This is a genomic window from Clostridioides sp. ES-W-0016-02 (genome assembly GCF_020641035.1).
Lineage (GTDB): Bacteria > Bacillota > Clostridia > Peptostreptococcales > Peptostreptococcaceae > Clostridioides.
In genome coordinates this window covers 2,900,841-3,131,526 of the sequence record NZ_CP061361.1, presented here as the reverse complement: position 1 = coordinate 3,131,526, position 230,686 = coordinate 2,900,841, and the positions used below count along the sequence as shown (strand labels likewise).

The following is a 230,686-nucleotide window of genomic DNA, read 5'->3' as shown; positions in this document are numbered from 1 at the left end:
TTGTATATAAAGCTTTCCATCTATCAACATATACTGTGTTTGAAATATTAGCAATACAATCATTACTCAATATTGCTGTTTCATCTTTACCATTACCAGGAGCTGTTGGGGCATCTGAAAATAGTTTTATGACATTATTTAAGATATTTTTCCCAGGGCATTTATTAGTGCCAGCGATGTTACTTAGCAGAGGAATAAGTTTTTATGCATTCGTTGCTATAAGTGGTTTAGTATGTATTGTAGCACATGTTAAATCTTCTGAAAAAGTTAAGTCAGTAAAAGAAGTTGTTTATGTAAGATAGTATTGTATAGTTTATTTTTTACATCAAGGATATGTGTGTACGTTTTGATTAAACTTTGAGCATACTTACAATAGTAGAAAGTATTAAAACGTATGACATTGCTAAGCTTTTACTAATAAAGTATAATATTTTATATAGTTTGAAATATTTAAGAAATATAGTAAAAAAGGAGCTTAGCGATGAATAAAGAGATTCAAAAAAAAATTTTAGTAGCTGATGATAATCCAGAAATTAGGGAAATTGTAGAAATACTTTTAACTGGTGAAGGTTATGAAGTTGTTATGGCGACGAACGGAGAAGAGGCTGTAAATTTAGTAGACAGTACAATTGATTTGATTATTTTGGATGTTGTTATGCCAGTAAAGACAGGGTTTGTTGCATGTAATGAGATTAGAGAAAAAACAACAGCTCCAATATTATTTCTAACTGCGAAAACTCAAGATTCCGACAAGGTTATTGGGTTTTCAGCAGGAGGAGATGACTATTTATCAAAGCCTTTTTCATATTCTGAGTTAATTTCAAGAGTTAAGTCACTACTTAGACGTTATTATATATATCAGGGGAAGGAAAAGAATAAGGAGCAAAATATATTGAAAACAAGAGGTTTAAGTGTAAATTTGGATACTCAAGATGTCATATTGGATGGAGAAACTATATTTTTGACAACTATAGAATATAGCATACTAGTTCTTATGCTAAAAAATAGAAAAAAAGTTTTCTCGTCTGAAAATATATATGAAAGTATTTGGGATGAGCAATATTTTTATACAGCAAATAATACTATAATGGTACATATTAGAAATTTAAGAAAAAAATTAGAGAAAGATCAGAAAAATCCACAATATGTAAAAACTGCATGGGGAAAGGGGTACTATATTGATTAGCAAAATTAAGCCATCAAAGTTGGGTGTCATACTATTGATATATGTAGTAATCTCAGCTGGGGTGGCTTTTATTTTAAATATACCATTTTATTCTGCTGTTGAGTCAATAGTAAAGGATGTATCAGAAGGTAGAACATATTTTAAAAGAGAAGCAGACCAGTTAATGGCTGATTTTCAAATCTATGTGAATGATAAAAATTTAAGTTCAAAGGATGGAGAAGATATATCAAATTGGAATAATGACAATTGGTTTGTATCTATGAAAGTATATAAAGGAAATGAGCTTTTTTATGATACACTGTACTATCCAGATGAAGTACCTGATAAGAGTGAAGAAAATGAATTTTATAGTAGCTCTATGGCTAGACATTATGAGATACAATTTTCTGATATTAAAGCTAGTGTAGTTATAGTAGCACTGTTTAGATTTCGATTTCAAAACTTTATAGAAGCTGTTTCTATCACATTTATGGCAATTACATTTATTGTAACATTTTTATTGCTGTTGAGTAGAAAGATTAAATATCTAAGAAAAATAGAGATGGGCATAAAGATAGTAGAAAGTGGTAGTTTAAAGTATAGAATTCCTGTTAAGGGTAACGATGAATTATCATCACTTGCATCTAGTATTAATGAGATGAGTCAGGCACTTGATAATCAGATTATAAAAGAAAGAGAAATGAAGAATAAAAATAAGGATATAGTAACTTCAATATCACATGATGTCAGAACTCCATTGACATCAGTAATTTGTTATTTGGATTTAATTAAAGATCATAAGTATAATAGCCCTGAGCAATTGGAGCAATATATAAAAAATGTGAGATTAAAAGCATATCAGATAAAAGATTTGACAGATGACCTTTTTACACATTTTGTTAATTCGGAAGAAGAAGTTTCTAAAAAATATGAAAAGATTAATGCAAATGAATTTATATTTCAACTGCTTTTAGATAGTTCATATACATTGGAAGAAAAGGGATTTCATATAAAAATAGAAAATGAACTTTATAATCAATATCATATTTATGTAGATGTAACACAATTTAGAAGAATATTTGATAATCTATGTTCCAACATAATAAAGTATGCAAGAAGGGATAGACCAATAGTATTTTTAATTAAAGTTGAAGATGGTAAGCTGTTAATTATACAAAAAAACAAAGTTAGTAACATTCATAAAAATGTAGAAAGTTTTGGAATTGGCATAAAAAACTGTGAAAAGATAATTGCATATCACAATGGAAGTATAAATGTAAAATCAGGTGACAAAGAGTTTTCTATTGAAATATCTATTCCAGTAAATGAATCATAAATGTCTAAATTAAGTACTGCACATGCCAATTGTTATGTGCCTATGACCAAGTAACAAGTTTACTTGTAAGACCATATAATATTATTATCTTAAAAAAAGGGGACATAATAATATGGTTTTAACAGGAGCGCATTATATTTACATTGTATTTATGGTAATTATCTTAATTACTATGCTTATGAAAAAAGATACTATAGTACCATGTATATTAGGTGTTTTTTTCATGGGGCTATTCTTTGAAAAAAATATCTTTGGAGCTATAACAGCAGTGTTTAACTCGTTTATTATATCTTTAAATGAGTTGGGACCTATTATTTTAATCATAGCTATTATGGTAGCTTTATCTAAAGCTCTAGAAGCAAATAATGCCATACAGTATATGGTAAGACCATTTTCCAAAGTTATAAAAAATTCTAACACAGCATTTTTTGTAACTGGATTTGTAATGTTGATTCTTTCTTGGTTTTTTTGGCCAACTCCAGCTGTTGCCTTAGTCGGAGCTGTATTTTTACCTGTTGCTATTAGAGCTGGATTACCAGCGATTGGTGTTGCAGTAGCATTAAACTTATTTGGTCATGGTCTTGCCTTATCTACAGACTTTGTTATTCAGGGAGCCCCAAGTATAACAGCTGGTGCCGCAGGAGTAGCAGTATCATATGTCATAAATGATGGTATGATTTTATTTTGGGTAATGGGAATTGTAACGATATCGATGGCGTTTTATACATTAAAAAGAGATATCAATAAAGGAATGTTTAGAGAAGAGCTTAAAGATTTTGAAAGTGAAGAAGTAAAAGAATTTAATGGAAAATCTAAGATAGCAACTATTTTAGTAGCTTTAGGATTTCTTGCTGATATAATTGCTATGTATATGTTTGACCTAAAAGGAGGAGATGCATCAGCTCTTTTAGGAGGAACAGCAGTGTTTCTAATAATTATTATAAACACTATAAATTTTGGTAAAAATAGTCTTGAAAATGTGTGTGAAAATATAATAGATGGTTTTGTGTTTGGTATAAAGATATTTGGAGCTATTATACCAATAGCAGCGTTTTTCTACATGGGAGAAGTTGCACCTTTAACTGGTGTATTTGGAAAGGTATTAGCCCCTGGTTCTCAAGGATTATTATCAGATATAGGGATAGCTCTTTCTCAAACTATACCACTTAATAAATTTGCAGTATCAGGTATAGAAACTGTAGTAGGAGCAATAACTGGGCTTGATGGTTCTGGGTTCTCTGGAATCTCATTAGTTGGTTCACTTGCATCTGTATTTGGAACTGCTATTAATGCAAGTGTTGGTGCATTAGCTGCATTAGGTCAAATTAGTGGTATTTGGGTTGGTGGAGGATGTCTAGTTCCTTGGGGGCTTATTTCAGCAGCAGCAATTTGTGGAGTTAGCCCTATTGAATTGGCAAAAAGGAACTTTATTCCTGTGATAACAGGTCTCATTGTAACAACAATAGTAGCAGTATTCATTATTTAGAAAATAAAAGCTAATATTATTTTACTTGTAGATTAACAAAGCTTATGTAAATTAAAACTTATATAAATTAAAAATAAAAAATCATATAAATTAAAAATAGATGTACAGTTATTATCTACTAAAAGACTTTTGTATCATGTAAAAACTATACATCTATTTTTTTTGGAAGTATTTAATTTGAAGTAGTTTATGTAAATTAATATCTGAATATTAGATTTAAAATATAGCTTTTAAATATATTTCTAAATGTTAATAATTTAGAAGCTCAAAATTGTATCCTAGTTTTCTAGCATCTGATATAAAATCACTTAGAATTTCTGTACTAGTTTTAGAAACAGCATGTAGTAATAAGATAGAACCATCATGTAAATTATCCATTATTTTCTTCTTAGCTTCCTCATGTGATGGTTGTTTTTCAGTATCCCAATCTCTATATGCGAAACTCCAAAATATAGTTTTATAACCTAGGTTTTTAGTCATTGCTAAGCTTTTTTCTGAATATTTACCCATAGGAGGTCTGAAAAACTTAACTATGTTTTTTCCAGTTAATTCTTTATAAAGTTTTTCAACATCTTCAAATTCATCATTAAAGCTTTCTAGATTGCTTGTTTTTGTTGGCATAGAAGGATGAGTTTTACTATGACTTCCAACTATGTGACCTTCTGCAACCATTCTTCTTATCAAATCTTCATTTTCCTTTATATATGGAGAGGTAACGAAAAAAATGGCCTTTACTTTATTTTTTTTTAAAACATCTAGTATCTTTGATGTATATCCATTTTCATAACCTTCATCAAATGTAAGATATAATGTTTTTTGACCATCTTTGATGGGTCCATTATATATAGCATTATAGTCAGAAAAATTAAATTTGATGTCAGTATTTACTTCTGGAGTTTGATGTTTAGTATTTGGTATATAAAACCAATCAAGAGCAGTATTATCCAAAGATGACACATCTAACTTTTCATTATCATTGTTCACAGTATTTTTATTTGATGGACTGTCTGTTCCATCTGAAACAGTTACATTGGAAGTATTTTTACTATCATCAGCATTTTGAGAATCTCCTTGTGTTGATATTTCTTTATTCTGTTCTGTGTTTTGTTTTTTTTGTGAGTTTGAACATCCCACAACGAAAAAAATAGATATAGAAAGTATTGTCAAAACGTATAGTATCTTTCTAAGCATTTTTTAGCTCCCTTCTAAATTAATTGTAATTATATATAGTATTATTATAGTTTGAAAGTGTTATTATTAATAGTTACATATTTGAAAATAAAGTCGCAATAGTATTATAAAATATGAATAATTAATAAATTTAAGAAAAAATGTAAAAAAGTAGTTGACCATATTATAATAAGATGTTATGATAATAAATGTGCTCAACAAGGAACCAAAAGGAACCAAAAAATAATGAGTACAAAATGATTTATTTAATAAAATGAACTTTGAAAATTAAACAGTAGGTTAATTTATAAAACAAGAAACAAACCATAAAGCCAGATATTTAGATAACAATAGTATCTGAGCCTGATAAACTTTTATTTGAGAGTTTGATCCTGGCTCAGGATGAACGCTGGCGGCGTGCCTAACACATGCAAGTTGAGCGATTTACTTCGGTAAAGAGCGGCGGACGGGTGAGTAACGCGTGGGTAACCTACCCTGTACACACGGATAACATACCGAAAGGTATGCTAATACGGGATAACATATTTGAGAGGCATCTCTTGAATATCAAAGGTGAGCCAGTACAGGATGGACCCGCGTCTGATTAGCTAGTTGGTAAGGTAACGGCTTACCAAGGCGACGATCAGTAGCCGACCTGAGAGGGTGATCGGCCACATTGGAACTGAGACACGGTCCAAACTCCTACGGGAGGCAGCAGTGGGGAATATTGCACAATGGGCGAAAGCCTGATGCAGCAACGCCGCGTGAGTGATGAAGGCCTTCGGGTCGTAAAACTCTGTCCTCAAGGAAGATAATGACGGTACTTGAGGAGGAAGCCCCGGCTAACTACGTGCCAGCAGCCGCGGTAATACGTAGGGGGCTAGCGTTATCCGGATTTACTGGGCGTAAAGGGTGCGTAGGCGGTCTTTCAAGTCAGGAGTGAAAGGCTACGGCTCAACCGTAGTAAGCTCTTGAAACTGGGAGACTTGAGTGCAGGAGAGGAGAGTGGAATTCCTAGTGTAGCGGTGAAATGCGTAGATATTAGGAGGAACACCAGTTGCGAAGGCGGCTCTCTGGACTGTAACTGACGCTGAGGCACGAAAGCGTGGGGAGCAAACAGGATTAGATACCCTGGTAGTCCACGCTGTAAACGATGAGTACTAGGTGTCGGGGGTTACCCCCCTCGGTGCCGCAGCTAACGCATTAAGTACTCCGCCTGGGAAGTACGCTCGCAAGAGTGAAACTCAAAGGAATTGACGGGGACCCGCACAAGTAGCGGAGCATGTGGTTTAATTCGAAGCAACGCGAAGAACCTTACCTAAGCTTGACATCCCAATGACATCTCCTTAATCGGAGAGTTCCCTTCGGGGACATTGGTGACAGGTGGTGCATGGTTGTCGTCAGCTCGTGTCGTGAGATGTTGGGTTAAGTCCCGCAACGAGCGCAACCCTTGTCTTTAGTTGCCATCATTAAGTTGGGCACTCTAGAGAGACTGCCAGGGATAACCTGGAGGAAGGTGGGGATGACGTCAAATCATCATGCCCCTTATGCTTAGGGCTACACACGTGCTACAATGGGTAGTACAGAGGGTTGCCAAGCCGTAAGGTGGAGCTAATCCCTTAAAGCTACTCTCAGTTCGGATTGTAGGCTGAAACTCGCCTACATGAAGCTGGAGTTACTAGTAATCGCAGATCAGAATGCTGCGGTGAATGCGTTCCCGGGTCTTGTACACACCGCCCGTCACACCACGGGAGTTGGAGACGCCCGAAGCCGATTATCTAACCTTTTGGAAGAAGTCGTCGAAGGTGGAATCAATAACTGGGGTGAAGTCGTAACAAGGTAGCCGTATCGGAAGGTGCGGCTGGATCACCTCCTTTCTAAGGAGAATTGCCTACTGTTTAATTTTGAGGGTTCGTTTTTACGAATACTCAATTAGCACTTTGAGCAACAGGATTTATCTGTTGGCGCTGTGCGTTAGCACTTTGAAAACTGCATATATATATTTAGTGATATGACATCTAATTTGTAATATATAAAGCTGATAACTTTTAAAAATTATCGAAGTTGATAGCTTCTAATCTATCAAACCTTTTTAACTGGTCAAGTTATTAAGGGTGCAGGGCGGATGCCTTGGCACTAGGAGCCGATGAAGGACGTGATAAGCTGCGATAAGCTTCGGGGAGTTGCACGTAAACTTTGATCCGAAGATTTCCGAATGAGGAAACTCACTTAGAGTAATGTCTAAGTATCATTAAGTGAATACATAGCTTAATGAGGGGAACTCAGGGAACTGAAACATCTAAGTACCTGAAGGAAGAGAAAGAAATTCGATTCCGTAAGTAGCGGCGAGCGAACGCGGAATAGCCCAAACCAATAAAGTTTTCTTTATTGGGGTTGCGGACATATCTTAAACGAAGAGGTATCGTAATTGAAGAGGTTTGGAAAGACCCACCACAGAAGGTAATAGTCCTGTATGTCAAACGAGAAAACTTCAGATATGATCCAGAGTACCACGGGACACGTGAAACCCTGTGGGAAGCAGGAGGGACCACCCTCCAAGGCTAAATACTACCTAGTGACCGATAGCGTATAGTACCGTGAGGGAAAGGTGAAAAGAACCCCGGGAGGGGAGTGAAATAGAACCTGAAACCCTGCACTTACAAGCTGTGGAAGCACATTTCTTGTGTGACCGCGTACTTTTTGTAGAACGGGCCAACGAGTTACGTTAAGTAGCAAGGTTAAGCACTTAAGGTGTGGAGCCGTAGCGAAAGCGAGTTTTAACTGAGCGTTCAGTTACTTGACGTAGACCCGAAACCGGGCGACCTACCCATGAGCAGGATGAAGCGAAAGTAAAATTTCGTGGAGGTCCGAACCCACGAGCGTTGAAAAGCTCGGGGATGACTTGTGGGTAGCGGTGAAATTCCAATCGAGCCCGGAGATAGCTGGTTCTCCCCGAAATAGCTTTAGGGCTAGCCTCAAGGTGAGAGATACGGAGGTAGAGCACTGAATGTCCTAGGGGGTATTGCACCTACCGAAGACTATCAAACTCCGAATGCCGTCATCTTATACTTGGGAGTCAGACTGTGGGTGATAAGATTCATAGTCGAAAGGGCAACAGCCCAGATCGTCAGCTAAGGTCCCTAAATGTAAGTTAAGTGGTAAAGGATGTGGGATTGCACAGACAACCAGGATGTTGGCTTAGAAGCAGCCACTCATTCAAAGAGTGCGTAATAGCTCACTGGTCGAGTGATCCTGCGCCGAAGATTTCCGGGGCTAAAACTTACTACCGAAGCTACGGCATCAGTAATGATGGGTAGGGGAGCTTCCCATACGGGTTGAAGCATGACCGTAAGGACATGTGGACAGTATGGGAGTGAGAATGTTGGCATGAGTAGCGAGATGTGGGTGAGAATCCCACAGGCCGTAAACCCAAGGTTTCCAGGGGAAGGTTCGTCCGCCCTGGGTTAGTCGGGACCTAAGCTGAGGCCGAAAGGCGTAGGTGATGGACAACAGGTTGATATTCCTGTACTACCGATAACCGTTTGAGAGATGGGATGACACAGTAGGATAAGCTAAGCACACTGTTGGTTATGTGTGCCCAAGCATTGAGGCAGTCAGAGTAGGTAAATCCGCTTTGATAATGCTGGGATGTGATGGGGAGCGAAATTTAGTAGCGAAGTAGCTGATTTCACACTGTCAAGAAAAGTCTCTATCGAGGTTAAAGGTACCCGTACCGCAAACCGACACAGGTGGGTGAGGAGAGTATCCTAAGGCCCGCGAGAGAACTGTTGTTAAGGAACTCGGCAAAATGACCCCGTAACTTAGGGATAAGGGGTGCCACCATACGGTGGCCGCAGAGAATAGGCCCAAGCGACTGTTTACCAAAAACATAGGTTTCTGCTAAGTCGCAAGACGATGTATAGGAGCTGACGCCTGCCCGGTGCTGGAAGGTTAAGGGGATCTGTTAGAGTAATCGAAGCAGTGAACTTAAGCCCCAGTAAACGGCGGCCGTAACTATAACGGTCCTAAGGTAGCGAAATTCCTTGTCGGGTAAGTTCCGACCCGCACGAAAGGCGTAACGATTTGGGCACTGTCTCAACAACAGACTCGGTGAAATTGTAATTCCGGTGAAGATGCCGGATACCTGCGACAGGACGGAAAGACCCCATGGAGCTTTACTGTAGCTTGACATTGGGTCTTGGTACTACATGTACAGGATAGGTGGGAGGCTTTGAAACCAGGACGCCAGTTTTGGCGGAGCCATCCTTGGGATACCACCCTTGTAGTACTGGGACTCTAACCATAGGCCATGAATCTGGTCTTGGGACACTGTCAGGTGGGCAGTTTGACTGGGGCGGTCGCCTCCCAAAAGGTAACGGAGGCGCTCAAAGGTTCTCTCAGTACGGTCGGAAATCGTACGTAGAGTGTAAAGGCAAAAGAGAGCTTGATTGCAAGACATACAGGTCGAGCAAGGATGAAAATCGGACTTAGTGATCCGGTGGTTCTGCGTGGAAGGGCCATCGCTCAACGGATAAAAGCTACCCTGGGGATAACAGGCTTATCTCCCCCAAGAGTCCACATCGACGGGGAGGTTTGGCACCTCGATGTCGGCTCATCACATCCTGGGGCTGTAGTAGGTCCCAAGGGTTGGGCTGTTCGCCCATTAAAGTGGTACGCGAGCTGGGTTCAGAACGTCGTGAGACAGTTCGGTCCCTATCCGTCGCAGGCGTAGGAAATTTGAGGAGACCTGTCCTTAGTACGAGAGGACCGGGATGGACGTACCTCTGGTGTACCAGTTGTTCTGCCAAGGGCATGGCTGGGTAGCTATGTACGGAATGGATAAGCGCTGAAAGCATCTAAGCGCGAAGCCAACTTCAAGATAAGATTTCCCACCGCAAGGGTAAGACCCCAGAAAGACTATCTGGTTGATAGGTCGAAGGTGTAAGTGCAGCAATGTATTTAGCTTATCGATACTAATAGGTCGAGGACTTGACCAATATTTATTTGATGTTCATTAATTAAAATATATATGCAGTTTTTAGAGTGTTAATTTAACTCACAATAGAATAAGTGTGCTGGTGTGGCTCAACGGTAGAGCAGCTGACTTGTAATCAGCAGGTTGTAGGTTCGATTCCTATCACCAGCTCCAGTAAAGACTATGTTTTTAACATAGTCTTTTTTATTATATAATATATTTATTATTTTATATAGTTTATAGAAATAGACAGGAAATTGATAAATTTAAGTAAAAAATAGCTATTAAGTAAGAAATAGCTATACAGATTAAAATAATTATTTTAATCTGTATGTGAATACCTTAACGCAAAAATTTGATTATTTGTGTAAGAATTGTTAAAAAGACATGTATATTTAATTTGAAACTAACTTGCCATGGATTACCATTCTAGCATCATCAAATTCATAAGTGCATGTAGAAAGTGTAACTATCTTATCTTTACTACTTACTTTCATATTTGATTTATGTAATGATTTGGAAGTAATAGCATCTATGTATTTTTGATAGTCTGATTCGCTATTAAAGCTTGTTTTTAGATAATCATAATCAGATTCTACAATATAGGCAGAAAATACTTCATATAATAATTCTTTTCCATCCATAGTGATTTTTATTTGATTGTTTTCTTTAAAGAAATCATCATCTTTAAACTTATTTAGATTATTAAACATTGTTTTGTTTTTCATATTATGTCCATATACTATAACATTTTGGTCATCCAGAGATTTATTTCTATAATCCATGAATAATGTACCTGAGATAGATTTTTTACCATAAAAGTCTTTGTCAAGATAATAAGAATTATCTTTAGATTGTACAACTGGATAATTTATATTTGTATTATCAACAGAAAGCCAAAACTTAAAATCTTTGTTTATTTTTAATAAGTCTTCTTTTTTATTTTCTTTTTTCTGAAGTTGAGCAGATACTTTAGTATCATGGCTGTACTTGCTAAGCTTTAAGCATATATTAAATCCACTATAGATTATTACTAATATTAATATAATATTAATTATTACTCTATATAATTTTTTCAACATTCCACCTCAAATCATAAATAATAGTTTATATACCTATATTACACTATTTTTGAAGAAATTTAAATTTTTAGTATAATATTACTTTGACATACTTAAGTATTTATGATAATATAGCTAAGTAAAATGAATATTAAGTAAGCCAGATAATCGCATGTAATTTTACATGAGGAAAGTCGGAGCTCCATAGAGCAGGGTGCTAGGTAACACCTAGTGGGAGCAATCCTAAGGATAGTGCAACAGAAATAAACCGCCACTTAAGTGGTAAGGATGGAAAGGCGAGGTAAGAGCTCACCAGCAGCTAGGCGACTAGTTGGCTATGTAAACCCCACCTGGAGCAAGACCAAGATAGGAATAAAGAGTGCTGCTCGTACTCTCCGGTAGGTAGGTCGCTTGAGCTTATTGGTGACAATAAGCCTAGAAAGATGATTATCTAATACAGAACTCCGCTTATAGACTTGCTTAATTTTTTCGATAGGTGAAACATCAGTTTAAACTGATGTTTTTTTATTTGCAAATTTGTCTAATTTACTTTCAAAATTTTGTGGAATATTGTAATATAAGTTAGTACAGATATTAAAAATGGTATAATATAAGATGGATATAAAAAGAAAAAGTAAAATGATGTAAATAATATGATATGATATAAGATGTAGTAAATTTAGTAACTAATTATTAAAATATCATAATCAAATTAGTAATTTTACATAATGTAAATATCACAATAAAATAATTGATTTAAGGAGTGAAGGTTTTGAGTGAAAATAATATAATAAGAAATACTGTTTTAAATGTCACAGCAAGTTTTTTAAAACAAGAGTCTAAGATAAATGAAAAATTAGAAGGTGTTTTAGAAAAGAAATTTGAAAAAGTAGAATTCAATGAAGCAAAATATGCTGAGCTTTTAAAATTTAATATATTGTTTTATAAAACATTAGCAAGAAATACAGAACCGCTTATCGGGAAATGGATAGTAGATAAATACATACCTGAAATAGATGAATTAGAGAAAGAATTAGAATTAACTACAGCTAAATGTAGAAAGTATGTAAATAAGGCAATGAAGGATGGTTTAGACTGTCTAAAAGCCAACGATTTAAGTAGTTTTTTAGCTTATGATAAAATGGACCTATTAGAGAGACGAAGACGTTTAGAAAAGGATTATAAGGTTCTAAATCTATATAAAGACCTTCTTAATATAACACTTAGAAAGATAAGTTTAGAAAAGAAAGATTGTGCAAGTTTATTTCTTAAGAATCAAGCTGATGCTAAAAGAGAACTAAAAAGAGAAATAATATTCTGTGTAAATAAGATATTAGCTAGTAGCAAAGAGGTAGTACCTAAAAATATAGAAGAGAATTCTGAACAAAGCAGTGAAGATATAAAAGCAACAGAAATTGAAGATTTACAATTAGGTAAAGATAATTCAGAAAATGATGTTTTATTAAATTCAGTTAAAAAGTCAGAATTAGGAAAAGAACCGCAGATAAATGATGTAGAAGCAAAGTTTATGGATAAACTAAATAGTTTAAATGATGAAAGTATATCTCAAACTGTATATAATGAATATAAAAAATTATGTGGGTTAGAAGAACTTCCTTATGTTGAAGGCTATGGCTTTGGTGGAGAAGTTATTAAAGACTTTGTTTGTGCAACAGTTGCATTAGAATTTTTGAAGAGAAGAAATAGAGACCTTATAGAAGGTGCGATGAGATTAACTATAATTGGAGAATTTGGTGCTGAAAATTTTAAGGAATTCATAGATTATGTAATTAAAAATAAAACAGAAATTAGTGAAAATGTTTGGGAAGAAGCACACATTGTTCTAAAAGATAAATCTTCTGAATTAGAAAATCACGATATTGTATCAAAGAGAACTAGAAAAAATAAAGACATTGATATTGAAGAATATATTTATATGATAAAAAATGCAGATAAAGATGTTTGTTTTAGAAGTAGCATTTCTATAGAGGAAGATACTAAAGAAGAAGTAATTAATAAGAATGAAAATGTAGAGAATGCTATAGAAAATAAAGAAGATATTGAAAAAGATCATGATATAAATAAAGAAGAAATAATTGAACCAGAAAATAAGAAGAGTAGAAAAAAAGATAAATTATTTGGATTTATGAAAAAGGAAAGCAAAAAAGAGGATGTGCTAGAAGAAACTGAAAAGGAAGAGATTGGATTAGATAATACTTCTGATACAGTTCCAGGTGAAGCTGATGAATCTATTAAGGAAAATATAGAAAACTTAGAAGAAATAAACCAAAGTTTAGAAGAAGAACGCAACATAAAAATAGAAAAACCAATAAATAATGATGAGTTAGATAAAAAACTATCAGCAAGTAATGAGCCTAAATCTGAAAAAGAAAGTAAGGGATTAGGTGATGAAATGCCAAAAGAAGCAGAAGAAAAAAAGGTAGAAAGTGAAAAATCAGTAGTAATACCTATTAACAAGAAAGAAAAAAATAGCAAAAAGTCTAAACATTCTTCTAAGTTTAATTCTAAGGAAAAGAAAACAGAAATAAAAAATTATGAATCAAATGAAGAAGATTCTATAGATGATGAAGAGGTTGGTTCTAAAAAAAGCAGATTAAAAGAGACTATTATAGCTATAGTTATAGTGGCAATTGTTGGTGTAGGATACTTTATAACAGTAGGCAATAACAAGAAAAATGATAAAGACACGACACCTCCAAAAGCACCAACTCAGCAACAAGCCAACAATAAACAAACAGAAGAAGAAAAGAAAGCAAAAGCTGAAAAAGAAAAGAAAGAAGCAGAAGAAAAGGCAAAAGCAGAGGAAAAAGAAAAAGCTGAAAAGAAAGCAAAAGAGATGGAAGCATATAAAGACGGTAAAGGTGTATATTATACTGTCTATGCAGGTTCACTTAAAGTTGAAGCAACAGCAAAAGAAACAGCAAAAGAATATGAAGCTAAAGGTATTTCTTCAACAATAGTTCAAGAGAATGGATATTATAAAGTGAAGATAGGTGATTATTCTGAGTATGGAGAAGCACAAGAAAAATGTAATGAATTAGCTAAGAAATCTATTGATACATATATAGCGATGTATGATAAGTACTATGATTACAAATTAGAAGATTTGAAAGAATCAGCTCCTTCATTAAGTGCTGAAGAACTTAGACAAAAATATGAAGATTTAAGAAGTGAGTTAAAAAATAAATCTGGATATCGTGAATATGTTAAACATTTAGATAAACTTTATGAAGAAATAGTTGAAGGTGCTTAGGATATTTATTAAATAAGGACGAATTATGTCTCAAAATAAAAAGTATTAAAAGATATTATTTATTTTGAGACATTTTATTCACCTTTAGAAAATAATTATAATTTTGTTTAGGCGGTGAAGGTATGTTGAAATTAGGAGAAAAAATTATATATGAGCTTTCAGATGGATTTGAGCTTAGTGGTATCAGTAGATATTCAAAAGAATCTAAGAAACTTCATATAACAAATTTAGGTAATATTATAATCAGCAAAGCAGATGAAGTTAATGATGAATCAGGGGTAAAATATATATATAGTTTTTCAGATAATAAAAAAAAGTTAGAAGCAGTTTTAGAAGGTTCTCAAATAATCATTTATGGAGATAACTTGCCTTTTTATATAAAAAGTGAGAATTCAAGTAAGAATGTTACAGCAAGTTTAACTATGAAAATAACTTTAGATGAATATGATTTAATCTGTAAGAACCAAAGAGAATTTATATTTTATTTAAAAGACAACATGACTATCTTGAGTTTAGATGATAATAAATTTTATATGGGTGGAATTAATAAAGATAATGAAAAGTTTATATTTATCAGTGGAAAAAATAGATTTGAAATAAACTTTGATGATATAGAAAGATATATTTTAGAAGATAAGAGAGTTTCTCTAAAGGGTTATTTTCATATGGAAAGAGAAGGTCTTATAGTAAGGTCTATTTCTATATTTAATAATAATGTAGAAAATATAGTTCCAGCCGATTTAAGTGAGAGAGTTAAAGATAATAAGAAAATAGGAAATCTTCCTAAAGATTGTGAGATAGTATTCTGTAAAATATCAGGAAATATAGATGGATTTGATTATAAAAATACTAATATGCTTTTAGTAAAATATCAGGATCAACTTATTTTTATAAATAAGAAGTCTAAAAAAACTATTGTTAAGTCAACAAAAGATAATTGTTCAAAGTTAATTTTAGGAGAAGACATTATATTATATGATAATAAAAATGTATTTAACTTGCACATAAATGATAAAAATAAAGAAGCTATGCAAATAGAGGATTTAAAAGATATAGAAAATGAAATAGTAGGATATACATTAAAACATGCCCCATTTTTTATCCAAGAAGATTTTAATAGTTTAACAATAATGAAGTCTTTCCAAAAAGAAATTATATCTATAAAAAATAGTGATGTTAAAGATATTGTAATTAATAGAGATATTGAAAGTAAAAATTCTGATTTTGTAGAAACAGAAATAAAATTTAATAATCAAAAAATAATTTTAAATTTAAGTAGAAGTATGGTTCAAAAACTTATGCAAGATGTCTTTATATATGCAAAAAAACCACTACTTAAAGACGTTTCTGTTGAGATTTTATATAAAAATTGGTCTAAAGCTATGAATGATATGATAATATTTAATTTCTTTGGAAATATTTATTACATGAAATCTGAATTTGATAAAGTATTAGAAAGAGAATTGAATGATGAAATAAGAATAGAAGTCATAAATGCACTTTATAATCAGATACAAGAACAGAGAAATAATTTAGACTTGATATCAGCTTATACTCCAAGAATATTAGAAAATCAAGAGATAGAGTTATTTGAAAAGTATAATGCAAAACTTGATGTACAAGTATTTAGACAGATTAAAAATTTATTCTTTGATTTATCATACAATATAAGTAGTTATTTAGATGGAGTTGAAAAAAGTTTAGATAATATTATATTTGTAATATCAGGTAAAGATAAGAAGCGATACAATTATAGGATGTTAAAGGAAAGTGAAAGTGCAAACTTGGATGTATTTTTAAAACAAGCTATATCAAGATTAAATCATTTAGTAGAAAATATGTATCCTTACTATGTGGATGAAACTAGTAGAGAGATGTTTAAGTTATTTGAAGTTTTATGGAAAAATTATAAAAATATTAATGATGATAGTGTAAAAGAAGTATTATTCGAGAGAATAACAAATACATATGTATTTAGACAATTGACATTAAATAATAATACAAATGAAAGAAGAAAAGACATAATTGAAAAAATATATAATTCTGTTGATTATGGAGCCAATAAGATAGATGAAAATATGTTTTTCACAGGAGGTATGAAGTATGTCAAGTAAATACAATGTATGGAATTTTAATTATGAGTTTTTAGGTTTGAATTCAAGTGATGAAAAAAATAATGAAGTTTATTATGAGATTGATTTAGATGAAGTCTTAAATGAAAACTATATAAGTGAAGATATAGATGGAGATTTAGATACTGATGGAAATAGCATCTTAGGAGAATTAATATCAGAAATGGATATAGATGAAGATGTAAGTGTTGACATGACATATCAAGAATTAGACGTGGATTTAGAAGATTTAGATTCATATTTGGATGATGATATAGATAGTGATATAAAGGGTATTTTAGATGAAATTTAGTATCTATGTGAGTTTTAGGTAGAATATATAAAATATAATATATTAACTTATAAAAACTAAAGGTAGATGAAATTTCATCTACCTTTATGTTCTTGTAATGTTAAGAATTGGGATAATATAGAGTTTGAAGAAAAAGTATAAATATGGTATATTAATTTGGTACAAGAGAAAATTTACGAAGAAGGGTGAAAAAATGCAGATGACAGTAAAAAAAGCGATAATACCAGCAGCAGGGCTAGGAACTAGATTTTTACCAGCAACAAAATCACAGCCCAAAGAAATGCTTCCTATAGTAGATAAGCCAACTTTACAGTATATAATAGAAGAAGCTATAGACTCAGGAATTGAAGAAATTCTTATAATAACAGGTAGAAATAAAAAATCTATAGAAGACCATTTCGATAAATCAGTTGAATTAGAGTTAGAATTAGAACAAAAAGGTAAGACAGAAATGCTAGAAATGGTAAGAGATATATCAAATATGGTAAATATTCACTATATAAGACAAAAGGAGCCAAAAGGTCTTGGACATGCAATTTACTGTGCAAAAAGTTTTATAGGAGATGAACCTTTTGCTGTACTATTAGGTGATGATATAGTAGACTCAGATGTGCCTTGTCTAAAGCAATTAATAGATACTTATAATGAATATAAAACAACTGTACTAGGTGTTCAAAAGATAGCTAAAGAAGATACAAACAAATATGGAATATTGGATATAAAACATATAGAGGATAGAGTTTATAAAGTTAAAGATATGGTTGAAAAGCCTGCAATTGAAGAAGCACCATCAGATATAGCCATACTTGGAAGATATATAATAACTCCTGCAATATTTGATATATTAGAGAAACAAACACCTGGAAAAGGTGGAGAAATACAGTTAACAGATGCACTTCAAACTCTTGGAAAACAAGAAGCTATTTATGCGTATAATTTTGAAGGAAGAAGATATGATGTGGGAGATAAGATTGGTTTTTTAGAGGCGACAATAGATTTTGCTCTACAAAGAGAAAATCTAAAAGATGATTTAATGGATTATATGAGAAAAAAAGTAAGCGAAAAATAAATTTAGAAAAGAGGTAATTACTATGGCGGTTTTAGTAGCTGGAGGAGCAGGATATATAGGAAGCCATACAGCAATAGAACTTTTAGAATCAGGTTATGAAGTTGTTATAGTTGACAATTTAAGTAATAGTAACTCAATAGTAGTTGATAGAATTAGAGAATTATCTGGAAAACAAGTAAAATTTTATAATATTGATATAACTAATAAAAATGAAATGCACACTGTATTTAAAGAGAATAATATTGAATCTATTATACATTTTGCAGCTTTAAAAGCAGTTGGAGAATCAGTGGAAAAGCCAATTGAATATTATAGTAATAATCTAATAAGTACATTAAATTTATTTGAATTAATGAGAGAATATGGTGTTAAAAAATTTGTATTTAGTTCATCAGCTACTGTATATGGAGATCCACATACTTGTCCAATATTAGAAGATTTCCCGCTTTCCGTAACTAATCCATATGGAAGAACTAAGCTTATGATAGAGCAGATGTTAGTGGATATATCAAAAGCAGATGAGTCATTAGATATAGCACTTTTAAGATATTTTAATCCAGTAGGTGCTCATAAGAGTGGAAGAATTGGTGAAGAACCAAATGGAACTCCAAGTAACTTAATGCCTTATATAACAAAAATAGCAGTGGGTAAATTAAAAGAACTAAGTGTATATGGAAATGATTATCCAACTCATGATGGGACTGGAGTTAGAGATTATATACATGTATTAGATTTAGCTGCTGGTCATGTAAAGGCATTACAAAAATTAGAAGAAAATCCAGGACTTGTTGTTTACAATTTAGGAACTGGTAAAGGATATAGTGTTCTTGATTTAGTTAAAGCATTTTCTAAAGCCAGTGGAAAAGAGATACCATACAAAATTGTTGGAAGAAGAGCTGGAGATGTAGCAATGTGTTATGCAGATTCATCAAAAGCAGAGAAAGAACTTGGATGGAAAGCTAAATATGAACTTGAAGAAATGTGCCAAGATTCTTGGAGATGGCAAAGTATGAATCCAAATGGATACGAAGCATAAAATGTATATTAAAGGGGTAAATGTAACAAATTTGTAAATGCAAGATATTGGTAATTTTATGTTATAATTAGAGGCGTGTAGTTATGTTTCTAAAAGAGGGGGAAGTTATAGTGAAAAAAAGTCTAAAAAAGTATTTAGTACTAGCAATGACTTTAGTTTTAGTATTTGCATGTGGTGTACCAGAATCAAGTGCAGCCAGTAAACATGTAATTATAGTAAACTCAAGAAAAAATACTCTGGGATATTTTGTAAATAGCAAGCTTGTAAAAGAATTTAAAGTTGCAACAGGGAAAAAAGGTTCAGAGACACCAACAGGGAAAACAAAGGTAGTTAACAAGATAAAAAATAGACCATATTATAAAGGAAATATACCTGGAGGAAGCCCAAAAAATCCATTAGGAGATAGATGGATGGGATTAGCACTAAAAGGAACTTATGGAGATACATATGGGATACATGGAAATAATAATGAAAGTTCTATAGGAAAACACATTTCTGGTGGATGTATAAGAATGCACAATAAAGAGGTTAGATGGTTATTTGACCAAGTTCCAGTAGGTTCAGATGTAATTATAGATTATAGTAATGACAGTTATACTAAAATAGCAGCAAAATATAAGATAAATTTAAACCAAACAGGATGGAAAACAGAAAATGGTAAGAAGTATTATGTAAAATCTGATGGAACATACCAAAAAAATAGTTGGTTAAAAGTAAATGGAAAAATGTATTATTTTGATGCTTCAGGAGTAATGCAAACAGGATGGAAGACAATTAATAATAAAAAATATTACTTAGGAACTGATGGAGTAAGAGTATCTGGATGGAAGGTAATAGATGGAAAAACTTATTACTTTAATTCAGATGGAGTAATGCAAACAGGATGGCAAGAAAAAGATGGCAAGAAATACTATCTAGGAAATGATGGCTTATCAGTAGTAGGATGGCAAGAAATAGATGGTAATAAGTATTACTTTGATAAAACAGGAGTAATGCAAACAGGATGGCAGCAATTAGAAGGTAAATCTTACTATTTAGACAAAGAAGGTAAAATGCTAACAGGAACTCAAAAAATAGATGGAAAAGATTATACTTTCAATGAAGATGGAACAATAAACCCTACATGGAACACAGTTATAGGAGCAAATAGATTTGATACAGCTAAAAAAATAAGTGAAGTTGGAAATTGGGGTGCTGATAGTTCAGATACTGTTGTATTAGTAAATGGAAATGCAATAGCAGATGGAATAACAGCAACACCTTTGGCAAGTAGTTACAATGCAACAATATTACTTACTAATACAGATAAATTACCAACTGAAACTGTTGCAGAAATGAATTTATTAGCACCTAAAACAGTAATTTTAATAGGTGGAGAAAATGCAATAAGTTCTAAATTAGAGCAAGAAATAAAGAGTACTTTTAATGCAGAGACAAAGAGAATATCAGGTCAAGATAGATATCAAACTGCTGTAAGAATAGCTAATGAACTTGGAAACAGAGAAGAAATAAAGACAGCTTATATGGTTTCTGGAAATGGAGAGGCAGATGCTCTATCTGTAGCTTCTAAAGCTGGAGAAGAAAAACAACCTATAATACTAGTTAAGAAAGATGGAATTACAGAAGAATCTTATATTTGGCTAACAGAAAGAAAATTAGAAAATGCATATTTTATAGGTGGACCAAATGCAATTAATGATTCAACAATAGCTAAGATGAATGAAATAACTACTGAAGATGTTTCAGGAAATAGAATATATGGAAACGACAGATTAGATACTAATGCTAAAGTTATAGAAAAATTCTATGGCGATACTGATTTACAATCTGTGTTAGTTAGCAAATCAGATGCTTTAGTAGATGCTTTATCAGCTGGACCATTAGCTGCAAAATTACACTCACCAATAGTTTTAATGGATAATTCAGGATTATCAGCAGAACAAAATAGAGTATTTGCAAATAAAAAAGTTGAAACTCCTTATCAAATTGGAGGAGGAGTATCTTATATAGGTATGGATAAATTAATAGATATTCTTAGAAAATAATAAAACTATATAAATAATGTATAAAATGAAATTGAGATGTAAAATTCAACAGCCTAAAGCTTTGATTGTTTATATCTCAATTTTTTTATTACAAAATTAAGTTTAAGTTATCTAAAAATCTTGGAATATTTTCAAAACTCATATAAAATAAATATAGGTGATATCATCATATGTTAAGAGGGTGAGTGAAATTATAAAGAAGAAGTATATAATGTTTATTGATGAAAGTGGGAGAGCTGATATAAATCATGAGGACCCATTTACATTAACAGGAGTAATTTTTGAATATAAATACGCAGTGAGTCAAGGTGATTATGTCTGTTGTTTAAGGAAAGAGATGGATGCATTTAAAGATTATTGCTTTGGAACTAGTAATATAGGAATACACTTGACTGATATATCCAGAAAGTCAAGAGCATTTGAAAGGTTTGATGATTCACAAATTAAGTTATTTTATGATGAATTACCTTTATTTCTATCTAAACTAGAGTGCACCATAATATCAGTAACAGTAGATAAGGCTAGATTAAAAAAATACTATGCACCTTCAAAGGAACCTTATGTTGTAGCTTTTATACATGTGCTTCAAAATTTCTATTCATTTGTAAATAATGAAAATGTAGAGTCTGCAAGAATCGTTATTGAATCAAGAGATGATGTTTCAAATTTAAAAGTACAAAAGGCATTTTTTGATGTTTTTAATAATGGAACAATATATTTAGATATAGATGAAGAGTTAAGAGACAAGGTAAAAGGTTTTATAATTGCCAAAAAGGAAGATGTAGATTACAAAGAAGGTTTAGAAATAGCTGATATTCTATGTAATCCTCTTAGTAGAGCTAGAAGAGGATTAATAGAAGCAAATCCAAAATGTGTGCAATATGGAGAAAAAAATAAAATATTTAAATCTGTAAGAAGTAAAATATACACTCCAACTAGTTTAAATGACATAAGAAATTGGGGTTTTAAAGAAGTTCCAATTGTAGAGCCTGTCGGACCATGGCTTGAAAAAATGAGATAGATAGATTGACAAATTTTTAGAAAATTGATATAATATAAATAACTTAGTTATTCAGGAATTGAAATACAGTTGCTGTTATATAACGCTTATTACTGAGACTCGGATGCCGACTGTCAGTTAAGAATCTATACTTTTAGAAGTATAGATTTTTTTATTTTGGAAGAAACCCTAAAAAAGAGACTATTTAAAAATAACCTCTTTTATTAATACTTATAATTGAGCATTTTTAATGACAAAGTTTTTGAAATTTTTAATTGCAGGAGGCAAATATCTATCCTTTATAACTGCTAAGTAAAAATTTCTTTCCCAACTTGGGTAAACAATTTGAATTACTTTTACTTTTGTAAACTTAAGCATAGGCATATTTGGTACTACAGCTATACCGAAATTTTTTGCAACTAATCCAGCAACTACCTGGTCTTCTTCTACCTCATGAACTATGTTAGGTTGTTGATTTATTTTTTTAAACATGTCATCAATTATATATCTAAGTCCACTTCTTTGATTAAATACTATTTGAGGATAAGGTATTGTCTCTTTTAAATCTATAGTATCTTTTGTAGCCAGTGGGTGGCTATATGGTACAATTAATACTAAATCTTGTTTGGATACAGGTATAAATTCAATTCCCTTCTCTTTTTCAAGTTTTGAGCAAAAAGCAATATCGTATTTTCTTTCCTTAAGACCTTGGATAATATCAGTAGTTACACCTGTATGAAATTTAAAGTCAATTGATTTATCAGGATTAGATTTTAAGAATCTATGAACCATATCAGGTATAAAGTCTGTACCAAGTGTTCTAAGGAAAGCTAAGTCAATTTGACCTTCACCAGTACCCGTTATCTTTAGTGACTTTACACTTGAGTCTAAGATTTCTAATGATTTTTCCACGTCTCTTAAAAATATTTTACCATATTTAGTTAAAACTATATTTCTACCTTCCTTTTCAAATAGAGACACTCCAAGTTCACTTTCTAACAAAGAAATAGCATGACTCAAACTTGGTTGTGTTATAGATAAATTTTCTGCTGCTTTTGTATAGTGCTCTAAATGTGCCAATGTAACAAAATAGCGTAAGTGATATAAGTTCAATTTTTGTTCATCCTTTCATGAGTATCGTATTTTTTATTTGTATGTATTTAAAGAAGTTGACCTTAAAGAAGTTTTTCACATTTTTATTATATATGATTACAGCGTAATAATAAAAGCTTTTAAAGAAATTTATCGTTTTTTGTCTTAAATTTTAGATAGATAGAGTTAAGGTATATATTAATAAATTATATTATCAATAAAATCTATAAACAAAATCTATGAATTGATAGGAAATTATCAATTTGTTATTAATAAAGTCTCATGATACAATGAATTTATAAAATCTAGATAAAGATAAATCAAAAAAATATTTTTATTTTTAAAGTAAAATAATGCTACTAGTAGAATAAATAAAAAAATAAAATCAAAAAAAAGATTAATTATAAAGAAATTAAAGGGGGCATATTTAAATTATGAATAATCAAAAAAATATTAACATTCCAATTACTATTAGTTCTTATACATTAGGCACAGAAGTTTCATTCCGTGATAGAGTGCGTATTGCAAAAGAAGCTGGATTTGATGGCATCGGATTACGTGCTGAAAATTATGTGGATGCAAAAAACGCTGGAGTTACAGACGAAGAAATGCTTTCAATTCTTGATGAATATAATATGAAAGTTACAGAAGTAGAATATATAACTCAATGGGGGACTAAAGAGGATAGAACAGAAGCTCAACAAGAAAAAGAACAAAATGTTTATCATATGGCTCGTTTATTTAATGTTAAACATATAAACTGTGGTCTATTAGAAATGGTACCAGAAGAACAAATTATAACTGCATTAGGAGAATTATGTGATAGAGCAGGAGAACTTATTATAGGACTTGAGTTTATGCCATACAGCGGTGTGCCAGATTTAGCTACTGCTTGGCGTGTTGTAAAAGGATGTAACCGTGAAAATGCAATGCTTATATTAGATACATGGCACTGGGCTAGAGCAAAACAAACAGTAGATGACCTTGCACCTGTTCCAGCAGAAAAGATAGTATCAATTCAAGTTTGTGATGTTTTAGAGACACCTTATGAAAAACTTAGAGATGAATCACTACATGACCGTGTAGCTCCAGGTGAAGGATATGGAAATACAGAAGAATTTGTAAAAATAATCAAAGAACATAATATATCACCAGAAGTTATAGGTGTTGAAGTAATATCTGATTCTTTAGTAGCTAAAGGATTATCAACTACAGCTGAGACTGTATTTAAGGCAACTAAAAAAGTATTAGATAAAGCATGGCCAGAAGTATCTCCAAAATAAAAATAGACTTATTCGATATTAAAGTATATAAAGCATAAAAATATAAGAAAAAAATATAAAACTTGAAAGGAAGGAAAACCTTATGAAGATTAGTTCTATGTTTACACCTATAAAAATTGGTTCAATGACAGTTCCAAACCGTTTTGTAGTTCCTCCTATGGGAAATAATTTCGCAAACACAGATGGTACTTTAAGTGAAACTTCTAAGGCTTATTATCTTGAACGTGCCTTAGGTGGTTTTGGATTAATAACTATAGAATCTAGTGTTGTGGATAAGAAAGCTAAAGGAGGACCTCGTAAACCTTGTTTGTATGATGATAGCACAATAGATAGTTTTAAAAATGTAATAGATGCCTGTCATAATGCAGGTTCAAAAGTATCTATACAATTACAACATGCTGGTTCTGAGGGAAATGAAAAAATTGCAGGGTATCCTTTAAAAGCTGCTTCTGCAATACCTGCGTCAAATGGACGTAATACACCATTAGCAATAACAACTGAAGAAATATATGAACTTATAGAATCTTATGGAGATGCTGCGTTACGTGCAAAAAAAGCTGGTGTAGATGCTGTTGAAGTTCACTGTGCTCATGGATATTTAGTTAGTAGCTTTATATCACCAAGGACAAATAAACGTGTAGATGAATTTGGTGGATGTTTTGAAAATAGAATGAGATTACCTCGCCTTATAATTGAAAATATACGTAAAAAGGTAGGTAATTCTATAGCAATACTATGTCGTATAAATAGTACAGATGATATTTTAGGTGGAATTGATGTACATGATAGTTCAGTAATCGCAGCTTATTTAGAAGATTGTGGAGTAGATGGACTTCATGTTTCACGTAGTATACATATACATGATGAATATATGTGGGCTCCTACAGTTCTTCATGCTGGATTTAGTGCAGATTTAGTTACAGAAATAAAGAAATCTGTTAGTATACCAGTAATAACTGTTGGTCGCTATACAGAGCCACAATTTGCTGAATTAATGGTTCGTCAAGGTAGATGTGATTTAGTAGCATTTGGTAGACAAAGTTTAGCTGACCCAAGTATGCCTAACAAAGCTAAAAATGGGAAGTTAGATGAAATGATACCATGTATTGCGTGTCTACAAGGTTGTGTGCCAAATATGTTCCAAGGTAAGCCTATAGCTTGTCTTGCAAATCCGATATTAGGTCATGAATCTGAACTTAAACCAGCTGAAACTACAAAAGAAGTTCTTGTTGTTGGTGGTGGTGTTGGAGGTATGCTTGCAGCATGGGTATGTGCTGAGAGAGGGCATAAGGTAACTCTAGTTGAAAAATCTGAAATGCTTGGTGGTCAAATGCGTTTAGCTGCATATCCTCCAGGTAAAGGAGATATTACTAATTTAGTTCGTAGTTATATTTCAAAGTGCAATCAATATGGTGTAAAAATATACACTAATACAGAAGTTACAGTAGAGTTTATAAAAGAAAAATCACCTGATGCAGTTATTGTAGCTACTGGTGCAACTCCACTTGTACTTCCTATACCAGGAATTAATGAATCAGGATTAATACATGCAGTGGATCTTCTTGATGGAAAAGAATCTTGTGGAAAGAAAGTTCTTGTTGTTGGTGGTGGAATGGTTGGTTGTGAAGTGGCAGCCTTCCTTGGTGAACAAGAACATGATGTTACTGTTATTGAATTAAGAGAACAAGTTGGTGCAGATGTAATTTCTGAACATCGTAAATTCCTTATGGATGATTTTGAAAGTTACAATATACATACTGTTACTGGTGCTAAAGTTGCTAAATTCTATAACGATGGAGTTGACTATTCACTTGCAGATGGAACAGAAGATAATTTAAAAGGCTTCGATTCAGTAGTACTTGCTATGGGTTCTCGTAATTATGACCCATTAAGCGAAGAAGTAAAGAAATTTGTGAATGAAACTTATGTTGTTGGGGATGCAGTAAAGGCTCGTAGAGCATTGGATGCAACAAAAGAAGCTTTTGAAGTAGCATTAAATATATAGTTGAAATTAAATAGATGTTTCTTTGCAAATAATTAAATAGATTATTTGCAAAGAAATTGATGATATTGGGAGGATATAAAATTATGGAAATTTCAGGTAGAACAGGGTTATTCGCATTAATAGGTACACCAGTGGGGCATTCTAAATCACCACTAATGTATAATTATAGTTTTGAAAAATTAGATTTAGATTATAGATACTTAGCTTTTGATATTACTGTGGACAAGGTAAAAGATGCACTTTCAGCTATAAAGACGTTCAACATAAAAGGAGCAAATGTAACAATGCCATGTAAAACTGCTGTTACAGAATATATGGATGAACTTTCTCCAGCTGCTCGTATAATTGGAGCATGTAATACAATTGTAAATGAAAATGGAAAGTTAATTGGACATATAACAGATGGTGTGGGTTATGTTCGTAATTTAAAAGAAAATGGAGTTGAAGTAAAGGGTAAAAAACTTACGATTATGGGTGCTGGTGGTGCGGCAACTGCTATACAAGTACAATGTGCATTAGATGGAGCAAGAGAAATATCTATTTTCAATGCTAAGGATGATTTTTATAAAAGAGCGGAAAAAACAATTGAAAATATAAAGAAAGAAGTACCAGAATGTATTGTTAATTTATATGATTTAGCAGATACAGAAAAACTTTATGAAGAAGTATCATCAAGTGATATTTTGACAAATGCAACGCTTATTGGGATGAAACCTCATGATAATGAAACTAATATAAAAGATGTTAGTGTATTAAGAAAAGAGTTAGTTGTAACAGATGTTGTTTATAATCCAAATAAAACAAAAATGATTGAGGATGCTGAAGCTAATGGTTGTAAAGCTATTGGTGGATTAGGAATGTTATTATATCAAGGAGCTGAGGCTTTTAATCTATACACTGGATTGGAAATGCCTGTAGAAGAAATTAAAGAATTATACTTTAAATAGACGAAAAAATAATACTTTAATAATATAGAATATATATGTATCTCAATGTTTTGATATTACTTTACAAAATATTTTGATATTACTTTATAAGTTGTCATAGTGGGTTTTGTATCGGTGGTATAGTTAAATGTAAAAGTTTAGCTATTCTTTAAACCCATTATGGGAATACGTTTATTGTATATAAAAATGTTAAGAAATTAACAAGAATGGGAGAATAACTATGAATAATAAAAAATACTATCCTACTGCCATAGCGTTGTATTTTTCATATTTTTTACTTGGTATTGGAATTTCAATTTTAGGACAATATAAACCAGAATTTGCATCTATGTGGGGAGCTAAGACACTATCAGATGGAACTCTTGATGTGAGTATTGTTTTAGCAGTTATTGCTGCATTAGGGTTAGGTAGACTTATATCATATCCATTTGCAGGCCCTATTTCAGATAAATATGGAAGAAAGGTAAGTGGACTTATAGGTAATTTTCTACATGCAATTTTCTTTATTGGAATTGTATTTTCACCAAATTTTTACATAGCGTATATATTTGCAGTAATTGGAGGTGCAGCAAACTCATTTTTAGATACTTGTGTAACACCTTCTTGTATGGAGATATTTGCTAGTCTAGGAACAATAGCAAATATGTTTACTAAATTCACAATAGCTTTAGCGCAATTTTTACTTCCTTTTATAATTGGATTTGTTGCAGCAAATTCAATATCATTTAAAGTTATTTTTATAGTAACAGCTGTTCTTATTATTGTAGATGCAATTTTAATAGCTATATTGCCATTTCCTCCAGCTAACAATGTTATTGATAATAATGGAAAGACTGTTAAGTCAGAGAAAATGAAGTTTACACCAACAAGTATAGCTCTTGTTTGTATTGGATTTACATGTACATCTACATTTGTACTATGGCTAAATTGTAATCAAGAATTAGGTAAATTATATGGTATGGCTGACCCTACAAAAATTCAATCTTTTTATTCAATGGGAGTAATCTGTGCAGTATTAATAACTTCTGTGCTTATAAAAAAATATGTTAAGCCAATAAGAATACTTGTTATCTATCCTGTAATAGCTTCAATTATGTTATTAATTGTGTATTTTGTTCAGTCTCCAACTATTTGTATGGTAGGAGGATTTGTAATAGGCTATTCAGCAGCAGGTGGTGTGCTTCAATTGACTACATCGACAGCAAATGAAATGTTTCCAACTAATAAAGGAAAAATAACATCTATAGTTATGATTGCATCTAGTATAGCTAACTATGTTATTTTAAATATAGCTGGATTTATTACAAAATCTGGTGGAGTAAATGGGCCAAAATATGTTGTACTATTTAATGTAGCTATAACATTTGTTGGAATTTTACTTGCATTGTTTGTAAACATGAGATATGAAAAAGAAAAAGTACATGATTGTAATATGTAACATTAGTATAATATAATTGTAAGTATTTTTAATTTTAACATGTCTGAAAGAAGAGGTGTGACAATGGAAAATATAGAAAAAATAAGAGAAAAAATAGACTTATATGATGATGAGCTGATTGATTTACTTGAGAAAAGAATGGAATGTATAAAAGGTATTATTGATATTAAAAAGGAAAAAGGTCTTCCCATTTTACAGCCAGACTATGAAAATAAAAAAGAAGTAGCATTAATTGAGAAGCTAAAAGGTCATAAGTTTGAAAATGAAATTATAGATATTTTCAGATATGTAGTAAAAAATAGTAAGAAAATACAGGCTAAAAATTTATTCTCTTACAATATAATGCTTGTTGGATTTATGGGGGTCGGAAAAAGCACTGTATCATCATACTTGAGTCATTTATTAGAAATGGAGCAAGTAGAAACAGATGCATATATAGTTGAGCATCAAGGGATGAGTATTTCTGAAATATTTGAAAAACGAGGAGAAGAATATTTTAGAAATCTTGAAAGCCAAGCATTAATAAATTTACAACAAAGAGAAGGACTAGTTGTTTCCTGTGGGGGAGGAATCGTACTTAGAGATAAAAATGTAGAATATATGAAAAAAAGTGGAAGAATTGTTTTATTAACAGCAAGTCCAGAAACTATTCTTCAACGTGTTAAACATAGTGATGAAAGACCAATACTTAATAATAATATGAATGTTGAATTTATATCTGATTTGATGAAAAGACGAGAAGAGAAATATATGACATCAGCAGATATTATTGTAAAAACAGATAATAAAACAATAAAAGAAATTTGTGAAGAGTTGGTCGTAAAGTTAACGGAACTTGATAAATAAATTCTAATTTAACAAAACCATTGTTAAGCGATGAAACTTTAATATTTGTACAATTAGTATTACTGGAAATTTTAATTTCTAGTAATATTTTTTTATGTGTAAAAATGTAAATTCATTAAAATAAGTAGTATAATCAATATAAATTATAATAATGTAAAGGAGGATAATTTAGTGGGTAGTATTTTTAAGCAACTACAAAAGATTAAGGATTATGATGGATATAAAGAATCATTTGAAATGAATTATTTATGTATATACGAAAAGATACCTTTAAGAGAACAAGTAGAACTTGCAAATAATTTGGTAGAGAATATTTTAAATATTTATAGAAGTGAATCTAATAAAATTGACCTGTTAGAAGAGTATAGTCATAAGTCTCTAATTTGTTATTTTGAAATTTTTATGAAAAAGATAAACACTCTAATAAAAGAGCGAATAATTGATGAAAAGTGGTTATATCAGCTAACAGAGGATTTAATATATACAAGTGAAAAAGATGAGTATGTAAAACTTGGGCTTGTTTTAAGTGAAAATTATTTAGATGTAGATAATATAAGAGAAATAGTGGATACATTTTCTAAATCTGGAGAATACATATTTTACTTAAGTAATACTATTAGAAAACTTGAGTTTTACAATACATATTTGTTTAATCTATCTAGAATATCTACAGGCTCAATAAAAGTATTTGCCATTGTCAATATGGAAAATCTAGATTCTGAAATAACCTCTTATTTAATTGAAGAAGGATATAAAGATAAAAAATATGAAGGATTACTAATGAACTATATTATTTCTACAGTAGATTTAAGCGAATATCTTGAAAGACGAGATTTAGATAAAGATAAGGTAAACAACTTAGCATATCTTATATGCAATTATTTGTTAAGTGTAGAATTTAAATATATAGGGAATAAAGTGGAATTAGTGAATCAATTTCTTCCAATTGTAGCAAGCTATGGGACTAACTTTGATAGTCTGTATTCTATTTTTTTAATAGCAGTAGGTGTTTTAGAGGATGACAAAGTAAGTTGTGATAAAGTTGAATTTAAGAAAGAAATGAATAATGTTTTACTCAGTGAAAAGTGGAAAAGTATATTCTTTAAAGCATTAAATGAAGCTGATGGAAAGACAGAAGATATGATAAAAATGTCAGAAATTTATGATGTACGTTTATCTTTTGATGATTTATTACCATATTTAAATAAAGATATTCGAGATTTTGAGATATATTGGCATATATCTAAAAAGGGAAGTGCAAGCTGTAAGTTGAAGTTATTAGATTTTTTTGAAAAAACATTTAAAACAGAAGAGTTAATTGGAAAAATGGAAGATATAGAAAAAAATAAATTAACACAAGAATATTATGATGATATGTTATTTTTCATTGTCCTTAAAGGTAGTAAATCACTGTACCCTAAAGGAAAAAATTTATCTTTAAAAGGACTTTTTGGAAACATAAATGAAGTACGTAAGGAATCTATAAATATTTTGAAGAGGTATAGAGAGAGACTTTCTCTTAAAGAAATGCAAATAGTTAAAGAAGCTTATGAAAAAGAAAAAAATATCAAATTAAAAGATGAGTTAAGACGATTGTTATATGAAAGTAATAACTTAAAAAAAGAATTTGTAAATACTAAAAAGCTGAAGGTAAATGAGCATGGTAAAGACATTTATTTGATTTCAGTAGCTGTTGCTGGCTCAAGGTTTAGAAATAGAGAATATTTAGAAAATGAATTGGAGAAGAGTAAGATATACTATCTAAAAAGAGAGAAAGATAATTTATATGATGAAAATGCTATTAAAATAGTTGGAGAAACTGGGTATGTAATAGGTTATGTTCCAAGAAAAGATAATTATATTTTGAGTAATTTATTAGATGGAGGAAAACTTTTGTATTGTAGAGTAACTGAATACAATCTAGATGAAGATTATATTTACATAAACATATATTTAAGTTATAAAGACGTGATTGAAACTGTTGAAAATTCACTTAAAATGGTATTAGATAGAAGTAAGGTAAAAGTTATAAACTAAATAATATTATGAATTATATGAAATTTAAACTGTAATCAATCTTCACTTGATGATGGGTTATATAAAATTTTGAAAGTACAATGGATAGAATCTATGTCACAATGTACAATCTTAGATGAGGGCGAATTTAGTGGTTATGTAGGCTTTGACGAGTGTAATGGAAATAGATTTTGGACAAAAGAGGAAATAGAATCCTTGACATTTATACCAGAAATATATAAAAGCAGTTATGGATAATTTGAATTAATGGACTTATGTGATAAACAAGAATACATATGAGCTTTTATTTATAAATCAAAACACATTGAGTATAGCTCCAAACATAGAGATAAACCATGTGAAGTTTGTCCAATGAATGAACAAAAAAGTGCGTGCCTAATGTGTTGTAATGATATAACTAAGTATAAAAAAATGAATCTAAATCTGAACCTAACTGTTAGTGATGTATTTATAATATAATAGCTATTTTTATTTTAATAAAATATAGCATAAAGAAACCAATTGTTTTGTAAGTAGACTATACAAGTTTACTTGAACCTGTATCTCTACAAAACAATTGGTTTTATTTTATTTTATAATTTTAAATTTAGAAGGAATTTTAACTTCTGATTTTTCTTTTATTTTAGAAGCTTGTTTTTTAACTTTTTCCAATAACTCAGATTCGTTTACAACTAATACCTTTCTTTCTTTCATAAGCCACTTTCCATCACAAATTGTAGAATCTACATTTTCGCTAGTCATAGAATACACTATGTTTCCAATTGGATTATGCATTGGTAAGCAATGAATTGTATCTGGATTAAGAATAATCATATCTGCTTTTTTGCCAACTTCAAGACTGCCAATTTCTTTTTCAAGTAAAGCACATTTTGCTCCATTTATAGTAGCCATTTCTAATATTTGTTCAGCTGGAATAACTGTTGGATTTAAAGTTCTTCCTTTATGTATTAATGAAGTTAAATACATATCTCTCATTAAATCCATTCTATTATTTGAAGGAGCCCCATCAGTACCAATTGAGACTGGAATTCCTTTTTCTAGCATTTCAGGAATTGATGCAAAACCTAGTACTACTTTCATAGCTGCACCAGGGTTATGAGAAACTTTTACATCATGTAATCTGAATAAATCAATTTCTTTATGCGTAAGCCAAACTGTATGAGCAGCTAAAAGGTTTGGCCCCAAAACACCTAACTTATCAAGATATTCAACTGTTCCAACTCCAGTATTTTGTTTTACAAATGAAATTTCATCAGCTATTTCAGCTACATGCATATGTATACCTGTGTTGTATTTGTCAGCTAATTGTTTAGTTCTAACAAGTAAATCCTCAGTTGTATTAAAAATAGTTCTTAAAGCAAACCATATTTTAATTCTTTCATTAGATGTATTATTAAACTTATGGTATAAATCTAATTGAGTGTTGATTTCTTCATCAGTAGTTTTTTGCCATGCTTCAGGAAGACCATCTCCTGTATCCATAACTGATTTAGCTAGACATGCTCTAATTCCAGTTTTATCAACAGCTTCAACCATAGCATCGACATATTGACCACCAGACTCTAAAAATGTAGTGACACCAGATTTTATTAGTTCTACACAACATGCAGTAGATGAGATTAAAGAATCTTCGTAATTAAAGCTACTTTCATATGGCCAGATTCTTTCTCTAAGCCATGTTAAAAGAACAACATCATCAGAAAGACCACGACCTAATTGTTGAGATAAGTGAACATGTGTATTGACTAATCCTGGCATTAATATTTTTCCATTAGCATCGTATATTTCAGCATCTTTATCTACAATATTATTATCAAATTTCCCAACTTTTTTTATAATATTGTCTTCAATAAGTATACTTCCATTCTCATATACTTCTCTATCTGTATTCATAGTGATTAGATATGCATTTTTTATAAGTAATTGTGACATAAATATCATCCCTTTTCTATGTATTTTTCTATCTATATATTATGATAATAAATTTTATATATAAAGTTAATAGCAAAATCAATTTAGATATAAAATTGATTTTGCTATTTTTAAATTAAAAATAAATAAGCTTTTAATATATCAAAATTAAAATACTAACTTAGTACTAAGTTTACAACTGCAAGTATCCCTATAACCCAAAGTGTTATACTAACCTTATCAGTTTCTTTAGCTACAACATGCATTATTATATATGAAATAAATCCAAAACACAAACCAATACTTATACTATAAGTTAGAGGCATCAATAAAACTGTAACAAAAGCAGGGACTGCTATTTTACTATCAGCAAAATCGATTTGTTTTATACTTTCAAACATAAATACACCAACCATGACAAGTGCAGGTGCTGCAGCATAAGTAGGAACTATACCAAGTAATGGTGTAAATATAAGTGTAGCTAAGAATAATGCCGCGGTTACTACAGAAGCAAGTCCAGTTCTTGCACCTGCTGCTATACCAGAAGCCGATTCTCCAAATGTTGTAACTGTACTAGTTCCTAAAAACGAACCTATTAAAGTAGAAGAAACATCTGCATATAACATTTTTCCAAGGTCCTTTATTTCTCCATTTTCATCTTCAAGACCCATCTGTTTGCAACAAGTGATAAGGAATGCTAACGAATCAAACATGTCTATAAACATGAAAGAGAAGATAGGTCCAATTAATGAGAATTTTAACGCTCCTATAATATCTAATTTAAAAGCAATTGGTGCTATACTTGGTGGTGTTGAGATTATTGCTGTTGGTAATTCTACAAATCCACATATAATAGATATTACTGTTGCGACTACTATACTTATTAATATTCCACCTTTAATTTTTTTGTATTCTAATATTGCCATTAAGATAAGTGCAAAAAGAGCTATTAAAACTGTTGGTGTAAAATCTGCAAGTGAAACTATTGTATCTGGGTTTGCAATTATAACCCCCATGTTTTTTAAACCAACAAAAGCAAGGAAAAGACCTATACCTGCTGAAGATGCTACTGCTAATTCTCGAGGAATTGCATCAGCAATTGTCTTTCGTAAACCTGTTACTGCGAGTGTGAAGAATACACATCCAGATAAGAATACAACTCCAAGACCTGTTTGCCATGGAATTCCTGCTCCTATAACCAATGAATATGTGAAGAATGCATTTAGACCCATACCAGGTGCTAGTGCAAATGGTGCATTTCCTAAAATTGCAAATATCAGTGTACCAATGGCTGTAGCTAATATAGTAACTGTTATAAGTGCTGCTTTATCCATGCCAGCTTCAGATAATATTGCTGGATTTACGAAAACTATGTATGCCATTGTTAAGAATGTAGTAACCCCACCTATTACTTCTGTCTTAAGGTTAGAGCCACGTTCGCTGAATTTAAACATCTTGTCTAAAAAGCTTAATGATGAATTATTTCCATCTGGTTGTACATTATTAGTGTTTGGTACCATTTTTACCTCCAAAAAACTTTAAAATATAAACAAAAAAATATATATTCATATAGATAGAATAGAATATATATTAAAGTTAACATTCTATTCATAGAAAACTCATTTAAGGTGAGTTTGTAGAGACTATTAGACCATATTACTAATATTATATGAACATTTTCTATTTGTTTTTCTGTTGTATTATATCGTAATATTGTATTATTTACAATAAATTTAAAGAAATTATTCGTTTTTTTTGTCGATTTTATAAAAAACCGAGGTCATTTTTTATGAAGAATAATTATTTCTAAAGATAAATGTTACAGAAGTATAATAAATGTTATACTTCTGTAACACTTATGTTATTAATGGAAATTCATTATAAATAAGTTTGTGATATAATTATAAATGTACTGAATACAAGAATATTTCGTAAAAACTTTTTAATATATTGAAAGTACATATAATAGCTTAATATAATAATAAAAACGAGTTTAAAAATAATATAATTTATAGTGGAGGAGAAAATGACTAAGATTATTAAAGTACAAAAGCCTAAATTTACAGGGGAATTAGAAAATGTTGAAAATATTGAAGTTATATTAGATGATATATTCAATGATGAAAAAATATTTAATAAAACTATAGAAAATGAGGTTATAAGTGATTTAGATATTACAGGAGCAAGTTTTGAATCTTGTATATTTAGAAATGTATCCTTTGAAAATTGTAATTTAAAAAAGATTGACTTATTTGATGTAGTATTTGAAAACTGTAATTTATCCAATACGTCTTTCTATGGAGGAAGTATATACAGAGTTGAATTTAAAGACAGCAAATTAATAGGAGTTAGATTGGATGATTGTATACTTAAAAACGTATTGTTTAAGGATGTTTTAGGTAGATATTCTAACTTCTCGTTTTCTAAGTTCAAGATAGTTTCTATTTTAGATTCAAATTTTGAAAGTTCTGTGTTTCAGGAAGTAAAAAATGAAAATTTAGTATTCGAGTATACAAATTTAAAAAAATCGAATTTTAATGGAACTAAACTTTCTGGAGTAGATTTTACAACTAATAATATTGAAGGTATTGAAGTAGGAATAAATGATATTAGGGGAGCTTGTTTTGATGTGTCGCAAGCAATTGATTTAACAAAACTGATGGGAATTATCATAAAATGAAAATTATATGCAAATATTAAATTGGGAAAACGTTAACAATATGAGAATTTTTACCAGATTGACATTTTTATGAAAATAAAGTAAGATTATCTTAATATTCAAAATATTTTCAAAGGGGGTAGTTTGGTGTGAGTAAGCAGATGAGAGATATTTTTATAGTTGGTTTTGCTTTGTTCTCTATGTTCTTTGGCGCAGGAAATCTTATGTTCCCTCCATTTTTAGGAATGGAATCCGGTAAAGACTGGTTAATTCCTCTTGTTGGCTTTGTTGTTGCAGATGCTGGTATAGCAATGCTTGTTATCATAGCAACAGCAAGATGTAAAGGAAGCATGGATGATGTACTTAGAAGAGCAGGTAAAGGATTAGCAAGAGTAATGAGTGTAGCTGCTCTAGCATGTTTAGCACTTCTTGTTATACCAAGAACTTGTGCAACAACATATGAAATGGGTATTATACCTATATTTGGAGACCATGGAACAGTAGCTAAAGCAGTATTTTCAGTAATATTCTTTGGTTTGACTTTAGCATTTACGATTAGGTCTTCTAAAGTTATAGACATAATAGGTAAATATTTAACTCCAGCGTTATTATTAGTATTATTTGTTCTAATTGTAAAAGGGATAATATCTCCAGCAGGACCTATGAGTCCAGAACATATGATAGATAAAAATCTATTTGGTGAAGGTATATCACAAGGTTATCAAACAATGGATGCTCTAGGTGCAGCGTCTATGGCTACTATAATGTTAATGTCTATAGTGGCTAAAGGATATACATTAGATAAAGACCAAATAGGTATGACTATTAAAGCTGGTTTTGTAGCCTGTGTATTCCTGGCATTAGTATATGGTGGTCTTACTTATCTAGGAGCAACAGCTTCAACTTTATATGATACTAGCATACCTCAAGCATCTTTATTGGTTGAGATAACTAGTATACTATTATATGGTCAAGTAGGAAAGATAATTTTAGGTGTAATTGTAGCACTTGCCTGTTTAACTACTTCTACAGGTCTAACAGCATCAATTTCAACTTATTTTGAAGGAATAAGTAAAGCAACTTATAAACAACTAGTTATCGGTATATGTGTGGCTAGTATGCTTATATCTAATTTAGGTGTTGATGCTATAATAGCTATATCAGTTCCAATTCTACAAACTATATATCCTGTTTTATTGGCAATAGTTATCATGGAATTAGCTGGTAAGCATATAAAAAATGATAATGCATTTAAGGGTGCAGCATATGTTACATTACTAGTTAGTGTATTATCAGCTGTAAATGGAATGACAGGAGCTGTTCCATTTATACAAAGTTTACCACTTGCAGGTTTGGGCTTTAACTGGGTAATACCAGCTATATTGGGTGGAATAGTTGGTAACTTCATAAAAAGCAAAAAACAAATAGCATAATAATTTATAGTTAATTTAATTTTATAATATATAATTTTTTTAGTACTATGGGTAGATTTAATCAAAATCTAATCTACCCATAGTACTTTTTAGATTGGATTATAATAGTTAGCATATAATTTTTTTATAATATAATTTTTCTTTGAAGTATGATAAAATTAGTAATAGTGATAAGAAAGTACAAATTTAGGAGGTTTTAACTAATGCTTAAAAAAATAACAGCACTTATGCTATCTATATGTTTAATTATTGGGATTACAGGGTGTAGTTTAGTTACAGGCAAAAATGATAAAGAGAAAATCATTGATGATTTCAAAGTTGCAGTAGTAACTCAGCCATTATCTGAAAATAAAGTACAATACAGTATAGTAGAAGATTTAGCAAAAGAGTATAAGGAAGCTAATGAAACTGATAAAGAAAAAGATGGTGAAGCTAGAGTTGAGCGAACTATAAAACATGTTGTGTTGCCAGAAAACTTTACTTCTAATATAGATAAGTCTATAAATGAAATAGTAAAATTGACTGATGATAAAGAAATTCAGGCGATTGTAGTATCAGCGGACCAAGCAGGTCTTTTACCAGCATTACAAAAGGTAAAAGAAAAGCGTCCAGAAATAATAACTATCTCAGCTCCTATGGGAGAGGACAAAAACCAATTGAGTCAATATGTAGATGTAAATCTAGGCGTTGACACAGAGGAAAGAGGAAAGTTATTAGCTGAACGTTCAAAGGAACTGGGAGCAAAAGCTTTTATTCATTATGCATCTAAGGATGATTTGAAAGATGCCAATATAGCCAAAAGACTGGAAAAAATTAAAGAGACTTGTAGAAGTTTAGGAATGCAATTTGTACAAGTTGATACACCAAATGTAAATACAGAAGAAGATAAGGGCAAAATGAAGCAATTTTTAAATGAAGATATAGACAAACAGGTTAAGAAGTATGGAAAAGATATAAATGTATTTGGTGTAAATGAGTATATGGATGAAGTTATATTAACTAAAGCTTTAGAGTTAAAATATATAGTTGCAGAGCAAAGTAATCCATCACCAACAGATACATATCCTAGCGTTATGAGATTTAAAATAGCTAAAAAAGATGCTCAAAATTATGACAAGATAAATGATATGATAAGTGAAAAGGCTAAAGCTGCTGGCATGTCAAATAGACTTGGTGGATATCCTATGCCAATGGACGCTTTTATACCATCATTAGCGACTTATCTTGCGACTGAGATGGTACTTCAAGATTTAACACAGGAAGATGTATGTGACCCAGACTATTTAGAGGCGTTTGCAGAATTAAAATTTGGGATTGGTTCAGAGTTTGTACCTTTAACAGATACACTTTATAATTATCAATCAGTAATATTAAATCAATTAATATACTAATATTAAAAGCTATGAAACTAATAATAAAAATTATTACTTCATAGCTTTTTTGCTGAAGGTATCTTTTATTATTTTATAATAAGTTATAGTAAAATAAAATTTATGATTATAAATATAAAGTTTGAGGTAGTAAATTTGAATTAATATAAAACTAAAATATATTATTTTCTATAATTTTTATACCTTTTTCGGTTATAGAGCTACCTTTTCTTCCTTTACCAGGAGTTAAATATTCATTAGATGTCAAATATTCTAGCATACTTCTTACTTCATATTCTGTGACATTATGCTCCATAAATTTCATGAGTTTTGCTCTTCCCATTGGCTTTATATATAACGATTTTAGGATAGAAACACATATATTTTTATCATATTGATTTAAATCATGAAATATAGAAGTATTTCCTAACATATGATGATTATTTAATTTTGAAGATATATTTTGTGGCAAGTCATTTATCGTAAGTTGATTAGAACCCATATAAGCCATATATTCAATACAATTTCTCAATTCTCTGATATTGCCCATCCAAGTATAAGAATTTAAAGCTTTTAATAGATTTTTATCGAGTTTAATATTTTTATATGGAAGTTCTTTTAAAAACGATTCTAAAAGAAATGGTATATCTTCTAATCTATTTCTAAGAGGAGGCAACTCTAATGTGAACATACTTATCCTGTAAAACAAATCCATTCTAAATTTATTTTCTAAAATTAATTTTTCTAGGTTTTTGTTTGTAGCAGCTAGTATTCTTACATCAATTGGAATAATATTTGTACCACCAATTTTTCTAATTTCCTTTTCTTGTAAAACTCTTAAGAGTTTTACTTGTAAATCATGTGGCATATCTCCTATCTCATCTAAAAATATGGTTCCAGTATGAGCTAATTCAAATAATCCTTTCTTTCCACCCTTTTTTGCTCCAGTAAAAGAACCATCTTCATATCCAAACAGTTCACTTTCAAGCAATTCACTTGGAAGTGAAGCACAATTTATTGCTACAAAAGGTTTATTTTTTCTAGGAGAATGGTTGTGTATTGATTGAGTAAAAGCTTCTTTACCAGTACCTGTTTCACCAGTTATTAGAATAGGGTTATCTGTAAGAGCCATTTTTTTTGCTTTTTTGATACAGTCTTTTATAACAGTGCTATTTCCAATTATATTATTGAACTTATACTTGGCTATATAACCTCTTTTAACAGAGTCACTTCTTATTTTTTGTTCTAGTATTTCTATCTTGCTTACATCTTTTAATGTAATTAAGCAACCTTCTATATTTTTATAAAGATAAAATGGTTTTTTTGATAGTATAAATTTTTTGTCTATTTCATCTATGTATATAATCATATTATCTATGTTTAGATTTTGAGTGATTTTATCCAAAAAACTCTTTGGTAAATATTCCATTAAAGAAGGTGATTTTATGAGCTTTTCATCTAATTCCAACATGCTTAGTAAAGATTTATTTACAAATGTAACCTTGTTGAATGTATTGAAAAATATTAACCCATCTCCAATTTCGTCAATAGTCATATAGAGTATAGTTTTTAATTTAGATATATTATCTAATGATGTATTTAAAAAATCATGACTAAGTATTTCCTTAGATAGCTTGTATAGTTTTTCTATAAACTTCTCGTTTTTTAGCTTTAATACTACTAGTAACGACATATATGTATCTAATGAAATTTTTCTCCAACCTAAGTCAACGATATTTTTTATGTATTTTGGTATAAATCTAGTCTGACCTGGTGTTATAGCTGTATCTAAATCATATATTTCTTCACAGTTTGGGTATGTTGGTACAAAATCGATATGATTTATTCCTATTTTATATAAATAAGTAGCCATTTCAAACGCTGAAGTTTTATTGGTAGTCATAAGTAATGATTTTGTACCTGGAGGTAGTTTCATCATTTTCTCATATCCAAGCTTTGAAAGTGCCTTTGTTCCATGGATAATTTCAATGTCTTCCTTGAAATGCTTTATTAAAAAATTACTAGTTAAAGGTGATAGAGAAAGAACTACATCACCCTCTAAATTCTCTCTTATACCATCAAGTATGTTTTGAGTTTCTATACTTATTTCATCTCCAAAAAAGCTTATTAACTCTTCTTTGTAGTGGTCAGCATTTAATTTATCATATGTTATAAGGATTAATTTTTTTCTGTCCATTTTATTTCTCCTAACTAAGGTAATATTTAGTTTGCTTTTTTAAGAGCAGAACAAGTTATATTATACAACAAATAACATGATAAATTTATATATTTAGCTAAATAATAGGATTTTATAGGTTTTTATCCTATAAAATCCTATTTATAAAATTAGTTTGAAAAATTATATAGAAAAATATTTATAATATAAAGATTTTTCTACTGCATGACAATAAAAGATGTATAAATATAAGTTTAAAAAGTTAGCAATTGCAAGCAATTTATATGATGTAAAAAATTAACAATAAAAAAACAAATGAAAAAATATTATTATTAAAGTATTGGCATGGGTTTTGCTTAATGAAAAGGTGTACTAATAAAATTTATTTAAGCAGGAGGGAGAATTTATATGAGCAAGCTAGAATCAACAACAGAAAAAATAGAAGTTAAATGGTATGGGTATGTAGCATTAATATTAGGAGCATTATTCTTTTCAGGAATATTTAAAGATGCACCTGGAGCATTAAAAGTACTAGATTTTAATAATGTATTAGGAAACTTTGGTTCACTGGGGACAGTTAATGATGGTGTAGGTACATTAGCTGCAAACTTCAGAGGGGATGGAGGGACTGGTCCTCGTGATGGATGGCTATATGCATTGACTTTAATACCATCAGTTATGTTTGCACTTGGAATAGTCAGAGTTATAGACCACTTAGATGGTATGAAAGCAGCGCAAAAACTTCTTAGTCCACTATTAAAACCATTACTAGGATTACCTGGATTTGCAGGATTAACTTTAATAGCTAGTTTACAATCTACAGACGCTGCTGCATCTATGACTAAGGAACTTAAAGATGATGGGTATATAGATGAAAAGCAAAAAGCTGTTTTCTGTGCATTTCAGTTTTCTGGAGCATCTGCAATCACAAATTTCTTTGCTTCAGGAGCAGCATTGTTTCCATTTATAGGCGATGTTCCAATATTTATACCACTTGCCTTGATCTTAATTATGAAATTTGTTGGAGCAAACTTACTTAGATTATACTTAAATAAATTCGAAAAGGAGGAAGCTTAATATGAGTGATATAGCAAAAAAAGAGGTGAAAGTTAAAAAAGGAAATGTGATAGATGCATTTATTGGTGGAGCTAGAAACGGGTTTCAAATAAGCACAAATTCAATGGCTCCAAATGTTATATTTGGTTTTGCTATAATTTCTATATTCAATTTAACTGGTCTTTTGGATATAATAGGAACAATTTTCACACCTGTAATGAGCATATTTGGACTTCCAGGTGTTGCAGCAACTGCAATAATGACAATATTTATATCAATGGGAGGAGCTTCTGGGGTAATAGCTGGCTTGTTTACAGCAGGTCAAATAAATCAAGCACATGTTGCAATACTTTTACCAATGTTATTACTTTCAGGAGCTCAGATACAGTTTATGGGTAGGTTGTTAGGAACAGCCGAATTAAAAACTAAATACTATCCACATATGTTTATAATAGCAACTTTAAATGGATGTATTGCAATGCTTATAATGAATTATTTTGTAGTATAGACAACATATGGAAAAGAGTAATATAAGGTAAAAATTAAAATTTATGGAGGTATTATATTATGGAAAATAATAAAAGTTATATTGACTATGTACATAAGGTGTATGATTATTTACATACAATTCCAGAAAAAGGATTTGAAGAATACAAGACATCTACATTTATTTTAGAAGAACTTAAAAAAATGGGATTTGAAAATATAGATGAAGGTGTTGCAGAAACTGGCATTATAGTAACAATAGACTCAAAAAAAGAAGGACCAGTATTTGCGATAAGAGCAGATATAGATGCATTAGAATTTATAATAGATGGAGAAAAGAAAATGATACATGCTTGTGGTCATGATGGTCACACTTCCATGCTTCTAACAGCTGCAAGTTTAATAAAAGAGAGGGACTTAGTAAAAAAAGGAAAACTTAAAATAATTTTTCAACCAGGTGAAGAAAAACTTTATGGAGCATTAAGAGTAATAGATTCTGGTTTATTAGATGATGTTGAAGAGATGGTAGGTATGCATTTAAGACCTGGGCAAGATTGTAGATTAGGAAAGGCCATACCTGCAATGTATCATTGTGCCAGTTGCATAATGGAATTTACTATTAAAGGTATTACTTGTCATGGTTCTAAGCCACACTTAGGTGTAAATGCAGTAGATGCTGTATGTTTAGCAGTAAATGCAATAAATGCAATAAGAGTAAATCCAGCTGTTCCAAATTCTATTAAAGTTACAAATATATCAGTTAAAGGTGAAACATATAATAATATACCAGATGAAGCTTTTATGGCTTTAGATATAAGAGCAGAGAGTAATGAAATAATAGAAGAATTAAAAGAAAAAGCTATTCATGCTATAAAAACCGCTGCAAGTTCTATAAACGCAGAGGCTATATTGCTTTCAAAAGATGGAGTTCCAGCAGCAGAGTTTGATGAAGGTCTTGTAAGTTTAGCTGAAGAGACTATTAAAGATGTACTTGGTGAAGATGCATCTATAGGTGTATTTAAAAACTCTGGTGGAGAAGATTTTCACTATTATACTCAAAAGCTAAAATGTAAGACTACATATATTGGACTAGGTGCTGATGCTACACCAGGATTCCACAATCCTAATGTGACGTTTGATACTAAGGCTTTAGAATATGGAGTTGATATCTGGTGCAGACTAGTTGAAAAGAGATTAGGATAAGATTTTAAATTAATTGATTTATATTTAAAATTTTTTAAACTTATGAAAAGAGGTTTTTTATGTTAGTTGTAATATTATTGACGTAAATAGTCTCTTTTTATTTTGTTGTAATGAAGTTATTTTTACAATATCTAAAAAATCTATTGTAGGAAAAATAGATATATTTTAAATCTATTAAACCAAAAAGTATTATTATTATAGTGTGTAGAGTGGTAAAATGTCATTAGATTACAAGTAGTGACAAATTTAATATTTATAGAATTTATATTTTTAGGAGGCTTAAATGAGTAAATATAATTTTGATAGAGTTGTAGACAGAGTAGGAACAGACTGTGTAAAGTGGGATTTCAGAACTAATTGTTCACCAAAAGCACAAAAAGATGGTTTACCTTTTTGGATTGCAGATATGGATTTTGAATGTGCAGAACCAATAATAGAAGCATTACATAAAAAAATCGACCACAAAATATTTGGATATAGTTCTAATAATAGTGACGAATACTTTGATGCAGTTTGTGGATGGTATAAAAGAAGATTTAACTGGGAAGTAAATAGAGAAGATATTGTTTTTAGCCCTGGAGTTGTACCTGCTGTAGCTATTTTAGTAAGAATATTAACAAACTCTGGAGAAGGAGTAATAATTCAAAAACCAGTATATTATCCATTTGAAGCAAAGATAAAAAGCAATAATAGGGAAGTTGTAAATAATTCTCTAATATATGAAAATGGAACTTATAGAATGGATTACACTGATTTAGAAGAAAAAGCTAAGTGTGGCAATAATAAAGTACTTATTCTTTGTAGCCCTCACAATCCTGTTGGTAGAGTATGGAGAGAAGAAGAATTAAAAAAAGTCGTAGAAATATGCAAAAAATATGACTTGTGGATAATAGCAGATGAAATACACTCTGACTTAATTCGAAAAGGATTTAAACATATTCCTTTACAATCATTATGCCCAGAATATAAAGAGAAAATAGTCACATGTATAGCTCCAAGTAAGACATTCAATTTAGCTGGAATGCAATTATCCAATATAATAGTGAATAATAAAGAGTTAAAGAAGAAGTATCAAGATGAAGTTACAGCTGTTGGAGTTGGTAATTCACCAAATCCTTTTGCTATTGTAGCTACTATTGCAGCATATAATGAAAGTGAAGACTGGCTTGATGAATTAAATGAATATCTAGATAATAATATAAAATTTATTGATGAATACTTAAAAGAATACTTACCAAAAGTTAAACTTGTTTATCCAGAAGGGACATATCTAGTTTGGCTAGACTTTACTGCTTATGGATTAAATGAAGTAGAACTTGAAGATTTAATGTTTAAAAAAGCCAATGTACTATTTGATGAAGGTTATATATTTGGAAAAGAAGGTATTGGGTTTGAAAGAATAAATGTAGCATGCCCACAATCTCTATTAAAAGAATGTATGGATAGATTAAAAACTACATTTGAAAACTTATAAAACATGGGGAAAAATGTATAAAGTATATAAAAAATAAAAAATAATAAACTTGACAAAATTTAACTAATCACTTATCATACTATTATGAATAAATAGAAAACACAAAAGTTAACTTTTATTAAAGTAAAAATAAAACTTTAAAGACGTTGAAAGGAAGAGTAGGTATAGAATGTAATTAAAGCGAGTTGGTGATGGTGTGAGACCAATATGAAGTCTATAGTGAAGAACATCCTGGAGTTGCTAACTGAAATTTTAAAAGAGTAGGCTTAGTCGGAACCAAACCGTTATCATATTGGGATGTATCGAGTAATATCTGTACATTATGAGCTGGGTTTGAATCTATTTCAAACTAATCAGGGTGGTACCGCGGAAAAGCAACCTTTCGTCCCTTTTTATAGGGATGAGAGGTTTTTTTAATGGAAAAATATATAGAATATAGGGAGTGAATAGTATGAGTACAATAATACCAAAAGATTATAAAAGCAGTCTAAATGTAATTGATACACAAGTAGCCATAAAAAAATTAAAAGATTTCTTTGAAATGAGATTGAGTAATGAGTTAAATTTAATAAGAGTTTCTTCACCACTATTTGTATTGCCTGAAACAGGTGCAAATGATAATTTAAATGGAGAAAAAGCAGTAAGCTTTGATATACCATTTATGGATAAAAATGCAGAAATTGTTCAATCACTTGCAAAATGGAAGAGATTAGCTCTTAAAAAATATGGTTTTGCAGTTGGAAGTGGTTTATATACAGATATGAATGCAATAAGAAAAAATGAAGAACTGGACAATATACATTCTTTATATGTAGACCAATGGGACTGGGAATTAGTTATAGAAAAAAGTAGCAGAAATGAAAAAACTTTAGAAGACGTTGTAAAAAGATTATATGGAGTATTTAAAGATACTGAAATATTTGTGTGTAGTATGTATGAAGGTATAAAAGAAATTTTACCAGAAGAAATAACATTTATAACATCACAGGAATTAGAAGATATGTATCCAGAGTTATCGCCAAAAGATAGAGAAGATAAAATTGTAAAAGATAAAAAAGCTGTATTTATAACACAAATAGGAAAGACATTAGTATCAGGAGAAAAACATGATGGAAGAAGCCCTGATTATGATGATTGGGAATTAAATGGAGATATACTATTTTATAACCCTGTTCTAGATTCTGCATTAGAATTATCATCAATGGGAATTAGAGTTGATGAAGAATCACTAGATAGACAGTTAAAGCTTGCTGGATGTGAAGATAGAAAAGAATTTGATTATCATAAAATGCTTTTAAATGGTGAGCTTCCATATACAATTGGTGGAGGAATTGGTCAATCAAGAATCTGTATGTATTTCTTGCAAAAGGCACATATAGGGGAAGTACAAGTTGGAGTATGGCCACAAGATATGATTGAAAATTTTAGAAACGCAGGAATTGAATTGTTATAATTAAAAACAAATTAATATTATTGTAAAAATTATAAACAATTTAAAATACTTAAGTTATTATATAACTGTCCATATGTAATCAATACAATTTAAGTATAAACTAATTAATAAAATTTATATCTAAAATATTCATCAAATTAATTATATCGGTTATAATGTAGAGTAACCTATGATTATAAGAGGTGATAAATATGGAACTTTTAAAAAGAGTTATTGATATAATTTTAGATACTTTAAAAAAAATTTTAGTAAGATTTAAAAATGCTAAGTTTGGATTACTTTTTATATTTGATTTACTTAAACTACCAGATTTTATGACAGATAAAAGAATAAATATAATTGATAAGGTCAAAGTAGTTTCTGTATTAGTTTTTACTGTATCCTACTTTGTATCTGGTATTGATATAATACCTGAAATGCTCGCTGGAGCATTTGGATTTATAGATGATGCTATAGTATTAATTTGGAGTATAGGTATTGTGAATGAAGAAATTAATAAATACAGAATCATTGCAAAACAGGATAAACATTCAAATATAATTGAAAATGTAGAATTTTCTATAAAAGATGAAGAAGAATAACACTTTATAAGTGTTATTCTTTTTATTATTAACAAAAAATGGTTAAAATGTTGACGGAGAGATAAAACTCTATTATCATAAGAAGTGGGGGGATTCAATGATTGACAAAGTATTCAATGTACAAGAATACTTAATCTAAAAAAATTTATGGAGGGAAAAATTATGAGTAAGAAAAAGATAGGTTTAGTGCCTAAACTAATCATCGGTATCATAGTCGGTATTTTAATCGGAAGTTATGCACCAGAAATAATAGTTCAAATATTAGTAACAGTTAGTACTTTATTCTCAGCATTCTTAAAGTTTGTCATACCATTTATAATTATAGGATTTGTAACAGCAGGGATAGCTGATTTAGCAACAGGAGCAGGAAAGTTATTAGGAATAACTACAGGAATAGCATATGGTTCTACTTTAATTGCAGGAGTATTGTCATTTGCAGTATCTATGTTAATATTTCCAAATTTTATTGATGCAAGTGTAGCAAGTCAAATTGGAGACCCAGAAGCAGGAATGTTAGCACCAATATTTACAATTCCACTAGAGCCTATGGTAGATGTAACAGCAGCAATAGTGTTTGCATTTGTAATGGGACTTGGAATATCAGCTTTAAGAAATCATGGAAAAGGAGAAGTTCTATTTAATTTCTTCCAAGAATTCCAAGAAATAGTAACGAAAACGTTGTCAACAGTAATTATACCCTTATTACCATTATATATAGCAGGAACTTTTGCAAATATAACTATAGCAGGACAAGTATGGACAATATTAGGAGTATTCTGGAAAGTTTATTTAGTTGTAATACCATTACACTTTGTATACATGGCATGTCAATTCACAGCAGCAGGAGCATTCTCAGGAAAGAATCCAATCAAAATGTTAAAAAATCAAATACCTGGATATTTAACAGCTATAGGTACTCAATCTTCAGCAGCAACTATACCAGTTAACGTTGGTTGTGCAGAAAACAATGGTGTAAGTAAACAAATAAGAGAATTCGTTGTACCTCTTTGTGCAACAATACATCTATCAGGTAGTATGATATCTATAACTGGATTTACAACAGCAGTTTTAATGATGAATGGTATGCCTCATGGAATCAATGTATTATTCCCTTACATTGCAATGTTGGGGATAGCAATGGTTGCAGCACCAGGAGCACCAGGAGGAGCTATAATGAGTGCACTTCCTTTCTTACCAATGGTTGGAATACCATCAGATGGTGGTCTTGCGAGCTTAATGATAGCTTTATACTTAACTCAAGATAGTTTTGGTACAGCATGTAATGTATCAGGAGATAATGCAATAGCAGTAGTTGTCGATAAAATAAATGATGGAATGAGTAAAAAAGGAAATAAAGAAAAGCAAAGCGCTTAATTTCTTAATAAATAAAAATGAGTTATCTCAAAAAGAGATAGCTCATTTTTTTATAATTATAAGTCTTTCGTAATTATATATTTTTGTATTCTTTATGCTAATCTGTATCTAGTATTTTTCTATCTAAAAACTGTTTTAAGAGATGATATTAATAATTTATTTTCATCAGGCTTTAATATACATACTCTAAAAAAGTATTCATCTAAACCTTCAAATGAATAACAATCTCTTATTATTATCTTTTGAGGAATTAGTTTCTCACGAAGAGCTTTAGCAGTAAATTCCTTTGTTTTAATTTTACATAATATAAAATTACCTTGAGTATCATATACATCTAGGCTGTCTATGCTTTTAAGCTCCCCAAGTAAGTAATTTCTTTCAGTATTCATTAAGGAAATAGTACTAGAGATAAAGTTTGAATCTCTAAACATTATTTCTCCCATCTTAGAGGCTATTATGTTGATATTCCATAAATCTAAGTTGTTATTTATTTTATTCTTAACAGCATTATCAGATATAAGTCCATATCCAAGTCTTATGCCTGGTGTTGAAAAAAATTTTGATGTTCCTCTTATAACAAATAAATTAGAATAATCATCGACTAATTGAGTAGAAGAGTATATATTTGTATCAGTAAACTCTACATAAGTTTCATCAATCATTAAAAATTTATTTGTGTTTTTTAATATTTCTTTTATTTCTATTTTGTTAAATGCAAATCCAGTTGGATTGTTAGGATTGCAGATTACAACTAAATCATAGTCTTTAGAATTAATAGTCTTTATAAGATTTTCTAATTTTATATGAAAATTATCTTCTTCATTAGCAAAATATTTATCTATAGAACAATTAATTTTAGATAGTTCTTTTTCATACTCTGAATAAGCAGGAGAAAGTAAAAGAGCTTGTTTAGGGTTAATTGTATGTATAAAAGATGAAATTAATTCTGTAGCTCCACTACCAAGTACTATATTATCTATAGAACACTTACAGTAGTTAGATATAGAAGTTTTTAAGTCTATGTAATCAGGGTCAGGATACATAGATACTATATCTATATTGTTTACAATGTATTGTTTGGCTAAAACTGATGTACCAAAAGGGTTTATATTAGAACTAAAATCCATAAATTCTTCTTTTGAAAAGCCATACTTACTAGATAAACTATATAAATTAGCTCCATGATTTGTGCTCATAAAAGTACCTCCAAAAATAAAATTATATAATTAATAAAAATAACTGATTAATATATTTACATATAGATTATAATACAAAGGAATATTTATTCCAAATTTTTAAGAGAAAAAGCAAAAAAGTATGGATAAGCTGTTAATTTAGGTTTAAAAATGATGAAAAAGATTTTAATTGATATTTCAGTATGCTATAATATATAGGTTAATAGATGGAAAGCGGGAGGATTCAAGATGTACAAAGTTACAGGAAAAATGTTGACAGAAGAACAGATAAAAGCAAAAGTTTATGAATTAGGTAAAAAAATAGAAGAAGATTTTAAAGGTGAAGATTTACTAGTAGTAGGTATACTTAAAGGAGCTAGTGTATTTGTTTCAGATTTAATAAGATGTATAGATTTAGATGTAAATATAGATTTTATGAGTGTTACAAGTTATGGAAATTCAACAGAATCTTCTGGTACAGTTAAAATATTAAAAGATTTAGATGTAGATATTGAAGGAAAGAATGTGTTAATTGTAGAGGATATAATAGATTCTGGTTTAACATTAAGTAATCTAGTTGCAGCTTTAAAAACTAGAAATCCAAAATCTCTAAAATTATGCACTCTACTTGATAAGCCTCAAAGAAGAAAAGCTAATATACCTGTAGACTATGTTGGATTTGTTATAGAAGATAAATTCATTGTTGGTTATGGAATAGATTATGCTGAAAAATACAGAAATTTACCTTATATAGGTATAGTTGAGGATGTAGAATAGACTTAAATGTGAATTAAAAGCACTAATCTCTGTAGGAGTTAGTGCTTTTTAATTAAGTATATAAAATTTTAGTAAAGGAGACATCGGTATGGATATTCAATTGAGTATATTATTATTTTTCCAGAGTTTAAGAAATCCAATTTTAAATTTTATATTTCTTGTATTTACAGTAAGTACAGAAGCACCATTATTGATATTAATTACAGCAGTTATATATTGGTGTATAAATAAAAAATGTGGACAAAAAATGTTGTTCGCGATAGTTGGAAATTTTATTGTGAACCTAGGTATTAAAGAATTTGTAAAAGCTCCTAGACCAATAGGTATAAAAGGTCTTGAATCACTGAGAGTTTCTACCGCTGGAGGATACTCTTTTCCAAGTGCACATACTCAAACTGCAACTACATTTTGGGTTAGTATTATGACTATATTTAAAAGAAACTATATACGTTTGTTGGGTGCAGTGATGGTTTTAGGAGTAGGATTATCTCGACTATATTTGGCTGTTCATTGGCCTATAGATGTAATTGCTGGTTGGATACTTGGCATATTTTTTACCATTGTATTTGTAAAAGTATTTGACTATATCGATGATAATAAAAAATATATTTTTCTTGTAGCATTACTCATCCCATTTATATTAATAGCAATATTTCTAAAAAGCCCTGAATATTTTGAAAAATTTGGTATTCTAGTAGGATTTATATTTGGGTATATAGTTGAAGATAAGTTTGTTAAATTTACTACAGAAAATAATAATAAAAAGATTAATTTTAGTAATAAAAATAAAAAGAGCAAAAACATAGTATTTTCGAGAATATGTAGGTTTTTGATTGGAATAGTCACAATAGGAATTTTATATGTTGCTATTAAAGTGTTGATTTCAATATTAATAACGACTTTAAATATAAGTGACTCTAGTATGAGTATAATTTTCATGAATTTTATTAAGTATACATTGGTTGTTTTTTATGGAATAGCAGGAGCTCCTGCATTATTTAAAATTTTGAAATTAAATTAATTTAATTTGTACTATTGTATAGAGACTAATTTAATTTTAAGAAAATTTAAGGGTAGAAAAGAGTGATTATTTGAAGAAAATAGTAGTAATAGGCGGTGGACCAGCAGGGATGATAGCAGCCTCAACTGCATCTAAAAGAGGGTTTGATGTAACTTTAATTGAAAAAAATCATAAGTTAGGCAAGAAGCTTGCAATAACAGGAAAAGGTAGATGCAATATAACTAATGATTGTGATATAGAAGAATTAATAGAAAATGTTCCTACAAATGGTAAATTCTTATATAGTGCTTTTTACACTTTTACAAATGATGATGTAATAAGTATGTTTAATAATCTTGGAGTAAAAACTAAAACAGAAAGAGGAAAAAGAGTTTTTCCAGAAAGCGATAAAGCGTTTGATGTTGTAAAAGCTCTTGAAAAACAAGTAAGAAGCAAAAAAGTAAATATATTATTAAACTCTAAGGTAGAAAAAATAATATCTAAAAATAATAAAATTGAAAAAGTAGTTCTAAACAATAAAAAAGAAATCAAGTGTGATTCTGTCATAATAGCAACGGGTGGATTAAGTTATCCACTTACTGGTTCTACTGGTGATGGATATAAATTTGCTATTTCGCAGGGTCATACTATTGTAGATACAAAACCATCTTTGATTGGTATGGAAGTTCAAGAAGGTTTTGTAAAAGATTTAGAAAAATTATCATTAAGAAATGTTGAGATAAGAGTGTTTAATAGTAAAAAAAAGAAAGTGTATAATGATTTTGGAGAACTTGAATTTACTAAATTTGGTTTAGATGGACCTATAATAAAGTCTGCAAGCTGTAGGATGAAAGATACAACTAAAGAAAATTATACTATACTGTTGGATTTAAAACCTGCATTAGATGAAGAAAAATTAGATAAAAGAGTTCAAAAAGATTTTCAAAAACATACAAATAAAAAATTTGAAAAAGCATTGGATGACTTGCTTCCTAAAAAACTTATACCTATAATAATAAATTTAAGTGAGATTTCTCCAGATACAGTTGTTCATCAAGTTTCTAGAGAAGAAAGAAAAAATTTAGTTCATTTACTAAAAAATTTGAAATTTACAGTAAAAAGATATAGACCTATTGACGAAGCCATAATAACTTCTGGTGGAGTAAAAGTGAATGAGATAAACTCAAGTACAATGGAATCAAAATTGATAGAAGGTTTATTTTTTGCTGGTGAAGTAATAGATATAGATGCATACACAGGAGGATTTAATTTGCAAATAGCTTTTTCGACTGGATATTTGGCAGGTTTTAATTGCTAAAAATTACCTGAATTAAAAATGTTTAAAATCACATAATATTATCAGCAACACAAAATAAATTAAACAGAAGGAAGGTAATCAACATGGCAAGTAACAATAACAACAACAAAACAGTAGTACCAGGAGCAAAAGAAGCTTTAAACCAAATGAAATTAGAAATAGCTAATGAACTTGGTATGAGTAATTATCAACAAGTTGATAAAGGAAACCTTACTGCAAGAGAAAATGGTTATGTAGGTGGATACATGACTAAAAAATTAGTTGAAATGGCTGAACAACAAATGGCTGGAAAAAACAACAGATAGTTAATAAATAATTATTTATAACTATTAGGCTATTGTTATAGCTAGAGCTATCTCAAATATAGAAAGTAATTTCTAAATTGAGATAGCTTTTTTTTATTAAGTTTTATATGTCGATATTTTTATGTAATAAATTTTAGAAATCTGGATAAAATAGTACAAATGAATATATTACATAAGGAGTGATGTAAAATGAGTAGTGTAAACTTTGAAGATTTAAAAAATAAATTTATTAATAGTGATTTAGATGAAAAAATAAGAATATATACGACAACAGAAGGATTATCAGTAGAACAGTTTAAAGAACTATTAAAATATTATCCAATACAACACTTATCTAAATTAGAAAAAGCTCTTGGATAATATCATATAGAAATAAAAATTAAAAAGGCAATTTGTTTAATATAAAAAAATAGATTTTATATTAAATAAATTGCCTTTTTATAATAAATTTATTTTATTATGCTTTTGATATATAATTATATATTCTCTCATTTCCAAGTTCAATAGACCCAGTATTGATAAGTGTAATAATACCTTCTATATCCTTAGGAGTCAGGTACTTGTATGGAATTGATAGATTATAACCAGTATCATGTAATAAATTTTTCAATTGAATTATTTGAGTGATATTAAAACTTTTTATAGACTTAGTAGATTTTTTTCTTGAATTAGACAAATTTTCATTTTGTATTTTTATTAAAGTTTCAATATAGTCTATATAAGATAACTTAAATTCATATTCACTTATTATTTTTTCATCAAGTATACTATTTATAAAATCTTGAGATAATATATTATCTGCAAATTTATCTGCTGTTAATTTTCCAGATATAATACCTTTTTGGTATTTTCTAAGAATTTTTTTTGTATAGCAGTATATTTTATTTCTTGTTTCTAAATCGAGTTGTTCTATTTGCACAAAAACACTTCCTTTTAATTGTAAGAATATTTATTTTGAAAAGTTTATACTTAGTCTATAAAGTTTTAATAATTTATTTACAATAAATACTAAATTATAAAATATTTGTTATTTTTTATTATTACCAAGTATAAAAAATATTATAATTGTAAAACTTACAAATATATGTAAAATATTTAGGAGTGATGAAAATGTTAAATGGGATAATAAAACTTTTTTATTCTGAAATTGTAAAAACAAAGATTAATAACTTAGATTCAAGTGGATATTCATTAAGGGATGAATGTAAAGAAATCAGAAATATAACTTTAAAGATAGACAGTGTGTTTTTTAAACTTTTAAAGTTAGTTTTTGGTTCAATACTGCTTATTGTAGCATTTAATCTAAATTGGATATTAGGTATAGGAGTATTTTTAGTTGGAGTGGTATACATTCTTTATAAGAGAAATATGGAAGAACAAGTGAAGGAACATATAAACAATGTAAAAAATAATATCGACATCTCTAAGATAACTTTTATGGATGAAAAGGGAAGAACAGGTCTAAATGCATTGATTACATTACTTCTTATAGGAATATTGACAGGATTTAACTTGATATTAGTTCTTAGTTTTGTCGTTGTTTTTGTTTTTACTATAAAGAATGTATGTTAAAATACTAATAAATAGTTTAATATATAGGGGGAGAAATTGAGTATGACTAATGGCAATTATAAAATGAAGAATTTAGTGGAAATATCTGCTATGGTGACTGAATCTACAGATTTTTTTAATATAAAAGATAAAATAATAGAAAAAATGTTAGAGGTTGTTCACCCTACAAAGGCATGTGTAAATCTATTTTATAAAAATGATTCTAAATATGCCTATTTAGTATGTTCACAAACTTTAGAATATGTACCTCAAATTTTTCCAATCAATAGTCTTAAAGGTGCAAAAATTGATTTTGACACATATCCAGAATATATCCATGAAGCTGTAAATGAGAAAAAGATAATATATGTAAAAAATGTATTTGAAGATTCTAGAGCAGAAGGGGAACGAGATTTAGCAAAATCTGAAGGTTACATTGGTAGAATAGTTTTTCCTTTTATCATAAATAATGAAGTAGTTGGATTTATGACTTGCTTTTTGACAGAAGAAGATTTTCTAACAGAACAAGATATAGACTTTATATCTTCTGTTGCATCTCTCTTAAGTTTATCAATAGAAATAACTAATAAAAATAATAATGTACAAATTTTGGTTGATAAATTAAGAGGTTCAATAAGTGCTATAAATGAAGCTACTAAAAAATTATATCTCAATAAAAGTATAGATGGATTTTTAGAAAACTTAAGTAAACAGGCGTGTAATATCACTAATAGTAAAGAAGCTTTGATAATTATAACAGGTCATGATAATAAAGATAAGATATTTAGCTGTTATAATACAGAGCATAAGAAGAAAACAAATTTATATCCTATGTTAGACAAGTTTGTAAATAAAGAATCCTTAGGAGGATATTTAAATAATTTAAAACCATGTTCACAAAAAGGGATAAACTTGGAAAGTTATATATATTACAAACTCCAAGATAAAAATGAGACTATAGGATGCATTGTTTGTGCAAACAGCAAAAACTACACTAGTGATGATTTAAATATTCTTAGTATATTATCTAAACAGGTTTTGGTTGGTATGCAGTTATATGAGCACAATGAAAAAGAAGTAAAGCACAAGGTTCTTGAGAATGAGTTAAATGTATTAAATAAACAGCAACAACTTATTATGGACAAAGGTAAAATGGATTGTAATGATGAAAAAGAACTTTATTTTTATCATAAACCAGCAAGAGTAGTAGGTGGAGATTTTTACTATGCTACAAAGGTAGATTCTGAACACATAGTTTATATTGTTGCTGATGTAATGGGTCATGGAATGGTTTCAAATTATGTTGTTGCAATGATAAAAGGTGCTTTTAAAGTGTTATGTAATCAGTATAAGACACCACAAGAAATAATGACAAATTTAAATAGTATGTTATATGATGAATTTGACAAGATGGGAGTATTTACAACTTGTTTGATTGGACTTATAGATATTAAAGAAAATATGATTACAGTATCTAATGCAGGACACTATAGCCCTGTAGTTGTAAAAAAAGATGGAACAATAGAAACTAACTTAAATTGTAAAAAGGGAATACCTATTGGGGTAATGGAAGATGCAACATATGAAAACAATACTCTTTCAATGGAAGATTATGCAATGGTATGTATGTATACTGATGGAATTTTAGAAATAAAAAATAAATCAAAAGAAGAATATGGTATAGATAGATTAGAAAACTTTTTAAAAGAAAATTTTAGATTAAATCACCAGTTGATAGTAGAAAATTTAAAATTAGATTTAAGAAACTTTTCATCAAAAGATAATTATGATGATGATATTTTAATTGTTATGTTAAAGGATAGGTAGATTGATTATGGATTTAAATAATAAAATAGAACTTGAAAGTCCAGAAATTATAATAATAAATGGAAGTCCGAGAAATAATAGAAACTGTAGTTTTATAGCAAATGAAATAAAACTTAAATTAGAAGAGAGTGGACTTAGTAGTAAAATATTCAATATATATGATATGTATATTGAATATTGTACAGCATGTGGGTTTTGTAATAAGACAGGGTATTGCAAATTTAATGATGATATGAAACCTTTATATAAAATGTTTGATAAATCAAAAGGAACTATAGTAATAAGTCCTGTACATTTTGATTCAATATCAGCTAAAGTAAAAACTGTTGTTGATAGAACTCAAGCTATCTATGCGAGTAAGTATATATTAAATAAGCCTTCAATTGATAGGAATAAAAAGCGTATAGGTATGTACATTGCAGTAGGAGGTAGTAAACCTTATGATTCACAATTTAAAGGTGGGCAAATAGTTATGGACTTTTTCTTTAAGAGTATAAATACTAAACTTTTACACAATATATATTTAAACAATACAGATAATATACCTTACACAGATAATCAAGAGTTTAAAGACACTCTGTCGAAGAGTCTAAAAGTTTATATTGATTCAATATAATTTGATTTTGTAAGTAATATTATGTATAATTGTATTGCAATAATTTAAAAATAATTAAAGGAGGGAATTTCAATGAAATTACCAATAGCATTATCTAATAAACATGTTCATTTGAGTCAAGCTGATATAGACGTATTATTTGGAGCAGGTCATGAATTAACTAAATTTAAACCATTATCTCAACCGGGACAATTTGCCTGTGAAGAAAAAGTTGATTTAGTCGGTCCAAAGGGGACTCTAAAAGGAGTTAGAGTTTTAGGACCAGCTAGACCTCAAACTCAAGTTGAGATTTCTTTAGCAGATGGATTCCCATTAGGAGTAAAAGCTCCAATAAAAGAATCTGGTGATATAGCTGGAACTCCTGGTGTTAAATTAGTAGGACCAGCTGGAGAAGTTGAAATGAAAGAAGGAGTTATAGTTGCTTCTAGACATATACATATGAGCAATGAAGATGCTGCTAAATTTGGTGTAACTGATAAACAAATAGTAAAAGTTAAAACATCTGGACCAAGAGCATTAGTATTTGAAAATGTATTAGTAAGAGCTAGTGATAGCTTTAATTTAGAAATGCATGTTGACATGGAAGAAGGAAATGCAGCAGGTGTTAAAAATGGAGATTTAGTAGAATTAATAGTTGATTAGTTTTATGTATGAAATTTATGCTAGTGAATATTTTATTTACTAGCATATTTTTTAATGTAATAAATTTCTATATTATAAATTTAATCTATCAGATTAATTTATAATATAAAGGGGTATTATGAAAATTATAATAAAAACTTACAAAAATATGATATAATATGGTAAAATTAGATATATAAAATTTATATATGATAAAGAAGGCTCTTTTACTCCTAATACCAATATATGCAAATAGATAAAAAAGTTTGAAAAATCTAACTTAATTTATTATATATTGTATACAAAATTATGAAAAAAACTTAACATATTTAATTTAAAAAAAAATCTACTTAAATATGTAATTAATTTACAATTTTCAAAGGAATTTTATCAAATCTGTAGTATTATATTAGAAGATAGAGTATTTGCGCGACTATGTGTGTTTATATTTTTGTTGTGTAAATTATATGTAAATATAAAAAAATAGACTTGTTATAAACAAGTACAATTGTAGCTATCAAGGAGGATACATATTATGGCTAAGTTTATGAAAACACTTGATGGGAATACAGCTGCAGCTCACGTTGCCTATGCATTTACAGATGTAGCAGCTATATACCCAATCACACCATCTTCAACTATGGCTGAAGTAGTTGATGAATGGGCGTCACAAGGAAGAAAAAATATATTTGGACAAAAAGTTAATGTTGTTGAAATGCAATCAGAAGCAGGAGCAGCAGGAGCATTCCACGGTTCTTTACAAGGTGGAGCTTTAACTTCTACTTTTACAGCATCTCAAGGTTTATTATTAATGATACCTAACATGTATAAAGTTGCAGGGGAGTTATTACCAGGAGTATTCCATGTAAGTGCTCGTGCTTTAGCATCTCAAGCTTTATCAATATTTGGGGATCATCAAGACGTTATGGCTGCTAGACAAACTGGATGTGTATTATTAGCTTCTGGTTCAGTTCAAGAAGTAGCTGATATAGCACCTGTTGCACATTTAGCTGCAATAGAAGGTAAATTACCATTTATACATTTCTTTGATGGATTCAGAACTTCACATGAAATCCAAAAAGTGGAATTATTAGAAAATGAAGATTATGCAAGTTTATTAAACTTTGAAGCAGTTCAAGCATTTAGAGATAATGCTTTATCTCCAAATCACCCAGTTACTCGTGGTACTGCTCAAAACCCAGATATATATTTCCAAACTAGAGAAGCTTCTAACAAATACTATCAAAATATAGTAGGTATAGTTGAAAAATACATGGAAAAAATGAGTGATTTAACAGGTAGAAAACATAGTTTATTTGATTACTATGGAGCAGAAGATGCTAAATCTATATTAATTGCTATGGGTTCTGTAACAGAAACAATAGAAGAAACTATAGATTACTTAAATGCTAAGGGAGAAAAATATGGTTTAGTTAAAGTTCATTTATATAGACCATTCTCAATGAAACATTTCTTAGATGCTGTGCCATCTACTGTTGAAAGAATATGTGTACTTGATAGAACTAAAGAGCCAGGTTCAACTGGTGAACCATTATACTTAGATGTACGTGATGTATTCTATGGAAAAGAAAATGCTCCTATGATAATAGGTGGAAGATACGGATTAGGTTCAAAAGATACTACTCCTTCAGATATAAAAACTGTTTTTGATAACTTAGTTTCAGAACAACCTAAGAATGGATTTACAGTAGGTATAGTTGATGATGTAACTAATACTTCTTTAGCTCCATCTGAATCAATTAAAATAGCTTCTAAAGGAACTATAAGATGTAAGTTCTGGGGATTAGGTTCTGACGGTACTGTTGGAGCTAACAAACAAGCTATAAAAATAATCGGTGACCACACTGAAAAATATGCTCAAGCTTACTTTGATTATGACTCTAAAAAATCTGGTGGTATAACTATGTCTCACTTAAGATTTGGTGATACTCCAATAAGAGCTACTTATTTAATAGATGAGGCTGACTATATTGCCTGTCATAAACAATCATATGTTTATCAATATGATTTATTAAAAGGTCTTAAAAAAGGTGGTACATTTGTACTTAACACTATATGGGACCAAGCAGGAATTGAAGAAAACTTACCAGCTCATATGAAACAATATATAGCTAAAAATGATATAAAATTCTATACAGTTAATGCTGTTAAACTAGGACAAGAAATAGGTCTTGGAAATAGAATAAACATGATAATGCAATCTGCATTCTTTAAATTAGCTGAAATAATACCAGAAGAAGATGCTGTTAAATACTTAAAAGATTCTATAGTTAAAGCTTATGGTAAAAAAGGTGAAAAGATAGTTAACATGAACTATGCTGCTGTTGATGCAGGAATAAATGCTTTAGTTAAAGTTGAAGTTCCAGCTTCTTGGGCAAATGCTGTTGATGCAGATAAAGAAGAAGTTAAAGAACCAGAATTTATAAGAAATATATTAAGACCAATGACTGCACAAGAAGGTAATAACTTACCAGTAAGTACATTCAATGGTATAGAAGATGGAACATTCCCTTGTGGTACTTCAGCTTATGAAAAACGTGGTATAGCTGTTGATGTTCCTGAGTGGGTAATGGATAACTGTATCCAATGTAACCAATGTTCTTTTATATGCCCTCATGCATGTATAAGACCAGTTTTAGTTACAGAAGAAGAATTAGCTAATGCTCCAAAAGGATTTGAAGCTAAAAAAGCATTAGGTAAAGGATTAGAAGGATTAAAATATAGAATCCAAGTTAGTCCACTAGATTGTACAGGATGTGGAAACTGTGCTGACATATGTCCAGCTAAAGAAAAAGCTTTAGTTATGAAACCAATAGATACTCAACTTGATACAGAGTTAGATAACTGGGCATTTGCAGTAAATCCTGAAGAGGTAGCTCCAAAAGTTGATGTTATGCCTGCAAACACTGTTAAAGGAAGTCAATTTAGACAACCATTAATGGAATTCTCAGGAGCATGTGCTGGATGTGGAGAAACTGCATACATCAAGTTAGTTACACAATTATATGGAGATAGAATGATGATATCTAATGCTACTGGATGTTCTTCTATATGGGGAGCTTCTGCACCTTCAACTCCTTATACTTGTAACCATGAAGGCAAAGGTCCATCTTGGGCAAACTCTTTATTTGAAGACAATGCTGAATACGGATTTGGTATGTACACAGCTGTTAAACAAATAAGAGGAAAAATAGTAGATGCTATGACAGAATTAGTTTCTATGGATATCTGTGAAGATGCTAAAGCAGTATTTACAGAATGGTTAGATTCTAGAAATGATGGAGAAGCATCTAAAGTAGCAAGTGCTAAAGTTGTTGAATTATTAGAAAAACCAGCTTGTGATTGCACAGATGAAAAAGCTAAAGAATTAGTAAAAGCTATAAGAGATAGAAAAGATTATCTAGTTAAGAGATCTCAATGGATACTAGGTGGAGACGGTTGGGCATATGACATCGGTTACGGTGGATTAGACCATGTTCTTGCATCTGGCGAAAATGTAAATGTACTTGTATTTGATACAGAAGTATATTCAAATACAGGAGGTCAAGCTTCTAAAGCTACTCCAGCTGCTGCTATGGCTAAATTTGCTGCAGCAGGTAAACAATCTAGAAAGAAAGACCTAGGTATGATGGCTATGACTTACGGAAACGTATATGTAGCTCAAGTTGCTATGGGTGCTGATAAAAACCAATTTATCAAAGCTGTTCTAGAAGCTGAAAAACATGATGGACCATCTTTAATAATAGCTTACGCTCCATGTATAAACCATGGATTAAAAGAAGGTATGGGAAGAACTGTAGCTAACGAAGCACAAGCTGTTGCTTGCGGATACTGGCATTTATACAGATTCAATCCAGAAGTAAAAGCTGAAGGTAAAAACCCATTCACTTTAGATTCTAAGGAACCAACTGCAAGCTTCAGAGATTTCATACTTGCACAAGTAAGATACTCTGCTATAGCTAAACAATTCCCAGAAGAAGCTGATGGATTATTTGCAAAAGCTGAAGCTGATGCTAAAGAAAGATACGAAGGATATAAAAAATTAGCTGAATAATAATTAAAATATTATAATGCTTATTTAAGATATGATTTGATAATAATTAGGGATACTATTAAAAAATAGTATCCCTTTTTTATTTATATCAAACTGTGAGAATTAAGATTTTGTTTCGGTATATTGTCTATGTTTTTTAGGAGTATTTTAGGAAGAAATATACCTGTTTTGTTGCGATAAATAATATAATTGTTTCCAAATTCATTTATCATGTCTTTTTCTTCTTTTTTTGCTAATCTATAATATACAATTACTAGTATAGACCACATAATTTTTCAAAACTGATGTTATTATTTCAAAGTTATATAACATCAACAGTTGAATCTTCAATTGATGAATATCTTCATCAACAATTTAATGCTTCAATCCATGAAAAATCTCTTGCAGAAATACTTACTTCACTTTCTACTATTGTTGCAGAACTATTTCAACAAGGAGTGGAAGAAGGCATATTTAAATGTGAATATACTTTAGAAGTATCAGAGATAATTTTATCTGTTTTTACTTTTTTACTTGACCCAGGTATTTTTTATTGGAATAAAGAGGAGAAAAAACGCAAATTAGAAGCATTAAGTTTGATTTTAGAAAGAAGTCTAATGGCACCAAAAGGAAGGTTTAATTTTTTTATAAGGGATTTTTAAATTATTTAATTATTAAATAATATTTATAATATAGGAATTTATATTTTATATTCAAATATAAGTATTCATTTTTGTGATTTAGCTTTGAATCTATCATTTTAAAAGAATCTATATTTAGTATAAAAAATATATTAAAGATAAAACACTATATAATAGTATAGATACAAAAGAGTATCCCATTTAAGATTTTTAAAAATCATCTTGAGATACTCTTTTTGTATATATAGAAAAAGAGTATTTTATCCTACAAAGATTTGTGTCCAGTAAATTGAACCACCACTTTTTTGTGCTACTCCAACACCTATTTTACTGTAATTTGGATTTAATATATTTTTTCTATGACCTTCAGAATTCATCCAAGCATTTACAACTTCTTTTGGTGTTTTTTGTCCCATTGCTATATTTTCACCAGCTGTTTTATAGCTTATCCCAAACTTTTTCAACATGTCAAATGGAGAACCATAAGTTGGAGAATTATGTGCAAAGTAGTTGTTGTCAATCATATCTTGAGATTTTTTTGTAGCGACATTTGATACATCAGCATCAAGAGTAAGTGGATTTAATCCAGCTTTAGATCTCTCTACATTTACTAAATCAACAACTTCTTTTTGGTAAGCTGAAAAATTTCCAGTTGTAGAGCCTGAATTGTTATTATCTTCAGGTTTATTAGATTCTGAGTTATTATTATCTTCAGGCTTATTATTAGAGTCTGAATTGTTGTTGTCCTCAGGTTTATTAGATTCTGAGTTATTATTGTCTTCAGGCTTATTATTAGAGTCTGAATTGTTGTTGTCCTCAGGTTTATTACTATCTTCAGGCTTATTAGTAGAACCTGAATTGTCATTATCTTCAGGCTTAGTAGAGTCTGAGTTATTATTATCCTCAGGTTTATTAGTAGAACCTGAGTTATTGTTGCCATTAGGCTTGTTAGTAATATTACAATTCTTGTCATTGTGATTTTTATCTTTACAAGAATTATCTTTGTCAGGTTTAAGTTCTGGTTTTACAGAACAATTTGGTTTTGCTGAAAACTTAAATTTAGCATTAGTATATACTAAATTTTTATTACTTATATTCATATTATTTTCAAGTGACGAAGCACTTGCAGTAACAGCACTGGAAGCTGTTGCTAAGGTTAACACTCCTAAAGCTAGTATAGTTTTTAATTTTGTTGGTATATTTTTTCTCATTATAAACACCTCTCAATCTAAAAATTCTAAAAATGTTACTAAATTGTAACCTTTAGTGTAGGGGGTACCCGTGCATTTATACTAACATAGAATCAAGTGTTTTTTTACTGTAAAGATATGTAAATAAAATATACCTGGAATAAATAGGTATATTTTATGATGTTTGATAATTTTCATCATTAATCTGCATAGTATGGAATAACTGCTTTAGAAGAAATAGTGTTTTTATAATAATTCTATGATGTAAAATTCTGGTTGTGGTAAATTTTTTTTATAGTTAGTGATATTTATTTAATATATACTTTGAAAATCAGTAAAAAAAGTATCTTTAATTAGATTCTTGAAAATAGAAAAGTCATCTATCATAAATAGATGACTTTTTATATAATAAATTGTAGTTTGATTTAGTTTAATACATTAGTAATCCTAATGTAATTACAATGATTTCTGCTATTAATGAACCAACTGCAACCACAATAAAAGTTTCTTTAAAACCAGTTTTATGTGTTAATTTAGATAAACTCAAGAATGTAAGAAACACACCGCTTTGAGGTACTATTGTTAATATATTTGAAGCAATTGTAGCAACACGATGGATTAACTCTGGGTTCATACCAGTACTTAGATAATAATCTGCAAAGTTCGGCATTACTATTCCCAAAGCCCCAGAAGAGGAGCCTGTTATTGCTGACATTGTTGAAGTTAAAACAGTAAGACTTATAAGTGGACTTCCTGGTATTGACATGATAAGTTTACTGAATATATCAAAGCCTGGTGCAGCCATTATTACAGCTCCAAATGCAACAGCAGAAGATGTTGCAAAAATAGGTCCTATAGAACCACTAGCACCAATACTCAATGTTTGTATTTTTGATGATAAAAATTTACGGAATAGAAAAGCAGATAAAACAATTGCAACTATTAAAGCTATGTAAATTACATTTTTTTTCATAAACTCTGAACCAAAAGTGCTTCCAGATATTGCTATGACTACAAGTGACAATAGAGGAAAAATACTTGCAAAAAATCCTGGTAACTCTCTATCTAAAGATTCTTCTTCTACATCTGAAGTGTAAGTTGCATAAGTTTCTCCTTTCCTAAGACTCTTGTTTAAAGTATATTTCATGTATACTAGACCAAATACAGCACAACCTATACTTCCTGCAATACTTGGTATAGCTGCTGCAGTAAGAGATGTGTTTAGGTACTGAATAGGAATAACATTTTGAATAGCTGGTGTACCAGGAATCATAGTCATAGTAATTGTTGCAATTCCAAGCCAAAGAGGTATCTGAATAAGATTCCAAGAAATATCAAGTTTTTTAAATAGAGTTCTTGCAAGTGGAATAACTGCAAACATAACTACAAATAAACTTATTCCACCATATGTTAATATAAAACTTACTATAAATATAGCCACTAAAACTCTATAAGGGTGATTAGAACCAAATTTATTTAGAATAAAATCAGCTATAGATACAGTAGCTCCACTTTCCTCCATAAACTTGGCAAGTATAGAACCTAACAAGAATATTGCAAAGTAACTCATTATATAGTTTCCAAGTGCTCCCATATAATTATTTTTGTCAGCACCCAGCATTGATGTCACAACATCCATTTTATTTAAGAGAACAACTATCAAAGTTGCTATTGGAGCAGCTATAGTTATATGAATTTCTTTAACTGAAAAATATATAATAGCTATAATACCAATAATTATACCAATTGGTGCGATAATACTCATAAATATCCCTCCTTAGTAGAAGGACCTGAAGAATAAATTCCTCAAGTCCTAAATATGTAATAATTATTGTGCAGTATATCCTCCATCTAGTAGGCAAGCTTGTCCTGTAATTCCTTTAGCCTTATCACTAGCTAAGAACATTGCATAATCAGCAATTTCTTGAACATCTAGTAGACGTTTTTGAGGTACAAGTGGATATAGAACTTCTTCTAATACATTTTCTAGTGGTACATTACGAGTTTTTGATAGGTCATTAAATTGACCTCTAACAAGTGGAGTATCTACATATCCAGGGCATATAGCATTAACTGTTATACCTGAGTCAGCAGCTTCAAGTGCAGCAACTTTTGTTAGACCTATAAGTCCATGTTTAGCTGAATTGTAAGCAGCTTTACCAGCAAATCCAATTACACCATTGATTGAAGCCATGTTTATTATACGACCAAATCCTTGTTTTTTCATTATAGGGAATACTTTTTTAGTAGCTATAAAAGGTGCTGTTAACATTATTTTTATCATAAATTCAAATTTATCAGTTGGGAAATCTTCTATCATAGCAACATGTTGAAGACCAGCATTATTTATTAGTATGTCCAATCTTCCATATTTTTCTATAGTTTTATCTATTGCATGGTTAATTTCTTCTTCTTTAGTTACATCACACTTTACATTTGCACAATCATAACCTTCTTTTTGTAATTCTGATGTAACTTTATCTAGCGCTTCTTGATTTATATCAGAGAATACTACCTTAGAACCATTCTTCAAGAATGATTCAGCTATTTGTTTACCTATTCCACTTGCAGCTCCTGTTACGAATACAACTTTCTCTTTAACCATTTTTATTTCCTCCAATTTAATTTTATTTTTATATTAATTTTTTGTATTAATATTTTACATCTTTTAAATTTATTTTCTGATGTAATTTTGATTAATTTTAAATAATCGATGCCTCTTTATTTAATGAATCTGACAATATTAAAGGTGCTTCAGTAGCAGAAAGAACTTCGTCTAATGTGAAGATAGGATTTATTTCTATAAGAAGGAGTCCATCTGTAGTTACTTCTATAACTCCCATCTCAGTTACAATTAAATCTACAGCATTGGTTGCAGTAAGTGGGAGAGTACAGTTATTTAATATTTTTGCTGAACCTTTTGAAGTGTGTTCCATTGCTACAATGACTTTTTTTGCTCCAGTTACTAAATCCATAGCTCCACCCATCCCAGGAACCATTTTACCTGGAATCATATAATTTGCTATGTTACCATATTTGTCAACTTGGAGTGCTCCAAGAACAGTTATATCTACATGACCTCCTCTAATTATTCCAAAAGAAGTGGCACTATCGAAAAAACAACCTCCATGAAGGATAGTAACTGGCTGACCACCAGCATTTACAATAGTTTCATCACTTGAATTTCCACTTTCAGCTGGTCCTAGACCTAGAAATCCATTTTCAGATTGTAAAATAACGTTTACCTCATCTGGAATATAATTGGCTACTTTGGTTGGTAAGCCTATACCAAGGTTTACAACAGCTCCATCCTTTAATTCCTTAGAGACTCTGTTTGCAATATATTCTTGTATTTCTAATTTATCCATTATAAATTACCTCCTTCAACGATGTAATTCACAAAAATACCTGGTGTAGTAACTTCATTTGGGTCGATATCACCTATTTCAACAATTTTGCCTGCCTCGACTATTGTAATATTAGCAGCTGAAGCCATTAAATTATTAAAGTTATTCATAGAACCTTTGTAAACTAAGTTACCTGCTTTATCTACCTTTGAAGCAAATAAAAGAGCAACATCAGCATGAATTGGTTTTTCAAGAAGATATTCTTTACTATCGACAACAATCTTTTGCTTTCCTTCTTCTATAAGAGTACCAATGCCAGTTGGTGTTAGTATTCCACCTAAGCCATAACCAGCTGCACGAATTTGTTCAGCAAGAGTTCCTTGAGGAACTAATTCAACACATGTTTCATTATCATTCATCTGTCTTCCTGTTTCTTTGTTTAATCCTATGTGAGAGGCAATTATCTTTTTGAACTGCTTATTAACAACCATCTTTCCAACACCCTTGTCAATAAAACCAGTATCATTACAAACTAATGTTAAATCTTTTATACCTTTATCACATAAATAATCAATTAAATTTTCTGGGGAACCATTGGCCATGAATCCACCAACCATTACTGTATCTCCATCTTTGATGTGAGATAGAGCCTCATCAATGCTAACTATTTTATTCATATTTCCTCCTATCGTGAAACTATCATTGCTATTCCTTGACCACCACCAATACAAAGTGTTGCAAGGCCAGTTTCTACTTTACGTTTTTGCATTTCATAAATAAGGGTTACAAGTACTCTAGCTCCACTTGCTCCTATTGGATGTCCTAGTGCTATTGCACCACCATTTACATTTAGTTTAGACGAATCTATTTGAAGTTCATTTTTAACTGCAAGTGCTTGTGCCGCAAATGCTTCATTCGCCTCTATCAAGTCTATATCGTTAATATTAAGACCTACTTTTTCTAGTGCTTTTTTAGTTGCAGGAATAGGACCAGTTCCCATTATTTCAGGTTCTACACCAGATGATGCATATGATTTTATTGTAGCAAGCGGCTTAAGCCCAAGTTCATCTGCTTTTTGTTGACTCATTAGTATCATCATTGCTGCACCATCATTGATTCCTGATGCATTTCCAGCTGTTACAGTACCATCTTTTTTAAAGGCAGGTTTAAGCTTGGATAGTATTTCAGATGTCATGCCTAATTTTGGATATTCGTCTGTATCAATAGTTTTAATTTCTCTATGATTTATTGCAGCTTCTACTGGAACAATTTCGTCTTTAAAACGATTGTTTTTTATAGCTTCTTCAGCTTTATTTTGGCTTTCTAGTGCTATTTTATCTTGCATTTCCCTTGTAATTCTAAATTTATCAGCAACATTTTCGGCAGTAATTCCCATATGATATTGATTGAAAGCATCTATAAGACCATCTGTTAGCATACTATCTACCATAGTAACATTGCCCATTTTACTACCAAAACGAGCAGTAGGAATAATGTAAGGTGATTGACTCATATTTTCAGTACCACCTGCAATTACTACATCATTTTCACCAGCTATAATTGATTGAGCTGCTAGTTGAATACTTTTAAGTCCTGAACCACATAATTTATTTACTGTGTAACTTGGTACAGAACTCGGTATACCTGAGTTTATGGCAATTTGCCTAGCAACATTTTGTCCAAGACCTGCTTGTAGAACATTTCCAATTATCACTTCATCTATCTCAGATAAATCAAGTTTTATACGTGATATAGCTTCCTTAACAGCTACAACTCCAAGTTGAACAGCAGAAGTATTTTTAAATACGCCACCAAAGTTTCCTATAGGTGTTCTTACTGCTGATACAATTACTACATCTTTCATGTTTAATAGTTCCTCCTTGAATGATTATTTGAAATTTTCTGAATAAAAAACTTTGAAGAACACTATAATAAATTACTTATAATACAAGCTTGTTTTTAAGTAGTTTAATTATTTTTATTCCTAATGCCTTAGGTTTTCCTCTTTCTAACTATAGATTACGGCTAAAAATGTGTTTTGTCTAAGTCTAATTTTTTATACAACATATAAGGAAAATTTATAGGATAAAAATTTAGAATATATATATAGGAATATTTTGTTAAAATATTAATGAAATTATTTCGCTTTTCTTATAAAATGTTCTTATAAGAAAAAATATTAATATCAACTATACTTGTAAGAAAGGTGGTTTGAAATGGATATAAAACAGTTAAAATATTTTGTTGAAATAGTGAAATCTGGTTTTAATTTATCAATTGCATCAAAAACTCTTCACATATCTCAACCAGCCTTAAGTCAAATTATAAAAACCTTTGAAGAAAATGAAAATGTATATTTATTTGAGAGATATAAAGGCAGGTTAAATGGCTTAACTCCAGCAGGAGAAAGATTTTATGTAAATGCAGAAAATATTATAAATGAATATAAAAATATGATGGAGGATTTGCGAGAAGATTCTGTTCAGTTTAAAGGGAAAGTTAGAATAGGAATACCACCACTTATACTTGGAATAGCTTTTTCTGATGTAGTTGCACAATTAGTTGCAAACAATCCAGACATAGAATTTGATATAGTAGAGAAGGGGGCATATGATTTAAGTAGAATGCTTATTTTGCAGGAATTAGATTATGCAGTTCTTTTACATCCACATAAAATTGATAGGAGTGTAGTAACAGAACATGTACTTCAAGAAGACGAACTTACAGCATTTTTAAATATAAATCATCATCTCGCAAAGAAAAATAAAATAGATTGGAATGATTTAAATGAAGAACTGCTTGCAATATTTAATCCTACATTTATGATACATCATAAATTAATGCAAAAATTTACTGATGAAAAAGTTAAACTTAAGAGGTATATTATGTCTGGTTCTTGGGATTTCTTGTTGTTGTCAACTACAAACTCTGACTTTATAACTATTTTACCATCACCAGTACACGATTTTTTTGAAAATAGTCAAATTATAGAAAAACCATTTAATGACCCTATCACATGGAAGGTTGTGTTATGTAGACCTAAAAAAGAGCGTTATAGTCATGTAGATGAACATGTATTTAAATTTATTATAGATTTCTTTAGTAAAAAGAATCTATGATTTGTTATTTTAATAACAAATTATAGATAAAATAATTAAGTTCAATTACAATAAACTATTAGTTTTTCAACTACATATTAATTAAGGGAAAATAAATTTTATATAATATATAAATAATTTAGAAGGTTATTAAAGTTACTTAATATATAACTTCATTAAATTCTATAACATATAAAATTTTTATTTTGAAATATATAAAAAGCAGTGAGTGTATTTATACACTCACTGTAAAATATTTTGTATTTTTATTTTAAAGTATTGATATTATCAAGTGTTATTAGAGAACTTTTTACTTATTATAGTTAAACTCATAACTGTTAAGAAGATAAGTAAGCCAGGAAATACAGCTAAATATAACTTATCAAAAATATGTCTTTGAGCATCTTGAAGCATGTTACCCCATGATGCAAGAGGTAACTGTATACCAAGTCCTAAAAAACTAAGTGCAGATTCAGTTAAGATAGCATTTGCAATATTTAATGAACCAGCAACTGTGATAGTTTCTTTATAGAAGCCTTAGGAGCTAGATAAGTATTTAATACAATTAAAACTAAAAAACTTGGAATACTCATAAGCATGTCTACTAATCTCATCAAGAACTGGTCTAGTTTCCCACCAATATAGCCACTAATAACACCTACAGCAGTACCAAATACTATAGAAATAAGCATTGATAAGATACCAACACTAAGTGAAATTCGTCCACCATAAAGTGTTCTAGCAAAGTAATCTCTTCCTAGTTCATCTGTACCAAAAATATGTTTTAACCTAGGTTCTTGAAGTTTAGTAGTAGTATCATAGAGAGATATTCCATCTCCAACAAACCCACCATCTGGATGTAAGTTCTATACAAGATGTCCTTATTGTAAGGAAATATGTAAAATAGAAGTGCCAGCTTTAAAGGAAATCTCAAAAAATCATATGGTTGCATGTCACTTAGTATAGAGGTTTTCAAAACTAAATTTGGCGTATATAATAAGAATAATAGATTAAAGTAAATATTTTATAATTACATGTAAAGTGTAATACTATCAATATTAAGATAGTTAATATATAAGTCTAATCTATAAATTATATATTGAAAAGAGATGTAGATATGTCAATTTTAGTAACTTTATTAGGTTTGTTGGTCTGTACAATAATTTCAACTATACTTAGTAAAAAATGGAGCAATATTCCTCTTGCAATTTATCAAATTGTATTAGGTGTTTTATTGTCTATTTTACCATTTAAATTTTCCTTTTCGTTTAGTCCAGATATATTCGTAATATGTGTCATAGCTCCACTATTATTTAGTGAAGGTCAAAATGTATCAAGAAGAGAATTATTAGAACTTAGAAGACCAATTTTACTTCTTGCATTTGGACTGGTTTTAACAACAGTATTTGCAGGTGGGATTTTTATACATTTTCTTATTCCTGAAATGCCACTATCAGTTTCATTCGCTTTGGCAGCAGTAATATCTCCAACTGATTTAGTAGCAGTAAAATCAATTACACAAGGTTTAGATTTTCCTAAAAATATGATGAATATACTTGAAGGAGAATCGCTATTAAATGATGCTGCAGGGGTAGTGGCATTTAAAGTTGCAGTACTTGCTACCGTTACAGGCTTTTTTTCAATAAAAGAAGCAAGTATTCAATTTTTGATTACTGCATTTGGAGGAATAATAGTAGGAAGTATTTTAGGATATATAATCATAAAAATAAGACTTAATTTGCACAAGTGGAATTTAGAAGAAATACCAATGGTAATAGTCATACAGATAATGACTCCACTTTTTGTGTATTTTGTGTCAGAAGAGCTAGGGGTATCTGGAATTTTAGCAGTTGTAATGGCAGGTATAGCCCATGGAATCGAAAAAGAACATTTACAAAATACAACAACTAAATTGAGAATAATATCAGATAATACATGGTATGTTTTGGAGTATGTACTGAATGGGTTTGTCTTTACATTACTTGGTTTTTTGTTGCCAGGTATATATCAAGGAATTATCACTAACAACGAAGATATAGCATTAAATTTAACTTTTATTGCTATTTTAATTGTAGTTATATTATTTATTATAAGATTTGTATGGGTGTATTTATGGCACAGTTCTTTTATAAAAATCAAGAAAAATCCTTTAAATAATTTCTTTACAGGTTTTTTAGGATTTAAGAATGAAGAATTTGAAAAAGATGATACTTCTAGATGGAAATATTCATTAATAGTTGCTACTTGTGGTGTTCATGGTACATTTACACTTGCAACTGCTCTATCTATACCATTTTACCTAGACAATAAAGATATGTTTCCAATGAGAGATATTGTTTTGTTTATATCATCAGAAGTCATACTTATAAGTTTATTACTCGCAACAGTTTTATTGCCAGTACTATTAAAAAAGAATGTACAAAAGTCAGAAGACTTATTGTCTGATAGAGAGGCATATAAATTAATTTTAAAAGAAGCTATTTTAAAACTTAGCAATGAAAAAGCGCAAGAGGTACAGCCAGTAATACATGATTTAAATGAGCAGCTAGTAGATTTAGAAAAGGGTATATTAAATATTCCAGATAACAAAATTATAAATATGATGATTGCAGAGGCAGATAATCAAGGCTTAATAGCTGTTCATAAATTATTGAATGATGGAAAAATTTCTGGTAGAGCATTTGAGTTATATAGATTTTATATTACAAAATCGAGAAAATCTGTCCAAAAATCAATATTTAAGATTGTAAAATTAAAAATAAGTATGTGGATTATAGATAGAAAGGTAAAAACAGAAGTAAAAGAAAAGATTACAAAAATAATATCTGAAAATAAGGAACTAATTAAAGAGTTTCACCATGCATATGCACTTTCTACAAAGACAGCTATATCATTTATAAATAAAAATATTAATGAAGATAATAGGCATGAATCATTAATAGTAATTAGATTTTATAATCGTTATCTAAATTGGCTAACTAGAAAAATTCATAATGATGAGAAATTTGAAGCAAAAGTAGTATACTATAGATTAATGGCAATACAAAGTGAAAGAGATAGTATTCAACAACTAGTTGAAACCAAACAAATATCAAGAGACGTAGCTAAAGAACTATTGGAAAATATTCTCTATGATGAAATGATGATGATAGAATGAAAAAAATAAACTGTATAGGATTTAAATTTTATTGGTACTAAAAAATAGGAAACAGTTTTCAATAATTGCTTGACATAGATATCCATTTATAATAGAATAAAGCTATAAATTGAATACAATATTTATGAGCGTTAACAAATTGGATTGTTACTGGGAAGCAGGCAATACCTAAGTTAGGATATACAGGTGAATTGTATCTTAATTTAGGTGTTTTTTTATGAATAAGGGAAATTGTATTTTGGGAGAGATATTGATTATGATTATTCAACAAATTTACAATAATAATGTTGTGTTAGTTTTAGATGAAAACCAAAAAAAAGAATTAATACTAACAGGATGTGGAATAGGATTTCAAAAAAAGAAAGGTCAAGAAGTAGATAAAAGTAAAATTGAAAGAACCTTTGTAACACAAGATGAAAGTTTTATAGATAAAATTGGAAAATTAGCAAGCCAGGTTGATGAGAAGTTTTTTGAAGTGAGTACAGAGGTAATTGCTCATGCAGAAGGCATTTTAAATACTGAACTTTATGAGTACATATATGTAGCACTTACTGACCATATTGCATTTGCAATTAAAAGATATCATGAAAATATAAATATAAAAAATGATTTACTACATGAAATAAAAAGAATTCACAAAAAAGAATACGAAATTGGAAAATGGGCTGTAGATTATATAAATAAAGAATTTAATGTAGAGTTTCCTTTAGATGAGGCAGGATTTATAGCTATGCACATAGTAAATTCAAATTATAAAGGCAGTTCAAAGGAATCCCTGTTAATTACTAAAATTGTAAAAGACATACTAAATATTATAAGATATTATTATAGAGTTGAGTTTAAAGAAGATGATATAAATTATGATAGACTTCTTACACACTTAAAATTTTTTGCAAATAGATTAGTAAAAAGAGAGGAAATCAATGATACTAATAATGATATTGTAGATATAATCAAGATAAAGTATGAAAAAGACTATAATTGTGCATATAAAATAAAGACACATGTAGAGAAAAACTATGAGTACTATGTAAGTCAAGATGAATTATTATATTTAACACTACATATTAAAAGAGTCATATCTGTGTTGAATTCATGATAAACATACTAAATAAATATAAATTCAATATCGGTGTTTAAGATATTATGTAAAATTTAATAGCAATATAATAATTTTAAAACATTAAGATTGTTACTGATAATGCAGGCAAGACTTAGGTTTATAAAAAAATTATAACAGTTTATTTTTAATTCTAAAATTAGGTTGATATAGGTTTATTTATATTAACATGAGGTTTATTTTTAGGATTAAAGTTACTAGTGTAATTTTTTATAAACTTAAGTCTTTTTTATTTAAAAAATATAAAATAATAAGGAGATAGAAGTAAATGAAAAAAATATTTGGTGTTTTACAAAAAGTAGGAAAATCTTTAATGTTACCAGTTGCATTACTTCCAGCAGCAGGTATATTGCTTGGTGTAAGTAATGCTTTAGCAGGAGATGCGTTACTTGCTCATTTTCCAGCACTAGCAAATCCTACATTCCAACTTATAATAAGTATAATGGAAAGTTCAGGGCAAATCATATTCAATAACTTGCCACTTATATTTGCAGTTGGTGTAGCCGTGGGTCTAACCGAAGGCGAAGGTGTAGCAGCATTGGCAGCTATAGTAGGTTTTTTAATCCTTAATACGTCTATGGGTGTTATGGCAGGTGTCACAGAAGATATGATAGATAATTCTATGTATGCAAGTATTGTTGGAATACCAACAATTCAAACAGGTGTATTTGGTGGTATTATAATAGGCATAGTGGCTGCTTATCTTTATAAAAAATTTTATAAAATTGAACTACCTCAATATTTAGGTTTTTTTGCAGGTAAAAGATTTGTGCCTATTGTTACATCATTAACAGCAATAGTAATAGGAATTATATTATCATTTATTTGGCCACCAATACAAGAAGGATTACTTAGTTTTTCAAAAAATGTTATAGAAGCAAATCAAACATTAGCAGCATTTATGGAAGGGTCTTTAGAAAGGTTATTAATACCATTTGGTTTACATCATGTTTTCCATAATCCATTTTGGTATCAATTTGGAGAATATGTAAACAAAGCAGGTGAACTTGTAATGGGTGACCAAAAGATATTCTTTGCTCAACTTAAAGATGGAGTAAATTTCACAGCAGGTACTTTTATGACAGGGGCGTTTCCGTTTATGATGTTTGGTCTTCCAGCAGCAGCACTTGCTATGGTACATGAAGCAAAGCCAGAAAAGAGAAAATTTGTAGCAGGAATAATGGTATCAGCTGCACTTACATCTTTTTTAACAGGAATAACTGAACCAATAGAGTTTGCATTTTTATTTGTTGCACCAGCATTATTTGTAGTACATTGTTTGTTTTCAGGTTTATCATATGCAGTAATGCAACTATTAGGAGTTAAAATCGGATTCACATTTTCAGGAGGATTAATAGATTTCTTGCTATTTGGTGTACTTCCTAATAGAACTCAATGGTATCTAGCTATTTTAGTAGGTATTGGATTTGCAGTATTATATTATAGTGTGTTTAGATTTATGATAAGAAAGTTTAACCTAAAGACGCCAGGAAGAGAAGATGAATCAGAGTCTAATGTGGAGACTAGTGAGATTTCAAAAGATGAGTTAGCATCAGAAATACTAATAGCTTTAGGAAATAAAGAAAATTTAAAAAGTTTAGATGCTTGTATAACAAGACTTAGATTAGTTGTAAATGATATAGATAAAGTGGATAAAGAAAAGTTGAAATCACTTGGAGCAGCAGGTGTAATGGTTATTGGAAACAATGTCCAAGCTATATTTGGTCCAAAATCAGATGCAATAAAATCTAATATAAAAGATATAATAGAGGGAAAAGTAAAGATTGAAAATACTGATATTAAAAATATAGATAAAAAGAAAATGGAAAAAAATAATAACACAGAAAACACTAATATAGGTAATACTTTGGTGGAAGAAGAAATTTATTCATTGACAAATGGAGAAATCTTAGGTATAGAAGAAGTTCCAGACTCTGTATTTTCAAGTAAATTAATGGGCGATGGTTTTGCAATTAAATCTGATGATGGATTAATTTATTCACCAGTAGATGGAACTATTGGAGTTGTATTTCCAACTAAACATGCAATAATAATCAAATCTAAAAAAACTGGAGTAGAAATACTTATACATTTAGGTATAGAGACTGTAAACTTAGAAGGAAATGGGTTTGATGTATTTGTAAATGTAGGAGATGAAGTTAAATCGGGTGATAAACTGGTTAATATGGATTTAGAATATATTGAAAAAAATGGTTTATCAACAATAAGCCCAGTAGTATTTACTAATTTAGAACAAAATCAAAAACTAAACATTAAAAAGGGAAAAGTCACAGCAAAAGAAAGTAATCGTGTAAGTATATTAAAAGAGAGTATTGAAAAAATAGGATAGACACATCAGTATATATACTTAAAACTTGTATGAGTTTTAGTAATTATATAAGCATAATTTTAATTTATATATTTTAGTTTAATTAATAAAAATATATGATTTATATTTCAAGCAATTAGAGGTACTAGTATATCTATTTTACTAATACATCTAATTTTTCTTGAAATAAAATCTATAATAATTATTTATTCATCTAACAAATTACTATCTAAAGGGCTTTTATTGTTTAGATAGTTTTTAGGAGATACACCATAATACTTTTTAAATGCCCTTACAAAGCTAGAATAATCATTAAATCCACATTTACTACAAACTTCACTCATAAGATGTCCATTGGTTATTAATGATTTAGCTAAAATCAGTCTTTTTTGAATTATATAATTGTGTATGGATGTTCCAGTATGAGATTTAAATCTTCTCATGAGATAATATTTGCTTATAAAAAATTCAGATGCAATGCAGTCTATAGAAAGTTTATTCTCTATATTTAAGTTTATATAGTTTAATATTTTTTTTATAGTTTCATCATAAAATACATCTTCTACAGATTCTATGTTCTCGCTTTTTAAGAAAATTCTATTTAAAAATATCATAAGCTGTATGAACAAGGTATTTCTCAGTATTTCATTTCCAAATTCATTACTAGATTCAGAAATATTTATTTGCTCAATAAAAAGTTTGAGTGCTTCGATGTCATGTATCTTTAAACGCAATAGATTACATTTATTTTCTGTGGCTGTCTTAAAACATTTTTCTAAATCACTAGTATTATCACTGTTTTTTTTCATAAATTCTGGGCTAATCCATATTGCAATTCTTTCATAAAATACATTTGAATCTATAACTGGTTTGTGAATTTCATTACTACTAATAAAAAGTATGTCCCAAGGTTTTAGTTTATATGGAATTCCTTCAACAAAATAAGTTACATTTCCATCTATAAATATAATTATCTTATTAAAATCGTGATTATGGTATTCAAATTCTATGTCTTTTTTATCTCGGATACTAAATATTTTAAAATTATCATTTAAGTATCCAATTTTATTGTCTGTAATTTTCATAAAAGACCTCTCTTAGATTATATTATAGAGAATTATAGAGCATTTTTTACAATATTTCAAGCATTTTTAACCATTCACATAGTAAAAAATTCTTAATATAATATTACATGAAGTGTAATTTTAGCAAAAAGAGTTTAAAGGGAGGAAAGCATTTATGAAATTAAATGATATTATACAGGGGTTGGATATAATCAGTGTCAAAGGTGAATTAAATATAGATATTAATAGTGTACAATATGATTCAAGAAAGGTTACAGAAGGTACATTATTTGTATGTATAAAAGGATTTGTGTCAGATGGTCATAAATATATAAAAGATGCTATAAACAAAGGAGCAAAAGCTTTTATTGTTGAAGAAGATGTAGACATAAAAGGGTATACGTTTATAAAAGTAAAAAATACAAGAGAAGATATGGCAAAGATAGCTGATAATTTTTATAATCATCCATCACAAAAATTTAATGTTATAGGAGTTACAGGTACTAACGGAAAAACTAGTATAACTACTATACTAAATGAAATATTAACTTTGAATAAAAATAAAGTTGGTCTTATTGGTACTATAAAAATATTTGATGGTGAAAAAGACATTATTTCTAATTCAACAACTCCAGAAAGTATAGATTTACAATATCATTTTAATAATATGTTAAATAATGGATGTGATTACTGTGCTATGGAAGTTTCATCACACTCATTAGCACTAAATAGAGTTGATGAAACAGACTTTAAACTAGGAATATTCACAAACTTAACACCAGACCATTTAGATTTTCACAAAGATTTAGAAGACTATAGAAAAGCTAAAGAAAAATTGTTTTTTAAGACTACTATGGCAAACATAATAAATATAGATGATGATGGTGGTAAAAAGATATACGAAAATATAAAAGATATAGATGTCCCTTGTTACACATATGGAGTTGAAACTAATGCTGATTTTATGGCTAGAGATATAAAATCAGATTCAGATGGTGTATCTTATAGATTAATAACTCCTTCTTATGAAGAAGTTATATTTATACCAGTTCCAGGAATGTTTACAGTATATAATACTTTAGCTGTTATAGCTGCTTGTTATGTACTTGATATACCTAAACCAGTATATAAAGAAGGTCTTAGACTTTCTAATGGAGTATCAGGAAGGTTTGAAACTGTACCAAACGATAAAGGTATAAGTGTAATTGTTGATTATGCTCATACTCCTGATGCACTTGAAAATGTATTAAAGACAACACAACAATTTGCAGAAGGAAAAATAATTTCTGTATTTGGATGTGGTGGAGATAGAGATACTGAAAAGAGACCTTTAATGGGTGCTATTGGACAAAAATATTCTGATATATGTATTGTAACTTCTGATAATCCAAGAACTGAAGAACCAGAAGCAATAATAAAGGATATACTTGAAGGAATAGATAAGGAAAAGAAAAATTATCATGTTGTTGCTGATAGAAAGCAAGCTATAGAAGAAGCTATAAGTATGGCAAAGAAAGATGATGTTGTAATTATAACAGGTAAAGGGCATGAAAATTACCAAATAATAGGTAAGGTTAAGCATCATTTTGATGATAAAGAGATTGCTAATGAATGTTTAAGTAAAATGTAAGGTGAAAATTTAATAAAATATATATTTTAAGAATATAATATCAAAATTATTTTGATATTATATTCTTTTTATGTAGTGTACATTAATGCAAATTATGTTAGTAACCTTTAATATAGATAATATAATTTATTAAAATTGTATTATCTATATTAATTAATTTTTTATTGTAATAAAGTTGATAATTTTGTATAATTACAGTAAATATGGAAAAATAAGTATTGTCGCAAAATTGTTAAAATAATTGATATAAAATAATAATTGTATACATATAGATTCCAGAAAGGCAGGAAGCGTGATGTTGGGTGATGCAAAAAATAATAGGCAGGGTTTGTCCATAATTGCTATCATAAGTATCTTAGTAGTTACAATTTCCTGTTTGATTTATGGTTCAAAGTTGAATAAGACACTAGGTGAGGAAACGAATCAATATCTTTCAGAAATAGCAAATCAAAGTGTCAATGTGTTAAAAAAACAAATTAATGGCGATATAAAATTGTTACAATCAATTTCAATATATATTGAAGGAGAAGAATCTTTTGAATTGGACAATATTATTTCAATACTTAAAAGAGAATCTGTAAATAGTTCATTTAAAAGAATGGGTGTTATTCTACCAGATGGTATGGCATATACTACAGATGGTTATGTAGAAGATTTTTCTAAGAGAGATTATTTTTCCAAGTCAATGCAAGGAGAAGTAGTCATAACAGGTAAGTTAAAAGATGTAATAAAAGATCATAAAGACATTAATGTGTACTCTGTACCAATTTATAAGGGGAACAAGATTATTGGTGTTATATTTGCTACACATAGTACAAAGTTATATGAAAAGATACTCTCTGTACCAACTTTTAATGGAAAAGGATATTCTTATATAGCTAATAGTAATGGTGATATTGTTTTAAATCCAAGTAGCAAAAACGCAAACTCTAATATGGAAAATTTATTTTCATATATAAATAAAAGTAATACCTTATCAAAATCTACTCTTAATGATATGAAGTTAAATATAAAAAATTCTAAATCAGGTTCATTAAGTTATAATATGTCTGGAAAAGGATATTATTTAAGTTATGCTCCAATAGGAATTAATGATTGGTATCTTTTTTCTGAAGTTCCTAGAACTGCTGTATCTGAAAAATCATATGCTATTATAAAACTTACACTATCAGCATGTATAGTTTTAATTGTGATATTTACATCATTAATAATTTATATCTTGATTATGCAAAAAAAGAGTAAGGAAAGGTTAGAAGAATTTGCGTTTAAAGACAGTATTACAGGAATTGGAAATTCAAATAAATTTAATCTGGAAGGTGGTAAATTTTTATCCACTCATGAGAAAAAGAATCTAGTTTTAATTTATTTTGATATAGATAAATTTAAGTTAGTAAATGATAGATTTGGATATGAAGAGGGAGATAGAGTATTAAGAAAAATTGCAGAGATGATTGAAAATATGTTTAAAGAAGAGTCTGTATTTTCAAGAATTTCAAATGATAATTTTGCTATAATATTTGAAAAAAAGAAGGATAAAGAATCAGTTATAGAGATATGTGAAATTATGCGTAAAAAATTATCTATGATAAAAACTAGCTTAGATGTAGAACTTAATCTGATACCATCTATAGGAGTGTATTTTATTGAAGAGGGAGAAACAAATATATCTACTTGTCTTGATAAGGCTATGATTGCAAAGACTACAGTAAAAAGAAAATACTTAAAAGTGTATGAGATTTATGCTGAGAATTTAAAGGAAACTCTTATAGAAGAACGTGATATTGAGCAAGAGATGCACGATGCTTTAAAAAATGAACAATTTAAGGTGTATTTGCAACCTAAAATTGAATTATCTACAGGTAAAATAGTAGGTTCTGAAGCTCTTGTACGTTGGCAACATCCCAAAAAGGGATTAATAAGTCCAGGTGTGTTTATTCCTATTTTTGAAAAGAATGGTTTTATAACAGAATTGGATATGTTTGTATTTATTCAAGTTTGTAAAAACTTTAAACGTTGGGAAAATGAAGGCTTACCTAGATTTCCTATATCAGTAAATTTATCAAGAGTACATCTTGAAAATCCAGACTTTATAGAAAAGTTTGAAAACATTGCAAAAGAATATGATATTGAACCAAATTTAATTGAAATTGAACTAACAGAGAGTGCAATATTTGATAATACAAAAATGTTATTTAAAATAATGCAGAATTTAAAATCTGTAGGATTTAAAATATCTATGGATGATTTTGGCTCAGGGTATTCTTCTTTAAATATGCTTAAAGATATGCCAATTGATGTATTGAAATTAGATAGACAGTTTTTTATAACAGTAGAAGATACAAAAAAGAGTCAAATTGTGGTTTCAAGCATTGTTCAGATGGCAAAGCAACTTGATATAAAAGTTGTTTCAGAGGGAGTTGAAACCTTAGAGCAAGCAGAGTTTTTAAGATTTATAGGATGTGATATGGCTCAAGGATTTTTATTTGCAAAACCAATGCCAATAGAAGAATACGAAAAGTTGATATTAAATAGGAATGATATTGAAGGTATGAGTACAAATTAAAAAACTTAGTACAAAATGAAATAAAGATTTGTAAGAAGAGTGAACTTTGTATAGTCAAAGTTCACTTTATTTATGTAAAAATACTTTGGTATAAAAATATGAATTAGGTTTAGAGTATTACTTTACATTATATGGAGCATATAATATTTTCTAAAAGAGATATAATTTTTCCATGACTAGAAGTTTTTAATTTGAGTGTAGCAGTTTGTGAATATAAGAATATCAGCAATTATGTAAGTACTTAAGGGAGGAAAATTTTTGAGTAATATAACAATTAGGGAAATGGTAAATGATGAAAGAAAGCTTGTTTTGGTGGAAAGCGTATTTGGGATTACAGTAAAGTACTGTCATTGTTGACAATCATAATTTCTGTGGGAATACTATAAAAAAGAGAGCTTCTATTATGATTTTTAAAAATCATTTAGAAAAACTCTCTTTTTTATAAAATCTAAATAGCTATTATAATATAATAGAAGTTTCTATTATTCTAATTTTCTTATTGTAATACAATAGTTAAGATTGTAGATAAATAAGCATTTTAAACATTAAATCTAAATAATATTACATCTCCATCTTTAACTATGTATTCTTTACCTTCTAATTTAACTAATCCTTTTTCTTTTGCAGCTGCCATAGTACCATGTTCAACTAAATCATTAAAAGCAATTGTTTCAGCCCTGATAAATCCTCTTTCTATGTCAGAATGTATCTTTCCTCCTGCTTGAGGTGCTTTACTTCCAATCTTTATAGTCCATGCTCTGACTTCTTTTGGACCAGCTGTTAAGAATGAAATTAGACCAAGTAAGGCATAAGATGATTTTATAAGTTTATCAAGCCCTGATTGTTCAAGCCCTAATGTTTCTAAAAATTCTTTCTTTTCTTCAGCAGAATCAAGTTCAGAAATTTCTGCTTCTATTTGTGCACATACAACAACAACTTCAGCATCTTCTGTTTCTGCAAATACTTTAACTTGTTGAACATACTTATTACTTTCTCCATCATCTGCCAAATCATCTTCTGATACATTTGCAGCGTATATTACAGGTTTAGATGTAAGTAAATCTAATGAATTTACAAAGCTTTGTTCATCTTCTGTAAATTGCATAGTTCTTACACACTTACTATTTTCTAAAGTAGCCATGATTGAATTTAACAAATCAAGCTCAGAAACTAAAGTTTTATCAGCTTTAGCGGCTTTTTGAGTTTTATGAATTCTTCTTTCAAGAATCTCTATATCAGAGAAAATTAATTCTAAATTTATAGTTTCTATATCGCGAAGTGGTTCAACAGAACCATCTACATGTATAACATTTTCATCTTCAAAACATCTGACAACATGTACGATTGCATCAACTTCTCTTATATGTGATAAAAATTTATTTCCTAAGCCTTCTCCTTTAGAAGCACCTCTAACTAAACCAGCTATGTCACAAAATTCTATAGCAGTAGGAACTATTTTTTCAGAGTTGTACAATTCTTTTAGTTTATCTAATCTTTCATCTGGAACAGATACAACTCCAACGTTTGGGTCTATTGTACAAAAAGGGTAATTTGCAGATTCTGCGCCTGCTTGAGTTATTGCGTTAAATAGTGTGCTTTTACCTACATTTGGTAAACCAACTATACCTAATTTCATATTAATCGTCCTCTCTCTTATTCTTTTTATATTCTTTATATAACTTTAAACAATCAATCTATGGGATTGTAAAATTGTTTTAATTATAGACATACATATTGATTATACATCATATATATGAAGCTTGTAAACTAGACTTTAAAGCAGATTGCTCTAAATAACTTTTTATTTAAATTTAAATAAAAATATTACTTTTAGAAAATAATAAAAAGGATATAATTAAATAGAAGGTTTTTATATATAAGTATATACAATCAAAAAATGAATAAATTTCAATTTTAAAATTGATGTTTAAATAAAAAATAGGAGGTACATATGGTTAATACTAAGAAAATAATAAATTTAGGTAATAATATTAATTTGACTTTGATAAAAACAGAAAAGTTTAAATCAAATCTTATAAGTTTGTATGTTCAGAGATTGTTGGATAAAAAAGAAACTACAAAAAATGCTTTGATACCATCAATAATAGCAAGTGGAAGTGAAAAATATCCTAGTGCCAGAGCAATATCCAATAAACTAGATGATTTATATGGTTCGTCTATGGGAGCTGATGCTGTAAAACGTGGAGAGCGTCAAGTACTAAGTTTTAAAATAATTAATATAAGTGAAAAGTATTTAGATGAAAATATATTTGAAGAAGTAGTAGAATTTTTTAATGAAGTAATAAATAATACACTTGTTGTAGATGGTGGATTTAAAGAAGAATATTTAAATATTGAAAAAGAAAATTTAAGAGATAAGATACAATCAATAATAAATGATAAAAAAGAATATGCACAAGATAAATGTATAGAAGCTATGTGTGGAAATGAAAGATACAGTATAAGTGAGTTTGGTTACGAAGATGAAATAGATAACATAACTTCAAAAGAGCTATATGAGCATTATAGAAATATACTTAAAACATCTCCAATAGACATAGTTGTAGAAGGTAATTTTGATGAAGATAAGGTTGTAGACATAATAAGTAAGAATTTAAAATTCGAAAGAGAAGATATTATAGATATACCAAAAGAAGATTTCATAAAACATGTAGATGAAGTAAAAGTAATAGACGAAAAAATGGAAATAACTCAAGGTAAATTAGTTATGGGGTATAGAGCAAATGTAGATTATGTAGATAATGATAAATATTATGCCCTTGTGGTCGGAAGTAATGTATTAGGTGGTGGTCCACACTCTAAACTATTTGTGAATGTAAGAGAAAAGGAAAGCTTATGCTATTATATTTTCTCTTCAATAGAGAAGTATAAAAGTATTATGCTTATATCATCTGGAATAGAAACTAAAGATTATGATAAAGCTGTAAAATTAATAAAAGAACAATTAGAAAGTTTAAAAGCAGGAGATATATCTGATGAAGAGTTAGAAAATAGTAAGCTTGCTTTAGTTAACTCTATGAAATCTATAACAGATAATATAGGTGGAATGTCTGATTTTGCTTTTTCTCAGTCTATGGCAAAGACAAATTCTGAAGTAGAAGACATAATATCTAGCATAGAGAAAGTTACTAAAAAAGATATAGTTGAGGCTGTAAAAGATATAGAACTTGATATTGTATACTTTTTAAGAAATTAATGGAGGAGATGTCTATGGAAAAAATAGTTAATGATATATTAAGAGAAGAAGTTTATTATGAAAAATTACAAAATGGCTTAGATGTATATTTTATGCCAAAGAGAGGCTTTACAAAAAAATATGCTATTTTAGCTACTAATTATGGTTCAAATGACTTAGAATTTATTCCAATAGGAGAAGATAAAAAGATTAGAGTAAATGAAGGAATTGCACATTTTTTAGAACATAAGATGTTTGAACAACCTGATGGAGGAGATGCTTTTGAAAAATTTTCTAAATTAGGTGTAAGTGCAAATGCATTTACTAACTTTACAATGACAGCATACTTATTTTCAGCTACGGAAAATTTTTATGAAAGTTTAGAGCACTTAATTGATTATGTTCAAACACCTTATTTTACAGATGAAAATGTTGAAAAGGAAAAAGGTATAATAGCACAAGAGATAAAAATGTACAATGATGATCCAGACTGGAATGTGTATTTTAATTGTCTAAAGGCTATGTATGTAAATTATCCTGCTAGAATTGATATAGCTGGTACAGTAGATAGTATATATAAGATAACTAAGGAAGAACTATATAAGTGTTACAATACTTTCTATAATCCAGGAAATATGGCTTTGTTTGTTGTAGGTGATTTGGATGTAGAAAAGGTAATAGATGTAACTAAAAAAGCAAACAATTATGATGTGGATAAACTTTCTAAGAATATAGAAAGATTTTATCCTGAAGAACCAGCAACTGTAAAGGAAAAAGAAGTTATAGAAAAGTTTCCTATATCTATACCTATGTTTAACATAGGTTTTAAAGATAATAATGTAGGTGTAAAAGGAAAAGAACTTTTACGTAAAGAAATTGTAACTGATATCCTTATAGGTATGTTATTTAAAAAGGGCAGTAAACTTTATGAAGATTTGTATATGCAAGGTCTAATAAATGAAAATTTTGGAGCTGGATTTTCATCTCAAGTAGACTATGCTTTTAGCGTAATTGCTGGAGATTCTAAGGAACCTAAAAAAGTAAAAGAGATAATTCTTGAATATATAGAAAGAGCTAAAAAAGAAGGATTATCTAAAGAGGAGTTTGAAAGAACTAAAAAGAAAAAAATTGGTTCATTTATTAAATGTTTTGATTCTATAAACTTTATAGGAAATAGTTTTATATCTTATATCTTTAAAGATATAAATATATTGGATTATTTAGATATTATTAAGGATGTTGCTTTTGAGGAAGTTGAAGAGAGATTAAAAGAACACTTTAAAGAAGAGTATTGTGTTATTTCTATTGTAGAACCTAAGTAGAACGTTTGAATATTACAAATAAGTAGCTAAAGGCCAAATAGTTAATTTTGATACTTGTTTTATTTAGGTAGCAAGTGATTTTGTTGAATATACTTATACAAATTAAGTTAGTAAAAATTAAATATTATTAATAAAAATTTGTAGAGAGATTGGTGTATAATATACACCAATTTCTTTGCTTGTAAATAATTTATGCATAATTTTGTTGAGACAGCATGTATAATATATTTTAAGTATTTGTAGAATCAACATCAATATGTTTTGTAGAATTAACATTAATATGTTATCATAATTTAGTATAATTACAATTAATTGTAAACATGGTGTATTGCTTTGGAAATATTTTAATTAAGATAAAGAGGTGGAGTTATGGATAGAGTAGCATTTACACTGTTTGGGATAGACATAATGTGGTATGGAATACTTATGGCTAGTGGCATGATTTTGGGAACTTTAATAGCAATAAAAGAGTCGAAAAGAGTTGGGCTTAAAGAAGATGATGTATTAAATATAGCTATCATAGCAATTCCTGTTGGATTAATATGTGCAAGAATATATTATGTTATATTTAATTGGAGTTATTATGCTCAAAATCTATTTCAAATACTTAATTTCAGAGGTGGCGGACTTGCTATACATGGAGGGTTAATAGGTGGAATCTTAGCTGGCTATATATACACTAAGTTTAAAAATATTAATTTCTTAAAAATGGCTGATACTGTCATACTTGGAATGCCTTTAGCACAAGCTATAGGAAGATGGGGGAACTTTATTAACGGAGAAGCTCATGGAGGTACAACTAATTTACCATGGGGAATAATGGTTGATGGAGTAAAGGTTCATCCAACTTTTCTATATGAGTCTATATGGGATTTTGGAATATTTATAGTTTTATTATTGTTTAGAAAAAATAAAAAATACGAAGGACAAGTTATAGTGACTTATATAACCCTTTATTCAATAGGAAGATTTTTTATAGAAGGACTAAGAACAGATAGTTTAATGTTAGGACCACTTAGAATGGCTCAAGTGATAAGTTTAGTTGGTGTTATTGGTGGTATAATAGCACATATTTATTTATCAAAGAGAAATAAAAGCAACAGTATTGAAGAATAATTTAAATATTAAGTTTGAAGGAGGTAGTTATGGAATTTCATCATGTATCAGTTCTTTTAAATGAATGTATAGAAAATTTAAAGATAAAACCAGATGGAGTATATGTTGACTGTACTATGGGTGGTGCAGGACATTCCAAAGAAATAGTAAAAAAATTATCAGATAAAGGATTATTTATAGGGTTTGACCAAGATAAAAATGCTATAAATACAGCAAGAGAAAGATTAAGTGAATATGAAAGCAGAGTAAAATTTGTTCATAGCAATTTTGAAAATATAAAAGAAGAATTGGAAAAAATCGGAGTTTATAAGATAGATGGTGTATTAGCAGATTTAGGAGTTTCCTCTCATCAACTTGATGAAGCTGAGAGAGGATTTTCTTATATGCAAGATGCACCACTTGATATGAGGATGGATGTTAGGTGTGAATTTTCAGCATATGATGTTGTAAACACTTATGCAGAAGATGAGCTAGCTAAGATAATTAAAGATTATGGTGAAGATAACTGGGCTAAACGTATAGCTAAATTTATAGTTGAGGAAAGAGTGAACAAACCAATAGAAACTACAGGTGAATTGGTTGATATAATTAAAAAAGCTATTCCTAAAAAAGCTAGAATAGATGGGCCTCATCCAGCTAAAAGGACTTTTCAAGCTATACGAATAGAAGTAAATAATGAACTTGGAGTAATTACAAAAATGATAAATGATGCTTCTTCTATAATGAATGAAGATGGTAGAATTTGTATAATAACATTTCATTCGTTAGAAGATAGAATAGTAAAGAATGCATTTAAATATCTCGCATCAGATTGTATATGCCCACAGCATTTACCAATATGTCAATGTGATAAAGAATCTGAAGTAAAAATAATAACTAGAAAACCAATATTACCTAGTGCTGAAGAAATAGAAGTAAATCCACGTTCAAGAAGTGCTAAATTGAGAGTAGCGGAAAAAATATAATTTATATAGTTTGAGAGTAAGGACTAGCAATGTAATAAAATAATAAACTTCTTAATTATAGTTAAAACCTATTATAGTTTTTATTAGAATAGAAAACAACTATGATATAATCGACAATATAGAAAAATATTTTCTGTTATAATATAACTAAAGTAGATATTAGGAGTGGAGAAAAATAGAGAATAAGCATAAAAAATTATTAATAAAAATTTGTATTATATTGGGGGTATTTGGTATTTACTTTTTTATACCTCCTGTTAAAAAAATGGTAAATCAGATGATATTTTATCTGAGTATGTTAAATCTAGATGCAATTAAGGAGTACATATTATCATTTGGAGTTTGGGCACCAATAATATCATTTGCACTTATGATATTACAATCAATAGCTGCACCTCTTCCTGCATTTTTAATTACTTTTGCAAATGCAGCCTTATTTGGATGGGTAAATGGTGCTATACTGTCATGGATTAGTGCAATGGCAGGTGCTGCAATTTGTTTTGTAATTGGAAGATTTTTAGGTAGAGATGTAGTTGTAAAACTTACAAGCAAATTTGCACTAGAAAGTATAGATGGTTTTTTTGATAAGTATGGAAAACATACGATTTTAATTGCAAGATTGCTTCCTTTTATATCTTTTGACCTTGTGAGCTATGCAGCAGGTCTAACATCCATGAGTTTTATATCTTTCTTTATAGCTACTGGAGTAGGACAATTACCAGCAACCATTGTATATTCTTATGTTGGTGGTATGTTGACTGGTGGAGCTAAAGTCATGATGACAGGACTTTTAATATTATTTGCTTTAAGTGTATTGATTTATATGTTAAAGAAAATATATAGTGATAAAAATAAATAAAAATTAGTGTAAAATCTATAGGTTTGAATTCAAGAATTAGTGAATCTATAGATTTTTTGTTGTGTATAGAAAAAATTACAAATAGATTGTGTAACAGTGTATTAATTTAGCGATGAAATTTTAAAGGAAGAGATATGATTAATAACAAATATAGTATAGAGGAAAATCTAAAAATCTATATTATCGGGGTGATAATTTGAAAAAAAATTATAAAATACATAATCTAAATGAATATAAAAATAAAAAAAAGAATAATTATAAAAAGAGAATTAATAAAAAAATAGGGGCTAAATGTATTTTATTGATTACAACTTTCGTAGTAATAATATTGAATCTATGTGGTTATTCAAAAATTTCAGAAATGAAATATGATATTCATTATTTACAAAAAGATTTAAGAAAAAAAGAGATAGTACTAGAGGAACTAAAGGCAAAAGAAACTGAAAAAACATCAATAAAAGAAATTGAGTTAAAAGCAAAGGAATTGCTCAATATGGACTATCCAAAAGATGGACAAATAAAGTATATAAATGTGGATAACTAGGGGGAATAGGTTTGAGAAAAGTAAAAAGGATAAGCAAAAAAAGACTGGTACTTGTTCTTGTTTTAGCATGTGCACTGTTTTTTTGCCTTGTTATTAGGACTGGATACCTACAACTTATGAAAGGTAATTGGTTAAGTACAAAAGCATTAGAACAACAAACAAGAGATATACCTATAGAGCCTAAAAGAGGAACTATATATGATAGAAACATGAAAGAATTGGCAGTAAGTGTAACTAAATATACAGTTTGGTGCAAACCTGTAGAAGTTGAAGATAAAAAAGAAGCGGCTGAAAAAGTGGCTGAAATTTTGGACGAAGATTATAAAGATATTTATGCTTTAATAAGCAAAAAAAATATGGCTCTTGTAAAGGTCAAAAGATGGATAGATGATGATAAGGCAAGTAAAATAAGAGATGCTAAATTAGGTGGAATATGGGTAGCAGAAGACAATCAAAGATATTATCCTTATGGAAATTTTGCACCATATGTAATAGGTCATACTTCTTCAGATGCAACAGGGATATCTGGTATAGAAATGCAATATGATAAAAAATTAAAAGGAAAAGCTGGAAAATTAATAGTAAGTACTGATGCTTCAGGTAGAGAAATTCCACAAGGTATGGAAAAATATTATGAACCTGTTCAGGGGAATGGTCTTGTATTGTCTATAGATGAAGTAATCCAACATTATACTGAAAAAGCAGTACAAAAGGCTTATGAAATAAATAATGCAAAGAAAGTCACTGCAATAGCAATGAATCCTAAAACTGGCGATATACTTGCTCTAGCATCAAAACCAGATTATGACCCTAATGACTCAAGAACGCCAATATATCCATATTATCAAGAAGAACTTGAAAAATATAGCGATAAAGACAAAATAAAGGGTTATTATCAAATGTGGAGAAATCCAGCAGTAAGTGATACATATGAACCAGGTTCTACATTTAAACTTATTACATCTTCCAGTGCTCTTGAAGAAGGAGTAATAAAAGATGGTGAGAAATTCACATGTACAGGTAGTGTAACTGTAGGAGGAAGAAAGATTAAATGTTGGAGACACTATAGACCTCATGGAACACAAGAGTTTAAACAAGCAGTACAAAATTCTTGTAACCCTGTGTTTGTTGAATTAGGAAGTAGATTAGGTGTTGGTAAAATGTATGATTATATAGAATCTTTTGGTCTTATGAATAAGACAGGTATAGATTTACCAGGAGAAGCTAAAGGAATATTGTATAATGAAAAAAATGTAGGTCCAGTTGAGTTAGCTACAATATCATTTGGTCAATCAATATCAGTAACTCCAATACAACTTATAACAGCTATATCATCAATAGCAAATGGTGGAGATTTAATGCAACCAAGAGTAGTAAAATCTTATACTGATAACAAAGGTAATATAACTGAGACAGTAAAACCAAAAAAAGTAAGAAATGTTATATCTAAAGAAACATCTAAAAAAATGTTAGAAATTGCAGAGTCAGTTGTAACTGATGGTGGAGGAAAAATTGCATATATACCAGGATATAGACTAGGTGGGAAAACAGGTACAGCTCAAAAGGTTATAGATGGTAAATATGCTCAAGGAAAATATATATGTTCATTCGTGGGAATAGCACCTTGTGATGACCCACAAATTGTAGTTCTTGCTATTGTTGATGAGCCAACAGGAGTAAGTGCATTTGGTAGTACTACAGCAGGACCTATAGTAAAAGAAATAATGAATGATTCTCTAAAATATTTAGGGGTCAAACCAGTATATAAAGAAGAAGAAAAAGCTGAATATGAAAAGAAACAAGTCAAAGTACCAGATGTAAGAAATTTAAAAATTGGGGATGCAGTGAAAGCATTAGAAGATGCGAAGTTAAAACCAAATTTAGATACAGATATAGAAATTCCAAAGGATACAAAAGTAAAGGATGTTTTTCCAAAACCTGGAATAAAAGTTAATGAAGATTCAAGTATAACACTATATTTTGAAAACTAAAAAGTAACAGATAATTAACATATATCCATAAACATCTTCAAAAAAACAGAAATATAGTATATAATTATAAAGTTAAGAGTTATCGTAGGCAATGTATATGTAACGGTATACATTGCCTTTTGTTGCTAAGATAATATAGCTAATGTTTTTATAAGGAGGAGTTTGAGAATGGAGTGCTTAACAATAAAGGAGTTAGTACTTGCAACTAATGGAAAGTTAATATATGGAGATTATAATGACTGTGTAAGTGATATAGTTATAGATAGCAGGGAAGCAAATGCACAAAATGCATTTGTAGCCATAGTTGGAGAAAATTTAGATGGGCATACCTTTATAAAGTCTGCATATGATAGTGGATGCAAAACTTTTATAAAAAATGAAAGTAATGGAATAAAATTAGAAAGTTCGGATATAAATTTAATAGAGGTAAAAGATACAACTTTGGCTCTAGGAAATATTTCCAGATATTATAAAGAAAAATTTGACATTCCATTTATAGGTGTTACAGGTAGTGTAGGAAAAACAACTACTAGAGATATGATATATGCAGCTATTTCTGCAAAATTAAACATCTTGAAAAATGAAAAGAACCTAAATAATCATTTTGGGGTTCCTTTGACTTTGTTTAATTTAAATAAAGAACATGAGTGTGCTGTAATAGAAATGGGAATGTCTGGATTTAATGAAATAAAGTATTTGGTGGACATAGTAAATCCTAAAATTGCAGTTATATCAAATATAGGATTGTCACACATAGAAAACCTAGGTTCACAGGAAGGGATTTTAAAGGCAAAGCTGGAGATTGCTTCAAATTTTGATGATACAAATACTTTGATTGTAAATGGCGATGATAAATTTTTATCTACATTAAAAGAAAAAGAGCATGTATATAAGTTAAAAACATTTGGATTTAAGAAAGATAATGACATTTATTGTGAAGATTATACTATGGAAGAAGATAGTTTGACATTTACATGTGTCATAAATGGAAAAAAAGAGGAAATATTTATACCAACAATAGGAGAGCATAATATATATAATGCTATGTCGGCGATATTAGTTGGCATGAGTTTAAATATTTCTTTGGATTGTATAAAAACAGGTTTAAAAAACTTCAAAGGGACAAAAATGAGATTAGATATAATAAAAAATGAAAGATTAACAATAATTAATGACTCATATAATGCCAGTCCAGATTCTATGGAAGCAGCCTTGAAAATACTTGGTAGATATAAAGGTAGAAAAGTAGCAATACTTGGAGATATGCTTGAGATGGGTGAAATTTCAGAGTATGGTCATAGATTAGTTGGAAAATCATCTATGAATAATACTGATATCATAATAACTATAGGTGAAAACTCAGTGTTTATTGGAGACGAAGCAAAACGATTAGGATTCGATTCATCCAATATATATCACTTTAAAAATAGAGACGATGTATTTAATCGATTAGATGAATTAATAAAAACAGGAGACACTATTTTAGTGAAAGGCTCAAGAGGCATGAAATTAGAAAAAATAGTTGAATATCTAAATAAATAAGCTTAAACTAATGAGTTGATTGACAAGGGAGAGGAGTTTTATGATGTTAGGAATAACAGAGCTTACGTACACCGCATTGATTGCGTTTTTGATAGTAATTATAATAGGACCAATATTTATACCAATGCTTAGGAAATTTAAATTTGGTCAGACAGTTAGAGATGATGGACCTCAAACACATCTAGCTAAGAATGGAACACCTACTATGGGTGGAATTATAATGATTGTTGCAATTCTAATAACTGGACTTACAAGAGTAAAAGTTAGTCATGACATGGCAGTAGGTCTTATATGTATTGCTGGTTTTGGTTTTATTGGTTTTTTAGATGACTTTATAAAAATAAAGCTAAAAAGGTCACTTGGACTAAAAGCATATCAAAAAATAATCCTTCAAGTTGCATTATCTTTTTATGTTGCTTTTTATCAGTATACATCGTCATCAAGTGCTTCGCAACTTATGATACCATTTACAGATTTTGTAATAAATGTTGGAATACTATATATACCAATAATGATGTTTATAATAGTAGCAATAGTAAATGCTGTAAATTTAACTGATGGTCTAGATGGTCTAGCATCAGGAGTGACTTTAGTTGTTTCTGTATTTTTTATGTTGTTTGCAAGTTCAGTTGCAGGCAATACAGAAGTTGCAGTTTTAGCAGCAGCAACTGTTGGAGCATGTCTAGGCTTTTTAGGATTTAATTCATATCCAGCTAGAGTGTTTATGGGAGATACAGGTTCAATGGCATTAGGTGGTGCGGTTGTAGCATTTTCAGTTTTAACTAATTCAGTGCTTATAATACCTATAATTGGAGGCATTTATTTTGCAGAAGCTCTATCAGTTTTAATTCAAGTTGGATATTTTAAAGTAACTAGAAAGAGATTCTTTAAGATGGCTCCAATACACCATCATTTTGAACAATGTGGTTGGCCAGAAACAAGAGTTGTATTTGTTTTTTGGATTATTACAGTTGTTTTAGCTTGGATAAGTATAATAGCAGTATTTTAGGCCTAGGGGGAATAAAAAATGGACTTAAGTGGAAAAAAAGTTTTATTAGTAGGGCTTGCAAAAACTGGTATATCTACAATTAAACATTTAGATAAATTAGGAGCAAGTATAATTGTAAATGATATTAAAGATGAAAATAAATTAAAAAACATACTTGATGAATTAAAATCTATAAATGACATAGAATACATATTAGGATGCCATCCAGAGGCTGTAGACGATGTAGATATGGTTGTAGTATCTCCAGGAGTACCATTAGACTTGCCATTTATTTTGAAGCTAAAAAATTCAGGCAAGTATATAATTGGTGAGGTAGAATTAGCTTTTAAATTGTCAAATAATCCAACTTTTATAGGGATTACAGGTACAAATGGTAAGACAACTACAACTAGCTTAGTAGGAGAAATTTTTTCAAGTGCCAAAAAAGATACATATGTAGTTGGTAATATAGGGAATCCTGTAATAGATACTATAGAAACTTCAAATGAAGAATCTATACTTGTAACTGAACTGAGTAGTTTCCAACTTGAAAGTGTGGATGAATTTAGACCTAAAGTAAGTGCAATATTAAATATTACAGAAGATCATTTAAATAGACATCATACTATGGAAAAGTACATAGAAGCTAAATCAAAAATATTTATGAATCAAAATGATGAAGATTTTTGTATATTAAATTATGATGATGAAATAGTGAGAGGCCTAGCTGATAAATGTAATGCCAAAGTAATTTACTTTTCAAGAACTCATAGAGTAAATGGAGGAGTATATTTAGAAAATAATGACATAATAATAGATATAGAGGATAAGATTAAGTTTCTAAATAAAGATGATGTAAGTTTGCCTGGAGGCCATAATTTAGAAAATTGTATGGCAGCAATAGCAATAGCATATGTTTGTAAAGTAGATTTAGAAGTAATAAAAGATGTATTGATGACATTTAAAGGAGTTGAACACAGACAAGAGTTTGTAAGAAACTTAGATAATGTAATATATGTAAATGACTCAAAGGGAACTAATCCAGATTCTACTATAAAAGCTGTACAGTCTTATAATAGACCAATAGTGCTTATAGCAGGAGGAATGGATAAGGGAAGCAACTTTGATGAACTTCTTGAAATTGCAAAATCATATGTTAAATCATTAATCTTATTAGGAGAAACTGCACCAAAGATAGAAAATTGTGCTAAAAATAAAGGATTTAATGACATACATATAGTAAAAGATATGGAGGAAGCAGTTAAGACTTCTCATGAGATTTCAAAAAATGGAGATATAGTGCTTCTTTCACCAGCTTGTGCAAGTTGGGATATGTATGAAAGTTTTGAAGTAAGAGGAAAAGACTTCAAAGATAATGTAAACAATTTAAAATAATCTCTTACCTCTAAACTTACTTAGATGGAAGAATGGAGGTAGATTAGTTGGATGCCTAAAGAAAATTTGAAAAAACAAATTGACATAAGGATGAAGACTGAATTTGATGGAGTAGTATTTTATACTACTATGCTTTTAGTATTTGTAGGAATAGTTATGGTGTTTAGTGCAAGTTTTATACAATCTTCATTTAAACACAATGATGCATACTATTTTCTAAAGAAAAATGTAATATATGCTATACTAGGATTTATAGTTATGATTATTACATCTAGAATAGACTATAATTTTTGGAAGAAAAATGCTACAGCAATTGGAGCTATAGCAGTAGTATTATTATTGTTGGTTTTAACTCCTTTGGGAATAGAAGCAAACGGAGCAAAAAGATGGTTAGGGATAGGTGCTTTAACATTTCAGCCTGCAGAAATTGCAAAGTTTGCTACAATAATATTAACTGCAAAATTGATTGAGAAAAATTATGATAAAATAAAATCTTTGACAAAAGGTGTTGTACCACTTCTCGTAGTTCCAGGAATATTTTTTGCGTTGATAATACTTCAACCAAATTTGTCAACAGCAGGTACTGTAATTCTAGTTACATTTGTAATGATATTTGTTGCTGGAATGGATATGAAAATTGTATTTGCTATGATAGGAAGTGGGGCTGCTTTATTTGCTGCATTAGTAATTGCTGAACCGTATAGACTTAGTCGTGTTACATCTTTTTTAGACCCATTTCAAGACCCACTTGGTAAGGGGTATCAGGTAATACAAGGTTTATATGCATTAGGTTCAGGAGGACTGTTTGGTTTAGGCTTAGGAAAGAGTAAGCAAAAGTATTTTTATATACCAGAGCCACAAAATGACTTTATATTTGCTATAATAGGAGAAGAGTTAGGATTAATTGGTTGTATAATAGTTATAATGCTATTTGTAGCCTTAGTCTACAGATGTGTAAGAATAGCTTTGAAGACTTCTAATGTATTTGCTTGTATGGTTGTCATAGGTATAGGGGCACAAATTGGAATACAAGCAGCTTTAAATATAGCAGTTGCAACATCATCAATGCCAGCTACAGGTGTAGCACTACCATTTATAAGTTATGGAGGTACCTCACTCACCATCTTTATGGGGGCTGTAGGTATAGTGTTGAACATCTCAAAGCATGTCAAAATTAATTAACAGGAGATGATGATTTGATGAAAGTTTTATTATCAGGCGGTGGAACTGGAGGACACGTATATCCAGCTATAGCTATTGCTAACAAAATAAGAGATGAACATCCAGACGCCGAGATAATGTTTGTTGGGACGGAAAAAGGAATAGAATCAGAAATAGTTCCTAAGTATGGATTTGAATTGAAAACTGTAACAGTACAAGGATTTAAGAGAAAAATAGACTTCGATAATGTAAAAAGAGTTTTTAAGCTTTTTAAAGGATTGGAACAATCAAGAAAAATTGTTAAAAAATTTAAGCCAGATGTAGTCATAGGAACTGGTGGATATGTCAGTGGACCTGTTTTATTTAATGCGTCTATGGGAAAAATACCAGCTATAATACATGAGCAAAATTCTTTTCCTGGGGTAACTAATAAGATTTTATCTAAAACAGTTACAAAGGTACTTACAAGTTTTGAAGATTCACATAAAAGATTCCCTGAGGCAGCAGAAGAAAAATTAGTTTTTACAGGAAATCCAGTTAGAAAAGAAATTTTGTTATCAAGAAAAAATATCGCAAGAAAAAATTTAGGAATAAGTGAAGAGAAAAAAATGGTACTTTGCTACGGTGGTAGTGGAGGTTCAAGAAAAATAAATGATGCAATGAGACTTGTCATTAAAAATATGGTAAATGAAGATATAGCTTTTATATTTGCAACAGGAAAAAGCTATTATGAAGAATTTATGGAAAGTATCAGTAATATAAATCTTAAACCATACCAAAAAGTAGTACCTTATTTAGAAGATATGGCAAATGCACTTGCAGCAAGTGATTTAGTTATAGGTAGTGCAGGAGCAATTTCATTAGCTGAAATAACAGCTCTTGGCAAACCTTCTATAATAATACCTAAAGCATATACTGCTGAAAATCATCAAGAGTACAATGCTAAGAGTATAGAGAAGCAAGGGGCAGGGGTTGCAATCTTGGAAAAAAACGTAACTCCAGAAAGCCTGAATACAGCCGTATTTAAACTTTTAGGAGATAGAGAACTTCTAGTTGATATGGCAAATGCAAGTAAAACTATAGGTAGACCTGAGGCTATAGACCTTATATATGATGAGATAATAAAGGTATATAACTCAACACAAAAATCAACAGCTAAGAAACCAAAAAAAGAAAAAGCTATTGAGGAAGTAAAGAAAGAAGCAGCTCCAAGTATAGAAGGTCAGGCTAAAGTAATAGGAATAAAGAAACGATAAATAAATATTTACCCCTAATTTATAATATATTAGATTTTCTAAATTATTCTAAATTAGGGGTTTATTTATGTGTATATAAGTTTTAAGTTATAAAATACATATAGTATTTTATATTTATTTTGATGAAATATCAATTTAATCCTCTTTTTTAATGTTTTATTAGATTGTTTTGTAAGAAAATGAGAAAATTTGACTTTAAATATTATATTTTTTTTGTAGGGAATATAAACTCGAAAGGTGTATTTATTAACCAAAGGGGTTGATTGTATTTGAAGAGGAGAAAGAAGCTAAATACGAATAATGTTATGATAGTTTTAGTTTTTATACTTATGCTATCTTTTGGGATATGTATTATTGTAGGGAGTGATTTATTTGATGTAAATAGGATAGATGTGATTGGAAATAAAAGAGTCACCAAGTCAAATATAATGAAATCGTTAAATGTAAGTTCACATGAAAATATATTTGCATACAATTTTAAAGACATGAAAAGTAAGCTTATGAAAAATCCGTATATAGAAGATGTAGAAATAAAAAGGAAACTTCCAAATAAGATAATTATAAGCTTAAAAGAAAAAGAAATTTTTGCGGTATTAAAGGATGAAGATAACTATTGTTATATAGATAAAAAAGGGAACTTATTAGAGGAATTAAAAGGCACTAATGAAAGTAAAAATGATTTGATAGTGGAAGTAGATTATAGTATTAATGATACAAAATCAATAAAATTTAAAAATTATAAAACTAAAGAGAGTGTATTTAAGACTTTAAATTATTTAAAAGAAGAAGGTATTTATAGAAAAATAAATTATGTAAACTTTAAAAAAGAAGGGAATGTAGATATGCTTACGAGAAGCAATATAAAAATCTTACTTTCTAATGATGATAACTTAGATTATAATATATCTAGGGTAAATAAAATTTTGATTGACCTGCAAAATAAAAATACCAATGGTGGGACTATAAATCTAAATTATGGAAAGCTAGCTGTATATAGTCCAGAAGGATAGACAATTGTAAGGAAGTGATATTTTGAAAAAAAGGTTTATAAATAAGAGTATAATTATAGGAAGTATTGTATTGGGAGTTCTCGTTAGTTTACAACTAAAAATTATTAATATAGAAAATAGAGGAATGACGACTTTTAAGAGAGGCGAGCAACTTACAGAAGAACTTAAATCTCTAAAAAAAGAAAAAGAAAATCTTCAATCAGAAATTAATAGTGTAAAAAAAGATATAGAGACATATAGAGGTAAAAGTGAAAAAGGAGAGCAAGATATACTTAAATCAGAAATAGAAAAATATGAAACTTTAGCTGGATATACAGATGTAGAAGGAAAAGGTATTGAAGTTGAAATAAATTCTACAAAAACTTTAGGAAGCTTTGATAAAAATGACAGTATACTATATAATTATGATTTATTACTGTCAATGATAAATAAATTAAATTCAGCACAAGCAAGTGCCATATCTATAAATAATCAAAGAGTAGTTTCAAATACATATATGTATTTGAAAGAAGATAAACTTTATATGAATGACACTGTTATAAAGGAGCCAATTACAATAAAGGCAATTGGTGATTCTGATACATTAGCTTCTGCGCTCAATATAAAGTATGGTATTGTCTGGGAAATAGAAACGTATTATAATGCAAAGGTAAAAGTAATTAAAGAAGATAATGTAAAAATAAATGGACATGGTGATACAGATAAAGTAGAGAGGAAATAATAATATGAAAAAGAAAATGATTATATTAGGAGCATTCATATTAGGCATTTTCATATCAACTTATATAAAATCACTGAACCCAAATAAAGTGTATATAACATTGAGCCAGACTAAAAATATTGAAAGTGAGATAGAAAATACAAATAAGGAAATAAAAAATCTAAAAGAAGCTCTTAAAAGTAACAAAAAGACTTTAGATGAATATAAGCAAGCAGAAAATAATGGAAATGAATCTATTCAAACATTAATGAAAAAAGAACTTGAAGAAGTTAAAGAGTTAAGTGGTTATTCAGCTGTCACAGGTCCAGGAATAACTATTACTATGAAGGATAGTGAAAGAGAATTAAAAGATGGACAAAATCCAAACGACCTGATTATACATGATATTGACATTCTAAGAGTTTTAAATGATTTGAAAAAAGCAGGTGCAAAAGCAATATCTATAAATGGAGAAAGAGTATTGTCAACAAGTAAGATAAAATGTTCAGGAGCAACTATTACAGTGAATGATACTACATATGGACAACCATTTATAATAAAAGCTATAGGAGATATAGATTTATTGAGTGCAGCTATAAATTCTCCAGAATCATATGCTAAATCTCTAAAGGATATATATGGGATTAATATAAAAATAGAGGAAAATAATGGAAATAGAGTGAATTTATTTGCAAAATAAAACGAAAAATACAAAAAAATAAAGAAAAAATAAAAAAAATTAATAAAAAGGATTGTAATATAGTTGTGTTTCAAAGTAAAATAAAGAGGTGAGGATTTATGATATGGATTTTAGGAGGATTGGCATTTGGTGTGGTAGTAGGTTACTACATTCCATTTACATATTCTATGGATTATTCGATATATATGTCAGTAGCTATTCTTGCAATAATGGATTCTATATTTGGAGCTATAAAATCCAGTTTTGAAGATAACTATGATAATGTAATTTTTGTTACTGGTTTCATAGGTAATGCTATCTTGGCTATATTATTGACTTATATAGGAGAAAAGTTGGGAATTTCACTTTACTACGTGGCAGTATTAGTTTTTGGGATGAGACTATTTAATAATTTATCTATAATTAGACGTTATATCATTGCCAATATTATGAATAAAAAACATAAAAATTAAAGAACTTTTGAGATATACATAAAATATTTTATACTTAAAGAGTAATATTTGACAATATAAGTAAGAAAATTAAAAAGGAAAATTTACGTTTTTGTGGAATATGTTACTTAAAGGTTAACAAAATAAAAGAAGAAAATGATATAATTAATACATACGATAACTTTGAATCATGAGATAAGGGGGTTTATGATGCTAAACTTTGACGTAGAATTAGAAGAATGTGCACAAATTAAAGTAATAGGTGTAGGTGGCGGTGGAAACAATGCTGTCAATAGAATGGTAGAAGCTCAACTTAAAGGCGTTGAATTTATATCAGTAAATACAGATAAACAAGCTTTATATACATCAAAGGCTGAATATAAAGTTCAAATAGGAGAAAAATTAACTAGAGGACTTGGTGCAGGAGCTAATCCAGAAGTAGGAAAAAGAGCTGCAGAAGAAAGTAAAGATGAAATAGTAAAACTACTTCAAGGAGCTGATATGGTATTTGTTACAGCTGGAATGGGTGGTGGTACTGGTACAGGAGCTGCCCCAGTAGTTGCAGGCCTAGCTAAAGAAATGGGTATCCTTACAGTAGGTGTAGTTACAAAACCTTTTGCATTTGAAGGTAAGATAAGAATGAAAAATGCTGAAGGTGGAATAGCTGAGCTTAAGTCAAAGGTAGATACTCTTATAACAATACCAAATGATAGACTTTTACAAATAGTACAAAAGAATACTTCAATGCTGGATGCTTTTGCAGTTGCAGACGATGTGTTAAAACAAGGTATACAATCAATTTCTGACCTTATAGCAGTTGAAGGATTAATAAACTTAGACTTTGCAGATGTTACTACTATAATGAAAGATAAAGGTCTTGCTCATATGGGTATAGGTAGTGCTAGTGGAGAAACTAGAGCTATAGATGCTGCTAGACAAGCTATCCAATCACCACTTTTAGAAACATCAATACAAGGAGCAAAAGGAGTACTTCTTAATGTTACAGGTGGTCCTAACTTAGGATTATTTGAAGTTAATGAAGCATCTACTTTAGTTATGGAATCTTGTGACCCAGAAGCAAATGTTATATTTGGTGCTTCTATAAAAGAAGATTTAGGCGATGAAATAATGATTACAGTAATCGCAACAGGATTTGAAGGTTTACAAGGTGGGATTTTAGATTTGGATACTAAGCCTAAATCAAGTATAAGGTCTTCTCTGAATACAACTGTAAAACAAGTTGTAAAAGAAATAGAAGAAGAAGAAATTGTGGTTGAAGAAAAGATAGAAGCTCCTAAAAAGGCAAGTATAATAGAAGAAGATGATGATGAGAGCATGGAAATACCTACATTTTTAAGAAGAAGAAGATAATATGTAAACTTATAAAGAAGTCAATAGACTTCTTTTTATTTTTTGTACTTTAATCTCCTATTTTTTTTAACATATTTTAATATCAAAAAAAATAGGAGATTAAAGTTTTTTCTACTGAGTATAGAAAAAAATGATAGTTATATAAATGGTTATAGTTTTTTATAATTAGACAATGACATTTTTATTTGGTAATATTAAACCTGAATTGAATTGTAAAAATTTGAGGAAAAAGAGAAATTAAAGTCTGAAAGGGGATTAAGTATGATTAAGCTAAAAAAAATTCTTTCTTTAGCCATGGTTGCTATTTTGTCAACATCACTTCTTGCTGGATGTACAAAAAAAGAAGAATCTAAAGGCAAAGATGGCAAAGAAAAATTAGTTGTATGGTCTGCACCGTTAACAGATCATGATGCAGATGCATGGAAACCAATACTTGAGAAATTTGAAAAGGAAAATAACTGTGAAATTGAATTCCAAATAGTACCATGGGATAATTATGCAGAAAAATATGCTACTGCAATCAGTGCAGGTGAGGGGCCAGATATAGGGTATATGTATGCAGAAATGTTTCCTCAATTTATAGAAATGGGAGCAGTTGAAGATTTAACTCCTTATTTAGAAAAATCAGGAACTTCAGATAATTATTTATACTTAGATAATGCAAAAATGATGGGTGGAATTTACGGTTTACCTATAGAAGCTGCTAATCCAGGTGTATTATACTATAATAAAGATATACTAGAAAAATTGGGAGAAAAACCTCCTAAAACGTGGGAAGATTTTAAAAGAATATGTGAAAAAGCAACAAAAGATACTGATGGAGATGGAAAAATAGACCAATGGGGTCTTGCACAAGGTTGGGGTTCTAAAGTGTTTGGTAGTTTGAACTGGAACTGGTATCCATATCTATGGCAAGCTGGTGGAGATATATATAATGATGATTTAAAATCAGTTAAATTTAACAATAAAGAAGGATTAAAAGCTGCAAACTTTATAAATGATATGAAAAAATATATACCAGATAATGCTTTATCAAAAGACAGTAATGAGATGGTTGAAAGTGTATTTGGACCAGGAAAAGCTGCATTTACTATAATGCTGTCTTCTGCTGCTACAAGTACTTTTGATAAATCATTCCCAGACTTAAACTGGGGATATGTAACTTCATTAGAAGATAAAACAGTTGGTAGTTTTGCCTCAGTAGATGATTTAACTTTAATGTCAGCGTGTAAAAACAAAGAACTTGGATTTAAACTTCTTGAATATATGTTAAGCAAAGACTCAATGGAAGCTTTCCATAAAGAGATACCAAGAGCACCAGTTGCTAAAGGTGAAAAATATCAAGGAGATCCAAGATTTGAAGAAATGGTAACAAAAGATAAAAATATGTACAGACCATTAACAGTTGGACCTCATGGAGTAGAAATATATGAACACTTATGGAAACAACTTCAAATGATGATAGCTGGAGACAAAACTCCAGAACAAGCACTAAACGAATCTGCAAAATATGCAAATGAATTGTTAGCACAATAATTTAATTTTATATTTGATTTATAGACTATGCAATTTAATTTTATACAAGTAAACGATTTACTTGCTATATTATTAAGTCGCATAGTCTTTTTTTATGGAAATATTCCAAAGGTAGAGTTGAATAACTTCTACCTAGATATATTGAATTCTACAAAAAAGTCTATTTCTTTGATGCTAAAAAAATATCTTTTGACGACATAAAGTATAAGACATATATCATTGTTATTTTTAAATAGAATTTGTTTTGGATTCGACTGTCAAAAGTGACATAAAATTTTGTACATACTATCTTATAATATGTTTAAAGGTTTTAAGGGGGGATACATGGTGTATATTGAGTACTATGTTATAGAAAACCTAGTAATAAATTATATTATTATAAGTTGTACTTCTATTCTTACTAAAAAATATAATCCTAGAAAAAATAAGTTGCTGGGGGCTAGTTTAGGAGGAGCCTACTCTGTTGCTTATTTATACCCATCAATGGATATACTATTTACAGTGCCATTTAAAATAATAATCATGAGTATTATAACTTTAATTTCATTTAGGACTAAGAGCAAAAAAGATTATGCTCATGTAGCATTAGTTTTTTATTTAGTAAATATTTTTATTTCTGGAAGTACTTATTTTGTAATTTATTTTACAGGAATAAGCCATTTAAAAATATCTTTTTTAATTGCATGTACTTATGTAAGTTGTGAACTATTAAAGTACATTTACAAAGACTTGAAGATGCTTAAATACATCAAAGAGCTTACGAAGACCATAAATATAAACTTATTAGAAAAAAGCTTTTGCTGTAAGGCATTAGTTGATAGTGGAAATTTATTAAAAGACCCAATAAGTCAAAGTGATGTAATAATAGTCAAATCAAGTGTATTAGAAGGATTGATTCCAGAAAATCTATTAAATATTAACTATGAAGATATAGATATGAAAAAAGCTCAGGAAATTATATGTAGTTTAGATGACAGAACTTCAGGGAGAGTTAGAATAATACCTTATAAACATGCTGGAAGTAATAAGACAAGCATAATAATTGGTCTAAAAGCTGATTATGTAGAGGTAGATGAGCAAAAGATAGGAAATATAATACTTGGTATTTCAAATTTTAATGATAGAGAATATGGGGCAATAATGAATCCAAATATATTGCCTGGATTCTAGCTAAAAATTTAAGGGGGACAAAGGATGTTACGATTAAAAGAAAGAATCATAAGCTTTATTACGATGTTAGGTATTAAATTAAAAATAATAAAGCCAAAAGGAATATACTATATGGGTGGAGCCAATATTCTTCCTCCACCACTAAAACCAGCAGAAGAAATGGAACTTTTGCAAAAGCTAGAAACTGATGAAACCGTAAAATCAATTTTAATAGAAAGAAATTTGAGATTAGTAGTCTACATATCAAGAAAATTTGAAAATACAGGGATAGATGTAGAGGATTTAATTTCTATAGGGACTATAGGTTTGATAAAGGCAGTCAATACTTTTAAATTAAATAAAAATATAAAATTAGCAACCTATGCTTCGAGATGTATAGAAAATGAAATACTAATGTATCTAAGAAAAAATAATAAAAAGAAAACGGAGGTATCATTTGATGAGCCTTTAAATATAGACTTAGATGGAAATGAACTTCTATTATCAGATGTTTTAGGTACAGAAAATGATGAAATATATAAAATAATCGAAGAAGAAATAGATAGAGATTTATTGGTTATGGCACTTGACAGATTAAGTGACAGAGAAAAGCAAATTATGGAATTAAGGTTTGGACTTATAGATAAAGGTATTGAAAAAACACAAAAGGAAGTTGCTGGAATGCTTGGAATATCTCAATCCTACATATCTAGACTTGAAAAGAAAATAATTTCAAGATTACAAAAAGAAATGAAAAAATTTGTATAATGCTAAATTAATTCTTCTTAAAAAGTATAAAAAAATTGGAAATGTAAATAATTTCAATAGATGAATACTTTTTGAGAGAGGACTGAAATGTATGCAAGTTAATAAGGTTGAAATATGTGGTGTTAATACATCTGAACTTCCAGTTCTTAAAAATAAGCAAATGAAGGAACTTTTATTACAAATAAAAAGTGGTGATGAAGAAGCCAGACAACAATTTGTAAGAGGAAATTTAAGGTTAGTCTTGAGTGTAATAAAAAAATTTAACAACAGAGGAGAAAATATAGACGATTTATTTCAAATAGGTTGTATTGGTCTTATAAAAGCTATAGATAATTTTGATTTAAGTCAAAATGTCAGATTTTCAACTTATGCTGTTCCTATGATTATAGGAGAAATTAGAAGATACTTAAGAGACAATAATCCAATCAGAGTTAGTAGATCATTAAAAGATATAGCATATAAGGCACTACAAGTTAGAGAAAGATTAATTAGAACAAATTCAAAAGAACCAACAGTATCAGAAATAGCAAAGGAATTAGAATTAGAAGTAGAGTCAGTTGTAATGGCACTTGATGCTATACAAGATCCAATATCTTTATTTGACCCAGTATATCAAGATAATGGAGATGCCATATTTGTAATGGATCAGGTTCAAGACAAAAAAGATACTGATGAAAACTGGTTGCAAGAAATATCACTTAAGGAAGCTATTAAAAAATTAAATAGTAGAGAAAAGTTGGTATTAGATTTAAGATTTTACAAAGGAAGAACTCAGATAGAAGTTGCTGATGAAATCGGTATATCTCAAGCACAAGTATCAAGAATTGAAAAAAATGCTTTAAAAAATATGAGAAAGTATGTATAAGTAATCCATGGAATGTAAACATAATTTTAAATTTAAATGACCTATATAGGTCATTTTTTTTTATCCAAATACATATTTATTTTTAAAGGAAGGGTGAGTATAATATGATTAGAGTTTCTGATATAATGGAAAAAGAAATTATAAATGTAAAAAATGGAAAAAGGATGGGTTTCATAATCGACATAGATATGGATATTCATGAGGGAAAAGTAGTCTCATTTACCATTTTTGGAGATGGAAGTAGAAGTTTTTTTTCAAGAGGAGGGGATGAAGAAGTTATATTTTGGAATGATATACTTAAAATAGGTTGTGATACAATAATAGTAAATATAGGTTCAGAATTAAGCTTAGATGAATTTGATATATAGCTAAACAAAGGAGGAATACAGATGCAATGTCCTTATTGCAATTATAAAGAATCAAAGGTAATAGATTCTAGACATACAGATTTAAAATCTATTAGAAGAAGACGTGAATGTGAATTATGTAAAAAGAGATTTACTACTTATGAAAAAATAGAAACTACTCCTTTAATGGTTATTAAAAAAGATAATAGTAGAGAGTATTTTGATAGAGAAAAAATAAAATATGGACTATTAAAGGCATGTGAAAAAAGACCTGTATCTGTTGAAGATATTGAGAATATAGTTGTACATATTGAAAATGAAATAAATAAATGCTTTATAGAAGAAATCGAAACCAAAAGAATTGGTGAAATGGTAATGGATAAATTGAAAGATTTAGATGAAGTTGCCTATGTAAGATTTGCTTCTGTGTATAGACAATTTAAAGATATAAATACTTTTGTAAATGAACTTAAAAGTATACTAATAGAAAAAGGAGACAAATGATGAAAGATTATATAAATCTAAAAAGTGTAGAAGATATTAAAGAGTATGTTAACTTAAGTAGCAATTGTAAAGAAATTGATGAAAAATTAAATTCTATAAATCTAGTTATAACTTGTAAAAATATAGATGCAAAAAGTAAAGAAGACATGTTAAGGGTTTGCAAGGAATGCGATTTAATGTTTGAAAATTTAACTAGTAATTCTCAAATACATTCAGACATAGTTAACATAGTTAGTAGAGAGAATATAGGACAAAAAATAGAAGGAGATGCACTTATAACAAACTTAGAGAAAGTACCACTTTTATTGTTTACAGCAGATTGCGTACCTATATCAATTATAGATGCTAAAAATAAAGCCATAGGACTGGCACATGCTGGCTGGAAAGGTACTTTTAGTAATATAGGTCACAAAACAATAAAATTGATGTCTGAGACTTATAAAACAGCTCCTGAAGATTTGATATGTATAATTGGACCATCAATTGGACCTTGTTGTTATGAAGTTTCTGAGGAGTTAGTAGAAAAATTTAACACAATTCTTACAAATAATGATGAAAAGTTCTATATAATAAAAGAGGGAAGTTACTATTTAGATTTATGGAAAATTAATGAGTATATGCTGAGATGTAGTGGAGTCAAAAAAGAAAATATAATAAATTTAAATCTATGCACTAGTTGTAGAGCAGATGAATTCCACTCTTATAGAAAACATAATAAGGCATCAGAGCGAATAGGAACGGTACTACAGATAAAATAGAGAGGAGCTTTTTAATGAATACTAAAGTGCTTGTTATAGACGATGAAATGCATATAGTTGAGCTATTAAAATTCAATTTGGAGGTGTCAAACTACGAAGTTAGTTATTCATATGATGGATTTGATGGATTTATAAAAGCTAAGGAAGTTAAACCAGATTTAATACTTTTAGATTGGATGCTACCAAATATAAGTGGAATAGAAGTATTGAGAAAAATAAGAAGTGATAAAGACTTGAAAAATATTCCTGTTATAATGCTTACTGCTAAAAATATGGAAAATGACAAGGTTGAAGGGCTTGAAGTAGGTGCTGATGATTATATAACCAAGCCATTTAGTATAAAAGAATTGTTAGCTAGGGTTAGCTCTGTTTTAAGAAGATATAACTTAACTAGTACAGGCGAAGAAAATAATATACTTACCACAGGTAATTTAAAACTAGATTTATCAAAACATGAAGTTACTAAAGGTTCTGAAAAGATAGAGTTAACACTTAAAGAGTTTGAACTGTTAAAATTATTAATTCAGAATAAAGGTAAAGTACTTTCAAGAAACTATCTTTTAGATAAAATATGGGGCTATGAATACTATGGAGAAACTAGAACAGTAGATGTCCATATAAGATATTTAAGAAAAAAAATAGAAGATGAAGATAAATCAGAAAAATATATAGAAACTATAAGAGGTGTAGGATACAAAATAGATTAGAAAAAGTTATATTTTAGGAGTGTTATCTTGTGGAAGAATTAAATAGCATATATTTTTTTATTGTTATGTTGTCTATAGCCATTGTAATATTGTCTGTAAGATATACAGTAACACTGAGAAAATATTTAAAAGAGTTTATATACGTTTCAAAAAAAGTAAGTAACAAGGAATTTCATGCTAGGTTGAATATATCAGCTAAAGGCGAATTAGGCGAATTAGCCAGAAATTTTAATCATATGATAAAAAATATGGATGATACATTGGAAGAAGTACAATATAAACATTTACAATTAAGGTCTATATTAAAGAGTATATCTCATGGAATTTTAGCTATAGATGTAAATGGAAACATATTATTGATAAATGATGAAGCTAAAGAAATGATAAAGAGTGAACCAAACAAACTAGTTGAAGGACATAATATCAATGCTGTAATAAAAGAAGAAGAAATATTAAAGCAGATACTTCAATTTATAGGTTCTAAAGAAAATGAAACTGCAAAGATTACTACTAAAGATGATATAGTATACAAAATAAAAGTGGATCCAGTTTATCTTCAAAATACCAATAATGTAATAATTGGCTCAATAGTAAACATAGAAGATATTACTAAAAAAGTGAAGCTTGAAAATATGAGAAGTGATTTTGTTGCTAATGTAAGTCATGAACTTAAAACACCACTTACATCTATAAGTGGATTTGTTGAAACGTTAAAATCCAATGAAAATATAGATGCAAACACTAGAAATAGGTTTTTGGAAATAATAGAAAGTGAATCAGACAGATTAAAAAGATTGATTGACGACATATTATTATTATCATTTGTAGAAAATAAAGACACTCTTCTAATGGAAGATGTTGTAATATACGATGTATTTAGAGAAGTATATGAAATAACTCAACGTTCAGCTAGTGAAAAAAACATAGAAGTTTTATATAAATGTGATGATAAATCAATAAACATACTTTCTAATAGAGATTATATCAAACAAGTATTTTTAAATTTAGTTGATAATGCTATAAAATATACTCAAGATAATGGTATTGTACAAGTGGTAGTTTTAAAAGATGAAGAAAAAATAATAATCAAAGTTATAGATAATGGTGTTGGAATACCAAAAGAAGATGTAGAACGTATCTTTGAACGCTTCTATAGAGTAGATAAAGCAAGAAGTAGAGATGTAGGAGGAACGGGTTTAGGATTGGCTATAACGAAGCATATAGTCAAATCATTAAATGGATGTATAAAAGTAAAAAGTGAACTTGGTATTGGTAGCGAATTTATTGTTACAATCCTACAAAAAAATTTCCTTAAATAGAAGGAAATTTTTTTTGTTTTTTGCACAAACTATATAAGAGAAGGAGCTGAGAAAATGGAAGAAAGCTTATTAGGTGCCAATTTATTTAGACACTCTTTTATAGTAGCAGTAATTATAGGAATATTATGTAGAGGATTAGTTTTAAGAGTTACAGACAAGCAATACCCATCGAGACCACAAGATTATTTAGAGCAAATAATAATATCAGGGCTTTCAGCTTCATTGGGTGCAATAGCATTACCTGCACTTATAGATAAGGAGTTTGCAGCATTAACATTTTTTGCAGTAGCGATACAACAATTTCAAGGTCTTGCAGAGCAGGAAAGAATAACATTAAAAAATATAGACAATGAAGAATTAGTACCAAAGGGAGATGCTTATGTAGAAGAAATAGCATCTACGTATGAATCTAGAAGTTATATCAGTCTTTTTTCTGCATTAGTATCTTCTATAGTTTATATTACTGTTTCAAAACGATATGACCTTAGCTTTATTTATTGTACAATACTAGCTGTTATAGCAGGAGCTTTGGTTGGTTTAATTTTTAGAAGGTTTCTAAGACGAAATAGTATAGCAGATATAGCAGATATAGTTCCTGCTGAAGTAAGTTTTGAAGGGCCTATTTTAAAAGTAAATGGTGTAATAATAACCAATATAGGTTTAGAGAATACAAGAGAAAAATATAAAAATGAATGTTTAGCTATAGAAATTATACCAAGAGATTTGGGTGCATTTGGGATAGTAAATGATATAGGACAAAGACAAGCTATAATACATAATCTATTTATTCATATGGGTATAGATAAAGATGTAGATGAGGTTGATATTGTAGCTATATCTAAAACTAACTTAGAAAAAAGCACTGTGGTTATACCATATATACCAATAATCAAGGATATAGATGTAATGATAGATGTAGTAAAAAGTACTCCTATCATAGAGACATCAAAAGGAAAACAGAGTGATTTTTCTAGAAAGACTTTGTAGATTTATAAGTGAACATTTTATATTAGATATTTTAGGAGTGATTTAATGGATAGAGTATTTTTTGTTGCAGTTATTATTGGTATAACATCAAGAGTTATAATGTTGAATTTAGACCAAAAACAGTACCCTACACAACCAAATGTTTTACTATCTCAGCTCATATTAGCCTTTGTTGCTTCGGCATTAGGAGCATTACTAGTTCCAGCTCTTATAAATCGTTCTTATACATCGATAACATTTTTATCTTTGGCAGCAGAACAGTTTAGACAAGTAAGAGCAAATAGAAGGAATACATTACAAAACTTAGAAGAAGTTCAACTTGTAAAAAGAGGAGCTGCATTTATAGAAGAGATAGCTAGAACTTATGAAGTAAGAAATTATATGTGCATAGTTACATCTTTTTTAACAATAGGATTATATTATGTAATTATTGAAGAAACTAAAATAAGTGAAGGTATGAGTTTGATAATAAGTTCAATTTGTGGTTTATTATTAGCTTTCATACTTAAAAAACTTCTTACTAGAAAAAGTATTGGAGATATAGCTGATGTAATGCCTGCTGATATTAGCTTCGTAAATGAATCTATATTGAAGGTGGGAGATTTAAAAGGAATAACAAATATAGGTCTAAAAAGTGATAGAGAAGTATATATTAATAGAGGTGTAGGAATACAAATAATTCCTAAAAATAGAGATTATGCTAATGCAGGAATATTATTTGATTCGGGTCAAAGACAAGCTATAGTGTACAATATATATTCAAGATTAGGTTTATATGGAGATTATGAAGAACCTGCATTTGTACCATTACCTAGACGAAATAAAGATGATGAAAGTATAATGATTGCTTATTTACCAATAGATAGGAATGTTGAAAAGGTAATGGAAGCTGTAAAATCATGTCCAATACTTTCAAGTTCTAAAGGTAAAAACTTATCACTGAAAAACTATAAAATAGGAAAGAAAGGAAGTGCATAAAATGGGAATGGATATAGGTCTAAATGAATATACCCTAGCAATAGTTACACTAGATAAAAATATGAGAAATGGTGGAGGTTGTCCAATATTTTATGCAAATGATGAAAAAGACTTGCAAAATAAGGCGATGCTCATGTCAAAGTGTGTAGGTGGAATGGTTCACGATATGACTAATGGAACATTAATAATAGTAAAGCATTAAAACGATAAGATACTTTTAAGAGCAAATAATGTTCAAATTTATAAAATATTTAAATTTGAATATTATTTGTTTTAATCTTTTTATAGCTATTTACTTATATTGACTATTAGAATTAAAATGTGTTATTATGACATGAAATGTTTAAAAATGCTATTGTAAAATATAATAAAGTAATAAACTGTATATGAAAATATATTATAATAAATATTGATGAATATAAAAGAGTGGTGAAAAAAATGGAAGTAAATGTAAAAAAAATAAATAATATTATAAGTAAAGTTTACAAAGATAGTATTGCAGAAGAAATAGGTATAGAAGTAGGAGATTTACTTATATCTGTAAATGAACAGCCAATACATGATATAATAGAGTATAGATTCTTACTAAGTGATGAGTATTTAGAGGTAGAGATACAAAAAAAAGATGGCGAAGTCTACATATATGAGATAGAAAAAGACTATGATGAAGATTTGGGTGTTGAATTTACAAATCCAATAATTGACCAAGCTAAAAGTTGTAGAAATAAATGTATGTTTTGTTTTATAGACCAATTGCCAGAAGGAATGAGAGAAACACTTTATTTTAAAGATGATGACTCAAGATTGTCTTTTTTACAAGGAAATTTTGTTACACTTACAAATATGAGCGAAGAAGATATAAATAATATAATTAAATACAGAATAAGTCCTATAAATATATCTGTGCACACAACTAATCCAGAATTAAGACAAAAAATGATAAGTAATAAATTTGCAGGAAAATTATATGGTATAATGAAGAGATTGGCAGATGCTCATATAGAGATGAACTGTCAAATTGTTTTATGTCCAGGTATAAATGATGGAAAGGAATTGGATAGAACAATAAAAGAATTAGCTCAACTTTATCCATATGTAAATAGTGTTGCTATAGTTCCAGTTGGAATTACAAAGCATAGAGAAAATTTAGTAGAATTAAATATATTTGATAATAAGGGTGCAAGTAAAACTATAGAGCAAATACATGAAATACAACAGATATATCTTGAGAAAATAGGAACTCGATTTGCATTTTTATCAGATGAATTTTATATATTATCTAGTAGAGAATTGCCTGGATATGAAGAGTATGAAGGATTTTTACAGTTTGAAGATGGTGTAGGTATGATACGTAAGTTAAAAACAGATATTGAAGAGTATCTAAACACATTGTCTGAGAATATTCTCAAAAAAGATAAAAAGGTATCAATAGCTACTGGACATTCTGCATATGAATTTATACAAAGTATGGCAGATGCTATGATGGACAAGTTTAAAAATCTTCAAATAGATGTTTATGAAATAAAAAACAAGTTTTTTGGAGAAACAATAACAGTATCAGGCCTTTTAACAGCTAAAGATTTAAAAGAGCAACTTGAGCATAAGGAATTGGGAGAAGCTCTTTATATAACAAGAAGTATGTTAAAAGCAGATGAAGAAATTTTCTTAGATAATATTGAACTAAATCAGTTAGAAGAACTTATGAAAATAAAAATTATCCCATGTTTAAATGAAGGAAAAGATTTTGTGGATAAAATTTTAAAATAGAAAACAAAAGATGGAAGGAGAAACAACATGAGTATAAGTAGGCCAGTTGTAGCTGTAGTTGGGAGACCAAATGTTGGTAAGTCTACAATATTTAATAAATTTGCAGGAAAAAGGATATCAATAGTTGAAGATACACCAGGAGTTACAAGAGATAGAATATTTGCAGAAGTAGAATGGTTAGATAAATATTTTACATTAGTAGATACAGGAGGTATTGAGCCTGATAGCGAAGATATAATATTATCTCAAATGAGAAATCAAGCTATGCTTGCAATGGATATGTCACATGTAATACTTTTTATAGTTGATGGCAAGGCTGGAATAACAGCTGCTGATAAAGAAATTGCTCAGATACTTAGAAAAACAAAAAAACCAGTAATTTTAGTGGTTAATAAAATTGATAGTCAAAGTCAGTTTGACAATATATACGATTTTTATGAATTAGGTTTTGGAACTCCTTTTGGAGTGTCAGGAGCCAATAGTATGGGATTTGGAGACTTATTAGATGAGATAGTTCAAAATTTTCCAGCAGGATTAGATACAGAGTATGAAGAAGATATAATAAGAGTAGCTATAACAGGTAAGCCAAATGCAGGAAAGAGTTCTATACTTAATAAGATATTAGGAGAAGAAAGAGTAATTGTAAGTCCAATTGCAGGAACTACTAGGGATGCAATAGATACTTATTTTGAAAAAAATGGACAGAAGTTTCTTCTTATAGATACAGCAGGGCTTAGAAGAAAGAGCAAAATATATGAGACGATAGAAAAATACAGCGTAATAAGAGCTATGAGTGCTGTAGATAGAGCAGATGTTGTGTTAATAGTTATAGACGCTTTGGAAGGCGTTACAGAACAGGATACAAAAGTTGCAGGTATAGCACATGATGAAGGCAAGGGATGTATATTTGTAGTCAATAAATGGGACTTAATAGAAAAAGATAATAAGACAATGAGTAATTACACAAAAGATATAAAAGAAAAATTCCCATTTATGATGTATGCTCCAATAGTATTTGTTTCTGCAAAGACTAATCAAAGAATGAATAAAATATTAGACACAGTTGAATATGTATCAAATGAGCATTCTAAGAGAATATCAACTTCAGCATTAAATGAAGTAATTGGAGAAGCTGTAATGTTAAATCAGCCACCATCTGATAAAGGTAGAAGATTAAAAATTTACTATGGAACTCAAACAGACATTAGACCTCCTAAAATTACTTTATTTATAAATGACAAGAACTTAACTCACTTCTCATATCAAAGATACCTTGAAAATAAGATAAGAGAAAACTTTGGATTTGAAGGAACTTCTATAAAGTTTGAGTATAGACAAAAAAATAAAAAGTAAATATCTAAAATATAACTAAAGGGGGTAAGTTCAGTGGAAATATTTAGTTATATAATTATTGCTGTAATTGCATACTTATTAGGCAATATATCAACTTCGTATATAGTTGCAAAGCGAATTGCTGGGGTTGATATAAGGACTCAAGGTTCGGGTAATGCAGGCTCGACAAATGTACTTAGAACACTTGGGAAAAGAGCAGGAGCAATGACTTTTTTAGGTGATGTTTTTAAAGGTGTAATTGCTGTTTTGATATCGGAAATTGCAGCAAAGTTGGTTGGTATAGATACTCTTTTAGCTGGATATCTAGCAGTTATATGTGTTGTAGCAGGTCATAATTGGCCAGCAGTTTTAGGATTTAGAGGGGGTAAAGGTGTTGCAACTTCACTAGGTGCAATGCTTGCTGTAAATCCAGCAATAACATTAATGTGTTTGGCAGTGTTTATATTGGTGGTAATTATAACAAAATATGTCTCATTAGGTTCTGTTGTTGGTATAGGTTGTTCACCAATATTTATGATTATAGCAAAAAATAAAGCAGGGTTAGTTGTAGCTTTGTTTTTAACCATATCAGTAATATATAATCACAGAGCAAATATAAAGCGATTATTAAATGGGACAGAAAGAAAAATTGGTCAAAAGAAAGAATAGTAAATATATTATACTCAGGTGGTGTTAAACATGGAGAAAGTATGTGTATTAGGTACTGGAAGTTGGGGAAGTGCATTAGCTTTAGGCCTTGCAAATAAAGGTAATGATGTTAGCATGTGGACTCGAAAAGAAGAACAAGCTAAAAAAATAAACAGGACTAAAGAAAATACAGACTATTTACCAGGAGTATTATTTCCACATAATATAACTATAAGTACTGATATAGAAAAAACTATAGAAAATTGCAAAGTAATAGTTTTAGCAGTTCCATCTCAAGCAGTAAGAAGTACTTGTGAAAAAATAAAACCCTTTGTAAAAGCTGGACAGATTATCGTTAATGTAGCAAAAGGTCTTGAAAAAGGCACTGGACTTAGATTGTCTCAGGTATGTGAAGAAGAATTGCCACAAAATCCATATGTAATACTATCTGGTCCATCTCATGCTGAAGAAGTAGCAAGAAATATACCTACTACAGTAGTAGTAGCCTCTAAAGAATTAAAAATAGCACAGAGTATACAGGATTTATTTATGAGCCCTAAACTTAGAGTTTATACAAATCCAGATATAGTTGGAGTTGAACTTGGAGGAGCATTAAAAAATATTATAGCTTTCGGTGCTGGTATATGTGATGGTTTAGGGTATGGTGACAATGCAAAAGCAGCTCTTATGACAAGAGGAATTAGTGAAATGAGTAGACTTGGTACTGCTATGGGAGCTAACATGTCTACATTTGCAGGCCTTTCAGGCATTGGAGATTTAATAGTTACTTGTACAAGCATGCATAGTAGAAATAGAAGAGCGGGTATACTTATAGGACAAGGTATGAGCTTAGAAGATACATTAAAAGAAGTAAAGATGGTTGTAGAAGGAATAACGGCTACTGAAGTAGCACATGATGTTGCTGAAAAGCTGAATATAGATATGCCAATAACTAATGCTATATATTCTGTGATAACTAAAGGTGCAAATCCTAAAGAAGTTGGAATAGAGCTAATGATGAGAAGCAAAAAGCACGAAATGGAAGAAGTAGTTTTAGGTGATGATATATAAATTTATTGCATAATAAAATAAAAAAATAATAGACGTGTTTTAGCCCTCTTTATATAAAGAGGGCTATTTTAATATTACTTAGCATGTTTTATTATGTATTCAATAGAAGAAATCATTTTCATAGTTAATTCATCATCATTAGAATTTTTTCCTGTGTTCTTTTTTAAGAATAATAGATTTTGATAAAAAGAAATAATTATATCATTGATTATGCCTAAATCTTTAGCTGGTATATATCCAGTATCTACAAGATTGTTCAACAGTATTTTATTTCTTTCTTTTATACTTTTTCCTGTAATCATTAAAGATATATCACTGTCATGAATACCTAAATCTTCTGGAAACATATCATAATATTGTTTTGTTATATAACTAAGCTCATCACTGGACAAGTTAAAAAATACCTGATAAAAAGCTTGGGCATTTTCAAAAGAATGTTTACAAAATAATTTCCACATAATTATATATTTCTTATATTCATCATTTACATTCTCTATACACCTCGAAATATTCAAGTTATAATCTTTAAAATATTTTATAGATGCAAATGATATTAGATGGTCTAAATTTTTAAAGTAGTTGTATAGTGTTGAACTGTTATAGCCAGCCATATCTGCAACCTTACGAAGTGTAATATTTTCTATTCCTTCATTTTCCATAATGTTTTGAGCAGCTTCTATGAAATACATCAATATCCTTTTCTTTTGTAACTCTTTATTTGTCATTTTATTCACCTACAAATAATCAATATAGTTTATATAATCGTGATTTTATCATTAAATTTACCATAAATCAAGAATAATATCCCAAAATATAATGTATACTTGTTATATTTTAGATAATTTAAAATCATAATAATATAAAAAATATTTTAAAATTAAATCATGATTGACAAAATAATCATGATTATGATAAAATAATCACAAATAAATTTAATTTACATACGAATACAACAATTAATAAAAATGTTAATAATTTTAAAATAATATGTTTATCTTTGTTGTGTTGAATAAATTATCTAAATATTGAGAAAGAGGTGCCCTATGTCAAATAATATGAGACTAGAAAGATTAAGAAAGTATATGAATGAAAAAAACATCGAAATTGCCCTAATATTTGAACCAGACAACCAATTTTATATTAGTGGATTTAAAGCAATAACTTACTCTAGACCAATTGTAACAGTAGTAACTCAAGATAAAATAGAATTAATAGTACCTGGATTAGAGGAGCTACATGCTAAAGAAGTTGCAAAAGTTGATAATGTATATGTATATTATGAAATACCAGAGATGAAAGAACATGGAATATCACATAAACATTACTTAGATATAATTTTAAATAGATATCCTAAAGGAATAACTGTTGGGATAGAAAAAGATATAGTATCTGCAAGCTTTTCAGAATATATAACTGAGAAATCATTTGCTATTAAAGATGTTGGAAGTAAAATATTTGAAATGAGATATGTAAAAGATGCAAGAGAGATAGAATTTTTAAAGATAGCTGGTTACTTATCTGATATAGGAATAAAAGGTTCTTTGGAAAATGTTAGAGTTGGGATGAGTGAATTGGAATTTGACGTTGCAGGGGATAATGCTTTACTAAAATATGTATCTGAAAATTATCCTGATACATATATCGGATTTGCAAACTGGACTTGTTCAGGCATCGATAGAACAGCACAACCACATTTAGACTCCAATACTAGGATACTTCAAAGAGGAGATATAGTAATACATAGTAGACAGGTTTGGTATGAAAACTATAGAGCAGAAAATGAAAGAACTTTTATTATAGGTAAGCCAACAGAAAGACAAAAGGAAGTATTTAAAATTGCAGTAGAAGCTCAACAAGCTGGATTAGATACAATAAAAGCTGGTATACCAGCAAGAATGGTGGATGAAGCAGCAAGAGCTGTTGTTGCAAAGCATGGTCTAGAGTTATATTCAAATCACAGAATTGGTCATGGTTTAGGTTTATCAGAACATGAGGAACCATATTTAAGATTTGACAATGAATTAATATTAGAAGAAGGAATGGTATTTTCTATGGAACCAGGAATATATATACCTGGAATTGGAGGATTTAGACATTCAGATACAGCAATAGTAGGTAAAAATAGTGCTACAATTATAACTAATTATCCAAGAAGTGTTGAAGAGCTTATACTTGATATTTAAATTAGTACATATGTATGAATTTAAGTAAATTTGAAATTGGAGGAATTACAGTGAAAAAGAAGATTGGATTTTGGGATTTAGTATTTATGAATATATCAGCATTATTTGGGATTAGATGGATAGCTAAATCTACTGCCTCTAGTTTTGGGTTGGGTCTTGGTTCGATACCAGTTTGGTTATTGTTTGCTTTTATATTCTTTGTTCCAGCATCACTTATATGTGCAGAGTTGGCTGCAACATATCCAAAAGATGGTGGACTTGGAGAATGGGTTAAACAGGCTTATGGAGAGAAGTGGGGATTTATGGTGTCATGGTTAAATTGGACATCAAAGATATTTTGGTATTCCTCATTCTTGACATTCTTAGCTATAAATATTGCTTATATGCTTGGAAATCCAGCTCTATCAAACAATAAGATGTTTATTTTAGTGCTTTCACTCATAATATTCTGGATGTTATCCTTAGTAAGTACTCGTGGAATGGCATTTGGAAAATTCTTTACAAATACAGGAGCATTAGGTTCTACAATTCCTGCTATATTACTTATAGTGATGGCATTTATGTCTGTAGTTATTCTCAAAAAAGCTCCATCAGCATCTGTATATACAATCCAAAATATAATACCAAAGATAGATGCTAATTCACTAGTTTCTATATCTGCTATAATATTTGCACTATCAGGAGCTGAAACAACTGCTAATTTCATAACCGAAATGGATAATGCTAAGAAAAACTTCCCTAAAGCTATATTGACAGTAGCTGTTTTAATAGGAGGAATCTATATCCTAGGTTCAGTAGCAATAACAATGATACTTCCTCCAGATGAAATTGCAGCATCGACAGGAATACTAGATGCGCTAGCTAAAGTTGCACAAGATTTAGGAATAGGAAGCTGGTTTATAAGAGTAGTAGCATTTGGGATAACTTTATCAGTACTTGGAGCACTAATACTTTATATAGCAGGTCCAGTAAAGATGCTTTTTGGAAATGTAAAAGAAGGTGTATTTCCTAAGCAATTAACTGTTACAAATAAACACAATATACCATCAAATGCTGTAGTAATTCAAGCTATAATAGTGAGTCTACTTCTTATAGGAACAAATTTACTGCCGTCAGTAGATAATATATATAATGTCCTTGTAACTATGACAGCATTAACAGCCTTGTTTCCATATGTATTACTTTTTACGTCATATATAAGACTTAGAAAGACAAGACCAAACGAAGAAAGACCATACTCAATTGCAAAAAGTGATTCAGTTTGTATCAATATAGCCAGAATGGTACTTGTAGTGACTGTAGTAGGGATACTTTTCTCAACAGCACCAGTTATGGAGACTTTAAAGGATAATATAGTCTATGAGATTGAAATGATAGGTGGAGGTCTTTTTGTTATAATAACAGGTTTAATGATATGGAAGAACTATGAAAAGAAGGTATCTAATAATTCTGGAGATTCCTATAAATAAAAATATAATTATTTTAGTGAACTAAAAGCGTATCTCTTTAGTTCACTAAAAATTATGGATAAATTAACTTAACATATCAATAAATCTATAATATATTGAAATGTTAAAAAATCAATAATTAGTTGTCATAAAAATTTATGAGTATTTACATAAGGAGGAAATATGTCAGTTGAAGTGAATAAACCAAGCATTTGGAAAAATTTCAAAGTCTTGATAATACTCTTTGTAGCAGGAGCCTTTATATATGCTTTACCATATTTAAAGAATTATTACTATGACACTTTTGCACAAGCATTTAATCTTACAAATACACAAATGGGGAGTTTAGGAAGCATTTATGGTCTACTTGCAATGGTATCATACCTTTTTGGTGGTTTCTTAGCAGACCGTATTTCAGCCAGAAAACTACTTTCAGGTTCTTTAATTATTACAGGGGTATCTGGTCTTGTATTAACGCTTTATCCTCCATATATTGTTGTATTTTTAATCCATGCTTTATGGGGAATAACAACAATACTTACTTTTTGGCCAGCTCTTGTAAAAGCTGTCAGGATGTTAGCATCTGAAAATGAACAAGGAAAAGCTTTTGGATTTATGGAAAGTGGTCGTGGAATTACCAATGCAATTCATTTATCTATAGTCTTAATATTATTTGGATATATTTCATCAAAAGTAAGTGATAAATCTGGTCTTACAGCTATTATAGTACTGTATTCAGCTATAAATGTAATAGTTGGATTATTAGTATTTTTTAAGTTAAAAGATAATGAAAAAGAGGTATCAGCCAAATTTGATAAAGAAGCTTTCTTTACAGTAATAAAAATGCCTCATACATGGATAATAACAATAATAATGTTTTGCTCATATTCAGCTAATATGTCATTTTATTATTTTACGCCGTATTCAACTGAAGCATTTGGAGCTACTGTAGTATTTGCATCTGCAATATCAATATTAGCTCAGTACTGTAGACCAGTAGCATCAGCTGCTTCTGGATTGCTTGGAGATAAAGTTGGTTCATCAAAGATTATATCTTATGGATTTATACTTATGATTGCAGGACTTTTAGGTGTAATCTTTACACCAACGAAATCTTCTATGATTTATGTACTATTGATTGGATGTGTTGCAATATATGTATCTATGTATGCAATTCAAGGTTTACATTATTCATTACTTGAAGAAGGTAATTATTCACTATCAATATCAGGAACTGCTATAGGTATAGTTGCTACATTAGGATATCTTCCAGAAGTACTTTGTCCTCTAGCAGCAGGAAAGATATTAGATGCATTTCCAGGTGTAACTGGATATAAGTACTACTTCATTGTTCTTACTATAGTAGCCATAATTGGATTGGTGTTTACATTTATATGGATGAATATGACTAAAGAAAGACGTAAAGAGCTTATTGAAATGAATAGTAAGTCAAATGAAAATACTACTAAAGTTAGTTAATATAATACATTACTATTTAGGCTAGCATTATAATTTAATTTACATTGAAATTTGCAAATTTCTATATGTAAACTAAATTAATATTGCTGGTCTTTATTTTTCTATTTTAAGAATATTAACCTCGAAATCTAAATATAATTTAATAAGATTAGATGTATAGGAGGAATAATATGAATAATAACATATACGAAGATATATCCAAAAGGACTCAGGGGGATATATATATTGGAGTAGTGGGGCCTGTAAGAACAGGAAAATCAACTTTTATAAGAAAGTTTATGGAAAAGTTGGTTATCCCAAATATAGACAATGAGTTCAAAAAAGATAGAACAAGAGATGAGATACCTCAAAGTGGTTCAGGCAAAACTATAATGACAGTAGAGCCAAAATTTGTACCAGCAGATGGTGTAGAAATTAAAATAAAAGACACAGTATCTTTAAAAGTGAGAATGGTAGATTGTGTTGGATACATAGTTGAAGGAGCTTTAGGTCATGAGGAAGGTGGAAAGCAAAGATTAGTATCCACTCCTTGGTCACAAGAAGCTATGACATTTGAGAAAGCAGCAGAGATAGGGACTAAAAAAGTTATAAAAGACCATTCTACAATAGGAATAGTTGTCTTGACAGATGGCTCAGTTACTGGTATTGATAGAAAAAGCTATGTAGAGCCAGAAGAGAGAGTTATACAAGAATTAAAAAATCTTAAAAAACCATTTGCTGTAGTTTTAAATACGTTAAGTCCTAGAAGTGAAGAAACAAGTCTGCTTAGAAATGAATTAGAGGAAAAATATGAAGTTCCAGTCCTTCCAATGAATATAGTTGAAATGGAAGATGAGGATATAGAAGAAGTTATGGAAACTGTACTATATGATTTCCCACTTACAGAAATAAGAATAAACTTACCTAAATGGGTGGAAGGTCTTGAGAGAAATCACTGGATAAAAAGTAGTATAATAACAACATTAAAACAGAGCATTATAGATATAGGTAAAATAAGAGATATAGAAGGAATTATGCAAGGTTTCTCTGAGTTAGATTTTTTAGATGATACAGGTGTTGACCATGTAGAGTTAGGGGAAGGTGTCATAAACATTGACTTACAAACAAAGCAAGATTTATTCTATAATGTCCTTGAAGAAAAAAGTGGATTTAAAATTGAAGGGGATTATCAATTACTTAGCCTGATAACTAGACTATCTAAAGTTAAAAATGAGTATGATAAGATAGAAAGCGCTTTAATAGATGCTAAGATAAAAGGATATGGAGTAGTAGCCCCTTCTTTAGAAGAACTTAGCTTGGAAGAACCAGAAATAATGAAACAAGGAAAACAGTATGGTATTAAGTTAAAAGCTAATGCACCATCACTTCACATTATAAAAGCAGATATATCTACAGAAGTTTCTCCTATAGTTGGAAATCAAAATCAAGGTGAGGAGATGATAAAATATCTTATGGAGGTATTTGAAGAGCAACCAGCAGATTTATGGGAATCAAATATGTTTGGGAAGTCACTTCATGATTTAGTAAAAGAACAGCTTCAAAGTAAATTGTATACTATGCCAGAGGAAATAAGAGTCAAGATGCAAAAGACTCTACAAAAAATTGTAAATGAAGGAAGTTCTAATATCATAACTATTTTGTTATAAAAATATAGCTACTTGTTAAAGTAAAATATTTGTTTACTTTAACAAGTAGCTTTTTATTTATAAAAATCAATAAAAGTTTTTATATAAATTGACAATAATTGATAATTGTGGAAAAATTATAATGAGTAAAGTATATTTTTAGACAAGGCTGTTTTAAGCTAAAAAAATTCTAGAGGTGTAGTATGAGAAAGTATGAGATATTTATTTTTGTAAATATAATATTTTTATGTTTTATAAGTTTTCCACATAAAGTCTTTGGACAAGAGGATAATTGCCTTGAAGATTTTAAAATATGGTATCAAGAAAATAAAAACAATACTGGAGAGATGGTCTACACTCTTTCTTGTGATATGGTGATAGATGAAGAATATAGGTTTTTCACTCCAGATGAAGCTAAACTCACAATAGATACTAATAAATATAAAATTTTAATAAAAGACCAAGGGAATTTTATAATTCAAGAAAATGAATTGAATATAGTAGGAGAGGGTGGAGAAGATGGAGTAATACATGTAGAAAAAGGAGGAAGATTAAATATAGGTATAGATAATATAATTGCTACCAACGGAACTGCTTTATATATTGAAGAAGGAGGTTATTTAAGATTTAGTTCATACTATGAAAGTATTGGAAATATAAGGGCAAATGGAAATAATGCTATAGGAATTTATTCTGAAAATGACATTAGAGTGCCATATAAAGATATAGAGGTAAGAGGGAAAAATGCTGTAGGAGTATATTGTAAAGGTGATATTGAGTTGGAAAGTACATCAGTAAGAGCTTATGATAATGACAACAAAACTAGATTATTAAGAAGTTCAGATAAAACTGTTAAATCAATTGTATCAAAAAGTAAAAATATTTATATAATTGATAGTTATAATGAGTTTATACCAGCCATATCTGAAGATTCTGGATATAATATTGTAAAATGTTGTCATAGGGGAATTAATGTATTTAGTGAAGAAATAAAAGTAAGTAAAGATGATAAAATAGAAAATATAAAATTTCCCAAAGATATGGTATTAGAAACATCTAGTAGTAATCAAATAGATATAGATGTAGAATGGGATTTTACTGATTATTATGAAAAGCTAAAAAAAGAAGAAAATTTTAGTATAACAGGAAAGTTTAAAACAGAAACATTAAATAAAGAAAAAATTATAATAAATGATGATGTTGTTCCTATTTTGAATATATCTGTTATAGAGAAAAAACCAATAGATAATTTGGAATTGGAATTTCAAAATACAAGAAATGGATATGTAGCTGCTTTGTATTATGACATGCCATATAGTGCAAGTAAAGTTTTTGTTGAATATTCAAGTGACGGAATAAATTGGATATCTGAAGAACAGGAGGATATTAGAGACCAAGCTATACTTTTCTTTGAAGATTTTAAGCTGCGTTGTTTTAGAGTAAGAGTGGAAGGAGGATTAAAAGAAGGGTATTCAAATATAGTTTTTAAACCAGGATTTATAATGGGAGGTGGTGATAGCCAAGAGACACCAGATGATGAACGGGAAAATGATGATATTGATGGAGACCGTGGTGGTGGCGGTAGAGATGACCCAGATAGAGAAGATTCTGAGATTATTGGAGATACAAATGACAATAATGAGAATGAAGCTATTGATAAGCAAAGACCTGAAGATTCTAATAAAGATACAGAATCTAATGATGAAGAAAAAGACAATAAACTTCAGCAAGATGAAAAAAAAGATAAGTCAGATGAAAAAGATATTAAGACAGAGAATGAAACAAATAAAAACATTAACAATCAAGACAAAAACTTTAAAAGCAATGATTTAATCATGAAAAATAAAATTGAAAGTAGTTTAAAGGAAATATTAACAGAAAGTCATAATGAAAATTATAAATCTCCTCAAAATACATTTAATGACGATAATGCCTTAAATCGAGAAGATACTTCTGAAGTAGGTAAGTTTAATGATAAATTAGACTCTCCTTCTCAATCACAGAATAAAACTCAAAATTTTAATAGTGGAATCATCATTGGAATTGGAATTGTAGTTTTAAGCATGCTATGTTCAATAATAGCAGTAAATCCTGGTATCATAAAGCATATAAATAAATTTATAAAATTTAAATAGTAAAATAAGTAAAATTGTTTAAAATAACTCAATTTTATTTGATAAGAGAATTAGTAGGAGAAAAATATGAGCAAAACAAACAAAGCTTTTATTCTTATAAATTCGTTAATTATGATTTTTGCACTTTTTCCAAATAAGAGTTTTTCCCAAGAAAATAATTGTCTGAATGATTTTAAAAGTTGGATTTTGAAAAATGAATATAATAATAAAAAAATAGTTTACACTCTTTCTTGTGATATGGTAATAGATGGTTATTTTGAACTTAGTATTCCATATGGAACTAAGATTACAATAGATACCAATAAGTATAAAATACTCATAAAAGATAAAGGGAACTTTTTTATCAATGGGAATGAATTAAATATAATTGGAGAAGGTGAAACAGACGGTGTAATTCATGTAGAACGAGGAGGAAAGCTAAGGATAGGGATAGATAATATAACTGCTTTAAATGGAACTGCTTTGTATGCAGAAGAAGAAGCTGATTTAATTATAGATACATATTATGGTGAGGTTGGAAACATAAAAGCAAGTGGAGAAAACGCTATAGGAATTTATTCGGAAAATAATGTTAGAGTAGACTGTAAAACGATTGAAGTTGATGGAGAAAATGCTATAGGAATTTATTCTAAGGGAGAAGTCGAAATAGAGGATACTTCAGTAATTGTCAATGATGATAATAAACAGCAAAGTTTAGGGTTAAGAAGTAACAATAAAAAAGGACGGTCAATTGTATCAGAGATCAAGAATGTCTATATTATAGGAGAGCAAAATACAATAATGCCAGATATACCTCAAGATGATGATTATAATATTATAAGGTGTAATTGCAGAGGTATTGGAGTCTTTGAAGAGGAAATAATGATAACAAAAGAAGATAAAATAGAAGATTTAAAATTTCCTCAAACTGTAACTTTAAAAACTTCTAGTGGAAAGTTTAAAAGGTTAGATGTGGACTGGGATTTATCAAATTACTATACTGATTTAAATAAAAATGCAGAGTTCGTGATAAAAGGAAAATTTAAAGAAGAATATCTAAATGAAAATAATATAGTGCTAAATCATAATGTTGCGCCTATTTTATATGTTCATGTTACAAATAAAGGACCTATAAACGATTTAGAAGTATCTTTTATAAACTCAAAAAAGGGTTATTCAGCTATTTTAGATTACAGTATGCCATATAATGCCAAGAAGGTATTTGTAGAATATTCTGATGATGGTATAAATTGGGTAAGCAAAGAATTAAATTATATTAGTAACCAAATTATACTTGATTTTGAAGATTTTAAATTGAGATGTTTTAGAGTAAATGTAGAAGGTGGATTAAGGGACGGATATTCAAATATATTTTTAAAACCAGGATTTGTGATGGGTGGAGGCAATGGTCAGATGACACCAGAAGATGACCGAGACGTTATTATAGATGGAGGTGATCGTGGAGGTGGTGGTAGAGATGACCCAGATAGAGATGGCAGTAGTGAAAATGAGGGTAATAACAATAAAAATAAAGAAGAAGATAATAATGAAAATAAAGAAAATACTGACAATGGTAGTAATGAAAATAATGATTCTAATGGAGGAAAACCAAATGATTCAGAAGATAACATAGGACCAAGTGCTGGTGGTGTCGATAATAAAAATCATCAAAATAATAAAGAAAATACTGATATAAATGCTGATAAAGAAAATGATTATGAGTATAAAAATAAATTTAATAGTAAAAATTTAATGATAGAAGATGATAGCAATTGTAATTTAAAACAGAAATCAGTATTTAGCAATAATAATCAATATTTCTCTTATGGAGAGGCTTTTGTAAACGGAAATAAAGAAATAAACAATGAAAAATCAGGAGTAAATAATTATGATGAAATAGCAAATGACAATGAGAATCTTAAATCTATATTTAAAAAATATAATTTAAATAGAGAGATTTTCTTTTTACTTTGTATATTAACTCCAACTATGATTGTTTCTATATTAGCTGTAAATCCAAGTGTAAGAAAAAATGTAATAGAATTCATACAAATAAAAAAATAATTTTTAAAAAGGTATTATTTAGTAAATTATAAAGCTACTAAGTAATGCCTTTCATTATTATGAAAACTATATATAACTATTAATAAAATGATATATAATATACAGTTTGGTTAAATAGTATAAAAATAATAGAATATTGAAAAAAAATTGACAAATGAATATATAGGTATTAAAATATATTAAATATATACATAAAAAGTGATTTACCAACAAATAAATGAAATATATGTTAGCAACTAGTTCAATTTGTAAAAATGTAAGATTTATAAAAAAATAAGGGAGGATATTATTATGAGAGCAATTTTAACAGTGATTGGAAAGGATAAACCAGGTATAGTAGCAGGAATTAGTGATGAGCTATACAAGCAAAATATTAATATAGTAGATATTTCACAAAAAATACTTCAAGAATATTTTACAATGATTATGGTAGTTGATTTAGAAAAAGCATTAAATTCTTTTGAGCAAACGGTTGAAGATTTAATTGAAAGAGGAAAGAAATTATCAGTAGATGTAAAAATTCAAAGAGAAGAAATCTTTAATTCAATGCATAATCTGTAGTAAATAGTAAGGGGAGGTGATAACAGTGAATGTAGGAAATATACTTGAAACAATCAAGATGATAGATGAAGAACAGTTAGATATAAGAACTATAACTATGGGGATTTCATTACTAGATTGTATAGACCCTGATGGAGATAAAGCGAGAGAAAAAATATATAATAAAATTATGAATTCTGCTAAAGACTTAGTAAAAGCTGGTAAGGATATAGAACGTGAATTTGGTATTCCAATTGTAAATAAAAGAGTATCAGTAACTCCAATATCCATTATTGCAGGTGCAACAGATGAAGAAGATTATGTGAAATTCGCACAGACATTAGATAAAGCAGCAGAGGATTTAGGAATAGACTTTATTGGTGGATTCTCAGCATTGGTTCAAAAGGGATATACAAAAGGTGATAAGATATTAATTAAATCAATTCCAAGAGCTTTGGCAAGTACTAATAAGGTATGTGCTTCAGTAAATGTAGGTTCTACACGATGTGGTATAAATATGGATGCAGTAAAAGAAATGGGAGAAATTATAAAAGAAACTGCAGAAATGACAAAAGATGCAAAAGGATTTGGTTGTGCAAAACTAGTAGTATTTTGTAATGCAGTAGAAGATAATCCATTTATGGCAGGAGCATTCCATGGTGTTGGTGAAGCAGATAGAATTATCAATGTTGGTGTAAGTGGTCCTGGTGTTGTTAAGAGAGCTTTAGAAAAGGTAAAAGGAGAGCCATTTGATGTTGTTGCAGAAACTGTTAAAAAGACAGCATTTAAAATTACAAGAGTTGGACAACTTGTAGCGAAAGAAGCTTCTAGTAGACTAGATGTTCCATTTGGAATAATAGACCTATCATTAGCCCCTACACCTGCAATTGGAGATTCAGTAGCAAATATATTAGAAGAGATGGGACTTGAAGTTGTTGGTACTCATGGTACTACAGCAGCACTAGCTCTTTTAAATGATGCAGTTAAAAAGGGTGGAGTTATGGCATGTTCACATGTTGGAGGACTCAGTGGAGCGTTTATACCAGTATCTGAAGATGCAGGTATGATTGATGCTGTTATTAAGGGTGCTTTAAGTATAGATAAACTTGAAGCTATGACTGCAATTTGTTCTGTAGGTCTTGATATGATAGCTGTGCCAGGAGATACTACAGCAGGTACACTTGGAGCTATGATAGCTGATGAAGCAGCAATAGGTATGATTAATAATAAGACTACAGCAGTTAGAATTATACCAGCACCAGGGTGTGATGTAGGTGATATGGTCGAGTTTGGAGGTCTTTTAGGACGAGCACCAGTAATGCCTATAAATAAAAATTCATCTGAACTGTTTACTCAAAGAGGAGGAAGAATTCCAGCTCCTATACATTCATTTAAAAACTAAGTACATTACATATAATAATATTCAAATAAAGATTTATATGACAGAATTAAAGTTGTCTATGTGAGTCTATATATTGAAAGATTATAATTAAAATAATAAATTTTAAAATTTTTGTTGAGATTGTGATAACAACAAAGCGATACATAGACTTTTTAAAAGGTCATGTATCGCTTTTATTTTTTAATATTATCTAATTATTAAATAGAACTTTTTATGTACCTTAAAAGTTATGATATCTAATAGTAATAAATTATACTAACATTTATTTTTAATACATCAACTAAATAAAAAACTAAATAAAAAGTAAATTAAAAAAATAAAAAACTATCTAAATATTTAACACACATAATAATCATAAATAAATATAAAAATAAAACGCTTGCAATTAATAAAATTGCCTACAATATAAAACTTTATCATTTAAAATATTAATTTATAAATCTTATTATTTTTAAGCAATTTCTTTTTCTACATCAGTACCACGTATTTCACCAGCAGTAAGAACTTTAAAAGTACTGAATATTTTCGAGCCTAAAAATCCTGCAGCTACATTAAATAAGGCACATAAGCCAGCTGTTATGAGTACTTGATTAACTGGATTATAGGCAAACATTATAGCAAATCCAGCTACAGGTGTAGCTGTACCTGGAGTCATATTTACAAGACCCATCAAAGCTACAATGATACCAGAAAAAGCACCTCCAAAGAAATTAGTACAATATATAGGTATTGGATTTGCCGAAATTATGTCTGATTGAGTCAATGGTTCAATAGCAACAGATATAATATCTTTTTTAGATCCTAACTTCAATCTTGCAAATAATGTTGAGTTCATAAAAGCTGAACCAAAAGCACCTAATGCTCCTATTGCCATAGGAAGACCAGTAAGACCAATTATAGACGTAAGCGCCATTGAACTAAGTGGAGATGTACCAACTACTGTTATTAAGCCTCCTAATATAATTCCCATTACTATAGGACTAATATTAGTAGCCTCTATTAAAACTTGTCCGATTTGTAGTAGTGTACTATTAACTAATGGGTCTACATTTGATGCTATAAGACGAGATAGTGGTGCACATAGAAGGATTACAACTACTAAATCCACTCCAGGTGGTACCTTTTTCTCTATAAACTTAATTAAGAAAGAAACAAAGTATCCAGCAACGAATCCAGATAATATAGAAAAATCTAAACATGATAATCCTATTAAAACAGCATAAACTGGAGATACACCAAGAGCTAATGGCACAAGTATAGCAGCAGCAACTCCACCAAGGCTACCATTAGCGGCTCCAACACTTCTAAAAAATTCCATACCTAAAACGTCGCCAAGTAAAGAAAGATTGAATGCCTCGACTAAGAAAGTAGCACAAGCAGCACTTGCAAGAGCTCCCATAGCTTTCATACCATATGGAGCTTTGTAACTAAAAATTGTGAAACAACATAGAACCAATAAAAGTAAACCTGTTCCTAATAAAATTTCTGACATAAGAAAATCCTCCTTGTATTTTTTTTAGGACATAAACTTTTGCTTATGATAACGTTATCCTAATGTGTAAATAATTAACTAATTAATGACAACAGAACAAAAGTAATTTTAAATTTTAATTGGTTTTATATTGTATCTAAAAATAAAAATAACTATAAAGGTATATAAAGCAAGTTTAAAATCTAAGTTAAACTTATACTTTACAATATAATTATATATAAATAATACAATCTTGTATAGGAAGATTGATAAAAAATAAATTTAATATGAAAAAAAACAATTATTATCATATAAAAAAGGAATAAACCTTTTTTAGAAGAAGTATTTATAATGAAAGAAATTATATAGGGGGAGAGTCTTTGAAAAAGGTTAAATATACCAGATTAGTGATACTTGGTATTCTTATATATTTAGTATTTAATATTTTAGTAATGATTATTAGTAAGAATGTAGATACATTAGTATTAAAATCTGAAGTAGTCGATGCAAAAATTAGTACAGAAGGTACTCTAGAAAAAGACTTTAATGACCAGAGTAGTTATTTATCAATATATGTTGATAAAGAAGATTATAAAAGATTTGAAAAAAATCAAGATGTCGTAATTGAATATGACAAACAAAAAATAGATGCAAAAGTTTACAAAATATATAAAAATAATAATAAAATAATGGTAAAATTAAAAATAAGTAACCAAATTATTGGAAATCAGGATACAAGTGTCGAAGAATTTGATATAATATATAATCAGATGGAATGTTTAAAAATACCTAAAACTTCTATAAAAACAAAAGACAATAAACGTGGTGTATATGTAATTGATGAACAATCACAAAGTGTAAAATTTGTCATACTAGAAGGGATAACTTATGAAAATGAATCTTCTGTATTTGTGGATTATTATAAAAATGACATAAATGGAGTTAAAAGTGTTAATCTATATGACAAAATAATTTTAAGACCTAACAAAATAAACACAAATATAAGGATAAAGTAGGTGATAATAATGGGTTCTGTTAAAGAGAATTTATCTGAAATAAGAAGTAAAATTGATGAAGCTGCAAAAAAAGTAAATAGAGATAGTAAAGAAATTACTCTTTTAGCAGTTACTAAAACTGTTGATGTAGATTTAGTTAATGAAGCAATGGAAGAAGGAATTACTTCTGTTGGTGAAAATAAACCTCAAGAATTAGCTAGAAAGTATGATATTATAGGTGACAAACTAAATTGGCACTTAATAGGAACTTTGCAAACAAATAAAGTTAAGTACATAATAGATAAAGTTTGTATGATACATTCTTTAGATAGAGTCGCATTATGCGAGGAAATTCAAAAACGGGCTGAGCAAATAAATAGAGAAATAGATTGCTTAGTACAAGTGAATATATCTAAAGAAGAATCTAAACATGGACTTGATAAAGGAGAAGTTATAGATTTTGTCAAAGAAGTGTCAGAAAAATATAAAAATATAAAAATAAAAGGTCTAATGACAATGGCACCTTTTGTAGCAGATGAAGATGAAATAAGAGGTGTATTCAAAGGTCTTAAAGATTTATCAACACAAATAAAAGAATTAAACATATCTAATGTAGGTATGGATGTTTTATCAATGGGAATGAGTCACGATTATGAAATTGCTATAGAGGAAGGGGCTACCATTGTTAGAGTTGGAACATCAATCTTTGGAGAAAGAAATTACAATAAAAAATAATTACTCAAATCTGAATAAATTCTAAGGAGGAAGTTAATAATGTCAAATGGAATAATATCTAAATTTAAGAACTGGATAGTTGATGAAGATGAAGATTATGTTGAAGATGAATATGAAGGTGGTATGGAAGATATAGTTCAAGAGGAAGAAATAAATGGAGGATTTAGTGCTGCAAAGGCAAATAAAATTGTAAATTTACATACAACTTCTCAAATGAAAGTTGTAATAGTTGAACCTAAAGTTTATGATGAAGCTGCAACTATAGCAGACCATCTAAAACAAAGAAGGGCAGTTATAGTGAATTTGGAAGGATTGACTAATTCTGAAGTTCGTAAATCTATATTTAATTTTATGAATGGAGCGGTTTATGTTTTAGATGGAAGTATACAAAAGGTTTCTAAGTCAATATTTATACTAGCTCCTAATAATGTAGATATAGATGCAAATATGAAAAAAGAATTAGAAAGCAAAGCATTCTTCCCTTGGCAAAATAAATAGTAAAAAGGCGGTTAATGTATGGGAACAATAAGAATTGCACTATATTATCTTTTAGACATAATAGCATGGATGATAGTTATAAAAAGCTTGATGACTTGGTTTCCAAATGGAAGACAAAGCAAAATTTTTGAGATTTTAGAAAATCTTACAGAGCCAATAGAAGGTCCAATCAGGTCTATAATGTACAAATACACAAATGGGCCGATAGATTTTTCTCCTTTAATTGCAATAGTATTATTGATGTTCCTAAGACAATTAGTATTGGTTATATTCTAAGGTGATAACATGGACAAATTGAAATTGACAAATCACATAAAGGATGTAGACTTGAAAAATAAAATGTTTAAAGTAATAGACAAGGCTAATAGTTGTATAAAAAACTATGATGTTAAGTCTACTGAGTTTCTTAATCCATATGAAGTGAGAAATGCTGTAGATATATTAAATTCTACTAATGAAATAAAATACAGTGTGGATGGAGGTTATGAACAAGCTGAAAGAAGCACTGTATTTATTTATCCATTTTACATGGAATATGAGGATATAGAAGATACTCTTAGATTTTTACAGATAGAAGGAAATTTTAAATTTAAAAGTATATCTCATAAAGATTATTTAGGAGCAATTTTGAATCTAGGTATAAAAAGAGACAAAATTGGAGATATAATTATACATGATAGTTTTTGTCAAGTAGTTGTAAGTAGTGATATTTGTGATTTTATAATCATAAATTTAGAGAAAGTTTCAAGAAATAGTGTAATTGTAAAGGAAATTTCCAGAGAAAATATTGTTAATAGTTCTTCAAAATATAAAGAAGTATCATTTACAGTATCTTCAGATAGGTTAGATTGTATCATAAGTAGTCTTTACAATATATCTAGGCAAGATAGTGCAAAATACATAAATGGAGAAAAAGTCCATGTCAATTATGAAAAGATAACTTCAACTTCTAAAATAATTAAAAATGATGATTTAATTTCTATTAGAGGTAAAGGAAGAGCTAAAGTAACACAAATAGGAGATATTACTAAAAAAGGAAGAATAAAAGTTCAAGCAAAATTAATTGTATAAGGACTAATTAAAATTATAGCTGGGAGGAAATGTAATGCTAACTCCAATTGAGATAGAAAATAAAGAGTTTAAAAAAGGTTTAAGAGGTTATAGAGATGAAGAAGTGGATGAGTTTTTAGATATTATCAAAGAAGATTATGAATCTCTATGTAGAGAAAATACAGCTCTTAAAGAAAAATTAGGATTATATCAAGATCAAGTAAATAAATATGAAAATATTGAAGAAACACTAAAAGCTACTTTAATAACTGCTCAAAGTGCAGCAGAAGACACTTGTAGTGCAGCAAATAAAAAGGCTAAGATAATCGTTGAAGAAGCAGATTTAAAGGCTAGACAAATTATAGAACAAGCTAATAATCGTGTTATAGAGATAAGAAAAGAGTACGATGCTTTAGTTAAAGAATTTAAGATATTTAGAAATAAATTCAAATCATTGTTAGAAGATGAAATAAGAAGTGTCGATGAGATTTTTTATGATGTAGATGAAAAATGTGTAAATGCATTTGAAGGTACATCAGTGTATAATTATAGTAATGATGAAGCTGCTACAACTTTAGAATAAACAATAATTTTACTGGATTTTAGGTAGAATTATTGTTTAAGTTTGAGAATACTATAACAAAAACAAAAAATAGGATAAATATGTAAGAAAAATATAAATTATTATATTTTTCAAAAATATATTGACTATTCAAATTATTTGTTATAGAATTTCATATAAACACAGATAAATTTTTAAAAGCGTTGATAGAGACAATTATCTTTAGATAATTTTACAGAGAATTGGGTATGCTGAGAACCAAGGAATTTATAAAGATGAAAATCACTCTTGAGCTGCAGGCTGAACGATTAAACTTTATTAAGCTGTGCCGGTTAGTGCCGTTATACTATTAGAGTGTTATATGTGACTATTGTTAAGTTCACATATAGAATTAGGGTGGTAACGCGATTGATAACTCGTCCCTTTGTTTAAAGGGGACGAGTTTTTTATTGTTCAAATTTACGTAAAAGAATAAAAACTTTGGAATTATAATAACTGTAGGAAAGGGTGATTTACATGGCAAAATTTAAGCCATTGGTGGACAGTTCTGTGAAACAAGCAGAAGCACAAGTTTTTGACTATTGGAAAGACATAGATATACTTGAAAAAACTCTAGAAAAAGGTAAAGACGACCCAAGTTTTGTATTTTATGAAGGACCTCCAACAGCTAATGGAAATCCTGGAGTACATCACGTTTTATCTAGAACACTTAAAGATTCTGTTTGTAGATATAAAACAATGTCTGGTTATCAAGTAAAGAGAAAAGCTGGTTGGGATACACACGGATTGCCAGTTGAAATACAAGTAGAAAAAGAATTAGGTCTTACTAGCAAGCAACAAATAGAAGAATATGGAATAGCTGAATTTAACCAAAAATGTAGAGAGTCAGTTTTCTCATTTGAAAAACAATGGAGAATAATGACTGAGAGAATGGCTTATGAAGTTGACTTAGATAATCCATATATAACTTTAGATAATAACTATATAGAATCTGTATGGTGGATATTGAATAAGTTCAATAAAGAAGGATATATATATGAAGGGCATAAAATACTTCCTTATTGCCCAAGATGTGGAACTGGTCTTGCTAGTCATGAGGTTGCACAAGGATATAAAGAAGTAAAGACAAATACAGTTGTAGCTAAATTTAAGAAAAAAGATGCTGATGAATATTTCTTAGCATGGACAACTACTCCATGGACTTTACCATCAAATGTTTCATTAACAGTGAATGCTGATGTTGATTACTTAAAAGTTAAAAAAGGTGATGAGGTATATTATGTATCTAAACCTTTAGCTAATAAAGTACTAGGTGAAGACTATGAAGTTTTAGAAGAAATGAAAGGTAAAGATTTAGAAGGCTTAGAATATGAACAATTAATGCCTTTTGTAGAAGTTGATAAAAAAGCATTTTTTATTACAGTAGGAGATTATGTAACTACTGAAGATGGTACTGGAATAGTTCATACAGCACCAGCATTTGGTGAAGATGACTACAATACAGGTAAAAGATACGATTTACCAGTTGTACAGCCAGTAGATGAAACTGGTAAATTTACAACTACTCCTTGGGAAGGTAGATTTGTAATGGAAGATGGGCTAGATGTTGAAATAATAAAATGGCTAGCTTCTGAAAATAAACTATATAGTAAAGAAAAAGTAGTTCATAATTATCCACATTGTTGGAGATGCCAAACTCCACTTGTGTACTATGCAAAACCAAGCTGGTATATAGAAATGACTAAGCTTAAGGATAAATTAATAGAAAATAATAATGGTGTAAAATGGTTCCCAGGCTTTGTAGGTGAAAAGAGATTTGGAAACTGGTTAGAAAATCTAAATGACTGGGCAATATCAAGAACTAGATATTGGGGAACTCCACTTCCTATATGGAGATGTGAATGCGGTCATACAGATTCAGTTGGTTCAAGAGCAGAATTAGCTGAAAAAGCTATAGAAGATGTAAACCCAGAAACTGTAGAACTTCATAGACCATATGTAGATGATATACACTTGAAGTGTGAAAAATGTGGAAAACCAATGACAAGAGTAACAGAAGTTATAGATTGCTGGTTTGATAGTGGAGCTATGCCATTTGCACAACACCACTATCCATTTGAAAACAAAGAAAACTTTGATGAGCTATTCCCAGCTGATTATATATCAGAAGGTATAGACCAAACTAGAGGTTGGTTCTACTCATTACTTGCAGTATCAACATTTGTATTAGGAAAAGCACCGTATAAGAGTGTCTTAGTTCCAGACCTTGTACTTGATAAAGATGGAAAGAAAATGAGTAAATCAAGAGGAAATACAGTAAATCCTATGCAGTTGTTTGATCAATATGGAGCAGATGCGCTAAGATGGTATTTACTATATGTTTCTCCACCATGGACTCCAACTAAATTTGATATGGATGGATTAAAAGAAATCCAAAGTAAATTTATAGGTACTATGAAAAATGTATATAACTTCTTTACTTTATATGCAAATACAGATGATATAAATCCAACTGAATTCTTTGTAGAATACAAAGATAGACCAGAACTTGACAGATGGATACTATCTAAATTCAATAATTTAATGAAAGATGTAGAAGAAAATTTAGAGATATTTGAATTAAATAAAACTTTAAGAATGATACAAGATTTCATAAATGATGATTTATCTAACTGGTATATAAGACGTTCAAGAAGAAGATTCTGGGCAACTGAATTAACAGAAGATAAAAAAGCTGTATACAATACAACTTATGAATTATTACATGGACTTTGCAGAGCTATAGCACCATTTGCTCCATATATGTCAGAAGAAATGTATAGAAACCTAACTGGAGAAGTATCTGTTCATTTAGCTGAATATCCTAAGTTTAATGAGAGTTTAGTTGATACTAAATTAGAAGAAAAAATGGATTTAGCTAAGAATCTAGTTACTTTAGGTAGAGCTTCAAGAGAAGTTGAGAGAATAAAAGTTCGTCAACCATTACAAAAAGTATTAGTAGATGGTAAATTTGAAGACACAATAAGTGATGTAGTTGATTTAATAAAAGAAGAGCTTAATGTTAAAGAGGTAGTATTTGCTAAAGATTTAGATGAATATATGAACTTTAGCCTAAAACCAAACTTTAAAGAAGCTGGACCAATATTAGGCGCTAAGATGAACTTATTTGTAGGAGCATTAAACAAGTTAAATGCACATGAAACTGCTAATAAACTTGAAAATGGTGAAACTTTAACAGTTGATTTAAATGGAGAAGCATTTGAATTTAATAAAGACTTAGTATTAATAGGTATAACTGCTAAAGAAGGATTTAATGTATCTGTTGAAAATAATCTTTTTGTTATACTAGATACTAAATTAACTGATGAGTTAGTTGATGAAGGATATGCTAGAGAATTTATATCTAAAGTACAACAATTGAGAAAATCTAATAACTTTGAAGTACTAGACAACATAGTAATAGATTACTGTGGTGATGATGAGATTGCTAAAGCTGTTGAGCATTTTGATGAATACATCAAGTCTGAGACTTTAGCTTTAGAAATAAATAGAGTGGATGATAAATCTTTAGAAGAACAAAACTTAAATGACCATATGACAGGTATAAAAGTTACAAGAAAATAAAAAATAACAAGCTGTTAATTAAGAGCCCTATAGAAAATGATTTGTAAATTTCTATAGGGCTTTTTTTAAAAAGATAGCTTATTTCTTTATTTAATTAATTGTTTTTGTACTTCAATAATTAAATGTTTTAATATTCCAAAATTTACAACAAATAAATTTATATAAATCATATAAATTATTTATAGCATATGATAAAATGTTAGTGAATAAACGTTTAAGTGAGGATGAATAATATTTTAGAGTGAACTACTTCTGGTAAATTTATTTTTAAATTTATTGTGTATTATGCAGGGTGGTTTATTTATTATGCAAAGGGGTGCGTTTTGATGTATGGTGAAAGCAAAAAACTAAGTATTGATAATAACATATTTTTGCAATATGGTCTTATTATATTGGGAATGATTTTATCAACCTTAGGAATAAATTTATATCTAGCACCAGCCAAGTTGTTAAGTGGAGGAGTAGCTGGAATTTGTGTTATATTATATAAGTTATTTGGTATAAATCAGGGATTATCTAGTTTTTTGATGAATATACCAATATTTATTATAGCTAAGAAGTATTTTGATAATAAATTTTTGTTAATAAGTTTTGTAAATATGTTACTATTTTCTGTTGCACTTGGTTTAACACAAGATATTGCTAAATATTTTCCAATAGATGATACTATGCTACAATCTATTTATGGTGGTGTTTTAACTGGTATAGGTATGGGATTGACCTTTAAAGCAAGAGCTACTGCTGGAGGGCTTGATATAATAGCAGCTATAATGAAAAGAAAGTACGATATACCAATGAAAAATACATTTTTATTTATTAATTTCTTTGTAGTATGTGCAGGTGCATTTTTATTTGGAGCAAAATTGGTAATGTACACTCTAATTACTATGTATATAATTTCTTTTACAATGGATATAGCAAAAGATTGCTTTGATAGAAAAAAATCTATACTTTTAATATCAAATAGATATGAAGAAATATCAAAAGTAATAATGAATAAGATGGGTAGAGGAGTAACTTTTTTAGAAGCAGAAGGAGCATATACGCAGAATAAGAAAAAAATGATTTACTGTATCATATCTGCAAATGAAGTAGGTAAATTTAAGGATTTAATTTATGATATGGATAGTGAAGCTTTTATTTCTGTAAACAATGTAGAAGAAGTAAAAGGTGGAGGTTTTAAGGATAAATTTTTATAAGATATAAGTGTTAAAAAATACCATATATCTTGTTATTGTACCTAGTTAGATGTATACTGTAACTAATGGGGCACATGAAGTGCTCAATAATATACTAGGAGGTATAATAATATGTTAAGAGAGAGATTTGTAGTAAGAAATCATCATAATCCACATGCTAATGGATGCTGTGGAACTGGAGGAGAAGGATGCTGTGGGGGAGATAACCATCAACATTCACACGAGCATTCTCACAGTCATGGACATGAACATGAGCATGTAAATGGTGTAGGTCATGACCATAATCATGATGATGGATTTTCAGGAACTCATGAGCATGGGCATGAACATACACATATACATGGGCATGAACATTTAGATGGGCATACACATCAACATAAATAGAAGTATTTTAAACTAATAAAATGATTTTTATTTTGTTATTCCATGAAGGTTTAAATAAAAATTATTCATAGCAAATAAAAAAGTGAGCTGTTAAATTAAAAAACTTTAATAGTTCACTTTTATTAATTATTAAAATATCAAGTTTAAATCCAATGGTTAACTAAAAAAGAAGCGATATTTTCATAAGGCATTTTTTCTGTTTTTAACAAGCTTTGGACAACTAAACCATCAACTATAGACATAAGTAAAAAAGAAAAGGATTCAGCATCCTGTTCATTCTCATCACCACTATATTTTTCAAGAGATTCAATAATTTCAGATTTAAGGGTAGCTCGCCATTCAATATATTTCAATCTCATTCTTTCTTTTAAATCATCATTTGAAGTAATAGCTTCACAAATAAGATACATATGTACTCTACCACGACTTTCTATAGTAGATATTTTTTCTAGTATTAAGTTGACCATTTCTATTTGAGAATTTTTGGATTTGACATTTTTTACACAGTTTAATATAGCACTAGTTATAACTTCTAAATGAGTATCAGCAATGTTATATATAATATCATTTTTAGATGAGTAGTGATAATATAGTGTACCCTTACTTATATTCACATCTTTTGCAATATCAGCAAGACTGGTATTTTGAACTCCATTTTTGGCTATTAAATTAGTAGCAGATAATAAAATAGCTTGTTTCATATTATTTGTTTTCATAAAACCTACCTTTCTATGTATATTTATAACAAATTAATAACATTATAAGCTTATAGAAAATTATTGTCAATAAAGCAAGAATCTATATCTATTGACTTTTTTTCATCCAAAATATAAAATAATAATTAAATCGGTCGTACGACCGACTGAATAAACAAAAACAATATCTTATAGTGAGGTTAATATGGATAAAATAAAATTGATAGTAGACAGTGCATGTGACTTACCTAATCATATAATAGAGAAATACAATATTGAAGTTATTGGTTTAAATGTATCTTTTGGAGAAGAGAACTATATATCTGGGAAGGAAATAGATAATGAAACTTTCTACAGAAAAATGGATGAAAGTAAATTATTGCCAAAAACATCATGTCCTTCACCAGATAAGTTTTTAGAAGCATATCAATGCGAAGAGGAAAGTATATTAGTAATTAGCATAAGTTCAGGATTATCTGGAACTTATAATAGTGCACTTTTGGCAAAAGACATGTTCGAAAAAGAAGGAAATAATAAAAAAATTGAAATTATAGATTCACTTAGTGGGTCAATTGGCATAGGACAATTAGTATTAAAAGCGGCAATATTAATAAAAGAAGGAAAAGAACTTGAAGAAATTGTTTCAATAATAGATAGATATAAAGACAATCCACCATTTTATGGAACTCTAGAGACATTAGAAAATGCTATAAAAGGAGGTAGAATAAATCCAATAGCAGGAAAAATTATAAATACATTAAATTTTAAGGCTATAATACAAGTTGCAGATGGGATTGTAACTCCAATAGATAAGGCAAGGGGTGAAGGGAATAGCTTGAAAAAACTGATTCAGTTAGTAGAATCAAAAATTATAGATAAAGAAGAGAAGGTTTTATTTATAGGACATGCTAACTGCCCTGAAAAAGCTCAAAAAGTAAGAGAAACTATGGAAAAAGATGTTAAATATAAAGACGTTGTAATCTGTGAAGTTGGTTCAGTAATGGGAACATATACTTCAAAAGGTGCAATTTTGATAACTGCAATATAAACAACAAACTAAAAAGTTAAAGCTGTATAAAAATGAATAAAATCATTTTTATACAGCTTATTTTGATGTTATTAAGTTAATCTTATAATCAACCAACCACACATATTTCTTTGTCATATTTGTTTAGTATTTCGCAACCATCTTCAGTAACTAGTACTAAATCTTCTATTCTAACTCCAAACTCTCCTGGTAAATATATACCTGGTTCTATAGAGAATATCATTCCTGGTTGTACAGTATCTGTATTTATAGAAGATACATCTCCCTTATCATGAACTTCAAGTCCTATAGAGTGACCAGTTCTATGAGTGAAGTATTGTCCATATCCTTTTTCAGTTATGTAATCACGAGCAGCTGCATCTATATCACAGAATCTAACTCCTGGTTTTACAATAGCTTCAGCTCTCTTATTGGCTTCAAGAACTATTTCAAATATTTCTCTACCTTTTTCAGGTATTTCTTTATAGAATACAGTTCTTGTCATATCAGCACAATAATTATCTTTTATGCAACCTATATCTAATATTATTGCATCACCAGGTTTTACAAGAGCATTTCCTGGTTCTCCATGTGGATTAGCTCCATTAGGACCAAATCCTATTATAGGGTCAAATGAAAATCCATCAGCACCTAAGTCTTCATATATTTTAGATAATTTACCAACAAGTTGTTTTTCTGTAAGTTCACCAGAAACAGTAGCTTTAAGTTGTTCCATACCTTTGTCATTTAATCTTGAAGCTATTCTCATTAATTCTTTTTCTTCTTCATCTTTACACATTCTTAAAGTATCTATTATATAAGATGAGTTTACAAATTTACTTCCTCCACCTGATTCTATTAAGCTTAATAAGAATCTAGCTGGCCAGTTTTTGTCAACACCCATAGTAGCATTTTTGTCTACATGTTCAGTTACTATTTCTATTGGATTTTGAGTATCATTAAACCAAACCATTTCAACACCTAAATCTTCTGCAACTGGGAATAATTCATTTATAAATAATTTATTATTACCATTTAAATTTAAGTATAAAGCTAACAGTCTTTCACCTGGGTGGATTAGTAATCCTGTTAAATAAAATATTGAAGTAGGATCACTTACCAGCATTTGAGAAATATCATCTTTTTTCATTTGTTCAAGTACAGCATTTAATCTTTGAGTCTTCATAATAATTTCCTCCTAATCAAAATTCGATACAAATCAATTTTAGCACTATTAAACAAAAATTAGTATACTTTTCTTCTAGAAATATAAAAAAATTTTAACATATATTTTTTATATTAAATTTAATTCCCTATTTTACATTAAAAGAAAAGTAAAATAAGTTTATATTGTGAAAATTTTATAAAAATAATAACTTGAATAAGTAAAAATATATATTTGAGATAGTTATATAATTATGAAAATTAATAAAAAAATTTTTATATTAAAATAATATTGAAACAATTTTAAAAATTTAGTATCATTAAAGAGAAAGTGATAGAACTTTCAAAATTTATCACTTTTAGTAAATTTTGATTTCAAAATATCTAAATTTGAGGTATAAATATTTTTATTTAAAGTATTTTATAGGTTAAATTGAAGTATTTTATAGGTTAAAGTTATTTTAACTGTTATGAAATCAATTTTTAATTAATAAAGAGAGGGGAAATTATAATAGGATGGAAAAGAAAAAAATAGGCCTATGGAGTTTGGTATTTATGAATGTATCAGCTTTATATGGTATAAGATGGATAGCTAAGTCGACAGCGTCAAGCTTCGGTTTAGGATTAGGTGCAATACCTATGTGGTTATTATTCTCATTTATATATTTCGTACCAGGAGCTTTAATTTGTGCTGAATTAGCTTCTACATATCAAAAAGGTGATGGAGGTTTATATGATTGGGTTAAGGAAGCCTTTGGAGAAAAATATGGCTTTTTAGTTTCTTGGTTAAACTGGACAGCTAAAATATTTTGGTATTCTTCATTCCTAACTTTTTTAGCAGTAAATGTTTCTTATACAATAGGAAATCCAGCACTTGCAGATAATAAGATATTTGTACTTATATTATCTTTAGTAATATTCTGGATATTATCTATTATAGCAACTAAAGGAATAAGCTTTACAAAAATATTTACTAATACAGGTGCATTAGGTTCAACAATACCAAGTGCTATACTTATAATATTTTCATTTTTAGCAGTATTAGTATTGAAAAAACATGATATGGCTTCAACATATACAATAGCTTCAATGACTCCAAAACTTAATATGGATGCATTTGTTGCTATATCAGCTATAATGTTTGGTTTAGCAGGAGCAGAAACTGCAGCTAACTTTATAACAGAGATAGATAAGCCTGAAAAGAACTTCCCTAAAGCTATATTAATATCAGCTGGAATAGTTGCTTCATTATATGTATTAGGTTCTATTGCAATAACAATGATAATACCACCAGACCAAATTACTGCTTCTAAAGGTGTGTTAGATGCGCTTGCAGCTGTTTGTGAATCTTTAGGAATAGGTTCTTGGTTAGTTCAATTGATAGCTTTTGGTATAGCTTTTTCAATATTAGGAGCAATAGTTCTTTATATAGCATCACCAATAAAAATGTTATTTGGTAGTGTTAAAAAAGGAGTATTTCCAGATAGTTTGGTAGAAGTAAATAAACACAAGATACCTTCGAAAGCAGTTATACTTCAAGCAATAATAGTTACTATAATATTATTAGTGACTACATTAATGCCTTCTGTTGATGCTATATACAATGTTCTTGTAACTATGACAGCATTAACTGCATTATTCCCATATGTATTGTTATATGCTTCTTATATTAAGCTAAGAAAAGAGAGACCAGATGAAATTAGACCATATACTATGGCAAAATCAACAGGTACTTGTATAGGTTTAGCGAAAATGGTTTTAACTGTAACTGTAGTTGGTATATTATTATCAGCAGCACCAGTTATGCCTACATTTGCTGAAAATATCATATATGAAATAGAAATGATTGGTGGAGGTCTTCTAGTTATCCTATCTGGTCTATGGTTATGGAATAGATATGAAAAGAGAACAGCTAAATAAAAATGTATTTTAAATATATATTTTGGATATTATTATATATATAGTTGACAATTTATATCATAAGGAATATTATAAAATAAAGAAATTAATAAATTAAATCCTGGGATAAGAAAGAGTAAATAAATAGACTTTTACACAGAGAATTAAGGGTGCTGAGAACTTAATAAAAAGTATTTATTGAATGGGTCTTTGAGGAGTAATGTGAAATGCAGTTTAAGACTGTAGATTATCTGATATCGTGTGTGCACGTTATAGCACATATTAAGATATATATATTCAGCTTTGAGTATATATAAATTTAGGTGGTACCACGGAAAATATATCCGTCCTATTGATTTAGGACGGATTTTTTAATATATAAAATTTAGGAGGAAAGATGAACGTAATAGGAATTATAGGTGCAATGGATGAAGAAGTAAGTATATTAGTGAATTTAATGGATATTAAAGAAATTGTAAAAAAAGCTAGCTTAGAATTTCATAAAGGAACTTTAGAAGGAAAAAGTGTTGTTTTAGTAAAATGTGGTATAGGAAAAGTTAACTCTGCTCTTTGTGCACAAATATTAATAAGTGAATTTGAAGTTGATGCTATTGTCAATACAGGTGTTGCGGGGGCTTTAAATGAAAATCTTAATGTCAATGATATAGTAATTTCAACTGATGCGATACAATACGATATAGATACTACTGCATTTGGAGACCCTAAAGGTGTTATACCAAGAATGGAAACATCTGTATTTAAAGCAGATGAAAGACTCGTAGAAGCTGCTTATAAATCTTCTGTAGAAGAAACAAAAACGCATAAAGTATTAAAAGGAAGAGTAGTAACAGGAGATATATTTATAAACTCTAAAGAATTAAAAGAAGAGTTAGTAAATGATTTTGGCGGGTATTGTGGAGAGATGGAAGGTGGAGCTATAGCTCATGTATGTTACTTAAATAATGTTCCATTTGTCATAATAAGAGCAATGTCTGATAAAGCAGATGGAAGTGCTGGAGTTGCATATGAAGTATTTGTACATGAGGCCGCCAACAATTCTAAAGATATCGTATTAAGCATGTTAAAATCAATATAAATATATAAGGAGGTACAAATCATATGAGTGAAAAAAAGGTTATATTTAGTGGTGCACAACCATCAGGTAAGATGACTCTAGGAAACTATTTAGGAGCTATAAAAAACTGGACTGAACTTCAAGAAAATTATAATTGTTATTATAGTATTGTTGATTTACATGCAATAACAGTACCTCAAGACCCTAAAGTTTTGAGAGCTAATACTATAGAATTACTTGCTCAATATCTAGCTTGTGGATTAGATCCAGAAAAAAATACTATATTTATACAATCACATGTTAAAGAGCATGTTGAACTTATGTGGATATTAAATACAATGACTTATATGGGTGAATTAAGTAGAATGACTCAATTTAAAGATAAATCACAAAAGAGTGAAGCAAATCTAAATGCAGGATTATTTACGTATCCAGTTCTTATGGCTGCTGATATACTATTATATCAAGCTGATTTGGTTCCAGTTGGAGATGACCAAAAACAACATTTAGAGCTATCTCGTGATTTAGCAAATAGATTTAATAATAGATTTTCACCTACATTTGTAGTCCCAGAAGGATACTATCCAAAAGGCGGAGCAAGAGTAATGAGTTTACAAGAACCAACTAAGAAAATGAGTAAATCTGATTCAAATGACAACGCATTTATATTATTGGCAGATGATTCAGATACTATAAAGAGAAAGATTAAGAGAAGTGTTACTGATTCTTTAGGTGTTGTAAAGTATACTGATGAACAACCTGGTATTAAAAACTTACTTGATATATATTCTAATTTAAGTAAAAAGAGTGTAGAAGAAATTGTAAACATGTATGAAGGTAAAGGTTATGGAGTATTTAAAGAAGATGTAGCTGAAGTAGTATCAGAAGCTTTAAGACCAATAAGAGAAAAATACGTTGACCTTCTTAATAATAAAGATTATTTAGAAAAAATCTATACTATGGGAGCTGAAAAGGCTGAAAAGCAAGCTAGAAAAACTCTTAGAAAAGTTTATAAAAAGGTTGGGTTTATAGAGAGAAGATATTAATTATATTATATATCTTCTTTAGTAAATAAATATTTAAAGTTATTAAAAAAGTATATGATAGGAAATAGAGAGGATATTATTAAGATAATATCCTCTTTAGTTTTGTAATAAAAAAAGATGAGCTTTTGCTCATCTCAAAGGGGTTAGATTATTCTTACTTTGGGGAAAGTAGAATAAAGGTAAAAGTTAACTGACGTTAACTTTGTTCTTTTTTGCATATCACTACTGAGCATAAAAAAATCAGAAAACCAGAGCCTTCTGAACTAACCTTGAACATACATCCATTATACTTTATACTCAATATGTAATTTATGAATTAATTTTAACTCTTATAAAGAAAATTGTCAATAATATATCAAAAAAACGTTTTAAAAAATTTATATATATAATTAAATGAGTTTGATTTTATGTTTAACTGATATGATACAATAATTAAGGCAATTATTTTTTATGTATTTAATAAGCCATAAAAATAATACCAATAACATATGTAAAAATTATTTTAAATAGGAAAAATAAGAGGAAAAAACATGAAAACATCAATTTTAATAGCATTAATAGAAAAAACAAGCCTTATTGTAGTATTATTTCTTCTAATAACAAAGCTAAAAACATTTAAACAAATATTTCAAAAAGAAGAATATAGCTTAAATGATTTGATTTGTATATCTTTAGTTTTTACTTTTCTAGCTATATTTGGTACTTACAATGGCATAAACTATATGGGGTCAATAGTAAATACTCGAATAATATCTATAGTATCAGGAGGCGTTTTATTTGGACCAATTGTAGGTATTACAGCAGGGTTGCTATCAGGTATACATAGGTATTTTATGGATATTGGAGGTATAACATCCATGCCATGCCTTTTATCAAGTATACTAGCAGGTGTGTTATCAGGATTTTTGTATAAGAAGATACCAAAGAAGCATAGAGTGATATATGGAATACTAGTAGGTATGATTTCTGAAAGTTTTACTATATTACTTATATATTTAATATCACAGCCTCATTCTCTAGCAATTCAAATAATTAATGGAATATACTTGCCTCTAATTGTAGGACAAATTGGTATAGGATTTGTTATATCTATAGTTGAGGGAATTGAAAAAGATAAAAAGGATATAGAAGCAAGAAATAAAGCAGAAATAAAAGCACTTCAAAGGCAAATTAATCCGCATTTTTTATTTAATTCTCTAAATACAATAGCATCCTTTATAAGATTTAATCCAGATAAAGCTAGAGAACTCATAATAAATTTATCAACTTACTTGAGATACAATCTTGAATATAGTGATAACTTGATAGACATAAATAAAGAGATTGAGCAAGTTAAATCTTTTGTAGAAATAGAAAAGGCTAGATTTGGAGATTTATTAACTATAATTTATGATATAGATGATGTAAATATAAAAATTCCAAGTTTAATTATACAACCAATAGTAGAGAATGCAATTATACATGGAGTTTTGGAAAGTGGAAGAGCTGGTATGGTAAAAATATCTATAAAAAAATTACAACATTCATTAGAAAATACTATTAGAATATCGATTGAGGATAATGGTATAGGTATAAGTGAAGAAGTTATAAATAATGTATATCAAGATAATATGCCAGAAAATAAGATTGGACTTTATAATGTTCATTTAAGACTTAAGCTAATGTATGGAAGTGGTCTTAATATGAGAAGAACTGATAAAGGAACTTTAATTATGTTTTACGTAAAGGAGTAAGAATATGAAAGCAATAATAGTTGAGGATGAGTTTCCAGCAAGAAAAGAATTGAGATATTTTATTGAAAATAAAAGCGAGATTGAGGTAGTAAGTGAATTTACTAATGGCATAGAAGTACTAGATTTTATTCAAGAAAATAAAATAGATGTAATTTTTTTGGACATAAATATACCTCATCTTGATGGAATGTTACTTGCAAAAACATTAAATCAATTTAAAGCAAGACCTAAAATAGTATTTATAACAGCATATGAAAATTATGCAGTAGATGCTTTTTCATTAGGTGTATTTGACTATGTACTTAAGCCTTATTCTGAGGATAGGATTACATCAATGTTGGATAAGTTAGAGAAAAGTGAAACAAATAGTAGTGAAATATCTAGTGATAATAATCATATATCTAGTGATAAAAAATGTATAATAAATCAAAATATAGAGGAAATAACACATAAAATTAGCCTTTGGAAAGGTGATAAATTGGTTGTAATAGATATTGATGATATATATTACTGTGAGGCTAATGAAAGACAGACATTTATATATACTGAAAAGGAAACATTTATACTAAAAGAGGGTATATCAGAAGTAGAAAACATAATAAATGATAAAACTTTTTTTAGAACACACAGGTCTTACATAGTAAATTTAACTAAAGTAAAAGAAATTATCCCATGGTTTAATAACACATACATATTGAAGTTAAAAGATAGTGATTATGAAGTAACTGTAAGTAGAAGTAGAATAAAAGAATTTAGGCTATTAATGCACATATAAAGTCATTTCATGTATTTAAATATGCACTTAATGTGATTAACATTTATATTAGTACAAAAAAGTATTACTATTTGAACTGGAAATAGTTTTCTTAAACTTATAAAAATTTATAAAGCAATTATAAAAAAACTAAGGGGATGAATTTATGGTAAGTTTTTTAGGTTCAATGGTGGTACTTATAGTAGGTTATTTTATTTATGGTACTTTTGTAGAAAAGGTTTTTGGAATCAATGATAAAAATCAAACTCCAGCTATAGCTTGTAGAGATGGTGTAGATTATGTTCCAATGAAATGGAAAAGAATTTTCTTAATTCAATTCTTAAATATCGCAGGTTTAGGTCCTATATTTGGTGCTATACAAGGTGCATTATTTGGGCCATCAGCATTTTTATGGATAGTATTTGGGACAATTTTTGCAGGTGGTGTACATGATTTTGCTTCTGGATATTTATCTATGAAGAATAAAGGTACATCTGCATCAGAGTTAGTAGGTCTTTACTTAGGCAATAGTGCAAAAATAGCAATGAGAATATTTAGCGTTGTTCTTTTGGTATTGGTTGGAGTTGTTTTTATAACAGGTCCAGCAGGATTACTAAAAACATTAACAGGAGTAAATACACAAATATGGGTTGGAGTAATAATTCTTTATTATATAATGGCTACTGTTTTGCCAATAGATAAGTTAATTGGAAAAATATATCCTTTATTTGGAGCAGCTTTATTAATTATGGCAGTAGGTGTAGCAGGAGGATTAATAATAAAGGGATATAACATACCAAATATAAATTTACAAAATATGAATCCAAATGGAACACCCCTATTCCCATATTTATTTATAACAATAGCATGTGGGGCAATATCAGGTTTTCATGCAACACAATCACCACTTATGGCAAGATGTGTTGAAAGAGAAAGTGAAGCAAGACCAGTATTTTATGGTTCAATGGTTGCAGAAGGAATAATAGCTTTAGTTTGGGCAGCAGCAGCTATGTCATACTTCCATGGTATACCTCAACTTAATGTAATATTTAATGATGGTGGAGCAGCTACTGTTGTTAATACAGTATCTGTTGGATTGATGGGGCCTATTGGAGGAGCTTTGGCTATACTTGGTGTTGTAGCATGTCCTATAACTTCAGGTGATACAGCATTTAGAAGTGCTAGATTAACAATAGCTGATGCAATGAACTACAATCAAGATGCAGTTAAAAATAGATTTTTAATAGCTTTACCACTATTTGCAGTAGGTGTTGCTCTTACATTTATAGATTTTAATATAATTTGGAGATACTTCTCTTGGGCAAATCAAACACTTGCTATGATAATGTTATGGACTGGTTCTGCATATTTGGTTAAAGCAAATAAAAACCACTACATAACTACATTGCCAGCGCTTTTTATGACTGTAGTAACATTTAGTTATATAATGCAGGCAAAAGAAGGTTTTAGACTACCAGTAAATATATCTAATGGAATAGGTGTTGCTGTTGCAATAATTCTTGGTATTTTATTCTTTAAAAAAGCTAAAGATATAAAAGAACAAAATACTCATAAATTAGCAAGTTAATATAATTATTATAAAAAATAAAAATATAACATTTAAATGTGTTTTAAAAATTTGTAGGTGAATTTAAAATTTGCCTACAATTTTTTTTGAAAAAATCAAATCTTACTTTTTATTGTATTTTTAATTTAGTTTTCCACATACTATTTTTATGATATAAATATTAAAATTAGAGGTGTTAAAAATGGATACTAAAAAATACAAAGATAAATTATTGAAAGAAAGAGCAAATTTGACTAATTTAGTGGGAGATATGAAAGACAATACTTTATTTGGAGATACAAATAAACATACCAGTGAAAAGTATTCATCAGGAGAGTTATCTAGTTATGATAATCATATAGGAGATATGGGAACAGATTTATATATGCAAAATATGCAAAATAGTTTAATAAATCATGAAGAAGGTAGATTGTATCAAATAGATATGGCATTATCTAAAATAGAAAATGGGACATACGGACTTTGTGATTTATGTCATAATAAAATAGATTTAGAAAGATTGGATATACTACCTGATACAAATTTATGCAATGAGTGTGCAAAAAAAGAAGAGGATTTATTAGGACACGCAAGTGAAACTCCTGAAGTGGAGGATTCTAATTTTTATTCAACAGACCTAACAAATTTAACTGATTTAAACAAAAACGGAACATTAAGAGATTAAAAAATTGACATCATATATTGTTAGAACGAATTAAGAAAAGAGGTAATGACATGAAAAAAGTAATGTGGGGTATATGTATATGTGTATTATCAATAGTAGGCGTATATACATATAGTCATAATACACATAATCAAAATAGCGTAAAAGAAGCTTATAGTCTAAATGACAATATAAAGAACGATTATGAAGATGTAATAATCAAGCAAGGAAATGAGGACGAAAAAATTTTAGCATTGACTTTTGATGATGGGCCAGATGAAGACTTTACACCACAAGTACTTGATATACTAAAGAAAAATAATGTAAAAGCAACTTTTTTTGTGGTTGGAGAAAAAGTTGCATATAACAAGGAATTACTAAAAAGACAGTATGAGGAAGGGCATGAGATAGGTAATCATACATTTACACATATAAATGTTGAAAAAAATAGTTATAATAAAGTAGAAAAAGAAATAACAGATACACAAAATGCTGTAAAGAGTGTAATTGGAGTAGAGCCCAAAATATTTAGACCTCCATATAGAGCTATGAGCAAAAGTGTATGTGATATTATAGTTTCTAAAGGTATGAATATAATTCTTTGGTCAAACTTGGACCCTAGAGATTGGTCAAATCCTGGCGTTGATAGTATTATTAATACTATTCTTACAAAAGTACAAAATGGAAATATAATACTTCTACATGATTATAATAATAAAAGAAACAAGAAATCACAGACTATACAGGCTTTGGAAGTAGTAATTCCCAAGTTAAAAGAAAAAGGGTATAAATTTGTAACAGTATCTGAACTTATACAACATTTAGATAAAAATCAACAAGTACAAAAATAAAAGATATTTGTTTAAAGACTAATGATGCTTGTAAATCTAAAATACAAGCATCATTAATCTTTAAGCTATAAAATACACAAAAAGTATTGAATAATAGAGTATTTTGAAATTTTTTATACATAATAATGTAATTTTAAATTTGTAGCAATTTATAATATAGAAGGGTTAATATTATTTTTGATTAGTTTTACTAAAAAATTCAATTTTAACAGAGTTGCTCTTTATAGTATTTTTTTTGTATAATGGTAATAGTGAATTTCAATCAAAATTGATTTTTAAATAATTTATAGGGGGAAAAATCATTGTTATATGTGTTAATAATAATTCTGCTTATAGGATTAGACCAATTGTCTAAACTATGGGTGTTAAATAATTTGGTGAATGTGTCTACAATACCAATAATAAAGAATGTATTTCATCTAACTTATGTTGAAAATAGAGGTGCAGCATTTGGACTATTACAAAATAATCAATGGATATTTATAATAGTTGCACTAATTGCAACAGTATTTGGGTTATATTATCTCAATACAAGAAAAGTACATACATCTGGAAAGTTGGGAATCATATTAATAATATCTGGTGCATTAGGAAATCTAATTGATAGAGTTAGATTAGGGTTTGTAGTAGATTATTTTGACTTTAGGATTATATGGGAGTATGTATTTAATGTAGCTGATGTATTTGTAGTTGTAGGAACTGTATTTTTATGTATATATGTTTTATTTTTTGAAAGTAAAAGTAGGTGATTTGATGGAGAATGTAAGAGAGTTTTTAGTGCTTGAAGAGGAAGAAGAGGTTAGACTTGATGTTTATCTAGCAGAACAATTAGGAGATATGTCAAGAAGCTACATACAAAAAATTATAAAAGATGGTAAAGTAAAAGTTAATAATAAAGTAGAAAAAGCAAAATATTTAGTTAAAGAAGAAGATAAGATTATTATAGAAATACCAGAACCTAAAGTTCTAGAGGTTGTAGCTCAAAATATACCAATAGATATTGTATTTGAAGATGATGATATTTTAATAATTAACAAGTCTCAGGATATGGTTGTTCACCCTGCTCCTGGAAATTATGAAAATACATTGGTAAATGGAATTTTGTATCATTGTAAAGATAAGTTATCATCAATAAATGGTGTTATTAGACCTGGTATAGTTCATAGAATAGACAAAGATACTTCTGGTCTTCTTATGGTAGCTAAAAATAATTATGCACATAATTTTTTAGCAGAACAATTAAAAGAGCATTCTATAACTAGGGAGTATGAATTTATATGTTATGGTGTAGTTAAAGAAGATAAAATAACTGTAGACAAACCAATAGGAAGAAATCCTAAGGATAGATTAAAAATGGCTGTAGTAAAAGATGGAAGAAATGCAGTAACTCATTTTGAAGTGGTAGAAAGATTTGATAAATTTACTCATATGAGAGCTAGACTTGAAACTGGTAGAACTCATCAAATAAGAGTTCATGCCTCATCTATAAATCATCCGCTTTTAGGTGATAGTGTATATGGACCTAAAGAAAATAAGTTTAAACTAAAGGGACAAACTTTACATGCTAAGAAATTGGGATTTATACATCCTACCACTAAGGAATATATTGAATTTGATTCAGAATTACCAGAATACTTTAAGGAAGTTCTTAGAAAAATTAAATAAAAGTTTGTATGATATTATAAATCATCTAATTAGATTTATACAAGTGATAAAATTAGTGAAGTTTAGCTAAAATATTTTATATTAAAGTATTTTGATTAAAAAAGCTTGAAAAATTTGAAATATAAATATATAATTTGAGTTAATGGAGTATAAAAATTATCTTTAAACGATACAGAGATATCGTAAGACAATTGCTGAATTAGACTATATATTTTTTTATATAAAAGCTTCTTGTCTTGTGATGAGAAGTTTTTTGTTGTTTAAATTGAAAATTTTAATAAAGTGGTTCTATAAAAATTTAAGAGAGAGGAGTAGATTTGTCAAAATAAAAGAGAATATATTTTTTTGACAATAGTTATGATATGGTAGAAAAAGCTCAATTAATGGATGAAAAGGCTATAGCAAGAGCAATTACTAGGATAAGTCATGAGATAATTGAAAGAAATAAAGGTGTAGAAAACCTAGTCTTAGTTGGAATAAAGACTAGAGGTGTACCAATCGCAAATAGAATATCTAAAAAAATAGAACAAATAGAAGGAACAAAAGTAGATACTGGTGATATTGATATAACACTTTATAGAGATGACTTAGAAAAAATTAATGTTGAACCAGTAGTCAAAGGAACATATCTAGATTTTAATGTAGATGATAAAACAGTAGTTTTAGTTGATGATGTGTTATATACAGGAAGAACTGTAAGAGCAGCACTTGATGCTATTATTGATATAGGAAGACCTAAATCAATACAATTAGCAGTATTAGTGGACAGAGGACATAGAGAATTGCCTATAAGAGCAGATTATGTAGGAAAAAATGTCCCTACTTCAAGACATGAAATTATATCTGTTAGTTTATTAGAAATTGATGGAGAAGATTCAGTTACAATCAAAGAATAGTGGTTTTTTAATATTATATAAAAGCTCAGCATTGTATAGTCATGGAGGAGGATAAAGCTTACATATATTGCACAAAATAAATAATACAAGTTTATTAATGTGTATATTAATGTAGTCTCTATTCTCCTTTATTTTGGTTTTCAATGTCGTAAAATGTAAAAAAATGATAGTTTGTACAGTAAGTATATAGAGATTAAAAAATAGAATCTAGGGAATTATAATTAATTAAAAGATATTAATTGAACAAAGGATTTATTCATATATAATAATTTTTGGAGGTTTTTATGAAAAAAACGATAATGTCTTTACAACATTTATTGGCCATGTTTGGAGCGACAGTATTAGTTCCCATTTTAACAGGCTTTAATCCATCAGTTGCAATTTTTTGCGCTGGTGTTGGTACATTGATATTTCATTTTTGTACAGAAGGAAAAGTACCTGCATTTTTAGGTTCAAGTTTTGCTTTTATTCCTGTTATACTAGCAGCTAAAGAAGCTTATGGAGGAGATTTGGCATATGCTCAGGGTGGTATAATAGTAGCAGGATTAATTTATATTATAATGTCAATTATAGTAAAATTAGTTGGGGTGGATAAAATTAAGTTATATTTTCCAGCACAAGTTACAGGAGCTATGATAGCAGTTATAGGTTTGAATTTATTACCAACGGCTTTTAATATGGCTTCAGCTAATTTTATAATAGCTTTTTTGACTTTAGCAATAGCAATTTTGACTAATAAGTTTGGTAGAGGATTTATAAAACAATTAGGTATATTAATAGCTGTTTTTTCTGGATATATAATATGTTTGGTATTAGGATTAGTAGATATAACTACAATTACAGAAGCAAGTTTACTTGCTATACCTGACTTTACAATTCCTAAATTTAGCTTAGGAGCAATTGTAATTATATCTCCAGTTGTTTTAGCTGTATTTATGGAGCATATAGGAGATATGACTACCAATGGTGCTGTTGTAGGAAAAAACTTTATAGAGAATCCAGGATTAAACAGAACATTACTTGGTGATGGATTTGCAACTATAGTAGCAGGATGCTTAGGTGGACCAGCTAACACTACTTATGGGGAAAATACAGCAGTACTGGCGATAACTAAAAACTATGACCCTTCAATACTTAGACGTACAGCAGTATTTGCTATATTGCTTGCATGTGTAGGGAAGTTTGGAGGATTTCTTCAAAGTATACCAGGTTCAGTTATGGGTGGAATCAGTATAATGCTATTTTCAATGATAACTTATGTTGGGTTAAAAACTATAAAAGATAGTTCTTGTGTAGAAAGTAAAGTAAATATATTGATAATAGCAGTTATATTATTGATAGGTCTTGGAACAACTTACTTATCTAATAAAGGGATTTCTATAGGAATTCCTATAACAAGTACTGTAAAGATAACTGGTCTTAGTTTGGCTGCGATTGTAGGTATTGTACTAAATAGAATATTGAATAATCAAGATTTTAAAGTTGAAAAATAATAATTAATTAAGTATATATTATTTTAAATAATCAATTTTTTATAGACATCGGCAATCAATATTGATATAATGATTAAAAATAAATAAAAGAAAGGGTAAGGTAACTGGGAAGATGAGAATATAATCTATTTTTTATAATTTAAAGTATTGTAAATTTTGAAAAGCCTATATTGGTGGCTTTATTTATAATGCTTAAATTAAGGAGAGTAGATTATAGTCTATACGTTTAGTTATTGTGCCTATTTATGTAAATCTCTCCTTATATTTAAGTATACCAGGGAGGGATTTTTTTATGATGTTAATAAAAGTAGAAAATTTAAAAAAATATTATGCTGATAAATTAATTTTGGATATAGATAAACTTGAAATATTAGAGAATGAGAGAATAGGTTTAGTGGGTTCAAATGGTCAGGGAAAAACAACTTTATTAAAAGCAATATTGGGTGAAATAGAAATTGATGAAGGTTGTGTTTATCTTACAGATAGCTATTCATATATAAGTCAGAGTGAAAATAATATTGAAAAATGTAATGATAGTAAAGAAAAAAGTCTATTAAATGCGCCAGATAAATTTGAAGATTATTTATCTGGAGGAGAAAAAGTTAAGCTAAAGATAGCAGATGCACTGAATAATAAGAAAAATATAATAATAGCAGATGAACCAACTTCAAATTTAGATAAAAAGAGTATAGATATTTTGGAAAATATGTTTAAGAGACATAAAGGAGCATTATTATTAATATCTCATGACAGACGTTTTTTAGATGAATTATGTACAACTATATTGGAATTGGAAGGTGGGAAATTAAAAGTTTATAAAGGTAATTACACTGATTATTTAGAACAAAAGGATGCGGATACAAAAAGAGCTGACTTTGAATATCATGAATATATAAATGAAAAAAAAAGATTGGAGAAAGCTCTTTTAGGCAAAAAAGCTTTAAGTGATGGGATAAGGAAGACTCCAAAACGAATGGGGAATTCAGAAGCTAGACTCCATAAAATGGGTGGTCAAACAAATAAGAAAAAAATAGATTCAAGTGTAAAAGCATTAAAAAGTAGAATTGAGAAATTGGAAGTAAAGGATAAGCCTAAAGTTTGTACAGATATGAATATTAAAATACAGGATGGTATGGAAATAATCAGCAAAAACTTAGTGGAATTAAAGGATTTAAGTTTAAATGTAGAAAATAAACTTTTATTGGATAATATCTCTTTCAAGGTAAAAAGAGGTAAGAAAATAGCTTTATTAGGCGATAATGGATGTGGAAAAAGTACTCTGATAAAAGAAATACTTAGTAATAAAAATGATTGTATAAGGATAAATAACAAAGTAAAGATAGGTTATTTTGACCAAAATCAAGATTTATTAGATGAGGAAAAGAGTATTTTGTACAATATCAAAGCAAATAGTTCATTTGCTGAGTCTTTTATAAGAATAAATTTAAATTTATTTGGATTTAAAGGTGATACTGTTTATAAAAAAGTTAAAGTTCTTAGTGGGGGTGAAAAAGTAAAGATAGCTTTATGCAAAATAATACTAGAAGATAATAATTTTTTAGTTCTTGATGAGCCAACTAATTACTTGGATATAAAATCTATGGAAGCATTGGAAAAAGCATTGATAAATACTGATAAAACTATGCTTATAGTATCTCATGATAGAGTATTTATATCTCATATTTGTGACTATTTTTTAGAAATAAAAGATAAGAATATAAAGGAGTTTGATTGTAACTATAGTGATTATATCATTAGTAGAAATAAAAAAACTTCTAGTAGAGAAAGTAAAGTTAAACAAGAAAATCTTTTAGTATTAGAAAATAGACTTACAAACATTATATCTATGCTGTCAATAGAAAAAGATAATGCAAAAAAAGAGTGTTATGAATTAGAATATAATGAGCTATTAGAAAAAATTAGACGTATAAAAAATAATGTTCAAAATTAAACTAATCGTTGTTTTTTTATAAAAATAGAAATTAATCAATTTAAATATAAGTATTGATTATTAAAAAACTAAAAATAAACAAATTTAAAAGTGGCATTCTTGTACAATAAGAATGCCACTACTTTTAGTTAATATGATAAATATATTATTATTTACCAGTCAGAAATTTTTATATCTATGAGATATATTTTATTCGGATTTAATTTTAAGCTTAGCTACCATTTCTTCTTCAGGAGTAACATAAATAGTACTATTAGTTTCATAGATAACCATGCCAGGTTTAGAACCACTAGGTTTCTTTACATTTTTTTTCTTTGTGTAGTCCACAGGTACTTGAGAAGAAATCTTTGATTTGCTAAAAAATGCAGCTAACATAGCTCCTTCAAATATAGTATTATCAGTAATTTCTTTACCAGCACATTTTATTATTACATGAGAACCTGGAATATTTTTTGTATGCATCCATAAGTCATCATTATCAGCAAGCCTTAATGTAAGATAATCATTTTGTTTGTTATTTTTTCCAACCAAGATTTTAAATCCATCAGAAGAAATAAATTCATGAGGTTTTGTAGAAGGAATAGTGTCTTTTTTACTACTTTTCTTTTGGGCTTTGATATATCCAACTTTACCAAGTTCTTCTTTTATATCTTGTAATTCAGCCAAATTTTCACAGTTTTCAATACTCAAAATTATGTTTTCTAAGTAATCTATTTCTTCTTTGTTTAATGAAATTTGGTGAGATATTTCAACTTTGGCATGTTTCATTTTAGTATACTTTTTAAAATATTTTTGAGCGTTTTCAGATGGAGTCAAATTTTTATTTAATTCTATTGTTACATTTTTACACTCTTCATCATAGAAGTTGGCAACATCAACACTTTCCATCCCTTTTTCTACCATATATATATAAGATGTAATTAGTTCACCCTTTACTTTATAAATATCTGCATTTTCAGACTCTAATAATTCTTCTTCTTGTTTTCTAAGTTTGTTATAAAGTCTATCCAGTTTAACAGATATGCTTTTCTTTAAGTCAGATGAACGTTGATTGATTCTATCTTTAATATCTTTAGTTCTGTAGAAATCCTCTAGTATATTAGAGATGCTTTCTTTATTGATATATGATAAATCATTAAACAATGTAAGATTGACACAACTGAAATCAACGACTTTATCTAATTTTTTATCTATAACAATACAAGGTGAAAACTTATTAGAATTTATATCATTAAATAAACTACAAAATTCTTTGTATAAAGAATCAAACTGTTGACTAGATATATCTTTGCTAATAGCGTTTTGATTTACATCTGCTCTATAACAAATTTCTTTGGCGATAGTAGGGCTTATACCTAAAAATTTAGAATATATAGACTTAAAAATAGGTCCATCAAATTCATTTAGATTGTTAATAAACGAATCTTTAGATATATTATCAAGAGGGTTAAGTTTATCTTGCTTTGGTGGCAATGAGTAACTATGTCCAGGTAAAACCTGACGAACTCTACTTATACTAAAAGGCACTCTTTTTATAGAATCTATAATTTTATCATCTTCATTATGAGTTACTATTATATTACTATGTCTTCCCATAATTTCAATTATAATATTTTTGATTGTCTTTTCTTTTAATTCATCTAAAGATTCAACACTGATTTTTATTATTCTTTCAAAACCAATTTGAGAAATTTCTATAATATTTCCACCTTGTATATATTTTCGAAGCAACATACAAAACATAGGCGCCTTTAGCGGATTTTCTTTTTTATAATTGCTTGTTAAATAAACCCTAGGATTTGAAGCACTTGCACTTAAAACCAATCTAAAATTTTCTTTGTTGTTTCTTATATTAAAAATTACTTCATCATCTTCAGGTTGATGAATCTTATCTATTTTTCCACCTGTAAGCTTTGATGATAATTCATCTACTATTGAATGTATAACTAATCCATCTAATGCCATGTATAGCACCCCTTTCTTTGACCAAAATAAGTCAGTAAATTAATTATACACATAATATATGCTCTATGACTAGGGGGAATTTAAACAACATGGATTAATGTGTAAATTTTATAATTATTTATACTTACAGGATATACTCACAAGAGAATAGGAAGTATATTTTTAAATTAATAATTTAAATTTGCTTAAATATAAAACAAATGTAGTATAATTAGTGTGTAAAGAATAACTTATAAAAGTATATAAACTTTACAAAGCTAAATAAATATTAAAGCTGTATAGTATATGAATATGAAAGAAGGTTGAAAAAATGAAATTTATTGATTTAAGAAGTGATACTGTTACTATGCCTACTGATGAAATGAGAGAAGCCATGGCAAAGGCTCCTGTTGGAGATTCAATCTTTAGAGATGACCCTACTGTAAATAAACTTGAAGAATTAGCAGCAGCTAAAGTTGGAAAAGAAGATGCTATTTTCCTTCCAAGTGGAACTTTTGGAAATCAGTTAGCTTTGTTTACTCACTGCCTAAGAGGTCAAGAAATCATTATTGGTAAAGGGTATCATATTGTGACTCATGAAGTTGGAGCACCTGCTGTAATAGCTGGAGTTCAACTTAGAACTATAGATGAAGATGAAAGTGGAGCTCTTAATCCTGAGCTTGTTGAGAAGGCAATTAGGAGAGATGATATACATGAACCACAAACAGGTCTTATATGTGTAGAAAATGCATATTCAGGTGGAACTGTTGTAAGCCTTGACAATTTAAAAGAAATTAAAAAAATAGCTGAAAAACACAATTTACCAGTGCATTTAGATGGAGCGAGATTATTCAATGCAGCATTAACTTTAGGTGTAGAAGCTAAAGAAATTGCACAATGTTGTGACAGTGTTATGTTCTGTGTATCAAAAGGTTTAGCTGCACCAATGGGTTCTATTCTTGCTGGAAGTAAAGAATTTATAGCAAAAGCTAGAAGAAAGCAAAAAGTTATGGGTGGAGGCATGAGACAAGTTGGTATAGTTGCAGCAGCTGGTATAATTGCCATTGAAAAAATGACACTGAGATTAAATGAGGACCATGATAATGCAAAATATTTAGCTTGTGAGTTGGATAAAATTGAAGGAATTGAAGTAAATAACACTAGTCCAGACCTGAGTATGGTATTCTTTAAAATGAGTGAAGATGTAATAAGAGAAGATGTTTTAATAAAAGAGTTTTTTGAAAGAAATATAAAAATCAATAAAATGGAAAATGGGGAGTATAGATTTGTAACTCATGTAGATATTACTAGAGAAGATTTAGATTATGTTTTAAAAACACTTAAAGAATTAATAGGTGTATGCTAATTAGGTATGTTCAAAAAACTAAATAGAAGATGCTAAATATTTTATTTAAAAAATTCATATACAGTTTAAATAAACTATACATAAAATTCATATAGAAATATTATTATATAAACATAGAAAGAACTAGCTTAAAAACATAATATAATTACCCTAATTGTAATGGCAACTCTCCCTCACATCCTCAAATTATAGTTGTCATTACAAAACTTTTCCCATAAATTATAAGTTTATGGGAATTTTTTTATGTTATAATAGTTTAAGTGTTAATTTACAAAGGAGCGATACTTATGAAATTTTGGAAACTACATGGAATAGGCAATGATTTTATTGCAATAGATGGAAGATTTGACCAAATAGATTCATCAAATTATACTGTTTTAGCAAAAAAAGTATGCCATAGAAGATTTTCTGTAGGTGCGGATGGGTTACTAGTTGTAAAAAATTCAGAAATTGCAGATGTAGAAATGGTGTATTATAATTCTGATGGTTCAAGAGCAGCTATGTGTGGAAATGGACTTAGATGTTTTTGTAAGTTTGTTTATGATAATGGCATAGTTAAAAAAGAAAACTTTACAGTAGATACACTAGATGGTGTAAAAAATATAAAAATAAACACTATAAATGGAGAAATAAATACTATAAAAGTTAATATGGGAAAAGGAAGTTTTTTAGCTAAAGATGTTCCTGTGTTAACTGATGAAGAACGTTTTGTACAAGAAAATATAAAAGTTTTAGATAAAGAGTTTAAGATTACATCTATGTTGATGGGGGTTCCTCACACTGTGGTTATAGTGGATGAATTAAATGTAGATGAAGTTTGTAAATATGGAAAAGAGATTGAAAATAATAAAATATTTCCGAAAAAAACGAATGTAAATTTTGTAAAAGTAGAAGATAAGTATAATATACATGTCTATACTTGGGAAAGAGGTTGTGGATATACTTTAGGATGTGGAACAGGTATGACTGCATCAGCAATAGTATGTAATTTACTTGATATGGTAGAAAATAGTGTAAATGTGACTTCTCAAGGTGGAACAGTACGAATAGATATAGGAGAGTTTTCTTATATGACAGGTCCAGCAGTAAAAATATGTGAAGGTGTTTTGGAGGTTTAGGTAATGGCTATAAGTATGACTGGTTTTGGAAGAGGAGAATACAAAGACGACAACTATTATTTTTTAGTAGAATGTAAAACAATAAATCATAAATATTCAGATATAAATATACGTCTTCCAAGAAAAATTTCATTTTTAGAGGATAAAGTTAGAAATTTAGTAAAAAACTATGTAAAAAGAGGAAGAGTTGATTTATACATAAAATTTGACTTATTAGGCAAAGAAGATGTAAACTTAAATTTTGATGAAGGATTAGCATCTCAATATATAGATATCTTAAAGGAAATAAAAGACAAATTTGATATTATAGATGATATTAGTGTTATGAATGTTGCAAGATTTCCTGATATTATAAAAATAGAAGAAAAAGATGAAGATGAAGATTTACTATGGTCGATGTTAAATCAAGCTGTAGAAGATGCAATGATAAAACTAAGAGAAATGAGAAGTGAAGAAGGTAAAAAACTAGCTGAAGATATTACCATGAGATGTGACTTATTAAAAAATCATATAGAAGAAATTGAAAAATATTCAAGTAGTGTTGTAGAAGACTATAGAGAAAAACTAAATTCAAGAATAAGTGAAATGCTAGAAGACCCAAGTATAATAGATGAAAATAGGTTAGCACAAGAAGTTGCAATATATGCAGATAAAAGTAGCATAACAGAAGAGATAGTTAGGTTTAAAAGTCATATTGGTCAGCTTAAAAAAACTATATTTAAAGACGATTCTATAGGTAGAAAAATTGATTTCTTAATACAGGAGATGAACAGAGAAACTAATACAATAGGTTCAAAATCATCTGATATAAATATAACTAATTTAGTAGTAGAAGTGAAAAGTGAGTTAGAAAAAATAAGAGAACAAATACAAAACATAGAGTAAGAATACAATATTAGAAGGGGAATATTTAAATGTTTACAAAAAAAGGATTATTGCTAGTTGTATCAGGTCCATCAGGTGCAGGAAAAGGTACTATTTGCAAAGAATTACTTAGAGAGAATGATACAATAAAACTTTCTGTATCAGCTACTACAAGAAAACCAAGAGCAGGAGAAGTTGATGGAGTAAATTATTTCTTCATAAGTAAAGAAAAGTTTGAAGATATGATAGGAAAAGGTGAGTTTTTGGAGTATGCTCAAATTTATGATAATTTTTATGGAACTCCAAAAGCAGCAATAATGGAATGTTTAGAAAAAGGACAGGATGTGCTACTAGAAATTGAAATGCAAGGAGCAAAACAAATAAAAGAGGTTTGTCCAGAAGGAGTATTTATATTTGTATTACCTCCATCACTTGAAGAGTTAAAAAATAGAATTGTTGGAAGAGGTACAGAGACAGAAGAAGAAATAGAAAAGAGATTTAGTTGTGCATATGAAGAAATAAAAATGATTAAGGATTATGATTATTTTATATTTAATGAAGATGTGAAAACATCTGCTAAAGAAATAGAAGGTATAATATCATCTGAAAAGAATAAAGTTAGCAGATATAAAAATATTATAATAGAGAAATTTAAGGAGGAATTATAATTATGTTAAAACCATCTATCAATGAGGTACTAGAAAAAATAGACAACAGATATTACTTAGTAGGGACTGTTTCAAAGAGAGCAAGAAAGTTAATTGATGGAGACGAACCATATGTTCCAAACAAAGCTAAGGAAAAACCTGTATGTGTAGCTACTAAGGAAGTTGCAAGTGGAAAAATAACATATAGATTATTGACAGAAGAAGAAATAGAGATAGAAGAAGCTAGACACTACGCTGAGCAACATCAACAAATTTCAGAAGAGGAGTAAGGTCATGCTAAAAAATAAGACTGTTGTAATTGGCATAAGCGGCGGAATAGCTGCATACAAGGCTTGTGATGTTGTAAGTAAATTAAAAAAATTAAATGCAAATATCCATGTTATAATGACAAAATCAGCAACAGAATTTGTTAGACCACTTACACTTCAATCACTAAGTCAAAATTATGTAGTAGAAGATATGTTTGAAGAACCAAAATCTTGGGAAGTTGAACATATATCATTAGCAAAAAAGGCAGATTTGTTTCTAATAGTACCAGCAAGTGCAAATGTTATAGGAAAAATTGCAAATGGTATAGCTGATGATATGTTAACAACTACTGTTATGGCAACAAAAGCACAAGTTTTAATAGCACCAGCTATGAATACTAATATGTATGAAAATCCAATTGTCCAAAAAAATATAAAAACTTTAGAGGAATTTGGATATAAATTTATAGAACCAGAAAGTGGAAGACTTGCATGTGGAGATATTGGAGCAGGAAAACTAGCTAAACCAGATTTAATAGTAGAGGCAGTTTTAGCCAATCTTACGAAAGAGCAAGATTTGAAAGGTCAAAGTATAATAGTTACAGCTGGACCAACTGTAGAAAGTATAGACCCAGTAAGATATTTAACTAATAGGTCTTCTGGTAAAATGGGATATTCTATAGCTAAAGAGGCTATATCTAGAGGTGCTGATGTAACATTAATATCAGGTCCTACAAATCTCTCTATTCCACAAAACCTTAAAAAATTTGTACAAATAGAATCAGCACAAGATTTGTATGAGGCAGTAGTATCAAATTTAAAAGAAAATAAAATAGTAATTCAAAGTGCAGCAGTTGCAGATTATAAGCCAAAAACTTATTCTGACAAAAAAATTAAAAAGAATAATGATGATTTATCAATAGAATTAAGTAGGAATTATGACATTGCTTATGAAATAGGAAAAATAAAGGAAGATAGGATATTAGTTGGATTTGCTGCTGAAACTAATGACTTAATAGAACATGCCAAAGGAAAAATTGAAAAGAAAAATTTAGATTTTATTGTGGCAAATGATTTAACTAAAGAGGGAGCTGGCTTTAGAACTGATACTAATATTGTAAAAATAATAGATACAGAAGGAAATATTACTGAGTACCCTAAAATGAAAAAGGAAGAAGTAGCTAATGTTATATTAAATAAGATTAAAGTGTTACTTGAGAAATAAGAACTTTTTTAAATATGATATTTGTGTATTTTATCACAGCTAAAGTGGCTGAAAGCTGCAATTTACTTTTAGCGAGTAAAAACTCGCAAATGTCAGTTAAATTGTGGTTTTCAGCATTTATTTTGCTGTAAAGTATAAAATATGATTAATAGTTAATTATTAAGATATATCTAATATTAGTAATAACTTGAAACTTTTTAGATATGCTGAGATTTTTTTGATATGTTATGAAATGTGTTAAAATATGAGCAGTAGATTAATTTTAAGTAGGAGTTTTACAATGAAAAAATATGCAAAGGTAATAGTTAGAAGCAATACTATATACACAGACAATTTATTTACATATCAAATTCCTGTATTTTTAGAGGAAGTTATAAGTGTTGGGCATAGAATATTAGTGCCATTTGGAAGAGGTAATAAACCAACAGAAGCCTTTGTATTTCAACTTACAAATAATTTAGATGAAAAAATAAAGACTAAAGAAATCATAGATATATTAGATGAAAATCCAATATTTAGAGAAGAAGATTTAGAGTTGGTTTACTGGATGAAAAATAGATATTTGTGTACTTATATAGAGTGTATAAATTTGATATATCCAAAAGGATATAAACTAAATAATTACAAAGTAGTTTTACTAGGTGAAAAGCTAAATGGATTAAGTGAGACTGAATTATATGAAAAGATATCAAAGCTGAGTGATAAAAATAGAGAGATAGTAGAAAAAGTAGTTGGTAGTAAAGGAAAAATTAAGGTTGATAAGTTAAAATATATAGCGAATCTAAATAATTATCTATATACAATGAATAAAAATGGAATTATAAAATTATGTTGGGAATACAAAAATCATAAAAATGAGAAGAAAGTATGCTATGTATCTTTGAGTTTAGAAAATGATAAAATTGATGATTATATAGAACAAAATAAAATAAGCATAGGAAGCAAGCAAAAAGAGATATTAAATTTTCTTAAAAATAATGAAAATGTAGAGATAAATGATTTATTGGATTTATTAAATGCTTCAAAGCAGAGTATAAACTCTTTGAGTAAGAAAGAGTTAATAACTTTAGAATTTAAAGATTATTATAGAGAGCCAAAAAGTATTTACAAATCTATATCAAAAAGTATAAAATTAAACAATGAGCAACAACAAGCGGTTGATGAGATAAATTCAAGTATGTTTATAGATGATAAAAAGCCATATTTAATTCATGGTATAACTGGAAGTGGAAAGACTGAAGTTTATATGGAAATAATAGAATTTGCATTAAGCCAAGGTTTAGATAGTATATTTTTGGTTCCTGAGATAGCATTAACTCCCCAAACGATAGATAGATTAAAGAGTAGGTTTGGCGATTTAGTTGGAGTGTTTCACAGTAAACTATCTGAAGGAGAAAAACACGACGTTTATAAAGCTGTTAAAGCTGGCAAGATAAGAGTTTTAATTGGTGCTAGGTCAGCACTATTTGCTCCTTTTAATTCTTTAGGATTGATAATAATTGATGAATTTCATGAGTCATCATATAAGTCTGAAAAAAATCCTAAGTTTAACGCTATAGAAGTAGCTAGATTTATGGCATTAAAAAATAATCTAACTCTTATTTTAGGTTCAGCGACACCTTCAATTGAAGAGTATTATAGAGCAAAAACTGGTGAATATAAACTTATAAATATAAAAAATAGAGCAAACAATAAACCACTTCCAAATATTGAAGTTGTAGATATGAAAGATGAATTAGATATAGGTAATAGAAGTATATTTAGTTTAAAACTTCAAAGAGAAATTAGTTGTGCGATTGAAGAAAATAGTCAGGTAATACTATTTTTAAATAGAAGAGGTTATGCAAATTTTGTATCATGTAGAAAGTGTGGATATGTGTTTCAATGTGAAAATTGCGATATATCTTTGACATATCATAAAAAAAGTAATATTGGAAGATGCCATTATTGTGGATATGAAAGAGAAATTCCAAAAGAATGCCCAGAATGTGGAAGTAATTATGTTAAGCCATTTGGAGTAGGAACTCAAAAAATTGAGGAAGAGTTAAAATGTATTTTTCCAAATATAAAAACTTTGAGAATGGATAAAGATACAACATCAAAAAAGGGTTCATTAGAGGAAATACTAAATAAGTTCAAAGATAAAGAAGCAGATGTATTGATAGGAACGCAGATGTTAAGTAAAGGATTGGATTTTGATAATGTAACTTTAGTAGGTATTTTGTCAGCAGACATGATACTAAATTTTCCTGATTTTAAAAGTTTTGAAACAACCTTTCAGTTGATAACTCAAGTTTCTGGAAGGGCAGGAAGAGCAGACAAAGAAGGTAAAGTAGTACTTCAAACATATGATACTGAGCATTATGCTATTAAGCATGCCATAGAGTATAATTATGAAGGTTTTTATGAAGATGAGATAAAGATAAGAAAGGCATTTGGATATTCTCCTTTTAATAACATGTTAAGTGTAGTTGTTAGTGGTGAAGATGAAAGATTAGTTATAAAAAATATAAAAAATATGCATGCATCTTTGATTTATTTATTAGAAAAAAGGGGTATAAACGACTTAGGGTTTATATTAGGACCCAATCCATGCTCAATATCAAAAATAAATCAAAATTATAGATGGCAAATACTCTTTAAAGATGAAAATATTGAAATTAATCTCTTAAAGGGTATAATAAAATATATATGTATAACAAAACGAGATTTGATATTTAATAAGAATATTAATGTATCTATAGATATTAATCCAAATAGTGTATTATAAATTTAGGAGGAAGTGTAATGGCTTTAAGACAAATAGTTCAAATAGGAGAACCAGTACTAAGAAAGAAATCAAAAAAAGTTGAAAAAATTGATGCAAAAATAATACAATTGTTAGACGATATGGCAGAAACTATGTATGATGCAGATGGTGTTGGACTAGCTGCACCTCAAGTTGGAATTTTAAAAAGAGTTGTAGTAATTGATATTGGAGAAGAACTTATAGAACTTATAAACCCAGAAATAATAGAAACATCTGGAGAACAAATAGATGATGAAGGTTGTTTAAGTGTTGTTGGAGAATCTGGAGAGGTTAAAAGACCAAACTATGTAAAAGTTAGAGCTTTAAATAGAAATGGAGAAACAATAGAGCTAGAAGGGGAAGAACTTTTAGCTAGAGCGTTTTGTCATGAAATAGACCATCTAGAGGGAATACTGTTTGTTGATAAAATAGAAAAATAGTAGGGGTTGATTTGATGAAAATAGTATTTATGGGAACTCCTGATATAGCAGTTCCTTGTTTACAAAAAATAATAGATGAAAAGTATGAAATACTAGGAGTTGTAACTCAGCCAGATAAACCAAAAGGAAGAGGTAAAAAACTTGGCATGAGTCCAGTAAAAGAACTTGCAATTGAAAATAATATACCTGTATATCAACCAATTAAAGCTAGAGACAAAGATTTTATAGATACAATGAAATCTTTAAAGCCAGATGTAATGGTAGTTGTAGCTTTTGGGCAAATACTTCCAAAAGAAATATTAGAAATTCCTAAGTTTGGATGTATAAATGTCCATGTTTCTTTACTTCCAAAATATAGAGGTGCGGCGCCTATAAATTGGGTAATAATCAATGGCGAAGAAAAAACTGGTGTTACAACTATGTATATGGATGAAGGGTTAGACACTGGAGATATGATATTAAAGACAGAAGTAAATCTTGATGAAAATATAACAGCAGGAGAACTTCATGATAAAATGATGAATATAGGAGCAGAAACTTTAAAAGAAACATTAAAGTTGATAGAAGCAGGAACTGCTCCAAGAGAAGTACAAAATCATGAGGAATTTTCTTATGCACCAATAATGAATAAATCACTAGGTAATATAGACTTTTCAAAAAATGCTAAGGAAATACACAATCTAGTTAGAGGTGTAAATCCATGGCCAAGTGCTTATACTACTTATAATGGTGTAACGATGAAAATCTGGAAAACTAAAGTATTAGAGGAAGAAAGTAACAAAGAAGCAGGTACAATAATTGAGGTAAATAAAGATGGCATAAAAGTAAGTACTAAAGATAAGGTACTTTTAATTGAAGAAATTCAGATGCCAAATAAAAAGAGAATGCTAGTTGGAGAATATATAAAAGGAAATACTATAGAAATTGGTGTAGTATTGAGTTAGGTGAAAAGTATGACAGATATAAAAAAGTATTTAACAAGTGTTGGTATCTTAGTCTTAATATTAGGGATTTTAATGGGGGTTGCAAACTTTTTTATAATTAGTTTGACTCAAATATTTTCCTTAGGAATAAATGCTGTAGTAATATCACTAATACTTATAATACTATGCTCAACAATAGTTACGTATAGAGTAATTAAAGGAAAAAATGTTAACTCAAATATAATGAAAATAAATTTTAAAATTGTTAGTGTATTATTTCCCATTATATCTTTTATTGCATCATCATTTGGTATGTCAAAAAGTGAAATTAGAAGAATATATATAAAATTAAATAATGAATATATATACAGTAATAAATATAATTTTAATCCAGAGGATATAATAATTTTAATACCTCATTGTATTCAAGAGAATAGTTGCAAACTAAAAGTTACTAATGATATAGATAATTGTAAAAAATGTGGAAAATGCAATATAGGAGAATTAGCTGAGCTAAATAAAAGTGTTAAAGTAAAAGTATTTGTAGCTACAGGAGGGACTCTAGCTAGAAAAATTATAATTGACAATAAACCTAAAGCTGTTATAGCTGTTGCATGTGAGAGAGATTTAACATCTGGAATACAAGATATAAAAAAAATTCCTGTTTTAGGAGTATTTAATAAAAGACCTAATGGACCTTGTATAAATACTAATGTAGACATAGTAGATATTGAAAAAGCTATAAGCTTTTTAACAGGAAAAGAGATATTAGCTTGTAATTAAACTGTTTTTAAGTTATGTGAATATTAAAGAGGATGTATAATAAAAATATATTTTAGGAGAGTGTTATTTATGTACCCTGTATATGGCGGCTTTTGGGGATTTGACCCAACGATGATTATATTAATTCCAGCTATATTATTCACTGCATATGCTCAATTTAAAGTGAGCTCAACAACAAATAAGTATTTAAGAGTAAATACACGTAGAGGATATACTGGAGAACAGACAGCAAGAAGAGTACTTGATTCAAATGGTTTGTATGATGTAAGGATAGAAATGGTTAGAGGTCATTTAAGTGACCACTATGACCCAAGAAGAAAAACTGTAAGATTATCAGAAGATGTATATTATGGAACATCAATAACTTCTGTTGCAGTAGCTGCACATGAATGTGGTCATGCAATGCAACATGCTAAAGGTTATGCACCTCTTCAAATAAGAAGTAGTTTGGTGCCAGTAGTAAACTTTGCTTCAAGTATTTCTTGGTTTTTAATATTTCTAGGATTTATTATGGCTGGACCATTTCTAAAAATTGGGATACTATTGTTTTCAGCTTCAGTACTATTCCAAATAATAACATTGCCTGTAGAATTTAATGCTTCTAGTAGAGCAATTGTTCAACTTGGAAATCTAGGTATTATAGATGAGGGTGAGGTAAGACAAAGTAGAAAAGTGCTTTCAGCAGCAGCTTTAACATATGTTGCAGCAGCACTAGTTTCAATACTTCAATTACTTAGATTGTTACTAATAGCTCAAAGAAGAGATGACTAAAAATAAAGTGGGTTGTTTAGAAACAACCCTTTTTTATGTTTAATAAAAGGGAGAAATTTATATGGATGCAAGAGAAATTGGATTTAAAGTATTATGTGATATAGAGAAAAATAATAACTATTCAAATATTGCAATAAATAAGCATTTTAAAAACTTAGAAATAAGCGATATGGATAGAGGACTTGCAACAGAGTTAATCTATGGAGTAGTAGAAAATAAATATTACTTAGATTATATAATTAATAAACTTTCAAAAATAAAAGTAAAAAAAATGTCAACTTATGTTAAAATCTTTTTAAGAATGGGAACATATCAAATTTTATTTTTAAATAGTATATCAGATTATGCAGCAGTTAATGAAACTGTTAAGTTATCTAAAAAATATGATAAAAAATCTTCTGGTTTTATAAATGCTATTCTTAGAAATGAAATAAGAAATAAAGATACTATAATGGACATAACTGAGGAAGATAGTGTAAAATACTTATCTATAAAGTATTCTTATAACTCTTGGATTATAAAAAATTGGATAGAAAATTTTGGACAAGAATTTACTGAAGATTTATTAGAAGCAAACAATGAAAAACCTAGTATTTATATAAGAACAAATACACTTAAAATTAGCAGAGAAGAGCTTATTGAAAAATTAAATGAAAAGGGTATTATGTGTTTGAAAGTCCCTATGGTGGAAGAAGCTATAAAAGTCGAAAAATTAAAAAATATAGAAAATAATGAGTTATTTAAGGCTGGTTTATTTACAATTCAAGATATAAGTTCTATGATAGTAGGGAAAGTAATTAATCCAAAGGAAGATTCATTGATTTTGGATGTATGTAGTGCTCCTGGTGGAAAATCTACTCACTTAGCCACTTTAATGAATAATACAGGTCAAGTAATAGCTAGAGATATTTTTGAGCATAAACTAAAGCTTATAAAAGCTACTGTAAATAGACTTGGTCTAAAAAATGTATGTGTAGAAGGATTTGATGCTTCTGAAATTGATGAAAATAGCATAAATAAATTTGATTATGTTTTAGCAGATGTTCCTTGTTCTGGTCTTGGTATAATAAGACGTAAACCAGAAATTAAATATAAGAAAGAAGAAGAGTTGGAAGATATTACTTCTATACAAAAGAAAATATTAGAAAATGCATCAAAGTATGTTAAAATTGGAGGAACTTTAGTCTATAGTACATGTACAGTTCAAGATATGGAAAACATAAATATAATTACTTCTTTTATTGAAGAATATAATAATTTTGAATTGACTCCAATTGACACAGTAAACGTAGATTTAGACAATCAAGATAAAGGATATTTAAAAATATATCCTAATATTCATGGTATAGATGGGTTTTTTATAGCAAAATTAAAGAGAATAAGGTAGTGAATAGAATGGAAGAGAAAAAAATAGTATTAAAAAACTTTACTGAAGATGAACTCAAGGAATTTATGAAAACTATAGATGAAAAACCTTTTAGAGGGAGCCAAATATTTTCTTGGATATACAAAGGTGCAAAAACTTTTGATGACATGAATAATATACCAAAAAGTTTGAGAAATAAATTAGAAGAAGTTTCATGTATAGGTCATATAGATATAGAATTAAAGTTAGAATCTAAGGTAGATGGCACAAAAAAATATTTGTTTTTATTAGATGATGGAAATATAATAGAAACTGTGATGATGGATTATGACAGTAGGGTCACTGTTTGTGTTTCTAATCAAGTAGGTTGTAGAATGGGATGTAACTTCTGTGCATCTACAATGGATGGATTGATTAGAAACTTAGAACCATGGGAGATTTTAGACCAAGTTATTAAAATTCAAGAAGATACTGGAAAAAGAGTATCAAATCTTGTCTTAATGGGAAGTGGTGAGCCACTTGACAATTTTGAAAATACAAAACAATTTTTAAAAATAATTAATGAAAAAAATGGTCTTAATATAGGGTATAGACATATAACTCTTTCAACTTGTGGGATAGTGCCTAAAATGTACGAGTTGGCTGATTTGAAAATAGCTATAAATTTGGCTTTATCACTTCATTCACCATATGATGAAGAAAGAAGAAAGATTATGCCTGTAGCAAATGCATATTCTATTAAAGAAATACTAGATGCCTGTAGATATTATATAAAAAAGACAAATAGAAGGGTTACATTTGAATACTCTCTTATAAAGGGTGTAAATGACTCAGAAAATGAAGCAAAGGCATTAGCAAAGCTTTTAAAAGGTATGCTATGCCATGTAAATTTAATACCAATAAATAAGGTTGAAGAAAGAGAATATGAAAAGCCAGACAAGGCATTTATTTATAAGTTTAGAGATAGTTTAGAGAAAAATAATATACCTGCTACAGTTAGAATGTCTATGGGTTCTGATATTAGTGGAGCTTGTGGCCAATTGAGAAGAAAATACAAGTAATATGTAAGGAGGAAGTCGTATGGTTTATAGTTGTGCCTCCCATATAGGAAAAGTAAGAAAAAACAATGAAGACTATTGTGAGGGAGAAGTTATAGATACAGAACATGGTCCAATAGGAATATTTGCCATAGCTGATGGAATGGGTGGACATAAAAAGGGGGAAGTCGCCAGTAAGTTAGCAGTAGAAAATATAATTGATTTTCTAAAAGAAAACTTATTACAGCATGATAATGTAAAAATAGACTATATAGATGATATACTAAAACAGGCTTATAATAATGTAAACTCAATTGTGCACAAGAAATCTATGGAAGATATAGCATTTGAAGGAATGGGAACTACATTAGTTACAGCGATAGTGTATAATAATGTCTTATATGTGGCAAATGTTGGAGATAGCAGATGTTATTTGTTAACAGATGAAAAATTTGATAAAATAACTATAGACCATTCTGTGGTTGAAGAACTTATGATGGCTCATGTTATTACAGAAGAAGAAGCGAGAAGACATCCACAGAGAAATAGAATAACTAGAGCAATTGGAACAGATGATATGGTTGTTGTAGATATTTTTAAGAAGGAAATCAAAAAAAGTGATATAATACTTCTTGCAACAGATGGATTAACTGGGTTTATTTATGACGAAGATATAAGAAGTTTAATATTAGATTACGAATATGAGAGAATTAGTGATATAAGTGATGAATTGATAAGCATGGCCAATGATGTTTCTGGTAAAGATAATGTTTCGGTGATAGTAATAAAAGTATAATTAGGACGGTGATATTGTGGGAGATACAATTTTAGGAAATCGATATGAAATCATCAGGAAGATTGGTGATGGAGGAATGGCCTTTGTATATGAGGCTAAAGACAGATTATTAAACAGGACTGTTGCACTTAAAGTACTCAGACCTGAATTTGTAGATGACGATGAATTTTTAACAAAATTTAAAAGAGAAGCAGAAGCAGTAGCAAGCCTTTCACATCCAAATATAGTAAATGTATATGATGTTGGGGAAGATGGAAAAGTTCACTACATTGTAATGGAATTTGTAGATGGAAAAAATTTGAAGGAAATTATACAGGATGAAGGGATATTAGACGAATATACCGCACTGGATATAACAAAACAAATAGCTATGGCACTTAGTGCTGCACATAAAAAGGGGATTATACATAGAGATATAAAACCTCATAATATTCTCATATCCAATGAAGGAAGAGTAGTAAAAGTAGCTGATTTTGGTATAGCCAAAGCTGTCTCAAATTCAACTATGACTAATATTGGTAGTATAATAGGCTCAGTACACTATTTTTCACCAGAGCAAGCTAAAGGAAAGTTTGTAACTAATAATGCAGATTTGTATTCTTTAGGTATAGTTTTATATGAAATGCTGATAGGAAAAGTACCATTTAGAGGAGATAGCCCAATTTCTATAGCACTTCAACATATAAATGATGATATAGATTTTACATCAGAAGAGAAAGTTAGGATTCCTCAAAGTGTAAGAACTACAATAAAAAAGCTTACAGAAAAATCTAGTGCAGATAGATACCAAACTGCTGAAGAGTTAATAGAAGATATAGATTATATAGAAAAAAATATTGACTTAGATTTTATAAAGGAATACGATGATTTTGCAACGAAGAAAATTGATGAAAAAGAGATTAATAAAGCTGTAAATCCAGTACTTGCAAAGCCAGTTCCGGAAAAAGTAGTTAAACCTATAGAAGTTGCTGATTTAGATGAAGATGAAGATTATTATGATGATTTTTATGAAGAAGAAGATGAAGACGATGAAGATGAGGAAGAGATAATGAGAGCTAAAAAGAATCAAAAGCCTAAGAATACTCAAAGTAAGAGGGCTAAGAAAAAGAAGAAAAAACAAGAAAGTCCTAAAGCTAGAAAAAGACTAAAAGTAGTCGCGGCAGTTTTGATAGTAATCTTATGTGCACAAGTATTCTTAGCATATAAATTTTTATTTGCTGGAGGATTTGGTAGTAAAGATTTAACTGTTCCTAATCTTGTGAATATGACATTAGAGGAAGCACAGAGTGCAGTTGAAAAAGAAGGATTGTCCTTAAGTGTAAAAAGTGAAGAGTATAGCAGTGAGGTAGATAAAAATTGTATAATATCGCAGACACCTGAAGGTGGAAGTACAAATATTAAAAAAGGTGACACCATAAATGTCGTTGTAAGTAAAGGTGCAAACGAAGCTTCAGTTCCCAATGTAGTAGGTATTACTTTAACTAATGCAAAAAAAATTATAGAGGAAAATAAATTGAAAGTTGGAACTGTCAAGTATGAGTATAGTTCAGTATATAAAGAAGGTACAGTTTTAAGTCAGAGCCCTAGTTCTGGTTCATCAAGTGTTCAAGAAGGTGATGAAATAGACCTATATGTTAGCAAAGGCTCAGAGAAATCAAATACACCAACACCAACAACACCAAATAAGACTCCAACAACACCAGATGAGAATGATACAACAACACCTGGTTCAAACTCAGGAAATAGTGGAGGAAGCTCAGGAGGTTCAAACTCAGGAAATAGTGGAGGAAGTTCAGGAGGTTCAAACTCAGGAACTAACGGAGGAAATTCAGGAAATAGTGGAGGAAACTCTGGAAATAGTGGAGATAATTCAGGAAATAGTGGAGGAAACTCCGGAAATAATGGAGATAATTCAGGAGACTCAAACTCCGGAAATAGTGGAGATAACTCAGGAGGTTCAAACTCAGGAAATACTGGAGAAACTCCATCAGGAACTGGTGGAAATATTGGTAAATCAGAATAAATAGTAGCTAAAAATAAAAAGCTGTCCTTTTATAGAAATTATTTTCTTTAAAGGGGCAGTTTGTTTTGTATAAAATATTAGATTAATTATAAGGGAGATAAATATTTATGAATAAAAACAATAAAACAGTTTTGGTAACAGGAGGCTCTAGAGGAATTGGAAGAGCAATATCTAAAATATTTGCAAAAGATGGGTATAATGTATTAATAAACTTTAATAAATCAGAAAATGAGGCTAAAGAATTATACACTGTATTAAACGAAAAGGGTTTTTCTGTAAAATTATTTAAAGCTAATATTTCAAATAGAGAAGAAGTCGAAAATATGATAGATTATTGTATAAAGGAGTTTGGAGGATTAGATGTACTTATAAATAATGCTGGTATAAGCCAAGATAAGTTATTTACAGATATAACTGATGAAGATTGGGATAATATGATGAATATTAACTTGAAAGGAAGTTTTTATTGTTCACAAATTGCTTTAAAATACATGATATCAGAAAAAAAAGGAAACATAATTAATATATCTTCAATTTGGGGTATATCAGGTGCTTCTTGTGAAGTACATTATTCTGTATCAAAAGCAGGTATAATAGGAATGACAAAGGCATTAGCTAAAGAAGTTGCTCCATCAAATATTCGAGTAAATAGCATAGCACCAGGAGTTATTAATACAGATATGTTATCTGAATATAATGAAGATGAGATAGATGTTCTTGTAGAGGAAACTCCTTTAATGAGATTAGGAACACCAGAAGATATAGCAAATTGTGCTATTTTTTTAGCATCTGATAAATCAAGTTTTATTACTGGTCAGGTAATTAGCCCAAACGGAGGATTTGTTATTTAAAAAAAATGTGGTATTATATAAAAATAGGAAAGAATAACACTATATACTACTCATAAACAGTATAGGTTTATATAATTTTATAAAGGGAGGTATTTGATGCTAGAAGGAAAAATTATAAAAGGGATTAGCGGATTTTATTATGTAGATACAGAAAAAGGTCTTTATGAATGTAAGGCTAGAGGTATATTTAGAAAGCAAAAAGTAACACCTTTAGTTGGTGACAGAGTTAAAATAAGTGTTGTTGATGAAGATGAAAAAAAGGGAATTGTGGAAGAAATAGATAGTAGAGACACAGAACTTATAAGACCACCTATAGCAAATGTAGATAAGGCACTAATAGTATTTGCAATAAAAAATCCTAAACCAAACTTATCTCTTTTAGATAGATTTATAGTTTTGGCAGAAAAAGAAAATTTAGAAACTGTAATAATCCTTACAAAAGCAGATTTAGATGATGATAACATATTAGAGCATGTTAAAAAGATATACGAGCTTAGTGGATATAAGGTTATTCCTGTAAGTAATGTCACTAAGTTAAATATAGATAAAGTAAAAGATGAATTAAAAGAAAATGTAGTAGTATTTGCAGGACCGTCTGGAGTTGGAAAATCGAGTTTATTAAATGAAATAGATGAAAATTTTCAACTGCAAACAGGTGTAGTAAGTGATAAAATAAAAAGAGGAAAACATACCACTCGTCATGCTGAACTTTTAAAGTTGGAGTTTGGTGGAATGGTTGCAGATACACCAGGTTTTAGTTCACTTGCACTTGAAGACATAGAAGAAGTTGAACTTAAAGATTATTTTATAGAATTTGATAAATTTAATGATTGTAAGTTTGGTTCAAAATGTATTCATGAAAATGAACCTAATTGTGCTATAAAAGAAGCTGTTGCAAATGGAGAAATATCTAAAGAAAGATATGATAGTTATATACAGCTACTAAATGAAATAAGACAAAATAACAGTAGGAGGTATTAGAAACATGATTAAATTAGCACCATCAATATTATCAGCAGATTTTGCAAAATTATTAGAGGATGTAAGAAAAGTGGAAAGTGCAGGATGTGAATATCTTCATATCGATGTAATGGATGGACATTTTGTACCAAATATCACACTAGGACCACTTGTAGTTAAAAGTTTAAAAAAAGAGAATATAAATATGGTATTTGATGCTCATCTAATGATAGAGAATCCAGACCAATATATTGAAGAGTTCGTAAAAGCAGGATGTGATATAATAACTGTTCATCAGGAAGCTTGTACACATCTACATAGAACTATACAAAATATAAAATCACATGGAATAAAGGCAGGTGTAGTGCTTAATCCAGCAACACCAATAGATACTATTAAACATGTACTATCTGATTTAGATATGGTGCTTTTAATGTCTGTTAATCCTGGATTTGGAGGACAATCATTCATACCTTGTGTGTTAGATAAAATTAAAGAATTAAAAACACTTATAGATAGTAAAGGATTAAATATTGATATAGAAGTTGATGGTGGTATAAGTCCTAAAAATGTGGCTGAAGTTGTGCAAGCAGGAGCTAACGTAATAGTAGCAGGCTCTGCAATATTTGGAAGTGATGACATTCAAGAAACAGTTAATTTATTTAGAAAGAATGCTTCTCTTGAAGAATTAGTTTAGACTTAGGTATGAAAATCTGTATTGTTTTAAATGGTGAAATTGAAGATTATAAAATTACAAGAGATATTATACTTAAAGAATGTTATGACTGCATAATATGTGCAGATGGAGGAGCAAATCACACCTACAAAATGGATATAATACCAGATTATATTTTGGGAGATTTAGATTCAGTAGAAGAAGACAAGATAAATTTCTATAGAAATCAAGGTGTTAAATTTGAAAAATTTCCATCTAAAAAGGATGAAACTGATACAGAACTATGTCTTTTTTTAGCTAAAACTCTTAAAGCTAACCATATTGATTTTTTTGGTGCTTTAGGTGGGAGAATTGACCATACCCTTGCAAATATAAAGCTATTATATTATTTAAAAGAAGATGGCATATATTCTAGGATACTCTCAGATAAAGAAGAGATGTATATAGTTGAAAATGAAGAATTTACCTTGTTTGGAAACAAAGGAGATACTATTTCTGTAATAGCTGTAAAAGGAGATGCTAAAGGAGTAACACTTACTGGCTTGGAATATCCTTTGGATGATTATTATATGAAGTATTCAGTACCTATTGGAATATCCAATGTTATGTTAGGGAATTCTTGTAAAATTAAAGTAGAGCAGGGATGTGTACTTGTAATTAGAAATTTATAAAAATGGACTTTAATAATTGATTTTATATTACAGAGCAGATACAATCAAGTAAAATATATTTATAATTGTATCTGCTTTTTAATATATAATTATAAATAAATAATAATTTTTGACGCAAGGGGGATTTTTTGTGATAGACAGTATTATTTTTGATTTAGATGGAACTCTATGGGATTCAACTGAAGGAGTATGTAAGGTATGGCAAGAGGTCTTAGATAAACGTGAGGATATAGGTTTAAATGTTACAGTAGAATTATTTAGAAGTGTTATGGGTCTTTCATTTGATGAAATAGCAAAGCGTTTCTTTCCAGATTTAGATGAAGAAGAAAGAATGAATATATTAGATGAATGTTCTGCAAGAGAATGTGATTACTTATCTGAATATGGAGGCAAATTATTTGAAGACATAGAAAATACTCTTGGAGAATTATCTAAAAAATATAAATTATTTATAGTAAGTAATTGTCAAAAAGGATATATAGAATCTTTTTTAAAAGCACATAAGCTAGAAAATTACTTTATAGATTTTGAGTGTCCTGGAAATACTGGATTGCATAAAGGTGAAAATAATAAACTCATAATTGATAGAAATAAACTAACTAATCCAATCTATATTGGAGATACTCAAGGGGATGCAAATAGTGCTAAATTTGCTGGGATTCCTTTTGTATATGCAAAATATGGTTTTGGAAATGTGGATGAGTATGATTATTCTATAGAGTCATTTAAAGATTTGTTAGAACATGATATATTAAAATAAGGGAAGTTTAAAGTTTGTTTTTAAATTAAAAAAATAATCTACAGGGGGACTTAAAAATGGAATTACAAGATACTATTTACAAAAGACAAAGTGTAAGAAAATTTAAAGAACAAGATGTTTTAGATGAAGATATTTTGAAAATGGTAAAAGCAGCAGGGGCAGCTCCATCAGGTAAAAACATTCAAAACTGGCATTTTGTAGTTATAAAGCGTCGTGATTTAATGGAAAAGATAGCAGATGTGATAACTAAAAAACAACAAGAAATACTTGTAGAGATGGACAAAGTATCAGTAGAAAAAGCTAATAGATTTAGAAAATTTGTGCCAAACTTTACTTTATTTTATTTAAAAGCTCCAGTTTTGGTATTAGTTTTTACAAAGGTATACAACCCATCAGGCTATTATGAGTTAGAACTTATAAATGCACCTAAAGAGACTATAGATAAGTTATTTATAAGAAATCCAGGCATGCAAAGTTTAGGAGCAGCAATTGAAAACTTTACATTATCAGCAATTGAACTTGGGTATGGTTCTTGTTGGTTGACAAGTCAAAACTATGCAGCAGATGAGATAGAATCTGTTTTAGAGGCAGAAACAGGGTTTGAAAAAGGCGAATACTTCTTAGGTGCAATGTTAGCACTTGGAGTACCAGAAGACAACTTAAGAAGTCCATCTAAAAAACCAGTGGAAGACATATGTACATTTATAAAATAAAAACAAGAATTTTTATAAAAAGTAAATAAACTAAAAATAAATATGCAAAAACTAAAAAGTAGATTTTATTGATATTAAATTTATGTTTCAGGTTGTTGATTTAATTAATACAATAATACCTACTTTTTTTGTGTATATTAAAACAAGTAAATTTAAATCTTTAGAAAATCTTTAGAAAAGTATATATAATATCTTAAGTTTTTAGCTTTAATATTAGATATATAAATAAAGTAAAACAGTATTGAAGTTAAATTAAAGGGAGGGTTCTAAAATGGACATCAAAGATAAATAATTAGAATAGACCACTATAAATTTATAAAAAAATGGAAAAACTTCTATCATATTGTATAATCATATATGTAAAGGTAGTTTATAAATTAATTGATATAAAGGAGATTAAAATGAATTCATATAATATTTTGGTGGTAGAAGATGAAAAGGAAATAGCAGATGCTATAGAAATATACCTTTTAAATCAAGGGTATAATGTTTTTAAAGGTTACAATGGATTGGAAGGTCTTAAAATTATAGAAAGCCAAGAAATACACTTAGCTATAGTTGATATAATGATGCCTCAAATGGATGGAATAACGCTTACAATGAAACTTAGAGAAAATCATAATTTTCCAGTAATAATGTTATCTGCAAAATCAGAAGAAGTTGATAAAATAATGGGGCTTAACATCGGAGCGGATGATTATGTAACAAAACCTTTTAAGCCATTAGAGTTATTGGCTAGAGTTAATTCGCAACTTAGAAGATATACTAAGTATCTAAATATGATAAAAAATAAAGAAGAAAGTTCAGAAAATAATGAAGGTATATTTGTAATAGGTGGATTAGAATTAAATGAAAATACAAAAGAAGTCAGTATTGATGGAAATTATATAAAAACAACTCCTATAGAATTTAAGATATTAAGTTTACTTATGAGAAATGCAGGAAGGGTTTTTTCTGCAGACGAAATATATGAAAGAGTTTGGAATGAAAATGCTGTAAACACAGATACAGTTATGGTACATGTTAGAAATATAAGGGAGAAGATAGAAATTGACCCAAAAAATCCAAAATATTTAAAGGTGGTGTGGGGTGTTGGATATAAAATCGAAAAAATTTAAGGAAAAATATATAATCAGTGTGATAGTCTTTATACTTATGTTATCAGCATCATTAGGTATGATTAGCCAATATTCGACTATACAGTCAGCTGCTAAAGGTGGAGCTAAAAATCCATTTGAGCAAGAAGGATTTGTAGATAGCATATATAAAGGAAGTTATGTTTTAGACCACAATATGAAAGAAGAACAAGAAGGTAAGATGATACAACCTTCGAAGCTTTTTTTAAGTGAAGAAACTATAAATTATATAAAAAATACTAGTAAAGAGAAAAGCGCATATGAAGGTTCAGAAACCTATTACACTGATGAGAGTATTAATGCAGATTTTAATGAAAAATTTGATGAATGGGAATCTTTTATTAATAATTCAAGTAAAAACTTAAAATACTATTTAGTTGATAAAGAAAATAACTTTGAGCTTTTTAATGAGAATAAAGAGTTAAAAGCACTGGATACAACAAAAAATGACACTTCAAAAGAGGAATCTGATAAAAAGCAGCCTCAAGAGACAACTATGAATGATGAGGAAAGACAAGAAAAGATTAAAAATATAAAAGCAAATTATAGGTTTTACCTTGTGATGAATTTTGATAAAGATGGAAAAGTAAATATTGTAGACTCTTATGGAGTAGACCAAAAGATTATCAGCCAAATGTTATTATCTAAATCTAAAGAAGATTTGATGGAGACAGATTTAGGTGGAAATTCAATCTCATATAAATTATCTCCAATAAAAAATAAAACATTGGTATATGCGGTACCTAAAGTAATAAGCCAAGATAATTCATATAGCTCATATAATAATTATGGGATGATTTATAGTAGTGATGATATAAGTAGATATATAAATAATGTAGAGAATAATTCTTATTATAAAATTTCTGCAATGATTATAAAAATCATAATATCTATAGTTGTAATTGTAGCTGTAGCATTTCCATATAGAAAATCTAAAGAGTTATTAGGGTTTGAGATAATCACAAGAATACCGTTAGAGTTACTTTTTATTGCTATTGTTATTATACAGAGTATTGTAGCTTTATATCCTACTGATATAATAAGTAACACATTGAATGGAAATTATGTCGAGTATCTAATAAAAAATGATATAAGTGGTAAAATGGCAAATATATTAGTAAGCTCAATGAATTTAATTTATTGGTTTGTAATCTTCTCAATAATATTTGTATTTATAGTACTTTTAAAACATATTCTAAACGTTGGAATAAAAGAGTACTTTGTAAAAAATACTTTGACAGGGATGTTTCTAAAATGGTTTAAAAAATCAAGTAAAGTAGTTATTAATCAAGTTAGAATGACAAATTTAAAAGAAAAGCCAAATAAAACTATAGCTATAATTTTAGCAGTAAACTTATTAATTATAGTTATAATGTGTAGTATGTGGTTCTTTGGAATAATACTTGCATTAATTTACTCAATAGTTTTATTTAAGGTATTGTCAGATTACTCTAAGAAAACAATACGTGAATACAATCAACTTTTAGATGTTACAAAGAAAATTTCAGATGGAAATTTAGAAGCAAATATGGAAGATGATTTAGGGTTCTTTAATCCTATTAAAGATGAGCTTGGAAATATTCAATCTGGATTTAAAAAAGCTGTAGATGAAGAAGTTAAAAGTCAAAAAATGAAAACAGAGCTTATATCAAATGTGTCACATGACTTAAAAACACCTTTGACATCTATAATCACTTATATAGATTTACTAAAGGATGAAAATATAACAGATGAAAATCGTAAAATGTATATTGATACATTGGATAGAAAGTCACAAAGACTACAACACTTAATAGAAGATTTATTTGAAGTGAGTAAAGTAAATAGTGGAGATGTACACTTAAACATAGTAAATGTAGATATTATATCTCTAATGAAACAGACATTACTAGAATTAGATGATAAGATAGCAGAGTCATCACTGAAAATAAAAAATAATTTTTCTAGCGAAAAAATAATATTACCATTAGATAGTCAACGTACATTTAGAGTATTTGAGAATCTTATAATAAATATAAGTAAATATGCAATGCCAAATTCAAGAGTATATATTGATATTTTAGAAACAGATAGACAAGTAAAAATCATGCTTAGAAACATGTCAGCAACTGAAATTGATTTTAGTGTAGATGATATTATGGAGAGATTTGTAAGAGGAGATAAGTCACGTAATACAGAAGGCTCTGGACTTGGTCTAGCAATAGCAAAAAGTTTTGTAGAGCTACAAGGTGGTAAAATGAAGATAGATATAGATGGAGATTTATTTAAAGTTACAATTACTTTTAATAAAAACTAAGTTAGATTTTTATCACAGATTATAGCTATATAATTTGAAAAATAAAATTTTTTAAGAGTGCTATTTTAAAGTAGCACTCTTTTTATTACTTTAAATTGATTATTATCTTGTATAGAATACTATGGAATCTCTTAGAAACTTTGCTAGTCCAGGCTGTTCTTTATCATAATATGATGTAAAACGTTCATCATCTACATACATCTGTGCTAAAGCGGCATGAGCTTCCTTAGAGTAGGCATTCCAAGTGTAACTCAACCATTTATGATGTAATCTCGCAACTTCTTGAGAAAGTTCATTAGATGCATCACCAGTTTTAAAAGCTTTTTTGAGTTTACTAATTATCTCAGTACTTAAATCCTGCCAGTCCTCATAATCTTTTTTAGACATATTTTTAAATTTTCTATTTGATTGATTGATTACATCTTCACCATATTTTTCCCTAATTTCAGTTCCATAATTTTTTTCATTTTCATCAATCATCTTTTCTTTAAAACCTTCAAATTTTTCTAAATCTGTCATAATATATTTTCCCTCCTTTAATGCTATAGTTTTAGTTACATTTTCTATCAGTAAGTCAATTTGTTTTCTTTTAGCTAGTAATTTGCTATGATGTTGTTTTAATGCACTTAGACTGTCAAAAGTTGGTGAATTTATAATGTTTTTTATATTTTCTAAGCTAATGCCTAACTCTCTATAAAAAAGTATTTGTTGTAGCTTATTAACTTCATTTTGACCATATATACGACAACCTGAGGAATTTATTTTAAGTGGCTTAAGAAGCTCGATTTCATCATAGTATCTAAGGGTTCTAGTACTTATACCAGCTATTTTACTTAATTTCTGAACTGTATATTCCATAAGTAATACCTCCTATAAATTAAATATACACTTTTACGCAACGTCAATGTCAATATATTAAAATATAAAAATTCATATCTTTTAATAAAAATATAAAAAAATATCTTTATTGGATATTTTAATCATAAGTGTCAATAATCACTAGTGAAAATTAAAAAATAAAATTTATAGATTATTTTTATCAAAAGATAGAGAATCTATAACCTGGGAGGAATTGTATGAATTTAAAAAGAAGCAAAGAAAAACGTGAAGAATATAGAAGGCTGTATTCAGATAAAGAAAGTTTTTTAAGTTTGATTCAAAATTTTACAAGCGTCTCAATAGCAAAGGAATTAACTCTTAAAAGTATAGAGTTAGAAACATCTTTTATATGTGAATATAAAGGAAAGGAAGTAGATATAATTTATAAAGTTTTTTCTAAAAATCGTAAAATTTCACACTATATAGTGTTGGAGTTTCAAACAGAAATGGATACTGAGATTGTACCAAGATTAAAATCATACAGAGAGCAAATTTGGAAAAGCTTTATAATGAAAAAGAGTCTTGAAGAAATAGAAAGCAAAGATTTTAAACTCCCAAAAGTTATACCAGTAGTTCTATATAGTGGACCTGAAAGGTTAAGTAAAAAAAGAGGTATTTTAGATATTATAGAATCTGCATCAGAAGATAGTAATAATTCCAGTATAAAAAATTAAAATTACATAATGTATTTATAGGTCTAAAATAGGAACTTATCGCATAAACTTAAATATGAAAATATTTGTAGATACAAGTTCTATGTGGAGGTGTTCCATGAGAAATAACAAGTCTAAGGTATTGCTAGGAATACTGTGTCTAGCAACAGGAATGGCAGTAATTTTATCTATGTTGCTTCCTGGCTGGATTTGGTCAGCACTTACCGCATTAATACTTATTGGATGTGGAGCATTATTATTTTTTTGTTAAAATAATTTTAACTATAAAGTGTGGGGTGAGTATTGATGAAAGTAGTAACAATAAAGTTACCAAAATGGATTTCAAACATAGTTTTAAAATTTATGAGAAAGAGTAAAAATGATTAAATTTAAAAAGCCTACTTTCGGAAGTAGGCTTTTAAACGTGGCTATTAAGCTCTTTCAATTTTACCAGAACGTAAACATCTAGTACAAACTTTTACTCTCTTAGGAGCTCCATCTATAATCGCTCTTACGCTTCTTAAATTAGCTGACCATGTTCTTTTATTATGTTTATTTGAGTGTGATACTTGGTTTCCAGAAACCTTACCTTTACCACATACGCTACATACTTTTGCCATCTACGCACACCTCCTTAAAATGATAACTATTTAAAGACTAAAAACATATTTATATTATCATAAATAACAAAAATTTGCAATAGAAATATATATTTGCCTTACATATATTGAAGAATTTCTCATTATCATATAAAATTATATATATAATTTTATATAAAGTAAATATATTTGAAAAATAATTATTATTTTTCTTTAAATATATAGACAGTACAAGAAATTTTATCCAAAAACTTTTCTAGGTTTAAATTATACCATATTTATAGTATGATATGATTATAATTTTATATAATAAATAAGTAAAAATAGTAAAAAATAAATTAAGAAACATTTTTAATAAAAAAAACTTAAGGGGGTCAACCATGAGTGCAAAGGTAATGAATCAATATGGAAGTATAGAAATAGATAATCAAGTAATAGCTCAAGTCACATATAGAGCTGCAATGGAAAGTTATGGTCTAGTAGGTTTAGCATCTAAATCTAAAGGAATAGTAGAATTATTAAAAGGTGAAAATGCTACTAAAGGTGTTAGAGTAGAAGAAGTAGAAGAAGATGCCATAGCAATAGAACTTTATGTTATAATACAATATGGTACAAATATATCTACAGTTGCAAATAACATAATAGATAGAGTTAAATATGTAGTTGAAAAGATGACTGGCGTAAGAGTCACTAAAATTGATATTAATGTACAAGGAATAAGAGTGAAGTAATTTTATAGGAGGAAAGAAATGATTCAGTATATAGATGGTAAAAGGTTAAGAGAGATGTTCATTTCAGGTGCAAACAATCTCCAAAACAATAAAGATTTAGTTGACAAATTAAATGTATTCCCTGTACCAGATGGAGATACAGGGACTAATATGTCCTTAACTATATCTTATGCCTTAAAAGAGTTAGCGAAAGTAGACAATGATAATATATCAGACATCGGAAAAGCATTATCTAAAGGTTCTTTAATGGGTGCAAGAGGAAACTCAGGAGTTATACTTTCACAAATAATTAGAGGTATAGCTAAGTCTATAGAGGGAAAAAGTAAATTATCAACAGATGATTTAGCAAAAGCTTTTAAAAATGGTTCTGATACAGCTTATAAAGCTGTAATAAAACCAATTGAAGGAACTATACTTACTGTAGTTAGAGAGAGCGGAGAGTTTGCAGTAAAAGCTGCTAAAAAAGAAAAAGATGTAGTAAAGTTTTTAAGTATGCTTGTAAAGGAATCAAATGCTTCACTAGAAAGAACTCCAGACCTTCTAAAAAATCTGAAGGATGCTGGTGTAGTTGATTCTGGAGGAAAAGGGCTTGTACTTATATATGAAGGTATGTTGGCTTCTATGAAAGGTAACAATATAGAAATAAAAAATACTAGCCTAGACACTAATATTGCAACAAATATAGACTTCCCAAAGAATAGTACTAGCACAGATGATATAAAATACTGTTATTGTACAGAATTTATACTAGAAAGTTCTAAAGTAGAAGATACGAAAATACGAGATATAATGATGGCTTATGGCGATAGTTTAGCAGTAGTTGGAGATGATGGAGTCATAAAGGTACATGTACACACTAATGACCCAGGAAACGTGCTTCAAGAAGCTCTAAAGTATGGTCAATTATTAACTATAAAAATAGAAAATATGAAGTTACAACATGAAAATACAATATTGGAAGTAGAAGAAAAAAAAGAAAATGATAGTGAGCCTTTAGAAGAAGAAAGAGAATTTGGATTCATAGCTACTTCGATGGGTGAAGGATTAGCAAATATATTTAAAGACTTTGGTGTTGACCATATAATAGAAGGTGGTCAAACTATGAATCCAAGTACTGAAGATTTTATGAATGCCATAAAGGATATAAATGCTAAAAATATATTTATTTTCCCAAATAACAGCAATATAATAATGGCTGCTAACCAAGCCAAAGAATTGAGTGATAAAAATATAATAGTTATACCTACAAAAAACACACCTCAAGGATTTGCTGCATTAGTAACATTTAATGGAGAATTAAGTGAAGATGAAAATGAAGAAGCTATGATGAATGCTTTAAATTCAGTTAAATCAGGTCAAGTAACTTTTGCTGTTAGGGATACAGTAATGAATGAAATTGATGTTAAAGAAGGTAATATAATTGGAATTGCAGAAGGTAAATTATTATCAGCAGGGGATTATGTAGATGAAGTAACATCAAATCTTATTGAAAAATTGGTTGATGAGGATACTGCTATAATAACTTTATTCTTTGGTGAAGATGTTACAGAATCTCAGGCAAATGAACTTCGTACTTCTTTAGAAGAAAAATTTGAAGATGTAGATGTGGAATTATATTATGGAGGACAACCTCTTTATTATTACTTAATTTCAGTTGAATAATGATTATAAGAACCTGTATGACCATGTAGCTTTTATAAAGTTGGTTGTACAGGATTTTTGTGTAGTAGGTGATATATTTGTTGGATTTATATAAAGATGTTCAATATGTTAAAGGGATAGGACCTAAAAAGGCATGTAAGCTAAATAAGCTGGGTATATTCACATTAAAAGATTTATTGTATTATTTTCCAAGGCAATTTGAAGATAGAAACAATCTTAAGAAAATAGCGCAGTTGGAGAATGATGAAAAAGCTACAATAAAAGCAGTAATATCAAATATAAATACATTTAGTCCAAAAGAAGGAATGACTTTAACAAAGATTGATGTAAAAGATGAAACTGGTTCGGCTAAACTAGTGTTTTTTAATAAAACTTATATAAAAAATACATTTAGACCTGGAGATTCAATATTAGTTTTTGGAAAAGTTAAGAAAAGATTTAATAACTTAGAACTTACATCGTGTGAATTAGAGTACCTTACTAATTCACCTAAAAATACATGTAGATTTATGCCAGTGTATCAACTTACATATGGTGTTACAAATAAAGAGATTATGAGCATAATTAAGACTGTACTTGAAGATAAGGAATTAATTATACAAGAATATATGCCACAAAGAATTATAGAAAAATATAGATTATGTAATATAGATTTTGCAGTTAGAAATATTCATTCACCAAGCAATAAGGAATCGTTAAAAATAGCTTTATATAGAATTGTATTTGAAGAATTACTTATATTACAGTTGGGACTGTTTGTATTTAAAAGTGGAAGAAATAAAGAAAACGGAATAAAATTTACAACAAGTGAAAGTTTAAAGAATATAATAAGTTCTTTACCATTTAAATTGACTAAAGCTCAGAATAGAGCATTAGATGAAATTATAAATGATATGAATTCTGATAAAATAATGAATAGATTAGTTCAAGGTGATGTAGGTAGTGGTAAAACAGTAGTTGCTCTCTTAGCACTTGCAAATTGTGTCTTAAATGGTTATCAAGGAGCTTTGATGGCACCTACAGAGATATTAGCAGGACAGCATTATATTTCACTTACTGAAACCTTAAAAGATTTTGGTATAAATGTAGGTCTATTAATAGGTAGTCTTACAAAAAAACAAAAAGATATGGTATTAGAACAAATTAAAAATAATGAAATTGATATATTGATAGGAACACATGCATTAATTGAAGATAAAGTTGAATTTAATAATATTGGTCTAGTTATAACAGATGAGCAGCATAGATTTGGAGTTATGCAAAGAAGTAGACTTTCATTAAAAGGAATAAATCCAGATATACTGGTAATGACAGCAACACCAATACCAAGAACATTAGCACTTATACTTTATGGAGATTTAGATATTTCTATTATAGATGAACTCCCCCCAGGTAGACAGCCAATAGAAACACTTGCTATTGAAAAGAGCAAGAGAGATAGAGCTTACAATAACCTAGTAAGAAGAGAAGTTGAATCGGGAAGGCAAGTATATATTGTATGTCCACTAGTTGAAGAAAGTGAATCAATAGAAGCTAAGTCAGCTGTTGAATTAGTAGAGGAATTAAGAGCTGAATACTTCTCAGATTTAAGACTTGGACTTCTTCATGGGAAAATGAAATCAAGTGAAAAAGATGAAGTAATGAGTAACTTTAAGAATAAAGAAATAGATATTTTGGTTTCAACAACAGTTATAGAAGTTGGTGTCAATGTGCCAAATGCAACTCTAATGATAATAGAGAATGCTGAAAGGTTTGGACTTGCACAATTACATCAGCTTAGAGGTAGAGTTGGGAGAGGAAGCCATAAGTCATATTGTGTGCTAATTTACGACTCTAAAACAGATGTATGCAGGCAGAGAATGTCTATAATGGAAGAAACAAATGATGGGTTTAGAATTTCAGAAAAGGATCTAGAAATAAGAGGACCTGGAGAGTTTTTTGGGACCAGACAACATGGACTTCCAGAATTAAAAGTAGCAAATTTGTTTAAGCATATAAAAATATTAAAATTAGCACAGCAGGAAGCTCGATATATATTAGGTGAAGATAATAATCTACAATTGAAAGAGAATATTCCACTTAAAAAGGAAATTATAGATAAATTTAAAGATACATTGGAAGAAATTTCATTAAATTGATTTTAATTTATGTTAAAATATTATTGATGTAAGAATGTGCTGAAGGGAGATTGTCATATTGAGAGTAATTTCAGGAAAAGCAAGAGGATTAAAATTAAATACTCCAAAAAATGAAGATGTAAGGCCAACAACGGATAGAGTAAAAGAGTCTTTATTTAATATAATAAATTCATATATAATGGAAAGTGAAGTTCTAGATTTATTTGCTGGAACTGGTTCTTTAGGGATAGAGTGTTTGTCAAGAGGTGCCAAAGAATGTACTTTTGTAGATATTAGTAAAGAAAGTATAGAAATTGTTAAATCTAATATAAAAAAAGCAAGGGTTGAAAATGAGAGTTTTATTTTAAACCTTGATTTTAAAACTGCTATAGATAAGCTTAAGTTACAAAATAGTAAATTTGACATAATTTTTATGGACCCTCCGTATTATAAAAATATGTTTATAGAAGCTATTGAAAAAATTGATAATTCCAATTTATTGAATGAAGATGGAATAATAGTTGTAGAACATGATACTAATGATTTATTTCCAGATAAAATATGTAAGTTAGAAAAAACTAAAGATAAAAAATATGGAAATACTACATTAACTTTTTATAAGATGGAGGCATAAAATGGAAAATAAACCTAGAAAAGCTATATTTGCAGGAAGCTTTGACCCAATCACTAATGGACATTTAGATATTATTTGCAGGGCTTCGAAGTTATTTGACGAATTACAAATAGGAGTCCTAAATAATCCTAATAAAAAAGGTCTATTTAGCTTTGATGAAAGAGTAGAACTTATAAAAAAAAGTACAAGCCATCTAGAGAATATAAAAGTTGTAACTTTTGATGGGCTATTAATAAGTTACTGTCAAGAAAATGGAATTGGAGCATTAGTTAGAGGTGTAAGAAGTGGTGCAGATGTTGATTATGAGCTTCAAATGGCTCATATGAATAGAGAGCTTAATCCAGATATAGAGACTATAATTTTACCAAGTTGTACAAAATATTCATTTATAAGTTCATCTTTAATAAAAGAGGTTTTGCTCTTTGATGCTGATATAAAAAATTTGGTTCCAAAAATTGTTTTGGAAGAATTAAAGAAAAAAACTACTGGGGGTAATTGATATATGAAGATAGATTTAGAAATGATTGAACTATTTGATCAGTTAGAGGAGATATTTAGAAGTGCTTCTACAATTCCGTTTTCTCATAAATGCACTGTAGATAAGGATGAAGTTTTAGCAATAGTTAATGATATAAGAACTTTAATACCAGAGGAAGTAACACAGGCAGTCTGGATAAATAAAGAAAGAAATAAAATAATAAGCCAAGCTAAACAAGATGCTACAAACATAGTTGAACAAGCACAAAAAGAAGCTGAAAGAATACAGCAAGAATATCAAGAAAATATAGAAGAATTAAAGAAAAATTCTGAAGATGTAGTAAAAGCCTATGTAGAGTCAAGTGAACCTGTTGTTCAAGCAGACCAAAGAGCTAAGGATATAGTTGATAGGGCTGAAAGAATAGCCAATGAGATAAGAATTGGTTCAATTGAATATGCAGAAGATGTGCTTTCTAGTGTTGAGTATAATTTAAAAGAAATATTAGAAGAAATAAAAAGAGATAAAGCTGAACTTAGACCTAAAAAATAAACTTTTTTAAGTAGATGAAAACAGACCATATAATTATATGGTCTATTTTTTGTGTTGTAATTTAATAAAAGAGACTTTAAAATTAAAAATTTTACTAAAAGATTCTAGTTTATTTTAACTATATTGATTGCCATAAAAAATAAAATTAAAAATGGCACTATAGAAAAAAACTATAATAAAAAAAAATATATAGAAAAAACTGATTAGACAAGAAATACATGCTTTGATAATATTTTAAATGGAGTAAAATTATGTAGAATTACAATGAAAAAAGAAAAACCAAACAAGATGGAGGGAATTAAGGTGAGTATGTTGAAAAAATTGTGTTCACTAGCTATGGTGGCAATTATGACTACAACACTTATAACAGGGTGTTCAAGTGGTAGTGGAAAAGATGCAAAAAAGGATGGGGAAAAAGAAAAGCTAGTTCTTTGGATGCCACCAGTAGAAGATAATATGAAGGAAGTTTGGGACCCTATTTTAGATAAATTTGAGGAAAAAAATAACTGTGAAGTAGATTTACAGATAATTCCTTGGGAAAATTATTCAGAAAAATTTGCAACAGCCATAAGTGCTGATGAAGGCCCTGATGTTGGATATATGTATGCAGAAATGTATCCTCAGTTTATACAAAGTGGAGCAGTAGAAGATTTAACTGACTATGCAACTAAAGAGGATAAAGAACAATCTATTTACATAAAAACATCTGAAATGATGGGTGGAATGTATGGAATGCCATTCCAAGCAGCAAATCCAGGTGTATTATACTACAACAAAGATATTCTAGATAAAATAGGAGAAAAACCTCCTAAAACATGGGAAGATTTTAAAAGAATCTGCCAAAAAGCAACAAAGGATACTGATGGCGATGGAAAAATAGACCAATGGGGATTAGCTCAAGGATGGGGAGCTAAAACTTTTGGTAACATGAACTGGAACTGGTATCCATATTTATGGCAAGCTGGTGGAGATATATTTAATGATGATTTAAAATCAGTTAAATTTAATGATAAGAGTGGTTTAGAAGCAGCTAATTTCTTAAAAGAATTACAAGCATATGTACCTGAAGATTCTTTATCTAAAGATAGCAATGAAATGATAGAAAGTGTATTTGGACCAGGGAAAGCAGCCTTTACTATAATGTTGTCTTCTGCTGCAACAAGTGTATTTGATAAGTCATTCCCAGATTTAAATTGGGGATTTGTGACTGGTTTAGAAGACAAGAAAGCTGCAACTTTTGGAGCAGTAGACCATTTATCTTTAATGTCATCAGCAAAAGATAAAAAACTTGCATATAAATTAATACAACATATGTTAAGTGTTGAATCAATGACAGAATTCCATAAAGCGATACCAAGAGCACCAATAACAAAAGGTGAACCATATCAAGGTGATGAAAGATTTAAAGCAATGGTTGAAAATGATAAGGATGTATATAGACCATTGGTAGTAGGACCACATGGTGTTGAAATATATGAATATTTATGGAAAGAACTTCAAACTATGATTTCAGGAGATAAAACTCCAAAACAAGCGTTAGATGATGCTGCAAAATATTCAAATGATTTATTAGCACAATAAAAGTTTAAGGCTGTAAGATGTTATAAAATACTTTACAGATTAAAATTAGCATTGTATTTATAAGTACAATGCTAATATTTATATTGGAGAGGATAAAAATGAATAACTTAGTTAGAGAGTTTGAAGAAAATTCAACAAGAAAAAAATTAAAATTAAATATTAAACCATATATATACATATTACCATTGGGCATAATTTTAGTGGCATTTTATGTATTACCAATAATAATGTCAATATACTTTAGTTTTACAAAGTACAATATTATTAGTCCAGCAACATTTATAGGCTTAGAAAATTATAAAAAATTATTTACAGATGAGACATTAAAAGTATCTATTATAAATACGATTAAATTTGCTATTATAGTAGTACCTTGCCAGACTATTTTATCGTTGATTTTGGCAGTTTGGATTACAGGAAAAGGAAATAGTAAAATAGCTTCATTTGCTAAAGGAGCTATATTTATACCTGTATTGTCGTCTATGGTTTTGATTGGTATGGTATGGAGAGCTTTATTAAATGGAGAAGGTTCAATTATATATCAATTGTTAGGTGCTTTTGGAATAGAATCATCTAAACTTTTGGGAGATAGTAAAACAGCACTCCCTACGCTTATGTTTATATCTATGTGGAAAAATATAGGATATTTTATGGTAATTTATATTTCAGCTATAATGAATTTACCAAAACATTGTTATGAGGTAGCAAAGGTTGATGGAGCTACAAAACTTCAAGAATTTATGAAAATAACAGTTCCACTACTAAAGCCAACTACAATAATGGTTGTGTTTTTAGGAACAATATGGTCGTTACAAGTATTTGACTTGGTTTATACTGTGACAGGTGGAGGTCCAGGGATATCTACTATGAGTATAGTTATGCATGCATTTAACTTAAACTTTAAAAACTTCAATTCTGGATATGCAATGACTGTAGCAAATGTATTATTTTTGTTGATAGCAGTAGTTTCAATTTTACAAAATAAACTTGTAAAACGAGACAGTTCAGATTTTTAGAAAGGTAGGTATAATATGAAAACAACAAAGAGATTATTGAGTGATGGGTTGCTATTATTTATAGCATGTACAAGCTTAGTACCATTTATATACATGTTGATAATATCATTAAAGGTAACATATAATTCATACAATTTGGATATATCTTTTTCAACAGTAACACTTCAAAACTATATAGATATATTTACTAAAAAAGGATTTACGCAATATTTTTTAAACACAGCCATAGTATCTTTTTCAGGAGTACTGTTAAACTTAGTATTTAGTACATTAGCAGGGTATTCTTTTGCGAAGATGGATTTTAAAGGTAGTGATAAGTTATTTTTATTTATGATAATGACTTTAATTATACCATCTCAAGTTACAATGATACCACTTTATATAATAATGAAACACTTAGGATGGATAAATAGTTATTTGGCTCTTATTATGCCAATACCAACTGCATTTGGTGTATTTATAATGAGACAAGCTATTTTAGGAGTACCAAAAGAACTCTTAGAATCAGCAAAAATAGATGGTTGTTCAGACATTAGAATTTTAGTACAAATAGTGTTACCTCTAATCAAACCAGCATTAATTACACTAGCTATATTTACTTTCATGGGAGCATGGAATGAGTTTATGTGGCCTCTTATAGCAACAACTAAAGATGCAATGAGGACATTAACAGTAGGGTTATCCACTCTTAAGACATTCCAGATAACAAATTATGGACAAATGATGGCAGGAGCAACAATAACATTTTTACCTCCATTTATTTTCTATTTAATTTTACAAAGTAAATTTGTTGAGGGTGTATCTTTATCTGGTATAAAAGGTTAAATAGTCTAATTTAAAAATACAAAATAAAACTATAGATGCGGAGGAAATCAAAACATGGAAATTTCATATATATTGAAAGATTGCACATTTAAACACAATAAATACTCAGTTATAGAAGCTGAAACTTGGGAACATAAGGATTTAAATATTGTAGTAGCTAAAGGTGAAAAATTTGCATTTCAAATTATGCTGAAAGCTACAGAAGAATTTAATTGCACAATTGATGGTAGTAGTGCTATATCATGGAAAGGCTTGGGAAATAGAGTAAGATTAGGTCTAAATGTGCCTGATGGATTAGAAAATAATTTTAGTATAAATATATTAGGGTACGTTCAAGATGATACAAAAGCATTTGTAAATGATGCTATTTTGAGAGATAAAGATGTACTAGTGGAACAATATTTGCCTCAAACGTTTTGGATTGAAGGGCAAGTACCTGAGGATTTTTTAGGAAATAAGTTTAATATAAGTATTGATATATTCAAAAGTTTTGGTTATGAAGATGAAGAAAAAGTTTTTACAGTTGATGTGCCTATAGAAGTAAAAAATGTTGTGTTAAAGCCTTTGGACGAAAGTAAATTCTTTTTAGATTTATGGCAACATCCAAGTTGTCTAGCTAGAATGTATAAAGTTGAATTGTGGTCTGATATACATTTTGAGATAATAGATAATTATCTCAAAGAACTAGCATCTTTAGGAGAAAAAGTTGCAACAGTTATAGTTTCAGATTATCCATGGGCAGGTCAAAGTTGTTATAAAGTCTATAAAAATCCATCAAACTTATATGAATACAACATGGTAGGTGTCTCAAAAGATTTAGATGGAAATATCAAGTGTAATTTTGAAAGCATGGACAAGTATATAAGTATAGCTAGTAAGTACAAAATGGCTCAGGAGATAGATTTATTTGGTCTGTTAGGTAATTGGTGTGCTGGAGAGTTTGGAAACCCTATAGAGGGCTATAAAGACCCTATAAGAGTAAGATACTTTGATGAAAAAGACAAAGTGTTTAAATTCATAAATAATACAGATGATTTAAAAGAGTATATAGGATTAGTATTAAATCATTTAATAGAATGTGGTCTATGGGATAGCATCAGAATTATAGCCGATGAACCAAATAATCCAGAGGTTGTAAAAGAGTGTATCAAATTTATAAACTCTACTGTAAGTACTCATCAAGTTAAATATAAATCAGCAACTCATGACCAAAACTTTTTAGATAGAGCTAAAGATGAAGTTGATGACATGTCAATAAATTTAAAACTTACTATTCAAAATTATAAAGATATAGAAAATCTAAAGAAAAAAATGCATGATAAAGGTGGAATATTGACTTGGTTTGTTTGTTGTTTCCCAGAAAAACCAAATAGTTTTATAAGTTCTCCTTTTGTAGAAAATAGAATAATAGGGTGGTACACTTATTATTTTGGTCTTGATGGATTTTTAAGATGGGATTATAATTTATGGACAGAAGACCCTTGGAAAGACGCAAGTTACAAATTCCCTATTTGGAAAGCTGGAGATATGTTCTTTGTTTATCCTGGAAAAGATTTAAAGCCTGTTAGAAGTGTTAGAATGGAAAACTTAAGATTTGGCATACAAGATTTTGAGTTATTTACTATGTTAGAAAAAGAAAAGGGAAGAGAATATATAGAAGTTGAGCTTATGCAAACTCTATTAAATAAAAAAGAAAATGCTGAAATTAAAGGTTTCGGAAATATAGAGCTTGGATATTCACTAGATAATTTTGGATATGATAAGGTCAAAAAACAAGTTTTAGATTTGTTAGATAAGTTATAAAAAATATAAGGCATTATATCGAGAAATAATCAAAGTTATTTTAAGATATACTGCCTTATATTTTTTTAAAAGTATATTTAGAATAAAATTTATAAAGAAGCATAATTAGAGATAACATGATATAATTTAATTTGTTATAATAGGGTACTAATGATATTAAAGCTTCTATAGATAGACTAAAACTAGTAAAGTAATATTATACAAAAAATAAGTTAGGGGGAGAGGAACATAAAAAGAATAGGTATTAGTATAGCAGCCTTTTTGAGTATAGCTTTTATTGGATTTTATTTTATAATAAGAGGAGATAATGATAAAGTTACAATGCAACGAGGAATAAACATAGGTAATGCGTTAGAATCACCAAAAAATTTTCCTTGGGATGTTAAAATGTCAGATAAGTATTTTGATGATATAAAAATGGCAGGTTTTGATACAGTCCGTATACCAGTAAGATTTTCTGATTACACCTCAGATTCTAATGATTATAAAATTGATGAAGAATTCTTCAAAAAGATTGATGGACATATAAAGTATGCTTTGGATAAAGAGTTAGTAGTTGTGTTAGATTTACATCACTTTGAAGACATTATGAAAGAACCACAAACTAATAAAGAGAAGTTTTTAAAAATATGGCAACAAATAGCTAATAGATATCAAAAATATGATAAAAAATTGGTTTTTGAATTATTAAATGAGCCTAAAGAAAGCCTATCTCCACAGTTACTAAATGAATACTTTAAAGAAGCTATAAATATAATTAGAAAAACTAATCCTAAAAGGACAATTATAGTGGGTCCATACAATTACTACCAAATTGATTATTTAAAGGATTTAAATATTCCTAAAAACTCTAATATAGTAGTTTCATTTCACTATTATGAACCAAATGATTTTGCATTCCAAGGAAATATCTATCATAAAGGGTTTGAGAACTTAAGCAATATTACTTGGGAAGGAACAAATGAACAACTTGAGTATCTAAAGAAAAGATTTGATACAGTAGAGAAATGGGCTAATAAAAATAATGTAAAAGTTTTATTGGGAGAGTTTGGAATAACAAAAGAGGCACCAGAAGCTTCAAGAGTAGCTTGGATAAAAGCAGTAAGAGAAGAGGCTGAAAAACGAAATTTTTCATGGGCTTACTGGGAACTTGCCTCTGGATTTGGAATATATAATCAAGTTGAAGGTACTTGGGATGAAGAGATATTGAATGCACTAGTAGGAAAGAGGTGATTTGATGAAGAAAAATTCAAAAAAGGTACTTATAACCTTAACTATTATTACTAATATTATATATATATTGTGGAGAATTTTTTATACAATACCTAAAGAAGAAGGGATGTTTGCATTAATTTGTGCGATAATACTACTTTCAGTGGAGTTAATAGGGATGATGGAAATGTTTGTACATTATTATGGAATGTCTAATATTGAGTATCCTGAAAAGCCAATTATAAGTGAAGAACTTTATCCACCTGTGGATGTATTTATTGCAACATATAATGAGTCTGTTGACTTGGTAAGAAAAACAATAAATGGATGTCTTCATATGCAATATCCTGATAAGAAAAAGGTACATATATATATATGTGATGATGGTAATCGTGAAGAAATGCGTCTTCTGTCAGAAAAAATGGGTGTCAATTATATAACTCGAACAGAAAGAGAAGGAGCCAAAGCTGGAAACCTAAATAATGCAATGCAGCATACAAACTCTCCTTTGATTGCTACATTTGATGCAGATATGATACCAATGCATGATTTTTTAATTGATACAGTACCATACTTTTTAAAAAATGAACAGGCTAAAAAAGATGGAGAAAAAGAACAATACGAAAAGATTGGTTTTGTGCAAACACCACAAAGTTTCTATAATCCAGATTTATTTCAATTTAATTTACACTCTGAAGGTAGAATTCCAAATGAACAAGATTATTTTTATAGAGATATTCAATTAGCTAGAAATAAAACCAATTCTGTAATTTATGGTGGTAGTAATACAGTTATTTCAAGAGAAGCTTTAGATGAAGTTGGAGGATTTTATACTTTTTCTATCACAGAAGATTTTGCAACAGGTATTTTAATTCAAAGTAAAGGATATAGATGCTATGCTATTCCAGAAGTACATGCATCAGGATTATCTCCAATAGATTTAAAAAGCCTTATTAAACAACGTGAAAGATGGGCACGTGGATGCATACAGACAGGTAGACGATTGAATATTTTGTTTAGAAAAGGTTTAGGATTTTGGCAGAAAATAAGTTATATTTCTTCAATTACTTATTGGTATGCAAGTATAAAACGCTTTACTTATATAATGGCTCCCATTTTATTTTCAGTCTTTAATGTAATTGTTGTAAAATGCACATTACTTCAAGTATTGATATTTTGGTTACCTATGTATATTTTAAGTAGTTTATCCCTTAAAATATTTTCTCAAAATATAAGAAACACAAGATGGACTAATATATATGAAACTATAATGTTTCAGTCTTTAATGCCAGCAGTAATACTTGAAACATTTGCAATATCTAAGAATAAATTTTCAGTGACCAATAAGAGTAAAGCAGAAGAAAAAAGAATATATAAGGTTTTGCAAGGAGCACCATATTTTATATACATAGTGCTATCTATAATAGGAATCTTAAAGATGTTTATATCAATATTTAAAATGAATTCAATGACATACTCAGTCGTACTGTTTTGGTTAATTGGAAATCTTTTTAATCTTGTTATGGCCATGCTGTTTATATCAGGAAGACAACAATTAAGAAAATCTGAGCGTTATGTTGCTGAAATTGATTTTAAACTAAAGCAAAATTCGTACATTCTTTCTTCAAAAACAATTGATATATCAGAAAATGGATTTGCGTTTTTGTTGGAAAATCCAGAGTATATTTCTCCAGAAGAATTTGAGGTAGAGTTTAAAGAAAAATCAGGAAATGAAATATATATAGCCAGTATGAAGGCAAAGATAGTTAATGTTGTGGAAATAAACTCAAAGTGGAAGTATGCATGTTACATTACACACATTGAAGATAATCAATTTGATAATTGGATGTGTATTGTTCATGATAGGGTGCCGACTTTGCCAATGACAATATCTAATCAATTAGGTTTTTTTGATGACTTGCAAATTAATGTAAAAAAACGTATTGAAAAATCTAAAACTTTATCGAGAAGAAGTCCAAGAATTAATACAAATTTCCAAAGTGATATAGAAAATATAGGTAAGGTAAAACTGGTAAATTTTAATTATCAGTATGTATTACTAGGTTTTGAAAATAAAGATATTTATCCTCAAAAAATAGAAATAGAACTTAATGAAAATATTATACTTGAGTGTGATTTATGTGAAGGTAAAGCCGATATGAGGGGTGTTTTATACAAAGTAAATAATATTGATAGTATAATGCAAAATTTATTTTTAAGAGAGGAAATGATGGAGTGGATATTACAACATAAAACAATTATAATTTCAAAACCTAATGAAAAGAAAGACGAATGCACAGATGAGTTTGAGCCAATGAAATATATTTAGGAGAGATAAAATGAAAATTTTAAAAGTATTTTTGTGTTATTTAAAATATTTTATTTTAGTGTTTATTTTTTTTATAAACAGTACTTTTACAAGTTCAGGAATAAGTAATAAAAATTTAGATTTATCTTTTAAAAAGGTGGAAAGTAATTTAAGTGCTAACATCATACATGAAAATACAAGTATAAAAATAGAGACAGATAGTTCTAAAAATAATAAAGAACGTTATCTATATATTTATAAAAATATAAAAGATGACTGGAATGTATTCCATAATTTTTATATTGAGATTCAAAATAAGAATAAAAGTCCTCAGCGAATTAATTTAAACATACAAAGTAAGGATACGCTTGACTTTAAGTTAAAAGAAGGTAGCGAAATATTTATTGAAAATCAAAATATAATATATTCAGATAAAATAAAAGATGGATGCATAGATATACCAGGTGAGTTTGAGGGAAAAATTTATGTGAATTTTAGCAGTTTTATAAATGATAAAAATAATGTCATGTTAGATTCAGATGTTCTATCAGATATTAACGGGTGGGGAATCACATTTATTCCATCTAGTGAAGAACATAATGTTATTACTATAAGAAAAGTATCTTTACTTTTAGAGGAGCAACTTGAATCCTTGCATAATATTAAAATAATTGGTGATGAAGAAGTACAAATACCTGTATTGGGTCAAAGTATAAGTCAATATAAAGTGTCAGGACTGGAACAGAGTTCAAAAATTAAGTACTCATTTGTAGAAAAACAAAACAATGTAAATATATCTCAGGAAGGTAAATTAACATTAAATAATGAAGTACAACCTGGAGAAATTATTTTAAAAGTTAATGTTGATGACAAGTTTAAAGTTGGAAAGAAGATAGTATTGACTCAGTCTTGGAGTATTAATCAAAAAGATAAAGATGGTGTTCCGTATACCTTAGTATCACCTAAACAATCACCAACCGTACAAAATATGAAAACAGTAAATGCTATGAATAATAGTGTAAATTTTATTCGCATTTTATTTATATCCTTATTAGCAATATGCTTAGGGATATACTTATATTGGAAAAAACACTTAAAAACTGAGTAAAGAGAGGAGGTATAGCATGTTATTTTCAAGTTTGATTTTTTTATTTTATTTTTTACCAATAACTTTGGTATTATATTATTTATTTAGATTTAATCGGACAATCCAAAATATGATATTACTTATTGTTAGTTTATTTTTTTATGCCTGGGGAGAGCCGAAATTTGTTGTTATTATGATAGCTTCTATAATAATGAATTATATATTTGGTTTGATAGTAGACAGATATAGAAAAAGTAAAGTAAAAGTAAAGATTATTTTGATTTTGATGTGTATATATAATATAGGTGTTCTATTTATATTTAAATATCTAGCTTTTGCACTAAGAAATATTAGTTCGCTTATTAATACAGAACTTGCGATTCCAAGCATTGTTTTACCTATAGGTATTTCATTTTTTACCTTTCAAGGAATGTCTTATGTTATAGATGTTTATCGTGGACATGGAGAAGTTCAAAAGAATCCTTTTTATGTAGGATTATATATAGCTTTTTTCCCACAATTAATAGCAGGGCCTATAGTTAGATATGAAAGTGTTGCAGAACAAATTCATAACAGAAAAGAAACTTGGAATAAATTTTCTATTGGAACATGTAGGTTTATAACTGGTTTAGGTAAAAAAATATTAATTTCTAATAATATGGCAATAGTAGCAGATTATATTTACACTATGAATAGTCAAGGTTCAATAGCTACATCGTTGGCTTGGCTTGGTTCAATAGCTTATACTTTACAAATATTTTTTGACTTTTCTGCGTATTCAGATATGGCCATAGGTTTAGGTCTTATGTTTGGTTTTAAATTTGAAGAAAACTTTAATTATCCATATATTTCAAAATCAATTTCTGAGTTTTGGAGAAGATGGCATATTTCTTTAGGAATGTGGTTTAAGAGTTATATATACTTTCCACTTGGTGGTTCTAGAGTTTTAAATAAAGACATTATGATTAGAAATATGTTTATAGTATGGTTATTTACTGGAATATGGCATGGTGCAGAATGGACATTTGTGATTTGGGGGATTTTGAATTTTGTTTTTTTAATTATAGAGAGATTTATAATGTTTGAAAAGATTGAAAATCATAATCTCATAAAACATATTTATACTTTACTAGTAGTAAACTTTGGATGGGTACTGTTTAGAGCTCCAAATTTAAATGAAGCATATAACTATTTTAAAGCTATGTTTGGTGCAAGTGGAGTTATGTGGAGTGACTATACATATATGTTCTTGAAAGAATATTTGATTTTCTTTATATTTGCATTTATTTTTAGTGTACCTATTGCAAAAAAAGTTAATAAATTTGTTGTTGAACAAGCTAAATACAGTACATTATTTAATTTATTTTATCCAATTTGTTCTATTTTATTGTTCTTTATTTCTGTGACATATTTAGTAACTGGAAGTTATAATCCATTTATTTACTTTAATTTTTAGCTGAGGAGGAAAAGTATGAATAGATTTTTTAAAGTAAGGCTAATAACTACAATTATATTCTTAGTTGTTTTATTCACCTTCTCTATCTCTAATATCTGTTATTCTGGAAAAGATATGATACAAGAAATAAAAAAATCAATTAATGATAAGAATAGTTTAAAGGATACTATATCGTCTATTGATAATACAGTAAATGACAAAGTGATATATAAAAATACTTTTATTGAAACTTATGGATATTTGCAAAAACTAATGGGTAAAAATGAATTTTCAAAGTTTAGTGTTGTGAAAGATACTTCTGGCAAAATGCATTACACATATTTTGCTAAATCTCCAAATCAAGTTGATTTATTGTCAGACAGAGTAAGTAAGTTCTCTAAGGAAATGGATAAACAAAATACTAAATTAGTTTATTTAATGACTCCAGATAAATATATAAAAGGAGTAACACAGTTTCCTAAAGGCATACCTTATTCCTATAGTAATGAGACAGCAGATAATTTTTTAAATGAACTAAAAAATGATAATGTTGACTATATAGATTTTAGAAAAAATATTTTAAAAAGTGGTATTTCAAAAGATGAGTTATTCTTTAAAACAGACCACCATTGGAAAGTAGAGACTTCTTTTTGGGCATTTGGAGAATTGATTGAACAGCTTAATAAAAAATATAACATGAAATTAGATGAAAATTATTATTATAGAGATAAAGAAAACTATAATTCGATTGTATATCCTAGGTCATTTCTTGGTTCTATGGGAAGGAAGACAGGAATTTTATATGGTGGAATAGATGATTTTACACTAATTTATCCTAAATTTAAGACGAATTATACATACTATACAGATTCTAAATCTCAAAAATTTGAATTAAAAGGAAGGTTTGAAGAGAGTTTGATATTATCATACCCTTTTAATGCTGACCTTAATTTAATGGATGGACAATCAGATAAATATTTTACATACTTATTGGGGAATCGTCCACTAGTTAAAATTAAAAATATAGAAAATCCAGAAGGATTAAAAGTGTTATTTGTTAAGGACTCATTAATTGTACCAACAGCAGCATTCTTTTCTTCTGTTTGTTCAACTATGGATATGATAGACCCTAGATACTATGATGGAGATATATTAGAATATGCAAAGTCTCAAGATTATGACTTTGTTTTTATATCTGTATATCCTCAAAACCTTACAAAAGAATTTTTTCCATTTTGTAAATAAAATAAAAAATAAATGGCTAACTTTGTACTATGTTAGCCATTTATTTTTATAATATTTTTTAAGAAATGTTTTTCTTATTGAATACTTCTTTATCAACTTTTCCAAGTGACTTACCTACAGTAATTGAAGATACCATAGCACCATTGACATTTATCATTGTACGTCCCATATCTAGTATAGGGTCTATTGCAAGTATTCCACCAACTAGTGGGAAATAAGAGCCAAGACCTACTCCAGAAATAACAACTGAAACAGCTATTGTAGCAGTTCCTGGAAGACCTGCTATTCCAAGTGAACTAATTGTTATAACAATTAACAGCATAACATAAAAACTGATATCCATATTTACTCCAGCCATATTAGCAAGAGTAACAGCCATCAAAGCTGGATATATGCCAGCACAACCATTCATACCCATGTTTGCACCTAAACTTGCTGTAAAGCTTGATACACCCTCATCAACTCCGTGATTTTGTACTAAACTTTCTATCGTAACAGGTAATGTTCCCAAACTAGAACGTGAAGTAAATGCTAGAAGTAGAGCTTCAGTTGAATTTTTTATATAAGTAATAGGATTTAGACCATTTAAAGTTATAAAAATTAAATGTATAACAAATAATATTGCAACTGATATATAAAGAGCTAATATAAAATATAAAACAGAAATTATTGAACTAATACCTTGTGAAGTTATTGTATTAGCAAGTAGTGCAACTACAGCATAAGGCATAAATTTGATAACAGTCATAGATACACTAACAATTATCTTGTAAGATGCTTCTATAAAATCTATAAATGGATTTATAGTTTCAAAATGTTTTTTACTTAGTCTCTTTACTGAGGTACCTATAAATGTAGCAAATATTATTGTAGCTACAATATTTCCATTTGCCATAGCCATTACAGGATTTGATGGTAATAAGCCTCTTAAAGTATCTACAAGAGAGTTTATTTCCTTAAGCTCTTGATTTCCACCTAAACTGGATAAATCAGCTCCTACTCCTAATCTCATCGTGTTTGCAACAACAATTCCAACAATTGCTGCTATAGCCGTAGTAATAAGGAGCATTCCTAAAGATTTAAATGTCAAAGTTCCAAGGTTATTATCTTTCATGTTAATAATTACTTTTATAATTGATAAGAAAACTAAAGGTATTACTAACATTTTTAATAAGTCCATAAATCCAGAACCAAATAAACTATACCATTTGCTTACTTCTTGTAACCAAGTAATTTGAGTTGTATCAGTAGGAAAACCAGCAAAAGCTTGAATAATAATTCCCAATATAAGACCAATTATTGTAGCATATATTGTTCTCAATGAAAATTTGATTTTTTTCTTTTCAAATTGTCTAACAATAAAAAATATACCTATAAGTAATAATATGAAAAAAATCGTTTTAAAATCTGTAATCATAAGAAATTGTGATAAGAATGAGTTTTCCAATATTTTTTCTCCTTTGTCTAAAAATAAATTTTTCTAAGCTTAAATGATATCAATATATTAAAAAAATGTCAATATTATATCACAATTTACCGAGATAGAATAAAATAATTTAATTTATCAAAATATGATTAAATAGATGAAAAGGGGGTATAATATATGTTTAAAGACTTTGAATTAGATTAATGGATGTAAGAACAACTTTTATAAAATTTGATTTCAAATAAAAAGATGTTAAAAAAATAACTAAAATTATCATGAAAATATATACATAGAATAGATATTAAATGAAAAGTTTAAACTAAGTAGAGAAATTAATTAGACGTCTAAGGAGAGATAAAATGAGAGTAATAATAATTGGTGGTGTTGCAGCTGGTATGAGTGCTGCAGCGAAATTAAAAAGAATTAAACCTGAATACGAGGTTGTAGTTTATGAAAAAACTGAAATAGTGTCTTTTGGAGCTTGTGGGTTGCCATATTTTGTAGGTGGTTTTTTTGATGATGCTAATGATTTATTGGCAAGAACACCTGAAAAACTTAGAGAATCGGGCATTGATTTAAATATATTTAGAGAGGTTGTTGCAGTTGATACTAAGTCTAAGAAAATAAAAATAAAAAATGTAAAAACAGATGAGATATACGAAGATTACTATGATAAATTGATGATAGCAACTGGGGCAAGAAGCATTCTGCCTCCTATAAAAAATATAGATTTAAAAAATGTTTCTACACTAAAAAGCCTATATGATGGAGAATATCTAAAAAAATTATTAAGTGGAAAAGAAATAAAAAAAGTAACAATAATAGGTGCTGGATTTATAGGATTAGAAGCAGTTGAAGCATGCAAAAAATTAGGTAAAGATGTACATGTAGTTCAATTGGAAGAGAGAGTATTACCACAAGTATTTGATAAGGAAATTACAGATGTCTTAGAGGATGAAATAAGAAATCACGATGTAAAATTGTATTTGGATGAGATAGTTGTAGAATTGTCTGGAAAAGATAAAGTGGAAAAAGTAATAACAAATAAAGGTACAATAGATACAGATGTTGTGATAATTGCTACTGGTGTAAAACCTAACACGGAATTTTTACAAAATACAAATATAAAAACATTAAAAAATGGAGCTATAGTAGTTGATGAATATGGCAGGACTTCTGTTGAAGATATATATTCTGCTGGTGATTGTGCAACTATAAAGAATATAGTGAGTAATGAAAATGCATATATACCTTTAGCAACTGGAGCAAATAAATTAGGTAGGATAGTAGGAGAAAACTTAGCAGGTAAAGAAGTCTCTTATCAAGGTTCTCTATCCTCAAGTTGTATAAAGGTTATGGATATGGAGGCTGCCTCAACTGGAATTACAGAGAAACAAGCTAGTGATTTGGGATTAAACTTCAAATCCAAATTTATTTCTGATTATAATCAAACTCACTATTATCCTGGAAGAAATAAAATATATGTAAAACTTATTTACGATGCAGAGACAAAAGTTATTTTAGGTGGACAAGTAGCTGGTTTTAAAGATGCTGTTCAAAGAACTAATGTGTTGGCAGCTGCTATCTTTGGAAAAATGACCACAAGTCAACTTGGGATGTTAGATTTATGTTATGCTCCACCATTTGCAAGAACCTGGGATGTATTAAATGTAGCTGGAAATGTATCTAAATAATTTTATCTAAATAACTATTAATAATTAAGTAACTATTAATAAATTAAATAACAGTAATAAATATTAAAGGAATGAGTTTACCCTAAAATAATTTTATCTAAGGTAAGTTCATTCCTAAATTTTTATTAAGTATAATTTTTACTAAAGCTGTAAAATTAATTATTCATCAAAATTTAAGTGTAAGCTAAGTCTATCTTCACCAATAATCGTATTTTCAAAAACATTAGTAGCATTTTCTAAGTACATGTTAGGCATATCTAATGATGGGCTAAAGTGTGTCAATAAAAGTTGCTTAACATTTCCTAGTTTTGCAAGGTTTGCAGCTTCTCTAAAAGTCATATGCTTATTTTTGACAGCTTTTGAAATATCTAAATCATCACCATACATAGCTTCACATATAAATAAATCGCTATCTTTTATAAAGTTAGGTATTGAGTCTATAGGTCTTGTATCTGTTGTAAGACTTACTTTAACTCCTTTTCTTGGTTCTCCTAAAACCATGTCTGGAGTGTATTTTTTTGAATTTAAAACTACACTTTGACCATCCTGAAGATTTTTCCATATTGTTTTAGGAACTTTATTTTGAGTTGCTTTATTTATATCAAATTTAGGATTTCGTTTAAAATTAAAACTGTATCCTATACACTCTATAGAGTGTTCTAAATGGATTGTTGAAATCTCTATGTTTTTTAAATACTCATTATCTAAAGAAAAACTACCTTGAGGATTTTCTATAATTTTTAAAGTATAGGGTATGTATTCTACTAAATTTCTCATAGAACGAATACAATCAATTATTCCAATAGGACCAACTATAGTTAAATCACTTGTACGACCGCTATTTCCAATCGTTGATAGAAGCCCTAAAAGTCCAAATATATGGTCACCATGTAAATGTGTTATACAAATCAAGTCTATATCTTTAAAGCCACATTTTTTCAACTTCATAGATACTTGAGTGCCTTCACCACAATCAATTAGTATTTTTCTGCCTTTATAATTCATGAATACAGAAGACAAAAATCTATGTGGCATGGGTACATTTCCACCACATCCAAGTAAAGTTAAATCTATCATTTTTTCCCCTTTCTAAAATTAACACAAATCTGTTGTTTGTTTTTATTATGATATCCTATTATAATTATTTTAACATTAAATACAACAATAAATGTGCATTTGAGTCAAGAAATATTAGTAAATAGAAATTTTGTATAATAGTATACAAGAACTCTATAAGTATAACTTTGCATTTATTTTTGAAAAATTTATAGGAGGTAAATCTAATGAAACCGTCAAAGAAAATTACTATTTTATCATTGATGATATTGACTTTAGTTGGATGCAGTAATGGGGAAAGTAAAAAAACAGTTGAAGGTTCTAACCATATTCAAAATTCTAAAAAAGAAGAGCAATCTATCGTAGTACATAAAGAAGAAAATATATTAAAAGATAGGTATGAGCCACCAAAAGGATTTAAAAGGGTTGATGTAGAAAAAGGTAGCTTTGAAAGTTTTTTGAGGAATACTAAGTTGAAAAATTATGGTGAGAAAGTTAAGTATTACGATGGTAGAACTAAGGAATCAAAAGGTATCTATGATAGTGTATTCGATGTCAATATTGGTGATAGAGATTTGCATCAATGTGCAGATGCAATTATGCTTATGAGAGCAGAATACCTGTATCAGAATAAGAGATATGATGAAATAAGCTTTGACTTTGTGGATGGTTTTAAGGCTAAGTATTCAAAATGGGCAGAAGGATATAGGATTTCAGTAAAAGATAGTGGTTCAAGTTGGTATAAAGCAAGTGAATATTCAACATCATATGATAGTTTTAGAAAATTTATGGATATAGTATTTGCTTATTCAGGCACTTTATCACTTGAAAAAGAATTAAAACCTGTGCAACTTGATGATATGAAAATAGGGGATGTTTTTATAGTTGGAGGCAGTCCAGGACATGCAAGTATAATTATGGATATGGCAGAAAATGAAAAAACCGGAGAAAAGGTCTTTATGATAGCTCAAAGTTATATGCCTGCTCAACAAACTCAGCTTCTTATTAATCGTAAACAACCAAATTTAAGTCCTTGGTATAACTTGAATTTTGAGGGGGATTTAACAGTTCCTCAATGGACTTTTAAAAGAGACCAGCTAAAAAGGTTCTAAAAAATACATATAAAATAAATGAAAATATAAGTGTGAAAAAATGTAACTAGATTAAAACTTGTTGGATATGGACAAAATTAAATTGATAGATAAATATTAAAATCGAAATGATTAACTTCATATATTCTAATATTTATCTAAAAAGCTTTATCTTAAAATAAGAGTCTTATTTTAAAGCTGAAACTAATTTTAGGAGGATAACTTATATTGAAAATTAGAAGATATTTAATTTTAGTAATTATAATTCTAATTACAACAGGCCAGAGTTTTATTTCTTATGGACTAGAGAGTTTTGAAGAAAGTTATAAAAGTGTAGAACAATTAAATAACTTTAAGCACAAAATAGAAAACTCATCTAAAGAAATAACCATTTTTCACACTAATGACATACATGGAAGATATGCTGAAGGTGATGAATATATACAAATAGGTAATCTAGCTACATTAAAAAAGGAAACTCCAAATTCAATTTTAGTAGATGCAGGAGATTGCTTACATGGGTTACCAATAGTAAATATGAATAAAGGTGAAGATGCAATTAAATTAATTAAAAGTGTTGGATATGACTATATTACTCCAGGAAATCATGACTTCAATTATGGAAAGGATAGATTATTAGAGCTATCTAAAATTGCTAATTCAGGAGATAAAACTTTAAAATTTTTAGCATCAAATATATTTGAAGATGATAAGAACATATTTGACAGTAATGATATAAAAGAAATAGATGGTATAAAAATAGGATTTTTTGGGCTTACAACCCAAGAAACAAAAAGTAAGACAGGCTCTAAAAATGTAGAAGGATTAGAGTTTAGAAATCCTATAGAAAGTGCAAAAGAGCAAGTAAATGAATTAAAAAGAAAAGGTGCTGATGTAATAGTTGCAATATCACATATTGGAACTAATAGTTTAAGTAAGCCAAATAGTATAGATATAGCAAATAAAGTTAATGGTATTGATTTAATTATTGATGGTCATAGCCATACTAAGTTTGAAAATGGTAAACAGGTTGGTGATACACTGCTTGTAAGCACAGGGCAATATCTAGAACATATTGGTGAAGTAAAGTTAACATTGGATACTAATGATACAGAACATATAAAAATAGAAAATAAATCAGCAAGATTAATTGAAAAAGAAGAAGCATTAGAGTATAAGCTTGATTCTAACATAAGTGAAAAGATTGGTGAAATAAAGAAACAGCAGGAACAAGTTTTAGATAAAGTGATAGGAGTAACAAAAAATACTCTAGATGGCTCATATGAAAATGTAAGGACAAAAGAAACGAATCTAGGAAATTTAATAGGTGATATCTTATTAGATAAAACTAAAGCAGATATTTCGCTATTTAATGGGGGGAATATAAGAGATACAATTGAAAAAGGGGATATAACAATAGGAAGTATTGCAGATGTATTCCCTTTTAGCAATACTATAGTTACTAAAAAACTTACAGGAGAACAAATTAAAAGTGTTTTAGAACATGGAGTAAAACTGTATCCAGAAAAAAATTCAGCCTTTTTACAAGTGGGTGGAATCTCATACTATTTTGACCCAAAGCAGAAAGAAGGAGAAAAAATAACTGGTATTATGAAAGATGGAAAATCACTTGACATGAATAAAGAGTATACAGTTGCAACCAATGATTATATAGCACTAGGTGGAGATGAATTTCCTTGCTTATCAAAAGAACCAATCTTAGAAGATTTTGGAAGTTTAGAAAGCGCAGTAATTGAGTATATAGAGTATAAAAAAGAAATCTGCAAGAGTGTAGATGGAAGAATTAGCATTAAAACTAAGGAAGAATTGATAATTAAAAGTAATGAGAGTAACTTAGTATTAAATGGTGATGAAGATAATTTAAATGATAGTGAAGACAGTGCAAATAATGAGGATACTAAAAACTCAAATGAGAATAAACGTAAAAATTTAGATAAAATGAAAGCTAGAGAAAGTTCTAATATAAAAGCATCTAAAGCAGAAATTAAAGAAAAATCTCCTAAAACAGGCGATTTAGGTATCAAAGATAGTATGTTTATATTTGTAGCTTCGAGTGTTTTAATTTACTTATTCAATAATAATCAGATAAATTTAAAAAATAAAAAAGTAAAATAAAATTAGTAATAAAATCAATAATAAAATAGAATTAATAATTATTTATTGATAAATAGGTATTGATTATTATATAAAATACAAACCTAAGCAAAGGTAATTGGATGTTTAAATACTGGATTACCTTTGTTTTTTTATTTATGTATAGTAATATCGAATCAATAATTGTACCCTTGATTAAAAACAAATATATTATTAACTTATCATTGGTATGTTTATTTTATTATCTAAGTGTGTAAAATCTTCTTGATGATTAAAAAATATTTATAAATTGTCAAATAAAATGGCTTAGTTAGTATGATATAATTTAGCTAGTATACATAATAATGGAGGAGAAAAACATGAATAATATATTACTTTTAGAAGATGATAAATCTTTAAATAGAGGGATTAGCTTTAAATTAAAAAAAGAGGGATACAATGTTTTTAATACATTTAGTATAGAAGAGGCAAGAGGTATTTTTTTTAAAGAGGATATAAATTTAATTATTTCTGATATAGGTTTACCAGATGGAAGTGGGTTTGATTTTTGTGAGGAGATTAGAAAGAAAAGTGATGTTTATATAATAATGCTTACAGCACTTGATGAAGAAGTGGATATTGTTACAGGTTATGATTTAGGTGCAGATGATTATATTACAAAGCCATTTAGTTTGATGGTATTAATCTCAAAAGTAAATGCATTTATGAAAAGGGTAAATACAGTAAAAAATTACACTTTACTGGTTTGTGATGATTTGTTTTTTTATTATATAGAAAATAAACTGATTATAAAAAATGATGACAAGGAAGAAGAAATAATTTTAAGTAAAACAGAGACTAAACTATTAAGATATTTGATGGAAAATTCAATGCAAGCTTTGACCAAAGAACAACTATTAGAATCTTTATGGGATAGTAGTGGTAATTTTGTAGATGATAATACAGTTGCAGTAAATATAAGAAGACTTAGACAAAAAGTAGAAAAGAATCCTTCTGAACCTAAGTATATAAAAACAGTAAGAGGAGTTGGATATATATGGGGTGAAAGGAGTATAAAAAAATGTTAAAAGATATAAATACCAAAGAAAATTTTAGTATTAAAGAGGACTATATAATGAAAAAGGCTGTTATATATTCTATTTTATCCATGCTTGTGGTAACACTTGCATTTATATTTTTTGAATATAATAGACTATATGTTTTATATGAACATCAAATAAAAAATACTCAAAGTATGGCAGGTATGTTGATTGAAAAATATCCAGATGATGAGGTAGATATAGTAAAGTCTATTTATAATTTTGACTATAGTAATGCAGAGGTTGGAGAAAAAGCACTTGAAAAATTTGGATATGGGCTAGAAAATAAAATGTCAAATGATAAAAACTTTGGCATATATTTAAAATCTTTTTTTAAAGAATCAATTTTTGTTTTTTTAATAATGTTTATAGCCGTTACAGGAATAATATATTATTTTATAAGATACATAAACAAAAGATTAAGCAAGATTTATTTTATAGTGGAGCAAATGGCACAAGAAAATTATTTAAAAGAAGGTAGCAAGTTAGATAATTCTGGTTATTTGGTAGAATATAATGAGTATTTTAAAGAGGGTACATTTAGTAAGATTAACAATTGCCTGTATGAGTTAAATAGAAGTTTAAAGATAAAATTTATTAAATTAGAAAAAGAAAAGGAAAGTGTAAAATCATTAGTAACAGACATTTCTCATCAATTAAAAACTCCCTTAGCATCATTAAAATTATATAATACATTACTTATAGAAGAAGACTTAGACGAAGATGAAGCACATGAGTTTTTATTAACTAATAAAAATTCTATAAATAAATTGGAAAATTTAATAAATTCTTTAGTTAACATATCAAGACTAGAGATTAGTATGATAAGCATAAAAAAAGAAGATAATGACATAAAAAGTACTATTTTAAATGCTATAGAAAGTATAACTCCTAAAGCGAGAATTAAAAATATAACATTAAAAATAAATGAATTTAATAGTAGAATTATACCTCACGATAAAAAATGGACTGAGGAAAGTATTTTTAATGTATTAGACAATGCTGTTAAGTATACAGAAAGAAATGGAGAAGTAAATATATCCATAGAAGAGACTGTAAACTATTTTAAAATCATAATAGAGGATAATGGTAAAGGAATTGCAAAAAATGAATTTAATAACATATTTAAACGTTTTTATAGAGGAACAGATGAAGAAATTGAATCTATAGAAGGTAGTGGTGTAGGATTGTATTTAAGTAGAAAAATTTTGGAAGAACAAGGTGGTAATATCATGGTATCTTCTAATCTAGGAAAAGGAAGTAAGTTTTCTTTGTTTCTTACAACTATGTAATGTTTACTGAAAGGAGAATGTAATCCTCTACATATATTATATAAGTATAAACAGCTCCACAAATTAGAAGTAGATGATTAAGGAGCAACATAACTTAGAGTGAGGGGATAATTTTATGAAAATACTATATACTGAAAGTTTATCAAAACATTATGGAGAAGGAGAAAGTTTAGTAAAAGCTTTAGATGATGTAAATTTAGAAATAAATGAAGGTGAATTTGTAGCTATAATAGGTAAATCTGGTTCTGGAAAAAGTACATTGTTACATATGATAGGTGGTCTCGATATACCTACATCTGGCAAGGTATACATTGATAATAAAAACATATTTACATTGAAAGAAGAAGAACTTGCCGTATTTAGAAGAAGAAAAATAGGCTTTATATTTCAAAGCTACAATCTAATTCCATCTCTTAATGTATGGGAAAATGTAGTATTACCAATCGGTCTAGATGGTAGAACTGTGGATGAACAATTTATAAAAGACCTTTTAAAATCTTTGGGGCTTGAAAATAAACACGATGTTTTACCAAATACATTATCAGGAGGTCAACAACAAAGAGTAGCAATAGCAAGAGCTTTGGCAACAAGACCAGCCATAATACTTGCTGATGAGCCAACTGGAAACTTGGATTCCAAAACATCAGATGAAGTTATGAGTATACTAAAGTCTATGTCTAAGAAATATAGTCAAACTTTGGTTATGATAACTCATGATGATAGTATAGCTCAAATGGCTGATAGAGTTATATTTATAGAGGATGGTAAGGTGTCAAAGGTTGGTGACAAAAATGATTAATACTACTAAAATAGCAAAAAGTAATGTAAAACAAAATAAATCAAAAAGTATATTAATAATAATAACTATAATACTTTCAACATTGATGCTTTCATCTATAGGTATTTATATTGTCGATACAAGAGAATATCAAAAGGAAAATACAATAAAGTATTCAGGCAATTATCAAGGAGTATTAGCAAATGTAAATGAAAAACAAGCTGAAATATTAAGTAATCATGCAGATATTGAACTAGCTGGAAAAATGAATGGAGTGGGTGTTGAGAAGCTAGAAGATGATACAACCATTTCATTATCATATATGAATGAAGAGGGTTTAAAATTAAATAATTTTGAATTTATAAAAGGAAAATTACCAACAAAAGAAAATGAAATAGTACTAGATAGTGGAGCTTTAAAAGCATTAGGTCATGGTCAAAAATTAGGTGAAAAAATAAAAGTACCTTATGATGATTATAAAAGCGACAAAAGAATAGAAAAAGAATTTATAATAACTGGAATCTTAGAAACTAGTGAAATATATGAAGCAGGAAAGAATTATTCTGCTATTATATCAGAAACATATATGAAAAATACTAGAGATATGTCACAAGAAGATTTCAATATATATGTTAAATTAAAAGATAAGAGTGATTTATCTATAGAACAGGCAAAAGAAAAATTAAATAAGATTGCAAATGATATAGGATTAGATACTAATAATATACTTGTAAATGAAAATTATATAAATGCTTTAAAACCAGATAGTGAAACAATGATAGGAGGAGTTCTTATAGGCTTAGTAATTGTATTGTCTAGTATATTGGTAATATACAATATATTCTACATCTCAATAGTTACTAAAGTACAAGAATTTGGAAAACTTAGAGCAATTGGTGCAACTAAAAAACAAGTAAAAGCAATAGTGTTTAAGGAAGGCTTTATATTAGCAGGAATAGCAATACCAGTAGGAACAATTTTAGGTTATGCACTTGCAAATATTATAATAAAATCATTTATGGGTGTAGATGTAAAATCATCACAATTACCAGTGCTATTATTGGTTGTGGTAATAAGTTTTATATCTGTTGTTTTATCACTTTTGAAACCAATGAAAGTAGCTTCAAAGGTATCTATAGTTGATGCAGTAAGATATACTGGAAATGAAATAAGTGGTAAAAATGATAGAAAAGGACATAAAAATATAAATTTAAAGAACTTATCAAAAGCAAATTTAGAAAGAAATAAAAAGCGTACTTATATGACACTGATATCTCTTATGTTAAGTGGAACTATATTTATAACAGTATCTACTGCTTTAGAAAGTTTTAATGCTGAGAAGATGGCTAGAGAGCATTTTCCTTATGATATAGAAGTTAGATTTACTGGATATGAAATGGATAGCGACAAGAATCCTGAAAGTAATTTGAATATTCTACAAATGAATAATCCATTAGGTAAAGACTTTTTAAACCAAGTAAAGAGTATAGAAGGAGTCAAAAAAACTGAATTAGGAAATTCTGTAAAAATTGGGATGGAGGATTATAATGTTGAGTTTAAACATGACCTTTTACAGAGCATAAATGAAAATGATGTGAAGGATTTAAATAAAAACCTAATAGATGGAAAAATAAATTTTGAAGGGTTACAAACAGGAAACGAAATAGTCATTACTCACCTTGATACAGCAAAAGAAATGGGTGTAAAGGCTGGAGATAAAATAAAATTAACTCTATATGATGGAGATAAAGAGATAAAAAAAGAATTTAAAGTTCAAGCAATAGCTATGGGAACTCCAAGTTTTGGTATAGGAAAAGATTTTATAGATAGAGCTTTGAAATATGATACAACAAGTACTATTGGAATATATACTGAAGAAGGAAAATATCAAGAAGTTAAAGATGCTATAAAGAAAATTGCTAAATCTAATGGATATTTAGAAGCGGATTTTTTAGATAGTAGAATAGAATCAAATAAGATGATGATTTCATTTATAAAAATAATGGGCTATACTTTAACTGGTATAATAGGTGTTATTGGATTTATGAATCTTGTAAATACAATGATAACTAGTATAGTTACTAGAAAAAAAGAACTTGGTATGCTTCAAGCAATTGGACTTACTAATAGACAATTAGTAAAAATGCTTAATTCAGAAGCTATATATTATACTTCTAGAATGATGATAGGAAGTATTGTCTTTGGAGGTATATTAGGATACATTGCAGTTGTATTTTTAAGAAAAACTGGATTATCTTATGCAACATATGCATTACCAATAGTACCAATTTTATTTATGGTTGTATTTATACTTATAGCTCAATTTATAACAACTTATTTAATAGGAAGAAGCTTTAACAAAGAATCTCTTATTGATAGAGTAAGATATAGTGAATAAAAATATATAAAAAGCTATATTTAATTTTTAAACAGGATTATAGAAGATATAAAAATAGAGTTAAATAGGTTAATAATATACAAATACAGGGCAAGTGGCTTAAATGTTCATATGTCCTGTATTTTGTTGTTTTTACTGTTATAAAATTCTTATTAATATAACTTATCAATTTAAGTTGTAAGTGATAGTGTGTTTAATGTTCAGAAGATTGTTATCAGAAAAAAATGTATTGGTACAATTCTAAAAAAATATAAAATTGTACCATGAAAAATGAAAATTTTGTATAATAATCGTATAGAAAATAAAAAGGAGCTGATATATATGAATAATAAAATTAATTATGCACCAGGACCAACAGAAACTAGAGAAAATGTAAGGCTAATAAGAGCAGAGAAAACAACTAACCCAGATATAGATGTTGATTTTGTTGAGTTTTATAAGAAGACATGTGAAAAGTTCGGAAATATAGTTGGTACAAAGAATGATATTTACATATTAAGTGGTGAAGGAATATTGGGACTTGAAGCAGCTTGTGCTTCACTGACAGAGAAGGGTGATAGAGTTCTTGTAATTGACAATGGTATATATGGAGAAGGATTTAAAGACTTTGTAAAAATGTATGGTGGAGAGTATGTGCTTTTTTCAAGTCAATATACAAAAAGTATAGATGTTGATGAGTTAAGAAAGTTTTTAGAAAAGGATAATAACTTTAAATATGCAACAGTGGTTCATTGTGATACTCCAACAGGTGTATTAAATGATGTAAGTGAGATATGTCCGCTATTGAAGGAATATGGAATCTTAACTGTAGTGGATTCTGTGGCAGGTATGGTGGGTGAAAGGTTAAATGTAGATGAATCTAAAATAGATGTAATATTAGGCGGTTCTCAAAAAGCTATTTCTGCACCTGCGGGTCTTACTATAGTCGGTATAAGTCAAGATGCAAAAAATTGTATAAAAAATAGAAAAACAGACATAGTAGGTTTTTATTGTAATTTAAGTATATGGGAAGGATATTACGAAAAAAAATATTTCCCTTATACAATGCCAATAAGTGACATAATGGGTCTTGATAGAGCCTTAGACAATATACTAGAAGAGGGTGTGGAAAAGGTATTAAGTAGACATGAGAAAATAGCTTCTAGTGTAAGACAAGCTGTTGAAGAATATGGTTTAGAATTGTTTTTAGAAGAAGGATATTCTAATACAGTGACAGCAATAAAAATACCTAAAAGTATAGGAGCATTAAAACTTACTGATTATATGCTTAAAAATTACAATACACTTGTTGCAACATCATTAAATCAATATATGGATGCTATTTTGAGAATAGGTCATATGGGGGAAAATGCTAGTCTTGATAAAATAGTTCACATATTAAATGTATTGGATAAAAGTTTAAAAGTATTAGAATTTAATACAAATGGAAGTTTAGTAGATTTATTTAATAAATATTATTTTTAGTCACAATATAAAAGGAGGATGTGGCATGGAAGCTACAGCTAAACAGAAATTTACAACAAAAGATTTGGTAGAAACGTCACTATTAATAGCGTTAGTATTTGTTGCAACCAAGTTTATAAATATAAGATTGCCAATATCTATAAATGGAGGTCTTGTACATTTAGGAACAGCAATGTTATTTATATCAGCAATAGTATTTGGAAGTAAAAAAGGTGCGTTATCAGGTGCTATTGGGATGGCTCTTTTTGATTTGATATCTGGGTGGACTCTATGGGCTCCATTTACATTTATAGTTAGAGGTATTATGGGGTATTTGCTTGGAAAGATTGTATGGGCAAATGGCAAGAATGGAGAAAATTTTTTGATTAATGTAATAGGAGTAGTAGTTTCATCAATTTGGATGTTGTTTGGATATTATGTAACAGAGGTTATACTTTATGGTAATTTTATAATTCCACTTACTTCAATACCAGGCAATTTAATGCAGGTGTTAATAGGTCTTATAATAGCACTTCCTATTTCTAAAGCATTAAAAAAATGTATAAGATAGATATGGAATAGATTAAGTTTTTGATAGGATAAATTATATTGTATAATATAAAGATAAAGTATATAATGATAAAAAAATTTAGGATAGAGGTTAATTACAATGTTATCAGTTACAAGGTATGCAGTTAGAAATGTTCGTTTAAAACCCTGGGTAAAGTTTATTTGGTACCTTGAAACAAAATCAAATATATTGCTAAATAATAAGTTATTACCTACAGATAGTATAGATATTATCATTAATCTTTCTGATGTTATGGAATATAAGATTGAAAATCAAAATTATAATGCAAGTAATATACATTTTAATGGAATAAGAGATAAGCATGGATTTGTTATTCAACGTGGAAATATACGTGTGATGGGTATTTCTTTTTATCCATTTGGGCTCTATCCATTTTTAAAGATACCAATTTCAGAGTTTAAGGGTCAACTTGTTGACTTAAAACAAGTATCAAAAGGTTTTGTTGGGAAATTGGAAAGTACATTAAATCAAATATTATCAATAGAAGATATAGTTTTACATTTAGAAAAAATATTAGTATCTGTATTAGATGAAAATTTGGTTATAAATAAGATGATAAATCTCCTAGATTTATTTATATACAATAATCAATATAGCACTATAAAATTGTTTTGTGATGAGATGAACATAAATATTAAAACTTTAGAAAGAGCTTGTTTAAAATATACTGGGTATACACCTAAAATACTAAGGAAAATATATAGATTTAAAATGGTAAGTAATCAGCTTATTTATAGCTCTAAAAATAATAACTTTCTTGACTTAATTTATGAAAATGAATATTATGACCAAGCTCATTTTATTAAAGAATTTAAACAGTTTTCAGGAGTATCGCCAATTAAATTTATTAAAGAGAATAAAACTATTAAAGAAAACACAACATACAACTATTTATAATTATATTGTCGATTTTTTACAATACCTTTAATTTACTTCTTGTTATGATGTAAGAAAGATAAATAGGAGGGTTTGTATATGAAAATTATTACAGAAATAGTAGAATTTAATGTGGAAGAGCATTTATCAAAAGATGCATTTGTAGAGATTGTAAATGATTTAGAAATAAATTTTCACTCTGTTCAATCGGGCTTTATTGATACTGAGCTTTTATATGATGAAAAAACTCAAAAATGGATTATGATACAACACTGGGATTCTATAGAAAATCTTAAAAGTGCTTCTAGTAAAATGTTTAAAAATACATCTACTGAAAAATTTAGAAATGCTCTAAAGGCACAGACTGTTAAGATGAATATAATTCCACAAATTAAAAGTTGGAAGTTATAATGTCAGATATAAAAAATAATTAATTAGCAAGAAAATAAATCAGCCAAATAACATTTTGTATTAAAATCAAAATTGTTATTTGGCTTTTAGTAGTTATTTATATCTAGATAATATTATTTAAAAATACTATTGCTGTGAGAGATGCAATAGGTATTTTAGAAGATGGAGGAGTAGAAGTAAAATAGATATCGTAGTCTATTAAGTTTTCTGGTCTTGTTTTTCCTCCAAACTCTATCATATCAGTACTTAATACTGTCTTGTATTTTTTGTCTTGGAATTTTGATATGTCTACTGATTGCATCAGATTAGGATGGAAATTAAATATAAATAAATATTTACCCTTACTGTATACTAAAAGTTTTTTATCATTATCTATATGTATAAGTTCATAACTATTCTGTGCAAAAATATCACTGTATTTTGTAAGTTCAAGCATAGATTTATCAAAGTTCAATAGTTGTTTATATTTTAAGTTATCATTTTCTGAAAGACTCCATTGTCTTCTAGCATATTTATAACTCCAATTGTTTCCTTCACGTGGAAAGTCAATCCACTCAGGGTGTCCAAATTCATTTCCCATAAAATTTAGGTATCCTTCACCAGCTAGAGAAAATGTTGCTAATTTAATTAATTTGTTTAGAGACATGGCTCTATCAATAATATGATTATTTGAGTTTATTTCCATATTCCAATACATTTCTTTATCTGCTAACCAAAATATAATTGTCTTATCACCAACTAATGCTTGGTCATGAGATTCACAATATCCAATGTTTTTTTCACCAGGACGTCTAGTAGTAAGCTCGTACCACATTTTACCTAAATCCCAATTTTCATCAGAAGATTTTGAGATAGTTTTTATCCAAAAATCAGGTACTCCCATTGCTAATCTATAGTCAAAGCCAATTCCACCATCTCTTATAGGTATACACATTCCAGGCATTCCACTCATATCTTCTGCAATGCTTATTGAATTAGGTTTGATTTCTTTTATTAATTCATTTGCAAATTGAAGATATGTTATAGCTTCCATATCCGTGTTTGCACTGAAATACTTTTTATAACTGTCAAATGAAACTCCAAGACCGTGGTTATGATATAGCATTGAGGTTACGCCATCAAATCTAAAACCATCAAAATGATACTCATTTAGCCAAAATTTTATATTTGAAAGTAAAAAATGAATTACCTCAGGCTTACCATAGTTAAAGAGTTTTGTTCCCCAAGCAGGGTGATTACCTTTTGAACCTGAATGGAAAAATTGATGTTCACTTCCATCAAATTCATTTATTCCCTCTAAAGTATTTTTTACAGCATGAGAGTGAACTAAGTCTAATAAAACAGCAATTCCCATTGAATGAGCTGTATTTATAAGGTTTTTTAAGTCTTCAGGAGTACCAAATCTAGATGAAATTGCATAAAAGTTTGAAACTTGGTATCCAAAAGAAGCATAATATGGATGTTCCATGATAGCCATAAGTTGAATAGTATTGTATCCAGCTTTCTTTATCCTAGGAAGTATATTTTCAGTAAATTCATTATAAGTTCCAATAGATTCTTTTTCAGTAGCCATACCTATATGACATTCGTAGATTAAAGGGAAAGTTATGTTTTTTAAATCAAATTCATTATCAGTCCAATTAAATGGAGTTTTTGGTTGCCATATCTGCCCATTAAAGCTACCAGAATCCTTTTGGATTACCCTCTTTATGTATAATGGTATGCGGTCAAATGTTTCCCCATTTGTAGTGACTTGTACCTTTACCTCGGATTTATGAGGTAAGCTGTTTTTATCAGGTATAAAAATTTCCCAATTACCAGAATCTATTTTTTTTAGAGGATGGGATTTTCTATTCCAATTATTAAAGTCACCAATTAATGATAAACTATCTGCATTTGGAGCCCACTCTCTATAAAACCATCCATCATTTGTTTGATGGAATCCATAATAAAGATGACCATTTGCAAAAGAATTAAAATCTTCACAGCTAGTTAATATTTTTGCTTTTACATCTTCATAGTGTTTCATCCTTTTTTTTATGTCAGACTCAAATGGTTGTAGATAAACATCAACGTCTAAAATTTTAAATCTTTCTTGACTTTTCATTTGATTTTCCCTCCATAATAAGTATTATATTTTAATAAAATAATACTTATCTCATACTATCTTCTCTATATAATTGATATATATTATATAATCCTAATAAAAAGCTTAAACCACCAATAATTAGTTTCATAATTTACCTCCTTAGTATATTTAAAAATATACTTATATATCAGATTCATCAAAATTTAAAAGTTTATTTAAAACTCTTTTAATAATATCATAATCAAAGCCTTTATAGGAAAGATGTTGAGAAATTTTTTGATATATTTTCTTTTTATCTTCTTTTTTTACCCTTTCATATCTTTTTTTTGCTAGATACATGGCATTTTCAAATTCAGTATCTTTGTCTAATTCTGATACTGCTTCATCAATTGCACTTCTTTCAATACCTTTATTATATAAATTTTGTTTAATTCTGTTTTTGCCACATTTGTTTAAATTAACATTGGTATTAACTATTTTCTGAGCCAATATATTGTCATTTACCAGATTATAATTTTTAAGAAAATCTATAACTCTATCAATTGTATCCTCTTCAAAATCTGCTGATAGTTTTTCTTTCATTTTTTTTTCAGACTGGTCAGCACGAGACAAAATATTTAATGCTTTATTTTTAGCTTTTATATACATCTCATCATCTAAAATGGATTTTAATTCCTCTTCATTTACTTCATTTCCTTTTTTTAAATTAAATGTATAAACAAGTTCTTTAAATATAGCAATAAAAAATTTATCATCTACATAAATATTTACTCTATCATCATTTCTTTTTTGTTGTTCTATTTTTGTAATTATACTCATAATTTCTCCTTTTTTATATGTAATTATATTAACAAAAGTAACTAATAAAATTTAATAAAAAACTTATAATTATACGTTATATTTAATCTAAATTAAGACAAAATAATAAAAAGTTATTTTTATTAAAAAGTTAAGTGAAACTATGTTAAATAATTATTTTTTAAAGTGTTTTTTACCATATAAATATGATTATATACCAAAAAAAATAATTTATAAGCTTTAAGAAATAAAAAATAATGGTACAATAGTATTATAACATTAAAAGGAGACAAAATATGAGAAGTAAAAATCTAGTTCAGAAGGCAGAATTGAAAAATACTGAAAAACTAGAGAAATTTAATCGCCATAAAGGCAAAATCAAAATAGGTATATTAGGAGGTACTTTTGACCCTATACACTATGCTCATTTAGCAACAGCAGAGTTTATTAGAGATAAGTATGAGATTGACAAAATTATCTTTATACCATCAGGAAATCCACCACATAAACTAGGTATCACTACAAATAAGTATGATAGATACAATATGACACTTCTAGCAACTGAAAGCAATGAAGATTTTTTAGTTTCAAAAGTAGAAATCGAAAGAAATAAAAGGACTTATACAATCGATACATTAAAATATTTAAAGAAAAAATACAAAAATGCTGATATTTACTTTATAACAGGGGCAGATGCTATTTGTAGTGTTGAAGAGTGGAAAGATGTAAAGAAAAACTTTGAGTTAGCTACTTTTATAGCTGCAACTAGACCAGGTATTAGCTTATTAAGGTCACAAGAAACTATAGAGAAACTGACTAAAAAATATAATGCTGACATTATAACAGTTTACGTTCCATCATTGGATATATCATCCACATATATAAGGGAACAGCTAAATGAAGGAAAGTCTATACGTTACTTAGTACCCGAAAATGTAGAAAATTATTTGTATGAAAATAAACTATATCAATATGGAGATGATTAAATGAACTTAGAGAATATTAACCAGAGATTAAATCAAATGCTACCAGTAGGAAGGCTTAGTCATTCAAAAAATGTTGCAGAATGTGCTGTAAAATTGTGTGAAATTTATGGATGTGACAAAGAAAAAGCCTATATAGCGGGGATGATTCATGATTGTGCGAAATACTTAAGTGATAAAGAAGTAGAGGATTATGTTAATAAGTATGAAATATACTTAGACCCAATAGAAGATGGAAACCGCTCTCTATCACATAGTGTGATAGGGTCATACATATGTGAATATGAGTTTGGTATAGAAGATGAAGATATTATAAATGCAATTAAATACCATACAACAGGAAGAGAAGATATGTCTCTTTTAGAAAAAATAATTTACATAGCAGATTTAATTGAAGAAGGAAGAAAATTTCCAGTTGTAGATACATTGAGAGAATTAGCCTATGAAGGTAAGCTTGACGAAGCACTTTTAACTTCATTTAATAATACTTTAATGTTTGTTATTAATAAAAAAGAAGAAATACATCCAAGAACTGTTATGGCAAGAAACTACCTAATTAAAGAAAAGTTATTATAAAAATCTTATATAAAGGCAAACATATTAATAAAATTAAAGTTGACTATGTTACAAAATCGTATTAATATGTTAGAATAACTAAGTGTATTTAAATTAGGAAAGTGAGGAAATTTTATATGACAGTGGAACAAATGACAAAAATAGCATATGATGCCATAGAAGATAAGCTGGGTCAAGATACAGTTATAATAAATATAGGAAAAGTTTCTAGTTTATGTGATTATTTTGTTATTACTACAGCATCTTCTCAAAGACAAGTAAAAGCTATAGCTGATAATGTTGAAGATGAATTAGCAAAACTAGGATTAGAACCAAGAGGAAAAGAAGGACAAGGAACTCAAACTTGGGTACTTCTTGACTATGGAGATATAATGGTTCACGTATTTAATGAGGAAAATAGAGGATTTTATAATTTAGAAAAATTATGGAAAGATGCACCTTATATAGATATTGACACATTAGCATAAACATGATAATATATGTTATTATAGTTAGAAAATTTCAAAAATTGTATTGAATTGAATAGACTAGAGCAGTAAAAGATTATATTTTTTCAGAGAGTTAGTGGAAGGTGAGAACTAATATTATATAACTTTGAACTTACTAGATTAAAACCTATTCTCCATGGCTGGATTAAAAGCTATCTAAGAGAGTCTATAAAAGTAGGCTAATTAGGGTGGTACCGCGAAGATTTATCCTCGTCCCTAAACGCAAGTTTAGTGACGAGGATTTTTTATTTTCAAAGAATTATTTGGAAATTATAAGTAAATAATATTAAACAAAGTAGTTGAACACAACTAAAAACAGGAGGCAAAATATGAGCGTATATAATTTTAAACAAGTAGAATCGAAATGGCAAAAAATTTGGAAAGATAATGACCAATACAAAATGGATACAGCACAAACTGAAAAACCTAATTATTACACATTAGAAATGTTCCCTTATCCATCTGGAAAGATACACATGGGACATGTTAGAAATTATTCTATAGGCGATGTTGTCGCAAGATTCAAAAAAATGGAAGGTTATAACGTACTTCATCCAATGGGATGGGATTCTTTTGGTTTACCAGCTGAAAATGCAGCTATAAAACATGGAATACATCCACATAAATGGACAATGGAAAATATAGAAGAAATGAAAGAACAATTAAATTTATTAGGGCTTAGCTATGATTGGGATAAAGAAGTAGCAACTTCAACTCCAGAATACTATAGATTTACTCAAGAAATATTTTTGAAATTTTTAGAACATGGACTTGCATATAAGAAAAAATCTTATGTTAACTGGTGTCCTTCTTGTGAGACTGTTCTTGCAAATGAACAAGTTGTTCAAGGAGCATGTGAAAGATGTAAATCAACAGTATTAAAGAAAGACTTAGAACAATGGTATTTTAAAACTACTGAATTTGCAGAAGAATTACTTAATGATTTAGATACATTAGATGGATGGCCAGAAAAAGTTAAAATAATGCAAAGAAACTGGATAGGAAAAAGTACAGGAGCAGATTTAGTATTTGATATAGATGGAACTGACAAATCTATGACAGTATTTACAACTAGACCAGATACAACTTATGGAGTTACTTATATGGTACTTGCTCCAGAACATGAACTAGTTAAAGAATTGGTTGCTGGTACTGAGTATGAAGCAGATGTTGAAGCTTTTGTTCAAAAAATGCACACTATGACAGAAATAGAGAGAACAGCAGCTGATGTAGAAAAAGAAGGTATGTTTATAGGTAGATATGTTATAAATCCTTTAAATGGAAAAAAAGTTCCTCTATGGATAGCAAACTATGTATTAGTTGAATATGGAACAGGTGCTATAATGGCAGTTCCTGCACATGATGAAAGAGACAGAGATTTTGCTGAAAAATATAATCTAGATATAATAGATGTAATTACAGAAGATAATAAAATGATAAATTCAGAAGAATTTGATGGATTAGATGCTTCAGAAGGATTTGAAGGAATAATAAATAAATTAGAAAAAGAAGGTAGAGGAAAAAGAACAATTAATTATAGATTAAGAGACTGGTTAGTTTCAAGACAAAGATATTGGGGTTGTCCTATACCTGTAGTTTATTGTGATGAGTGTGGAATAGTTCCAGTTAAGAAAGAAGATTTACCAGTTCTTTTACCAACAGATGTTGAATTTACTGGAAAAGGTGAGTCTCCACTTACTACTTCAAAACAGTTTATGTCAGCAACTTGTCCTCACTGTGGAAAACCAGCGAGAAGAGAAGTTGACACTATGGATACATTTGTTGATTCTTCTTGGTATTTCTTAAGATATGTAGACAATAAAAATGAAGATGAACCATTTAGTAAAGATTTAGTTAACAGATGGCATCCAGTAGACCAATATATAGGTGGAGTAGAGCATGCTATAATGCATTTACTTTATGCTAGATGGTTTGTAAAAGCATTTAAGAGTATGGGCATGGTAGACTTTGATGAACCATTTAAAAACTTACTTACTCAAGGTATGGTTCTTATGGATGGTTCTAAAATGAGTAAGTCTAAAGGAAATACAGTATCTCCTATGGATATAATTGATGAATATGGAGCAGATACTGCAAGACTTTTCGTATTATTTGCAGCACCACCAGAAAGAGATTTAGACTGGTCAGAACAAGGTGTTGATGGATGCTTTAGATTCTTAAATAGAGTATATAGATTAGTTGATGAGTTAGCAGATGTCTTCAAAAAAGATGTTGAGTTTGGTGAGTTAAGTTCTCAAGATAAAGATATGAGATATACTATACATTCTACACTTAAAAAAGTTACTGTAGATTTAAGTGAGAAATTTGGATTTAACACTGCTATATCAGCTCTTATGGAATTAATAAATGATATGTACAAATATAAGGAGCTAGATAATATCAATGAAGCAGTTATAAAAGAAGGGGTACAAACAATCGTAACTATAATTTCACCATTTGCACCTCATTTAGGTGAAGAATTATGGACTATGATAGGTCAAGAAGGAAGTGTATTTGATATAGACTGGCCTAAATATGATGAAAAAGCTTTAGTAAAAGATGAAATAGAAGTTGTTGTACAAGTTAATGGAAAGGTTAGAGGAAAGTTAACTGTTAGCTCAAATATATCTAAAGAAGATATGGAAAAAGTGGCTTTAGAAGATGAAAAAATTAAAGCTCTAGTTGAAGATAAAACTATAGTTAAAGTTGTTGCAGTTCCTAAGAAATTAGTTAATATAGTTGTGAAATAAAAAAGTTGTGGAATAAATAAAAAAAGAGAGCTATAAAATAAAATCCCCTTATTGCAATATAAGTAAAAGATTGCAGTAGGGGGATGTTTTATTTTAAACTCTATGATATAATTTATTTTAAATTCTAAAC

Annotated in this window: 192 protein-coding genes, 1 tRNA gene, 2 rRNA genes, 1 other RNA gene, 1 pseudogene, 1 riboswitch and 3 other annotated features (1 of these 201 running past the window's edge); of the genes and pseudogenes, 169 read left to right on the top strand and 28 right to left on the bottom strand. The window is 28.8% G+C overall.

Going from position 1 to position 230,686, the window contains the following annotated elements; genetic code table 11:
* The 4 genes from IC758_RS14780 to IC758_RS14765 all read left to right on the top strand — a co-directional run.
* A protein-coding gene (locus tag IC758_RS14780; protein WP_227434516.1) for a lysylphosphatidylglycerol synthase transmembrane domain-containing protein crosses the window boundary here: on the top strand, window positions 1-302 show its 3' end. The gene continues 763 nt to the left of window position 1, outside the view; only the last 302 of its 1,065 coding nucleotides appear in the window; its start codon lies beyond the left edge, outside the window; it ends in the stop codon at window positions 300-302.
* Between the two features lie 179 nt (window positions 303-481).
* Entirely contained in the window at window positions 482-1,186 is a 705-nt protein-coding gene (locus IC758_RS14775; RefSeq protein ID WP_227434517.1) for a response regulator transcription factor, read from the top strand.
* Window positions 1,179-2,501, top strand: coding sequence for a sensor histidine kinase (locus IC758_RS14770; protein ID WP_227434518.1), 1,323 nt, complete (start codon window positions 1,179-1,181; stop codon window positions 2,499-2,501). Before IC758_RS14775 ends, IC758_RS14770 begins: the two co-directional genes overlap by 8 nt.
* 112 nt (window positions 2,502-2,613) lie before the next feature.
* Complete coding sequence (locus IC758_RS14765) at window positions 2,614-3,987, top strand: hypothetical protein (RefSeq protein WP_227434519.1); 1,374 nt, start codon at window positions 2,614-2,616, stop codon at window positions 3,985-3,987.
* Between the two features lie 249 nt (window positions 3,988-4,236).
* On the opposite strand, the gene pdaA is transcribed toward IC758_RS14765, so the two are convergent.
* On the bottom strand, window positions 4,237-5,178 hold the full coding sequence (pdaA, locus tag IC758_RS14760) for a delta-lactam-biosynthetic de-N-acetylase (RefSeq protein WP_227434520.1): 942 nt from the start codon (window positions 5,176-5,178) through the stop codon (window positions 4,237-4,239).
* Window positions 5,179-5,531: 353 nt separating this feature from the next.
* Here pdaA and IC758_RS14755 point away from each other — a divergent pair.
* From IC758_RS14755 to IC758_RS14745, 3 genes are all read left to right on the top strand, one after another.
* Window positions 5,532-7,034: ribosomal RNA gene (locus IC758_RS14755) — 16S ribosomal RNA — on the top strand.
* 221 nt (window positions 7,035-7,255) lie between these two features.
* Window positions 7,256-10,154, top strand: a 23S ribosomal RNA gene (locus IC758_RS14750).
* The 16S and 23S rRNA genes sit together here with 1 tRNA gene alongside, the layout of an rRNA operon.
* A 77-nt stretch (window positions 10,155-10,231) precedes the next feature.
* Window positions 10,232-10,306: transfer RNA gene (locus tag IC758_RS14745), tRNA-Thr, on the top strand.
* A 221-nt stretch (window positions 10,307-10,527) separates the two neighbouring features.
* Here the strand turns inward: IC758_RS14745 and srtB are convergent.
* The gene (srtB, locus tag IC758_RS14740) at window positions 10,528-11,214 is read right to left on the bottom strand and encodes a class B sortase (RefSeq protein WP_285891634.1); all 687 of its coding nucleotides are present in this window, start codon (window positions 11,212-11,214) and stop codon (window positions 10,528-10,530) included.
* Between the two features lie 131 nt (window positions 11,215-11,345).
* Between srtB and rnpB the strand changes: the two genes are divergently transcribed.
* From rnpB to IC758_RS14700, 8 genes are all read left to right on the top strand, one after another.
* An RNA gene (gene rnpB / locus IC758_RS14735) (RNase P RNA component class A) lies at window positions 11,346-11,680 on the top strand.
* 276 nt (window positions 11,681-11,956) lie between these two features.
* Entirely contained in the window at window positions 11,957-14,467 is a 2,511-nt protein-coding gene (locus IC758_RS14730) for an SPOR domain-containing protein (RefSeq protein WP_227432350.1), read from the top strand.
* 122 nt (window positions 14,468-14,589) lie between these two features.
* Window positions 14,590-16,581 carry a hypothetical protein gene (locus tag IC758_RS14725; protein WP_227835278.1) on the top strand — a complete coding sequence of 664 codons (1,992 nt, stop codon included), beginning with the start codon at window positions 14,590-14,592 and terminating at the stop codon, window positions 16,579-16,581.
* Window positions 16,571-16,891: a hypothetical protein gene (locus IC758_RS14720; RefSeq protein WP_227835279.1), complete on the top strand. Its 321-nt coding sequence runs from the start codon at window positions 16,571-16,573 to the stop codon at window positions 16,889-16,891. Before IC758_RS14725 ends, IC758_RS14720 begins: the two co-directional genes overlap by 11 nt.
* A 193-nt stretch (window positions 16,892-17,084) precedes the next feature.
* On the top strand, window positions 17,085-17,960 hold the full coding sequence (galU, locus tag IC758_RS14715) for a UTP--glucose-1-phosphate uridylyltransferase GalU (protein WP_285891637.1): 876 nt from the start codon (window positions 17,085-17,087) through the stop codon (window positions 17,958-17,960).
* Between the two features lie 22 nt (window positions 17,961-17,982).
* Window positions 17,983-18,996, top strand: coding sequence for a UDP-glucose 4-epimerase GalE (galE, locus tag IC758_RS14710; protein ID WP_227835280.1), 1,014 nt, complete (start codon window positions 17,983-17,985; stop codon window positions 18,994-18,996).
* 110 nt (window positions 18,997-19,106) lie between these two features.
* Window positions 19,107-21,041: a cell wall-binding repeat-containing protein gene (locus IC758_RS14705; protein ID WP_227835281.1), complete on the top strand. Its 1,935-nt coding sequence runs from the start codon at window positions 19,107-19,109 to the stop codon at window positions 21,039-21,041.
* 211 nt (window positions 21,042-21,252) lie between these two features.
* A complete protein-coding gene (locus tag IC758_RS14700) occupies window positions 21,253-22,062 on the top strand; it encodes a DUF3800 domain-containing protein (protein WP_255613040.1) in 810 nt (269 codons plus the stop codon).
* Window positions 22,063-22,272: 210 nt separating this feature from the next.
* Here IC758_RS14700 and IC758_RS14695 read toward each other — a convergent pair whose 3' ends face one another.
* Window positions 22,273-23,154 carry a LysR family transcriptional regulator gene (locus IC758_RS14695; RefSeq protein WP_227432356.1) on the bottom strand — a complete coding sequence of 294 codons (882 nt, stop codon included), beginning with the start codon at window positions 23,152-23,154 and terminating at the stop codon, window positions 22,273-22,275.
* A gap of 413 nt (window positions 23,155-23,567) precedes the next feature.
* Here IC758_RS14695 and IC758_RS14690 point away from each other — a divergent pair, with 413 nt between their 5' ends.
* From IC758_RS14690 to IC758_RS14660, 7 genes are all read left to right on the top strand, one after another.
* Window positions 23,568-24,416 (top strand): sugar phosphate isomerase/epimerase family protein, encoded by an 849-nt coding sequence (locus IC758_RS14690; RefSeq protein ID WP_227432357.1) that lies wholly within the window; start codon window positions 23,568-23,570, stop codon window positions 24,414-24,416.
* 82 nt (window positions 24,417-24,498) lie between these two features.
* Window positions 24,499-26,421, top strand: a complete 1,923-nt coding sequence (locus IC758_RS14685; RefSeq protein ID WP_227432358.1) for an FAD-dependent oxidoreductase — start codon at window positions 24,499-24,501, stop codon at window positions 26,419-26,421.
* An 83-nt stretch (window positions 26,422-26,504) separates the two neighbouring features.
* Window positions 26,505-27,368 carry a shikimate dehydrogenase gene (aroE, locus tag IC758_RS14680; RefSeq protein WP_227860553.1) on the top strand — a complete coding sequence of 288 codons (864 nt, stop codon included), beginning with the start codon at window positions 26,505-26,507 and terminating at the stop codon, window positions 27,366-27,368.
* A 220-nt stretch (window positions 27,369-27,588) separates the two neighbouring features.
* Window positions 27,589-28,806, top strand: a complete 1,218-nt coding sequence (locus IC758_RS14675; RefSeq protein WP_227432360.1) for an MFS transporter — start codon at window positions 27,589-27,591, stop codon at window positions 28,804-28,806.
* A gap of 63 nt (window positions 28,807-28,869) precedes the next feature.
* Window positions 28,870-29,652, top strand: coding sequence for a shikimate kinase (locus IC758_RS14670; RefSeq protein ID WP_227860552.1), 783 nt, complete (start codon window positions 28,870-28,872; stop codon window positions 29,650-29,652).
* A gap of 171 nt (window positions 29,653-29,823) precedes the next feature.
* Entirely contained in the window at window positions 29,824-31,689 is a 1,866-nt protein-coding gene (locus IC758_RS14665) for an HIRAN domain-containing protein (protein ID WP_227860551.1), read from the top strand.
* Between the two features lie 69 nt (window positions 31,690-31,758).
* A complete protein-coding gene (locus IC758_RS14660; RefSeq protein ID WP_227432363.1) occupies window positions 31,759-31,926 on the top strand; it encodes a hypothetical protein in 168 nt (55 codons plus the stop codon).
* A gap of 330 nt (window positions 31,927-32,256) precedes the next feature.
* Here IC758_RS14660 and IC758_RS14655 read toward each other — a convergent pair whose 3' ends face one another.
* Both IC758_RS14655 and IC758_RS14650 read right to left on the bottom strand, forming a co-directional pair.
* Window positions 32,257-33,621, bottom strand: a complete 1,365-nt coding sequence (locus IC758_RS14655) for an amidohydrolase (protein WP_227432364.1) — start codon at window positions 33,619-33,621, stop codon at window positions 32,257-32,259.
* A 155-nt stretch (window positions 33,622-33,776) separates the two neighbouring features.
* A complete protein-coding gene (locus IC758_RS14650) occupies window positions 33,777-35,120 on the bottom strand; it encodes an NCS2 family permease (protein WP_227835282.1) in 1,344 nt (447 codons plus the stop codon).
* Window positions 35,121-35,191: 71 nt separating this feature from the next.
* A riboswitch (purine riboswitch) is annotated at window positions 35,192-35,293 on the bottom strand.
* Window positions 35,294-35,626: 333 nt separating this feature from the next.
* Between IC758_RS14650 and IC758_RS14645 the strand changes: the two genes are divergently transcribed.
* The 3 genes from IC758_RS14645 (at window position 35,627) to IC758_RS14635 (ending at window position 39,083) form a co-directional block, all read left to right on the top strand.
* On the top strand, window positions 35,627-36,280 hold the full coding sequence (locus IC758_RS14645; RefSeq protein ID WP_227860550.1) for a pentapeptide repeat-containing protein: 654 nt from the start codon (window positions 35,627-35,629) through the stop codon (window positions 36,278-36,280).
* Between the two features lie 140 nt (window positions 36,281-36,420).
* Complete coding sequence (brnQ, locus tag IC758_RS14640) at window positions 36,421-37,692, top strand: branched-chain amino acid transport system II carrier protein (RefSeq protein ID WP_227860998.1); 1,272 nt, start codon at window positions 36,421-36,423, stop codon at window positions 37,690-37,692.
* Window positions 37,693-37,895: 203 nt separating this feature from the next.
* A complete protein-coding gene (locus IC758_RS14635) occupies window positions 37,896-39,083 on the top strand; it encodes a DUF3798 domain-containing protein (RefSeq protein ID WP_227860549.1) in 1,188 nt (395 codons plus the stop codon).
* A 151-nt stretch (window positions 39,084-39,234) separates the two neighbouring features.
* Here IC758_RS14635 and IC758_RS14630 read toward each other — a convergent pair whose 3' ends face one another.
* Entirely contained in the window at window positions 39,235-41,259 is a 2,025-nt protein-coding gene (locus IC758_RS14630) for a sigma-54 interaction domain-containing protein (protein ID WP_227860548.1), read from the bottom strand.
* A 387-nt stretch (window positions 41,260-41,646) separates the two neighbouring features.
* Between IC758_RS14630 and IC758_RS14625 the strand changes: the two genes are divergently transcribed.
* From IC758_RS14625 to IC758_RS14595, 7 genes are all read left to right on the top strand, one after another.
* Window positions 41,647-42,315 carry a nucleoside recognition domain-containing protein gene (locus IC758_RS14625; protein WP_227432369.1) on the top strand — a complete coding sequence of 223 codons (669 nt, stop codon included), beginning with the start codon at window positions 41,647-41,649 and terminating at the stop codon, window positions 42,313-42,315.
* Window position 42,316: 1 nt separating this feature from the next.
* On the top strand, window positions 42,317-42,802 hold the full coding sequence (locus IC758_RS14620) for a YjiG family protein (RefSeq protein ID WP_227482732.1): 486 nt from the start codon (window positions 42,317-42,319) through the stop codon (window positions 42,800-42,802).
* Between the two features lie 59 nt (window positions 42,803-42,861).
* A complete protein-coding gene (locus IC758_RS14615; protein ID WP_227835284.1) occupies window positions 42,862-43,983 on the top strand; it encodes a M20 peptidase aminoacylase family protein in 1,122 nt (373 codons plus the stop codon).
* Window positions 43,984-44,266: 283 nt separating this feature from the next.
* Window positions 44,267-45,457 carry a MalY/PatB family protein gene (locus IC758_RS14610; protein ID WP_227860547.1) on the top strand — a complete coding sequence of 397 codons (1,191 nt, stop codon included), beginning with the start codon at window positions 44,267-44,269 and terminating at the stop codon, window positions 45,455-45,457.
* A gap of 137 nt (window positions 45,458-45,594) precedes the next feature.
* Window positions 45,595-45,850 (top strand) — a binding site (T-box leader).
* 58 nt (window positions 45,851-45,908) lie between these two features.
* Window positions 45,909-46,910, top strand: coding sequence for an aspartate--ammonia ligase (gene asnA, locus IC758_RS14605; protein WP_227432373.1), 1,002 nt, complete (start codon window positions 45,909-45,911; stop codon window positions 46,908-46,910).
* A 191-nt stretch (window positions 46,911-47,101) separates the two neighbouring features.
* Window positions 47,102-47,491 carry a YkvA family protein gene (locus IC758_RS14600; RefSeq protein WP_227432374.1) on the top strand — a complete coding sequence of 130 codons (390 nt, stop codon included), beginning with the start codon at window positions 47,102-47,104 and terminating at the stop codon, window positions 47,489-47,491.
* A 162-nt stretch (window positions 47,492-47,653) separates the two neighbouring features.
* On the top strand, window positions 47,654-48,865 hold the full coding sequence (locus IC758_RS14595) for a dicarboxylate/amino acid:cation symporter (RefSeq protein WP_227483798.1): 1,212 nt from the start codon (window positions 47,654-47,656) through the stop codon (window positions 48,863-48,865).
* A 119-nt stretch (window positions 48,866-48,984) separates the two neighbouring features.
* On the opposite strand, the gene IC758_RS14590 is transcribed toward IC758_RS14595, so the two are convergent.
* On the bottom strand, window positions 48,985-50,061 hold the full coding sequence (locus tag IC758_RS14590; RefSeq protein ID WP_227845583.1) for a pyridoxal phosphate-dependent aminotransferase: 1,077 nt from the start codon (window positions 50,059-50,061) through the stop codon (window positions 48,985-48,987).
* A gap of 228 nt (window positions 50,062-50,289) precedes the next feature.
* On the opposite strand from IC758_RS14590, the gene hpt reads away from it, so the two are divergent.
* The 5 genes from hpt to IC758_RS14565 all read left to right on the top strand — a co-directional run bounded on the left by hpt (window position 50,290) and on the right by IC758_RS14565 (window position 53,800).
* Window positions 50,290-50,817 carry a hypoxanthine phosphoribosyltransferase gene (gene hpt, locus IC758_RS14585; RefSeq protein WP_227432377.1) on the top strand — a complete coding sequence of 176 codons (528 nt, stop codon included), beginning with the start codon at window positions 50,290-50,292 and terminating at the stop codon, window positions 50,815-50,817.
* An 88-nt stretch (window positions 50,818-50,905) separates the two neighbouring features.
* Entirely contained in the window at window positions 50,906-51,838 is a 933-nt protein-coding gene (locus IC758_RS14580; protein ID WP_227432378.1) for a phosphatase PAP2 family protein, read from the top strand.
* Between the two features lie 70 nt (window positions 51,839-51,908).
* Window positions 51,909-53,135, top strand: coding sequence for an NAD(P)/FAD-dependent oxidoreductase (locus IC758_RS14575; RefSeq protein ID WP_227835289.1), 1,227 nt, complete (start codon window positions 51,909-51,911; stop codon window positions 53,133-53,135).
* A gap of 83 nt (window positions 53,136-53,218) precedes the next feature.
* Window positions 53,219-53,440 (top strand): alpha/beta-type small acid-soluble spore protein, encoded by a 222-nt coding sequence (locus IC758_RS14570; protein ID WP_227432380.1) that lies wholly within the window; start codon window positions 53,219-53,221, stop codon window positions 53,438-53,440.
* Window positions 53,441-53,629: 189 nt separating this feature from the next.
* Window positions 53,630-53,800, top strand: a complete 171-nt coding sequence (locus IC758_RS14565) for a hypothetical protein (RefSeq protein ID WP_003416012.1) — start codon at window positions 53,630-53,632, stop codon at window positions 53,798-53,800.
* 97 nt (window positions 53,801-53,897) lie between these two features.
* On the opposite strand, the gene IC758_RS14560 is transcribed toward IC758_RS14565, so the two are convergent.
* Window positions 53,898-54,359 carry a hypothetical protein gene (locus tag IC758_RS14560; RefSeq protein ID WP_227432381.1) on the bottom strand — a complete coding sequence of 154 codons (462 nt, stop codon included), beginning with the start codon at window positions 54,357-54,359 and terminating at the stop codon, window positions 53,898-53,900.
* A 191-nt stretch (window positions 54,360-54,550) separates the two neighbouring features.
* Here IC758_RS14560 and IC758_RS14555 point away from each other — a divergent pair, with 191 nt between their 5' ends.
* The 6 genes from IC758_RS14555 to IC758_RS14530 all read left to right on the top strand — a co-directional run bounded on the left by IC758_RS14555 (window position 54,551) and on the right by IC758_RS14530 (window position 62,771).
* The gene (locus IC758_RS14555) at window positions 54,551-55,012 is read left to right on the top strand and encodes a hypothetical protein (protein WP_227432382.1); all 462 of its coding nucleotides are present in this window, start codon (window positions 54,551-54,553) and stop codon (window positions 55,010-55,012) included.
* A 42-nt stretch (window positions 55,013-55,054) separates the two neighbouring features.
* Complete coding sequence (locus IC758_RS14550) at window positions 55,055-56,818, top strand: GAF domain-containing SpoIIE family protein phosphatase (protein ID WP_227432383.1); 1,764 nt, start codon at window positions 55,055-55,057, stop codon at window positions 56,816-56,818.
* Between the two features lie 7 nt (window positions 56,819-56,825).
* Entirely contained in the window at window positions 56,826-57,434 is a 609-nt protein-coding gene (locus IC758_RS14545; RefSeq protein WP_227432384.1) for a flavodoxin family protein, read from the top strand.
* Between the two features lie 72 nt (window positions 57,435-57,506).
* Complete coding sequence (pduL, locus tag IC758_RS14540; protein ID WP_227432385.1) at window positions 57,507-58,076, top strand: phosphate propanoyltransferase; 570 nt, start codon at window positions 57,507-57,509, stop codon at window positions 58,074-58,076.
* Window positions 58,077-58,590: 514 nt separating this feature from the next.
* Window positions 58,591-62,130, top strand: a complete 3,540-nt coding sequence (gene nifJ / locus IC758_RS14535; RefSeq protein WP_227432386.1) for a pyruvate:ferredoxin (flavodoxin) oxidoreductase — start codon at window positions 58,591-58,593, stop codon at window positions 62,128-62,130.
* 284 nt (window positions 62,131-62,414) lie between these two features.
* Window positions 62,415-62,771, top strand: coding sequence for a hypothetical protein (locus IC758_RS14530; protein WP_227432387.1), 357 nt, complete (start codon window positions 62,415-62,417; stop codon window positions 62,769-62,771).
* Window positions 62,772-63,010: 239 nt separating this feature from the next.
* On the opposite strand, the gene IC758_RS14525 is transcribed toward IC758_RS14530, so the two are convergent.
* The 6 genes from IC758_RS14525 to IC758_RS14500 form a co-directional block, all read right to left on the bottom strand.
* Window positions 63,011-63,961 carry a CAP domain-containing protein gene (locus tag IC758_RS14525; protein WP_227432388.1) on the bottom strand — a complete coding sequence of 317 codons (951 nt, stop codon included), beginning with the start codon at window positions 63,959-63,961 and terminating at the stop codon, window positions 63,011-63,013.
* A gap of 409 nt (window positions 63,962-64,370) precedes the next feature.
* Window positions 64,371-65,705, bottom strand: a complete 1,335-nt coding sequence (locus IC758_RS14520) for a GntP family permease (protein WP_227432389.1) — start codon at window positions 65,703-65,705, stop codon at window positions 64,371-64,373.
* A gap of 63 nt (window positions 65,706-65,768) precedes the next feature.
* Window positions 65,769-66,545 carry a 3-hydroxybutyrate dehydrogenase gene (locus tag IC758_RS14515; RefSeq protein ID WP_227432390.1) on the bottom strand — a complete coding sequence of 259 codons (777 nt, stop codon included), beginning with the start codon at window positions 66,543-66,545 and terminating at the stop codon, window positions 65,769-65,771.
* Between the two features lie 97 nt (window positions 66,546-66,642).
* On the bottom strand, window positions 66,643-67,308 hold the full coding sequence (locus tag IC758_RS14510; protein ID WP_227432391.1) for a 3-oxoacid CoA-transferase subunit B: 666 nt from the start codon (window positions 67,306-67,308) through the stop codon (window positions 66,643-66,645).
* A complete protein-coding gene (locus tag IC758_RS14505; RefSeq protein ID WP_227432392.1) occupies window positions 67,308-67,964 on the bottom strand; it encodes a CoA transferase subunit A in 657 nt (218 codons plus the stop codon). The genes IC758_RS14510 and IC758_RS14505 overlap by 1 nt, the downstream gene beginning before the upstream one ends.
* 8 nt (window positions 67,965-67,972) lie before the next feature.
* Complete coding sequence (locus IC758_RS14500; protein WP_227432393.1) at window positions 67,973-69,151, bottom strand: acetyl-CoA C-acetyltransferase; 1,179 nt, start codon at window positions 69,149-69,151, stop codon at window positions 67,973-67,975.
* A 352-nt stretch (window positions 69,152-69,503) separates the two neighbouring features.
* Here IC758_RS14500 and IC758_RS14495 point away from each other — a divergent pair, with 352 nt between their 5' ends.
* The gene (locus IC758_RS14495; protein WP_227432394.1) at window positions 69,504-70,406 is read left to right on the top strand and encodes a LysR family transcriptional regulator; all 903 of its coding nucleotides are present in this window, start codon (window positions 69,504-69,506) and stop codon (window positions 70,404-70,406) included.
* Window positions 70,407-70,882: 476 nt separating this feature from the next.
* Here IC758_RS14495 and IC758_RS14490 read toward each other — a convergent pair whose 3' ends face one another.
* Window positions 70,883-71,077, bottom strand: a complete 195-nt coding sequence (locus IC758_RS14490; RefSeq protein WP_227432395.1) for an ABC transporter permease subunit — start codon at window positions 71,075-71,077, stop codon at window positions 70,883-70,885.
* A 133-nt stretch (window positions 71,078-71,210) separates the two neighbouring features.
* Between IC758_RS14490 and IC758_RS14485 the strand changes: the two are divergent.
* The 4 genes and pseudogenes from IC758_RS14485 to ptsG form a co-directional block, all read left to right on the top strand.
* Window positions 71,211-71,351, top strand: a pseudogene (locus tag IC758_RS14485) (oligopeptide/dipeptide ABC transporter ATP-binding protein); the annotation flags it as partial.
* 151 nt (window positions 71,352-71,502) lie between these two features.
* A complete protein-coding gene (locus tag IC758_RS14480) occupies window positions 71,503-73,542 on the top strand; it encodes a cation:proton antiporter (protein WP_227432396.1) in 2,040 nt (679 codons plus the stop codon).
* A gap of 256 nt (window positions 73,543-73,798) precedes the next feature.
* On the top strand, window positions 73,799-74,641 hold the full coding sequence (gene licT / locus IC758_RS14475; protein WP_227432397.1) for a BglG family transcription antiterminator LicT: 843 nt from the start codon (window positions 73,799-73,801) through the stop codon (window positions 74,639-74,641).
* A gap of 289 nt (window positions 74,642-74,930) precedes the next feature.
* Window positions 74,931-77,012 carry a glucose-specific PTS transporter subunit IIBC gene (gene ptsG, locus IC758_RS14470; RefSeq protein ID WP_227432398.1) on the top strand — a complete coding sequence of 694 codons (2,082 nt, stop codon included), beginning with the start codon at window positions 74,931-74,933 and terminating at the stop codon, window positions 77,010-77,012.
* 185 nt (window positions 77,013-77,197) lie between these two features.
* On the opposite strand, the gene IC758_RS14465 is transcribed toward ptsG, so the two are convergent.
* Window positions 77,198-78,076: an AraC family transcriptional regulator gene (locus IC758_RS14465; protein WP_227432399.1), complete on the bottom strand. Its 879-nt coding sequence runs from the start codon at window positions 78,074-78,076 to the stop codon at window positions 77,198-77,200.
* Window positions 78,077-78,230: 154 nt separating this feature from the next.
* Here IC758_RS14465 and IC758_RS14460 point away from each other — a divergent pair, with 154 nt between their 5' ends.
* Together IC758_RS14460 and IC758_RS14455 are read left to right on the top strand one after the other, a co-directional pair.
* Window positions 78,231-79,685: a UDP-N-acetylmuramoyl-L-alanyl-D-glutamate--2,6-diaminopimelate ligase gene (locus IC758_RS14460; protein WP_227860546.1), complete on the top strand. Its 1,455-nt coding sequence runs from the start codon at window positions 78,231-78,233 to the stop codon at window positions 79,683-79,685.
* A 295-nt stretch (window positions 79,686-79,980) separates the two neighbouring features.
* Window positions 79,981-82,248 (top strand): EAL domain-containing protein, encoded by a 2,268-nt coding sequence (locus IC758_RS14455; protein WP_227432401.1) that lies wholly within the window; start codon window positions 79,981-79,983, stop codon window positions 82,246-82,248.
* A gap of 538 nt (window positions 82,249-82,786) precedes the next feature.
* Here IC758_RS14455 and ychF read toward each other — a convergent pair.
* Window positions 82,787-83,884 carry a redox-regulated ATPase YchF gene (gene ychF / locus IC758_RS14450; RefSeq protein ID WP_227432402.1) on the bottom strand — a complete coding sequence of 366 codons (1,098 nt, stop codon included), beginning with the start codon at window positions 83,882-83,884 and terminating at the stop codon, window positions 82,787-82,789.
* Window positions 83,885-84,199: 315 nt separating this feature from the next.
* Between ychF and yfmF the strand changes: the two genes are divergently transcribed.
* The 33 genes from yfmF (at window position 84,200) to IC758_RS14285 (ending at window position 117,531) form a co-directional block, all read left to right on the top strand.
* Window positions 84,200-85,465, top strand: coding sequence for an EF-P 5-aminopentanol modification-associated protein YfmF (gene yfmF / locus IC758_RS14445; RefSeq protein ID WP_227432403.1), 1,266 nt, complete (start codon window positions 84,200-84,202; stop codon window positions 85,463-85,465).
* Between the two features lie 14 nt (window positions 85,466-85,479).
* Window positions 85,480-86,766 carry an EF-P 5-aminopentanol modification-associated protein YfmH gene (yfmH, locus tag IC758_RS14440; RefSeq protein ID WP_227432404.1) on the top strand — a complete coding sequence of 429 codons (1,287 nt, stop codon included), beginning with the start codon at window positions 85,480-85,482 and terminating at the stop codon, window positions 86,764-86,766.
* Between the two features lie 369 nt (window positions 86,767-87,135).
* The gene (gene lgt / locus IC758_RS14435) at window positions 87,136-87,882 is read left to right on the top strand and encodes a prolipoprotein diacylglyceryl transferase (protein ID WP_227432405.1); all 747 of its coding nucleotides are present in this window, start codon (window positions 87,136-87,138) and stop codon (window positions 87,880-87,882) included.
* A 29-nt stretch (window positions 87,883-87,911) separates the two neighbouring features.
* On the top strand, window positions 87,912-88,847 hold the full coding sequence (gene rsmH, locus IC758_RS14430) for a 16S rRNA (cytosine(1402)-N(4))-methyltransferase RsmH (RefSeq protein ID WP_227432406.1): 936 nt from the start codon (window positions 87,912-87,914) through the stop codon (window positions 88,845-88,847).
* 277 nt (window positions 88,848-89,124) lie between these two features.
* Window positions 89,125-89,706, top strand: a complete 582-nt coding sequence (locus IC758_RS14425; RefSeq protein ID WP_413927243.1) for a TVP38/TMEM64 family protein — start codon at window positions 89,125-89,127, stop codon at window positions 89,704-89,706.
* A gap of 196 nt (window positions 89,707-89,902) precedes the next feature.
* Complete coding sequence (locus IC758_RS14420; RefSeq protein ID WP_227432407.1) at window positions 89,903-90,250, top strand: hypothetical protein; 348 nt, start codon at window positions 89,903-89,905, stop codon at window positions 90,248-90,250.
* Window positions 90,251-90,261: 11 nt separating this feature from the next.
* Window positions 90,262-92,241 (top strand): stage V sporulation protein D, encoded by a 1,980-nt coding sequence (locus IC758_RS14415; protein ID WP_227432408.1) that lies wholly within the window; start codon window positions 90,262-90,264, stop codon window positions 92,239-92,241.
* A 168-nt stretch (window positions 92,242-92,409) separates the two neighbouring features.
* Window positions 92,410-93,783 (top strand): UDP-N-acetylmuramoyl-tripeptide--D-alanyl-D-alanine ligase, encoded by a 1,374-nt coding sequence (locus IC758_RS14410; protein ID WP_227432409.1) that lies wholly within the window; start codon window positions 92,410-92,412, stop codon window positions 93,781-93,783.
* Window positions 93,784-93,823: 40 nt separating this feature from the next.
* A complete protein-coding gene (gene mraY, locus IC758_RS14405) occupies window positions 93,824-94,792 on the top strand; it encodes a phospho-N-acetylmuramoyl-pentapeptide-transferase (protein ID WP_227432410.1) in 969 nt (322 codons plus the stop codon).
* A gap of 18 nt (window positions 94,793-94,810) precedes the next feature.
* Window positions 94,811-96,166 carry a UDP-N-acetylmuramoyl-L-alanine--D-glutamate ligase gene (gene murD, locus IC758_RS14400; RefSeq protein WP_227432411.1) on the top strand — a complete coding sequence of 452 codons (1,356 nt, stop codon included), beginning with the start codon at window positions 94,811-94,813 and terminating at the stop codon, window positions 96,164-96,166.
* Between the two features lie 51 nt (window positions 96,167-96,217).
* Window positions 96,218-97,348 carry a stage V sporulation protein E gene (spoVE, locus tag IC758_RS14395; protein WP_227432412.1) on the top strand — a complete coding sequence of 377 codons (1,131 nt, stop codon included), beginning with the start codon at window positions 96,218-96,220 and terminating at the stop codon, window positions 97,346-97,348.
* Between the two features lie 17 nt (window positions 97,349-97,365).
* Window positions 97,366-98,583 carry an undecaprenyldiphospho-muramoylpentapeptide beta-N-acetylglucosaminyltransferase gene (gene murG / locus IC758_RS14390; protein ID WP_227432413.1) on the top strand — a complete coding sequence of 406 codons (1,218 nt, stop codon included), beginning with the start codon at window positions 97,366-97,368 and terminating at the stop codon, window positions 98,581-98,583.
* 269 nt (window positions 98,584-98,852) lie between these two features.
* The gene (locus tag IC758_RS14385) at window positions 98,853-99,593 is read left to right on the top strand and encodes a cell division protein FtsQ/DivIB (protein WP_227432414.1); all 741 of its coding nucleotides are present in this window, start codon (window positions 98,853-98,855) and stop codon (window positions 99,591-99,593) included.
* 22 nt (window positions 99,594-99,615) lie between these two features.
* Window positions 99,616-100,314 (top strand): DUF881 domain-containing protein, encoded by a 699-nt coding sequence (locus IC758_RS14380; protein ID WP_227432415.1) that lies wholly within the window; start codon window positions 99,616-99,618, stop codon window positions 100,312-100,314.
* 4 nt (window positions 100,315-100,318) lie between these two features.
* Window positions 100,319-100,993: a DUF881 domain-containing protein gene (locus IC758_RS14375; RefSeq protein ID WP_227432416.1), complete on the top strand. Its 675-nt coding sequence runs from the start codon at window positions 100,319-100,321 to the stop codon at window positions 100,991-100,993.
* Between the two features lie 98 nt (window positions 100,994-101,091).
* Window positions 101,092-101,445 (top strand): small basic family protein, encoded by a 354-nt coding sequence (locus tag IC758_RS14370; protein ID WP_227432417.1) that lies wholly within the window; start codon window positions 101,092-101,094, stop codon window positions 101,443-101,445.
* A gap of 189 nt (window positions 101,446-101,634) precedes the next feature.
* Window positions 101,635-102,795: a cell division protein FtsZ gene (gene ftsZ / locus IC758_RS14365; RefSeq protein ID WP_227432418.1), complete on the top strand. Its 1,161-nt coding sequence runs from the start codon at window positions 101,635-101,637 to the stop codon at window positions 102,793-102,795.
* Between the two features lie 261 nt (window positions 102,796-103,056).
* Window positions 103,057-104,331, top strand: coding sequence for an ABC transporter substrate-binding protein (locus IC758_RS14360; RefSeq protein WP_227432419.1), 1,275 nt, complete (start codon window positions 103,057-103,059; stop codon window positions 104,329-104,331).
* 324 nt (window positions 104,332-104,655) lie between these two features.
* A complete protein-coding gene (locus IC758_RS14355) occupies window positions 104,656-105,501 on the top strand; it encodes a sigma-E processing peptidase SpoIIGA (RefSeq protein ID WP_227432420.1) in 846 nt (281 codons plus the stop codon).
* 24 nt (window positions 105,502-105,525) lie between these two features.
* Window positions 105,526-106,248 carry an RNA polymerase sporulation sigma factor SigE gene (gene sigE / locus IC758_RS14350; protein WP_227432421.1) on the top strand — a complete coding sequence of 241 codons (723 nt, stop codon included), beginning with the start codon at window positions 105,526-105,528 and terminating at the stop codon, window positions 106,246-106,248.
* 91 nt (window positions 106,249-106,339) lie between these two features.
* Window positions 106,340-107,113: an RNA polymerase sporulation sigma factor SigG gene (gene sigG / locus IC758_RS14345; protein WP_169468424.1), complete on the top strand. Its 774-nt coding sequence runs from the start codon at window positions 106,340-106,342 to the stop codon at window positions 107,111-107,113.
* A 104-nt stretch (window positions 107,114-107,217) separates the two neighbouring features.
* Window positions 107,218-107,481, top strand: a complete 264-nt coding sequence (locus IC758_RS14340; RefSeq protein ID WP_227432422.1) for a YlmC/YmxH family sporulation protein — start codon at window positions 107,218-107,220, stop codon at window positions 107,479-107,481.
* A 21-nt stretch (window positions 107,482-107,502) separates the two neighbouring features.
* On the top strand, window positions 107,503-107,964 hold the full coding sequence (gene nrdR / locus IC758_RS14335) for a transcriptional regulator NrdR (RefSeq protein WP_227432423.1): 462 nt from the start codon (window positions 107,503-107,505) through the stop codon (window positions 107,962-107,964).
* Window positions 107,961-108,722: a peptidoglycan editing factor PgeF gene (gene pgeF / locus IC758_RS14330; protein WP_413927340.1), complete on the top strand. Its 762-nt coding sequence runs from the start codon at window positions 107,961-107,963 to the stop codon at window positions 108,720-108,722. Before nrdR ends, pgeF begins: the two co-directional genes overlap by 4 nt.
* A gap of 14 nt (window positions 108,723-108,736) precedes the next feature.
* Window positions 108,737-109,429 (top strand): winged helix-turn-helix domain-containing protein, encoded by a 693-nt coding sequence (locus tag IC758_RS14325; protein WP_227432425.1) that lies wholly within the window; start codon window positions 108,737-108,739, stop codon window positions 109,427-109,429.
* Between the two features lie 29 nt (window positions 109,430-109,458).
* The gene (locus IC758_RS14320) at window positions 109,459-110,748 is read left to right on the top strand and encodes a HAMP domain-containing sensor histidine kinase (RefSeq protein ID WP_227432426.1); all 1,290 of its coding nucleotides are present in this window, start codon (window positions 109,459-109,461) and stop codon (window positions 110,746-110,748) included.
* A 54-nt stretch (window positions 110,749-110,802) separates the two neighbouring features.
* Window positions 110,803-111,735, top strand: coding sequence for a YIEGIA family protein (locus tag IC758_RS14315; RefSeq protein ID WP_227432427.1), 933 nt, complete (start codon window positions 110,803-110,805; stop codon window positions 111,733-111,735).
* A gap of 45 nt (window positions 111,736-111,780) precedes the next feature.
* Window positions 111,781-112,713 carry a YIEGIA family protein gene (locus tag IC758_RS14310; protein ID WP_227432428.1) on the top strand — a complete coding sequence of 311 codons (933 nt, stop codon included), beginning with the start codon at window positions 111,781-111,783 and terminating at the stop codon, window positions 112,711-112,713.
* 1 nt (window position 112,714) lies between these two features.
* Entirely contained in the window at window positions 112,715-112,915 is a 201-nt protein-coding gene (locus tag IC758_RS14305; RefSeq protein ID WP_227432429.1) for a capping complex subunit for YIEGIA, read from the top strand.
* A 236-nt stretch (window positions 112,916-113,151) separates the two neighbouring features.
* The gene (locus tag IC758_RS14300) at window positions 113,152-114,480 is read left to right on the top strand and encodes a DUF512 domain-containing protein (RefSeq protein WP_227432430.1); all 1,329 of its coding nucleotides are present in this window, start codon (window positions 113,152-113,154) and stop codon (window positions 114,478-114,480) included.
* A 27-nt stretch (window positions 114,481-114,507) separates the two neighbouring features.
* Complete coding sequence (gene der, locus IC758_RS14295) at window positions 114,508-115,833, top strand: ribosome biogenesis GTPase Der (RefSeq protein ID WP_255612844.1); 1,326 nt, start codon at window positions 114,508-114,510, stop codon at window positions 115,831-115,833.
* A gap of 33 nt (window positions 115,834-115,866) precedes the next feature.
* The gene (gene plsY, locus IC758_RS14290; protein ID WP_227432431.1) at window positions 115,867-116,481 is read left to right on the top strand and encodes a glycerol-3-phosphate 1-O-acyltransferase PlsY; all 615 of its coding nucleotides are present in this window, start codon (window positions 115,867-115,869) and stop codon (window positions 116,479-116,481) included.
* 30 nt (window positions 116,482-116,511) lie between these two features.
* Window positions 116,512-117,531: an NAD(P)H-dependent glycerol-3-phosphate dehydrogenase gene (locus IC758_RS14285; protein ID WP_227432432.1), complete on the top strand. Its 1,020-nt coding sequence runs from the start codon at window positions 116,512-116,514 to the stop codon at window positions 117,529-117,531.
* 74 nt (window positions 117,532-117,605) lie between these two features.
* Here the strand turns inward: IC758_RS14285 and IC758_RS14280 are convergent, their stop codons facing one another.
* Window positions 117,606-118,256, bottom strand: coding sequence for a TetR/AcrR family transcriptional regulator (locus IC758_RS14280; RefSeq protein WP_227432433.1), 651 nt, complete (start codon window positions 118,254-118,256; stop codon window positions 117,606-117,608).
* A gap of 318 nt (window positions 118,257-118,574) precedes the next feature.
* Here IC758_RS14280 and IC758_RS14275 point away from each other — a divergent pair, with 318 nt between their 5' ends.
* From IC758_RS14275 to IC758_RS14240, 8 genes are all read left to right on the top strand, one after another.
* Entirely contained in the window at window positions 118,575-119,714 is a 1,140-nt protein-coding gene (locus IC758_RS14275) for a M24 family metallopeptidase (RefSeq protein ID WP_227432434.1), read from the top strand.
* Window positions 119,715-119,728: 14 nt separating this feature from the next.
* Window positions 119,729-121,183: an amino acid permease gene (locus IC758_RS14270; protein WP_255612845.1), complete on the top strand. Its 1,455-nt coding sequence runs from the start codon at window positions 119,729-119,731 to the stop codon at window positions 121,181-121,183.
* Window positions 121,184-121,345: 162 nt separating this feature from the next.
* A complete protein-coding gene (locus tag IC758_RS14265) occupies window positions 121,346-122,641 on the top strand; it encodes an MFS transporter (protein ID WP_227432436.1) in 1,296 nt (431 codons plus the stop codon).
* 170 nt (window positions 122,642-122,811) lie between these two features.
* Window positions 122,812-124,287, top strand: a complete 1,476-nt coding sequence (gene spoIVA / locus IC758_RS14260; RefSeq protein WP_227432437.1) for a stage IV sporulation protein A — start codon at window positions 122,812-122,814, stop codon at window positions 124,285-124,287.
* A gap of 182 nt (window positions 124,288-124,469) precedes the next feature.
* On the top strand, window positions 124,470-126,401 hold the full coding sequence (locus IC758_RS14255) for a hypothetical protein (RefSeq protein WP_227860545.1): 1,932 nt from the start codon (window positions 124,470-124,472) through the stop codon (window positions 126,399-126,401).
* A 66-nt stretch (window positions 126,402-126,467) separates the two neighbouring features.
* Window positions 126,468-128,444 carry an Ig-like domain-containing protein gene (locus IC758_RS14250; protein WP_227860544.1) on the top strand — a complete coding sequence of 659 codons (1,977 nt, stop codon included), beginning with the start codon at window positions 126,468-126,470 and terminating at the stop codon, window positions 128,442-128,444.
* Window positions 128,445-128,735: 291 nt separating this feature from the next.
* Window positions 128,736-129,005, top strand: a complete 270-nt coding sequence (locus tag IC758_RS14245) for an ACT domain-containing protein (RefSeq protein ID WP_227432440.1) — start codon at window positions 128,736-128,738, stop codon at window positions 129,003-129,005.
* 58 nt (window positions 129,006-129,063) lie between these two features.
* Window positions 129,064-130,386, top strand: coding sequence for a PFL family protein (locus tag IC758_RS14240; protein WP_413927712.1), 1,323 nt, complete (start codon window positions 129,064-129,066; stop codon window positions 130,384-130,386).
* 451 nt (window positions 130,387-130,837) lie between these two features.
* On the opposite strand, the gene IC758_RS14235 is transcribed toward IC758_RS14240, so the two are convergent.
* Window positions 130,838-131,878: a PTS sugar transporter subunit IIC gene (locus IC758_RS14235; RefSeq protein ID WP_227432442.1), complete on the bottom strand. Its 1,041-nt coding sequence runs from the start codon at window positions 131,876-131,878 to the stop codon at window positions 130,838-130,840.
* Between the two features lie 359 nt (window positions 131,879-132,237).
* Between IC758_RS14235 and IC758_RS14230 the strand changes: the two genes are divergently transcribed.
* The 9 genes from IC758_RS14230 (at window position 132,238) to IC758_RS14190 (ending at window position 140,904) form a co-directional block, all read left to right on the top strand.
* Entirely contained in the window at window positions 132,238-132,873 is a 636-nt protein-coding gene (locus tag IC758_RS14230; RefSeq protein ID WP_227482890.1) for an HlyD family efflux transporter periplasmic adaptor subunit, read from the top strand.
* 9 nt (window positions 132,874-132,882) lie between these two features.
* Window positions 132,883-133,587, top strand: coding sequence for a YggS family pyridoxal phosphate-dependent enzyme (locus IC758_RS14225; RefSeq protein ID WP_227432444.1), 705 nt, complete (start codon window positions 132,883-132,885; stop codon window positions 133,585-133,587).
* A gap of 39 nt (window positions 133,588-133,626) precedes the next feature.
* Complete coding sequence (locus tag IC758_RS14220) at window positions 133,627-134,085, top strand: cell division protein SepF (RefSeq protein WP_227432445.1); 459 nt, start codon at window positions 133,627-133,629, stop codon at window positions 134,083-134,085.
* 18 nt (window positions 134,086-134,103) lie between these two features.
* Window positions 134,104-134,361, top strand: a complete 258-nt coding sequence (locus IC758_RS14215) for a YggT family protein (RefSeq protein WP_054274603.1) — start codon at window positions 134,104-134,106, stop codon at window positions 134,359-134,361.
* Window positions 134,362-134,370: 9 nt separating this feature from the next.
* Window positions 134,371-135,156: an RNA-binding protein gene (locus IC758_RS14210; protein ID WP_227482889.1), complete on the top strand. Its 786-nt coding sequence runs from the start codon at window positions 134,371-134,373 to the stop codon at window positions 135,154-135,156.
* A 34-nt stretch (window positions 135,157-135,190) separates the two neighbouring features.
* On the top strand, window positions 135,191-135,718 hold the full coding sequence (locus tag IC758_RS14205) for a DivIVA domain-containing protein (protein WP_227432447.1): 528 nt from the start codon (window positions 135,191-135,193) through the stop codon (window positions 135,716-135,718).
* Window positions 135,719-135,891: 173 nt separating this feature from the next.
* Window positions 135,892-136,124 (top strand) — a binding site (T-box leader).
* 89 nt (window positions 136,125-136,213) lie between these two features.
* Window positions 136,214-139,321 (top strand): isoleucine--tRNA ligase, encoded by a 3,108-nt coding sequence (ileS, locus tag IC758_RS14200; RefSeq protein WP_227432448.1) that lies wholly within the window; start codon window positions 136,214-136,216, stop codon window positions 139,319-139,321.
* Between the two features lie 326 nt (window positions 139,322-139,647).
* On the top strand, window positions 139,648-140,520 hold the full coding sequence (locus tag IC758_RS14195) for a YitT family protein (RefSeq protein WP_227824210.1): 873 nt from the start codon (window positions 139,648-139,650) through the stop codon (window positions 140,518-140,520).
* A 111-nt stretch (window positions 140,521-140,631) separates the two neighbouring features.
* Window positions 140,632-140,904, top strand: coding sequence for a hypothetical protein (locus tag IC758_RS14190; protein ID WP_227432450.1), 273 nt, complete (start codon window positions 140,632-140,634; stop codon window positions 140,902-140,904).
* A gap of 143 nt (window positions 140,905-141,047) precedes the next feature.
* Here the strand turns inward: IC758_RS14190 and IC758_RS14185 are convergent, their stop codons facing one another.
* Window positions 141,048-141,620, bottom strand: coding sequence for a TetR/AcrR family transcriptional regulator (locus tag IC758_RS14185; protein WP_227835302.1), 573 nt, complete (start codon window positions 141,618-141,620; stop codon window positions 141,048-141,050).
* Between the two features lie 184 nt (window positions 141,621-141,804).
* On the opposite strand from IC758_RS14185, the gene IC758_RS14180 reads away from it, so the two are divergent.
* Window positions 141,805-142,647, top strand: coding sequence for a DegV family protein (locus IC758_RS14180; RefSeq protein ID WP_227835303.1), 843 nt, complete (start codon window positions 141,805-141,807; stop codon window positions 142,645-142,647).
* 88 nt (window positions 142,648-142,735) lie between these two features.
* Here IC758_RS14180 and IC758_RS14175 read toward each other — a convergent pair whose 3' ends face one another.
* A complete protein-coding gene (locus tag IC758_RS14175; protein ID WP_227432453.1) occupies window positions 142,736-143,812 on the bottom strand; it encodes a M24 family metallopeptidase in 1,077 nt (358 codons plus the stop codon).
* Between the two features lie 494 nt (window positions 143,813-144,306).
* Between IC758_RS14175 and IC758_RS14170 the strand changes: the two genes are divergently transcribed.
* The 13 genes from IC758_RS14170 to cplR all read left to right on the top strand — a co-directional run bounded on the left by IC758_RS14170 (window position 144,307) and on the right by cplR (window position 159,384).
* Complete coding sequence (locus IC758_RS14170) at window positions 144,307-145,710, top strand: APC family permease (protein ID WP_227432454.1); 1,404 nt, start codon at window positions 144,307-144,309, stop codon at window positions 145,708-145,710.
* A gap of 93 nt (window positions 145,711-145,803) precedes the next feature.
* Window positions 145,804-146,044 (top strand) — a binding site (T-box leader).
* A 42-nt stretch (window positions 146,045-146,086) separates the two neighbouring features.
* Window positions 146,087-146,785, top strand: coding sequence for a 5'-methylthioadenosine/adenosylhomocysteine nucleosidase (locus IC758_RS14165; protein WP_227830784.1), 699 nt, complete (start codon window positions 146,087-146,089; stop codon window positions 146,783-146,785).
* Between the two features lie 23 nt (window positions 146,786-146,808).
* The gene (trpS, locus tag IC758_RS14160; RefSeq protein ID WP_227482885.1) at window positions 146,809-147,810 is read left to right on the top strand and encodes a tryptophan--tRNA ligase; all 1,002 of its coding nucleotides are present in this window, start codon (window positions 146,809-146,811) and stop codon (window positions 147,808-147,810) included.
* Window positions 147,811-148,340: 530 nt separating this feature from the next.
* Complete coding sequence (locus tag IC758_RS14155; RefSeq protein WP_227830783.1) at window positions 148,341-149,543, top strand: sensor histidine kinase; 1,203 nt, start codon at window positions 148,341-148,343, stop codon at window positions 149,541-149,543.
* 4 nt (window positions 149,544-149,547) lie between these two features.
* Complete coding sequence (locus IC758_RS14150; protein ID WP_227835795.1) at window positions 149,548-150,318, top strand: LytR/AlgR family response regulator transcription factor; 771 nt, start codon at window positions 149,548-149,550, stop codon at window positions 150,316-150,318.
* Between the two features lie 145 nt (window positions 150,319-150,463).
* Window positions 150,464-151,885, top strand: coding sequence for a carbon starvation protein A (locus IC758_RS14145; protein ID WP_227860542.1), 1,422 nt, complete (start codon window positions 150,464-150,466; stop codon window positions 151,883-151,885).
* A 181-nt stretch (window positions 151,886-152,066) separates the two neighbouring features.
* Window positions 152,067-152,549, top strand: coding sequence for a TraR/DksA C4-type zinc finger protein (locus IC758_RS14140; RefSeq protein ID WP_227432460.1), 483 nt, complete (start codon window positions 152,067-152,069; stop codon window positions 152,547-152,549).
* 50 nt (window positions 152,550-152,599) lie between these two features.
* On the top strand, window positions 152,600-153,379 hold the full coding sequence (locus IC758_RS14135) for a polysaccharide deacetylase family protein (RefSeq protein ID WP_227860541.1): 780 nt from the start codon (window positions 152,600-152,602) through the stop codon (window positions 153,377-153,379).
* A 302-nt stretch (window positions 153,380-153,681) separates the two neighbouring features.
* A complete protein-coding gene (lspA, locus tag IC758_RS14130) occupies window positions 153,682-154,128 on the top strand; it encodes a signal peptidase II (RefSeq protein WP_227432462.1) in 447 nt (148 codons plus the stop codon).
* Entirely contained in the window at window positions 154,097-155,044 is a 948-nt protein-coding gene (locus IC758_RS14125) for an RluA family pseudouridine synthase (RefSeq protein ID WP_227862632.1), read from the top strand. The genes lspA and IC758_RS14125 overlap by 32 nt, the downstream gene beginning before the upstream one ends.
* Before the next feature lie 362 nt (window positions 155,045-155,406).
* Window positions 155,407-155,940 (top strand): bifunctional pyr operon transcriptional regulator/uracil phosphoribosyltransferase PyrR, encoded by a 534-nt coding sequence (pyrR, locus tag IC758_RS14120; RefSeq protein ID WP_227432464.1) that lies wholly within the window; start codon window positions 155,407-155,409, stop codon window positions 155,938-155,940.
* Window positions 155,941-156,224: 284 nt separating this feature from the next.
* Window positions 156,225-157,433: a uracil-xanthine permease family protein gene (locus IC758_RS14115; RefSeq protein ID WP_227432465.1), complete on the top strand. Its 1,209-nt coding sequence runs from the start codon at window positions 156,225-156,227 to the stop codon at window positions 157,431-157,433.
* A 292-nt stretch (window positions 157,434-157,725) separates the two neighbouring features.
* Window positions 157,726-159,384, top strand: a complete 1,659-nt coding sequence (gene cplR / locus IC758_RS14110) for an ABC-F type ribosomal protection protein CplR (protein WP_227860540.1) — start codon at window positions 157,726-157,728, stop codon at window positions 159,382-159,384.
* A gap of 189 nt (window positions 159,385-159,573) precedes the next feature.
* Here cplR and IC758_RS14105 read toward each other — a convergent pair whose 3' ends face one another.
* Entirely contained in the window at window positions 159,574-161,349 is a 1,776-nt protein-coding gene (locus tag IC758_RS14105) for an NFACT family protein (protein ID WP_227432466.1), read from the bottom strand.
* Between the two features lie 310 nt (window positions 161,350-161,659).
* Here IC758_RS14105 and ltaE point away from each other — a divergent pair, with 310 nt between their 5' ends.
* From ltaE to IC758_RS13990, 23 genes are all read left to right on the top strand, one after another.
* Entirely contained in the window at window positions 161,660-162,694 is a 1,035-nt protein-coding gene (gene ltaE / locus IC758_RS14100; protein ID WP_227830781.1) for a low-specificity L-threonine aldolase, read from the top strand.
* A 287-nt stretch (window positions 162,695-162,981) separates the two neighbouring features.
* Window positions 162,982-163,812, top strand: a complete 831-nt coding sequence (dapF, locus tag IC758_RS14095) for a diaminopimelate epimerase (protein WP_227482881.1) — start codon at window positions 162,982-162,984, stop codon at window positions 163,810-163,812.
* 3 nt (window positions 163,813-163,815) lie between these two features.
* Window positions 163,816-164,697 (top strand): YicC/YloC family endoribonuclease, encoded by an 882-nt coding sequence (locus IC758_RS14090; RefSeq protein WP_227482880.1) that lies wholly within the window; start codon window positions 163,816-163,818, stop codon window positions 164,695-164,697.
* 29 nt (window positions 164,698-164,726) lie between these two features.
* Complete coding sequence (gene gmk / locus IC758_RS14085) at window positions 164,727-165,344, top strand: guanylate kinase (RefSeq protein WP_227432470.1); 618 nt, start codon at window positions 164,727-164,729, stop codon at window positions 165,342-165,344.
* 2 nt (window positions 165,345-165,346) lie between these two features.
* Window positions 165,347-165,613 carry a DNA-directed RNA polymerase subunit omega gene (gene rpoZ, locus IC758_RS14080; RefSeq protein WP_227432471.1) on the top strand — a complete coding sequence of 89 codons (267 nt, stop codon included), beginning with the start codon at window positions 165,347-165,349 and terminating at the stop codon, window positions 165,611-165,613.
* 4 nt (window positions 165,614-165,617) lie between these two features.
* The gene (coaBC, locus tag IC758_RS14075; RefSeq protein ID WP_227824206.1) at window positions 165,618-166,817 is read left to right on the top strand and encodes a bifunctional phosphopantothenoylcysteine decarboxylase/phosphopantothenate--cysteine ligase CoaBC; all 1,200 of its coding nucleotides are present in this window, start codon (window positions 165,618-165,620) and stop codon (window positions 166,815-166,817) included.
* A 280-nt stretch (window positions 166,818-167,097) separates the two neighbouring features.
* Window positions 167,098-169,587, top strand: coding sequence for a primosomal protein N' (priA, locus tag IC758_RS14070; RefSeq protein WP_227432473.1), 2,490 nt, complete (start codon window positions 167,098-167,100; stop codon window positions 169,585-169,587).
* A gap of 17 nt (window positions 169,588-169,604) precedes the next feature.
* Window positions 169,605-170,045: a peptide deformylase gene (gene def / locus IC758_RS14065; RefSeq protein ID WP_227432474.1), complete on the top strand. Its 441-nt coding sequence runs from the start codon at window positions 169,605-169,607 to the stop codon at window positions 170,043-170,045.
* Between the two features lie 14 nt (window positions 170,046-170,059).
* Entirely contained in the window at window positions 170,060-170,989 is a 930-nt protein-coding gene (fmt, locus tag IC758_RS14060; RefSeq protein ID WP_227432475.1) for a methionyl-tRNA formyltransferase, read from the top strand.
* Window positions 170,990-170,998: 9 nt separating this feature from the next.
* Window positions 170,999-171,751: a DUF116 domain-containing protein gene (locus IC758_RS14055; RefSeq protein WP_227432476.1), complete on the top strand. Its 753-nt coding sequence runs from the start codon at window positions 170,999-171,001 to the stop codon at window positions 171,749-171,751.
* A gap of 69 nt (window positions 171,752-171,820) precedes the next feature.
* Window positions 171,821-172,522 carry a zinc metallopeptidase gene (locus IC758_RS14050; RefSeq protein WP_227432477.1) on the top strand — a complete coding sequence of 234 codons (702 nt, stop codon included), beginning with the start codon at window positions 171,821-171,823 and terminating at the stop codon, window positions 172,520-172,522.
* Between the two features lie 61 nt (window positions 172,523-172,583).
* Window positions 172,584-173,909, top strand: a complete 1,326-nt coding sequence (rsmB, locus tag IC758_RS14045; RefSeq protein ID WP_227432478.1) for a 16S rRNA (cytosine(967)-C(5))-methyltransferase RsmB — start codon at window positions 172,584-172,586, stop codon at window positions 173,907-173,909.
* Window positions 173,910-173,917: 8 nt separating this feature from the next.
* Window positions 173,918-174,949, top strand: a complete 1,032-nt coding sequence (gene rlmN / locus IC758_RS14040) for a 23S rRNA (adenine(2503)-C(2))-methyltransferase RlmN (RefSeq protein WP_227432479.1) — start codon at window positions 173,918-173,920, stop codon at window positions 174,947-174,949.
* Window positions 174,950-174,968: 19 nt separating this feature from the next.
* Entirely contained in the window at window positions 174,969-175,721 is a 753-nt protein-coding gene (locus IC758_RS14035; RefSeq protein WP_227432480.1) for a Stp1/IreP family PP2C-type Ser/Thr phosphatase, read from the top strand.
* A gap of 16 nt (window positions 175,722-175,737) precedes the next feature.
* Window positions 175,738-177,744 carry a Stk1 family PASTA domain-containing Ser/Thr kinase gene (gene pknB, locus IC758_RS14030; RefSeq protein ID WP_227432481.1) on the top strand — a complete coding sequence of 669 codons (2,007 nt, stop codon included), beginning with the start codon at window positions 175,738-175,740 and terminating at the stop codon, window positions 177,742-177,744.
* 107 nt (window positions 177,745-177,851) lie between these two features.
* Window positions 177,852-178,595 (top strand): elongation factor P 5-aminopentanone reductase, encoded by a 744-nt coding sequence (gene ymfI, locus IC758_RS14025; protein ID WP_227432482.1) that lies wholly within the window; start codon window positions 177,852-177,854, stop codon window positions 178,593-178,595.
* A gap of 96 nt (window positions 178,596-178,691) precedes the next feature.
* Window positions 178,692-179,576: a ribosome small subunit-dependent GTPase A gene (gene rsgA, locus IC758_RS14020; protein ID WP_227432483.1), complete on the top strand. Its 885-nt coding sequence runs from the start codon at window positions 178,692-178,694 to the stop codon at window positions 179,574-179,576.
* Between the two features lie 4 nt (window positions 179,577-179,580).
* On the top strand, window positions 179,581-180,252 hold the full coding sequence (gene rpe / locus IC758_RS14015) for a ribulose-phosphate 3-epimerase (protein ID WP_227432484.1): 672 nt from the start codon (window positions 179,581-179,583) through the stop codon (window positions 180,250-180,252).
* An 8-nt stretch (window positions 180,253-180,260) separates the two neighbouring features.
* On the top strand, window positions 180,261-180,902 hold the full coding sequence (locus IC758_RS14010; protein WP_227432485.1) for a thiamine diphosphokinase: 642 nt from the start codon (window positions 180,261-180,263) through the stop codon (window positions 180,900-180,902).
* A 130-nt stretch (window positions 180,903-181,032) separates the two neighbouring features.
* The gene (locus tag IC758_RS14005) at window positions 181,033-181,662 is read left to right on the top strand and encodes an HAD family hydrolase (protein WP_227432486.1); all 630 of its coding nucleotides are present in this window, start codon (window positions 181,033-181,035) and stop codon (window positions 181,660-181,662) included.
* A 56-nt stretch (window positions 181,663-181,718) separates the two neighbouring features.
* Window positions 181,719-182,375 (top strand): nitroreductase family protein, encoded by a 657-nt coding sequence (locus IC758_RS14000; protein ID WP_227432487.1) that lies wholly within the window; start codon window positions 181,719-181,721, stop codon window positions 182,373-182,375.
* A 401-nt stretch (window positions 182,376-182,776) separates the two neighbouring features.
* Entirely contained in the window at window positions 182,777-183,493 is a 717-nt protein-coding gene (locus IC758_RS13995; RefSeq protein WP_227432488.1) for a response regulator transcription factor, read from the top strand.
* Entirely contained in the window at window positions 183,465-185,807 is a 2,343-nt protein-coding gene (locus tag IC758_RS13990; protein WP_227860539.1) for a sensor histidine kinase, read from the top strand. Before IC758_RS13995 ends, IC758_RS13990 begins: the two co-directional genes overlap by 29 nt.
* Window positions 185,808-185,909: 102 nt before the next feature.
* Here IC758_RS13990 and IC758_RS13985 read toward each other — a convergent pair whose 3' ends face one another.
* Window positions 185,910-186,665 carry a MerR family transcriptional regulator gene (locus IC758_RS13985; protein WP_227860538.1) on the bottom strand — a complete coding sequence of 252 codons (756 nt, stop codon included), beginning with the start codon at window positions 186,663-186,665 and terminating at the stop codon, window positions 185,910-185,912.
* Window positions 186,666-186,883: 218 nt separating this feature from the next.
* Between IC758_RS13985 and IC758_RS13980 the strand changes: the two genes are divergently transcribed.
* Window positions 186,884-187,360: an Rpn family recombination-promoting nuclease/putative transposase gene (locus IC758_RS13980; protein ID WP_227432490.1), complete on the top strand. Its 477-nt coding sequence runs from the start codon at window positions 186,884-186,886 to the stop codon at window positions 187,358-187,360.
* Window positions 187,361-187,457: 97 nt separating this feature from the next.
* Entirely contained in the window at window positions 187,458-187,610 is a 153-nt protein-coding gene (locus IC758_RS13975; protein ID WP_009893656.1) for a hypothetical protein, read from the top strand.
* Between the two features lie 160 nt (window positions 187,611-187,770).
* Here the strand turns inward: IC758_RS13975 and rpmB are convergent, their stop codons facing one another.
* Window positions 187,771-187,959: a 50S ribosomal protein L28 gene (gene rpmB / locus IC758_RS13970; protein ID WP_003416297.1), complete on the bottom strand. Its 189-nt coding sequence runs from the start codon at window positions 187,957-187,959 to the stop codon at window positions 187,771-187,773.
* A gap of 359 nt (window positions 187,960-188,318) precedes the next feature.
* Here rpmB and IC758_RS13965 point away from each other — a divergent pair, with 359 nt between their 5' ends.
* The 15 genes from IC758_RS13965 (at window position 188,319) to IC758_RS13895 (ending at window position 206,621) form a co-directional block, all read left to right on the top strand.
* The gene (locus IC758_RS13965; protein ID WP_227432491.1) at window positions 188,319-188,669 is read left to right on the top strand and encodes an Asp23/Gls24 family envelope stress response protein; all 351 of its coding nucleotides are present in this window, start codon (window positions 188,319-188,321) and stop codon (window positions 188,667-188,669) included.
* Window positions 188,670-188,687: 18 nt separating this feature from the next.
* On the top strand, window positions 188,688-190,331 hold the full coding sequence (locus IC758_RS13960; RefSeq protein ID WP_227860537.1) for a DAK2 domain-containing protein: 1,644 nt from the start codon (window positions 188,688-188,690) through the stop codon (window positions 190,329-190,331).
* An 80-nt stretch (window positions 190,332-190,411) separates the two neighbouring features.
* Window positions 190,412-192,469, top strand: coding sequence for an ATP-dependent DNA helicase RecG (gene recG / locus IC758_RS13955; protein WP_227432493.1), 2,058 nt, complete (start codon window positions 190,412-190,414; stop codon window positions 192,467-192,469).
* A gap of 58 nt (window positions 192,470-192,527) precedes the next feature.
* Window positions 192,528-193,082 carry a 16S rRNA (guanine(966)-N(2))-methyltransferase RsmD gene (gene rsmD / locus IC758_RS13950; protein WP_227432494.1) on the top strand — a complete coding sequence of 185 codons (555 nt, stop codon included), beginning with the start codon at window positions 192,528-192,530 and terminating at the stop codon, window positions 193,080-193,082.
* 1 nt (window position 193,083) lies between these two features.
* Window positions 193,084-193,581, top strand: a complete 498-nt coding sequence (coaD, locus tag IC758_RS13945) for a pantetheine-phosphate adenylyltransferase (protein ID WP_227432495.1) — start codon at window positions 193,084-193,086, stop codon at window positions 193,579-193,581.
* Window positions 193,582-193,584: 3 nt separating this feature from the next.
* Window positions 193,585-194,109 carry a hypothetical protein gene (locus IC758_RS13940; protein WP_227432496.1) on the top strand — a complete coding sequence of 175 codons (525 nt, stop codon included), beginning with the start codon at window positions 193,585-193,587 and terminating at the stop codon, window positions 194,107-194,109.
* A gap of 264 nt (window positions 194,110-194,373) precedes the next feature.
* Window positions 194,374-195,690: an ABC transporter substrate-binding protein gene (locus tag IC758_RS13935; protein WP_227845603.1), complete on the top strand. Its 1,317-nt coding sequence runs from the start codon at window positions 194,374-194,376 to the stop codon at window positions 195,688-195,690.
* A gap of 98 nt (window positions 195,691-195,788) precedes the next feature.
* Window positions 195,789-196,706 (top strand): carbohydrate ABC transporter permease, encoded by a 918-nt coding sequence (locus tag IC758_RS13930; RefSeq protein ID WP_227432497.1) that lies wholly within the window; start codon window positions 195,789-195,791, stop codon window positions 196,704-196,706.
* A 15-nt stretch (window positions 196,707-196,721) separates the two neighbouring features.
* Window positions 196,722-197,531, top strand: coding sequence for a carbohydrate ABC transporter permease (locus tag IC758_RS13925; protein ID WP_227851501.1), 810 nt, complete (start codon window positions 196,722-196,724; stop codon window positions 197,529-197,531).
* A 54-nt stretch (window positions 197,532-197,585) separates the two neighbouring features.
* Window positions 197,586-199,334 (top strand): DUF4091 domain-containing protein, encoded by a 1,749-nt coding sequence (locus IC758_RS13920; protein WP_227432499.1) that lies wholly within the window; start codon window positions 197,586-197,588, stop codon window positions 199,332-199,334.
* Between the two features lie 261 nt (window positions 199,335-199,595).
* Window positions 199,596-200,567 (top strand): glycoside hydrolase family 5 protein, encoded by a 972-nt coding sequence (locus IC758_RS13915; protein ID WP_227860536.1) that lies wholly within the window; start codon window positions 199,596-199,598, stop codon window positions 200,565-200,567.
* 4 nt (window positions 200,568-200,571) lie between these two features.
* The gene (locus IC758_RS13910) at window positions 200,572-202,875 is read left to right on the top strand and encodes a glycosyltransferase (RefSeq protein ID WP_227851503.1); all 2,304 of its coding nucleotides are present in this window, start codon (window positions 200,572-200,574) and stop codon (window positions 202,873-202,875) included.
* Between the two features lie 10 nt (window positions 202,876-202,885).
* Window positions 202,886-203,962, top strand: coding sequence for a hypothetical protein (locus IC758_RS13905; RefSeq protein WP_227824197.1), 1,077 nt, complete (start codon window positions 202,886-202,888; stop codon window positions 203,960-203,962).
* 16 nt (window positions 203,963-203,978) lie between these two features.
* The gene (locus tag IC758_RS13900) at window positions 203,979-205,397 is read left to right on the top strand and encodes an MBOAT family O-acyltransferase (protein ID WP_227432503.1); all 1,419 of its coding nucleotides are present in this window, start codon (window positions 203,979-203,981) and stop codon (window positions 205,395-205,397) included.
* A gap of 15 nt (window positions 205,398-205,412) precedes the next feature.
* Window positions 205,413-206,621: an alginate O-acetyltransferase AlgX-related protein gene (locus IC758_RS13895; RefSeq protein ID WP_227482870.1), complete on the top strand. Its 1,209-nt coding sequence runs from the start codon at window positions 205,413-205,415 to the stop codon at window positions 206,619-206,621.
* A gap of 58 nt (window positions 206,622-206,679) precedes the next feature.
* Here the strand turns inward: IC758_RS13895 and IC758_RS13890 are convergent, their stop codons facing one another.
* The gene (locus IC758_RS13890) at window positions 206,680-208,068 is read right to left on the bottom strand and encodes a cation:dicarboxylate symporter family transporter (RefSeq protein WP_227432505.1); all 1,389 of its coding nucleotides are present in this window, start codon (window positions 208,066-208,068) and stop codon (window positions 206,680-206,682) included.
* Window positions 208,069-208,406: 338 nt separating this feature from the next.
* Between IC758_RS13890 and IC758_RS13885 the strand changes: the two genes are divergently transcribed.
* Entirely contained in the window at window positions 208,407-209,741 is a 1,335-nt protein-coding gene (locus IC758_RS13885; RefSeq protein ID WP_227824196.1) for a CoA-disulfide reductase, read from the top strand.
* Between the two features lie 159 nt (window positions 209,742-209,900).
* On the opposite strand, the gene IC758_RS13880 is transcribed toward IC758_RS13885, so the two are convergent.
* A complete protein-coding gene (locus tag IC758_RS13880; RefSeq protein WP_227432507.1) occupies window positions 209,901-210,818 on the bottom strand; it encodes a ribonuclease Z in 918 nt (305 codons plus the stop codon).
* A 206-nt stretch (window positions 210,819-211,024) separates the two neighbouring features.
* On the opposite strand from IC758_RS13880, the gene IC758_RS13875 reads away from it, so the two are divergent.
* The 10 genes from IC758_RS13875 to IC758_RS13830 all read left to right on the top strand — a co-directional run bounded on the left by IC758_RS13875 (window position 211,025) and on the right by IC758_RS13830 (window position 222,872).
* Complete coding sequence (locus IC758_RS13875; protein WP_227860535.1) at window positions 211,025-211,909, top strand: DUF4846 domain-containing protein; 885 nt, start codon at window positions 211,025-211,027, stop codon at window positions 211,907-211,909.
* Between the two features lie 207 nt (window positions 211,910-212,116).
* Window positions 212,117-214,024, top strand: a complete 1,908-nt coding sequence (locus IC758_RS13870; RefSeq protein ID WP_227860534.1) for a bifunctional metallophosphatase/5'-nucleotidase — start codon at window positions 212,117-212,119, stop codon at window positions 214,022-214,024.
* A gap of 338 nt (window positions 214,025-214,362) precedes the next feature.
* On the top strand, window positions 214,363-215,070 hold the full coding sequence (locus tag IC758_RS13865; RefSeq protein ID WP_227432510.1) for a response regulator transcription factor: 708 nt from the start codon (window positions 214,363-214,365) through the stop codon (window positions 215,068-215,070).
* A complete protein-coding gene (locus IC758_RS13860; protein ID WP_227835314.1) occupies window positions 215,064-216,374 on the top strand; it encodes a sensor histidine kinase in 1,311 nt (436 codons plus the stop codon). The genes IC758_RS13865 and IC758_RS13860 overlap by 7 nt, the downstream gene beginning before the upstream one ends.
* Before the next feature lie 115 nt (window positions 216,375-216,489).
* Window positions 216,490-217,173 carry an ABC transporter ATP-binding protein gene (locus tag IC758_RS13855; protein ID WP_227432512.1) on the top strand — a complete coding sequence of 228 codons (684 nt, stop codon included), beginning with the start codon at window positions 216,490-216,492 and terminating at the stop codon, window positions 217,171-217,173.
* The gene (locus IC758_RS13850) at window positions 217,166-219,550 is read left to right on the top strand and encodes an ABC transporter permease (RefSeq protein WP_227432513.1); all 2,385 of its coding nucleotides are present in this window, start codon (window positions 217,166-217,168) and stop codon (window positions 219,548-219,550) included. Before IC758_RS13855 ends, IC758_RS13850 begins: the two co-directional genes overlap by 8 nt.
* 321 nt (window positions 219,551-219,871) lie before the next feature.
* The gene (locus IC758_RS13845; RefSeq protein ID WP_227824192.1) at window positions 219,872-221,014 is read left to right on the top strand and encodes a pyridoxal-phosphate-dependent aminotransferase family protein; all 1,143 of its coding nucleotides are present in this window, start codon (window positions 219,872-219,874) and stop codon (window positions 221,012-221,014) included.
* 25 nt (window positions 221,015-221,039) lie between these two features.
* Window positions 221,040-221,564: an ECF transporter S component gene (locus IC758_RS13840; protein WP_227432515.1), complete on the top strand. Its 525-nt coding sequence runs from the start codon at window positions 221,040-221,042 to the stop codon at window positions 221,562-221,564.
* 99 nt (window positions 221,565-221,663) lie between these two features.
* Complete coding sequence (locus tag IC758_RS13835) at window positions 221,664-222,482, top strand: helix-turn-helix domain-containing protein (protein ID WP_227432516.1); 819 nt, start codon at window positions 221,664-221,666, stop codon at window positions 222,480-222,482.
* 78 nt (window positions 222,483-222,560) lie between these two features.
* A complete protein-coding gene (locus IC758_RS13830) occupies window positions 222,561-222,872 on the top strand; it encodes an antibiotic biosynthesis monooxygenase (protein WP_227824191.1) in 312 nt (103 codons plus the stop codon).
* A 103-nt stretch (window positions 222,873-222,975) separates the two neighbouring features.
* On the opposite strand, the gene IC758_RS13825 is transcribed toward IC758_RS13830, so the two are convergent.
* Together IC758_RS13825 and recX are read right to left on the bottom strand one after the other, a co-directional pair.
* Window positions 222,976-224,979, bottom strand: coding sequence for an alpha-amylase family glycosyl hydrolase (locus tag IC758_RS13825; RefSeq protein WP_227482865.1), 2,004 nt, complete (start codon window positions 224,977-224,979; stop codon window positions 222,976-222,978).
* Between the two features lie 162 nt (window positions 224,980-225,141).
* Window positions 225,142-225,780 (bottom strand): recombination regulator RecX, encoded by a 639-nt coding sequence (gene recX, locus IC758_RS13820; RefSeq protein ID WP_227432519.1) that lies wholly within the window; start codon window positions 225,778-225,780, stop codon window positions 225,142-225,144.
* A gap of 275 nt (window positions 225,781-226,055) precedes the next feature.
* On the opposite strand from recX, the gene nadD reads away from it, so the two are divergent.
* The 4 genes from nadD to leuS all read left to right on the top strand — a co-directional run bounded on the left by nadD (window position 226,056) and on the right by leuS (window position 230,556).
* A complete protein-coding gene (nadD, locus tag IC758_RS13815) occupies window positions 226,056-226,745 on the top strand; it encodes a nicotinate-nucleotide adenylyltransferase (RefSeq protein ID WP_227432520.1) in 690 nt (229 codons plus the stop codon).
* Window positions 226,746-227,318, top strand: a complete 573-nt coding sequence (yqeK, locus tag IC758_RS13810) for a bis(5'-nucleosyl)-tetraphosphatase (symmetrical) YqeK (protein ID WP_227432521.1) — start codon at window positions 226,746-226,748, stop codon at window positions 227,316-227,318. It abuts the gene before it with no gap.
* 116 nt (window positions 227,319-227,434) lie between these two features.
* Window positions 227,435-227,785: a ribosome silencing factor gene (gene rsfS, locus IC758_RS13805; protein ID WP_227432522.1), complete on the top strand. Its 351-nt coding sequence runs from the start codon at window positions 227,435-227,437 to the stop codon at window positions 227,783-227,785.
* A 350-nt stretch (window positions 227,786-228,135) separates the two neighbouring features.
* Window positions 228,136-230,556, top strand: a complete 2,421-nt coding sequence (gene leuS, locus IC758_RS13800) for a leucine--tRNA ligase (RefSeq protein WP_227432523.1) — start codon at window positions 228,136-228,138, stop codon at window positions 230,554-230,556.
* The last annotated feature ends 130 nt before the right edge of the window (window positions 230,557-230,686 follow it).

What these genes read in the sequence shown, in the direction of transcription:
- IC758_RS14775 (WP_227434517.1), top strand. Translation starts at nt 482, where the DNA reads ATGAATAAAGAGATTCAAAAAAAAATTTTAGTAGCTGATGATAATCCA.
- yqeK (WP_227432521.1), top strand. Translation starts at nt 226,746, where the DNA reads ATGAACTTAGAGAATATTAACCAGAGATTAAATCAAATGCTACCAGTA.
- leuS (WP_227432523.1), top strand. Translation starts at nt 228,136, where the DNA reads ATGAGCGTATATAATTTTAAACAAGTAGAATCGAAATGGCAAAAAATT.
- IC758_RS13985 (WP_227860538.1), bottom strand. Translation starts at nt 186,665, where the DNA reads ATGGAATATACAGTTCAGAAATTAAGTAAAATAGCTGGTATAAGTACT.
- IC758_RS14215 (WP_054274603.1), top strand. Translation starts at nt 134,104, where the DNA reads ATGGGAACAATAAGAATTGCACTATATTATCTTTTAGACATAATAGCA.
- IC758_RS14145 (WP_227860542.1), top strand. Translation starts at nt 150,464, where the DNA reads ATGGTAAGTTTTTTAGGTTCAATGGTGGTACTTATAGTAGGTTATTTT.
- ltaE (WP_227830781.1), top strand. Translation starts at nt 161,660, where the DNA reads ATGAAATTTATTGATTTAAGAAGTGATACTGTTACTATGCCTACTGAT.
- IC758_RS14275 (WP_227432434.1), top strand. Translation starts at nt 118,575, where the DNA reads ATGTCAAATAATATGAGACTAGAAAGATTAAGAAAGTATATGAATGAA.
- dapF (WP_227482881.1), top strand. Translation starts at nt 162,982, where the DNA reads ATGAAATTTTGGAAACTACATGGAATAGGCAATGATTTTATTGCAATA.
- IC758_RS13910 (WP_227851503.1), top strand. Translation starts at nt 200,572, where the DNA reads ATGAAGAAAAATTCAAAAAAGGTACTTATAACCTTAACTATTATTACT.
- asnA (WP_227432373.1), top strand. Translation starts at nt 45,909, where the DNA reads ATGAGTACAATAATACCAAAAGATTATAAAAGCAGTCTAAATGTAATT.
- pdaA (WP_227434520.1), bottom strand. Translation starts at nt 5,178, where the DNA reads ATGCTTAGAAAGATACTATACGTTTTGACAATACTTTCTATATCTATT.
- nrdR (WP_227432423.1), top strand. Translation starts at nt 107,503, where the DNA reads ATGCAATGTCCTTATTGCAATTATAAAGAATCAAAGGTAATAGATTCT.
- priA (WP_227432473.1), top strand. Translation starts at nt 167,098, where the DNA reads ATGAAAAAATATGCAAAGGTAATAGTTAGAAGCAATACTATATACACA.
- IC758_RS14225 (WP_227432444.1), top strand. Translation starts at nt 132,883, where the DNA reads ATGGGTTCTGTTAAAGAGAATTTATCTGAAATAAGAAGTAAAATTGAT.
- IC758_RS14625 (WP_227432369.1), top strand. Translation starts at nt 41,647, where the DNA reads ATGAGCAAGCTAGAATCAACAACAGAAAAAATAGAAGTTAAATGGTAT.
- sigG (WP_169468424.1), top strand. Translation starts at nt 106,340, where the DNA reads ATGCAAGTTAATAAGGTTGAAATATGTGGTGTTAATACATCTGAACTT.
- spoVE (WP_227432412.1), top strand. Translation starts at nt 96,218, where the DNA reads ATGCCTAAAGAAAATTTGAAAAAACAAATTGACATAAGGATGAAGACT.
- IC758_RS14545 (WP_227432384.1), top strand. Translation starts at nt 56,826, where the DNA reads ATGGATTTAAATAATAAAATAGAACTTGAAAGTCCAGAAATTATAATA.
- IC758_RS13980 (WP_227432490.1), top strand. Translation starts at nt 186,884, where the DNA reads ATGAATTTAAAAAGAAGCAAAGAAAAACGTGAAGAATATAGAAGGCTG.
- IC758_RS13855 (WP_227432512.1), top strand. Translation starts at nt 216,490, where the DNA reads ATGAAAATACTATATACTGAAAGTTTATCAAAACATTATGGAGAAGGA.
- IC758_RS14105 (WP_227432466.1), bottom strand. Translation starts at nt 161,349, where the DNA reads ATGGCATTAGATGGATTAGTTATACATTCAATAGTAGATGAATTATCA.
- IC758_RS14455 (WP_227432401.1), top strand. Translation starts at nt 79,981, where the DNA reads ATGTTGGGTGATGCAAAAAATAATAGGCAGGGTTTGTCCATAATTGCT.
- murD (WP_227432411.1), top strand. Translation starts at nt 94,811, where the DNA reads ATGGACTTAAGTGGAAAAAAAGTTTTATTAGTAGGGCTTGCAAAAACT.
- spoIVA (WP_227432437.1), top strand. Translation starts at nt 122,812, where the DNA reads ATGAATAATAACATATACGAAGATATATCCAAAAGGACTCAGGGGGAT.
- IC758_RS14315 (WP_227432427.1), top strand. Translation starts at nt 110,803, where the DNA reads ATGGAAGAAAGCTTATTAGGTGCCAATTTATTTAGACACTCTTTTATA.
- rsmH (WP_227432406.1), top strand. Translation starts at nt 87,912, where the DNA reads ATGGAATTTCATCATGTATCAGTTCTTTTAAATGAATGTATAGAAAAT.
- IC758_RS14190 (WP_227432450.1), top strand. Translation starts at nt 140,632, where the DNA reads ATGTTAAGAGAGAGATTTGTAGTAAGAAATCATCATAATCCACATGCT.
- IC758_RS14125 (WP_227862632.1), top strand. Translation starts at nt 154,097, where the DNA reads ATGTTTTATTTTTTGAAAGTAAAAGTAGGTGATTTGATGGAGAATGTA.
- IC758_RS14410 (WP_227432409.1), top strand. Translation starts at nt 92,410, where the DNA reads ATGGAGTGCTTAACAATAAAGGAGTTAGTACTTGCAACTAATGGAAAG.
- IC758_RS14425 (WP_413927243.1), top strand. Translation starts at nt 89,125, where the DNA reads ATGATATTTTATCTGAGTATGTTAAATCTAGATGCAATTAAGGAGTAC.
- IC758_RS14255 (WP_227860545.1), top strand. Translation starts at nt 124,470, where the DNA reads ATGAGAAAGTATGAGATATTTATTTTTGTAAATATAATATTTTTATGT.
- coaBC (WP_227824206.1), top strand. Translation starts at nt 165,618, where the DNA reads ATGCTAAAAAATAAGACTGTTGTAATTGGCATAAGCGGCGGAATAGCT.
- IC758_RS13880 (WP_227432507.1), bottom strand. Translation starts at nt 210,818, where the DNA reads ATGATAGATTTAACTTTACTTGGATGTGGTGGAAATGTACCCATGCCA.
- recX (WP_227432519.1), bottom strand. Translation starts at nt 225,780, where the DNA reads ATGAGTATAATTACAAAAATAGAACAACAAAAAAGAAATGATGATAGA.
- IC758_RS13875 (WP_227860535.1), top strand. Translation starts at nt 211,025, where the DNA reads ATGAAACCGTCAAAGAAAATTACTATTTTATCATTGATGATATTGACT.
- IC758_RS13865 (WP_227432510.1), top strand. Translation starts at nt 214,363, where the DNA reads ATGAATAATATATTACTTTTAGAAGATGATAAATCTTTAAATAGAGGG.
- ptsG (WP_227432398.1), top strand. Translation starts at nt 74,931, where the DNA reads ATGAAAAAAATATTTGGTGTTTTACAAAAAGTAGGAAAATCTTTAATG.
- IC758_RS14570 (WP_227432380.1), top strand. Translation starts at nt 53,219, where the DNA reads ATGGCAAGTAACAATAACAACAACAAAACAGTAGTACCAGGAGCAAAA.
- yfmF (WP_227432403.1), top strand. Translation starts at nt 84,200, where the DNA reads ATGGTTAATACTAAGAAAATAATAAATTTAGGTAATAATATTAATTTG.
- IC758_RS14580 (WP_227432378.1), top strand. Translation starts at nt 50,906, where the DNA reads ATGGATATTCAATTGAGTATATTATTATTTTTCCAGAGTTTAAGAAAT.
- IC758_RS14325 (WP_227432425.1), top strand. Translation starts at nt 108,737, where the DNA reads ATGAATACTAAAGTGCTTGTTATAGACGATGAAATGCATATAGTTGAG.
- IC758_RS14725 (WP_227835278.1), top strand. Translation starts at nt 14,590, where the DNA reads ATGTTGAAATTAGGAGAAAAAATTATATATGAGCTTTCAGATGGATTT.
- yfmH (WP_227432404.1), top strand. Translation starts at nt 85,480, where the DNA reads ATGGAAAAAATAGTTAATGATATATTAAGAGAAGAAGTTTATTATGAA.
- IC758_RS13940 (WP_227432496.1), top strand. Translation starts at nt 193,585, where the DNA reads ATGAAGATAGATTTAGAAATGATTGAACTATTTGATCAGTTAGAGGAG.
- rpe (WP_227432484.1), top strand. Translation starts at nt 179,581, where the DNA reads ATGATTAAATTAGCACCATCAATATTATCAGCAGATTTTGCAAAATTA.
- galU (WP_285891637.1), top strand. Translation starts at nt 17,085, where the DNA reads ATGCAGATGACAGTAAAAAAAGCGATAATACCAGCAGCAGGGCTAGGA.
- IC758_RS13920 (WP_227432499.1), top strand. Translation starts at nt 197,586, where the DNA reads ATGGAAATTTCATATATATTGAAAGATTGCACATTTAAACACAATAAA.
- IC758_RS14285 (WP_227432432.1), top strand. Translation starts at nt 116,512, where the DNA reads ATGGAGAAAGTATGTGTATTAGGTACTGGAAGTTGGGGAAGTGCATTA.
- IC758_RS14670 (WP_227860552.1), top strand. Translation starts at nt 28,870, where the DNA reads ATGGAAAATATAGAAAAAATAAGAGAAAAAATAGACTTATATGATGAT.
- gmk (WP_227432470.1), top strand. Translation starts at nt 164,727, where the DNA reads ATGTTTACAAAAAAAGGATTATTGCTAGTTGTATCAGGTCCATCAGGT.
- IC758_RS14465 (WP_227432399.1), bottom strand. Translation starts at nt 78,076, where the DNA reads ATGAAAATTACAGACAATAAAATTGGATACTTAAATGATAATTTTAAA.
- IC758_RS13845 (WP_227824192.1), top strand. Translation starts at nt 219,872, where the DNA reads ATGAATAATAAAATTAATTATGCACCAGGACCAACAGAAACTAGAGAA.
- rlmN (WP_227432479.1), top strand. Translation starts at nt 173,918, where the DNA reads ATGGAAGAGAAAAAAATAGTATTAAAAAACTTTACTGAAGATGAACTC.
- hpt (WP_227432377.1), top strand. Translation starts at nt 50,290, where the DNA reads ATGTACAAAGTTACAGGAAAAATGTTGACAGAAGAACAGATAAAAGCA.
- ileS (WP_227432448.1), top strand. Translation starts at nt 136,214, where the DNA reads ATGGCAAAATTTAAGCCATTGGTGGACAGTTCTGTGAAACAAGCAGAA.
- IC758_RS13935 (WP_227845603.1), top strand. Translation starts at nt 194,374, where the DNA reads ATGAAAAAAGAAAAACCAAACAAGATGGAGGGAATTAAGGTGAGTATG.
- IC758_RS14300 (WP_227432430.1), top strand. Translation starts at nt 113,152, where the DNA reads ATGGAAGTAAATGTAAAAAAAATAAATAATATTATAAGTAAAGTTTAC.
- IC758_RS13835 (WP_227432516.1), top strand. Translation starts at nt 221,664, where the DNA reads ATGTTATCAGTTACAAGGTATGCAGTTAGAAATGTTCGTTTAAAACCC.
- IC758_RS14155 (WP_227830783.1), top strand. Translation starts at nt 148,341, where the DNA reads ATGAAAACATCAATTTTAATAGCATTAATAGAAAAAACAAGCCTTATT.
- IC758_RS14550 (WP_227432383.1), top strand. Translation starts at nt 55,055, where the DNA reads ATGACTAATGGCAATTATAAAATGAAGAATTTAGTGGAAATATCTGCT.
- IC758_RS14515 (WP_227432390.1), bottom strand. Translation starts at nt 66,545, where the DNA reads ATGGTTAAAGAGAAAGTTGTATTCGTAACAGGAGCTGCAAGTGGAATA.
- nifJ (WP_227432386.1), top strand. Translation starts at nt 58,591, where the DNA reads ATGGCTAAGTTTATGAAAACACTTGATGGGAATACAGCTGCAGCTCAC.
- IC758_RS14180 (WP_227835303.1), top strand. Translation starts at nt 141,805, where the DNA reads ATGGATAAAATAAAATTGATAGTAGACAGTGCATGTGACTTACCTAAT.
- IC758_RS14480 (WP_227432396.1), top strand. Translation starts at nt 71,503, where the DNA reads ATGTCAATTTTAGTAACTTTATTAGGTTTGTTGGTCTGTACAATAATT.
- IC758_RS14195 (WP_227824210.1), top strand. Translation starts at nt 139,648, where the DNA reads ATGTATGGTGAAAGCAAAAAACTAAGTATTGATAATAACATATTTTTG.
- sigE (WP_227432421.1), top strand. Translation starts at nt 105,526, where the DNA reads ATGTTACGATTAAAAGAAAGAATCATAAGCTTTATTACGATGTTAGGT.
- cplR (WP_227860540.1), top strand. Translation starts at nt 157,726, where the DNA reads ATGATGTTAATAAAAGTAGAAAATTTAAAAAAATATTATGCTGATAAA.
- rpoZ (WP_227432471.1), top strand. Translation starts at nt 165,347, where the DNA reads ATGTTAAAACCATCTATCAATGAGGTACTAGAAAAAATAGACAACAGA.
- IC758_RS14700 (WP_255613040.1), top strand. Translation starts at nt 21,253, where the DNA reads ATGTTTATTGATGAAAGTGGGAGAGCTGATATAAATCATGAGGACCCA.
- IC758_RS14235 (WP_227432442.1), bottom strand. Translation starts at nt 131,878, where the DNA reads ATGTCAGAAATTTTATTAGGAACAGGTTTACTTTTATTGGTTCTATGT.
- IC758_RS14270 (WP_255612845.1), top strand. Translation starts at nt 119,729, where the DNA reads ATGAATTTAAGTAAATTTGAAATTGGAGGAATTACAGTGAAAAAGAAG.
- IC758_RS14035 (WP_227432480.1), top strand. Translation starts at nt 174,969, where the DNA reads ATGGTTTATAGTTGTGCCTCCCATATAGGAAAAGTAAGAAAAAACAAT.
- ymfI (WP_227432482.1), top strand. Translation starts at nt 177,852, where the DNA reads ATGAATAAAAACAATAAAACAGTTTTGGTAACAGGAGGCTCTAGAGGA.
- IC758_RS14055 (WP_227432476.1), top strand. Translation starts at nt 170,999, where the DNA reads ATGACAGATATAAAAAAGTATTTAACAAGTGTTGGTATCTTAGTCTTA.
- def (WP_227432474.1), top strand. Translation starts at nt 169,605, where the DNA reads ATGGCTTTAAGACAAATAGTTCAAATAGGAGAACCAGTACTAAGAAAG.
- IC758_RS14375 (WP_227432416.1), top strand. Translation starts at nt 100,319, where the DNA reads ATGAAAAAGAAAATGATTATATTAGGAGCATTCATATTAGGCATTTTC.
- IC758_RS14000 (WP_227432487.1), top strand. Translation starts at nt 181,719, where the DNA reads ATGGAATTACAAGATACTATTTACAAAAGACAAAGTGTAAGAAAATTT.
- IC758_RS14150 (WP_227835795.1), top strand. Translation starts at nt 149,548, where the DNA reads ATGAAAGCAATAATAGTTGAGGATGAGTTTCCAGCAAGAAAAGAATTG.
- trpS (WP_227482885.1), top strand. Translation starts at nt 146,809, where the DNA reads ATGAGTGAAAAAAAGGTTATATTTAGTGGTGCACAACCATCAGGTAAG.
- srtB (WP_285891634.1), bottom strand. Translation starts at nt 11,214, where the DNA reads ATGTTGAAAAAATTATATAGAGTAATAATTAATATTATATTAATATTA.
- IC758_RS13930 (WP_227432497.1), top strand. Translation starts at nt 195,789, where the DNA reads ATGAATAACTTAGTTAGAGAGTTTGAAGAAAATTCAACAAGAAAAAAA.
- IC758_RS13885 (WP_227824196.1), top strand. Translation starts at nt 208,407, where the DNA reads ATGAGAGTAATAATAATTGGTGGTGTTGCAGCTGGTATGAGTGCTGCA.
- IC758_RS14240 (WP_413927712.1), top strand. Translation starts at nt 129,064, where the DNA reads ATGATAGATGAAGAACAGTTAGATATAAGAACTATAACTATGGGGATT.
- IC758_RS14090 (WP_227482880.1), top strand. Translation starts at nt 163,816, where the DNA reads ATGGCTATAAGTATGACTGGTTTTGGAAGAGGAGAATACAAAGACGAC.
- IC758_RS14185 (WP_227835302.1), bottom strand. Translation starts at nt 141,620, where the DNA reads ATGAAAACAAATAATATGAAACAAGCTATTTTATTATCTGCTACTAAT.
- IC758_RS14010 (WP_227432485.1), top strand. Translation starts at nt 180,261, where the DNA reads ATGAAAATCTGTATTGTTTTAAATGGTGAAATTGAAGATTATAAAATT.
- IC758_RS14650 (WP_227835282.1), bottom strand. Translation starts at nt 35,120, where the DNA reads ATGGTACCAAACACTAATAATGTACAACCAGATGGAAATAATTCATCA.
- IC758_RS13825 (WP_227482865.1), bottom strand. Translation starts at nt 224,979, where the DNA reads ATGAAAAGTCAAGAAAGATTTAAAATTTTAGACGTTGATGTTTATCTA.
- IC758_RS14175 (WP_227432453.1), bottom strand. Translation starts at nt 143,812, where the DNA reads ATGAAGACTCAAAGATTAAATGCTGTACTTGAACAAATGAAAAAAGAT.
- IC758_RS13925 (WP_227851501.1), top strand. Translation starts at nt 196,722, where the DNA reads ATGAAAACAACAAAGAGATTATTGAGTGATGGGTTGCTATTATTTATA.
- IC758_RS14675 (WP_227432360.1), top strand. Translation starts at nt 27,589, where the DNA reads ATGAATAATAAAAAATACTATCCTACTGCCATAGCGTTGTATTTTTCA.
- rpmB (WP_003416297.1), bottom strand. Translation starts at nt 187,959, where the DNA reads ATGGCAAAAGTATGTAGCGTATGTGGTAAAGGTAAGGTTTCTGGAAAC.
- murG (WP_227432413.1), top strand. Translation starts at nt 97,366, where the DNA reads ATGAAAGTTTTATTATCAGGCGGTGGAACTGGAGGACACGTATATCCA.
- der (WP_255612844.1), top strand. Translation starts at nt 114,508, where the DNA reads ATGAGTATAAGTAGGCCAGTTGTAGCTGTAGTTGGGAGACCAAATGTT.
- IC758_RS14170 (WP_227432454.1), top strand. Translation starts at nt 144,307, where the DNA reads ATGGAAAAGAAAAAAATAGGCCTATGGAGTTTGGTATTTATGAATGTA.
- IC758_RS14210 (WP_227482889.1), top strand. Translation starts at nt 134,371, where the DNA reads ATGGACAAATTGAAATTGACAAATCACATAAAGGATGTAGACTTGAAA.
- IC758_RS14505 (WP_227432392.1), bottom strand. Translation starts at nt 67,964, where the DNA reads ATGAATAAAATAGTTAGCATTGATGAGGCTCTATCTCACATCAAAGAT.
- IC758_RS13850 (WP_227432513.1), top strand. Translation starts at nt 217,166, where the DNA reads ATGATTAATACTACTAAAATAGCAAAAAGTAATGTAAAACAAAATAAA.
- IC758_RS14460 (WP_227860546.1), top strand. Translation starts at nt 78,231, where the DNA reads ATGAAATTAAATGATATTATACAGGGGTTGGATATAATCAGTGTCAAA.
- IC758_RS14590 (WP_227845583.1), bottom strand. Translation starts at nt 50,061, where the DNA reads ATGAGCACAAATCATGGAGCTAATTTATATAGTTTATCTAGTAAGTAT.
- IC758_RS14595 (WP_227483798.1), top strand. Translation starts at nt 47,654, where the DNA reads ATGAGTAAGAAAAAGATAGGTTTAGTGCCTAAACTAATCATCGGTATC.
- IC758_RS14720 (WP_227835279.1), top strand. Translation starts at nt 16,571, where the DNA reads ATGTCAAGTAAATACAATGTATGGAATTTTAATTATGAGTTTTTAGGT.
- IC758_RS14765 (WP_227434519.1), top strand. Translation starts at nt 2,614, where the DNA reads ATGGTTTTAACAGGAGCGCATTATATTTACATTGTATTTATGGTAATT.
- IC758_RS14495 (WP_227432394.1), top strand. Translation starts at nt 69,504, where the DNA reads ATGGATATAAAACAGTTAAAATATTTTGTTGAAATAGTGAAATCTGGT.
- pgeF (WP_413927340.1), top strand. Translation starts at nt 107,961, where the DNA reads ATGATGAAAGATTATATAAATCTAAAAAGTGTAGAAGATATTAAAGAG.
- IC758_RS14510 (WP_227432391.1), bottom strand. Translation starts at nt 67,308, where the DNA reads ATGGATAAATTAGAAATACAAGAATATATTGCAAACAGAGTCTCTAAG.
- IC758_RS14600 (WP_227432374.1), top strand. Translation starts at nt 47,102, where the DNA reads ATGGAACTTTTAAAAAGAGTTATTGATATAATTTTAGATACTTTAAAA.
- IC758_RS14530 (WP_227432387.1), top strand. Translation starts at nt 62,415, where the DNA reads ATGTTATTATTTCAAAGTTATATAACATCAACAGTTGAATCTTCAATT.
- IC758_RS13830 (WP_227824191.1), top strand. Translation starts at nt 222,561, where the DNA reads ATGAAAATTATTACAGAAATAGTAGAATTTAATGTGGAAGAGCATTTA.
- galE (WP_227835280.1), top strand. Translation starts at nt 17,983, where the DNA reads ATGGCGGTTTTAGTAGCTGGAGGAGCAGGATATATAGGAAGCCATACA.
- IC758_RS14635 (WP_227860549.1), top strand. Translation starts at nt 37,896, where the DNA reads ATGCTTAAAAAAATAACAGCACTTATGCTATCTATATGTTTAATTATT.
- IC758_RS13965 (WP_227432491.1), top strand. Translation starts at nt 188,319, where the DNA reads ATGAGTGCAAAGGTAATGAATCAATATGGAAGTATAGAAATAGATAAT.
- IC758_RS14305 (WP_227432429.1), top strand. Translation starts at nt 112,715, where the DNA reads ATGGGAATGGATATAGGTCTAAATGAATATACCCTAGCAATAGTTACA.
- IC758_RS14525 (WP_227432388.1), bottom strand. Translation starts at nt 63,961, where the DNA reads ATGAGAAAAAATATACCAACAAAATTAAAAACTATACTAGCTTTAGGA.
- IC758_RS13975 (WP_009893656.1), top strand. Translation starts at nt 187,458, where the DNA reads ATGAGAAATAACAAGTCTAAGGTATTGCTAGGAATACTGTGTCTAGCA.
- IC758_RS14685 (WP_227432358.1), top strand. Translation starts at nt 24,499, where the DNA reads ATGAAGATTAGTTCTATGTTTACACCTATAAAAATTGGTTCAATGACA.
- IC758_RS14690 (WP_227432357.1), top strand. Translation starts at nt 23,568, where the DNA reads ATGAATAATCAAAAAAATATTAACATTCCAATTACTATTAGTTCTTAT.
- IC758_RS14565 (WP_003416012.1), top strand. Translation starts at nt 53,630, where the DNA reads ATGAGTAGTGTAAACTTTGAAGATTTAAAAAATAAATTTATTAATAGT.
- IC758_RS13840 (WP_227432515.1), top strand. Translation starts at nt 221,040, where the DNA reads ATGGAAGCTACAGCTAAACAGAAATTTACAACAAAAGATTTGGTAGAA.
- pyrR (WP_227432464.1), top strand. Translation starts at nt 155,407, where the DNA reads ATGGTAGAAAAAGCTCAATTAATGGATGAAAAGGCTATAGCAAGAGCA.
- IC758_RS14115 (WP_227432465.1), top strand. Translation starts at nt 156,225, where the DNA reads ATGAAAAAAACGATAATGTCTTTACAACATTTATTGGCCATGTTTGGA.
- IC758_RS14500 (WP_227432393.1), bottom strand. Translation starts at nt 69,151, where the DNA reads ATGAAAGATGTAGTAATTGTATCAGCAGTAAGAACACCTATAGGAAAC.
- IC758_RS14645 (WP_227860550.1), top strand. Translation starts at nt 35,627, where the DNA reads ATGACTAAGATTATTAAAGTACAAAAGCCTAAATTTACAGGGGAATTA.
- rsfS (WP_227432522.1), top strand. Translation starts at nt 227,435, where the DNA reads ATGACAGTGGAACAAATGACAAAAATAGCATATGATGCCATAGAAGAT.
- IC758_RS14135 (WP_227860541.1), top strand. Translation starts at nt 152,600, where the DNA reads ATGAAAAAAGTAATGTGGGGTATATGTATATGTGTATTATCAATAGTA.
- IC758_RS14265 (WP_227432436.1), top strand. Translation starts at nt 121,346, where the DNA reads ATGTCAGTTGAAGTGAATAAACCAAGCATTTGGAAAAATTTCAAAGTC.
- coaD (WP_227432495.1), top strand. Translation starts at nt 193,084, where the DNA reads ATGGAAAATAAACCTAGAAAAGCTATATTTGCAGGAAGCTTTGACCCA.
- IC758_RS14555 (WP_227432382.1), top strand. Translation starts at nt 54,551, where the DNA reads ATGTTAAATGGGATAATAAAACTTTTTTATTCTGAAATTGTAAAAACA.
- IC758_RS14370 (WP_227432417.1), top strand. Translation starts at nt 101,092, where the DNA reads ATGATATGGATTTTAGGAGGATTGGCATTTGGTGTGGTAGTAGGTTAC.
- brnQ (WP_227860998.1), top strand. Translation starts at nt 36,421, where the DNA reads ATGAGAGATATTTTTATAGTTGGTTTTGCTTTGTTCTCTATGTTCTTT.
- IC758_RS14340 (WP_227432422.1), top strand. Translation starts at nt 107,218, where the DNA reads ATGATTAGAGTTTCTGATATAATGGAAAAAGAAATTATAAATGTAAAA.
- ftsZ (WP_227432418.1), top strand. Translation starts at nt 101,635, where the DNA reads ATGCTAAACTTTGACGTAGAATTAGAAGAATGTGCACAAATTAAAGTA.
- IC758_RS14615 (WP_227835284.1), top strand. Translation starts at nt 42,862, where the DNA reads ATGGAAAATAATAAAAGTTATATTGACTATGTACATAAGGTGTATGAT.
- IC758_RS13960 (WP_227860537.1), top strand. Translation starts at nt 188,688, where the DNA reads ATGATTCAGTATATAGATGGTAAAAGGTTAAGAGAGATGTTCATTTCA.
- IC758_RS14250 (WP_227860544.1), top strand. Translation starts at nt 126,468, where the DNA reads ATGAGCAAAACAAACAAAGCTTTTATTCTTATAAATTCGTTAATTATG.
- mraY (WP_227432410.1), top strand. Translation starts at nt 93,824, where the DNA reads ATGATGTTAGGAATAACAGAGCTTACGTACACCGCATTGATTGCGTTT.
- nadD (WP_227432520.1), top strand. Translation starts at nt 226,056, where the DNA reads ATGAGAAGTAAAAATCTAGTTCAGAAGGCAGAATTGAAAAATACTGAA.
- rsmB (WP_227432478.1), top strand. Translation starts at nt 172,584, where the DNA reads ATGGATGCAAGAGAAATTGGATTTAAAGTATTATGTGATATAGAGAAA.
- IC758_RS14205 (WP_227432447.1), top strand. Translation starts at nt 135,191, where the DNA reads ATGCTAACTCCAATTGAGATAGAAAATAAAGAGTTTAAAAAAGGTTTA.
- IC758_RS14310 (WP_227432428.1), top strand. Translation starts at nt 111,781, where the DNA reads ATGGATAGAGTATTTTTTGTTGCAGTTATTATTGGTATAACATCAAGA.
- IC758_RS14490 (WP_227432395.1), bottom strand. Translation starts at nt 71,077, where the DNA reads ATGCTTATTTCTATAGTATTTGGTACTGCTGTAGGTGTTATTAGTGGC.
- IC758_RS14165 (WP_227830784.1), top strand. Translation starts at nt 146,087, where the DNA reads ATGAACGTAATAGGAATTATAGGTGCAATGGATGAAGAAGTAAGTATA.
- IC758_RS14360 (WP_227432419.1), top strand. Translation starts at nt 103,057, where the DNA reads ATGATTAAGCTAAAAAAAATTCTTTCTTTAGCCATGGTTGCTATTTTG.
- lgt (WP_227432405.1), top strand. Translation starts at nt 87,136, where the DNA reads ATGGATAGAGTAGCATTTACACTGTTTGGGATAGACATAATGTGGTAT.
- IC758_RS14630 (WP_227860548.1), bottom strand. Translation starts at nt 41,259, where the DNA reads ATGGACAGAAAAAAATTAATCCTTATAACATATGATAAATTAAATGCT.
- IC758_RS13860 (WP_227835314.1), top strand. Translation starts at nt 215,064, where the DNA reads ATGTTAAAAGATATAAATACCAAAGAAAATTTTAGTATTAAAGAGGAC.
- IC758_RS13905 (WP_227824197.1), top strand. Translation starts at nt 202,886, where the DNA reads ATGAAAATTTTAAAAGTATTTTTGTGTTATTTAAAATATTTTATTTTA.
- rsgA (WP_227432483.1), top strand. Translation starts at nt 178,692, where the DNA reads ATGCTAGAAGGAAAAATTATAAAAGGGATTAGCGGATTTTATTATGTA.
- IC758_RS13895 (WP_227482870.1), top strand. Translation starts at nt 205,413, where the DNA reads ATGAATAGATTTTTTAAAGTAAGGCTAATAACTACAATTATATTCTTA.
- pduL (WP_227432385.1), top strand. Translation starts at nt 57,507, where the DNA reads ATGAAATTACCAATAGCATTATCTAATAAACATGTTCATTTGAGTCAA.
- IC758_RS14140 (WP_227432460.1), top strand. Translation starts at nt 152,067, where the DNA reads ATGGATACTAAAAAATACAAAGATAAATTATTGAAAGAAAGAGCAAAT.
- IC758_RS14245 (WP_227432440.1), top strand. Translation starts at nt 128,736, where the DNA reads ATGAGAGCAATTTTAACAGTGATTGGAAAGGATAAACCAGGTATAGTA.
- IC758_RS14280 (WP_227432433.1), bottom strand. Translation starts at nt 118,256, where the DNA reads ATGACAAATAAAGAGTTACAAAAGAAAAGGATATTGATGTATTTCATA.
- IC758_RS14355 (WP_227432420.1), top strand. Translation starts at nt 104,656, where the DNA reads ATGGTGTATATTGAGTACTATGTTATAGAAAACCTAGTAATAAATTAT.
- fmt (WP_227432475.1), top strand. Translation starts at nt 170,060, where the DNA reads ATGAAAATAGTATTTATGGGAACTCCTGATATAGCAGTTCCTTGTTTA.
- IC758_RS13900 (WP_227432503.1), top strand. Translation starts at nt 203,979, where the DNA reads ATGTTATTTTCAAGTTTGATTTTTTTATTTTATTTTTTACCAATAACT.
- IC758_RS14655 (WP_227432364.1), bottom strand. Translation starts at nt 33,621, where the DNA reads ATGTCACAATTACTTATAAAAAATGCATATCTAATCACTATGAATACA.
- IC758_RS14520 (WP_227432389.1), bottom strand. Translation starts at nt 65,705, where the DNA reads ATGAGTATTATCGCACCAATTGGTATAATTATTGGTATTATAGCTATT.
- licT (WP_227432397.1), top strand. Translation starts at nt 73,799, where the DNA reads ATGATTATTCAACAAATTTACAATAATAATGTTGTGTTAGTTTTAGAT.
- ychF (WP_227432402.1), bottom strand. Translation starts at nt 83,884, where the DNA reads ATGAAATTAGGTATAGTTGGTTTACCAAATGTAGGTAAAAGCACACTA.
- IC758_RS14050 (WP_227432477.1), top strand. Translation starts at nt 171,821, where the DNA reads ATGTACCCTGTATATGGCGGCTTTTGGGGATTTGACCCAACGATGATT.
- IC758_RS14610 (WP_227860547.1), top strand. Translation starts at nt 44,267, where the DNA reads ATGAGTAAATATAATTTTGATAGAGTTGTAGACAGAGTAGGAACAGAC.
- IC758_RS14220 (WP_227432445.1), top strand. Translation starts at nt 133,627, where the DNA reads ATGTCAAATGGAATAATATCTAAATTTAAGAACTGGATAGTTGATGAA.
- IC758_RS13995 (WP_227432488.1), top strand. Translation starts at nt 182,777, where the DNA reads ATGAATTCATATAATATTTTGGTGGTAGAAGATGAAAAGGAAATAGCA.
- IC758_RS14620 (WP_227482732.1), top strand. Translation starts at nt 42,317, where the DNA reads ATGAGTGATATAGCAAAAAAAGAGGTGAAAGTTAAAAAAGGAAATGTG.
- aroE (WP_227860553.1), top strand. Translation starts at nt 26,505, where the DNA reads ATGGAAATTTCAGGTAGAACAGGGTTATTCGCATTAATAGGTACACCA.